Genomic DNA, 230,686 nt, shown 5'->3' with positions numbered 1-230,686 from the left:
AGGTCGACCTTAATATACGTGGCGATAAGCGTCGTCGCTTTAGCCGCGCTATTCACTTACTTGTTTTTGACGAAGGACAAGAATGAGAGCGATCCCGATCACTATCGGGTTCTCGTCTTGAGCAAGACGGATGGCTTTCGGCATGTCGCTATAGAAGAAGGGATTGCGGCTATTCGTGTTCTAGGCGAGCAGAACGGCTTCGAGGTGGATGCGACCGAGGATACGTCCGTGTTCACCGATGAGGGCCTTGATCCTTACGCGGCAGTCGTCTTCTTGAACACGACGGGAGAAATATTGGGCTTCCAGCAGATGGAGGCGTTCGAGCGATATATTCAAGCGGGCAAAGGTTATGTCGGCGTCCATTCCGCTTCGGATACGCTCCATTCCTGGCAATGGTATATGGATCTTGTGGGCGGCATGTTCGTCGATCATCCAGCCGTCGTATCGGCGGAGCTGCAAACCGCGGATCGCGCGCATCCTTCGACGGCCTCGTTAGCTGCCAAATGGACGCATACCGACGAATGGTACAATTTCATGGCTAATCCCCGCGGTGCTGTCCATGTGTTAATGACGGTCGACGAGAGCACGTACGAAGGCGGCAAAATGGGATATGACCACCCCGTTGCGTGGTGTCAAAACTATGACGGAGGCCGCTCCTGGTATACCGGGCTTGGGCATACGAAAGAAAGCTATATGAGCGAGCCGTTTCTGCAGCATCTATTGGGCGGAATTTCCTGGGCGGCCGGCGCGGCGGAAGGCGATTGCGCCGCAACCGTATACAGCTCGGCCAATTACCAGAAGCAGGAGCTGATGACCGGCTTGAGCGCTCCGATCGGGCTTGACTTCGCGCCTGACGGGCGCATCTTTTTCATTGAGATTGGCGGAAGCGTTAAGGTAAACGATCCAGAGACCGGCATTACGACGTTATCCGCCAAACTGCCGATCGTTGAAGGCAATGAGCAAGGGCTGCTCGGTATGGCGCTTGATCCGGAGTTCGGCAAGAATAACTGGATTTACTTGTTTTATTCGCCGACCGGCGCGGCTGAGGAGGATGTGCTGTCAAGGTTCGAGGTGAAGGGCGATGAAGTAGACTTAACGACGGAGAAGGTCATGCTGCGCGTGCCTACCCAGCGCAAAGAATGCTGCCATCATGGAGGCAACCTGGAATTCGGGCCTGACGGCAATCTGTATCTGTCGACGGGCGACAACGCCAATCCGTTCGAATCAGACGGTTATGCGCCGACAGATGAGCGGAATGGCAGATCAGCCTGGGATGCGAGAGGCACTTCCGGCAATACGAACGATCTAAGGGGCAAAATATTGCGTATCAAGCCCGAGAGCGACGGCACGTATTCGATTCCGGAAGGGAATCTGTTCACGGATGGATCAGGTAAGCCGGAGATCTATGTGATGGGCGTCCGCAACCCGTATCGTATGGGCTTCAGTCCATACGACAACGCACTCTATTGGGGCGACGTAGGTCCGGATGCAGGAGCGCCGAACGTGCTGCGCGGTCCGGTCGGCTACGATGAGATCAACCGGGCGACGGAAGCGGGCAACTACGGCTGGCCGTTCTGCTCTGGCGATAACGAGGCTTACCGCACGTACAATTTCTTGATGCGCGTAGCGGGCAAGGCGCAGGATTGCGCGGCGATCGTCAACGACTCGCCGAATAATACGGGGGCGAAGCAGTTGCCTCCGGCGGTTGGAGCAATGGTCTACTACCCTTACGGTCCAAGCGAGAAGTTCCCGGGCATTACGGACGGCACAGGCCGTACGGCAGCCGTTGCCGGCGTGTACAAATATGAACCGGATCATACGAATCCGTTCCGCATGCCGCGCTACTTGGACGGCTCGCTCATCGCATTTGACTTCTCCCGCGAATGGTTCAAGGAAATCAAGTTCGACGACCAGGGCAACCTGATGCAGGTCAATCCGTTCCTTCCGAACATTAACTTCGATCACCCGATCTACGCCAAGATCGGACCGGACGGCAGTCTGTATGTGTCGGAATTCGCAAGCGGCTCGATCGACGGCAAAATCTCCCGCATCGTCTACAGCGGGGCAGCAGGCGATCAGCCTCCGGCCGTTCAAGCGGTCGCCAGCGCGACGAACGGACTTGCTCCGCTTGCGGTATCGTTCAGCACCGAGGGCACGACCGATCTTGAAGGAGGCGAGATGCGCTACGAGTGGGACTTCAACGGCGACGGACAGAACGATTCCAAAGAACCGAATCCGAGCTATACGTACGAGAGCAACGGCAACTACTCGGCCAAAGTAACGGTTATCGACGCCCGTGACAATGCGGCGTCGCTCATTATTCCTATTACGGTCGGCAACCGGGCGCCAGCGATTGAGTTCGTCTCTCCGGCAGCGCAAGGACTGTTCGCTTGGGGAGATATGATTGATTATGAAGTGAGGGTGACGGATGCGGACGATGGCAGCATCGATTGCTCGAAGGTCATGGTGACGCCAGCGCTCGGTCATGACGAGCACGCCCATCCAAGTCCAACCCAAAGCGGCTGCAAAGGCTCGTTCGTATCGGTGAAGAGCGACACCAATATCGAGAATACGTTCCTGCTGCTTACTGCGACGTATACGGATAACGGTACTGCAGAAGCCGCTCCGCTGACTAGCGCCGTATCCATCAAGCTGTTGTCTACGGATCGCCAAGCGGAATATTACAACGAGAAGAGCGATGCGCCGAAGGCTGAATTGACGCAGGACGAGGGCGGAGGCAGCAATATCGGCTTCATCGAGAACGGATCGTGGCTGGCGTTCACCGATATGAATCTCATTAACATGACCGGCGTGAAGGCGCGCGTATCGTCGGCAGGTTCGGGCGGTACGATCGGGATGCGGGTCGGTTCGCCGGACGGCAAGCTGATCGCAGAGATGAAAGTTCCGGTAACGGGCGATTGGCAGAAGTGGGTGGACGTATCGGCCGACTTTACGGAAACGCCGGTTGGTCCGAACGATATCTACTTCGTGTTCACCGGAGGTGAGGGCTTCCTGTTCAACATTAACAAATTCGATTTCATCGGGCGCGGGATAGCTTCAGGCGAATAATAGCAGATAGTCTTGGCATAGTTATGGAAAATAGTTCAAATATTAGGTCAAAGGACTTGCTTACTTCGTTTGGAAACGCTGTAATCGCGAATATTGGCAACTATTGCAGCAAACATTATTCGCCAAATAGCATTGACAAAATCCGTTCTCACTTCTAAAATTGGAGACGGAAAACAACAGCATATTTTTCGTATAATCTCAAGAATCGGCTTGAGAGTCTCTACTCGGTCACCGTAAATGACCTGGCTACGAAAATGGGAAGAAGCGCGCCACGGTCCGGCGTGTATACTTTTTCCGTTTTTGCAGAGCCTAGGAAAATGTGGTAATCACATTGTCGCTAGGCTTCTTTGTTTGTTCCACCACAATTTTGGGAGGTTATTGATCAAAATGGAACGTTTCTTTCGCTTAAAGGAACACGGGACAAATGTCAGGACAGAGATTATGGCGGGGCTGACGACTTTCATGACGATGGCATACATATTGGCCGTCAATCCAATCATACTCACGCCGACAGGACTTGACTGGACTGCAGTATTTCTTGCTACGGCGCTTGCGGCCGGTATTTTCACGATTGCAATGGGTCTGTTCGTCAACTTCCCGGTAGCGCTTGCTCCAGGTATGGGCCTTAATGCGTATTTCGCATCCGTCGTTATCGCTTCGGCGGCAACGGATGAGCCTATTTCACCGGCAATGGGGCTAACGGCTGTCTTTATTTCCGGTATTATATTCATCATCCTGACGGTAACGCAAATTCGTCAGATGCTTATTACGGCAGTACCAGACAGCTTGAAGCATGCGATTACGGTCGGTATCGGCTTGTTTATTACGGTTGTCGGCCTGAAAAACAGCGGTCTGATGACAATCGCGGTATCGAGCTTCACGGATATTAAAGCAGGCGCATTCACGCCTGTCACTGGCAACGAAACGGTTATGGGGCTTGGCAGCTTTACGGACGGCACGGTTGTGTTGACGGTCGTGGCTCTGCTTCTAATCGGTATTTTGATGGTGCTTCGCTTACCAGGAGCTATCCTATGGGGTATCTTGGGCACGACGGTAATCGGTATTATCTCTGGTCAGGTGGACGTAAAAGAAGTGTTTACGGACAAAACATGGGTACCTGACTTCGGCACATTGAACTTCTGGCACTTCGACTTCGCAGGGGTGTTCGAGGTTGGTCTTGTAACGGTTATCCTGACGTTCACGTTCGTTGAATTGTTCGATACGTTCGGAACGCTTGTCGGTACGGCTAACCGTGCCGGCTTCATGAAAAATCCGGAAGAAGGCAAGAAAAAAGTCGGTAAAGCGATGTTCGTTGACGCCATCGGCGTAAGCGGCGGCGCGGTGCTCGGCACAAGCACAGTAACGGCGTTCATCGAGAGCTCCGCAGGCGTAGCGCAAGGCGGACGCACAGGTCTGACTGCGGTAACGACAGGTATCTGCTTCTTGCTTGCCATCTTCCTGTCGCCGATCGTAGCCCTTATTCCTGGCGCGGCAACGGCAGCGGCTCTTATTATCGTCGGCGTGCTGATGATGCAATCCGTGAAGGAGATCGACTTCTCGGATCTCGTATACGGCATTCCAGCGTTCTTCATCATCGCGTTCATGCCTTTCACTTACAGCATCGCTAACGGCATCTCGTTCGGTATCGTAACGTATGTCGTGCTTGCTACCGTTGGCAATCTTGCGAAAAAAGGCAAATACAACGTTCACTGGCTCATGTGGGTATTGGCGGTTCTCGTTATTTACCGTTACGTATTCATGGGCGGCGAATAGAACGAATCGTTCGCAAACAGGAAGGAGCAGCGCTGGACCGGCGCTGCTCCTTCTTTTTTGTTTCCGTTATGAGGCACCTCATAGAATAGTGAGGGTTTTCTCATTATTTTTTGACATATTCATCTGCTCGTCTGATTTAGTGAGGCAAATCTCACTGCTCATGAAGCTAAGTTCACGAGCAATGAGGTTTGCCTCACTATTTTTGCGAATAGCGCTAACAGGTGCTGAAATAAGTGAGTCCGGCCTCATAACTAGTGAATTTTAACTCACTATTTGCGCTTGCACCAGTCTGGAGCTTGATCATTCCGTTTAATGCCAGAAGCTACTTGAACATATTCCTTAGCACGAGCATCAGGTTGGCGGGTTTCTCGGCCAGACGGCGCGTATAGTACGGGTACCACATGACTCCATAGGGGACGTAGCAGCGAATCCGATAACCTTCATTGGCGAGCTGAGCTTGCTTGCCCGAGCGAAGGCCGTAAAGCATTTGGAATTCGAACCGGTCTTTGGCGATGCTGTGTTCGCTTGCGTATTGCTTCACCCAGTCGATGATATGGTCATCATGCGAAGCGATGGCCGTATAGACGCCTTGATCAAAGTGAAGCTGAGCGAGCTTCTTGAGCTGGCCGCGAACGTCGTTCAGCTGCTGATAGGCGACGGTTTCACTTTCCTTGTAGGCGCCCTTAACGAGGCGGAGATTGACGTTCTCGCGGATCATATCAGCCGCATCCTGCTCGGTTCGGAATAAGTAGGCTTGCAGCACGGTGCCGACATTCGTCAGTCCTTCCTTATGGAGTCTCCGTACGATATCGATCGTCGCCTGCGTATGGGGCGAATCCTCCATATCGATCCGTACAAAATTGCGATGATGCCTTGCGCGCTTCACGACATCGCGAATATTGGACAAGCAGGCGCCTTGATCAATTGCGAGTCCCATCTGGGTCGGCTTCAGCGAGACGTTGGCGTCGACTTTGCGCTCCGCTATGCCGTCGAGCAGCTTCACGTACTGCTCCTTATAGGCTGATGCTTCGCTAAGCTGTTTAATGCCTTCGCCGAGATGGTCGAGCGTAACCATAATGCCAATCTGGTTCAGCGTCTCCGCTTCCTCGAGCGCCTCCGCAAGCGTATCTCCGGCGATGAATTTGCCTGCCAGCTTGCGTCCATAACGTATGGACAGCTTCTCTACGGCAGGAATGCCGGCGACCGTGAGCAGCGACTTGCGATACCATTTACTGCCTATGCCCATCTATACAGCCTCCTTTCTTCAGGCAGGTTAGTGGTGTCAATCAATCGTTCCATGTCATATATGGATAGTATATTCACATATAGAAAAAGTTCAGCCCCGTGTGGCTGAACTTTTTTTCGCGATTATTTGAAGAACAGGAAGTGCGTCGGAAGCCGGCGAAGCTGTCCGTCCGACGGGTTGTTAATGACGCGGCCGTTAAATACGAGCGAGGAGGAGCCGCCTCCGTCGAGATTGTAGCCGTCAACGGCGCCGAACCGCTGAAGCAATAGCTGCAGCTCGCCGAGTGTCGCGCCGGAGCTGCCCGATTCGTTGTAGCCGTCCACGACGAGGAACAGAAGCTGGTCGTCCTTGTAGTTGGCCACGACAGTGCGGGGAGCGCGCTTCGGGCTTGTCTGCCACTTCGTCGGAATCGTCGTCGGCGAGCCGTTCCGCAGCAGAACGGGGACGAACGAAGCGCCGAATTTCGGCTTCTTCGCATCGAGCTGCCCTTGGTTCGTAAACTTACCGCCGATCAGCTCGTTCTGGTCATTCAGTCCGACGAAGAACAGATCCGCGTAGGTCGCTTCGAATCCGCCCGTATATTCGCCGTCTACGATGGTCGTGCTCAGCGGATAGCGTTTGCCGCCGCCGTCGGCGAATCCGCCCGCATTCACGCCGGCGACGGCCTTATGCCGATTGACGGCGGCAAGCGTCGTCTCGGATGAGCCGAGGCTGTCCTTGCCAAGCGCCATCGTCATCGCATCGTCCGACTTCAACTGCACCTTCAGCGCATAGTACTTGAAGTTCTCCGCTTTCATGTAGAAGAGCTGAGCGCGGAGCTTGTCCGATTCAATCGTGGAAGCAGGCTTGCCGAGCTTGCTCGTAATGTTGCGATCGTAAACGAGAAGCGGCTTCATCGCATTCGAAGCGGCAAGGGATGAGATTTTCGCCATCTCCGCATTCGTCTGGTTGTAGAGCTTTAGCTGCTTCTGAATCGATTGCCGTGTCTCGCCTGCAATGAGATGAGCGCTGTCCAGTCCGGCTGATGTTTCCAGCACCTTCGCAGAATCCAGCGGCTGCTGCTCGGTTATAGCTTCAGGGAAAGCAGCAGCAGACAACGATACAACCATGTCGGACAAGAGCAGCCACAGCATGATGCCGAGGAACGGCGCAACGGCGAGCAGGGCGGTTCGGTTAAATCTTTTTACGGTCAGGTTCGTAATAATCATTTGAGCACTTCCAAGCTTTTTTGCAGTTCGTTCAGCTGTTTCTTCACTTCATTCAGTTGCGTGTACAGCTTGTTGCTGTTATCCGTCTTCGAATCGGCGTTATCCTTCGTGAAGGTCAGAAGCTCGTTCAGAGCATCGACTTTTGCCCCTAAATCGGCAATATCGGCTGTATAGTTGGTCTCCAGCTCTTTCATGCGCGCCTCGTACGTTTGCTGCATCGCCGTAATCTGGCTGGCGGTTTGCTGCTCTAGGCTCTCGCTAATATTTTGCTGGATACGGTCAGTGTACCACTTGGCCCCGTAAATACCGGAGGAAATAAGGACGAGCCATAAGCAGGCAAATAGAATCAATGCCCTGCCATTTCTCTTCTTGCGGCGCGTCATATCGGTACTGACGCCCGTTCTCGAATCCAAAGCGATATCGTTCATATGTATGCGTTCACCTCTTTTGTGTGTGGTTAGCGAAGAAGAACGGATGAACGTAACTGCAATAATAAGGTTAACCTCTCAAATAGATTAGACCGTATTTTAACCCGAATGGTTGCGGATGTCACCTTATTGTAACAAACCTTTAACGATTGCGGGCGCTATCCGACGTGCCAATACGTGCCAAGAAGGAAAGAAAAAGCCATATGCGTAAGCGTCCAATGGCAAGATTGGCAGCTGAACATATGGCGACCTCGATTTCGTTTAGCGCTTCACGAACCAGCCAAGCAGATGACCGTTGAATACTTGAATCGATTGCACGTCGAAAAACGTCGTTTCCGCAAGGGCATACAGCTCGTCGATAGAGTAATATTTGATCTCCGCATCGATGAACGAATTACCGGGCTCGTAGTAGGGCAGCTGGAACAAATCGGGCGAGGGATGATTAGGCGCAAAATGCCGCTTCCACGGTGTCGAGAGCAGAAGGCTGCCGCCTTCACGCAGACGCGCGCGGAATTTCTCGAATACCGGAATCGGATTGTAGTTCATATGCTCCAGCACTTCCGTGAACAGAATCACGTCGAACGGCTGGGAGCCCGGAATTTCTTCCGCTTCGATGTTGCAGGAAGCCCACTTAATCCCGTAATCGTCACTGAGGCGGGGCGGCCAATAGCGATCGGTCATATCAACGCCGTAGCAGTCGGCGCCGGATAGGGAGCTGTAGAGCAGAAGCGTGCCATAAGCCGCTCCGACATCGAGCACTTTGGGCTTGTCGGCTGTAGGGCCATTGCCGGCTTGCCCTTGTTGAAGCAGCCGATCGAGCGTTGGAAGCAGCGGAAGCCAATAGGAAGCCTCCGCATCGCGGTAGGCAGACAAGTAATGCGGATTGCCGTTGTCGCTATGATAGTCGGTGAGCAGCTGTTGAACTTGAATGAGCCGCTTCATGGAATGAATAAGCGTAGGCGAGAGGCCGATGCCGGACAGCTCGTTCAAGGTAGCGGTAATCTCGTTGTCTGCTGACGAGATTTCGATATTCGGGCCGAAGCTGCCGTATTCATCCGCATCCTCAGCCGCTTCATTGAAGGAGGCGGCATTCGCCTCCAACTCTACAAGGTCTGCAGGCGCTGCCTGCTCCTGCTTGGACTCTACCGTACCGATCGTTACACGAAGATAACCAGGGAAATAAGGCTGCTCCGAAGGTTCGAGCGCTTCATACCATAGGCGGAGTGCTTCCTTCACGGCGCTTGTGCCAGGAATGAAATCGAGGAATGCTAAGCTGTCAACGAAGCCGGTATGCGTCTCTTCAATAGCCGTTATTCCGCTGAGCTCGAATGCCGCGAGCAGGCTGTCGACCGGATGCTCGGCCCCGTACATCCACGTTCCCATCGATTCTGCATGGGCCTTGCCTACTCTGTAGGGAAGGCAGTGGGCATTCGGAGTCATGACGAGCACGATACCGCCTGGTTTCGTAATTCTCGCCATCTCCTTCAAGATGTTAACTTGCTCATCAAGCTCGAAGTGCTCCAGCACGCCTGCATTCCATACGAGATCGTAGCTTGCGGATTGCAGTCCGCTGCTTCTGATGTCCGCGAGCAGGAAAGTTGCCGCCGCTTCTTGCTCATAGAACGCTTCGCGGCTATTCGCAAGCGCCAAGTCGGAGTAATCGATCAAGGTGACGAGCGCTCCTTCTTGCGCTAACCGAAGCGAAATTTTACCCGTTCCTGAGCCGGCCTCGACGATCTGTTTCCCTTCTATATCGCCGAATGAGCGGCGAAGCTGTTCATATATCGTTTGGCTTAGCGGGTCCCACTTGTAGGAAACGCCGCCCGACCAAATGCGATCCCACACTTTCTTCTGTTCCGTCCAGCCGATTCCGCCTGTCACTAGCTATCCCTCCCGTGTTCTTGGAATGTATTTGTGATACAGCGAATGAAAATACGACTTCTCGCCATGAATCGCAGCCAAATGCTTCAGTCCGTAAAATCCGTATTGACGTACCAGTCCTTCTTCATTGCGAACGAACTCCTGCTGAATGCCGCTAAGCGACATACGCTGGCCTAACGTGGCGTGGTAGACCCAGCTATTCAGTGCGCACTTCGGCCTCCAATTCGTTCGCAGGCCCATGTAGTAGGAATAACCGAGCAGGAGACTGTCATCCTCGAAGCCTTGCTTGCCGGTAAGAAACCGGGTATCGTAGCCGCCGAGCTCGCGAAGCAGGGAGGCACGGTGAACAACGGGGTGGACGAAACCCGGCTTCAGCCCGTCATTTTCACCGGGCAATTGCTGTAGCCGTTCAATAATGGCGGCCGGATTGCCTGGCAAGTCGATATATCGGCCTAATGGCTGTAACTCACCGCTCGCCGTAAGGATGCCGGGACAAATGACCGGCTCATCAGTCGTTTCGAGGCAATGGATCAACGGTGCATACCAATCGGGAGGGAATAACATATCGACGTGAATTTCCGAAATGTAAGGAACAGCAGGGTAATGCTGCTCGATGTAACGGAAGCAGGCCATGCGCGCAGCAGCAATGCCAATGTTCTCGCCATCGCCGATCAGAGCGGCAGATATGCCGCTGCGGAAAATAAGCGCATCCAGTTCATTCGCTGACAGCGAGCCTTGATTGTATAAAATAATGTGATGATCGTGAGAGGCGCGAAGGCTTCGCAAGCATTCATAGAGCATCCGGATATCGTTATCCCGGTGCTCGGGGCGAATGAGCAGCGGCATCGTATGTACAATTCGCATGGCAGATGATTCCTCTCCAAGTACTGACATGACAATTAATCTCCGTTCCATTCGAACCATTCGACGAGATTAGGGTCGGGGTCAAGGATAGAGTCATACTGTTCCGGCCAGCCGTAGGCAGCATCCGGATCAAGCTCCTTGTATCGCAGCCACTTCTCCAATCGATGGGATTCTTTGGCCCAGCCCATATGCTTCACGCGAACCGGCGAGAGGTGATGGGGCAGCTCGAATACGTTCTCGGGAAATCGGCCGCAATGCTGGGGCGTTTCCTTCCACTGATAGTCCAAGTCCGGTCGGTAACGAAGGAGGAAAGGGCGGTAGAGGTTGTGAGATTGCCAATATGCATCGTCCCTATAATGCGTCTCGTTCCAGAAGTCGTACAAGCGGAAGCAGAATAAATCGATGTCTTGCTGGTTCAGCATGCTGTCGAGCTCCTGGACGAAACGGTCTTCGAGCAGCTCATCCGCATCCATATTCAAGATCCATACCGGACCGACGCGCAATGTTTCTTCCCATTGCTGCTTGCGCAGCTCCACCTCATTGCGGAATCGCGACAGGCGATTGCGAACGAGTCTGACAGGGATGCCGCGAAGCGCCTCCATAACGACTTCTACCGATTCGTCTGTACTGCCGTCGTCGATAATGACGGCTTGCCCGATATAAGCGCTATGAGCCTGCAATACTTGCCGCAGGTATCTGCTTGCTTCGTTGCGGATGACCATCGAGAGCGTAAGCATAGGGCGAGGATTCCTCGGCGTTGCGTGAACCAGCGTAGGCTCGATATGCGCCCGGATAAAGTCGTCCGCGCCTGCAAGATCGCTGCTGCGGTAAATATGATAGGCGGGATAATGAGTATCGACATGCAAAGACAAGCCAAGCGCAGCTGCTCGAATGCAGAAGTGGCGATCCTCGCCCCAGAAGCTCAAGTTCGGAATCGCCTTGAAGCTGACACCACGTTGCAGAGCGTGCTTGCTGATGAACGTGCAGGCCCCAAGCCCGCCAACCTCGTACAGTCCCGGACGCTGCAGCTTGTTCATGAAGGCCTGATACCGCTGGGCAACTTGCCCATCCTCGAGCTTCTCCCCGCGGTGCTGCTCCCACTGTGTATATTCGTCCTTCAACCATACCTGAGGCTGCAGCGCAGCATTCGGCTGCCAACGCGTCCAAAAAATTTCGGATACGATATCGACACCGGCTTCCAAAAGCTTTTCGACCGTCGCAGGATGCAATAACAGATCGGAGTCGATCAGGAAGACGCCATCGCAGCCTTGCTCCACCGCGTGACGAAGTATCGTATCCTTATACGCGGCGACCTTCCATATGAGATGCTCGTTCCAATAATGGGTTAGATCATTGCGTATGTAATCCTCGCTGCCGGTAACTTTGTCTATGATTGAGCCTTCATATCGATCGGCGAACGATTGCAGCAGCTCGGAAGACGCGGGTTGATCGTTATCGTCAATGAAATAGAACGTGGGCTCGAATGACGAGTAATCGAGCCGTGACAGGGAAAGCAGGAACTTGGCTAATATATCGGGCGACTGGCGAATCGGGCTGCCTATCAAAATTTGCGGCTTGTCAATTGTCACCGGCATCGCCTCCTGATGCATCGGCAATCATCTTCGACAGCACGGTACGAAAGTAAGCGCGGTTGCTCAGCATTCGCGAATCCTCGGGACGGTATTGAAGGGCAAGCTCGTTGTGCTGACAGGCAATTTCGTACTTGCCGATTCGGTCGTAGCAAACGCTTAGCTGAAGGTGCGGAAGCCAAGTCGAGCAGGTGGGATTGACGAAGCCGAGATGATTGTCCGGCAGCTTCAGCTCGGTGGCCATTTTGTACCAAACGATTGCGCTGTTGTAATTATGGTTGTTCAGAAAGTGGAAACCGATCCGGCAGCAGAACTCCGCTCGCGGAGAGTCATATTGCAAGGAACGAAGCGAGGATTCCAGCTCCGCCTGGGAATCGCCGAGCGCGTGGTAGCAGTCGGCCAGCCTGCCGCAAGTGGATATATTATCCTCGATCCAACCCTGGCGCGTAGCCAGAAACGATTCGTAGTAGTGGATCGCCCTCGTATATTGGGCATGCTCCTTCAGCTCGTTGGCGAAGTAATAGAGATCGCGCGGGGAGAGCTGCTCGCCGGCGGCGACGCGCTTCTCGTATATTTTCAAATTGCGGTCCGAATCACGTTCGTTGTTCGTGCTTTTGTGCGTGACGGCGATATCGCTGTTGATAATGTTTCCGTTCACTTGAAGATATTCATGTACTTGCCCGATCCAGCGGAAATACCGCTCCCGCTTGACGAGCCTATTGCGGCGCAGGCTGAACGTCACGTTGCCGAATTCGTCCTCGCTCAGGTTGTACAGCATCGTGACCGAATCGACGGAGGGGTCAAGCGATTGCTTAAGTGCCCGCAGCTTGTCTCGATCCTCTTGCTTCAGCACATCGTCCGCATCCAGCCACAAAATATAGTCTTTGGTCGCCTGATCAAACGCATAATTGCGGGCAGCGCCAAAATCATCTATCCAGTCGAACGTATGCTTTTTGTCGGTATATTGCGCAATGATCGATTGCGTACGGTCTGTCGAGCCGGTATCGACGATGATAAGCTCGTCAACAAGGTCCGCAACCGTATCCAGGCAGCGGCCGATTATCTCTTCTTCATCCTTCACGATCATGCACAGGCTAATCGTAATCAATGCAAGACGCCTCCATTATTGAAGTTATAGTCTACGCTGATTGTTATTCATGGGGGCTAGTCAACATGAATGATTTTCTCCGAATCGCTTTAAGTTTTTGGTGCTCGATGGCATAAGTGTTGGAGAAATCAATACTCATAGTTAATAAGGGAAAAAAAGCTCTTACGACTAAATACGCAGCCGATGTCCCATAAGGAGGTTTCGAAGATGAGCATGCCGACTATTCCCGATGAGCCGTTCCGCCCCAGCAAAGAGCAGGTCGTTATCGACCTATTGAAATCTATCGCCCTTGAAGAGACGTCGATTGCCCATCTGCTAAACGCAGAGGCGGAGAAGGTACAGGCACTCGTCCGCAAATCGACCCACAGCAGCATGGACGCCTCGGAGGAGACGTTATGCAGAGTGAGCCAGCAGGTTATTAAGCTGATGGACGTCATCGTCATGAAGGAGTGGCTCTTGCTTCGCAAATTGGAAAATGCGATGGCATTCCATGAGGCGGACGATTGCTGGGAGCTTGAGGAGTAATGGACGCTCTGCCGGAAGAGAGCAGTGGAGAGGCGATTGACAACATAAGCTATCCTGCACTGGAAGAGCTTTTTGCCGCTCTCCTTGCCGTGGCAGAGGCTTACCGGTCGCTAATGGAGCTTCGAAGGCGAAGAGGCGTTCTAGGTGCGACATATCGGGAAGCCCAACGGGGTATACATACTTTTTCACAATTTTCTTTTCTGATTACGTGGCAATCTGACTTGCTGCAGGGTCATTTACATAAGCTTAACAGCCCCCAATATTCGAGTAATCGCAACCGTCTACATCGTTATTCCGCTAAGCTGTCCGAGCAAGTGAAGAGCATGCAATATCCAGCCCTCGATTTATTTCGATCTGCCCCTGTTCAAGCTCCTTTCGCTCCAAAAACCCAACCCATAAGTCCAGCGGTCCACGTGTATGAGGATGCTCAGTCGATTGTTAACGAGGCCCGGCGGCGCGAAGCAGCCGCAGCGGCGCCGCTGCTTACCCTGCCTAAGCTGCAGCCGAATAAGAACGATAAGCGTGGAAGGGGGAGACAAGGGTGAATGATAGATTGCTGTCCTTATGCATGATTGTTAGAGACGAAGAGAAGCGGCTCGGCCGCTGCCTCGATAGCGTGCAGCATGCGGTAGATGAGATCATTATCGTCGATACGGGCTCTAGCGATCGAACGATGGAGATCGCCCGTTCGTACGGAGCGAAGGTGCTTAGACGGGAGTGGACGGAAAGCTTCGCCGACGCCCGCAATGAAAGTATCCGCGACGCAAGCGGACAATGGATATTATGGATGGATGCCGATGAGGTGCTGCGCGAGGGTGATGCTGAGAAGCTGCGCATGCATGTTCAGCAATCGGAGGAGGATGTGCTTCTGCTGGAGCTGTTCAATTATTACGGAGACGGCGAGGCTGATGAATCCCGGGTTTATACGCTTGCGCACCACCGGCTATTCCGCAACCGGCGAGGCTTCTCATTCGTTCATGCGATCCATGAGCAGCTAACTTCTGAGGAGGTGGTTCTGAGTCAATCGGAGCTTAAGCTACTGCCGATTCGAGTGTATCATTTCGGATATTTGGAGGAGGTGGCCGCTGAGAAACGCAAATTCGAGCGCAATATGAAGCTGCTGCAGAAGGAGAAAGCATCGAACGGCGATAATCTGTGGATGGACTATCATATCGCAGGCGAGTACTATCGAGTCGGCCAATACAAGGATGCGTTTCGCCATACGAACGCGGCAATACTTCGATTTCTTGCTGGCGGGAAGCTGCCGCCTTCGGTGTTCTACCATATGAAATATGCTATTTTGACGGCAACGGGCAGTTATTCGGGCGCATGGCCGGGGATCGAGAAGGCTATTGCCTTGTATCCGGACTATGTGGATTTGCATTTTTATAAAGGCGTTATTTTATATATGGGAAAAAGATATGCCGAAGCGCTGGAGACGTTTCGGAATTGCTTGAAGCTAGGGGATTCGTGCAATCTTCATTTGAATAAAAGAGGAGCAGGCAGCTTTTATTCTCAATATTATATAGGGCGCTGCTATGAAGAGATGGGCGCGGAAGAGCTCGCTAGGGCTGCGTATCTGCTGGCTGTTGCGCAGTATCCTGCGTTCGGGGAAGCGAAAGAGCGATTGAATGAGCTGGAGAGGGGGGATGAGCGATGTCTCAAGCCAACATTCCCAATATAACGCCGACAATAACCGTATCGCTAGAGGAGTCGATTAATATGCTGTTGTCCTCGATTGCCCTGGAGGAAATGGCATTGGCTCATATTGTGAACGCCGAAGCGGAGAAAATTCAATATGTGCTTGGAACGCTTGAGAATGGTCAGGTGAAACCTCCTCCCGCTTCGTTCGAGCAATTGCTGACTATTAACAATTCGGTCCGCAAAATGATGCATGACGTTGTCGTGAAAGAAATGCTCCTTCTGATGAAGTTCGAAAATGTGATGGAGCTGGTGGAGAACAAGAAGCTCCCTTGATAAGGGAAGCGAGTAGTGACTGGACGCGGTAAGTTCAACGAGAATCGAGGTGGAATGCATAAATGTCACAGTCCAATATCCCTAATATTACCCCATTAATTACGATTACGAGAGACGATGCGATTAACTTATTGCTATCGTCGATTGCCCTAGAGGAGCTGGGGCTTAGCCATATCATTAATGCGGAAGGAGAGAAGCTTCAGTATATTCTCGGCACGCTGCCTGGTCTAACAGGTCCTCCCGCTACGATCAGCGATATTCTGACTGTGAATGAAAGTGTCAGAAGTACGATTCGCGAGCTGACGAAGAAGGAGTTCCTGCTTCAGACGAAGCTGGAGAGCATATTGTCCACCCCCATCTCCATAGGGCCGACCGGTGCGACAGGTCCGCCTGGTCCGACCGGCGGGCTTGTGCCGGGGGAGTTCTTATTTAATGTGTTTGGCGAGACGGGTTCGGCAACGGTCGGTGTAGGAGAGAACATTACATTCGAATCCGACACGCTCGATATTACCGTGACTCAGGGGTCGGCGATCGTTCGTATTGAGAATACGACCTATGCGACGGGAGCTACTGGTTGGACAGGAGCGACGGGGGCGACTGGAGGAACGGGAGCGACTGGTGGAACAGGAGCGACAGGTGCAACTGGGGGAACGGGAGCGACAGGTGCTACTGGAGGAACCGGAGCGACAGGTGCGACTGGAGGAACGGGAGCAACTGGAGGAACGGGAGCGACAGGTGCGACTGGAGGAACGGGAGCAACTGGAGCTACTGGAGGAACGGGAGCGACAGGTGCGACTGGAGGAACGGGAGCGACAGGTGCGACTGGAGGGACCGGACCGACGGGTGCTACTGGAGGAACGGGATCGACAGGTGCGACTGGTGGAACAGGCGTAACAGGCCCGACGGGTGTGACTGGGGGAACGGGAGCAACAGGATCGACAGGTGCGACTGGAGGAACGGGAGCAACAGGAGCTACTGGAGGAACGGGAGCAACAGGAGCTACTGGAGGAACGGGAGCAACAGGTGCGACTGGAGGAACCGGATCGACGGGAGCGACAGGGGCAACTGGAGGAACAGGAGCAACAGGTGCGACTGGAGGAACAGGATCGGCTGGAGGAACGGGAGCAACAGGAGCGACTGGTGGAACGGGAGCGACCGGTGCGACTGGGGGAACGGGAGCGACCGGTGCGACTGGTGAAACGGGAGCAACAGGAGCTACTGGAGGAACGGGAGCAACCGGTGTTACTGGAGGAACGGGAGCAACGGGTGCTACTGGAGGAACGGGATCGACAGGTGTAACCGGTGGAACGGGAGCGACAGGCGCGACTGGAGGAACGGGAGCGACAGGTGTAACCGGTGGAACGGGAGCGACAGGTGCGACTGGTGAGAGAGGAGCCACAGGAGCAACAGGCGTAACAGGCCCGACGGGTGTGACTGGGGCAACAGGACAGACGGGTGTGACTGGAGCAACAGGTCCGACAGGTGTGACTGGAGGAACGGGAGCAACGGGGGCGACTGGTGAGAGAGGAGCCACAGGAGCAACAGGCGGAACGGGAGCGACTGGTGGAACAGGCGTAACAGGCCCGACGGGTGTGACTGGAGCAACAGGTGCAACAGGTTCGACTGGAGGAACGGGAGCAACGGGTGCGACTGGTGAGAGAGGAGCCACAGGAGCAACAGGCGGAACGGGAGCGACTGGTGGAACAGGCGTAACAGGCCCGACGGGTGTGACTGGGGCAACAGGTCCGACGGGTGTGACTGGAGCAACAGGTGCAACAGGAGCGACCGGAGGGACAGGAGCGACAGGTGCGACTGGGGGAACAGGAGCAACCGGTGTTACTGGAGGAACGGGAGCAACAGGAGCGACAGGTGAAACCGGCCCTACAGGTGTGACCGGAGCAACAGGAGCAACAGGCACGGGAGCAACCGGCGCTACAGGAGCAACAGGCGTAACAGGTCCGACGGGTGTGACCGGAGCAACAGGAGCAACCGGCACGGGAGCAACCGGCGCTACAGGAGCAACAGGCGTAACTGGTCCGACGGGTGTGACTGGAGCAACAGGAGCAACCGGCACGGGAGCAACCGGCGCTACAGGAGCAACAGGCGTAACAGGTCCGACGGGTGTGACTGGAGCAACAGGAGCAACCGGTGTTACTGGAGGAACGGGAGCAACAGGAGCGACAGGTGAAACCGGCCCAACAGGCGTGACCGGAGCAACAGGAGGAACGGGTCCAACGGGTGTAACCGGTACGACAGGAGCGACAGGTGAAACCGGTCCAACGGGTGTGACCGGAGCAACAGGAGCAACCGGTACGGGAGCAACAGGTCCGACAGGAGCCACAGGTGTAACCGGCCCAACGGGCGTCACCGGTGCAACAGGAGCGACCGGAACAGGAGCAACCGGCGCTACAGGAGCAACAGGCGTAACAGGTCCGACGGGTGTGACTGGAGCAACAGGTGCAACAGGTACGGGAGCAACCGGCCCGACAGGAGCGACAGGAGTCACCGGTCCAACAGGTGTGACGGGAGCAACAGGACCAACGGGCACGGGAGCAACCGGTCCAACAGGAGCAACCGGAGCGACAGGCGAAACTGGTCCAACGGGCGTCACCGGTGCAACAGGAGCAACCGGCACTGGAGCAACAGGCCCAACAGGAGCTACGGGCGTAACAGGTCCGACGGGTGTCACCGGTGCAACAGGAGCAACCGGCACCGGAGCAACAGGTCCGACAGGAGCGACAGGTGCAACCGGCCCAACGGGTGTGACCGGAGCAACCGGAGCAACCGGCACGGGGGCAACAGGTCCGACAGGAGCGACAGGTGTCACCGGCCCAACAGGCGTGACCGGAGCAACAGGAGGAACGGGTCTAACGGGTGTCACCGGCCCAACAGGCGTGACCGGAGCAACAGGAGGAACGGGTCCAACGGGTGTAACCGGTCCGACAGGAGCGACAGGTGAAACCGGCCCAACGGGTGTGACCGGAGCAACAGGAGCAACCGGCACTGGAGCAACAGGTCCGACAGGAGCCACAGGTGTCACCGGCCCAACAGGTGTGACCGGAGCAACAGGTGCAACCGGCACGGGAGCAACAGGCCCAACAGGAGCGACAGGAGTAACGGGCCCAACAGGTGTGACTGGGGCAACAGGAGCAACCGGCACGGGAGCAACCGGCCCAACTGGTGCGACCGGAGCGACAGGTGCAACGGGAGCTACCGGGGTGACTGGAGCAACGGGAGCAACAGGTGTCGCTGTCGGTGTCGATGGCTTCTCTGGCTTTGTCACAGCTCTAGCCGTATCCAGTTCTACACAAATTGCAGGCTTTAGCGTAGCTAGCCCTTATTTCAATAATGGCACCTTTAATGCGGGTACAGGTAATTTCGTCGTTCCGACAACGGGTCGATATGCTATTGAAGCTACAATCAACTACTCAACAACGGCTGCCATTAGTTTGAGTTTAGGCGCGGGTATCAACCCTGCTTTTGTTGTTCGTAGAACTTCAGGAACTCCAATAGATCTTATCAGCGGCTTATTCCCTTTGCTTAACGTAAACGTTGCTTTAGTTCTAACGCTTAGGGCGATATTAGGCAATGGCGCTGTTACTTTGGCAGGCGATGTAGCATTGAATGCGGGCGATGTAATCGGTTTGTTCTATGTAGATGGAGGGTTGACCATTTCGTTAAACCTAGGTGGAGCGACGAACTCCGGTATCGTATGGTCCATGCACCGCATAACGTAATATAGCTTCAACGAAAGGAAGGACTGCTTGGCTGCACATGCAGCTAAAGCAGTCCTTCCTTTCTGCCTGTTCTGCTTGTTATTTTGCCGGGAAGCTCATTTGAATAACGCTACTTTAGCTACCTTTGTTGTATGGCCCTCTTGTCATGTATAATAGGAGAGAAAGGTTCTCAATTTACACGTCAATGGAGGGAGATCAACATGGATCAACCATTATCGCATAATAGCGGCCAGCGCCGCACGGAGCAAGCAGCATTCGCAGGAGGCTGCTTCTGGTGTATGGTTTCACCTTTTGAGGAAATGCCGGGTATTATCTCGGTCGTCTCCGGTTACACAGGCGGGCATAAGGAAAATCCAACGTATGAAGAGGTATGCTCCGATACGACTGGACATGCAGAAGCCGTTCTTATTACGTACGACCCCGACGTATTTCCCTATGAGAAGCTGCTAGACATCTTCTGGCATCAGATCGATCCTACGGATGCAGGCGGGCAGTTCCATGACCGCGGCGATTCCTATCGGACGGGCATCTTCTATTATACGGAGGAGCAGCGACAGCTGGCGGAAGCATCGAAGCAGGAGCTTGCAGCGAGCGGACGCTTCGATAAACCGATCGTGACCGAGATCGAACCGGCAGGTAAGTTTTATGCGGCTGAGGATTATCACCAGGGCTATCATAAGACGAATCCGTTCCGTTACAAAATGTACCGTAAAGGCTCAGGACGCGACGCTTTCATCGCGCAAAACTGGAGCATGCGCAAGGATCAGGCTGAGCTGAAGAAGAAGCTAACTCCTATTCAATACGAAGTGACGCAAAATAGCGGTACGGAGCGTCCATTCACGGGAGAATATTGGGATCATACCGAAGACGGCATTTATGTCGATATTGTATCGGGTGAGCCGTTATTCAGCTCGCGAGACAAATATGATGCCGGTTGCGGCTGGCCGAGCTTTACGAAGCCACTTCAGGCTGCTTCCATTTCGGAGCACACCGATACGAGTCATTATATGGTGCGCGTAGAAGTGAGAAGCAAGGAAGCCGATTCGCATCTGGGCCATGTGTTCGACGATGGACCGCAGCCGACGGGACTGCGCTATTGCATCAATTCGGCTTCGCTTCGTTTCGTTGCGAAACAGGATTTGGAGAAGGAAGGCTACGGGGAATACCTCGTGTTATTTAACCAGTAATTGAAATATAGTTCGAAGCTAACAGAAGTCGGGGGAGAGAGCGTTATGTTATTGGAAGAGGCGATTCAAGGACGGAGATCGATCGGGAGAGTGAAGAAGGATCCCGTTCCGCGTGAAGAAATCGAGAAGCTGCTAGATGCGGCGATAATGGCGCCAAGCCATCATAATACGCAGCCATGGAAGTTCATTGTGATGACAGGCGAGGGCAGATCGGCTTTGGGCAACGGATACGCCAAAGTTGCGGCAGCGCAGCTTCCCGATCTTAGCGGAGAGGAACTGGAGGAGCGTCTGGCGAAGGAGCGCACGAAAGCGTTCCGTTCCCCAGTCGTGATCGCGGCAGTATGTTCACCTTCGGATGATCCCCGGGCGGTATTGGCAGAGGAGATAGCTGCCGCACATTGTGCGGTGCAGAATCTGCTGCTAGCCGCTTATGCGAACGGACTTGGCGCCGTATGGCGTTCAGGTGATCCGATGTACCATCCGGCAATGAAGGAAGCCTTCAGCCTCTCCGAAGCTGAACAGCTGGTAGGGCTGGTGTTCATCGGTTATCCCGATATGACCGCGCCTGCTGCGAAGCGTACTCCGGCTGCAGAGAAGACCGTTTGGTTGGAACAATAAAGCATTAAGCATTAAAGGCTGTCCGAGTGTGTCTGGTCTATTCCAGATCCCTTATCGGACAGCCTTTTCATATGAATGGAGGCTATAATGGATATTTGCAGGATAGAGCGACCTTTTGTGGCAGACATATTAGCTATACTGGATTTTTGCAGCAACTTCTTTATGGAATGGCTGAAATGAGGCTTCCTGAAGAAAAGTTAGAGCAAATATCCAATATAGCTCTGGTTAGGGCTCGTTTCCTGCTAAAGTTAATGCAGATATTCAACATAGCTTAAAGGCAGGTTATGCGTCATCGGATCGGTATAGTTTTTTTTAGGCGTTAAACTCAAACTAGCTTCTTTATTGTGAAGTTCGCATTCAGCACATACCAATTCTGCGGGAACGAGACGCCGAGCACCCAATAACTGACGCCGCGCAAATGATAGCTTTTGACGATGTTGAACTTGGCTTGCACGCTGCGGGCATCCTCGAACCATACGGTGTGCTCCCGGCGCTGCTCGTCGAAGTAGTTATAATGCGGTGATTGGCTCAATGCATCGTATTTGATCTCTGCGCCGTATTTGGCCGCGCGACGCACCGCTTCCTGCGGGCTGACCGTAGGCGCCCATTTGCCTCCTTGCACGTAAGGGAGCGTCCAGTCATAGCCGTATAACGGCATGCCCATGACGATTTTGCCAGCCGGAATGACGGTGAGGGCGTAGTTCAGCACCTTCACGACTTCGTTCAACGGCGCAACGGCGCGCGGTGGTCCGCCTGACCAGCCCCATTCATACGTCATCAGAATGACGAAGTCGACGATTCGCCCGTGAGCGGCATAATCATGCGCTTCATACAGCGTACCGGTCTGATCGGCGCTTGTCTTCGGGGCAAGGCAGGTCGAGACCAGATAACCGCTTGGATGCAGACGGTCTACGAGCTTCTGCAGGAAGGTGTTGTAGAGGGCTCGGTCGGCAGGCGGTACATACTCGAAGTCGACGTTGAGCGCGAGATAACCTTTGTTTTTCATAATCGCCAAAATGTCCGTAATAAGCCGTTCTTGTACAGGTTGGCTGGACATAACGGCATGAGCGATCTCGGGGCTGAACGTGCCGTTCTCGAAGTTCGTAATAACCATCATCGGAGCGGCGCGGTGCGCGTAGCCTGCTTTGATAATAGCCGAGTCGTCGAGCGGGATCATCGACCCGTCCAACTGCACGCGATAGCTGAACGGACTTAAGTAGGTTAAGTATTGGCCGATATCATTCACAATCTCGACGCCTGCTGCTCCGAACTTCTCGGTATAGGCATTCACCTCTGTTACCGGCTTCGTCGCTTGCGGAATCGTAATCACCTGTCCGGGGTAAATCAGCGCCGGATTGCTAATTGGATTCACAGCCATCAACTGCTGAAGCGAGAGACCGTACCGCTCTGCGATCGCCCACAGGCTCTCTCCAGCTAACACTTTATGGCTCGTTACTTGCTGAGGGATAATGACCGATTGGCCGATGACGAGCGGTTCTTCTCCCCGTAGTCCGTTCGCGGCAAGTATGTCATCGAGAGGGACGTCGAATTTCTGCGATAACGCCCAAAGTGTATCCCCCCTTTGCACGACGTGAATATGCATGCCTGCCCAACCTCCTTATACGTTTTGTGGTTCATCCATGGAATGGAAATGCCGAAATAGACGCTACTAAACATCTATATTCAAGAAGAGCCGTCCCTAGTCTGCAAGTACGACCGGGAACGTCTCAAATGAGGGTTAGCTCTGTTTTTCGATTCATGCCAGCGGGCATAAGCCCTTTTTTTGGGCATACTGTTCTGATTTTCCGTACGATTTATTCAAAAAAACGAACCTTTATAAAACTTCCTCTCATAATGTTCGTATTTTATTGACAGTGTTAGGGGGATTGGATAAACTAGAGTAGGCTTGAGGCGAGCACACTGCCTTGAACGACAAGATTCGACAAACATCACAATATGCGTTATATATTAAGGTAGAAGAAATAACGCTAACACTTAGTTAAGATACACTCGTATATTTTCGGGAGAAGGCCCGAATGTTTCTACCCGGAAACCTTATTTTCTGGACTACGAGCGTGAAGTGAAGCGATGAACGAGAGCTGCGCACAGCCATTTGCCAAGCATAGGTTGCTCCTCTGACGGGGCAGCCTTCTGTTGTCTCTTAGCGCTGGAAGCTGCCTCATCATCGAATCCTTTACTGAGCGGCAGGCGGCATACATTCGTTGTCGCCGGCGCTCGCGCTCGTAGTCCGAGGCAGCCTATATATGGTTGCTTGCGGGCTTTTTCTGTTTTTCCATACTCTATTGATGAAAGTAGGTTTGATCGCATGTCTGCGAAGGTAGGCGTAATCATGGGCAGCAAGTCGGATTGGGACACAATGAAATTAGCCTGTGACGTTCTGGAGGAGCTTCAAATTCCGTATGAGAAAAAGGTAGTGTCGGCGCATCGTACACCGGATTTGATGTTCGAATATGCGGAATCGGCAGTAGAACGAGGGCTTAAGGTCATTATTGCCGGAGCCGGCGGAGCTGCACACTTGCCCGGCATGGTCGCTGCGAAGACGATTTTGCCGGTTATTGGCGTTCCTGTTAAGTCTTCGAATCTAAGCGGACTTGATTCGCTGCTCTCCATCGTACAAATGCCAGGCGGCATACCGGTTGCGACAGTCGCGATCGGCAATGCAGGCGGCACGAATGCAGGCTTGCTTGCCGCGCAAATGATCGGCGCGTTCGATCCTGAAGTGCAAGCGCGCGTGGAAGCGCGCCGCGAGCGCGTGAAGCAGGAAGTGCTGGAAAGCAGTGAGACGCTATGAGCAGCGGAGCGGGCAATAAGTCGTCCGCATCCGCAGAGAATGTGAAGACGCTGCTTCCTGGCAGCACGATCGGCATTCTCGGCGGCGGTCAGCTTGGCCGAATGATGGCGAATGCAGGCAGCGCGATGGGCTATCGGTTCATTGCTCTTGATCCAACGCCGGATGCGCCATGCGGACAAGTATCGGAGCAGATCGTAGCGGCTTATGACAATCGTGAGGCGGCTCGCGAGCTTGCGAAGCGGTCGGATGTCATCACCTACGAGTTCGAGAACGTCGATGCCGATGTCGCAGCCATGCTGATGGCGGAATCGTACGTGCCGCAAGGCAGTGAGCTGCTTTATACGACGCAGCATCGGCTTCGCGAGAAGCAAGCGATCGAAGCGGCGGGCGTGCGCGTAGCGCCATACAGCGAGATCCGCAGCGTGGACGAGCTTCGCGAGGCGGTAGAACGTTTCGGTACGCCTTGCGTGCTGAAGACGGCGATGGGCGGCTACGACGGCAAAGGCCAATGGGTCATCCGCAGCGAAGACGAGATCGCCGAGGCTTACGAGACGCTTTCGCGCGCGGGCGTGCAGCTCGTGCTCGAGCAGTTCATTCGCTTCGACAAAGAATTATCAGTAATTGCGGCGAGAAGCCCGCAGGGTGAAATAAAAGCGTTCCCTGTTGCGGAAAATATTCACGTCGATAATATATTGCACTTATCTATCGTGCCGGCCCGTATTAACGAGGACGTGCAGCGTGAAGCGGAACGACTGGCGATGCGCATTGCCGAAGGGCTTGGCGTCGTAGGTTTGATCGCGGTGGAGCTGTTCGTTACGGCGGACGGCGAGCTGTTCGTTAACGAGCTGGCGCCGCGGCCGCATAACAGCGGTCACTACACGATGGAAGCTTGCCGGACTTCGCAGTTCGAGCAGCATGTACGTGCGGTATGCAACTTGCCGCTTGGGGATACGACGCTCATGAGCCCGGTCGTTATGGTTAACGTACTTGGGCAGCATGTTGAGCCGCTGCTTGCGCTTATTGCGAAGCAAGACGAGTCGGCGGAGCGGCTTCACGTTGCGCCGAAGGTGCATTTGTACGGGAAGAAAGAAGCGGTATTCAAGCGCAAGATGGGCCATGTGAACGTCATTGCGCCAAGTACCGAAGCAGCGCTGGAATGGATTCAAGAAACGAATATTTGGAAGGTGTGAATGGTTTATGTTAGAGCGTTACAGCAGACCGGAAATGAGAGCGATTTGGACAGAAGAAAACAAGTTCAACGCTTGGCTCGAAGTTGAACTATGCGCATGCGAGGCTTGGTCCGAGCTTGGCGCGATTCCGAAGGAAGATGTCGTGGCGCTTCGCAAATCGGCGGCGTTCGATATTGACCGCATCTACGAAATCGAGCTTGACACTCGCCATGACGTTATCGCGTTCACACGCGCTGTGTCCGAGAAAGCAGGTCCTGAAGGCAAATGGGTTCATTACGGCCTTACTTCGACCGACGTAGTTGATACAGCTAACGGTTACCTGCTCCTTCAAGCGAATGCGATCCTGTTCAAAGATATCGAGCGTTTCATTGAAATTCTTCGCGACAAAGCGATCCAATATAAAGATACGCCTATGATGGGCCGTACGCATGGCGTTCATGCGCAGCCGACGACGTTCGGTCTGAAAGTAGCACTTTGGTACGAGGAAATGAAACGTAACCTGGAGCGTTTCCAGCATGCGGCTGACGGCGTGCAATTCGGCAAAATGTCCGGCGCTGTAGGCACATTCGCGGACATCGATCCGTTTGTTGAAGAATTCGTATGCAAGAAGCTCGGCATCTCCGCTGCTCCGATCTCGACGCAAACGCTGCAGCGTGACCGTCATGCCGAATATATGGCGACGCTTGCGCTTATCGCTTCTTCGCTCGATAAGTTCGCTACGGAAATTCGCGCTTTGCAGAAGAGCGAATTCCGTGAGGTTGAAGAGCCTTTCGCGAAAGGTCAAAAAGGATCTTCGGCAATGCCTCACAAACGCAACCCGATCGGTTGCGAGAACATCTCCGGTCTTGCGCGCGTTATTCGCGGACATATGCTGACGGCTTACGAAAACATTCCGCTCTGGCATGAGCGCGACATCAGCCACTCGTCGGTTGAGCGCATCATTTTGCCGGATGCAACGATGCTGCTGAACTACATGCTGAACCGTCTTGGCAACATCATCAACAACCTGACGGTGTTCCCGGAAAACATGAAGCGCAACATGCATGCGACTTACGGCGTGCCGTTCTCCGGCCGCGTATTGACGAAGCTGATCGACAAAGGCTTTAGCCGCGAAAAAGCATACGACACGGTTCAACCGCGCGCGATGCAAGCTTGGGAAACGCAACGCCAGTTCCGCGATATCATCAGCGAGACGGAAGAGGTTACAAGCGTATTGTCGGCTGAAGAAATCGACGACTGCTTCAACCCGGCATGGCACCTCAAGCATGTCGACACGATCTTCTCGCGTCTCGGACTAATCTAGGGAGGGCAAGCCATCAATGACTGTTCAATCGCAAGCTCTATCCACGGCTGTTGATTACATTAAGGCTCCTCTAATTTATAAAGGCAAGGTGCGGGAATTGTACGATCTCGGCGAGCATTTCCTGATCGTCGTGACGGACCGCATCTCGGCATTCGATTACGTGCTCGACCCGGCCGTGCCGGACAAAGGCAATGTGCTGAACCGCCTATCGGCTTATTGGTTCGAGCAAACGGCCGACATTCAAGTCAACCATGTCGTGCATACGGACGTTGAGAAGCTTGGCGACCTCGTTACCGAGCCTGAACTGCTTCGCAATCGCATCATGGTTACCCGCAAAGCGGAGCGCATCGATATCGAATGCGTCGTTCGCGGCTATATCACGGGCGGAGGTTGGAGACAATACCAGCAAACGTCCGCGATCAACGGCATCGAGCTTCCTGCGGGTCTTCGCAAGAACGAGCGCTTCCCGGCGCCGATCTTCACGCCTGCGGCGAAAAACGACGTCGGCCACGACGAGGACATCCCGTTCGAGAAGATGGCTGATATGGTTGGCGCCGAGCTCGCGGAAGAGCTTCGCGACCGCAGCATCAAGCTGTATGAGTTCGCGCATGAGTATTGCGCGAAGCATGGAATCATTCTTGCCGATTGCAAATTCGAATTCGGACTTATCGACGGCAAAGTTATATTGATCGACGAAATCTTCACGCCGGACTCGTCCCGCTTCTGGGCCGAAGGCAACTATGCCTTCGACATCGAGATCGACAGCATGGACAAAGAGCCTGTACGCACTTATCTGCTCGGCTCCGACTGGGATCGCGACAGCAAGCCTGCTCCGCTTCCAGAATCCGTAGTAGCAGCGACGACCGCCCGCTACCGCGACATCTACCGCCGCCTCGTCGGCGTTGAATTATAAAGGTTTCACCGCAGCCAACGAAGTGCGGCTGCTCTGGTAAGCATGGCAGCGGTGCACCCCGCGGCCGTCATACAATAACGGGAATTTCTCCCGTTAAATTGGCTCGAATGAACGCTCACGCGCGTATTAACTGGAAAACCTCCCGCTAATTTCACCAAATCGGCCTCGAAGCCTGGTTTAGCGGCGAAATAACGGGACAAACTCCAGCTAATTCATCGCGTCAGCTCATGTCCGCCGAAATAACAGGACAAATTCCAGTTAATCCGCCAACGCCGCAACATCTCACCGATAATGGGGGGATGGGGATGAGCACCTCACCCGATAAACGGGCAGAAGCTCGGCGATGGTAAGCTAACCAGTTCTCTTTCACAGCCAGCGGGCGCGCAAGCGCAAGCGCGGCTGTCCAAGCTTCACCGACCACCCCGCGGCGGTTTTTGAGTTTGTGGAAAATGGGCAAGTGAGGGGAGCAAGGGTTGTTGTCGTAGAGCGAAAGCGCTCGCGTCTAGCTATCGTAAATTTACACATAAAGGTGTAATTAAAAATTTACGATTGCTAATGCGACGGAGACAATTACCCTTGCGTACTCACGAACGATCCCTTTTCCCAGCTCATACCCGCAAAGGGAAAACTCACATTTCCAGGAGGCTATTATGAAGGCAACCGTCTATGTCACGATCAAAGAAAACGTTTTGGACCCGCAAGGAACAGCTGTACAAGGCGCGCTTCACTCGATGGGCTTCGCCGAAGTCGGCAAAGTGCGCATCGGTAAATACTTGGAGCTTGAGCTTGATACGAACGACCGCGCAGAAGCGGAAGCACGCATTAAAGTGATGTGCGAGAAGCTGCTTGCGAATACGGTTGTCGAAGATTACCGTTTTGAGCTGGAGGGATAAGACGATGAAGTTTGCAGTTATCGTATTTCCAGGCTCCAACTGCGACATCGACTGCTACAAGGCGGTTGAAGAAACGATCGGCCAGCCTGTCGACTACGTATGGCATACGGCTACCGACCTGTCCGCATATGACGGCATTCTAGTTCCTGGCGGTTTCTCCTACGGCGACTACCTGCGCTGCGGTGCTATCGCTCGCTTCGCTAACGTAATGGGCGAAGTGAAGAAAGCGGCTGACCAAGGCAAGTTTATCCTTGGCATTTGCAACGGATTCCAAATCTTGACCGAGGCAGGACTGCTTCCTGGCGCTTTGATCCGCAACAACGGACTGAAGTTCCGCTGTCACCAAACGCCGCTTGAAGTTGTTAACAACAACACGGCTTTCACCAACCAATACTCGCAAGGCGAGATTATTAATATTCCGATCGCTCACGGCGAAGGCAACTACTTCTGCGATGACGCGACGCTTGCCGAACTGAAAGCGAACAACCAAATCGTGTTCCGCTATGCAGGCGACACGAACCCGAACGGTTCGGTAGAGAACATCGCGGGCGTAAGCAACAAAGCAGGCAACGTAGTCGGCATGATGCCGCATCCAGAGCGCGCAGTTAACCAATTGCTCGGCTCGGAAGACGGCAAAAGGATGTTTACATCGATTTTGAATGCATGGAGGGAACAACATGGCGCAGCAGTTAACGGCTAAAGAACCGACGGCGGAGCAAATTGCCGATCAGAAAATTTACAGCCAATTTGGCGTATCCGATTATGAATATGAGCTTATTTGCGGATTCCTTGGCCGTAAGCCCAACTACACGGAGATCGGCGTATTCAGCGTCATGTGGTCCGAGCACTGCTCGTACAAAAACTCCAAACCAATCTTGAAAAAATTCCCGATCACGGGTCCTCGCGTCCTGATGGGACCGGGCGAAGGCGCGGGCATCGTCGACATCGGCGACAACCAAGCGGTCGTGTTCAAGATCGAATCGCATAACCATCCATCTGCGGTTGAGCCTTTCCAAGGCGCGGCTACAGGCGTAGGCGGCATTATCCGCGACATTTTCTCGATGGGCGCACGTCCGGTTGCTCTTCTGAACAGCCTTCGTTTCGGCAATCTCGAGAATGAGCGCGTTAAATATTTGTTCGAGCACGTCGTTAGCGGCATCGCTGGCTATGGCAACTGTATCGGTATTCCTACCGTTGCGGGCGAAGTCATGTTCGACGAGAGCTATGAGGGCAACCCGCTCGTTAACGCGATGTGCGTAGGTCTTATCGATCACGATAAAATCCAGCGTGGCGTAGCAAAAGGGGTAGGCAACCCGGTATTCTACGTAGGTCCGGCAACGGGCCGCGACGGTATCCACGGCGCGACATTCGCATCCGTCGAGCTGTCCGAAGAATCCGAAGAGAAGCGTACGGCGGTACAAGTAGGCGATCCGTTCATGGAGAAGCTCGTTATGGAAGCAACGCTTGAGCTGATCGATTCCGGTATCGTGCTCGGTATTCAAGATATGGGCGCGGCAGGCCTCACTTGCTCCAGCGCGGAGATGGCTTCGAAAGCAGGCAACGGCCTTGAGCTGTACTTGGACGAAGTTCCACAACGCGAGACTGGCATGACGCCTTACGAAATGATGCTTTCCGAATCGCAAGAGCGCATGTTGTTCGTCGTTGAACCGCAGCATGAAGCGCAAGCAAAAGAAATTTTCGACCGTTGGGGCATTATTTGCGCCAAAGTCGGCAAAGTAACCGATGACGGACGTCTTCGTTTGTTCCACCAAGGCGAAGAAGTAGCGGATATGCCGGTTAAAGCACTCGTTGATGAGTGTCCGGTTTATGAGAAGCCATCTGCAGAGCCAGCTTACTATCGTGAGAACGCGAAAGTGGATACAGCTGCTTTTGCCGAAATCACGGACTTGAACGGCGCTTTGGAAAAAGTGCTTGCATCCCCTACGGTTGCTAGCAAAGAGTGGGTTTACAATCAATACGATTACATGGTTCGTACGTCGACGGCTGTTCAGCCGGGCTCCGACGCGGCTGTCGTGACGATTCCCGGCACGCGCAAGGCGCTTGCGATGACGACGGACTGCAACGGTCGTTATGTATATCTGGATCCTGAAGTAGGCGGACGTATCTCCGTTGCTGAAGCAGCGCGCAATATCGTTTGCTCCGGCGCAGAGCCGCTTGCGATTACGGACAACCTGAACTTCGGCAACCCTGAGAAGCCTGAAGTGTTCTGGCAGCTTGAGAAATCGGCAGACGGCATGTCCGAAGCTTGTGTCGTGCTCGATACGCCAGTTATCGGCGGTAACGTCAGCTTGTACAACGAGAACGCGAAAGGCGCGATCTACCCAACGCCAGTAATCGGCATGGTTGGTCTCGTACACGACGTTGACCACATTACGACGCAAGGCTTCAAAGCTGATGGCGACGTAATCGTCTTGATCGGCGAGACGAAAGCCGAGTTCGGCGGCAGCGAGCTGCAATACGTGCTCGAAGGCGCGGCTAGCGGACGTCCACCAGAAATCGACCTCGCTACGGAGAAAAAAGTAATCGGTGCCGTTCTTGGCGCGATTCAAAAAGGTCTAGTCGCTTCGGCGCATGACTTGTCCGAAGGCGGCATCGCGGTAGCTGCTGCAGAATCTTGCATCAGCGGCGGACTTGGCGCAGAGATCGCTCTCTCCACTGAGCTTCGCGCGGATCAATTGCTGTTCAGCGAATCACAATCGCGTATTCTGCTCTCCGCTAAACCGGAAAATGCTGCGGCATTGACGGCTTACCTGAACGAGCAAGGCGTAATCAACGCTACTATCGGTACGGTTAAAGGCAGCAGCCTTTCCATCAACGTAAACGGCAAATCCGGCATCAACGCGCCGGTCAAACAACTGGAGAAGGTCTGGAAGGATGCGATTCCATGTCTGATGAAATAAGCAAGCATTTGCTTTGGACGGGAGATCATTATAACGAAGGTATCGGACGTGACGATATTTTCGACAAACTGCGTGAAGAGTGCGGCGTCTTCGGGGTATTCAATATCCCGGCGGCGTCGAGCCTCTCTTACTACGGCCTGCATGCGCTTCAGCATCGCGGCGAAGAAAGCGCGGGAATATGTACGGTGGATACGGCTAACGGCAATGCCTTCGCCTATCACCGCAACATGGGGCTTGTTAAGGAAGTGTTCGGCAAGGATGAGCTTGACCATCTGAAAGGCGACCGTGCGATTGGCCACGTTCGTTATTCGACGGCAGGAGAGAGCAAGCTGGCGAATGCACAGCCGCTTATCTTCCGCTATCGCGATGGTGATCTTGCTGTTGCGACGAACGGCAACATCGTCAATGCGCCGGAAATCCGCAAGGAGCTTGAGATGTCGGGATCGATCTTCCAGACGTCGAGCGACACGGAAGTAATTGCGCATCTAATCGCTCGTTCTCCGAAGGATTTCGAGACGGCGGCGAAAGAAGCGTTGCAGCGTATTGTCGGCGGATTCGCGTTCCTGATCATGACGAATGAAAAGCTGCTCGTCGCTTCCGATCCGAACGGACTTCGTCCGCTCGTCATGGGTCGTCTAGGCGATGGCTACGTATTCTCGTCGGAATCGTGCGCGTTCGAGACGATCGGCGCGGAATATGTACGCGATGTCCAGCCGGGCGAATTGCTGATTTTCGACGCTGACGGTATGCGTGAAGACCGTTATGCAGAAGTAGAGCGCCGTGCGACTTGCGCGATGGAATACATTTATTTTGCCCGCCCGGACAGCGATATTAACGGAATCAACATCCACTCGGCGCGCAAACGGATGGGACGCCAGCTCGCGCAGGAATCATTCGTGGACGCGGATATTGTAACGGGCGTGCCCGATTCCAGTATTTCCGCGGCGATCGGTTATGCCGAGCAAACGGGTATTCCTTATGAGCTTGGACTTATCAAAAACAAATATACAGGCAGGACGTTTATCCAACCTTCCCAAGAGCTGCGCGAAAAAGGCGTGAAGATGAAGCTTTCCGCCGTTCGCAAAGTCGTGGAAGGAAAACGCGTCGTCATGATCGACGATTCGATCGTGCGCGGCACGACCTCGCTTCGTATCGTGAACCTGCTTCGTGAAGCAGGCGCGACCGAAGTGCATGTGCGGATTACGTCACCGCCTTTCAAAAACCCGTGCTACTACGGCATCGATACCCCTGACCGCAAGGAGCTGATCGCTTCGTACCGGACGGTGGAAGAAATTCGCAAGCAGATCAACGCGGACTCGTTATCTTTCCTAAGCGACGAAGGTTTCGTTGATTCGGTCGGCGGCAATGACGGAGCATACAACCGCGGCATGTGCCTGGCTTGCTTCGACAATGACTATCCGACGCCAGTGAACGAAGAATCGGACAAAAGCTGCAGCTGCTAGAACGAGGCAGAGTGGGGCAGAAATAAAGCATGCATTACATTTTAAGGAGTTGACCGAAAGTGTCAGAAGCGTACAAAAAGGCCGGCGTCGATATTGCGGCAGGCAACGAAGCGGTTGAACGGATGAAAAAACACGTGAAGCGCACTTACCGTCCGGAGGTTATGGCGGAGCTTGGCGGATTCGGAGGTTTGTTCGGCCTGAACAAGGACAAGTACGAGGAGCCTGTTCTCGTATCCGGAACGGATGGCGTCGGCACGAAGCTGAAGCTTGCTTTTGCAATGGACAAGCATGACACGATCGGTATCGACGCAGTAGCGATGTGCGTGAACGATATTATCGTACAAGGCGCTGAGCCGCTGTTTTTCCTCGATTACTTGGCATGCGACAAAGTCGTGCCCGAGAAGATCGAAGCAATCGTTGCCGGTATTTCCGAGGGCTGCGTGCAAGCGGGCTGCTCGCTAATCGGCGGCGAAACGGCAGAGATGCCGGGTATGTACTCCGAAGGTGAATACGACATTGCCGGCTTCACGGTCGGTATTGTAGATAAGAAAAAAATGATCGACGGATCGACAATCGCTGCTGGCGACGCGGTTATCGGCTTCGCATCGAGCGGCATTCACAGCAACGGCTTCTCGCTCGTTCGCCGTTTGCTGCTTGAAGAAGCAGGTTACTCGCTGGAGCAAACATTGGACGAGCTCGGCGGTGCGCGTCTTGGCGACGTGCTGATCGAGCCAACGCGCATCTATGTGAAATCGGCGCTTAAGCTGATCGAGCAAGTGGACGTGAAGGGCATGGCGCACATTACGGGCGGCGGCTTCATCGAGAACATTCCGCGCGTATTGCCGGAAGGCGTTAACGTTGATATCGCATACGGCTCGTGGCCGATTCTGCCGATCTTCGGATTGATGCAGGAGAAGGGCAATATTACGAACCGCGATATGTTCACTACGTTCAACATGGGCGTAGGTTTGGTCGTTGTTGTACCGGCGGATCAAGCGGAGACTGCGCTGCGCGTTGCGGCGGAGCTTGGCGAGGAGGCTTACCGTATCGGAACGGTTACGGAAGGAAGCCGCATCGTAACGTTTACGGGAGCGGAAGTATAATGGCATCGCTTCGCATCGCCGTATTCGCTTCGGGACAAGGCTCGAATTTCCAAGCGATTGTGGATGCGGTGCAGGAGGGGAAGCTCGATGTAACCATCGAGCTTCTTGTTTGTGACAAGCCAGCCGCTCCCGTTGTGGAGCGCGCACGGAAGGCGGGCGTGGACACGTTCCTGTTCACGCCGAAGGAGTACCCGTCTCGCGAAGCTTACGAGACGGAAATTATCGCCGAGCTGCAGCGCCGCGGCGTCGAACTGATCGTGCTGGCCGGCTACATGCGGATCATCACATCGGTGCTGGTGGAGCCGTTCTACGGCCGGATGATCAATATTCATCCGGCGCTGCTGCCGGCTTTCCCAGGCGTGAACGGCATCGGCCAGGCGCTGGAATACGGCGTCAAGCTGACCGGCGTCACCGTCCACTATGTGGACGGCGGCATGGACAGCGGGCCGATCATCGCGCAGACCGCGGTGGAAGTGGCGGACGGCGACACGGAAGAGTCGCTCGCCCCGCGCATTCACGCAGCAGAGCAAGCGCTGCTGCCAAGCGTCATCCAGCTCATCGCGGAGAACCGCGTGACGCTGGATGGCAGGCATGTCTCGATCCGCCGCGGGTAAGTAGGCGGATCGAACGCTCAGTCGGCGCTAGCCGCTGACGAATAGAGCTGGAAAGCAGCTCTATTCCACAAACTAGGGTTAGTTTGAACGAAATAGCGATAGAAATTAGCGCTATTTCGTGGCGGTTGCGGCTGAACTGAGCTCAAACGGCGTCGGTGCTGACGAATAGAGCTAGAAAGCAGCTCTATTCCACAAACTAGGGTTAGTTTGAACGAAATAGCGATAGAAATTAGCGCTATTTCGTGTAACTTCGGCGGAACTGAGCTCAACCAGCGTCAGTGCTGACGAATAGAGCTAGAAATTAGCACTATTCCACAAACTAAGGTTAGTTTGATGGATATAGCGATAGAAATTAGCGCTATTTCGTGGCGGTTGCGGCGGAAATGAGCTCAACCGGCGTCGAGTGCTGGTGAATAGAGCTAGAAAGCAGCGCTATTCCACAAACTAAGGTTAGTTTGACGGAAATAGCGATAGAATTTAGCGCTATTTCGTGTAACTTCGGCGGAACTGAGCTCAACCAGCGTCAACGCTGACGAATAGAGCTATAAAGTAGCTCTATTCCACAAACTAACTTTAGTTTGAGCCAAATAGAGCTAAAAGTTAGCGCTATTTCATGACTGTGACCGAGTAAGAAGACAAGCAATTGTTGTTCCATATAGATGAGGAGGAATTTGGCGTGGCTATTCGCAGAGCGTTAATTAGTGTTTCGGATAAGACCGGCATCGTGGAGTTTTCCCGTGAGCTGGCGCAGCAAGGCGTACAAATTATTTCGACAGGGGGTACGTTCAGCCTGCTTCAGAAGGAAGGCGTACCGGTTATCGGCATTTCCGATGTAACGGGCTTCCCTGAAATTCTCGACGGACGCGTAAAGACGCTGCACCCGGCCGTACATAGCGGCCTTCTTGCCGTTCGCGATGACGAAGAGCATCAGAAAGCGATGAAAGAGCTTGGTCTCGACTACATCGATCTCGTTATCGTTAACCTGTACCCGTTCAAAGAAACAATCGCTAAGCCGGACGTTTCGTACGAGGACGCTATCGAGAACATCGATATCGGCGGCCCAACGATGCTTCGTTCCGCAGCTAAGAACCATGCATTCGTGACGGTAGTTGTCGACGCTGGCGACTACGGCACGATCCTGGAAGAAGTGAAAGCGCAAGGCGACACAACGCTCGAAACGCGTAAACGTCTAGCTGCAAAAGTGTTCCGTCACACAGCTGCATACGACTCCCTCATCTCCGACTACCTCTCGAAGCAAATGGGCGAGCCGCTTCCTGAATCGTACACCGTTACTTACGAGAAGGTACAAGACCTTCGTTACGGCGAAAACCCGCATCAGAAGGCTGCTTTCTACAGCAAGCCGCTTGCTGCTGCAGGCAATATCTCCACAGCTGAGCAATTGCACGGCAAAGAGCTGTCCTACAACAACATCAGCGACGCGAACGCGGCGCTTGGCATTCTTAAAGAGTTCGACGAGCCGGCAGTCGTTGCCGTTAAGCATATGAACCCTTGCGGCGTAGGTATCGGCGCAACGATTCACGAAGCGTACGAGAAAGCTTATGCGGCTGATCCAACGTCGATCTTCGGCGGTATCGTGGCGGCTAACCGTACAATCGGCGCTGACACAGCTGAGCTTCTGGGCAGCATTTTCCTAGAAATCATCATCGCGCCAGACTTCACGCCTGAAGCGCTTGATATTCTGACCAAGAAGAAAAACATCCGTCTTATGAAGCTTGGCGGACTTACAGCCGCAGCAGAGCGCAAGCCGGAATGGATCGTAACTTCGGTAGCTGGCGGCATGCTCGTTCAAGAAAGCGACGTGCACAGCTTGGCGGAAGCCGATCTGCAATTCGTTACAGACCGCAAGCCAACGGCTGAAGAACTGAAGCAATTGCTGTTCGGCTGGAAAGTCGTTAAGCATGTGAAGTCGAACGCGATTCTTCTTGCGAAGGACGATATGACCGTAGGCGTAGGCGCTGGTCAAATGAACCGCGTAGGCGCAGCTCGCATTGCGATTGAGCAAGCCGGCGAGAAAGCAAAAGGAGCGGCACTCGCTTCCGATGCGTTCTTCCCAATGGGAGATACGGTTGAGCTTGCTGCGAAAGCAGGCATCACGGCGATCATTCAACCAGGCGGATCGATCAAGGACGAGGAATCAATCGCAGCGGCTAACGCAGCCGGTATCGCGATGGTATTCACTGGCGTTCGCCACTTCAAACACTAAAACGAACGAATGAACATACAGAGCACGACAGCCTGCGTAAAAGATAGGTATGAGGGGCCTCACTTCCGAGTGAGGCAAATCTCACTGTTGTGCTCCTTTTTTTAATCGCAATAACATATAGGGGGATTAGCACATGCGTATATTGGTTGTTGGCAGCGGCGGACGGGAGCATACGATCGTCTGGGCGCTCAAGAAAAGCGAGAAAGTAAAGGAAGTGTTCTGCGCGCCGGGCAATGCGGGTATCGCACAGCTTGCGGAATGCGTGCCGATCGCGGTTAGCGAGTTCGCGGAGCTTACGCGCTTCGCAAAGGAAGCTTCGATCGATCTCGTCTTTATCGGACCTGACGATCCGCTTGCAGACGGCATCGTAGATGCTTTCGAGGCAGAGGGCATCCCGACTTACGGACCTCGCAAAAATGCGGCTGAAATCGAAGGCAGCAAAATCTTCATGAAAAACCTGCTCAAAAAATACAACATCCCAACTGCCAAATACGAGACGTTCACGAATTACGAATCGGCGCTGGCTTACTTGCGTGAGCAGTCGACTCCAATCGTGATTAAGGCTGACGGCCTTGCAGCTGGCAAAGGCGTAACGGTTGCGGCGACGCTTGAAGAGGCCGAGAAGGCGCTTCGCGAAGCGATGGTCGACAAAGTGTTCGGCGATGCGGGCAACCAAATCGTTATCGAGGAGTTCCTCGAAGGACAAGAAATGTCGATTCTGGCGTTCGTTGACGGCGAGACGGTTCGCGCTATGGTACCTGCACAGGATCATAAGCCGATTTTCGACGGCGACAAAGGACCGAACACGGGCGGCATGGGCACTTACACGCCGCTTCCGCATATCGACCAAGCGATTATCGACGAGTCGATCACGAACATCATTATCCCTACGGCTAAAGCAATGGTCAGCGAAGGCCGTCCGTTCCGCGGCGTCCTGTTCGCAGGCCTTATGATTACGAAGGACGGTCCGAAAACGATCGAGTTCAACGCTCGCATGGGCGATCCGGAAACGCAGGTCGTATTGCCGCGTCTGAAAACGGATCTTGTCGACATCGTACTTGCTTCGCTTAACGGCAGACTTGGCGATCTCGACATCGAGTGGGATGACGAGGCAGCTGTCTGCGTCGTTATCGCATCCGAAGGTTATCCGGCATCGTATCCGAAGGGCCGCGTCATTACGGGTCTTTCGGAAGCGGAAGCGCAAGGCGCGCTTGTGTTCCATGCCGGCACAGCATCGAAGGACGGCCAGTTCGTAACGAACGGCGGACGCGTGCTTGGCGTCGTAGGCCGCGGCAAAGATATCGCCGAAGCCCGCGCACGCGCTTATGAGGCGGTCAGCGTGATTGATTTTGAAGGCAAACAAAGCCGTACCGATATTGCAGCTAAAGCGCTTCGTTAAGAAGCCGCAAGCCATAGAAGTCCCTGTTGTCGAAAACGCTGATAAAGCGTCGATGACGGGGGCTTTTTCTTTTTATGCAAAATGTCATATAAGCGCGAAAGGTGTTACTATTTTGTAACTCTCTTAAACTACCATTCCGCTACGATAGAGTTATAAGCGGGGAGTAGAAGGTGAGCGAAATGACAAAGGAGTTCAAACGTTACAAGGGATGGTTGGTTATGCTGCTGCTGGCGGCAGTGATGGTATGGGGCAGCGGCTGCGCAATCAGCCAAACTCTTGATCTGACGGCTATCGCGGCAGATGGGGAAGAGCAGGAGACGGATGAAGTATCCTCCGATCTTGGTCTGGATTTCAGCGATCTCAGCGGCGGTAAGAATGGTGGAGAAACCGGCGTAAAGCCGGGGGAAGTTATTTTAGTGCAGGATGAAGGCAACGAAGACCTCGGAGAGAACGTTCCGATCGAGATTGTTCCAGAGGGAGAGGGCACGGCAACAGCCGAGCCTGACAAAGAAGAGCAGAAGGTTATCGCGTTAACCTTCGACGATGGTCCGGACAAGCGTTATACGCCGGCCATATTGGATATCCTGAAAGAAAAAGGAGTGAAAGCGACGTTTTTCGTCGTTGGTCTCCAAGTGAACAAAAGTCCGGAAGTGTTGGAGCGGATCGTAAAGGAAGGCCACGAGATAGGCAATCATACGTACAATCATAAAGACTTGTCCAAGCTGGGCAAGGATGCGATTTTGAAGGAGATTAACGATAGCGATAAATTGATTAAGGATGCCGTAGGCTTCACGCCAGTATTGTTCCGCGCTCCATATGGAGCAGTGTCGGATACGCTTAAGGATATCGTTAAAAATACGGGCCGCCACATGATCGGTTGGAATATCGATACGCGTGATTGGGCGGGGACTTCGGTAGCCGATATGCAAGAAATGATTCGAACGGAAGCGAAGCCCGGTGGTATAATATTAATGCATTCTTTTGGAGGCAAACACATCGCGAATACGGTGGAGGCGCTCCCTGGAATTATAGATGAATTAACGGAGATGGGTTATTCGTTCGCTACGATAGATGAACTGCCATAATCCGCTGCAACGCAACTGGAGGAGGCTATAGCAATTGAAAGTCGCTCGCTCACCGCAACGATCCGTCCTGTACGGAAATATGATACGAATAGGCGGCCTTCTCAGCGCCGCACTGTTCATCCTTATCCTATCCGCAGGTTGCCGCTACACGGCGGCCCCTGCGGATTTGCTGCAGAAGCCGAAGATTGCGGCGGACAAGCAGGTGCTGCTGCAAGCGATCGAGAAGGAGCTCCCTGACTATAGCAAGCTGACGCTGCCGCTACGTGAGAAGAACATGGAGGCGATCCGCATTCTGGATGTGGATGGCGACGGTGTGAAGGAAGCGGTCGTCACCTTTTACAATGAATACAGCACGCCGGAGCTGCTGGTGCTCAAGCAGACAGACGGTAAATGGAAGTCGTGGGTTGGCGTGGAACAGCCGATGGCTAGACAGATCGCTTGGCTTGATATTATCGATTTGGACAGTGATGGCAAAATGGAGCTGCTCGTCGGTTGGACGGGCGCTTTCGAGAGTCCGAACGTGCTGGAGATGTATTCTTTTCACGGGAAGACGGAACGCAATGAACGCGGCAATCTCGTATTGAAGCCGCTTGATTCGCTGCCTTACTCCTACGCGGAGACCGGCGATATGAACGGAGACGGACAGCCGGAGCTGGCCATCATCTCGGAGACGCATACGAACCGGGAGAAGGAGCTGCCCGCGTTTCAATTAACGATCTATAACTGGAACAATAACGCGCTGCATGCGATCGTCGAACAAAACCTGTTCAACGGAGTCAACACGTACGAGAGATTGCTAATTGGGCAAGTATCTCCAAGGCAGAACGGCGTTGTGCTGGAAGCTTCGACAGGCGCACACGGAACATTCACCGCCATGTATGTGTGGGAGAAAAGGGGGCTAAGGCTCGTATATCCTGCCCCTGATGATCCGGCTAATGGCATTAGCGGCAAGCCGACGATGAGCGGCGACGTGAATGGAGACGGCATTATTGAACTTGCTTGGGTGAGAGAAGCGCCGGATGAGCTTGGCGTACCTTACGTAGATGCCGTATGGATCAACGATTGGGTGCAATGGGATGGGCAGTCCGGATTCGCGCCCGTCATGGAGGAGTTTACGGATTCAAACTACGGGCTGACAATGCGGATACCCGAGCAATGGTCGGGCAAGTATACGCTGCGCAAGTCGCAGAGCAATCCTTATAGCATCGTGACGATCGATGTCATCGGCGGCTCGAGCAACGAGAAGGCAGAGCTTGCGACCTTGTATGCAGTACCGAAGAAGGATTGGGACGCACTGGAGACCATCTGGAAGGATGAGCAGAAATCGTATCAGCATTTGTTCGCGGACAGCGGCAACGTGTTCGCCGTTTCCTTCGTTAAGGAAGCGCCGCAAGAGTGGAATGACGCAGGCAAGAACGAGTTCAACGAAATGCTGAAGATAGAAGATCATATGGCTTCCTATCTGACGATTCGCAATGATTAATAGAACAGAAGCAGGCGGTGACCTATGCGAATATTGTTGCTGGAGGATGAGGAATCGATCCGCGGATTTGTGCGCATTAACTTGAAGCGCAATGAGATGGAGGTGACGGAGGCGGAGACGGGCGAAGCTGCGCTTGAGCTTGCGGGTACGGAAGGCCCTTTCGACATCGCCTTGCTGGACGTGATGCTTCCGACGATTAGCGGCTTCGAAGTATGCGAGCAGCTGCGCGCGAACTATCCCCGCATGGGTATCATTATGTTAACGGCAAAGTCGCAGGAAGAGGATAAAATACACGGCTTGGAGCTAGGTGCGGACGATTACGTTCAGAAGCCGTTCAGCCCCGGCGAGCTTATCGCACGGATTAAGTCGCTGTACCGGAGGATGAGTTCCGAACCGGTCGGCTCGATCGATTCAACTGTGCAGGGCGGCGGGGACAAGGCAGGCGAGTCGGACGATTTGCTCAAGGCCGTGCAAGTGTCCGATCAAAGCTTTAGCGGCAGCTATGACCTTGGGCAAGCTCCCGCAGCGGCAGCTGTTCCGGCGCTTGAAGTTCGTATTCCGCCTTTCGTTCTATCCATTCCTGAGCGGAAGTTATGGAAGGAAGATCGCGAGATCATTCTGACGCCTACCGAGTGGACGCTGGTTCGCTTGCTCATGGAGCGCGAGGGGGCGAGCGTGAGCCGCGATCACATTTTGAGCGAAGTGTGGGGCAGGTACTATGTGGGCGATCTGAAAGTCGTGGACGTCAACATTCGACGCATTCGGCAGAAAATCGAAAGCAATCCGTCCGAGCCGTCCTTCATTGAGACGGTATGGGGTTTCGGGTATCGCTGGAAACGGGGCGCTAGGCCATGAGAAGCGTCAAATCGCGGATGGTTTGGAGCTTTTTGCTGCTAATCGTACTCGTCGTTACGGTGCTCGGCACGACGTTCGCGGCGCTAATGTGGAACTACTATTACGGCAGCGCGCAGAGCTCGGTTAAGCAGCGGGCGGAGACGGCGCTTACGCTGCATGGCCGTTCCCTTTCCTCGCTAGGGGTACAGGACCAAGCCGATTATATGCTGCAATATATGATCGAGGGCGGGACAAGACTGCAGCTGCTAGACAGCACGGGCCGAATTCGTATCGATTCAGACGGCTTTTCCGAAGACATCCGTTATACGACGGGCGATGTGAAGGCGGCAATCTCAGGTACGACGGGAAGCTGGCGCGGCGTTGACCCTTATTACGGAGAGCGGGTTATGTCCGTCACGATTCCGCTATGGAACGATATGCGCGTCGTTTCGCTGCTGCGCTATTCGGCTTCGCTCGAACAGGTCGATGCGATGGTGAGCCTGCTGATTCGCATGGCCGCTGCTGTCGGCACGGCTGTTATTCTGCTTTTCCTAGGACTGAGTTTGTTTCTAGCACAACGTATCGTGAAGCCGATTCGCGAGCTGACGCGCGTTGCGAGATACATGGCGGAGGGAGATTGGACGCGCAGAGCAACGAAGAGAAGCGACGACGAGATCGGCCAACTTGCGGAGACGTTTAATTCCATGGTGGTAGAGCTTAATAAGCGGGAGAAGCTGAAGAACAACTTCATTTCTTCGATCTCACATGAGCTTCGCACGCCGCTGACTTCAATCAAGGGTTGGAGCGAGACGCTGAAGGAAGGCGATCCTGCGGACGATGAGGAGTTCAAAATGGGGATGTCGATCATTAGCCGGGAGACGGAGCGGTTATCCGGACTGGTTGAAGACCTGCTCGACTTCTCCAAGCTGTCGGCACGGACGATGGATCTTCATACGGAGGTGCTGGATATGAACGGGCCCGTCAAGGAGACCGTGCATCAGCTAGCCGTTCGCAAAGGACAGACAGGCGTCAGGCTGATGGCCGAATACGGTAAAAGCCCGCTTGTCGTTCACGGGGATGCCAACCGGCTCAAGCAGGTTATTATTAATCTCATCGACAACGCGTTCAAGTTCACGCCAGCCGGCGGTTCGATTCGCATATCGACGACCGCAACGGAGGAGTATGCGCAGGTCACGGTAGCCGACACGGGCTGCGGCATCGACGCGGAGGATCTGCCGCATGTGACGGAGAACTTCTATAAGGCCCAAACGGGCCAAGGCGGTTCAGGGCTCGGCCTTGCCATTTGCAAAGAAATCATCGAGTTGCACGATGGCAAGCTTACGATCGACAGTGAACGCGGAGCCGGTACGATCGTGACGATCCGTTTGCCGCTTATACGCGAGTAGAACTATTCTTTATAGAACAACAGCTTCCGGTTCGCGATCACGTAGACGATTGCAATAATAACGCCTATGGTCAGCAGAACCGGAAGCCAATGATTGTCCAACCATTCGAGCCATAGCGGCATGCACATGCACCTCCTCGCATTTCTGTTTCTTAGCCGGTAAAAGTACACTCCAACCCTCATACTCCCATGCATAGTATTTACTGAGTAATTGAAAATTAGTAATACATACTCGTGATTCCATGACTTGCATATTCGCATTTGACAGCAGCCGAATCGGATGCTAATATAAGTTTAACTTAATTCATAGTATACGGGTAGGAATTATTATATATGGATCATCAGGAGGTAGTCGGCATGGAAAAACAGATCACTTTGCGTCATGACGGGCTTGAGCTCACCGCAACGCTTCATTATCCGACTGACGGAAGTCATAAGGATTCGGAGAAGAAGCAAGCGATAATCATATGCCACGGCTTCATTGGCAGTCGGATCGGTGTCGATCGGCTGTTCGTTAAGGCGGCTCGCGCTCTGGCGGCGCAAGGCTCCTATGTGCTGCGCTTCGATTATGGAGGCTGCGGCGAGAGCGGGGGCGATTACGGAGCGCTCGGCTTCGAATCGATGATCGATCAGACGCGGACAGCGATCGATTACATCTCCAGCATGGATTGTGTAGATCCGCGGAGAATCGTGCTGCTTGGCCATAGCCTTGGCGGAGCGATTGCGATCATGACAGCCGTGCGGGATCGCCGTGTTAAGCGGCTCGTCCTATGGTCTCCGGTAGCTTATCCGTTCAACGATATCGTTCGTATCGTCGGCAGAAGCAGCTACGATGAAGCGGTCACGTCGGGAAGCTCCGACTATAACGGCTACACGCTGCAGAAAGTGTTCTACGAATCGCTGCTCCAGCACCAGCCGTTCCAAGCGGCGACAAAGTTCGGCGGTGAAGTGCTGCTCGTACACGGAACGAGCGACGAACTCATTCCGGTCGATTACAGCTTCCTATACCAGAAGGTGTTTTGGACGCGCAACGAAGGATTATGCGACAAAGAAATTATTTTTCAAGCGAATCATACGTACTCCAGCCGCAGCCATCAAGAGGAAGCGATCCGCGTAACATCCGATTGGCTGAGCGGTCTCGACCGCCAGCAGCAGGATTGGCATCACTGGAGTATTTAAAAAGATGGACCGAATTCCCTAGAGTAATGGGAGCTCGGTTTCTTTTATTGGACCGAATAGGATGGAAAGTCCATCCTATTCGCACAAACATCGATTACTTGAGGGCAATAAGATGCAAAACGCAGCTTATGGCCCATGAGAGCGACGCTAGTGGCGGAAATTCGCACAACGTTATTGCAGCCGTTTATACTTGCCGAAGTACGGGATGACGACGTTGACGTCCAGCTTCTCGATCGATTGCTTATCGATAGCCAGCTGTTGGCCGTTGTTCGTCAGCTTCTGCCACAGCTTCTGGTCTTTCTTATAGAGCTGCTGCCCGAGCTGGAATACATCCACATTGATGTCGACGCCGGCTGTGTAGGTGTCCATGATTTGCTTCTTAACGATCTCTGAGGCGACTGCGACAAGCTCCTGATTCGACAACGGCTCCAAGTACTCGTACAAGGCCGCCAGCAATCGGACGGAGATATGGAAGCGTACCTCTTCACCTTTAATGATCGTCTTAATATTGATTTTCGGCCTGCCCGCAGAGAGTTGTCCGTAGACTTCCCCATTCTTCTCCAGCGTTAACGGCGAGCGGTTCGTGCTCCTCAGCATCCAGCGATACCCAAGCAGACTTTGGCGCGATAGGTAGCCGTTAATGTTATCTCCGTATTCGAAGTACGCTCCGTTTATCGTAAGCATCGGCTGCGGAGTTTCATTTTCCTTCCACTGCGTACTGTTGATGTCAATGCAAGGCAGAGAGGTTGTCCGCGCCGGCTCGTTGAACGAAGCCAAATATTTGAAGAGGAGCACGGGTGGCATGACCGAGTATTGCTGATAGTTTTTTTGCGGATCGTGAAGAATGGTCGTAAGCGGCGAGAGCTTGAAGAAGGAGTTCGTCGACAAGATGTCCTCGATCGAGCTCTTCGTGCCGTATACCCAGGTGTTGTAGCGAACTTCGGGAAAACGATTCACCATCTCGACGAACTTGATCCCAACGTTCTTAAGCACGGTTTCCGAAATGACGATCGCCGATACATGCCCCCACGAAAGGGGCATTTGAGCGGTTCGATACAGATCGTTGGCCGCGGCATTCAGCGTCTTGCCTCTTCCCTTGCCTACCCATACCTGCGCATCCTGATTCGCCTTGCCGCCTGCATCGGCCTTAGCGATATTGGAGAAGTCCAGCATTTGTGCATAGAGGATGAACTGATTGTCCTTAAAATCAAGGCCTATAGCCTTTACGTAGCTGACGCTTTGAAGCTCAACTGCGCTCCAGCAGCCGGATATCGGCAAGCAAAGGCATAGGACAAGCAGCGGCGTCAGGAGGAGTCGCTGGCGGATAATAAAGTAATTCAACGTTTTTTTCCTGCTTTCGAAGGCTCCTGAGTATGCAGGTACTTGGGTCTGCGCCGGTTCATCATGAACGGCCATTTGAACAGCGACTTCAGCATTTCCTTGATATCCAGCGGCGCTGCTGGCGCGAGATAAGGAACGCCGAATGAAGTGACCGTGCTTAAATAAATGACGAACAATATGATCGACGTTATGAAGCCATACATCCCGAAGGACGCGGCCAGCGTGAAGGAGGCGAACCGAACCAGGATCATCGAGCTCGTGAGCGATTGATTGACGAGCGTTGCGCCGGAAACGACGGTGATGGCGGTCACGACGATCATTAGCGGCGATATCAGGCCTGCCCGTATCGCGGCATCGCCGATGATAAGACCGCCTACGACGGTAAGCGTCTGTCCGATCGAGCTAGGCAGACGCACGCCGGCTTCACGGAACAGCTCCATCATGACCATGATGAAGAACATTTCCAAACCTGACTCCATGGGAAGCCCATGACGGCCGGAGGAGATGGTCGCGAGCAGCGGGAAAGGGACTTGATCGATATGGAACGCCGTGAGCGAGATATAGAAGCCGGGCAGGAAGATCGTCGTAATGAACCCGAAAAATCGCAGGATGCGCCCCACATTGACGGATAGAAAGGGGAAATAGGCATCTTCGGGCGATTTCATCAGTAAAAACAAATTGCTTGGCGCGATAATGGCGGTCGGATTGCCGTCTACGAAAATGATAAATCGGCCGTTAAGCAGACATTCCACGGCAAAGTCGGGCCTGCCCGTATAATGCGTAGGCGGGAACAGGACGATCGGGGAGCCCGATAACAAATCCTCCAAGTGGCCGGTCGTAACAAGCTTCTCGACGTGGATGTTATTAAGCTTGTCCTTCACATCCTTGATCATCTCCGGGTTCGCGATATCGCTAACGTAGAGCAGCGCCGTCTTCGTTAACGTTCTTTCTCCCAACTGCGTGTACTCGCAGGTTAACGTATAAGTCCTAAGCCGCTTCCGGATCAGCGCGATATTGGTCGTCAACTGCTCGACGAAACCGTCCTTCGGTCCGCGGATCGACACTTCCGTTGCCGATTCGGATGGCATGCGGCTAGGGAAGTTCGCGATATCGATAGTCCATATCGTCTGGATATTCGGCAAGCAGAAGAGCAGATGGCCTTCGAATACATAGGAGCTGATCGTGCTGCGGGTCGTCTTCAGGTTCGGCGAATAGAGCACATCCCATTGCAGATCGGCATTATGATTCATCGTTTCGCGACGCTGAAAAGCGGTTTCCTTGAATACCTTATGAAGCTCGGGCAGAATGACGTCGTTGATGATTTTCGTTTCCGTCATCCCGCTGCAGTAGATGAATACCGCTTGCACCGACGATCCGGCCGCGCCGAATTGATTCGTCTGAACGATGACATCATCGCAGTTCACGAACCAATTGCGCAGCATATGTTCGTCGAAATATTCCGGCGGCTGATCTTCGTCATTTTGATGCTTTTGCTTTTGATGCTTCATCGGTAGAGGACTCCTTTCGACTGCGGCGATAGAGCACGGCTAGGGCGAGCAGTACGGTAACGGATACGACAAAGATGACCGTTATCGGAAAATGGATTTGCATCAAATAATCGAGCGTCTGATCGTCTCTCCACAGTTGCATGGCAATCACCGTCATGACCGTGGCAAGGATAAGTAACGTAATGAACCGCGATAGAGGCTTGCGGACGTCGAGCATATCGGTCATCAAGTAAAGCGCAATGGAGACACGGGCGAAGGATCCGCACAACCATTGATAGATCGATAGGAAATCGACATGCTGCAGCAGCTTGCCAATATTGACGATCTTCCACTGGTCGAAGGCGGTGTGACGCTGCTTGGCTGCTTCGATCGGTCCGAATTCGGTGATGGCGCCGATCGTCGGACCGATGGACATCGTAATCATGAACAGTCCTAGCAAGATCAGCTGCCATAAGCGCAGCTTGCTCCTCAGCTGGTGCTGGAAGAGCATTAGAATCCATAGCTCCAGCAGCCCCCCAAGCGCGAAGAAGGCTCCATGCCAGACGGGCTGCCAGCCTCTCTCCAGAATGGGAAACAGCAGGCTGAGATCTTTATACTTCGTATTCGCCGTCGCGACAAAATAGCCGAGCAGAATAACGACAGGAAGCAGGACGCTGCTGGTCATTGCGATGGTTCGGAGTCCGCCGTACGCGGCCAGCATGGATGTGACAATAGCGATCAGTATGATCGCTTGCACGGGCGTCTCCTGCAAATAAGTAACGACCGTCCACATCGAAGTGTCATGCAGCGTGTATGTACCTGATAGGAATAAGATGATAAAAGCGGACAAGCGAAAGATCCATGCCGGAATGCGGCCGAAGTGTCTGGCGATCCAATCCGGAATGCGCTCGCCCCGAAGCTGCTTCAAGACGGCAAACAGCAGGACGAGCCACAGCAGAAAGAATGGTGCCGCTACAAGCACGGCTACCCAAGCGTCCCTCTGGGCTGCTCCTAGCAGCAGCGGTATAGACATGACGTGACTGACCAGTCCCGCGCTGAGCAACAGGATGGAGAATGACAGCCATATGCTGATTAAGCCGCTCCCTTTGTACATGGAATCACCTCTTCCTCTTTAGGGAGATAGAGATAAGATGTGCAATTTATGGATTTTTAAACCGAGCGATAGCATATTTTGTCGGGACAAGCGGGTCGTTTTGTGATTAAATGGAAGAAAGGTGTAAACGAATTCATCCCTTTAATCGCTTCGCAAAGGATGGTACTCATGATCAACAAACGTCGATTGAAAAAAGGAACGGGAGCGGCAGCCAAGGCAGCTGTCCTTGCGCTTATTCTTCTTGCAACAGCATGCGGAGGCAGCAATAACGCGGTAGCGGATCCGGAAGCAACGGCAGGAACCGATGCGCCGATCGTAACGGATATGCCGACTGAAGAGCCGAATCCGCTTGGCTTTACGGCTTCGTTAACAGGCATCCCTATGGAGCAGGAAGTGAAGTCGCGGCCGATCGCCGTTATGATCAATAACTTTGCGGCTGCACGCCCGCAATCGGGGCTTACGAATGCCGACGTTGTCTACGAGGTGCTGGCAGAAGGCGGCATTACTCGCTTGATCGCTATTTTTCAAAGCACAGACGCGGCGACTGCTACCATCGGACCTGTACGCAGCATTCGGCCGTATTTGATACATATTGGCGAAAGCTTCGGCGGCGTGCTCGCGCATGCGGGAGCAAGCACGGACGGTTATGCCATTCTGCAGCGGCAGAAGAAACCGTATTTGGACGAAATATCGAATGCGGGTGGATACTTCTGGCGAAGCAAGGATCGCAAAGCTCCGCATAACCTGTATACGAGTCTGGAGAAGCTGCGGGAAGGCGCAGACAAGAAGGGATATAGCACGGATGTGACCGTACCGACCTATACGTTCGCGGAGAAAGGTTCGACGGAGACAGGCGTTCCGGCTTCAAGTATCGCGATTACTTTCATGATGCAGAATTACAAAGTTGGTTATGAATATGATGCGACGAGCGGGCTTTACCGAAGATCGATTAACGACAAGCCGCATATCGATATGAATAATGATCAGCAGCTGGCAGCTTCTAATTTGGTCGTTCTTGGAGCAGACCACAAGACGCTCGATAAAGAGGGGCGATTGGCGGTCGATCTGGATCGGGGCGGCTCGGCTATATTGTTCCAGCAGGGCAAGGCAATCGAAGCGGAATGGGTAAGCGCTCCAGACGGCATGCTTCGAATTGTGAAGAACGGTACGGAGCTTCCTTTTGTACCGGGGAAAACCTTTTTTCACATCGTGCCCAACAATCCTACATTCGCTGAGCATGTCACATGGGTACAAAATTAGTTCATGGGAAACACTGTAGTTACAAGTGTGGATCTATGAGCTGTGGTTATGGAACGGCGGGGTCCTCTTGTGGGATTCCGCTGTTTTTGTGTCGAAAATGAAAACTTTTAAAACTTTCACCAATGTTTACATTCTCTTAACAATTGTCGGCTAAACTATGTTAAGATATTGTGGGCTTGGCAGTGTATAAGTCTAAACAAACATCAAGTCGGGTAAAGGGGATTACGATGTTCAAGAAAAAAGACATTTTCTTTAAGACGTTCGAAGAAATGGCAGACGCGTTAGTCGAAGCAGTGGAGTTTTTCTCGAAAGGCGTTTCTGATCTGTCGGACGTTACGGCATTCGCCAAAACAATGAAGGAATACGAAAGCAAGTGCGACAAGTACGTGCATACGATATTGAAGGAACTGAACAAAACGTTCATTACCCCGATCGAACGCGACGACATTATGGCGCTTACGACTTCGCTTGACGACGTGCTTGACGGCATTGAAGCTTGCGCATCCCGTTTCGAAATGTACAATATTCGGGAGAAGGATGAGTACATAACGTTGTTCGGCGATATCCTCGTTCGCTCCGCGCACCAAATCAAGAAAGCAATCTACCTTCTTACCGAGAAGAAGCTGCTGGCAATCCGCGAACCGAATATCGCTCTGAACGAGCTTGAGAACCAAGCCGACGACTTGCTTCGTGTATGTATTAAGAGCCTGTTCACCAATGTCAAGGATCCGATTGAGCTCATGAAGCGCAAAGAGATTTACGAAATGTTGGAACAAACGACCGACTACTGCGAGGATGTTGCCAATACGCTGGAATCGATTATTATGCGTAACAGCTAATAGCTAATCCAAGAGAGTAGGAGTCATTCAATATGGATATGTACGTATTATGGATCGTTGTCTTTCTAGCGCTTTCGTTTGATTTTATAAATGGTTTCCACGATACGGCTAACGCTATCGCGACTTCCGTATCGACGCGCGCGCTTAAGCCTCGCGTAGCGATCGTTCTCGCGGCGGTCATGAACTTCGTCGGCGCGCTTACGTTCACGGGCGTAGCGGCGACGATCGGCAAAGGTGTAGCAGATCCATCCAAGCTTGAGCATGGGGTTGAGATCGTTATCGCAGCTTTGCTGTCAGCCATCGTATGGAACCTCATTACATGGTGGTTCGGTATTCCTTCTTCCTCGTCGCATGCGCTTATCGGCTCCCTCATGGGCGCGGTTATTGCCGGTGCCGGAGTATCGAACATTAATGCGAGCGGGTTGACGGATATCGTTACGGCATTGATCGCATCGCCGCTTATTGCTTTCACGGCGGGTTTCCTCATTATGTGGATATTGAAAATGATATTCGCGAAGTCGAGTCCGCATCAGGTTAATAAAGGCTTCCGCTTCGGACAGATCTTAACCGCTGCGTTCCAATCGTTCTCGCACGGTACGAATGATGCGCAGAAAGCGATGGGGATTATCGTATTCGCTTTGGTTGCGGCAGACGTGCAGGACGATATGTCCGTTCCATTGTGGGTTAAGCTGTCGGCTGCGACCGCAATGGCACTCGGTACTTCGATCGGCGGCTGGAAGATTATTAAGACGATGGGTACGAAGATTTTCAAAATCGAGCCAATCAACGGCTTCGCAGCTGATATTGGTTCGGCTATCGTAATTCTGACAGCTACGATGATTCATTTGCCAGTAAGTACGACACATGTTATTACGTCGTCCATCCTCGGTGTCGGCAGCGCGAAGCGCTTCTCCGCCGTGAAATGGGGCGTCGCAGGCAAAATCGTCGTATCGTGGATTATTACGATTCCGATCACGGTGCTGATGGCGATGTTCTTCTACTGGTTGATTCACTTCTTCTTCCTGAAATAGGAGGGAGAAGGCCACGGGCTTTGAGATATGAGATAGTGAGGCAATCCTCACTCGCCGTGAACTTGGGTTCACGGGGAATGAGCTTTGCCTCACTATTTTTTTTGCTGTCTCGTGGCGGGGAGGTCGAGGGATGCTCGCTGTGAGGGAGCTCATTAAATAGTGAGTGTAATCTCACTATTTGGGGGGAAACGGAGCGGGCTCGGCGATTTAGTGAGGTAAACCTCACTTGCCGTGAACGTAGGTTCACGATGGAATGAGGTTTGCCTCACTAATTGAGGGTCGAGTGGTTTTGTTGCGGCGAATGAGTGAGTCTGGGCTCACTGAGGATGAGGCTATGCTTATAGATTGGTGTGTGTGGGTGCGGGATGGTAAGGTTGGTGCGTAGCTCGCTCGGTGGTGGTGCGTGCCTTGCATGGTGCTAGAGTAACCTGCTATTGAACTTGGCTGCTTCATAGTGAGTCAGGCTTGTGGGAGGGAGCTCATTAAATAGTGAGGGTAAACTCACTATTTGCGGGGAAACGGAGCTGGCTCGGCGATTTAGTGAGGTAAACCTCACTTGCCGTGAACGTAGGATCACGAGGGATGAGGTTTGCCTCACTAATCGAGGGTCGAGTGGTTGTGTTGCGGCGAATGAGTGAGTCTGGCCTCACTGGGGATGAGGATAACCTCACCTATTCGGGGACTGGATATGCACAAACCGCTCACAGCTGTGCATGAACGGTAATGAAATCGTGTGTGGCGGTGGGCAGCAGCTTGTGGATAGAACAATAAGTCGTCTAAGGTGCACAAATGGGGGACAATTGGCTGTGGACGAAAAAGCTCAAACGTTATCCACAAGTGGACAACGTTTGAGCTTTTTGTTCTTATTCGGCTAATTATTCACATATTAACAGAATATTCACTATTCTATGGGGATAGAGAGCTTGTAGAAGGTGATTCGCTGACCGGACTTTAGACCGTGGAAGATCCCTTCTTGTTCATAACGCTTCAGCCAATCGATCGCCGTTCGATTACTGATGCGGAATTCGCGGGCAACCTCGCTCGGCTTCAGCTTGGCGTCTCGCCGTCTAGCTAGTTGTATAAGAAGCGTCTTGCGGGTCTCCCACAGCTTGGCGTCATAACCGGATTGGCCGTTATAGGCGACCGACCACCAGTGCCCGATCGCCTGCTTGATCTGGGCGATGCATCGCTGAGAGTCATGAGCGGCTTGCCAAGCAGAGAAGCGAAGAAGGAGCCAGCCCGAGAGGACGAGATCATTTTGCCTAGTGAGATGATCATTGAACTCACCGGGTGTAATCTGACTGGCGTGCGTCGTGAAGCCATCTAGCTCGATGGCGAGGCGGACGCCGTTCTTCACGAAGACGAAGTCCGCGAAGCGTTGGCCGCCTTTGTGATCGAGGAACGGAAACTCCGCACGCAGGCCATCATAGTTGTAATCGAACGCCGCTCCCCAGACTTGCTCGAGGAAGACAAGCGCGGTCTTATCCAGCTTGCTGCGGAACTTGCCTGTGAGCGAGGCTTCATGCTCGAACGATTCAATAAAGCGAAGTAAATTAGGATGCAAGTAGATACCTCCTTCGTCGATAGGAACGACAAAACACCCCAAGCCGCAGCGCATAACGCGCTGAAGCTGGGGTGTTCTTCACTCCGAATGATTGCTTATAGATGTATCATAACGAATGGCTGAGTATTCGGCAAGCTTAGCGGCGGCGCTTCTTCACTCCAGGGCGCTTCGGCGTACCTTTGCGGCCGGAGGCAGGTTTCTTGCGGCGTCTCTTGCGCTTAGGCTTCCAATCGGTCGCATCGCTGTCATCGTCATCCTTGGACTTTTTGAAAGAGGAGAACAGTACTTTCACAAGCGGCGCCATCTGGGAGACGCTGGACACCACCTTCTGCACCTTCCCCACCGTCGTCAGAATACCGTCAATACCACCCATTCGGTCGATGTAGCCTTTAATATCGCCTAAGCTTGCGAGCGAGAAGCCGCCAGTCTTCGTTATGGCCGGTGCAGCCTCCACAAGTTCGCCAAGCGTTGCATCTTTCGCTAACGTGGGAATGGAGGGCAGCATATCCGGCGTCGGAACGACAACCGGTGAAGATGGCGGAGAGACGGGAAGGATAGCCGACGTTTCCGCGTCCACGATTTTGACGCCGCTCGATTTCATGCCGCTTGACTTGTTCCTGTACGACTGGCTGTGCTGGCTCTGGCCATGGCGGTAAGTGCCGTGTGTCGGGAACTGTTGTTGATCGCCGGCACTCGGGTTATTGCGATAATCCACACGGATCACAACCCTTTTTTTTATTAGTTTATGCATAGGCGCTAGGTCGGATTGGACGAATGCCCCGGTTAATGAACTTTTTCCATGATATTCGCCCTGTGCTTGTATGGGAACGGCTACGCTTGGTCCACTGTCGACCCTTCCGTCCTGTAAAGCGTGAATACGGTAATGTTTGAAAAAACAGTCCAAAAAAGCTACAATAATAGCGATAGTTCGATAATCCGCGAGATACCTTATAAATAAATGGAGTGAATGCTCATGCAGCTTAAGAAGCTGAACGATAAAGCGATCGACCAATTGTTCGAAGCAGTTCTGACCTTGAAGTCGGTTGAGGAATGTTATGTGTTTTTTGACGACTTGTGCACGGTGAACGAGATTCAGTCGCTGTCCCAGCGTCTAGAGGTCGCGCGTATGCTCGGCAAAGGCAGTACATACAATCAGATCGAAGCGGAGACGGGCGCCAGCACGGCAACGATCTCGCGAGTGAAGCGCTGTTTGAATTACGGCAACGACGGGTATAAAATGGCATTAGAGCGTCTTGGAAGGTAGCCTGTTATGAAATCGGGCATTCTCGTTATAAGTCACGGCTCCAGGGAAGCAAGCTGGGTGGAGCGCGTTGATGCTGCCGTTAAGCAAGCGTCTGTTTCGCCTCAGCTTGCAGGCGTACCTATCGTGTCGTCCTTCCTGGAGATTGTGGAGGGACGGCTTATTCAGGATGGTATCGATGAGCTGGAGAAAGCCGGCGTGACGGATATGCTGGTACTGCCGCTGTTCGTCTCGTCAGGAAGCACGCATGTGGACGAGATCGGGCAGGCGTTCGGTCTGCCATGGGTGTCGGACCTCGAAGGCGACCTCGGCACGTTCCGCGTAGAAGCGAAGGTAACGTACGGCTCGCCGATCGACGATGATCCGGAAATTGCTGAGCTGCTGCTCGCCAACATTGCTGAGCTGTCCGAAGCACCGGAGCGTGAAGCGGTGCTGCTCATCGGGCACGGCAGCAAGGAGAAAGTGTTCCACGAGCGCTGGCAGCGAGGTCTTTCGTTGCTAGCTGCGCGGCTGAAGGCGCTTGGCGGCTTCGCTAAGTCGGAGCATGCGATGCTGCTCCCCGACCAAGCTGCGGCTAAGCTTGCAGCTATGCAGAGCGAGCATCCTGAGCTGGCGGTGATCGTAGTGCCGCTGTTCCTCAGCCCGGGTTATTTTACAAGCCATGTCGTGCCGACTCGTCTTGCTGGACTTGATTATCGGTACAACGGACGGGCGATGCTGCCAAATCCGGCGATTGAACACTGGCTGACGCGGCAGATGACGAGCTGGCTTGATGGATGGAATGGTTGATTGATGATGAAGGTTACATAATAGATAGTTGTATGGGAGAACTAGGGGTGTGAGTGTCAAATGAGTATTAAACGGGCAAGGCTTATCTATAACCCGACATCGGGAAGAGAAGAGATGAAGCGGCGTCTTCCGGATATTCTGCAGAAGCTGGAGCAGGGCGGGATCGAGACGAGCTGTCATGCGACGATCGGCGAAGGCGATGCGACGATGGCTGCGGCTGAAGCTGCGGATCGCGGCTACGATATGATTATCGCGGCTGGCGGCGACGGTACGCTGTATGAAGTGATCAACGGCCTCGCGAACAAGACGAACATTCCTCCGCTGGGCATATTGCCTGTGGGGACGACGAATGATTTTGCCAGAGCGACGGGCATTCCGAAGCATTGGGAGTACGCTTGCGACCTTATCATTCAGCAGTATACCCGTCCAATCGACGTCGGCAAGGCGAATGATCGCTATTTTATTAACATTGCCGGCGGCGGCTCGCTCACGGAGCTGACCTACGATGTGCCGAGCAAGCTCAAGACGATGGTTGGGCAGCTTGCTTATTATATGAAGGGTCTGGAGAAAATGACCCGCCTTCGTCCGACCGAATTGAAGTTCGAAGCGGCCGGCGTCGGGGAGTTCCACGACGAGTTCATGATGTTCCTCATCTGCAACAGCAACTCCGTTGGCGGCTTTGAACGACTTGCGCCGGATTCGTTGCTTGATGACGGCTTGCTCGACGTGCTGCTCATCCGAAAGTGTAACTTGCCGGAGTTCATCAAGCTCGTCACACTCGCGCTGCGCGGGGAGCATCTGAATGATCCGCATGTGGTCCACTTCCGGACGAATGAGCTTAAGGTGACGACACCGGATTATGTACAGATCAATCTCGACGGCGAATATGGCGGCGTATTGCCGTGCACGTTCTCCGTGCTGCCGTCGCATCTTCAGATTTTTGCCGATGAAACGGGTATTTCCACATATCGTTAGTCGCTGCGGCTAGCCTCATGACCATGCGAATGGTGCAAAGAGGCTGGCCGTATTGTATGATAGGAGTTAGATTTTTGATTAAGGACGGCTATGAAGGCAGAGCGGAGAGATTACATGCGTAAAGGTACGAACAAGGGCGGCAGCCATAACGGAAGATTGAATAGAGGGCGCAACACGGTGGCCGAGAAGGAACGGGCAGACGCGCCCTTCCAGAAGAATGAAGAGGTGACGCTCGATATTATCGGCCTCACCCATGACGGCGAAGGTGTAGGCCGTGCGAACGGCTTCACCCTATTCATCCAAGGGGCGCTGCCCGGCGAGCGCGTACGCGCGAAAGTGATGAAGGTGAAGAAGCAGTACGGCTACGCGCGTCTAGTGGAATTGCTGGAGAAGAGCGCAGATCGGCAAGAACCGCCTTGTGATATTTATAAGGAGTGCGGCGGCTGTCAACTGCAGCACTTCGACTATGCGGCACAGCTGACATGGAAGCGGCAGCATGTCGTCGATAACCTCGTGCGGATCGGGAAGCTGAATGTGGTTGGCGAAGGCAGTGGGGACGGGGCATCGTCGGACGGAATCGTTGTCCATCCTACGGTTGGTATGGACAAGCCTTGGCGCTACCGCAACAAGGCGAGCGTGCCGATCGGCACACATAACGCGAGCGGCGAGCTGATCGCCGGCTTCTACGCCCGCGGCAGCCATCGCATCATCGACATGGACGATTGCCTCATCGAGCACGAGCATAACGACGAGGTTGTCCGCGTCGTCAAGCGGATCGGCCGCGAGCTCGGCGTCACGCCTTACGACGAAGAGACAGGCCGCGGCGTGCTGCGCCATGTCATGGCTCGGACAGGCGTTGTGACTGGCGAGATCATGGTCGTGCTGATCACGAACGTGCGAAAGCTGCCTTCGGCAGACCGTTGGGTAGAACGCATCCGCGAGGAGCTGCCAGGCGTGAAGAGCATCGTGCAGAACGTGAACACGCGCGAGACGAATGTCATCTTCGGCGACGAAACTCGGACGCTGTGGGGAAGCGAAGTTATTTACGATGAGCTCGATGGCATTCGCTTTGCGATTTCGGCGCGATCGTTCTATCAGGTGAATCCGGTGCAGACGGTGGAGTTGTACAGGAAAGCCGTGGAGTACGCTGGACTGACGGGTAACGAAGATGTGATCGACGCGTATTGCGGCATCGGGACGATTTCGTTGTTCCTCGCTCGGAAGGCAGGCCGTGTCTACGGCGTTGAAATAGTGCCGGAAGCGATTGAGGATGCTGCGCGGAATGCGGAGTTGAACGGCATTAAGAATGCTAGCTTTGAAGCTGGTCCTGCGGAGGTTGTTATCCCGCGCTGGCGCGAGGAAGGCGTGACGGCCGACGTGATCGTCGTCGATCCGCCGCGCAAAGGCTGCGATCCCGCGCTGCTGGATACGATCTTGAAGATGCAGCCGAAGCGGGTCGTGTATGTGAGTTGCAATCCTTCGACGTTGGCGAGGGATTTGCGAGTGCTCGAGGATGGCGGGTATCGGACGGTGGAGGTTACGCCGGTGGATATGTTCCCGCATACGACGCATGTGGAGTGCTGTGTGAAGCTCATAAGGAATTAACGATTTACGAGCCGCATTTACAAAATTGGCTAGGGTTCAAGCGTGAATAATGCTTGAGCCCTTTAATTTGTTTAGGGCTAATAGTCTTATAAATAGGGAATTCGAGAGTAACCCTATGATAATTCTTACTCGGTGGAAAAAAGGATCACGGCGTTGGGGCATTACTTGACGCCGTGATCCTATTTTGTTTTTTCCCTCATCTTGTCGAAGATTCCCTATTCAATTGTCGCACTTTCACTATTCATCTTGTCGTTTTGTATGATTCGGAGGCAGAAAATGTGCGGTTTGGCAGAAGCATGTCGTAAGCGCGAACTTAAAGTTTTCTTTAAAATTCACAATAGAATCTTCTAGAGCAGTATGGTAGAAACAAAGATTCATAACAGCTGCGAGCGAGAAGGGATGATTAAGTGTGAAGAAGGCAACAAAATGGAAGGGCAAGTGGACCTCACAGTTTCTGGCGTGGATGCTGGTCATCAGCATGGTGGTGACCGGACTGCCGGTGCAGCAGGCGGCAGCGTCCGAACTGCCGGTGCAGCAGGCGACAGCGTCCGAACAAAGCGGGTTCCAAGATGTTAGTCCAACAGACTGGTTCTACGAGGCGGCCAACTATGTTCAGAAGAATGGTATATTCAGCGGAACGGGCGGCGGATACTTCTCGCCCAAGGGAACGTTGACGCGTGCCATGTATGTGACGGCGCTTGGACGAATGGCGGGCGTGGACGTAAGCGAGTATACAACCACGTCCTTTGCCGATGTGCAGACGGGTACTTGGTATGCGCCATATGTAGAGTGGGCAGCCAAGAAAGGGATTACCGCCGGCACAGGCAACCGGAAATTCGATCCGAATGCAAACGTATCCCGAGAGCAGATGGCGGCGATGACTTTGCGTTATTTTGAAATCTATCAGATTCCCTATCAAACAAGCAATCCCGTAACGACGAAGCCGGGCGATCTCGCCGATGTGTCTCCTTGGGCGGCTGACGCGGTCGTCAAGGTGTGGCAAGCAGGGTTGTTCACCGGGGATGGCAAGGGCAATTTCAACCCGCATGCCCAAGCCTCTCGTGCGGAAGCGGCTGTTCTATTCATGCGCAATAGTGCGGTTGTGCAGGCATGGGCAAATCAGAATCCAGCGACGGAGACGCCGAGTCCCGAGCCAGGCGGGAACAGCGGCAGCAATAGCGGCGGCAATTCCAATAACTCTGAGTATATCATTACGTTCGAGAGCAACGGAGGTACTGCGGTCGCTGCTCAGAGCGTAAAGAAAGGGGAACCGTTAAATAAGCTGCCTGCCCCCGTGAAAGAAGGATATATATTCCAAGGTTGGTTTAGGGATGGCGATTTTTCTCTCATTTTCGCGAATGGCAGTACCGTTAGTGCGGATACGAAGTTGTATGCCAAATATATGGATAACGTCAGTAATGCCGTTCAGAGCGTTCCCAGTTACTCGGTGCTGGATGTCGCGCCGGACTTCACCATCGCCGTATATGATGAGACCGGCAGTCTGACGGCATCCGAGGTACAAGCGGGTATGACGTTCCACGACATCGCGGATCCGGACTCCGCGGAGATTACCGTCACCGGTTCGAACGGCCGCTTCACGGTAGCGTCCGCAGCCGAAGACGGTCAGTTCGAAGAAGGCAACACTTATCAACTTACGTTGACAGATGAAAACCTGTCTTTTCAAGGTCAAGACGAGACGACGAGCATCTATGTTTTTAGCGTCGCTAAACAAGAAGCCATGAGTATCCCGTTGAATCCGAACATGATCTATCTGCGCTTCGCGGATGTCACGGATATGATGCTGGATGGCGCGGATGTGGGTTCGCCCGCGATTCCGGTGGTCTCGACGACGGTGGGCGACAGCGAAACCGGTCTCGCCGCGGCGAATGCAAGCGGCGGAACGTTCACCTACTCTGGAGACACGGCGATTCAAGTTGGCGATGCCGTAGCCATCTATGTAGGAATTCGTCCCGATCAGCGCACGGTAGAAACAACCGGCGTCGACGACGGAGATGTCGCCTATGTAAGGATCACGGCAATTAACGGCAACACCTACACCTATGGTAACGCGGATTCCAAGCAAGTGTTGTTCAAGCCGGATGTTCTGCCAGTGAGCGTAGAGGCGGACACGGATGGAGACCCGTACAACCACTCTATCAGGGTAGAGAGCATCGCAATGAACTACAGCGACAGTCTGTATGCGCAATTCGGTTTGAGCGAACTCACCACCGTCGATGTGGGCGATTTTATCGGTTTCTATGAGGGCAACTTTGCCGAAGAAGGCTCAAGAGTAAGCGGATATGGCCGCATCACATCGGTTACCCCTGCGGCGGAAATGCTTGTCATTACGTATACCGATGCCACCATGGCAGATATCGAGAATGTCTTCGACATCTATCAGCAGCAAACGCTTGACGGCAACCTGCTGTTATCGGATGAAGATATCGCTAAGCTCGAAGATCAAATTGAGCGGCAAGCGATAGACAGCGGTTTCGTCGATCAAGCCGCGAATTATTTGTCCGCCCTCGCTATGCAAACGAATGAATTCAAGGCGCAGCCGCAGGCGATGGACCTGGCACGCTCAAGCGACGAGGGCAAAGTCAAAGTGGAGAATCTGACCGTCGTCGCTTCGCTCGGCACGACACTGCGGCATATTGACGGCCGAACCTCAGGCGTAAGCGCCGCGCTGCAAGTGGGAGCCGACATTGTCATATCGATTCATGAAGAGAGCGATCTCGTCATCCATATGACCGGTACATTCCTTGAGGAGATGAGCCTGGGGCTAGGCGTAGACGGGGATCTGCAAGGACATTGGGAATATTTCTGGGGTATCCCTTATTGGTACACCATAGATGATTATGTGGTCACCGCGAATCTGGATGCCTATACCTATACCGGAATCAATGTAACGGCGAAGATCGCCACCGTCGAACACGATAAGCTGCAGGATGCGTTGGATGACTGGGATAAAGCAGCTACGGGCGGCAAGCTAGGCAAGGTGCGCGACATCACGACGGAAATTAAAGCGTTAATCGATGGCGTGCAAGATACCGGAGTAGACGACGCGTCGTTGATGGCACAGTATCAAGAGATGATGGAGAACGAGACGGATTGGGTTCCGTTAATCAAGAAAGAGCTCGTAGACAAAAGCATGCGCGTGGCGCTGGGTATTATTGAAGTCAACTTTACGGCAGAGTTCGTTGTCAATGCCAATGTGAACCTGACGATAGGGGCTGATTTCAACTATACGACTGCCAAGCGCTACTCGGCTACCCTGCGCGTGCTTAGTTTCACTGGCAAGAGCGACACCGTCAGCTTGCCGGGCGACGGCAACTATCAGTTCACCTTCTATGTCATGGGGACGCTCGGATTGCGGGCGGGCATACATATGGAGCTTAAAGCAGGGATCGGTAGCGTCAAATTAAATAGCATCGGGCTAGCCGTAGAACCCGGCGCTTATGTGAATCTATGGGGGTACTTCTACTATCAGTTGAAGAAGCAGAACGGGGTGCAGACCTCCCGGTCTTTAGGCGCTCTGTATGTAGAGATCGGCATCTATCTGGAGAGCTCGGTAGGCGCTCAATTAGGCGATGGATTGCTCTCGGCCAGCATGCCGGTGTACGACAATACATGGCCGCTGTACACGGTAGGGGAGCAGCAGCATGTTGTCGACTTTGCCTATTCGCAGGATAAGGCGCCCGCAGTGAACTTGGCGGGTTCCGCGTCATCCATCTCTGTGCCGCAGACGCTGCTCACGATGAGTACGTTTGATTTGAAGACAGGCCAGATGGGTACACAGGTGTATGACCGCTCGAGATTCGATATCCAGGTGGACAATCGAAACTTCAGGTATCAGGCGAATACCGGGAAGATCGAAGTGGTGAACAAGAACATTCAGGTGAGCGAGGGCAACCTGGTCATCACTTGGAAGGGGGCGCCGCTGTCGTACTCGTCGGATTCGCTCACGCGCAAGATTCCGTTGAATTGGTTGGCTAGAGTGGGCGACTATATTCTCCAGCTTAATCCGCAGAATGGCGGTATGACCAAGGTTGTCGCTGCCCCGTATAACGCGGCGATCAGCTTGGAAACCCCGGTCTATCAGGGGTACACCTTTGACGGCTGGTATTGGTCTGAATCCGGCGGCACGAAGGTGACCATTCCGAGCCGTATGCCTGCCTCGGACTGGATCCTGTACGCGCACTGGATCCCGAACACGGATACGCCGTATACCGTTCAGCATTATATGATAGATCCGAATACCAAAACATCGACAACGACATCGCCTGTGGTTACGGAAACGTTGACCGGAACAACCGGCACGGAGATCCGGATCAACTCCGACAGGTTCAGGGATCAAGGTTATGCGACAGGTACGGCAAGCGGAGTGATGATCAAGGGAGACGGCTCGACAGTCGTCAGGGTTGATTACTACCCGATGAATCGAACGATGACCTTCGATTGGGCTTATGCGGGGGCGCCCGGAAGTTCGGTAACGGAAGCGGTCGGCAAGAACATCGCGGCTCGTATACCGGTGCCGACAAGACCGGGATATACGTTCGCAGGTTGGTCGCCGGCTGTTCCAAGTGCGATAACGGCTTCGGACACCACCTATACCGCGCAGTGGACGGCAAAAGAAGACACGTCTTACCAGGTCGTATACTTGCTGCAAAATATCGGAAGCGACACCTATACGGTTGCGGATACGGAATCGTATCGCGGTACAACCGATACCGAGGCGAAGCTGACAAATCCGACCAAATCCTATGCGGGCTTTACGTTCGACGGCAGCGTTCCGGGAACGGTGACTGCAGCCCCGATTGCGGGCAAAGGCACAACAGTCCTGAAGCTGTACTATAAGCGCAATAACTACGCCATGACGATCAATTACAATGGCTCCGGCGAAGAGACTAAGATCGTTAACGTACCTTTCGGGGCAACGACGGGGTTATACCTAGGAGCTCCGACTTGGCAAGGGCATGCATTTACGGGATGGTCGCCTGCTTCTCCGACAACGATGCCCGCCAAGGCTGTCGAGTTCACCGCTCAGTGGACGGTGAACACCCACACGGTGAGCTTCAACAGCAACGGCGGGTCGGCGGTGGTTGACCAGACGGTTGGTTATGGCTTCCTGGTAAGCCAACCGGATGAACCGACGAAGGATAATCTGGTGTTCGCAGGCTGGTACAGCGATAGCGCTCTGACGAGCGCTTACGACTTCGCGACACAGGTGACGGCAGACCTCGCGTTGTACGCGAAGTGGGTGCGCAGCTACACGGTGAGCTTCGACAGTAACGAAGGGTCGGAGGTCGCCGACCAGAAGGTGAACGAAGGAGACAAAGCTTCTGCTCCTAGCACGCCGACGAAGGAAGGCTTTGTGTTCAGCGGTTGGTACAGCGACAGCGAATTGACGAGCGCTTACGACTTCGAGACGAAGACGGTGACGGCTAACCTTACTTTGTATGCGAAGTGGACGATTGCTCCAAAAAATAACTACACGGTGAGCTTCAACAGTAACGGCGGCACGGCAGTGGCTGATCTGACGGTGGTGGAAGGAGCAGTGGCCGAGGCGCCTAGCGCACCGACGCTAATCGGTCGTACGTTCGAAGGTTGGTATAGCGACAGCAACTTGACGAGCCGTTTCAGCTTCTCGACGACACCGATAACGGCAAGCCTTACGCTTTACGCGAAGTGGACGATTAACAGCTACACGGTGAGCTTCAACAGCAACGGCGGGTCGACGGTGAATAACCAGACGGTGGTATATGACGGCAATGCTACGTCGCCTACCGCACCGACGAGGAACGGTTACGCGTTCGGCGGTTGGTACAGCGACGCCGGTCTGACTGCAGCCTACAACTTCTCTACGCAGGTGAGGTCTAACTTCACCTTGTACGCGAAGTGGACGGCCGTCTACACGGTGAGCTTCAACAGCAATGGCGGATCGTCGGTGGCTGACCAGCGCGTGGAAAATGGCGGCAAAGCAGCGGCACCTAACGCACCGACGAAGGACGGTTATACGTTCGGCGGTTGGTACAGCGACGCCGCACTGAGTGAGGCTTATATCTTCACGGAGAGACAGGTGATCGCTAACCTCACGTTGTACGCGAAGTGGACATTTAACAGCTACACGGTGAGCTTCGACAGCAACAACGGGCCGGCCGTAGAGGACCAGGCGGTGATTCCCGGCGGCAAAGCCGTGGCACCTGCCGCACCGAAGTGGGTGGGTTATCGATTCGACGGTTGGTACAGCGATCCCGAGTTGACGAACGTCTATAACTTCTCGGCAGTGGTGATCGAAGATATTACCCTGTACGCGAAGTGGACGATGACATCGTGGCTGCATCTTGGCGATACGATGGAAGTGGGCGTGACTAAACAGTCCAATGTCGTGGTCGACAGCCAAGGTACTGCTTATGTTGCTTATGCGCTCTCGAGTAAAGAGGTATTCGTGAAGAAATACGTAGAAGCGGATGACGAGTGGCAGGTCGTTGGCAATCCAGCCGACCTCGGCAATTCGTGGGGCTCGGTTGAAATAACGCTCGCCATGGACAGCCAAGACAGGCTTTACGTTGCTTATGTGGATTCAACCAAGAAAACCATTGTGAAGAGATATATGGATGGGAATTGGGAAGATGTAGGCAATTTACAACAACAATTCGGGGACGGTATCTCGATTGCGTTCGACGAGAATGACACTCCATATATTGCTTATGTCGATGTTAGTCAGAGCAACGTTCAAACCGTATACGTAAAGAGGTTTAACGGTGATATTTGGGAGAATATAGACAGTATAGTGACGTTAGGCGCTAACAATGTAGCCCTCGCGATAGATCAGAGTAACACTCCTTACTTATTCTATACGTACTATACCATCGGTAATCCAATTCGAGCTGCTGTGGTGAAATACGTGGGCGAGAATCATGCTTCGAATTCTCTCAGTAATCCCCCGGAGCCAGGCGGTTATAATATGGCATCATTCGAGCTTGATCCGAATGGCGAACCTTATATGACCTATACGAGCGGTTCCAAGGTGTACGTGGTGAAATACGAGAACAACGCTTGGGTGCCTGTAGGTACCGCTGGATTCCCGGTAACAGCGTATGGTCCGTCGGATATCGCCTTCGACAGCCAGGGTACTCCTTATGTTGCTTATATCGATTCTGCGCTTGGCAACAGTGTGACTCTGATGAAATACGAGAACATGAGTTGGAGCGTCGTAGAGTATGCCGGCGTCTCCGTTCGTAACAAATACACGAATTTTGTCAAACTCAACATAGACAGCAACGACAACATTTATGTGAACTTTATTGTCAATACAAGCAACATCACATTAGATGGTAAAGAGACCGTGATGAAGTATGATCCGGACTTGCATTAACCTTTAACGGATCAAACTAGCAGAACAGCCTGCTCCCATCGGAGCAGGCTGTTCTCGCTGTGCGTCCGGCATGGGCCGTAGTTAACTCGAACACAAAGTTTTCTTTAAGTACCTTTTATAGAACGTTCTTTCATGATAAATTTAAAGAAATGGTAGAATTTGACGAAAAAAGTAGGGGGGGATGGCATGAATGTAAGATCCGTGCAGCCGGTCAGCAATTATTTCAAAGCGATGCAGCAATACAAGGACGCACGCGCGTCAACGGATCAGTCGCGTGTGGCATCTATTCGAAACGTACTCGTGACGGGCAAGAAGCTGCGCACCGACGAAATGGACTACTTACAGCGAAATGATCCGAATCTACATGATCAAGCAATGAGACTCTCCATGGAACGCCAAGCGTATGAGGACGCATTGCGGCATAGCCGCAGCAAAGCGGATGCGAACAATTACAACACGTACAATCTGTTGCAGATTGCCGGGCAACTGAAGCATGGCGGTTCCGAGGAAGTGCTGATGCGCGCAAACGCGATTCAGGAAGCCCATCGCGAGTTCGTTAGATCGAGCAAGTATGCCTCGCTGAGCAAAAATTAACATTACTGTGCGACAGTATGGAGGGTTAGACAGATGACATTATCGATTAACTCCTATAACTTGATGAATCCGATTAGCAGAACGACGTCTTTGAGTTTCCAGTCTTCCAATAGTTCGAGTTCGAACCCGTCTTTATTCTCAAAGTTCGTTTCGAAGAGCAATATTTATGAGCAATATATTAAGACAGCGGCAAACGGGGTTGCGAATTTTTTGAAATCCGCGCAGGATATGCAAGCATCGGCGCAAAAATTAATGCAGAATTCCTCTTTCCAAGCAAGGACGGCGGAATCATCGGACAGGATGAAGGTTACTGCAGCTGCATCGGCCGGTGCCGCGAGCCGAGCTTATGAAGTTAAAGTGAATGCGGTCGCGACTTCTCAAACGAATAGCGGATCATTTTTGTCTAAAGCAGATACGTCCGTTGTAAGCAAAGGCATCAATCAGTTCGACATTACGATAGGCGGCAAGACGACGAAGGTATCGGCTGTTATCTCCGATAAAGATACGAACGATCAAGCGCTGACCAAGCTGAAGGATGCGGTCAATGCGGCGAAGACGGGAATAACCGCCAGTATTGTAACGGATGATCAAACAGGCAATAAGAAGCTCGAGTTAAGCAGTGATAAGACGGGAGCGGATCAGGCTTTCGAGGTTAAAGACGTTACCGGCAACGCGATGTCGGCAACCGGCGTTAACCATGCAACGCAACTTGCGTCCAATGCGTTCTACAGCGTGAACGGCGGCGCTACGCAAACATCGCAGTCGAACACGATTGATTTGGAGAAGGGCAAAGCTACGGCGACACTCATAGCCCCGTCGACGGAAGCCGTGAAAATTCAAATCAAACCGGACGAAGACAAAATCATCGCTCAAGTTAAAGATCTGGTGACGGGTTACAATACGATGCATGATCGCTTGAAAGAAGCCGGCGGCGTTATGGATTCATCTGTCCGTAAAAGCATGGAATCGTTAGTCAGCTCATCTACTTATGAGCGAATCGGCATTCACCGTAACGGCGACGGTACGCTCAAGCTGGATGAAGAGCAGCTTAAGAAGAGCTTAAACGCGAATTTCGAACAAACAACGAAAGCGATTAGCGGCAATTATGGCCTAGCCGACCGTCTATCATCAGCGGCGGAAAGATACAATGATGTCAAGGCAAGCAGCTTGCTTAACGCGAAGGCTCGCCAGGTGCAACAATTCGCGATGTACCAGTCATCGATGCAAATGGCGATGCCGACGCTGGCAAGCGGGTGGATCGTGAATTCGCTTTATTAACTCTCCGCAAAATCATAAAACTTGGGTTTGTACGTTAATGAACCGTCCGAGAGTGGACGGTTTATCTTGCGTTCAAAAAAGGATCTCACTGATGCCGCGGCAAGAAAATATAGGAGTCGTCAATTGAAAAGAAAATACATAAGGATTACAAAAATAAGTGTTTTTATTATTGTTTTGCTTCTAGCAATCGGATTGGTGTTTCCAACATGGACACCTCGAATTGAAGGAGATAATAGCATAAGTTTTTTACAACAGATCGAGATTAATGGCACTGATCATGAAGTCATGATTAGAGGTGTGGACCGACGCAATCCGATAGTCATCTTTGTGCACGGCGGTCCTGGCTGTTCTGAAATTCCCTATGTGCGGAAATATCAAGATTTACTTGAAAAAAACTTTACAATCGTACACTATGATCAACGCGGAAGCGGGAAGTCTTATCATTTTTTTGAGGATTACTCTAAATTATCCGCAGACTTGCTCGTCGATGATTTGTTGGCATTAACGGATTATGTTAAAAAGGAATTCGGACAAGAAAAAGTACTGCTGATAGGCCATTCTTTTGGCACATATATTGGAATGAAAGCTATTGCAAAAGCGCCTGACAAATTTGCTGCTTATGTCGGGATCGGGCAGGTTGCCGATCATGGGCAAAGCGAATTGGATAGCTTGAATTATTCCATTAAACAAGCAAAATTAGCCGGTAATTTAAAGGATGCGGAACGATTAGAACGGCTTCGAGATCCAATAGAAAAAGGGGAGCAACTTACTCCAAGAGATATGATTCGAAAATATGGCGGAGCAGCTAGATTGATTGATGATAACAGGGATTATTACACAGGGTTTCTCTTTAATCCGGAGTATAATTTGCTCGATGTCGTTCGCTATTTAAAAGGAGTTTCATTATCGCAACAAATTTTGTTGGAGGAAGAGTCGAAAAATCATATTACAAGTATTGTTGATAAAGTAGATATACCCGTTTATTTTGTCATGGGACAATATGATTATATGACATCTGCAAACGCGGCAAAAGAATACTTTGAAGTTCTGGAAGCGCCGAAGAAGGAATTTGTTATTTTCGAAAAATCCGCTCACTATCCTCAATTTGAGGAGGAAGAGTTATTTGCTCAATGGTTGAGTAAAACATGGAGTAAGCTTAGCGGCATATCGGCAGAAAAAGACCACCTTCCCAAGTAAACCGGAGGTGGTCTTCGTGTATATCGTGTATGATCGGCAGTCGTGTACACGGCCAACCTTATCGCTATGTTCGTGCTTGCTGGCCAACCAGCATATATCCGGCCCCTCGAATCGTAATGATTCTCTCCGGATTAACAGGATCAGCCTCTATTTTTTTTCGCAAATTACTGATGTGTACGGCGACCGTTCTCGTATCCTCCAGACTGTCCATACCCCAGATGAGATGGAACAACGTATCGACAGCGACGACGCGGTTAACGTTTTGCGCCAAATAGGACAGCAGACTAAATTCTTTTTTCGATAAAAAGACGGTGTTACTGCCTATGGTGACGGACTGTGCGTAGAAATCCAGCGTCAAACCCGGTAACTCTAGCAGCTGTTCCCTTCTGCTTGTCGACACTCGGCGAAGGTGAGCCTTGATTTTGGCCATGAGTACTCCCGGACTGAACGGCTTGGTCACATAATCGTCGCCGCCATAGGATAATGCGCTGATTTTCACCTCGTCTTCCTCGCGACTGCTCAGAAATACGATCGGCGCATTCGTGTAGCTGCGTGCGTTCCTGCACCAGTCAATGCCGTTCTCATTAGCTAGCAGCACATCCAGTACGATCAAATCCGGATCGAACGACGCAAGCAGCTTCATGGCTTCCGTCCCGCTGTGGGTATACGAGGATATAAAGCCTTCCCGATCGCAATACGCCTGAACAATCTCGCATATATGGGGATCATCATCGACGATCATAATTTTGTACGTGTCCTTCACGCTGTCACCTTCCTGTCTCTCGAATACAAAGGCAGCGATACATAGAATATCGACCCCGTCTTGCCATCGCTCTCCGCTCGAACCGCCCCTCCATGGGCTTGTACGATTTCCCTGCATATCGCCAGTCCGAGTCCGCTACCCTCTACTCCATTCTCCATGCTCGATCGATCATACCTGTAATTGCGATCGAAGATTTGCTCGAGCTGCTCCGGGGGAATGCCCGTGCCGGAGTCTTGTACGCTAATGATCGCAAAGCGGCTATCTTTCGCTTCGTCCACTGCCAGTGCAAGACGTACCACCCCGCCGCTAGAGGTGAACTTCATCGCGTTCGACACGAGATTAAACAACGCCTGCTCTAATCTTTGCGCATCCATCTCGACAACCGGCAAGTCAGGGCGTTGATCTTCCGTATTTCCGATATCCAGTATGAAATCCAGCCCTGCGTCACGCACAACCAGCTCATATTGTTCAAAAAAACCGCGCAAAAAGTGAATCGCATGTACCGGCTCCATTCGATAAGCGACTTGTCCCGTCTCTAGATGCGACAAGAAGGACAACTCCTCGATCATGCGGTTAATCCTTATCGTGTTATCCCGGATATACTTCAGGTACTGTTCATTGCGTTCCGGCCTAACCATGTCCTTCACAGCCTCGACATAACCGAGCATGCTGGACAGCGGCATGCGCAGATCATGCGTAATGTAGGCAAGTAGCTTCTTCCTTCCTTGCTCGGAGTGGAGTAACCGTTCATACGACGCGCGGAGATCTTCGTGAGCTGCGGATAAATCATGCGTGCGCTCCATCACGATCCGCTCCAAATTGGCATTCATTTCGATCAGCTTGTCATTAGCTTCCTGCAGCTCGCGCGCGATCCGCTCTTCGTTCGTTGCCGCCCTCGTAAATCTTGAAGAAAGCAAAACGATTTGTGCGATCGTAAATACCAACAGACCAAGCGGAGACGTATTTCCGATTACCGACCATTCGTTGTAATATAAAAAATCATTGATAACCGTAACAAGAGTAACGACCGACACTAACAGGAAGGTCAGCGCTCCCTCCATGCGCCGCACAGCCGCGTGGGCAAGCCCGAACATCAGATACGCCATGTGCAGAACAACGATCACGCCGATCATCGGCAACATTTTGGAATAAAGGAGTGCCGGGGTCGCCACAACGACTAGACAGAGTGCGCCGGTTGCGATTCGACTGCCAAGGCGAAACCATCGCGACACATAATTCGGGAAAATGCATTCAAAATACATCGTGATGATATAACCGCTGCTGCAAAGAATCAGGTACTCGATCTTGAACTGCAATTCCCATGGAATAGCCGGCCACAATTGCGTGATCATGAGCTCGCCGACCAGCAAGGATCGGATACCGAACAACACGGTGAACAGACCGAAATACAAGGGGGCCTTGTCTTTGCGTCGCAGTATGAACAACAGCAGGTGATAAATGCCGATCACCAGCAGGCTTGCGGTGATAAGCATATCTGCGGCGATTCTCAGGTGTGTCTTGACCGTTAACGCATCACTGCCGCCCAGCTCGATATCCTTGGTGATGCCGCCTCGCTTATGATGAAAGTTCGCTACTTGCATAACCAGCTCTACCGTGTCGCTTTCGGGCTGGAAGAACACCAGCTTCGTTGCCAGATGCGGTGTCACGCCACTCTTGTCCGGAGCAACCGCACCGACTTCTGCCAGCAGTTCACCGTTGGCCCATAATTTATACGCATGAAAAATAGCAGGCAGCCGCAGGGCAAGTCTCTCATTCCGATCCTGCTTGCTAAGCTCGATGACCAGCCGAAAGGTTGCAAAGCCGTCTCCTTTCAACTCTTGACCATCCATCGGGTAGCCTAGCCAGGACCCGGGGATGTTGATATACCGATCAGCCTGTCCCCCTTTTTCCGTGCGGCTCCTTATATCCTCTGGCGAAAGCAGCTCTTGCCAGTAAAACGCCCATTCTCCCTGCAGCTTTCGCGGATTGTTACTAACATGATCCTCCGTTAAATCCAGAATGCCTTCTTCGCTTTTAATCCGAGGGGAGTCCGGTGCAGAGACGAGGGCATAGCTTGCGACCAAACCAACAACAACGACAACAGCTATGCGAAGCAAGATCGTACGAGAACCGAATCGAAGAATATCCCTCATCATGAAGTCGACCCCAATCTACTAGATGCGCTATAAATTAAGTTGATTATTTTAATGATAGCATTATTGGCAGGTTTTATCTCAAGCGCTAGTTTAAAGTTTTCTTTACCTTTGATTAATGGGTTAAACTACATGGGCTTGTTTGGAACAGAGGAAGAGCCGGATTGGAATGACGACAGCGTCGTAAATATCGCGAAGCAAATTATCCGATTCCAGTCTGCTAGCTTTGAAGCTGGCCCCGCCGAAGTTTTTATTCCGTGCTGGTGCGAGGAAGTTATCATCACAGATGTCATCGCCATCGATCCTCCTCGAAAGGGCTGCGATTTTGCGTTGCTCGATACGATCCTGAAGATGCAGTCGAAGCGGGTTGTGATGTGTGTTGTAATCCTTTGACTTTGGCTAGGATTTCGGGCGGTGGAGGTTACACCAGTGGATATGTTTCCGCATACCGTGCACGTAGAATCGGTGGCTTTGTTGGTGAGGAATGGTACAGATCGCTGAGAATGCGGTGGTGGAGCTGGTTTGGGGAGTAGTACAGATGAAGTGAAAGTGTGAAACAGAGGCTAGAAAATAGTAGAGTTGACCGATTGTTGACGAAAGAAATAGATTAATTGCGAGATGCCTGATTCTTGTTTTTTCAATTATTAGGACAGGAGTTCAAACTATCTGACCTTACCCCGAATAAATAGACACGTAGAAACCCTCTATAATACAAGTGAAGGGATTCACTATGGTAGTCAGAGAAATTCGATAAGGCATTCAAAGAGCAGGTTTTTTTGCGCGTGATCGTAAATGAAGTAACGAATACTGAAGCAGCTTAGAAGATCGGCGTTCATTTTGCTACCGTCTGAGAATGGGTTAGATATTATAAGCGTAATGGTCGCTGAGAGAAAATACCGTTGTATATCTTTTATATTGATTGCGTTGTTACAGAATTGGTTGCGTGTTACCTCATAGTAAAGAAAATCCCCTGTGAGTGCTTCTCAACAGGGGATTGCCGATGCTTTCGGACAAACAAAGAATACTATAAACTGGTATAAATTACAAGAAGTTTATGATCGATTCATTACGGTAAATCCGACGGTGTATTCTTGGACAAATGTCGCCGCTCTGAGCGTATATGCATGTAACAACTCATCGATTTTAGTTGTGTCTTCAAACGAACCATGTGCCGCTAATGCCTTTGCATAACCTAGGACTCGTGACTTAAGTAGCTCAAGTTTTTCGTTGTTCATAATTCGAATATTGCTGTTAGGTGATGCTGCGTATTCGAATGTAGTAAACGGGTGAATCATGATAGGTGTATAACGACAAGAGTTATCATACTTCCCCTCAAACCAAACTGACGAACCATTCAACTGGTTACAGTCATGTTTACTGATGGTTGGAGAAGTGGCTCCGTTTTTGCACTCGATAACGAAATAATCAAGGTTTCCAACTTCCCATAATACATCTGGCCCTTTCTTAAATTCAGCTTCAGGTCTCTGAGCTGAAAAACCAAGATAGAATGCCATCTCTTTACATGCTTGTTCAAATATCGCTGCTGAATCCGGCTTAAAGATCAACTGCTCAAGTAATTTATTTACACCCAGGATTAACTTATTCGGGGTGTCGAACTTTTGCCTTAAGAAACTCGATGCTTGGATAGCCTGACTGCCAATGAACTTTTGCAGTTTTGCATATTGAATTCCTTCCATTGGATGGAGAACAAGATGATTATCCTTAACTGCTGATTTTAAGGTCACATGCGATTCTTCTTGATCTATAAAATATAAGTATTCTGCAAGCTGTTGCTTCAAGTAGCCTTTAAACTTTAAATCGGAGGTTTCATTAACTGACTCATTGATTAACTGAACGGACTTCATGTTATCTCTTATCAAAGACGAATTAAATGCCGCACGTTGCTTCTTTATAACTGAGTTTACGTTAAAGCTCGCATCATACTTAAGGTGTACTAGAGCACCTTTACTCCTTGAAATCCAAGAGGTATTTCTATATAAACTATGGTTAATTACATCTTCTAGATCTTCAATGCTTGCTCCTCTAACCTGTTTTGCAAGTTGATCAGAAAGGCGAATTTGTGCTTTAGTAGCGGGGGTAAACTTATCGATCGCACCTTCTCCATAAAGATTATCAATAAGGGTTCGTCCCATGAGGAATACAACGCAGTAATCATCCTTTGAACGAATGCCTCTTCCCATGCCTTGTTCAATGCGCTGGATGGTTTTTGACAAAGTGTCATCCGTACCAAAGAGTATTCCTTGTTCGATTTTGTCTATCTTTCTACGAACATCGGGTAATCCGTCTATGACTAAGATCTCACAAGCCTTCTGAGCTAAATCAATTCCGTCATACTTATTTATCATTACAGCAAGCCCTACATGTCCGTTTTTAAGTTTTGTGATGCCCTCCTGAAGATTTGAAGATGTTAGGATCAGATCACAACTATCCTCCCAGAACTTCAAACGATAATACGAGGGAACTATTACAACAATGTTGTGCCTTTTAGATTTTTCTCTCAGAAAATCTTTAATATGCTCATCCTTGATTTCGGAGTTTAACTCTTGAGGAACAAGGATCATCCTGTCGCCAATATCATCTGATGATTCCGGGGTTATTGCAGCATTAACCTTATCCGCATCAATATTAAAATGAGAGACTAATATACTATCGTCTGCCAAAGTTGCACTCATGAATATTTTTCTCTTGCTCTCCACAAAACTCGGTATTGAGTTAATTGGGATACACCTAGGCGAGATTTCTATTTTATCACTCCCGAAAACGCAACTGCAGAGAGGTAAACAGTTTTTTAATAATTGCCACGAAAAGCGAAGGGAGTCGTAGCTTTTATCCGAATCTCCTTTTCTATAAGCTTCTTCTGCTGTTTGGAAAGCTTCGAATAAAATCCGAGTCGTTTCTTTGACATTATCCTGCCATGTCCAATATGGAACTAACATATTAACAGTAGGACTCCCAGCTTCCAGTTCTAAGATACCTGTATCGTATTGTTCAGCTAACGAGCCTTTAAAAAGTCCGTATAGCTTAGGATAGACTTCTGTTGAATAGGGAATTTCCATAGTGAACTGGGATTCAGTAATATCTAAGCAAGCATGAGCATCGTCAATAAGAATACTGCCGATAGGGATTTTTCTCTCGTTAACCCCGAAAGATGACTTGCCATTAAACAGCTTAAAGACATTGATTACTAGGATTGCCTGACTTCTTTTGAATTTAATACTATCCTGATCATCGGTAACCTCAATGCCCAGTCTTTTTGCTTCTGCAAAAACTTGCGAGACTAGATAGGGGTCAGGCACAACATAGACTGCCGGTCCCTTGCCCTCATTTAAGCAACTTTTCAAAATCAGCAAACCAACAACTGTCTTACCACTACCAGTGTTCATTTTGATAACATTGTACTCATTGTTCCTGACACTATCGTCAAACCACTGGTTCCACACTTCTGTCTGAACATCCCTTGGATAATTATAGAGAGGGTCTTTCTCGGGTAACACACTGAAGATTTCTCGTGGATTCAAGACTGTATCCGCAGAATTATCCTCACCTAAAAGATCGAAATTTATCTTCATAATAGTATCCTCCTTAAAAGAAGTTTTATTTTGAGCCTAACTGAGCTTTCCTGACTTCCAGTTCACGTTTACGTTCTGCCAAAATCTGCTCGACCTTTGCATCTTTCTGAACGAGATCCAATCCCTTTTGTTGTTTACGCTTTCTCGTCGCACTGATGTCGTACAATTTGAATTTCTGATGCTGTTCTGGATAGACAACAAATGCGGCATGCTCTCCGGTTGGAGCAAGACCCATTTTACTCAAGCGGCTCTGTGTGAACAGGTGGTCGGGGAGTTCTTCGGGTAAATAGTGCTGTACAGATTCAATGGTCATATTTTCACTCCTAGACATCTTCATTTAGTGAATACGATATAAACCTTCTCCAAAGAAAGCAGGAAATTGTTCTCATAGATTTCGACCTTATCCCTTAATTCAGCATGTATATTTTTGATAAGGTGCTGAGTGGCTTTTAAGGTATGTTCTCCAAAATCATAAATAACGAGGAATTTATAAGCTGCACTGGAGTCCACTGATTTAACCTTAGACTTCCCTTCAAGTAACCCCTGGATATCTTTAACGATACCGTTTCTCTGAGCAGAACCAAACTTATAGCCATTGTTTATAGGCTTATTGCACTTAATTTCAGCAATGATGTTTACCTCGCCAGTGACAACGAGATCATATCCGTTGTCACTTGGCTTCGTACCCAGTACCTGATTTAGATAGGTCTGATAATTATTCCTCACATAAGGAAAGCGTTCGCTCACCCAGTCGATGAAGCGGACAGTCGTCTTGTAAGTGATAATGTTATGTATGTCCTTAAGAGTTGTCTTGATCTCTTCGAAGTCTTCGATGGATAGCCGCGAATAGTAATCCTCGTTTACCCCAGTGACTTTAGTAGCGATGAACTGATTGAAGTTCTCTCTTAACTCAGCTTCTCTATCATATGAGATGATCATAAGTCCCCCTGCATAATATGGCAACATTATCCTATTATATTAACGTATTAGGTAGAATGGCTCAACAGTGACCGGGCAAGAAGTCATGGATTGTTCTCAGCAATAAAAAGGAGCGATTCTCCGAATGATTTAACCATCTTACTTCCTCTATTAATTTCGTCTACCAACTAACGTGTGATCTAAAGTTATTATAGATATTTTGGGCTGCAGCCCCGAACAGCATCTGAGAACCTGAAGAAGGTGATCTTGGAATTTTCATTTTTTGTCGCTCAATTTTTCCCTTAGTATTAAATACCAGCATACCTTTACCAATAGTATCTATAAGCCAGACACCTGAGGGTGTAAAATCCTTCTCCAAATATAACAAATATAACTCATCCCAAGTGTTGCCAATGGGAGTGATAATTCGGTGCTTTGAATAGGCTGAAACGCAGGTCGATGTTGTCCTCCGGTATCCAGAAGAAGGGCAAGACACTGTACTTATCGTCCTCATCCTGCGGCGGGAAAACGAGGACAAAGGCTGTAACGTCGGTGGAAGAGGAGAGATCCCACCGTAACAGACGCGCTCCCGCAAAGCTTCTGGATTAACTTTAAACGTACAGGCATCCCACTTATCCATTGGCACCAGCGGACTGCCTGCTTGACCCACTGATTTAGCCTAAGCTGCCGGAAGCTATTCTCTTCGGCAGGGTTCTACCTTGCAGATTCACAAGCTGCCTTAACTTTATCTACGCTGACGGTAATACCAAGTGATGGGTTTGACTTTTTCCACACCTTAGGGTCTGTCCAGTCATCCTCTGGTTCAGCGCCAAAAATGACGGGATTGAAGGTGGGGTCGTTTTTCCTGCCATCAATGATATCCAGCGCCTTTTGGTGTACTTCCCAGCAGATGCTGTTCTGGTTATCCCCAGCTGTGGTGAGTAGTTTTCGATGAACTGAATACCAACCCAACCGAAGACTCTTTGACGTGATGACCAAAGGCAGCGGCGATGCTCGAATGGAGCCGCTGTACTTATTAAGGGTGCTTTGCAATGAAACCATATTCGGTGACTGCTTCCTCGCATTGAATCCAGCGGGACACACTCATCGCGTAGCGCTCGAGAAGTTGAGGGGAGAGGAGGGCAGCACAACCGCGCTATTCCAGCCAATTCCATGTGGACTTGTAAATTTCGCTCGCGACTAGCGTCTTACCGTCCTTCTGTACAGCTTTCGAGCATTTTGTTCGGTTCAGGAATCACCTGACCTTTGAGGTCTGCGGTATTCGAAAATTCGATGACGGTGAGCTTTCTGCCGCCGGGATTGCCTGCAGCTATTTTATCGGCGAAAGGCTTCTTTTTTGCACCCGCGCCGACACGAGCGCCGCCGCGGTTAGTACCGTCTTTGGCCATCAAAATACTCCCTCATAAATTTTTGAAAAATTTTTTTGTGAAGCATTGCTTCAAACAAATTTCTTACATTAGCAGAAACCTGTCGTACTTTTCTGTTCAGGCAATCTTTCTGTGTACTTAATGGACATCTCGTAAGACTAATAACACAGGGATAAATCATTTTATTGAAGTTCAGCATCAAATAATTCAAATTTGAAAAAAATTGACATAATGATTCAATTCGGATAATCTACAATCAGAACACAGGGGGTGAGCGTCATGGAGCACAAACAGCAGCAGATAATAATGAAAAACATCGACAAGCTTCTCATGAAGAAGAACATCAAACGTAGTTCTCTTGAGGACGAGGTCAAGGTCAGCCGCGGTTATCTTTCCCGCTTGAAAAAAGCAAATCCGGATGACAACGGTCTTAACATGAGTTATGAACTGCTTAAAAAAATTGCAGATGGACTAATGGTATCCATGGACTACCTGATGCTTGATGGGATGGATAACACCACAGACGAAAATGCTCTCATCGACTTTATCGAATCCCTATATACCATGTCGGTGAATGGCACGCAGTTCTGGAACGTCTTTACCTACAAGCAGATTGACAGTATTAATAATCCGGATGATTTTGATAAACTCGGACCAATTTCAAAAAGGGCATTTGAGACTGGCGAGTATGACCCAGAGGGCCGTTCGTATGAATATGCGTGGATTGGATGGTTATCATTGGGTACCGGTCGAAAAATCAGAGAAGTCATTTATTCCAAGGAAGACATCACAGATGATTTTTTCTATGCCAATATAGAAAAAATCAATAGTACTTTATATCTGTACAGGGTAGATTACACCGATACAGACGGACAGCACAAACTAACCGACATAATTGAGGCGTACCTGGTCAATGCTGATGAAACGCATTTCCTTTGCAACTCTGTCGAATGGAATGAATACATATCCTCCAAGCTAGAAGATCTGTATCAGATTGCCAAGGACAATTCCTCCGTCACAAGGTTGGGTGAGGGTGCGAGAAAACTTCTGAACCTGTTTAATAACAATTAATAGTTAAAAGAAAGGATGTTGTAGCATGAACAACAACAAACATATTTATAAGAACAGCCATAGTACATTAAACCCTTTGGATACAATTGCAAAAATTAAAGCCTTTCAAATCAACTCTGAACATTCCACCATCAGTTTAAAAATGGTCAATGGAATGAGTTTCTCCTTTAACTGGGCAAGTAAGAGATTAGAGTTTTCACGTGATTCTTAATATTTTACTTTCAGAAGCCTCTTGCCTATATGGTGATAGGTTTTTCTGTGTTGGGGGCTATTCCCTTGTTTGAAATCGCGTTTTTTCACACGAGGCCCCCCGCCGCTGTCCGCATGAAAAAGATTTAGAGATTCGACCGCCCCCACCGGTCGCCGCTCTCGACGGTGATCCGGGAGTGACACGGTTTGCACAGTGCCATGAGGTTACTTGTTTCGTTGCCGCCACCTTTGGAAAGCGGGAAGATGTGATGAACCTCTTGGGCCGGTGTCATCCTCGCTTGCTTTTGGCACTCCTCGCACAGAGGATGCGCCTTGATGTAGCGGTCGCGAATTCGTTTCCAGGAACGACCGTAGTGTTTGTTGGAGGCAGGGTCGCGTTCGTGCTTATTATAGTGTTTGGTAACAACCCGCTGATGCTCGGCACAGTATTGCTCGCTTTCGGCAAGCCGACCGCAGCCGGAGTAAGCACAGGGGTGTTTCGGTTTGTAGGGCATCACTTCAACTCCTTCGGGCAAAACAAAAGCCTTCGCGGGGAATACTCCCGTAAAGGCTCTGGATTACAGTTCTCGATACTATTAGTATATCAGGCATTAGGGCAAATACTCCCTCACAATTCCCTCATCATTCGTAAGACGAAAACTTATTGCAATAAGCCTCGACTTTATCCGCAAAGGCACCGGGGATTCTCTCTCTCCAATAAGGAATGGACAACCTCAGTGATTGGACGGCATTCTGATACTTGCTTTCGCCTAATTCGGTCTTTATTTTGCCCATTAGAAATTCTAGATCTTTATATTTAATAAGGCGAGTATTGTGTTGACCGTTAACCAGGTTAACTAAGACCGTTAAGTAAATGAAAGCACTCCCGCGGCTCATTTTAGTCTTGTCAGCTACCTCATCACTGAGTTTATTAACTTCGCCTAATCCCTTAGTATGACGTAGGAACGCCAGCCAAATCCCTTCAACCATGGCAGGTGTGATCTTGGTGTTGCTGCGTGGAAGCTGCTTCGAATCAAGATCGTAGTCTTCATCGATCTCCTCAGGATGATTGATTTCAGAGTGGCTTGATGTCGAAGTGGCCATAGTCATCGGTAAACCTTTCTCTAAAGCAACTCTACTTAAAAAAATGTTCACGGCAATCTCCGTATTCATTCCAAGAGCATGTAGGATCTTCTCTGCTTCGAGTAGAGTACTATCATCAATATTGATTTCAATCTTTGCCATTAGGGTGCCTCCCACAATTTACTATTGGATATACTAAAAATACTATATCATTTACTATATTTACTGCACATAGTATTATGTAGTATTTTTTTATATACCTTTGCATTCGTGATCGATTGTATTCGATTGTGATGAGCATGGTTTTTTATTATGGAAGTGATTCTTTAGATGTTCCCTAGAACCGACATTGAAATATAAAAACATTTCATTTTATCGTTTGAATGTACGATTCTTATGTGATTCAATAAGTAATATAGAAATATTTCAAAAAAATGATATCTGGGTGTTTGGAGGTGATTTATTTGGAGGAAAGAAGATTAAAGGATTTCATAACCTTCGTTCCAGGTATAAATCCAACAAGGGCGCAAAAACAGTTTGAAATCCAAGCAATAAATTATTATGACCAGTCGTCTTTTGAAGCTGATTATAATCATAAGGACGTATTTGTTAAGGATGCGGAAAAATCCTTATCTCAAAATAACCCATCGTTAAATGAAGGTGATGTTGTTATCAGTAACTCATTACAACTTGCAACGATGGTCGGTAAAAAAAATGTTGGTAAAGTGTTGTCTCTCAACTTCATAAAAATAGAGTTTGATAAAGAACAACTTGATAAGAGATATTTTCTTTTCTTATTTAATGCTTATAAAGATGTCAGGCGACAAAAAGAAAGGGAGTTACAGGGGAGTGGCCCTGTTCTAAGAATACCACTTCGCTCTTTAGAGGAGATTATTATTCCTGTTGTTGCTCTTGAGGAGCAGCAGAAAATAGGTGCTATTTACGTAGAAACATTCAAGCTACAAAGTAAGCTAAACAAATACGCAGACTTGATCGGACAGTTTACGAGCTCAATCATAGAAGAAACCTTAGAGGGGAAATAATCTAATGAAAAGTCAATCGGAGTTGGCGTTCGAAAATGAAGTCATCGATTATTTGACTAAAATCGGTGGAGTAAAACAATGGGAATACAAAACAAACATTAAAACAACTGAACAACTCTGGGATAACTTTAAAATGATCCTAGAACAAAACAATCGTGCCCGTTTAGATGAACCATTGTCTGTCACTGAATTTAACCAGGTAAAGAAAATTATCACTGGTATTGAATCACCTTACCATGCTGGACAATTTTTGTATGGTGTTAACGGTGTTTCTGAAATTGAAGTTGACCTTGATAATGGTAAGCATGTGTTTTTAACAGTATTCGACCAAGCCCAAGTAGGTGGCGGGAACACTGTTTATCAAGTGGTAAATCAAATTAAACGGCCAAAAGTTATAGATGGAAAGCTTGACCGACGATTTGATGTAACGTTGCTCATTAATGGATTGCCAATTATTCAAATAGAATTAAAGAAGGCACTTCACAGCACTACAGAATCCTTGAACCAGATGGAACAGTATATTGCTGAAAAACAATACAGTGGTATCTTTTCAACCTTGCAGATTCTAATCGCAATGACGCAGTTTGATATTCGTTATATGGCAAATACGCCACTCAAAAGCTTTAACCGAGCTTTTGCTTTTAACTGGCAAAACGAAGATGATGCTCGCCCTGTTCGTTCGTGGAAGACGTTTGCGGATAAAGTATTGTCAATTCCAATGGCTCATGATTTGGCAACACGCTACATGGTACTTGACGGTACTAAAAACAAAGAAAGTATCAAAGTCATGCGTCCTTATCAAGTCTATGCCACAAAACGTGTGCTTGATAAAGTTAGAAAATTCGATTTCAAATATGATGATGGGAAATTAGGATACATATGGCACACTACGGGTTCAGGTAAGACAATCACAAGTTTCAAGACAGCATGGCTTGCAAGTCGTCTATCTAATGTAGACAAAGTTGTCTTCTTGGTTGACCGAATTGCGCTCACGAACCAAACATCTGATGCATATAAAGCCTATGATCCTGTTGCGGGATTTGAAGGGAAAACGGGTGTGGTGGGTGACACTGCAAATATTTCAGACCTTCATCGCAAATTAACGAAGAAGAGCGATAAGAACATCATCGTGACAAGTATTCAAAAGATGTCGCGTTATGTAGCGAGAGATAGCTTCGAGCCACTGAATGAAAGTATTCTTTTTATCGTTGATGAAGCCCACCGTTCAACTGGAGACGGTACTGAAAATGATGGTATGCTTGAAACGATTCGTAAAGCTATTCCTAATTCTGCCTGGGTTGGTTATACAGGTACACCAAAATTTCCTGAAACACGAGAGATCTTTGGTGATATTCTACATGCTTACACCATCAAAGAAGCAATTGCGGATAAAAACGTCTTAGGGTTTAACGTTGAATTCAAGGAAACGATCGAGGCTCCTAAAGATCCGACCGAAGATGATATCGACGATAATGTTCGTGGTAGTGTTTACGACTATAGCCCAGAACATGTGAAATTGGTAGTGAATGACATCTTCGAAAACTGGAAGAAACGTTCAAATGACCGCAAGTATAATGCCTTGTTTACAGTCCATGTTGGCGGTAACAAAGCAAGTACACCAAGAGCGATGGAATACTTCGATAAATTTGCTGAAGAAAATGCGAATCGTCCAGTAGATCAACAATTAAAAGTTGCAGTGAGCTTTTCGGCAGATACATCCAATAGTACTCATCAACTGAAAACAAACGAGAACTTGCATAGGGCTATCACAGCTTATAACACAATGTTTGGTACAGTTTTTGATATGACGACAGTTAAAGCCTACACTGAAGACTTAGCACGACGGTTGAACAAGACAGCTAATGATGGTAACTTTTTAGATTTGGTTATCGTTGTTGACCAACTTTTGACTGGTTTTGATGCTCCTGAGATGAATACACTCTATATTGATCGAACACTTAAAGGTGGGAACCTGATTCAGGCATACTCACGTACAAATCGAATGCATAACCTTGTCGATAAGCCTTGGGGGAATGTTGTTAACTATCGTTGGCCAGAGCAAAACGAGTATGAAATGAATAAGGCATTTGCTATCTATTCAAATCGTGCATCTGCTGATGAACAGCTTTCACTTGAAGATTTGAAAGAAGGCAACGAAGAGTCTGGTATCATTTCTAAACCATTTAGTAAAGTTCAAGCTGAGATGCAAGAAGTTATCAAGAAACTTTCAACGCTCACAGATAATTTTGTACAATTACCCCCAAGTGAAAAAGCACAAGATGAAGTCTTTGAAAATTTGAAAGAGTATAATCGTTTGCTTAGTCAGTTGAAACAATATACCGAAGATGATGACAAAAATCCTGTTTCTGCTTATGATCATCCTGAAGAGTTCTATGAACGTTTAGGAATTACTGAGGAGCAGGAAGTCATTTTAACAACTGTCATTGCCGGTGAGTTGAAAGAACGACGTGCTAAGCGAGAAAACATCGATATTTCGCAAGTCAATCTCTCTATGATTCATATTCACGACGTTACCATCAACTACGATTACTTGATTGATTTAATTGCTCGTATGGCTGACGAAGTTCATGCAAACTTTATGACTAAAGCAGAAAAGACACGTGATGAAATCCATATTGAAATTGCCAAGTCAGATAATGAAAGAGAAAAATCTAAGATGCGCAACTTTGTATCTAAAATTTTCTCAAAAGAGTTTGTATTTGATCATTATCCAGCTCCTCGAAGTGTTGAAAAAATGAACCAAGCGATGGACAAAGTACAAAAGGATACGAATATTTTACTTGTAACGAACTTCATCCGTACTTGGGGACTTGATAACAGCACTAAGCCTAAGGAACTTGAAAGCTTGATTAAGAGACACCGTTTAGGTCAAGAGGATATGGATAAACAAGGTGAGCTAACAGCAATCATGAATGACGCAAGAGCTGATTATAAAGAAATTGCAGATAAAAAGATTGCGGAATTATCCTGGGTACGATATCGCATTGAATTCCGTAAGGCATTTTACGAAATGGCTGATGTAATTAAGAAGGGTGAGTAGTCTAGTGATGAAATTATACAGATTACAAAAAGGAGATCAGGAATGAGCGATAACATAACAACATCACCCCAATTTAGATTCGCAGGATATACTGACGCTTGGGAACAACGTAAGTTGGGGGAGATTTACACGGAAAGAAACGAAAGAGGTAATAATTCTTTACAAATTCTTTCGGTTTCAATTCATCACGGTATATCAAACGGTGAATTAGACAGCAGTTCATTGGGTAAGGAAGTTCGCAGAAGTGAAGATAAATCCTTGTATAAAGGTGTGCATTCCGGCGATCTAGTATTCAACATGATGCGTGCTTGGCAAGGAGCGATCGGCGTAGCAAAAATAGAAGGAATGGTAAGCCCTGCCTATATTACGGCCATTCCGAATGAAAAATTATTTCCGCCATTTATGGATTATTACTTGCGGAGGCATGAGATAATTACCCAGATAGATAATTTTTCATATGGGGTCACGGATTTCAGAAAAAGGCTGTATTGGGATTCATTTTCTAAAGTTTCGTGTCTTATTCCTTCTGTTCCTGAACAAATTAAAATCAATACATTCTTCAATCAACTCGACAACCTCATCACCCTTCATCAACGTAAGTTAGTAATGTTGAAGGATACGAAAAAGGGCCTGCTTCAAAAAATGTTTCCGAAAGATGGAGCCGATGTTCCTGAAATTCGCTTTCCAGGATTTACGGATGCTTGGGAACAGCGAGAATTAAAGGAAATGTTTGTAAAAGGTGGTTCCGGTGGTACGCCACGCTCAACGAACAAGGATTATTACAAAGGAGAAATTCCGTTTTTAGGGATATCTGATATTTCAAATTCTAATGGATATATTGATTATACACAAAAACACATAAGCGAAGAGGGGCTAAATAATTCGTCTGCCTGGATTGTTCCAAAAGGGGCAATTACTCTGGCGATGTATGCATCTGTTGGTAAGATTGCCATTCTAAATGTTGATGTTGCAACGTCTCAAGCTTTTTATAATATGGTATTTAATGACATCATTATTAGAGACTTTATTTATCATAGATTAGTAAAAGCCAATATTAATGAAGAGTGGAGAGAATTAATATCCACTGGGACACAACCCAATCTAAACGCTGAAAAAGTGAAGAACTTCCAAATACTGTTACCAAAAGATAAAAGTGAACAGAGCAAAGTAGGTCAATTCTTCAATCAACTAGACAACCTCATCACCCTTCATCAGCATGAGTTAAATTCGCTTAAAAATTTGAAGAAATCACTACTTCAACAAATGTTTATATAAGAAAAGGAGATTACACAAATGAGTAATGCAACAGATATTACATCAAAGCTATGGGGAATGGCTAACAAACTGCGTGGAACGATGGATGCAAGTGAGTACAAGAACTATATCTTGCCATTTATGTTCTATCGTTACTTATCAGAAAATCAAGATGAATACTTGAAAGTCAATGATCTGGAAGAGTTCTACGAAGTGACAGATGACACTGAAAAAGAAGATTATCTTGAAGAAATAAGTAAAGGAATCGGATATGCGATTGATCCAGCCTATACTTGGAACAAGATCGTATCAAAAATTGAAAATCATAAAATCAAAGCTAGTGACTTTCAAGACATGTTTGACTCATTCAATACAAATGCCAAACGTAACGCAGTCGCAGAAGCTGACTTTGCAAACGTATTCTCAGATGTTAACCTTGGGGACACACGTCTAGGTTCAAGTACAAACGAACGTGCGAAGGCTTTGAATGATATCGTTTTGATGATTAACGAGTTTACTTTCAAAGACGATTCAGGCCGTGACATTTTGGGTGACGTTTACGAGTATTTGATCGGGCAATTTGCTGCCAATGCTGGTAAAAAAGGGGGGGAATTCTATACACCTCATGAAGTCAGTAAAATATTAGCGAGAATTGTTACGATTGATGCAGATGGTACTGGAGATCAATTCCGTGTATATGACCCTACAATGGGATCGGGTTCACTTCTTTTGACAGTTCAAAAAGAATTGCCAAATGGTAATGAAGAAGGAAGCGTTGAGTTTTATGGTCAAGAGTTGAATACGACGACTTATAACTTGGCTCGCATGAACTTAATGATGCATGGGGTAAATTATCGCAATATGGAGTTGAAACGCGCAGACACACTTGATGCTGACTGGCCATTTGCTGAAAAAGATGGCACACAAATTCCTTTGAAGTTCGATGCGGTCGTATCAAACCCCCCCTATTCTCAGAATTGGGATTCAAAAGAAGTTGATCGAGAAAAAGATACACGTTTCAAAGGTTATGGTGTAGCACCTGCATCTAAGGCAGATTATGCCTTTGTTCTTCATGGACTGTACCATTTAGATAAAGCTGGAACAATGGCTATCGTGTTACCACATGGGGTACTCTTTCGTGGTGCGTCCGAAGGTAAAATTCGTAAAAATATCATCGACAACAATCTGTTAGATGCTGTTATTGGATTACCAGCTAACTTGTTCTATGGAACAAGCATCCCAACATGTGTACTGGTGTTCAAAGGTCGTGAAGCTCGCAAAAATAAAGATATTTTGTTTATCGATGCTTCAAATGAGTTTGAAAAAGGAAAGAACCAGAACAAACTCTCTCCTGAAAACATCGACAAAATCATCGAAACTTACAATAACCGTGAATACGTTGAGAAATATGCTCATGTGGCATCTTTGGATGAAATCAAAGAAAATGATTACAATTTGAACATTCCACGTTATGTCGATACGTTTGAAGAAGAAGAAGGTATTTCACTTTCACAAGTGGCTCAAGAGTTGGTAGAAGTTAGAGAAGAAATTGCAAATTCATATGATAACTTGTATGGGTTATTGAATGAGTTGCAGGGGACAACTGATGAATCCAAAGAAGAACTGAGCAAATTTATCAGTCTATTAGGTAAATAATAGTATTAGAGAAGAGCTAAGGAGAATTTAAACCTTGGCTCTTTTCACAAGCGCGTGGTGTTGACGGCTTGTTGACGAACGTCGTCAACAAGCAATCAAACGCAAACAAAACGAACAATACTCTATGGTTAAAACCCTTATAGATCAAGGGTTTTAACCAACTAACACACAATCCATCCAACCCCCACATGTTCCCGCATACCGTTCATGTGGAGTGCTGTGATTGCTAACGGGAGATAGATTCACCAAGGCAGTAGGACCAGCAGAAGGTCAAACGGGACAAGATAAAAGAAAATTCCTATTAGCTTCAGGAAATATCCAAAAGGTAGTAGATGAAGGCAAAATAGTTTCATGCGCAAATATGTAAGGTGTTAATATTTGTTTCGTCGAAAGAACGATTTGGCAGCCAAGTAATTCATGTAGTTACTGGAACTTGTGCAAGAACAGCAAGGGAACAAACTATAGTTTGGAATAATTAAATATTTTAAATACGCATTATCATTGGGCGACCCATACGGGATATGTTCTTGGTATTGCCAATTTTGCTCTCGAATGAATTCCTTCCATGTAATTCCAATCTTCAACGTTCCCCAACATTACTACCTTTCCATTTTTTTCTTATGAGCAGGACTTCTGATTCAATTTGTCGAATTATACCAGATAAAAGCGGTGTTGAAGGAGATTCAGAATGTTAAAGAAATTGATGGCTCTATTCCAAACCAAGAAGGCAAACCCTGAGCCAAAAGCTGCTCCCCGCAAAAAGCCTTCTAAACCGAAGGTAGAATCAACTCGTATCGGAGAAATTGGTGAGTATAAAATCAATATCCAACTAGATCAGTTGCCAAAGGACTGCCAGCATTTGAACGATCTGCTTATCCCTAATTCTAAATCGCGCACAGGTTACTCTCAAATCGATCACCTGATCGTTTCCTCGTATGGCATATTTGTGATTGAAACCAAAAATTACAATGGCGAGATCAAAGGGACTCGCGAGGATCGAAATTGGAGCGTTGGAAATCGGTTTAAGATGTACAATCCGTTAATGCAAAACTATAGCCATATTAAAGCAGTGGAGCAGCAATTGACGGATTTGGCCAATGTTAAATACATCTCTATGGTTTCCTTCACAATGCGATGCAGGTTCAGTATCGATCCTGAGCTGAGAATGATCGGCTCGGATGAGCTTATTGTGTACGATGTGGAACTCACCGAGTTCGTTGAGCGGAAACTGACGAGACTTAAAGCGGAGAACCCATCTCCACGATTTACTGGTGATGAAGTTAGGGCGATCAAGGAGAGGATTGCCTCTCTTAATATAACGGACACTGCTATTAGAGCTCAGCATGTTGAGCGGGCGAAAGCTTCAAAAGCTAGCTCAAAATAGATTAAGGAGAGAGGTAGATCCCTATAATCCACATCATTACGCTTCCTGAGTTTGAAATGTTAATAGCTGGCACAGGATATATTACGATAACGGATAAGCCAACCAAAGTTGTAAAAGTACACGTTGCCAATTGTCCACATGTGAGTAAAGCCAATTTCACGAAGAAGGTCATTGAGAACAAAGAGGAAAACGGCCAATACTATTGGACGGAAACCATGCATGAAGCTATCTCAGAATTGCAAGCAGAACCATGCTTGGTATGTAGGTGAAGCATGAAACAAGGTCTCTACGAACAAATCATCAATAACGTCACCATGAGGCAGCTCGCTGAGCTGGACCCGATTCTGTATGACATCGGCAAGGAATCGCTGGATGCCGAGGAAGCGAGGAAGCTGCTTTCGAGCTATTTGGCGATGGTCACTCGCAGGGCGCTGAAGGCGGTACGGGAGCAGAACAGCAACGACGAGGATGCGATCTTCGCGCAAGTTCGGACCTGCAATGATATTATCGCAACCCTCAAGGATAGCTTAGGGCAAGCGGAATACGAGGAGCTGCAGTTGGCTGAGCAAGGCGAGGTGCTTACTTACGTCTATTCCAAGCTGAATCATATTCGAGGCGTCCGAGCGGAGAAGGTACTTCGTCCTACGACCCCGCTATCACAAAGCTCGTTGTTCACAGGGGCGCATTCGGAGCCGAATATGATGAGCGAATTGAAGCATGAGATCGTAACTTCGGATCAAATTGATTGGCTCGTTTCGTTCATTAAGTGGAGTGGGCTTCGTGTTCTGATGGAACAGCTTGAGCAGTTTACGGCGAACGGCGGCCGCCTGCGTATTATCACGACAACCTATATGGAAGCGACCGATGACAAGGCGATAATAGAGCTCAGCAAGCTTTCGAACACAGAGATCAAAATATCCTACGATACGGAGCGTACCCGTCTTCATGCTAAGGCTTATATGTTCAAAAGGGATACCGGGTTTACGACCGCCTACGTAGGATCGTCGAATCTATCCAACCCCGCACTTACGAGCGGTTTGGAATGGAACTTAAAAGTAACCGAGAAAGACTCCTACGATGTGCTGAAGAAGATCGAAGCGACCTTCGAGAGCTACTGGAACGATCGGGAATTCAAGGCTTACCATTCCTCCGATGAGGAACATGAACTGCTGCTTAAGGAAGCGCTTGGCAGGAAGAGGGAGCAGGGGCGGAACGACCTGACTTTCCATTTTGACATTACGCCTTATGACTACCAGAAGGATATTCTTGAGAAGCTGGAAGCGCAGAGGACATTGTACGGCAGGATGAAGAACCTGCTCATTGCGGCGACTGGTGTCGGCAAAACGGTTATTTCTGCCTTCGACTACAAGCGATTCACTCAGCGTAATCCGAGAGCGCGTCTGCTCTTCGTTGCGCATCGGGAAGAGATCTTGAAGCAAAGTATGGACACGTTCCGCTACATTATGAAGGATCTGAACTTCGGCGAGCTACATGTCGGCAGCAATCAAGCAGAGTCTATCGATCACCTGTTTATCAGTATACAAAGCTTTAACTCTATGAAGCTCGCAGAGCTTACTACGTCGGACTTCTACGACTATATGGTCGTGGATGAATTTCATCACGCGGCAGCTCCATCCTATCAGAAGCTGCTTGCTCACTATCAGCCGAAGATATTGCTGGGGCTAACGGCTACGCCGGAGCGGATGGACGGCAAAGACATATTACGATTCTTTGACGATACGATTGCTGCTGAAATTCGTTTGACGGATGCTATCGATCGCAAGCTGCTTGCTCCGTTCCAATATTTTGGCGTGACGGATAGTGTGGATTTATCGCAGGTGAAATGGTCCAGACGCGGCTATGATCTGCAAGAGCTGGAGAATCTGTATACGCATAATAAGATTCGTGCGACCCAAATCTTGAACAGCTTGAGAAAATACGTCACCGACATGGACGATGTCAAAGGACTCGGTTTCTGTGTCAGTGTCGATCATGCGTTGTATATGGCCAAGGTGTTCGAAGATGCGGGTATACCTGCGATAGCACTGTATGGCGGATCAAGCGACGAGGATCGTCAGCTCGTAAAGGGCAGGCTGGTGAGCGGCGAGCTCAAAATGATTTTTGTCGTTGATCTCTACAACGAAGGTGTGGATATTCCGGAGGTTAACACGGTTCTTTTCTTACGTCCGACGGATAGCTTGACAGTGTTTCTACAGCAACTTGGTCGGGGACTGCGGTTGGCTGACGGGAAAGAATGCTTGACCGTGCTTGATTTTATCGGACAGGCTCATAAGGACTATAACTTCCAAGATAAGTTCCGTGCATTGCTCGGCAAAACAAAGCATTCCGTTCAGCATTACGTAGAGCATGGCTTCTCCAGTCTGCCACGCGGAAGCTTCATTCAGCTGGAGAAACAATCTAAGGACTATATTCTGAGCAACCTGAAGCAAGCAACGACCAATCGGAAGCGATTGGTGAACAAGATGAAGTATTTTGAAGAAGATACGGGGCTCAAGCTGACTCTTGAAAACTTCGTTCAATATCACGGCATGTCCTTGTCCGAGTACTATGGCGGTCGCACTGGGAATCGGATGTTCCGCAGGCTGATGGTGGAGGCAGGACTTCTCGATGACTATGCTTTCGCCAAGGAAGATGAGCTGACGAAGCGGCTTCCAGCTTTGTTAAGCATGAATTCACGCAGACAGCTCAAATTCTTGATCGGGTACTTGGAAGACGGAGCGCAGGCGGAGTCGGAAGAAGAGCGTCTGATGCTGAATATGTTCTACTACACCTTCTATCGGACCGCGCCAGCGAATCTAGGTTTCGAAGGAATTGAGAGTGGTATACAGTCGGTTATGGACTGCGAGGCTTTCAAGGATGAAGTATTGGACATCCTGAAGTATAACAGCACGCACATTGATTTTGTCGATAAAAGAAACGAGCTGCCTTACTCTTGTCCGCTCGATCTGCACTGCAAGTATTCGACTGACCAGGTATTAGCTGCATTTGGCTACTGGAACGAGGACAAAGCACCGAGCTTCCGCGAGGGCGTGAAATATTTTGAAGACAAGAAGACGGATATTTTCTTTATTACGCTGAATAAGTCGGATAAGGATTTCTCGCCTTCAACATTGTATGAAGACTATGCGATGAATGAGCGCCTCTTTCATTGGCAGACGCAGAGTAAGATCTCCGAGCAAACGAATACAGCTCAGCGATACATCAACCATAAGAAGACGGGCAACCGAATCGCGCTGTTTGTGAGGGAATACAAAGAGGAGAACAACTACACCGCTTCTTTCTTATTCTTAGGTGAGGCTGAGTATGTTAGACACGAGGGAAGCAAGCCAATGAGTATCATCTGGCGTCTGAAGGAGGACATGCCTGCAGCGCTGGTGCCGGTGGCGATCAAAGTGATCGTATAGGATGTGAACGGAAATGATTAAAGTGGCGGCAGCAATTATTGAGGACGAAGTGGGGCGAATACTGATTGCACGGCGAGCCAAAGGGAAGTCGCAGGAGGGAATGTGGGAGTTCCCCGGCGGCAAGCTGGAGGCGGGCGAATCGCTCGAGGACTGCTTGCGGAGAGAGCTGCTGGAGGAAATGGGCATTACGATCGAGCCTTATGCGTATGTCGGCGCCAATGAGCATGATTACGGGACGGTGATGATCAAGCTACTCGCATATAAAGCGAGATTCGTGAGCGGGGAGATCGTACTGACGGATCATGATGACTATCGATGGGTTGGGACGGAGGAGTTCGGGGAGTATACGTTTGCTCCGGCGGATATTCCGTTTTTTGGAATGTTAAATGAATAGAAGGTTGCCGCTGAATCGATAGGCTCCCCATACGGTAGACAGGTGAAATACGAAACCTGTCTACCGTATGGGGAGTGTTTTTTTTGCAAATTCGCACTCAAAGTTCATGAAAGTAATAATGCCCCCGTAAAGGATAAGACTGCCTCATAGGAACTTTATTACAACACTCGTATGATAGGATATGTCCATATATTTACAGAGCGTGTTCGGGAAATGATGACAGGATGAAAAGAAGTAGTAAGGTTACGTTATTGCACGTACGCTTATCGCTCTTTGAATCCTGTTGTTTTTTTGAGTTTTTGAAAACGCTATCATTGTATCGACTGTGGACGGACGCGCTTTACCAAGATCGGTAAAAAATGATTCTCACACAGGGGGCTGATCAAGAGTAGATAGACAACGCATGAAAGGTTTAGTAGTTGCTAGCTTAAATGTTGGCTAAAGAGCTAAGGGATCTCTGCAAAACCTAAAAAATATGAAGTATGGAGGAAATTTCATAATGATGAAGAGACGGTTATTAGCATCGTTACTTGTGACAGCGATGCTACTTACTTTGTTTTCTCCGGTTATGACAGTCAGCGCGGCATGGGGGGATAATGTAAACCTGTTGACCGTAAATGCAGGTACAGATAGTAATACGGCGACATCAACTGCTGCGCCGGATGGACAGACAGCATGGAGTCTGAATACCGGAACCTCGAAGAACGGAGCGCCGTGGGACAATCTCTTCACGCCGAATGTGTCGCCTCTAAGAGATGTATCAGCTTATAAGGACGGCTACTTTGTATTCGAGATGTACGTTCCGAGTGAGAGCTTCAAAAGTATGCAAGGAAATAACTGGCTCGTCATCGTAAGCGACAGCAATCCCTCTAGTGACAAGTTCAACAATGATTCTCGTCTCCAGCTTAATCTAAGCGGTGTCACGAATGCGGCGGTGGGCACATGGGCGACGGTCTATACGAAGTTATCGTCTTCAAGTACCGTAGCTGGTAACTTCAATGACGCTTGGTTGGACAAAGTAACCAGACTGGCTATGCATCTGCAATGGGGTACGAGTGTCCCTAGCACCCCGGTCTTCATCAAGAATCCGCGTTTCCAGAAAAGCAATCTAGGCATTCCCCTCTCACCATCAGCGGTTCCCGCACTTAACGTAGCAACGAGAACAGCATCCACGAACGCACCCGCTACCGGGCAAGCGGTGGAATTCGCAATAAGCCAAGATGGGAATGCTCCTACATCCGGTTGGGCAGATGGAATTCTCAATAGTGGCGTGTATTCATATCAATTCGCCACATTACCCTCGGTAACTACCTACTATGTATTCGCGCGCACGAAAGCAAACAGCAGTTATCCCTTCATCGGCGCATCTACAAGAACTACGGTAACATCTACTAGCGATCAAACAGTGGTTAACAATGCAGCAGCGTCTCTGACATGGGATACGATTAAAGGCAGTAATACTTCGGATACCGATGTGAAATCAGCACTTAGTCTTCCGACGCTAATAGGAACAACGAACGTCGCATGGACCTCGAACAATGCGGCAATTAGCAGCATCGGAATCGTCAATCGGTTGTTGAATAGAGAAATAGACAAAACCGTCGTACTCACAGCGACCATAACGAAGGGCACTGCAAGTACTACAAAAGCCTTCACTGTGACGGTGAAAGCTGCGCCGGCGGCGGTCAACGCTCAGGCTGCGACATTCTTCCCTAATTCGAATGAAGGAGCAAATGCTGTTGCACCGGACGGCAACAATGCGTTCAAGCTGGGCGCTGGAAGAATCGGAGCAGGCATCGAACGGATCTGGGATGCTCGCTTTATTAACAGCAGCGGCAACCAGGATCTATTAGGTTACGCGAATCAATATTTTGTATTTGATATGTATGTTACGCATGCGGATCTATTGAATTTCAATGGGAACAACTGGATTGCCATATCTGCTGGCGGCAATAATATTGACACCAATTCGCGTCTTAATCTTAACGTTAGCGAAATGCGAAATGGACCTGCTAACGGATGGATTACGGTACGTGCGCAATTATCAGCAGCCAATTCTCCGAATGGCTTCAATCCCGTTAATCTGGATACGGTAGATTCAGGAAGATTGCAATTGCAATGGGCAGCTCTGCCCCAAGGCGACATCTATATCAAGAACCCGCGCTTCCAGAGCACTGCGGATTCACCTAGACCGATTCCCGCAGCTGTTGTGACGGCTAGCAACGTAACGTTATCGTCAGCAGCGCCGACGAACGGTCAGGCTGTGCAGTTCGCGATCAACACGACCGGCAGCACTCCTGCAGCAGGGGATTGGACGACGGGTACTCTGAGTGGAGGCGTGTATTCCGCGACATTAACGAAACCAGCAGGGAACATCTACTATACATTCGCTCGCACGGCTCAAAGTACGCAGTATCCTTTTGCAGGAACGCATACAAGAGTTCAAGTCGAGTATAATGCCGATAGTCAGGCCATAGCGGATGCAGCCGCTAATCTGACTTGGAACACGATCAGAAATGCGAATACCGTTCAATCCGAAGTGAAAACGGCGTTGACGCTTGCGACAACAGGTACGAATAGTACTTCTATCGCATGGTCGGCTACACCGACAGGTATCATTAATACAGCAACTGGCAGTGTAACTCGCGACGCTAGCCAAGACAAAGCCGTAGCCCTTACGGCGACAATAACCAAAGGCAGCGGAACGCCTGTTACAAAAACGTTTAATTTGACCGTACTCCGTACGGCTGCCGAGCCTGCTACAGTGTTCATTGACATCAACGATGCTAACACATTCGTTCAATCGAGCAATAAGCTTCAAGGTAGCGGCATTGGCATCAGCCTGAGCGGAGACATTACCCCGGTGGTAGTCGCGCCACAAAGTGGTGTAGGCTCTGCGCAGGTAGGCGATTTCATGTACGTCATTGTAGATGACCTTAAGCTTAAGCAAGTCAACAAGGTCCAATTAGAGGTCAAATACTGGAGACCGAGCGCAACCGGCGGTATTTCGTTACACTATAACACCGTATATCCTGGCAGTTTCTCCGGGTATGATGCGTACCGCTCAGCGAGCCTTCCGGCGACAGGAAGCGGCAACACTTGGGTAACTTCACAAGTTGTGCTTAACGGATCTAACTTCGCGATAGGCGCACAAAATCAAGGCGCGCACTTACGTTTCGCTACAGCAGGAGCAATCATTCAGAGCATTCGAATAACCGAAATTGCTCCAACGGATGCAGAAGCGATACAGCTTGCTTCAGACGCGCTGACTTGGGACGCGATCAAAGGCGCGAATACCAATCAAGATTTGGTTGAAACCAATCTGACTCTTGCCGCATCAGGCTCGGCGGGTACGAACATTGTGTGGACATCTAACAATAATACGGTTATTAACAGCACCACCGGCGCTGTTAATCGCCAAGCAAATCATGTATCCGTAACCCTTACGGCTACAATAAGCAAAGGTACGGCAACTTCGGTTGTTAAAACCTTTAATATTGTCGTTCGCGGAACAGGTATCGGAACCGACGAGGGTGCAGTAGCTAATATGATCAACAAACTGACATGGAATCTAATCAAAGGCGTAAATACATCTCAGAGTAATGTGACAACGAACTTAGTGCTTCCGTCGACGGGCGAGAATACGACGGATATTACATGGACGACATCCGCGGCTAATCTCATTACCGCAGCAGGCGTAATCCCGACCAGCCGTCCAGACAGCGGCGGTACGGTAACGCTTACGGCAACGGTAAAGAGAGGTCTGGCAGGCGCTCTTGTAACCCAGACTAAGTCATTCGTGCTGACAGTCCCGAATCGATACGATTACGCGAAACATATGAGAACGGCAATCGATCAGGTGAACGACGCGAAGGATTGGGCGATCTCTGACTTTAACGTACTCGCTTTCGGTGCAAAGACAGAAGCGATGGCAGCGACAGAAGGCTTAGTTAACTTCGATAACAGAGCGGCATTCCAAGCGGCGATTGACGCGGCTTACAATGATGGCGGCGGCGTAGTGTATATTCCAGCGGGGACCTATGCGTTCCGTTCGGAGACTACCGGCACAATCAGCGTGAAAAGCACGACAGGCAATACAACCTACTCATACAAACAAGTATTAAACTTGCGAGCAGGCGTACAGCTCCGCGGCGAATGGGATAACCCGGATGCGGCTGGTTACGATGGCAAAATCGACGGAACGATTCTCGCAGTCTATGCCGGACATAACTCCGCTAACTATGACACGTATGTTGACTCTGACGAGCGTGAGAACCAGACTGGCGGCAAAAAAGTAGCGAACGTGTCCGATCGATTCATCGACATGGAGCAAGGCACAGGTGTAACCAACCTGTCCGTATGGTACCCGAATCAGGATATTAATGCGACAACCCTTGTTGAGAAGAGAAACGCAGATGGTCAGAAGACAGGACAATTTGAGAACATCAAAGGCATTCCGTATCCGTGGACGTTCTATCAAAGAACCGGAAACAGCGTGACGCTGGATAACGTGACTTTGGTCAACGCTTGGGGAGGTTTCATCTCCCTGCCGAGCGAGATGCATTATGTGCTGAACAGCAATATGACGGCTCTCTACAAGGGCATCGTGGTTCACACCTGTACGGACATTGGGCGGATCGAGAACGTTAATGTGAATCCGAAATACTGGGCGAATTCGGGACTGGGCGGCGCACCTTCTCTAGCGAGCGCAAGAACGTACACAAGAGCGAATGCGACCGGATTCATGATGCACCGTTCCGACTGGGAGTACGTATCGGGATTGAACATTTCCGGATACAAAACGGGGATGTGGATCGGAAGAGAGCCTGGCGGCGACGAAGCTCCGAACGCGCAGTTCTACGGAGTGAAGGTTGAAGACAGTGTAACAGGTATGTACATTGACAACGTCAACGGCTTCGGTCTGCTGATCTCCAATTCCGAATTCGGCGGCGATACGGCAGTACAATTCGACGAACGCTTCAACACGTCGGTTCAATTCAACGGTGTTGCATTCAAAGGTCCAATTGTAAGCAACGCCAGAGGCGGAGTTATATCGTTCGAGGACAGTACGTTCGATCAATATAGCAATTACGCGCTGAATTTCCTTAACCGAGGCAACGCACTAATCAGTCAGAGCAACTTCAAGCAGGCTGGCAACCATGTCAATCTTGGAGCCAATTTCGGGGCGTTCAAATCGGTGAACTCTGGCTATAACTTAAACATCGAGAGCGCTAACCTTGCCGCGCATATCAGTAACCTGAACCTTGACGTAGACGGTGGCGGCAGCAGCACGACCAAACAGATCGTCAATGACGTCGAATATTTGTTCGAACCGATTCCTAAGAATGTCAAAACAGATATTGACGTACATCCAAAACCGACATCGGACGCAGTGCTCAGACTTGACTTCCCGCGCTCGTTAACAAGCAGCGCACCGACCGTGGATATCTCTGTGAGATTGCAGGAAGCGCTCAACTATATTAAAGCGAATCACGGCGGCGGCACGATCTATCTGCCAGGCGGAAGATATCGACTGGATAATCCGGTCATTGTTCCTGAGGGTGTTGAGCTCAGAGGAACATGGGATGTGCAGCACCATACACAAGGCGGCGGCACGGCGATATTCACCAATTATACCGGTGGCGCTCTGGGAGAGAATGGAGCTTCTCTCATTCAGTTGAAGGCGGGCGCAGGTCTCCGAGGACTTATCATTACGCAAGCCAATATCACTAGCGTCAATCTCACTAACCCTGAGCAAACGCTCAAAGCTCCGTTCTTGGTACAAGGACAGGGTGCAGGCGTATATGCGATCAACCTAACGATCCCGATTGGGGATAAAGGAATAGACCTCGCATCCTACAAAACCGACGGTCACTATGTCGATTATCTGGGCGGTACGCTCCTCAGAGCAGGCATCTGGGTAGGAGGAGGCGCAGAAGGCGGATTTATTCGCAATATGCAATTCAATCCGCATTACGCATTGCGACTTCCAGGAGGTCAAGGATACACGGCACCTTCAGGCGATTTGTACGGATTCGTACAAAGATACATGAGTGCGCTCAAATTCGCTGATGTGGAAGATCAGACGATCTTCAACAATTTCGTGTTCGGTTCGGTATACGGCATCCACTTCCTGAAGAGAAATCTCGGGAATGGCCAGTTCGCATATCCGGGCAAGATGACGATGATCGGTCACGGTTCGGACGGAACGACGTACGCTCTCTATGTGGAAGACGCGGACCAACATACCAAAATCATCGCGATCAACTCGGAATTGGTTAATACGAACATCGCGACAGAGCCGAACAGATCGTATGTCAGAATGGGCGATGTTGCGAATACGACCAAAATCCACCCTAACGCGGAACTTGTCCTATACAACAGCGCGTTCTGGGGAAGTCCGACCGTAGCGGGAGCGATCGTCAATAACGGTATCGTTCGATTCCAGCAAGCTAACTTCACTCAGTTGCCTGGCGACAATCCGGGTATAGAGGTCACTGCCGGCAAAGCACATGTGTACTCCTCTTACTTCCAGCCGTCTAAGAACGGTCAGAATAACAATGTGTATGCCATGCTGCGCCAAGGTGGGACATCGATCGAGCTAAGCAATAACTATTATGCATCTGGTCTCAGAAACAGCGCCCCAGCGAATAACCCGTACGGTATTTACGGTGCGGATTTGGCGGCGGAGCCGTTCGTATTCAACATCACTCAAAATGGAGCAGCAAAGCAATTAAACGTTAAGTTTAATGTCGGAGGAAGAACCTCTGCACCGGGGACATTAACGATTGCTTCCCCCTCTGCATATGCTGGAGGTTTCACTCCGGTTCCATTCGCCGGTCTTGCGGCAGGCCAATCCGTAACGGTAGATTTACCGCATTATGTTGCAGGCTTGGTCACCTTCAAGCTACAGCTCAACGATGGCAAATCCTATACGTATAAGGCCAAAGTTGACTCGGCTTATGCGGAGAAGGTAAGCTCTGTCGGCTCGGAGAACCCGGCGAAGATTGCTACAACACCGACATATGTAATGAACACCGAAGATTATGTAACGATGGGAACATGGAACGGTCCGCAAGACCTCAGTGTACAGTCGCGCTTCGCATGGGACAATAACAATCTATATGCGTACATTATCGTTACGGACGATGTGCACTATAGCAGCCAGACCGGAGGCGACATATGGAAACAGGATAGCTTGCAGTTAGGCATTGATCTACTCAATCCTGCGACCAACAGCACGACGCGGAATGAATTCGGATTCGCGCGAGGCAATGGCGGCGGTAACGTCGTATGGGCATGGACTCGTCCTACAGGCTCCAATGCACCGACTGCTCCGATCTCGAATATCGTGGCCAATATTACGAGAGATGAAGCTACGAAGACGACGATTTACGCTTTGACGATTCCGTTCAATACGCTTCATAATGCTCCTGCAACGCTGCTCGCGAACGAAAGAATCGGCGTATCGGTCATGCTGAATGAGTCTGACGGAGCGAACGAGTCTGACGGTACCAGAACCACATTCGAAGTTGAAGGCGGACACCTGAAGAATTCGAGTTTATTTACAGCGTTACATCTGTTAACGGCAGGCGAATACAATACAATGCTTGAGGCATCGGCAACCGCTGCCGTCAATAAAGCTGTCACGTCTGGATCAGCTGCAGATATCGCTATGGCACGTAACTTTATCGCGATTATGCCAAACGGCCAAGCTAAGACAGCGTTACTGGCGTTACTTCCGTAGCAAAGCTGTGAAATCTACAAGCACTAAAGAAATCCCCGGTGTCATTATGCGCCGGGGATTTTTTTGTGCGCCACGCATGGCGACTTTTTGCAAATTCGCACTCTAAGTTCATGAAGGTAATATTGCCCCCGTAAAGGATAAGACTGCCTCATTGGAACTCTATTGCAACACTCGTATGATAATATCAGTCCACATATTTACAGAGTGTGTTCGGGAAATGATTGCAGGATAAGAAGAAGTAGTGAGATTACGTTATTGCACGTACGCTTATCGCTCTTTGAATCCTGTTATTTTTTTGGGCTCGTGAAAACGCTAACATCGGATCGGTTGTGGACGGATGCGCTTTTTTAAATATTTTACATACGGAAGAGTAGAGGTGATGCGGTGGCGGCGGGCATACAAGCGGGAAAGTGTTGACAGGCCACACATGAGGGGTTCAATCATTATGAATTGTTGCGCTAATCGTATAGAGGTTAGAGTTATGGGATCTCTTCAAAACCTAATTACTTTATGCATGGAGGAAATTTAAGCATGATAAAAAGACGGTTATTAGCATCTTTACTTGTGACAGCGATGCTACTTACTTTGTTTTCTCCGCCTAGAACGGTCAGTGCGGCATGGGGAGATGACTTAACTCTCTTGACCGTAAATGCGGGCGCGGATGGAAATACGGCGACAGAAACCGTTGCGCCGGACGGACAGACAGCGTGGAGCTTAAACACCGGAACCTCGAAGGCCGGAGGACCTTGGGATAACCTCTTCACGCCGAATGTGGCGCCTCTAAGAGATGTATCCGCCTACAAAGACGGCTACCTTGCGTTCGAGATGTATATTCCGAGTGCGAGCTTCAAAAATATGCAAGGAAACAACTGGCTCGTCATCGTGAGCGACGGTAATAATGACTTTAACACCAATTCTCGTCTCCAGCTTGATATAAGTGGTGTCACGAACGGAGAGGTGGGCACTTGGGCGACGGTCTATACGAAGTTATCTTCGTCAAGCACCGTAGCCGGCAGCTTCAATGACGCCTGGCTAAACCAAGTAAACAGATTGGCCATGCATCTGCAATGGGAGACGAGTGTCCCTAGCACCCCTGTTTTCATCAAAAACCCGCGTTTCCAGAAAAGCGCGTTAGGCGTTCCGAGTTCGCCTTCAACGGTTCCCTCGCTTGACGTAGCAACGCGAACCGTAACGGCGGACGCACCTGCTAGCGGCCAAGCTGTGGAATTCGCAATTAGCGAAGATGGAATCGCTCCAGCATCCGGTTGGGTGGATGGCGTTAATATCGATGACGTGTATACGCATCAATTCGCCTCATTGCCTACAGCAGATACCTACTATGTATTCGCTCGCGCGAAAGCTGACAGCAATAATAACTTCATCGGTCCATCTTCCAGAATTACGGTAACGTCTATTGACGAACAAACATTGGTAGATGACGCGGCGGCGTCTCTGACATGGGATACGATTAAAGGCAGCAATACTTCGAATACCGATGTCAAATCACAGCTTATCCTTCCGACAGCTATCGGAACAACGAACGTAGCATGGTCTTCGGACAATGCGGCTATTAGCAACACAGGAAGCGTAAATCGTCTATTGAATAGAGAAGCAGACAAAACCGTAGTACTCACGGCGACAATAACCAAGGGTACTGCAAGTGCTACGAAAACGATAACTGTGACGGTGAAAGCCGTGCCGGCGGCGGTAAACGCTCAGGCTGCGACGTATTTCCCTAATATCGAAGAGGGAACGAACAACGCGGTTGCGCCGGACGGTAATAACGCGGTTAAGCTAGGCGCTGGGAAAATCGGCGCTGGCGCTGAGCGGCTCTGGGATGCCCGCTTTATTAATAGCGGCGGCAACCAGGATTTATTAGGTTACGCGAATCAATATTTGGTATTTGATATGTTCGTTACGCATGCGGACCTGCTGAATTTCAGCGGCAATAACTGGGTCGCTATCGCATCCGGCGGTAACAATCTGGATACCAATTCGCGTCTTAACCTGAATGTCAGCGAAATGAGAAACGGACATGTCAATGAATGGATGACGGTCTATGCGCAATTATCGACGGCCAATTCTCCGAATGGCTTCAATCCCGTTACTTTGAACACGGTGGAGTCAGGGCGGTTGCAAATGCAATGGGCTGCCGTGCCTCAAGGCGACATCTATGTGAAGAACCCGCGTTTCCAGAATAACGTGGATTCGCCGAGACCTATCCCTGCATCTGTTGAGGTATCGAATAACGTTACGGTATCGTCAGCAGCGCCGGCGAACGGTCAGGCTGTGCAGTTCGCGATCAACACCACCGGCAGCGCTCCTGCAGTCGGCGATTGGACGACGGGGACGCTAAGTGCAGGCGTGTATTCCGCGGCATTCACCAAACCCGCAGGCAACACTTACTACACTTTCGCGCGTACGGCTCAAAATACGCAATATCCTTTTGCAGGAACCCATACGAGAGTGAAAGTGGAGCATCTGGACGACGATCAAGCGATAGCGGATGCGAAAACGAAGCTGACTTGGGACACGATCAGAAATTCGAATGCGATTCAATCCGAAGTAAGAACGGCGTTGACGCTGCCGACAACAGGTGCGAACGGAACGGCTATCGCATGGTCGGCTGCACCGACAGGCATCATTGATACGACAACCGGCAGTGTAACGCGTGACGCTGACGAGGATCAAGCCGTAACGCTTACGGCGACCATTACCAAAGGTGCTGCAGCACCGGTTACTAAAGCTTTCGTTCTGACAGTAGCCAGTACGAGCAACGAGCTTGCCGAAGTGTTCATTGACTTCAATAATGCTGCAACCTTTGCTGAAGTTGATGAAATTGGAAGCGGATTCGGCGACGGCGGAGATCCGGCGGGTCCGTATCCTGGCCTTCAAGGCGACGGCATAGGCATTAGCCTCACCGGTGACGGCAGCGCGGTTGAACGAGTAACGCAAGACGGTGTTAATGCTGTGAAGGTTGGCAGCTTTATATACGTCATTGCAGACGACCCTCAGCTTAAGCTGGCCAACATGGTCGAATTAGAGGTCAAATACTGGAGACCGAGCGCAGCCAGCGGTATTTCGTTGCAGTATAACACCATCTATGCCGGCAACTTCTCCGGGTTTGATGCGTATCGATCAGCAAGTATCCCGGCGACAGGAAGCGGCAACGCTTGGGTAACGTCCAAAGTTGCGCTTAACGGAGCTAACTTTGCGATCGGAGCGCAGAATCAAGGCGCGCACCTCCGTATCGGTACGGCCGGAGCCATCATTCAGAGCATACGCATAACCGAAATTCCTCCAACGGATGAACAAGCGGTCCAGCTTGCTTCGGAAGCGCTGACTTGGGACGCGATCAAGGGCGCCAATACGAGACAAGATCTGGTTGAAACGGATTTGACGCTTGCCGAGGCGGGTTCGGCGAGAACGCACATTGCGTGGACATCTACTAATGAGACGGTCATTAACAGCGAAACCGGCGCAGTAGCTCGTCAACAAGCCAATGAAGCTGTAACCCTCACGGCGACTATCAGCAAAGGTACGGCCGCACCGGTTGTAAAAACGTTTACGATCGTCGTTCGCGGAACAGGTACCGGAACCGACGTGGATGCGGTGAATGCGATGGTGAACAAGCTGACATGGGATTTAATCAAAGGCGTGAATGCTTCCGAGGATAATGTAACAACGAACTTGGTTCTTCCGTCCATGGGCGACAATATGACGGATATTACATGGGCGACATCCGCTGCTAACCTCATCACCGCTGCAGGCGTCATACCGACGAACCGTCCGGACGGCGGCGGTACGGTAACGCTTACGGCGACGATTAAGAGAGGTCCGGTAGCTGCTCCTGTAACCCAGACGAAATCTTTTGCGTTGACCGTTCCGAATCGCTATGATTACGCCAAACACATGAGAGAGGCAATCGCTCAGGAAAACGACGCGAAGGATTGGGCAATATCCGACTTTAATGTCATTGCTTTCGGTGCGAAATCCGTAGAGATGGCAGAAACGGAAGGCTTAGTTGATTTCGATAACAGAGAGGCCTTCCAAGCGGCGATTGACGCGGCTTATAATGACGGCGGCGGCGTCGTCTATATTCCGGCGGGAACCTATGCGTTCTATACGGAAACGACCGGCACGATAAGCGTTAAAAGCACGACCGGCAATACAACTTACGAATATAAGCAAGTATTGAATTTGCGGGCAGGCGTACAGCTCCGTGGCGAATGGGATAACCCGGATGCGGAGGATTACGACGGTCAAATCGACGGGACCATTCTCGCCGTCTATGCCGGACATAATTCCGCCAATTATGACACGTATGTTGACTCTGACGAGCGTGAAAATCAGACAGGCGGCAAAAAAGTAGCTAACGTGTCCGATAGATTCATAGACATGGAACAAGGCACGGGCGTAACGAACCTTTCCGTATGGTATCCGAATCAGGATATTACTGCTACGACGACTGTTGAGAAGAGGAACGCAGACGGTCAGAAGACAGGGGAATTTGAGGACATCAAAGGAATTCCGTATCCGTGGACGTTCTATCAGAGAACCGGGAACAGCGTGACGCTGGATAACGTGACTCTGGTCAACGCATGGGGAGGCTTCATCTCTCTGCCGAGCGAGATGCATTATGTTCTGAACAGCAAGATGACGGCTCTCTACAAGGGCGTCGTGATTCACACTTGTACGGACATCGGACGGATCGAGAACGTTAACATGAACCCGAAATACTGGGCGAATTCGGGACTTGACGGCGCACCGTCCCTAGCGGACGCGAGAGCGTACACAAGAGCGAATGCTACCGGATTCATGATGCACCGTTCGGACTGGGAGTACGTATCGGGATTGAACATTTCCGGATACAAAACGGGGATGTGGATCGGAAGAGAACCGGGCGGCGACGAAGCTCCGAACGCGCAGTTCTACGGATTGAAAATCGAAGACAGTGAAACAGGCATGTATATCGACAACGTCAACGGTTTCGGTCTGCTGATCTCGAATTCGGAATTCGGCGGCGATACTGCCGTACAGTTCGACGAGCGTTTCAACACATCTGTTCAATTCAACGGTGTTGACTTCAAAGGCCCGATTGTAAGCAACGCCAGAGGCGGAGTTATATCGTTCGAGGATAGCACGTTCGACGAATATGACAATTACGCGTTGAACCTCCTTAATCGAGGCAACGCACTAGTCAGTCAGAGCAACTTCAAACAGGCAGACAAACATGTCAATCTCGGAGCCAACTTCGGGACGTTCAAATCGGTCAATTCCGGTTATAACCTTAACATCGAGAGTGCTGACCTTGCCGAGCACATCGATAATCTTAATCTTGACGTTAAGGCTGACGGTAGCAACACGACCGTACAGATCGTGAATAACGTTGATTATCTGTTTGAACCGATTCCGAAAGACGTAAAAACGGATATTGACGTACACCCGAGACCGACATCGGACGCAGTGCTTAGACTTGACTTCCCGCGCTCGTTAACAGGCAACGCTCCGACCGTGGATATATCGGCAAGACTGCAAGAAGCTCTAGATTATATTAAAGATAATTACGGCGGCGGCACGATCTATCTGCCAGGCGGAAGATACAGGCTGAATAATCCTGTTATCGTTCCCGAGGGTGTTGAGCTCAGAGGAACATGGGACGTACAGCATCATACGCAAGGCGGCGGCACGGCAATATTTACAGCTTACACCGGTGGCGCTCAGGGAGAAAACGGACCTTCTCTTATTCAGCTGAAGGCAAACGCAGGTCTCAGAGGACTTAACATCACGCAAGCGAATATAACCAGCGTCAACCTAGCTGACCCTAACCAGACGTTAAAAGCTCCGTTCTTGGTACAGGGACAAGGCGCAGGCGTATATGCCATCAACTTAACGATCCCTATTGGGGATAAAGGCATAGACCTTGCTTCCTATCGCACCGACGGTCACTATGTCGATTATTTAGGCGGCACGCTCCTCAGAGCAGGCATCTGGGTCGGAGGAGGCGCGGAAGGCGGATTTATTAGAAATATGCAATTCAATCCGCATTACGCGTTGAGACTTCCAGGAGGTCAAGGCTATACGGCACCTTCCGGCGATTTGTACGGATTCGTACAAAGATATATGAGTGCTCTCAAATTCTCTGATGTGGAAGACCAGACGATTTTCAACAATTTCGTATTCGGTTCGGTGTACGGCGTACACTTCCTGAAACGAGATTTGGGGAACGGCGAATTCGCTTACCCAGGCAAGATGACGATGATCGGTCACGGTTCGGACGGAACCACTTACGCTCTCTATGTGGAAGACGCGGACGAACACACCAAGATCATCGCGATCAACTCGGAATTGGTTAATACGAACATCGCGACGGAGCCGAACAGAGCCTATGTCAGAATGGGCGATGTTGCGAATACCGCCAAAATCCACCCTAACGCTGAACTTGTCCTATACAACAGCGCGTTCTGGGGAAGCCCGACGGTAGCGGGAGCGATCGTAAATAACGGTATCGTTCGTTTCCAGCAAGCAAACTTCACTCAGCTGCCTGGCAACAATCCGGGTATAGATGTCACCGCCGGAACGGCGCATGTATACTCCTCTTACTTCCAGCCGTCCAAGGATGGCCAGAATAATAATGTGTATGCCATGTTGCGCGAAGGCGGGACAGCGATAGAGCTTAGCAACAACTATTACGCATCCGGGCTCAGAAACAGCACCCCGGCGGGTAATCCGTACGGCATTTACGGCGCGGATTTGATGGCGGAACCGTTTGTATTCAACCTAACCGACAACGGCGACCAACAACAAATCAGCTTCAAGTATAATGTCGGAGGAAGATCCTCTGCGCCTGGAACATTGTCCATTGTTTCACCGGCGGCTTATGGGGAAGATTTCACGCCAGTCGCATTTGAGTCGCTTGCGGCAGGCGAATCCGTAACCGTAGATTTACCGTATTATGTTGCAGGTCTAATGACATTCAAGCTTCAACTCGAAGACGGAAAATCATACACCTATACGGCCAAATATGATGCGGCTTACGCTGAAAAGGTAAGCTCTGTCGGCTCGGAAAATCCGGCGAAGAGTGCCGCAACTCCGGCATTCGTAATGGATACCGAAGATTATCTAACGATGGGGACGTGGGATGGTCCGCAAGACCTCAGCGCAGAATCGCATTTCACATGGGACGACAGCAATCTATATGCGTATATTGTCGTTACAGACGATGTGCACTACAATAACCAGTCCGGCGTGAATATTTGGAGAGAGGACAGCTTGCAGTTAGGCATTGATTTACGCAACCCTGTAAACAACAGTACGCTGCGGAATGAATTGGGCTTCACGCTCACCAATGACAACCAAGTGGTCGTATTCCCTTGGACTCGTCCTACAGGCGGCAATGCGCCGACTGCTCCGGTAACGGATATCGTGGCAAAGGTTACGAGAGATGAAGCTGCGAAAACGACGATTTACGATCTGAAAATTCCGTTTAATACGGTGCATATCAATGCTGCATCGGAGCTCGCGAACGGAAGAATCGGAATATCGACGATGTTCAATGAATCGGACGGCTCGAATGAATCGGATGGTTCCAGATCGACATATGAAGTTGTAAGCGGACACTTAAAGAATTCAAGTTTGTTTACGGATTTATACTTGTTAAACGCAGGCGAATACAATGAAAAGCTTGAAGCATCGGCAACGGCTGCCGTTGATAAGGCTGTCGCTTCTGAATTGGCTGCCGATATCGCTATGGCTCGCAACTTTGTCGCTATTATGGCGGACGGCGCAGTGAAGACCAATCTTCAGAACCAGCTCGATGCGATCGCCGTGTCCTATACCGTCACGTTCAAGGATTGGAATGGAACGGTCCTGAAGACGGAAACGGTGAATCATGGACAGGATGCAACCGCACCGGCGCAGCCGTCGCGCACAGGTTACAATTTCACGGGATGGAGCGTCGCATTCACGAATGTGAGGTCGGATTTGAACGTTGTAGCGCAGTATACCGCTATTCCGAAAAATCCGAGCAATTCAGGCAATGGATCGATACCGTCATCTACAATTAGCGTAGATAGTAACGGAAACGTAACGGTTAGCACGGCGCCAACGATGAATGATTCGTCCCAAATTGCACAATCCAACTTGTCCCAAACCGAGATTGAAAATGCATTCGGACGGGCAACTGGAGATTCAAAACAGATTAAAGTAAAATTATCCGGAATCGAGAATGCGAAGGGTTACGCATTAGGGATTCCGACCTCCTGGTTCAAGGGAGACACGGTTAGCTCGGTCGTTATCGAAACACCGTTTGGCTCGGTTGTCGTGTCGAGCGCGATGTTGAGCGCAGCTCAATTGCAAGGCGCCGGCCAAACCGTAACCATCGTTGTTCGCCAAGCGGATACGAGCGGATGGAATCAACAGCTTATCGATGAGATCGGCGATCATCCGGCATTGGATCTGTTGGTCATGTTCGACAACAAAGTAGTCGCTTGGAGCAATACCGAAGCGCCGGTTACAATCATGGTACCGTATACACCGACGGCATCGGAGCAACAAAATGCCGATCAGCTTGTCGTCTGGTACGTAGACGGCGAAGGCAATGCAACTCCTGTTCCTAACGGCAGATATGACAACGAAACGGGCCAAATCGTGTTCCGAACTTCGCACTTTAGCCAGTATGCAGTCGTATATGCAGCGCCTAAGTTCAGCGACTTGTCGCGTGTAGCTTGGGCAGCCAAGGCAATCGAAGCGTTGGCGGCTAGAGGCATAGCCCAGGGGACGTCAGAAACGACCTTTGAGCCAAAGACTGCAATCAGCAGAGGGGAATTCCTCGCGCAATTGATCAGACTCCTTGAGCTGGACGCTGCATTCACGGACAACTTTGCTGATGTGGATGCAAGCTCGCCATATTACAAAGAGCTTGGAATCGGCCGCGCACTTGGCATTGTCGCAGGCGTTGGCGGGAACAAATTCTTGCCTGATACGGAAATCAGCAGAGAAGATGTTGCCGCAATCATTAAGCGTGCACTTGATCTATGGCAGAACAAGCTGCCGCAAGTATCGTCCAAGTCAATCAACGATTTCAAGGACGGTGCGCAGTCAGCGTCCTATGCAAGAGAAGGCTTGGCTTATCTGCTTAACGTCGGTTTACTCCAAGGAAACAGCAACAACACCTTGAATCCGAAGGGCAACCTGACTCGCGCAGAAGCAGCGGTTATCTTGTATGGAATCTATACGCATTCACACTAAGGAATAGAGAGAAGAAGCCAGGGAGAGCTCCCTGGCTTCTTCTTCGTTTCTCTTACTATTCTTTTATTATTCTTTCATTGGAGGTCTTTATAATAAATCTATCTAGTAGAACAGATGAGGAGCGATAGGGAAATGATGTTTATGAAGAGATTATTCGGTTCTCCGCAAGTGTTGATAAAAGGATTTACGGTTCGAATCCTATTAGGATTGATGGTATTTTCTTTAATATCGTCTTCATTGGCATTGCCTGCGTCGGCAGACGCCGGCAGCGATTGGACGCACTGCGCGGATGAAGGAGGAACATGTTCCCCTTCCGGGACGAAAGAGCTGCGATTCGGAGCGGATACCCGATATGTGACGAAAATCATTACCGGCGACGTGACTTGTTCGGGGACGGGGTTATCCGTAACGGATCCCGCGGTTGGCACCGTGAAAACTTGCGAGATTCGCGACTTGCAGCTGGATAGCGGAGTGACCGCAAACGGCAGCGGAGATCATCGGACCGTTACGGTTACGTTTAGCGTTTATGCGGCACAAGCGGGCACGATAGAAGATTTGAGAAGCAAAATTACGGTGCAGAAGACAGGGGAAGAAACCTTTTCGCCGCTGGGTACGAACGATATCGTCTCGAATGTAACGTCTGCAGCTTCGACGAGCTCGTTCTCCATTCGCTTCGAGCATGCGTTAGCCGGATCGGAGAACATCATCCGAATCGATGCCGAGGCATTCGCGGACAGCTTCGCGGTTCCTTATGATCAGACCCTGGTGATCGAAAGTATTCGATTCGGAGAGGGGACGGAAAGCAGTCCTTATGAGATTGCAACCGCAGAACAGCTCTTTAATATCAGGGAAGACATGGGGATTGGCGTTTATTATAAGCTGCAAGAAGATATTGATTTGAGCGGCTACTCCTCGGGCGAGGGCTGGATGCCGATTGGCGATCCGAATACGCAGATTTTCGAAGGTTCTTTGGACGGGAACGGCTATACGATCAGCAATTTAACGATTAACATGCCCAGCCGTAATGTCGTCGGTTTATTCGGCAGTACCAGCATGTATGCCGTTCTTACAAATATGAATCTGGAAGACGTCTCGATTAACGCGAATACGAATGTAGGCGGATTGGTTGGATCTAACGAAGGCGTTATTAGCAACAGCAGCGTCACGGGAACCGTTAACGGCGTAAGCAGCGTAGGCGGATTGGTCGGTTTTAATTTCAATTACGCTCCGATCAGCAACAGCTATGCCGCAGCCAATGTTGAAGCCACTTTACGCGGTGCCGGCGGACTCGTGGGTTCAAATGATGGAAGTATCAGCAGGAGCCACGCTCAGGGGAGAATGTCGGGAGGCAGCTACATCGGGGGCTTGGTTGGCTGGAACTATGGGAATGGGATGATCAAAGACAGCTATGCATCGGGAAGCGGGAGAGGAAACGACACGATAGGCGGTTTGGTTGGCATGAATCAGGGCTACATTATTACCAGCTACGCAACGGGGAGCGTAGCCGATGGCTGGGGGATGGGCGGCTTAGTAGGTGCTGAGGTTAGATCGACAATCAACAGCAGCTATTACGACATTCCTGTCGACAATGGTCTTGGTACGTACGTTTCAACCGAAGCCATGAAGCAGCATTATTCGTATGTCGGATTTGATTTTTCAGACGGTACAGGGGCGTGGGGGATGGATCCTTCCTATAATAACGGCTTTCCTTACCTGAAGGCTGCGGTACCGTCAGCCGTAATCCGCGTAAGCGTAAGTCCGGCTACTTCGGTCGTGGCCACTGGAGATACGAATCAGTTGGCTGCCGTAGTGGTAACGGCGGGCGGAGCAGCTCAAGACATAACCTGGACAAGCAGCGATAATTCGAATGTATTCGTTGATGCGGACGGCTTGGTGACGGTTGCCTCGGATGCAGCGACAGGCGACTACGTCATTACGGCAACGTCAACCGCGGATGCTAGCCAAAAAGGAACGGCAACGGTTAAGGTGATTCTTAACTTATCCGGCGTGGGCATTGACGTATTAGGCGGAAAAATCACCGGTACGTCGGCGGCTATGGAATATAGCCTGGATTCAACGGACGGAACGGATGGAACATGGTTGAACGCAAGTCATGCGGATACAGCTATCATGTTTGCGGCCGGGAATTTATACGTTCGCGAAACGAATCAACCGACGAATTATCGCCTCGTGGCGTATATCGCTAGTGCGGCAGGTGCGCCGGGAGGCATAGGAGTAGACGTGTCGGCTAATCAAATAACGGGAACTACCGCGCTGCAGGAATATAGCACGAACAACGGCGCAACCTGGGCGAATGCAACGGCGTCTCACACGTCACACGCTTTTGTTGGCGGAGAAGCGGTAATAGTACGCGTAAAAGCGACCGCGGGCGAATTGGCTAGCGCTGCCACAACGGCGATTCACGTAGCGACTGCAGCGGGAGCGCCGAGCGGCGTATCCGCGAATTTGTCCGGTGGGCAGGCTGCCGTGAAGCTTGTAGGTGCTAACCTAACGATGGAATACAGCAGGGATGGCGGCACAACCTGGCAAGCCGTGACACCCATGATTGAAGCGGGAACGGCAACGATTGACGTATCGGTATTTCCGAATGACAATCTGCAAGTTCGAACAGCGGCAACGACTAGTGCTCTGGCTTCTCTGGCAACGACGAAGTTGAATGTAGGATCCGTGACAAGCGTAACGGTAAGTCCGGCAACAGCTACAGTCGTTCAGGGAGCGAATCAGCAACTGACAGCTGCCGTATCAGTAGTGGGAGGAGCACCGCGAACCGTAACTTGGACAAGCAGCGATACCACGAATGTAACCGTTGACGCGAATGGTATCGTAACGGTTGCCGCAAACGCGGTGCCAGGCAACTATGTCGTTACGGCAACATCAACCTTCGATACAAGCAAATCTGGATCAGCAAGGATCGCCGTAAAAGCAGCACCTGCCGGGCCATCGGGTGGCGGAAGCAATCCCACCATCCAAGCGCCTATCATCTCCACTGACGGTACATTGACGCTTCCAATCGGAACCAAAGGCGAGGTTAGTTTGGATGGTGCTGTGAAGGTCTCCATTCCGGTAGGCGCATCAAACCAAGAATTGCGAGTAACGATCACCAAAGTGCTGGACACGAAGGAGCTTCTAACACTTGATGAAGTACTGGCAAGCCCGATCTTTGAGATTCTGAAAAACGTATCGGGCAATTTCAGCAAGCCGGTAACTTTGACCTTTGTATTCGATCCCGCACTATTAAAAAATGATCAAAAGCCGGCGGTGTTCTACTATGACGAAACGAAGAAAGTATGGGTGAAAGTCGGGGGTGTCGTCGACGGCAATCATATTTCCGTAGAGGTTGATCACTTTACGAAGTTCGCTGTCATGGCCACGGGTGAGCCTGTCAAAGAGATCGTTAACTTCAATGATATTAAGGGACACTGGGCTGAGTCGAACATCAAGCAAGCGGTTAGCAGCGGAATCGTTACGGGTTATCCAGATGGTACTTTTAAGCCGGATTCCACGGTGACTCGTGCGGAGTTCGCGGTCATGCTGATGAATTCGTTGAAGCGGGCCGGAGATGGAGCGGCATTGACGTTCACCGATGCGGCTAATATCGGAGACTGGTCAAAGAAGGCGATCTCGGAAGCCGTCCAACTAGACATTATTAACGGTTATGACGATGGTACCTTCCGTCCGGATGCAACGATTACTCGCAGTGAAATGGCAGTCATGGTTGCAAGAACGCTGAAACTATCTATCGATGAGAATGCCGTAACCGGCTTCGCAGACGACAAGACCATCCCGTCATGGGCGAAGGGCGCAGTAGCGGCCATTGAGAAGATTGGCATTATGGTAGGTTCAGGAGCAAATAAATTCAACTCCGATGCAAAAACGAACAGAGCGGAAGCCGTAACCGTACTAATGAGAATGTTGGAGCAACTGAATAAATAGATGAACAAATGAAGGGTTACCCTGGGGCCGTTGGAACAAACGGCTTTAGGGTAACCCTTTTTACTTTCGTTTTACTTTGTTTTCTTGCGCGAATGTGAGGTTGCTCGCGATCCTTTTGCGGATTTTTTATTTTTCGTTTTAACCTTTTCATTAGGTAGACTGGATAGGAACGCTTTTGGTCCAAAAAAAGAGCCGGCCATTTTGATCATTGGCTGCATCTGCTGAAAGATGCTGAAAAATTTTTGGGCATTTCCCATCAAGGACATGATTCCATCGAATCCACCTAATCGATTTGGCATGGCAAACTCATTGTCTGAGGAAGGCGTAGCGGGAGAAGATTCTGGTATAGTGGAACCATTCAAAGCTTCAGTTTCAGTAGGAAGAATCGCGGTAGTACGTGCCTTTTTCATTCGCTTCACTTCGGATCACTTTCCTTTTCTATTCATATTATTTTTGGTATTTTATGCGCAATAGACTTTCGATGATTGGATATTTGTTACCGAGACTTACAATCTACTGGATTGGCCTTGATAAGGTAGAGATTAATACCCTTTCCATAAGATAATTTTCCCCCTACCCCCTCCGAGGGCATCAGTTATGATGAAAGTGATATTGACATCGATCCTGCGGAGGAATAGCCCATGTACAAAGTAATGATCGTGGACGACGAATTGGTAGTCAGGGACGGACTTAAGCAAACGATCGAGTGGGAAGAGCACGGCTTCGCGCTGATCGGGGATTACGAGAATGGTAGAGACGCATGGGAAGCGATCGAAGCCTTCAAGCCGGATCTGATTATCTCGGACATCAGCATGCCGCTTATGGACGGGCTGGAGCTGGCGGGGCTGGTCACGGCCAATTATCCATATATCAAAATGATCATTCTGACCGGATACGATCAGTTCGAGTATGCGCAGCAAGCGATTCGGCTCAAGGTGTCGGACTTCATTCTGAAGCCGATCACCGCGAAAGATATGAGAGCGCTGCTGGGCAAAGTCCGGCAGGAGATGGACGAGGAGACGAAGCGGCGCGAGGATCTCGGCCGGCTGCGCAGCCAGCTCCATCTGAGCTTGCCGCTGCTTCGGGAACGCTTCTTGGAGAGGCTTGTCGTGCTTGGTCTTGGAAGGCAGGAGATCGAGGGGCAATTCGCGTTTTTTGGGTTGCCTGCGCTGAAGCCTCCGTTCATCGTTATGCTGGCGGACATTGACGACTTCGGCGAACGCGACGCATGGATGGACGATGGTCACGACGCGGAGTTTTTTCGGTTTGCCGTTTATAACATTTTCGAAGAGGTCATCTCGACCCGCAGCAACGCGCTTCTGTTCCGTACGAGGGAGGAGCGGCTTGTTGTCATCCTGAACGGAGCCGATGGAGAGGATGAACTATACGTTGGGGCCTACGGGATGGCGGAGGAAGCAAGGCACCACATCGAGAGATACCTGAAGTTCACCGTGACGATCGGCATTGGGCGAGCCTGTTCGTCGCCGGAGCAGCTTCCGGTATCCTACAAGAGCGCCCAATCCGCTCTGGATTATCGATTCCAGCTGGGGAAGAACCGAATTCTCAGCATCAATGATCTGGAAGGAAGCGAAGGCCGGGCGATGCCGGCTGCCCTGCCCGCCGATTGGGAACGCAAGCTGTCCGCATCGGTCAAGACGGGCTCGGGAGAAGCGGCGTGCCGCCAAATCGAGTGCTTGATCGAGGCATTCAGACGCTCGCGGCTGCCGATCGAGGCGGTATTTCTGCAGACGCAGAGAATCGTTCTGACGCTCATGAACGTCATGCAAGAGCTTGGGGCGCATGAGGCCGAGGATCTGAGGAAACGCCAGCTATGGCTGACGGACATTTATCGGTTCAAAACGCTGGACGAGATCGAGGTCTGGCTGAAGGTGATCGCGAGCGAGTTGGCGGAGTCCGCGCTGGACAACCGCAATCTGGTCGCCAGCAATCAGATTGCCAAGGCGACCGAATATATTGAAGATCATTATGCCGAGGAGAAGCTGTCGCTTCAGCACCTGTGCCGGCACACGCTGATGAGCACGAGCTATTTCAGCCTTCTCTTCAAGCAATATACCGGAGAGACCTTCGTCGAATACTTGACCCGGGTACGGCTCGAGAGAGCGAAGGAGCTTCTCCTTGCCACCTCGCTCAAATTTTACGAGATCGCGTCCCAGGTAGGCTACGCGGATCCGAATTACTTCAGCATCCTGTTCAAGAAGCATACGGGCTCGTCTCCGCGGGATTTCCGGGAGAAGCAGGCAAAGGAGAGTCTAAGCTGACATGTTCCGAGAACGCCGGCCGTTATTCCCGCTTTTTCCGCTAAAAAGCATTCAATCGAGCATTGCCTTTGCGTTCTCCGTTCTGATCCTGCTGACGATCGCGGCGACGAGCCTGTTCGCTTATCGGCTCTCCGTCAACGCCGTCGAGAGAAACTCGAAGGGCTATATTCAGGAAGTCATCAACCAGGTGAACACGAACATTCAGTCCTATGTCGATAACATGGAGAACATTTCCCTGCTCGCGATGACGAATAAGGACGTGAAATATTACATCTCCAGCAATAGCTTCATCGGGAACGAAGGACGCCGCCCTTATGAGAAGCGGATCTCGGACCTTTTCCAATCCATTCTCTACACCCGCAAGGATATTGCTTCCATAATGGTATTCGGCTACAACGGCCGGTTCGTCTCCGATCGCCGAATCACGACGCTGAACCCGAACGCGAAGGTGGAGGAGCAAGCCTGGTACATGAACGCGCAGAGGGAGGGCGGCAAGTCGGTTATCTCCGAGCCCCATGTGCAGAACATCATTCAGAACGAATATCGCTGGGTCGTTTCGCTGAGCCGGGAGCTTAAGAACTCGGACGGTATGACGGCTGACGGCATTTTTCTCGTCGATTTGAATTTAAGCGTCATTAATGATCTGCTCAGTCAAATCAACCTTGGCAAAAAAGGCTACGTATTCATTGTCGACGGCAGCGGCAATATCGTCTACCACCCGGAGCAGCAGCTCATCTACAGCAACCTTCGCTCCGAGCAGATCGCCGAGGTCGTGCAAGCGGGAAGCGGGACTACGTTCAAGGTGGAGGACGAAGAGGGCAAACGTTTCTATTCGGTCAAGGACACAAGCTTCGGGTGGAAAATCGTCGGGGTCGCCTATGCGGAAGACCTGATTGGCTATAAGAGCACGCTGATCAACTTTCTGTTCATCACGCTCGGCGGCGTAGCGGTCTCCCTCGTCATCTCCGTTATGCTATCGCGCCGGCTGTCGCGGCCGATTCGCAATCTGCAGCGGAACATGCGGAAGGTGGAGAAAGGCAACTTCGACGTACAGGCCGAAGTGACGCAGATGAACGAGATCGGCCAGCTTGCGCGAACGTTCAACATGATGGTCGGGCAAATCAAGAACCTGATGCAGGAAATATTCGACACGCACGAGAACAAGCGCAAGAGCGAGCTTCAGCTGCTGCAGGCGCAGATCAATCCCCATTTTCTATACAACACGCTCGATTCGATCGTGTGGATGGCGGAGACGAAGAAGCACGAGGAGGTCGTTGAAATGACTTCCGCTCTCGCCAAGCTGTTTCGGGCGGGCATCACGAAGGAGCAGGAGCTTGTCCCGATTCGGATCGAGCTTGAGCATATTACCAACTACCTGCTCATCCAGAAGATGAGATATTCAAGCAAGTTCGAGTACCGGTTGGACATTTCCGACTCGATTCTGGGCTACAAGACGCTTAAGATTTTGCTTCAGCCCTTTGTGGAGAACGCGATCTATCACGGCATTCGCAATAAGCCCGACAGCGGAACGATCGTCATCCGAGGCATGGAGGCGCCGGACGGCATCGTGTTCGAGATCGAGGATGACGGGCTTGGCATGACGGAGGAGCAGCTGGACAAAATCTGGGAAGCACCGGACGGAGAGTGGAAAAACGGGGGGATCGGCATTCGCAACGTGAACGAAAGAATTCGATTATACTTCGGACACGCCTACGAAATCTCTATCCGAAGCGAGCTGGCAGAGGGGACCTGCGTGACCATTCGCATCCCTAAGATTGAGGGATCGGGAGGTGCGGGCTGATGCGGCTTCAGAGGTTTACGGTAGGAATGGGATTGCTGGTTCTGGCGACCGCGCTATTCACCGTTTTTTACTTCCAGCTCTATAAGGGCGGCACGGCGAGCGAGCCGAGAATCGCGGTTATGCTGAAATCCACCAACGTGCGCTCAGACTTCTGGCAGACGGTTCGCGAAGGTGCGGTGGCGGGAGTCAAGGGGAGCGGTGCCCGGCTCGAGGTCATGGGCTCGCTGCAGGATACCGATGCGGCGGCTCAGGTTCGGCTGCTTGAGGATGTCCTCATGCGGAAGCCGGAAGCGCTCGTTGTCGCGCCGATCGAGGACGCCGGGGTGAGGAGCGTACTTGCGCGCATCCGGGAAGCTGGCATCAAGTTGGTCGTGATGGATATGCCGATGGGCTCGGATTTTGACGGGGTGACGTTATCCAGCAATTACGCGGAAGCCGGCAGGCAGGCTGGAGAGGTCGCCGCTGCGGAAACGGCGGGAGCTCCGCGTGTGGCGGTTCTGAGCGATTACGAGTCGTCCAGCGTATCGGCAGAGAGAGTCAAGGGAATTCGCGAGGCGATCGATGCTACCGAGAACAGCTTCGTCGGAACCTTTTACAGCGACAATAATGAGGATCGCGCCTATGTACTCGCGACCAGTCTACTTAGCTCCGAACCGGACATGAACGCGATCATCGCGCTGAGCGAGCCGGCGGCTCTGGGGGCGGCCAAAGCGGTGGAGGAAGCGGGCAAGCAGAATACGGTGAAGCTTATCGCCTTCGACAGCTCGCTCTACGAGATCAAGCTATTGGAGGAAGGCAGCCTGAGCGCCATGATCGTTCAGCGGCCTTTTAACATGGGGTATCTCGGGGTGCGTACGGCTCTGAAGTTAATCGACCGCAAGACGGTACCGAGGATGACGTATATCGATTCCATCGTCGTGACGAGAGACAATATGTACTCTCCGGAAAACCAGAAGCTGCTGTTTCCATTCAGGTAGAGGGCCCGGATATACGGGATGAAGAGGGAGGGATAAGGAATGAAGCGGAGGAGTGCTCGCGCGTTATTGCTGGTATGTATAATGTCGGCAGCAACACTGCTCGGGGCGTGCTCGGACAAGGAGTCGCAGCCGATCGTCACGGAGGAGGAGAAGCAGTCGGTTATCCGTTTCGTCGCCGCGGAATACAGCACGGAGAGCAAGCCGTTCCTGGAAAAGCTTGTCCGGGAGTTCGAGATTCAGAACCCGGAAATTATCGTTGATCTTCAGGTCGCGAACTGGAACGTGCTGGATGGCATCTACACGTCGATGCTGAGCAAGAACAGCCCTCCCGATCTGCTTATCACGAACGTATACGCCCATTTCGCCAATGCGGGCAAGCTGAACGATCTGAACGAAATTATTTCTCCGGAGCTGAGGACCAAGCTGTATCCGAATCTGATGCAGATGGATCGGATCGGGGACAAGCAGTACGCGCTTCCGTATGTGGCGTCGATTCGCAACTTGTACTATAACGAAGAGCTGTTCGAAGGGGCGGGAATCTCGGCGCCGCCGAAGACGTGGAACGAGCTGATGGAGGACGCTCGCAAAATCAAAGAGACGAGCGCCGCTCACGGCTTCGGCGTGGATTTGACGGACGACGAGATTCAGGCTTACTTGTCTTACTTCTTCTTCGGTTCCGGCGGCGGTTGGATCAAGAATGGCAAGTGGGTCATCAACTCTCCCGAGAATGTGCAGGGACTGACCTATCTCAAGGAGCTGTACGGTCAAGGCCTGACCGATTCGGAGCCGACGGTTACGACCCGTGACGAGAAGCAGCGGATCATGGGCGACGGCAAGCTTGGCATGATGATCTCCGGCAACTACTTCGCGTCCGTCGTGACGCGCGAGTCGCCCGGCTTGCGCTGGGGAAGCGGTCCGCTCCCGGTCAGAGACGGGATGCCGCCGATTTCATTCGGGGTTCAGGATGTGCTGGTCTCCTTCCAGACCGACCATACGGACAAGGCGGCACTCATGAAGTTTCTCGACTTTCTCTATGATGACAACAACTACGAGGACATGATCGTTCGGGAAGGCTTTATCCCGGTTACGTCTAGCGTCGGAAGCAGGCTGTCTCGATCCGATTCGGCGATGAAACAGTACTTGGTGGAGCTGGGCAAAGCCAAGTTCTATCCAATCCAGGAGCCCGCCTGGCAAGCGGTTATGGATATTAGCCGCAAAATGGGAGATGCCGTCCTCTACGACAACCTGTCGCCGCAGGACGCGCTCGACCAGCTTCAGAAGTTCGCGGAGACCCGTAGCACGCAATAGCGGACAGAGCGGCGTTCAACCGCACAATAAGAAAATACTAGAGATTATTTGGAAGATATTCGATAGAGACGCGAAGCCCTCCCCGATATGATGGTTACAGGCGCCGAACATGGCGCAAACCAGCATATACGGGGAGGGTTTTTGCAATATGGTGACAAACAAAAAATGGGCAGCGCTTGGCCTTGCCGCTGTCATGATGACCGGACTGCTGGCGGGCTGCGGCTCGAACGGCAACAGCAATAACACGGGCGCAACCGAAGCGCCGAGCACGAATGCAACCGAAGCGCCAAGCAACAATGCGACGGAAGCGCCAAGCACCGACTCGTCCGAAACGAAGCTGACCGGCGATTTCGAAATTCAATACTTCGTCGGCGGTTATGGCGACAAGTGGTGGAAGAAGGTCATCGCCGATTTCGCGGCGGCGAATCCGGATCTCAACATCAAGGAGAGCGCCGGTCCGAAAATCAACGAGCAGAACAAACCGCGCTGGATCGGGGGCAACCCGCCGGATTTCGTCTACATTGACGGTCCAAACCTGAACGACCGTCAGATGGTCGAAGACGGCCAGCTCGAGGACCTGACCGACTGGCTGAAGGATGCCAAGAACATCGACGGCGACAAGATCCTCGACGCGCTGGCTCAACAGCCGCAGCAATATGACGGCAAGATCTACAATATCCCGCTTGTTCTGAACTCGTGGGGCATTTTCTGGGATAAGGCTCTCTTCAAGGAGAAGGGCTACGCCGAACCGACCGACTTCCAATCGTTCCTCGAAGTCAGTGAGAAAATTAAGGCAGACGGCATTACGCCGTACATCCATACCGGCAAATATCCTTACTACATCAACGGCTCGATCCTGTATCCGGCGATCGTCTCGAACAATAACGACGATTTCACGATCCTGCAAGACATGGCGGCGAACAAGATCGAAGCTTACCAAAGCCCGGCCGTGCTCGCGGCTCTGAACCAAATCGCGGAAATGCGCGACAAGGGTCTGATCGACAAAGCGGCCATCCAAATCAACCATACCGACTCGCAAATGATGTTCCTGCAGCACAAGGACGCGTTCATCTCCAACGGCCTTTGGCTGCCGAACGAAATGGCGAAGGACGTACCGGCAGGCTTCGACTTCGGCTTCATTCCGTCGCTCACTCAGAAGCCGGGCGGCAAAGTCGTCGCGAACACGTCCACCGCTACTGTCGCAATCGCTAAGAATGCGAAGAACAAAGATGCGGCGAAGGCGTTCCTGCAGTTCGTGTTCTCCAAAGCTCAAGCATCTCAGTGGGCTGAGCTAAGCGGCGCTCCTTCCAACATCAAGGGTGACATCAGCAGCTCGAATGCGCCTAGCTTCGTTAAGGATGCAGCGAAATATCTGACGGATCCGAATACGGTCGTCATCCCGACGATTACGTTCAACGCGGACGTCGACACGGAAATGCAAAACGCGACCGATGCGTTGACCATCGGCAAGATTACGCCGGAAGAGTGGGTTAAGCGCGTGACCGATGTCGTTGCTAAGGTTAAGTAATTATCTCTAGCTTATCTATTTGAAAAACCGTGGAAGCGGAGGCAAACCCAAGGCGCGAGCCTGAAGGATGCCTCCGCGAATTTACTTGAAAGGAAGGCGGGCCCGCATGAAGTCGGTATCGGAAAAGCTTCAGCGCAACTTGTTCATCGCCACGTTCATCGTTCCGACTCTCGTATTTTTCTTCATTTTCACCATCTATCCGGTCATTCAGGCGCTGTACTATTCGATGTTCGATTGGTCGGGGATGTCGGATACGAAGGATTTCATCGGCTTCGACAACTTCGCGAATATGTTCAAAGACCCGATCGTTCTAAGAGCGATCGGCAACGACTACCTTCTCGTCGCGGGCAAGATCGTCGGAATCATGGTTCTGGCAACCTTCTTCGCCGTCGCGCTGACACGCTTTAATTTCAAGCTGGCAGGCTTTTTCCGGTCTATCTTTTTTATCCCGAACGTCATCTCCGTCGTCGTCATCGGCGTGCTGTGGAACTTTATCTATAACCCGCAGATCGGCTTCCTGAACGGGTTCCTCTCCCTGTTCACGGAAGAGAAGGTGACGATCGCCTGGCTCGGCTTCACCTCGCATACGATTTATATGCTGCTGCCTCCAGCCATCTGGGCAGGTATCGGCTTCTATATGATACTAATGATCGCGGCTATTCAGAATATCCCGGAGTCCTACTACGAGGCGGCCCAACTGGAAAGCGCGAGTCAGTGGATGCAGTTCAAGAGCATCACCGTCCCTCTCATCTGGGAGCAGATGAAGGTATCCATCATCAACATCATGATGACGACGCTTAACGGTTCCTTCGTCATCGTGTGGATCATGACTGAAGGCGGACCGGACAATTCGACTCATGTTATGGGCTCGTACCTGTACCAGATGGCTTTCCGGCAATATCATTTCGGCTACGCGGCGGCTATAGGGGTGCTTATTCTCGTTCTATCCCTGATCACCACGGTCATCTTGCAGAGGCTGCTCCGTCATGAATCGGTCGAACTGAGCTAGAGGTCAAAGGGGGACAACAGAATGAATATGGGGATCAAAAATCCGGTCGTTAAACTTATTTTCTTCGCTATTCTTGTCATATGGAGCATCTCCGTGCTGTATCCGCTGTTGTGGACGCTGCTGGACGCTTTGAAAAACAACGAGCAGTTTTTCCTTAACGCGCCGTGGGCGCTGCCCGATTTTCCATTGCTGTGGTCGAATTTCGCCTATGTCTGGAACAAGTATCATTTCGACCAGTACTTTATCAACTCGATCGTGGTAACTGGAGGCTCGACGCTGCTCGGCTTGCTGCTGTCTGCTACGACCGCTTATGCGCTCGCCCGGTACAAATTCAAAGGAAGCAACGGGTTGTATTTACTCTACATTTCGTCGATGATGGTTCCGTTTATTTTGGCGCTTATCCCGTTGTTTTTCCTCATGGATTCCATGAATCTGATCAATACCAAAATCGGTCTTATCTTCGTCTATACGTCCAGCGTCATCGCATTCGGCGTGTTCGTGCTGGTAGGCTTCTTCAAGTCGTTGCCGAAGGAGCTCGAGGAAGCCGCGGTTATCGACGGAGCCTCCCATTACGGAACGTTCTTCCGCGTCATGCTGCCGTTGTCGCAACCGGGGCTTATCACGGTCGGTATCGTGAACGTCCTGAACATCTGGAACGAATATATCGTGGGCACCATCCTAATTAACGATCCTACGCAGTATACGCTGCCCATCGAAATTGGGATTATGCAGGCCGAGATGCAATACCGCACGGAATGGGGGCCGCTGTTCGCTGCGCTTCTCATGACGATCGTTCCGGTGTTAATCGTCTATATTATTTTCCAGAAGAAAATCGCCAGCGGAATTACGGCGGGAGCAGTTAAATAAATACGTCCAAAATTGCAAAAACTCCTGTCCCGAAACGAGCTTTCGGGGCGGGAGTTTTCTATATGGATTTATTTTCGACGCTTTCTCTTACAATCAACTTGTTCGGCAACAACACTTTGGCTGGCAGCTTATGACGCTTATTCATCCGATCGATTAGGAGCTGCACTGCCCAGTTCCCCATCTCGACAATGGGCATTCCGACAGTCGTCAGCATCGGAGATACGTAACCGGACAGCTCGATATTGTCCATGCTAATAATCGACAGCTGCTCGGGCACCTTGATCTTTGCCTCCGTAAATCGTCGCAACGCGGCAATTGCCGTAATGTCGGTTGCACAGAATACGGCAGTCGGAAGCGGAGAGGCTTTCGCCAAAAGCTCCTCGGCTCCCTGATAGCCGCCAGGGCCGTTCTGCGGGCAGTTGCTCACCAAAGTTTCCGAGCATTCAAGTCCGTATTTGTGAAGGGTATCGCGGTAGGCTTCATACCTTACCTCGTTTAACGTCTCCCCAATATAACCAATTCGTTTGTGTCCGTTAGCAATCAGATGCATAATCGCAATTTGCGTAGCTTCATATCCGTCGCATATAACCTGATCACAGTTGGCAGCAATGACGTTTCGCCCTACATAGACCAGATTTTTGTAGTGCTTCTCGAGAAAATTCATGCTGTCGCTGCTGAATCGGCCCAATATGATCGCGCCGTCCGTATGGGATGACTCGATCTGATCAAGCAGTGCATCGGTCTCGATATCGAAGAGAGAATAGGAAAGATGAATGGCATAACCCAAATCAAGCGCTTGCTGTTCGATGGCGCGAGACATCTGCGCAAAGAATGGATCATCTTCCAATTGTCTCGTACGACCCAATATGCACGAGATGGAAGGAGGGGACGACTTGCGGGAAGAACGTTTGCCAAGCTTGAGTTCTCTGGCATTCTGGTCCGGTATATAGCCGATTTCTTTCGCAACCATCCATACTCTGTCGCGCACTTCTTTAGTGGCAAAGCTATTGTCAGGGGAATTCAAAATGCGCGATACGGTTGAGATGGACACGCCTGCCATAGCAGCTATTTGCTTTAAAGTCATCAGACATCCCCCTTTTATTATTATTTGACCACATCAGAATGTTTAAGTGCTTTACAGCGATAAAGCGTAAAGTAGATCATTCAGATTGGCGATAAAAACTTCCGCTTAAACGCGGTCGCTCATCCTCGAGATACTCCGATAGGAGTTTTTCTCATTATGATAGCTCGTTTTTGCGCAAAATAAAAGTCGATTTGCGTAAAACGAACGCAAATCTTAACGGATTACTCAAGTGAAACGTTTGCGTAATGAGTGCTGGTTTTCCAAATCGAAAAAACATATAATAATATGAAAATTGTGCTGATTTTTTTTTTGCGTGGATAGGTTGAGGAGACGATCCCGACCACATCGATTTATCGTGGTCAGCAGCGATTCAAATTGGCATTATAGGAGTGATACACATGTCGCTGACACACTTGGATAAGCTTGAGGCTGAGGCGATCTACATTTTTCGGGAGGTTGCCGCTGAATGTGAACGCCCGGTTATGCTTTATTCGGTAGGTAAAGATTCATCGGTCATGCTTCATTTGGCGATGAAAGCCTTTTACCCTGAAAAGCCGCCATTTCCGCTGCTTCAAATCGATACGAGCTGGAAATTTCGCGAAATGATCGAGTTCCGTGATCGCAGAGCGCAGGAGCTCGGTGTCGAACTGATTGTTCATCGCAACGAAGCTGCTATTGCAGAGGGCATCAATCCGTTTGATCACGGATCTGCATATACGGATATTATGAAAACACAGGCGCTCAAAGAGGCGTTGACCAAGTATCAGTTTACCGCCGCTTTCGGCGGAGGACGACGCGATGAGGAGAAGTCTCGCGCTAAGGAGCGTATCTTCTCGTTCCGCAACGAGCAGCATACATGGGATCCGAAGAACCAACGTCCGGAAATGTGGAAGCTGTATAATACCCGCATCAATAAGGGAGAAAGCATGCGCGTATTCCCAATCTCCAACTGGACGGAGAAGGACATATGGCAGTATATCCAACGCGAGAATATAGAGATTGTTCCGCTATATTTGGCAGCTGAACGCCCGGTTGTCTATCGTGACGGCAATATCATCATGGTGGACGATGATCGCATGCGGATGCTGCCGGGAGAAACTCCCGAGATGAAGATGGTGCGTTTCCGTACATTAGGCTGTTACCCTCTTACGGGCGGGGTTGAGTCGGAGGCTGATACGTTGGACGAGGTTATCGCAGAGACGTTATCGGCAACGACTTCCGAACGAACAAGCCGCGTCATTGACAAGGAAGCTGCAGGCAGCATGGAGCGGCGCAAACGGGAGGGGTACTTCTAATGAGTCATACGGAAAGCAGTCTTCTGAAATTTATTACTTGCGGCAGCGTGGACGACGGCAAGTCAACGCTTATCGGCCATATTCTATACGACTCCAAGATGCTATATGCCGATCAGGAGCAGGCTCTTATGCTGGACAGTCAGGTTGGCAGCCGAAACGGAGCTATCGACTATTCCCTATTGCTTGACGGTCTGATGGCTGAGCGCGAACAAGGCATTACGATTGACGTTGCTTACCGTTACTTTAATACCGAAAGACGCAGCTTTATCGTTGCCGATACGCCGGGGCATGAGGAATACACCCGCAATATGGCCGTTGGTGCGGCATTTGCCGATCTAGCCGTTATTTTGCTGGACGCCAAGCAGGGCGTTCTGGTGCAAACTCGTCGCCACGCTCGTATCTGTGCGCTGATGGGGATTAAGCATTTTATATTCGCGGTTAACAAAATCGATCTTGTAGGCTACGATAAGCAACGTTTCCTGGACATTACCGAGGATATTCAGCAGCTTCGCAAGGAGCTTCGATTGGATAATGCCGTTATCATTCCTGTCTCGGCAACAGAAGGCGACAATGTAACGCAGCGTTCTGCCAATATGGAATGGTATGACGGTCCGACATTGCTGGAGCATTTGGAAACGGTGGATATTTCTACGGATATCACGGAGCGCGGCTTCTACATGCCTGTTCAGCGAGTAAGCCGTCCGGATCATAGCTTCCGCGGCTTCCAAGGACAGATCGAAGCAGGTAAGGTTGCCGTTGGCGACACGCTGACTATTCTGCCAAGCGGCGAGACGGCTGTCGTCAAGTCTCTTCACATCGGAGAGAAGAAGGTAGACGGCGCGATCTCCGGTCAGCCTGTGACGATTCAGCTTGATCGTGAGGTCGACGTATCACGCGGCTGCGTGCTGTCCAAAGATGCAGGCTTGAAGACATCGACCGTCCTTTCGACGACGCTGCTGTGGATGGATGAACAACAGCTGGTTCCGGGCAAGGAATATTGGATCAAGCTGGGCACGAAGCTGTTGCCTGCCTTGGTGACGGAGCTGCACCATAAGGTGGACGTCAATAACGGCAACTTGCTTGCGGCTACTACAGCGGTCAAAAACGAGCTAGTGAGCTGCGATATTGTCGTCTCTGAACCACTCGTTGTCGATGAGTTTCTGCTGCACAAAACGATGGGCGGACTTATTCTGATTGATCGTGTTACGCACGCTACGGCGGCATGCGGGGTTGTCGTATCCGTAGGCAGCGAGAATCAAGATGGCGTGTTCTTGCAGGACGGGGATACGAAGCAGCAAGTCAATCTGTTTGACAGCTTCTGGTACGAGCCCGACGTAAACATGGTACTGCGTCAGAAACATCCAGCTGCTACGTATAACAAAGGGGATGCGCTTCCTCTGCAGAGCGTTCAATGCCGATATCCAGCCGATTTCGATCTGCAGTCGGATGCAGGCTTTGCTCATATCCGCGGCGGCCTATTCACAGGCTTCGGCCCTCGCGAGCCGCAAGTGCCTTTGCTTGATGTGAACGGTCTGGAAGCAGGTACCGGTGCAACCGGAGGTTTTGGCAAATATCGCAATATTCTCGTACGAGATAAAGGATAAAGCAAGTCATAAGCTCGACAGGCTTGCATGTCCTTTATGAAAAAGTAATAAAAACCTTCATGTCCGCCAGCGGATATGAAGGTTTTTATTATTTCTGAGGCGGTTATTGTTATTCCGCTGACGGTTCTTCTAACATGGCTACAATATCCTTGATCTGGCCCATTACGGAGATAGGGTCCGAGAAATAGAATCGATAGCCGTCGATTTCGTACAGATGATTTTCCCGAACAGCCTTCAGCGTGCTCCAGATAGGGTCGCTCGCGTAGTCGAAGGTTTCGCTTTTCGCATTGACTGCCATAAAAATGTAATCTCCGGCAAAGTCAGGTATGAGTTCGCTAGAAACGCTTAGCCATCCAATGGCAGGATCGACCGATTGAGCCACCTTTTCGTTCATCGGCAGACCCAAATGTCCATGGAAAGTCCGCCCGGTGAAAGCATCGCCGTACAGCGTATTCCCTTTCGCGATGCCTCCGTCGAATACCGATACGGTTTCACCTTCTTTAATCACCTTACCTACTCGATCCTTGGATGCCGCAAGCTGCTCCTCAAAATTTTGCAGCAACGCTCCCGCCTCGGCTTCCTTGCCCAAAATAACGCCAAGCTGCTTTGTTTGCTCCCGCACATCCGCGATATTCTCGATAAATACAGTTGGAGCGATTTTGGAAAAGGCGTCGTATTGGTCGGAGTTTCCTGTGATGATCAAGTCAGGCTCGAGTCCCACGATCGCCTCCAAATTATCGCCTACATCTACAATGCCTTCAACTTGGTCGGCCAAATACGGATTTTCCATAAACATTTTATTACTGCCGAGAGGCTTCACATCCAGCGCAAGCAAATATCCCAAATAGAAGTCGGTTACCACGCGCTGAGGATTGGCGGGAACCTCTACATCTCCTTTGACAGTCGATACGATTCGATTCGCCTCTTGTTCTCCCGGTTCGTTGCTCGGGGACGACGATACGACATTCTGATTCTGTGTTCCATTGCTGGCTTGATTGTTGGATGCATTCGTACCTGCGTTGCCGCATGCGCCTAGCAACAGACCAAACGCAATCAACAGGCTCGCAGGCACCATCTTGTAATTCTTAAACATTTCTTTAGACCCTCCATCAGTTAAATGATAATAATAATTATTATCAGTATATCCGCGTGATTGGGCCTCAACAATGTGATATCTTCCTCCGCTTAATGTAATATTCTCCTTCTTGTCGCTTGTGGCTCGTTGGCGGCGGTATGCGCTTGGCGAGCAGCCGACATGTTTTTTGAACGCATTGCTAAAGTAATACACATCCTGATAACCAACTGAAGCCGAGATCGTACGCAACTGCAGCGTGGTATCCACGAGCAGTCTGCACGCCTTTTCCATGCGAAGATGAATGAGACAGTCAATCGGACCGCGATTCAACACTTGCTTGAATCGGTTCGACAGATGTCCTGAACTAACCTGCATGGCGGAAGCCAATGTTTCAAGCGTTAATGGGCTCGCATAATGCTCCAACATATATTCCAGTGCCATTGTAACCAACTGCGCTGGGCTAGTCGTTTTGTGCATCCCTTGCGAGGCATGATACTGCTCTATGACATGCGAAATCCACTGATAGGCAAGCCCTTTCAGCCTCAAAGAGACTGATGTCGGTTGTTCCTGCCATAATTCATGAATTTGATCAAGCAGCGTGTAAAGCGAACCAGGCTGGCCAGGTGCAAAATGATAGGCAGTCTTGAACGGATTGCACGTATGTATGGCTGCCTTAATTTCCTCAGGCGTTTCGCAGGCAAGCTCCGCTTCATACATGACTGCGAAGTAATCCAGCCCGTCGGCTCCTGCGTTAAGTTCCATCCGGCTATTGGGCCGCACATGAAATATATGCCCGCAACTAGGTGAATATATTCGCTGATTGAGCAGCACGCGTGCACTGCCCCCGCTTACGCAGAAAAACCCGCTTGTGGGGAAGACGATGCTGACTCCATGCTCTCCAGGCAGAAGCGACTGCTTCCTCAGATTCACAATTCGAATATGCGCATGCGACCAATACTCCAGATGCTCATGTTGCTGCAAAGTCAGATCCATGCGTTCACCTCTCGAATAGACGGCATCGGATGCCGTAGTCATCATCCATTATACAAACATACGAATAGCCTTTCAATTCACTAGCCAGTCATATTCACTCGAACAAAGAGAGAAAGAGTCCCTCGTATTGGAGCAAACAGGTTGTTTGTTTTTGCGGTTAGATTAAAGATGAGGGAAGTGAACTTTAAAATGATGTTTAAGGTTGGCTAAAGCTGTCTGCATTAGTGTTTAAATAAGACGAGAGGCGACCACGTCATTCTAATAAAGAAACCGTGCCTGCTACTTTATAATTCAAGGAGTGTTCATTCATGAAAACAAAAAAAACGAAGAAAATAAGTGCCATTACGTTGGCTCTATTGCTTAGCGTATCAGCCGTGGGATGCTCTAACGCACAAGATGTCAGTGTGGATGCAGCAGTTACTCAAACAGCAAATACTCAAGAAACAAGTACACCGACAACAAGCGCGTCAACGTCATCAAGCGAAACGACAACATCGGAAGCTTCCGTACAAGACACATCGGAATTGTTCAGCGAACGGGATTTGGAACAGTCGGCGGACCTTGCAGGCGCAACGCAGATTAATTTGGTGAGCGATCAAGACGTGACGCTGGATACAGAAGGTGTATATGTCTTAAGTGGTGAGGCAACTAATGTGACGGTTGTGGTTGAAGCAGCCGAGGATGCGAAAGTTCAAATCGTCCTTGACGGCGTCCGGATTACCAATGAAGATTCTCCTGCCATTTATGTGAAAGAAGCGGATAAAGTTTTCGTTACATCCACGGACAGCGAGAGCTATATGGAGGTTGCCGGCAGCTATGTAGCGGACGGAGATACCAATTTGGATGCCGTTATTTTCTCCAGAGCAGACCTGACCCTGAATGGAACCGGAAGCTTGGATATTGTATCGAACGACGGGAACGGGATCTCTTCTAAGGATGATCTGAAAGTTACCGGAGGCGTGTACAACATTCAGTCCTCTGCGGACGCCTTAGAGGCCAATGATGCGATCCTTATCAATGATGGAACGCTAACGATCAATTCGGGCAAGGATGCCCTGCACAGCGAGAACGATGAGGATGTTGCTCTTGGATATATCATTATTAAAGGCGGCGACTTCAGGATCTCCGCTGGCGACGATGCCATCCAAGGCAACAGCTTTGTTCAAATCGATGGCGGCACGATTAACATAGAGACCAGCGAAGAAGGCATCGAGTCGACGAGCATCAAGATTAATGATGGACAGATCACGTTGTATGCGAAGGATGACGGAATTAACGCCTCGCAAAAAGTCGATGGTCAAGTCGTTATTGAAGTCAATGGAGGCACTATTGATGTAAGTATGGGCAGCGGGGATACGGACGCCTTTGATTCGAACGGCGATCTCTATATTAATGGAGGTACCATAACGGTCGAAGCTTCGTCAGCCTTTGATGCGGATGGTACAGCTCAATTAAACGGCGGAGATGTTACGGTCAATGGAGAAAAAGTCACTCAAATTACTCTATCGCAAGGAGGCGGTGGCCGAGGAGGTGCAGGGGGCGGCAGAGGAATGGGCCGTCAATAGTTCGGAACGAGGTTCAAGCCCATGCGGCTTGAGCCTTTTTAGGTTATTATAGAGTATGACTGTCTCGATAGGCAGTTTATAATAGAGAACATAGGTGAATGACATGTCCTGGAGCAAATTGAAGCAGCAGCTGGAGAGCTTTCTCAGTCCGGCGTTAAACGGAAGGGTCGAATACCGAGCAACGGGCTACCGATATTTGCCCGATAAAGCTGGTCTTTGTTATATTGCGGCGGACAAGAAGAACGTGCTCAATATGATCGATAAAACGACCTTGATCCGTTGGTATGAGACGGAGCTGGACATTAAGAATGACGCTGGCATCTACATCCCGATCACTGACGAAGAAATCGAAGCCGTACGCAAAGGCGCGTCGGGAGTCATTCCGGAGGATCGGCTGCAAGTGATGGCAAGAAGCAGAAAAAAAGCAGAGCTAGCGAAGCAGCTCATGACGGCGCAAGCCTCATTAAGCAAATCGAACTTCTTGGTGACAGCGAATGCGTTTCTATCCACTTCGATCGAGGCGAGCATGGAGAGCAACGATATTTTATTGAATATTTTAGCCTTGGTCGACAGACGAGTCGGGAAGAAGCGGTTGTTGAACATTGCCGACCAAATGAAGCTAAAGCATCCCGCTGTCCAGTATTTTTATGAGCTGCGGCTTAGTACGTAATGAACATTAATAACGCATTCATTTAAACGGGCAAGGCCATCTTACTAAAATATAAGAAGTATAATATTCATGTTTATACTAGGCTTATATTTCATCCGCGAAACGTTTGCTTGCGCCGCCCAAAGACGGCGACAGCCGTTTACGCTTGCATAGGAGCTGTCTGACGGAACATGATCAAGAAAGAGCTTGCGCATATTCGCAAACAATTTAAGCTGGATAATGATTTGCTGAACCTTTTCGAGATTCTTAACGTGTACATCATGAAAGAAAGCAACGAAATTTATCATTACGAGCGTCAGCCGTTCGACATGCTGGACAGAGAGAAGCAAGAGCTGTATATGAGCAATTTCAAAAAGCTGCTGACCGGCGAATTGGATCAGAAGCAATTCGAATTAAAGTTCATGGAAGAAGCCGAGGACCCGTCGCAGGTGCTTCTCCATCAAGCGTTGGTGACCGGCGATTCGGATGAATGGCATGATCTGATGATCCTGATGGTGAATAAAATGTTGGCCGATACGAAGTATGAACGGGATACGGTCGTTACTTTCGTGCGCGGACAATATTTTCGTCCGACCAAGGAAAGGAACGAAGAAGCGGAGGAGAGCGGAAAGGACGAGCATTTCGTCAATCCGTTCATTCTGTGCAGCGTGAATGCTACGGAGCAACAACGGAACACCCTTATGTTCGATTATGTCGAGAGGGAGTTCAAGTATAATGTCTTCGTAGATCCGATCATCAAGCTGAACGCGCCGGAGCAAGGGTTTTTCTACCCTAGCGTGACGGACAACTATTCCGACGTGAATCGCATTATGTATTGCGCGGGGAAATCCAATGAACCGAATCCGCATTTTATCGAGCAGGTCTTGAACGCAGAGAAGTCCGTGACGGCGCAGGAAGAGAGAGCTATTTTCGAGGAAATCGTGAAGGAAGTGGCAGGGGAGCAGCTCGATGCGGCAACGCTCGCGCATGTGTACGAGGAAATTCACCAGATCATCGAGACGAGCGAGGGAGAAGAGCCTCCGAAGCTTGATTATAAGGATGTAGCGCATATGCTCACTGCAAGCGGCGTGGACAATGTAACGACGGAAAAGGTGGAATTGGCGTTCGAAACGGTTGTCGACGACAAAAATTATGAGCTAAAAGCGACCAGCGTCATTCCGAAGTTTACTTCGAAATCGATTAAGATCGATACGAAGGTCGCTACGATTTCGGTCAGCCCGCAAGATTTAAAATACGTAAAACAGGTCAATTATAGAGGGAAACGCTGCATCCTAATCGAGGTCGACGAAGACGCGGTTATTGAAGGATTTACGCTTGCTACGGAGACGTTGTAAGGGAACCACACAAATAATGAGGAGGAACGAACATGACAAACCGGGAGCTGTCACCCGAAGGAATTGAAGGGCTGCTCAAAACATTGAAAGGCCGGTTCGAGAAGAATACGAACCGCCATGAGGACCTGTTATGGACCGATGTGCAGGCAAAGCTCGAAGCTAATCTTGAAAAATTGTGGTCGCTGGGCGAAATGGAAAAAACCGGCGGCGAGCCGGACGTCGTTGGCCATGATAAGAAAACGGGCGAATACATTTTCATCGATTGTTCGGCGGAGAGCCCAAAAGGCCGCAGAAGCATTTGTTATGACCGCGCGGCGCTGGATGCAAGAAAAGAGCATAAACCTGCCAATAGCGCAATGGATATGGCTGCTGACATGGGCGTTGAGCTGTTGACGGAAGAACAATACCGGAAGCTGCAGGAATTCGGCAATTTCGATTTGAAAACTTCGAGCTGGGTGATGACCCCTGCTCCTATTAGAAAACTCGGAGGCGCCCTCTTCTGCGATCGCCGCTACGACACGGTCTTCGTGTACCACAATGGAGCAGATTCCTACTATGGGGCCAGAGGCTTTCGCGGGTTGCTAAGGGTTTGAAGATAATTCCAATCTATATTTGCTCAGAAGAACGACGCCCCTTCCAGTCAATGGAAGGGGTTTTTGATTGGATATCCTACAATCAAAAAACGAGGAATGAGAAGATATCAGAGTTTGATTGGATTTTGTACAGTCAAATGGACGGAGAAAGTTTACTGAGGGCCGGGATGCCAGTTTGGTTGTATAAATTCCACTCAAAAGTAAATTTACAGGCGATTGGGAGCGATTAGACTGTATGAAATACAGGCAAACTTAACGTCGGTAAATGGACGGAGAAAGTACTTGTTCACAATAGAAGGCTAGCGCTTATTCAGCGTTAGCCATTTTTGTAATGTACGTTTTTCGTTATCACGTTAAAATTCGAATATATACGCAGTCCCGCTTAGTCCATATAATTTGAAGCGTACCACTAAATGCGAAGGGAAAAGGGGAAAACGATGAGTCGATATGCGAAGGTCGTAAAGCTATTAGCACTTTCGATTGCAATTGGACTATTACCGACATTAGCGGCATGCACGAGCGGTAACGGTAACAACAATAATACCGGGAACACGACAGCCGCAACAAAGAGTCCAACAACGGACAATAGCAATACAGAAGAGGCGACGGAAGCTTGGAAGCAGAAGTTCGATCCTCCGGTTACGATTACGACGGCCATCGTAGACGACGGCACCTCGCGGGGCAACGCGTTCAAGCCCGGCGAATCGATGGAGGACAACGCCAATACGCGTTGGATGAAGGAAAACATGGGGATCGACGTGAAATTTGATTTCATCGTTACGAAGCCGGAAGATTACGATACGAAGCTTCGCCTGCTGTTGTCCAGCGGAGGCAAGCTGCCCGACTCATTCGCGGCAGGTAATGACCCGCTGCAGAACCTGCTGGCGGCGGATAAGCTGCTGCCGCTGGACGAAGCGATCGAGAAATACGCGCATCCCGAATATAAGAAGATGCTGGAGAAGTATGGCTATGCACTCGGCGAAGTGAAGAAGGACGGCAAGATCTACGGTTTGCCTGCGTTCTTCATGGGCGACGAAGGCACGGTCATGTGGATTCGCAAAGACTGGCTCGACAATCTGGGACTTCAAGCGCCTACGACGCTGGACGAATTCGAGAACGTGCTGAAGCAGTTCACCGAAGGCGATCCGGACAAGAACGGCCAGAAGGATACGATCGGCTTGGCCGTGCCGCTCAAGGAAGGCCCTTGGACGTGGATGGGCCAGACGGACGCGATCGTCTCCGCTCTTACGGATCAAATGATCAATACGTACGACGTGCGCTTGTTCTGGAACAAGGGCGATGACGGCAAGCTGAGCTACGGAGCGATTCATCCGGACGCCAAGCTGTATCTGCAGAAGATGAGCGATTGGATGAGCAAAGGCTACATGGACAAGGAAGCCGGCATCAAGGATCCGGCCAAAGCTTCCGAGCTCGCGGCAAGCGGCAAAGCCGGCATTATGTTCGGACCGTTCTGGATGGGCGATTGGCCGCTCGGCGACGCAACGAAGAACAACCCGGAGGCCGACTTCCAGCCGTATCCGCTCCCCGCTGGGCCGACGGGCTTGACGGGCCGCGCGGAGAAGCCGCTGACGCAGGGCTTCACGGTGTTCAACAAAGACTTCAAGCATATCGATGCGTGGTTCGCCTACTTTAACAAAATTATTGCGAAGAAGCTGGAACTGGCCGACGACCCGTACTTCGATCCGCGCTGGAAGGACGGCTACCATGAAGGCTACGATTACGTGAAACTGGACGGCAAAGTCATCAAGGGCAACTACGAAGCGGCAGGCGTACCGGCGGACCAATGGCCGCTCAAGGACGGCGCCACGATCGACATCCGCTTCATGATGACGAATATTCTCGGCAACTTCACGAGCATTCCGAACTCGAACAGCGAAGCGGTCAAGAAGTTCCTGGCCGACCCAAACGCCGAAGCGGTAACGTCCATGGAATTCGACGTCAAGCAAATGAAGCCTAGACAGCTAGCGGCTGCGGGCGTTCGGATTAACCAAACCGTATCCGAAGGCAAAAACTATTTTACCGGTCCGATGACGGCAACGATGAAGTCGAAGGGCGAATTGCTTAAGAAGCTCGCTACGGAAAGCTATCTGAAGATCATTTACGGTGACAAGCCGATCGAATATTTCGATGATTTCGTCAAGCAATGGCTGGATAACGGCGGCCAGAAAATTACGGACGAAGTCAACGAATGGTACGCAAAAAACCAGTAAACCATCACGGATGACAGTTGAAGAATCAATAAATGGAAGGGGGAGGAGAGGGCAGCCTTGGCTCGCTCGCTCCTCCTCCATTTTTTTAGGGGAAAGGGAGGGTTCGTAATGGCGGCGTATTGGCGAAAAACTTGGCCATTTCATCTTCTATTGTTGCCGGCTTTGGCATTGGTCATCGTGTTTCAATATATACCTTTGTTCGGGGCCGTTATTGCCTTCCAGGATTACGAGCCATGGCTAGGGATCAAAAATTCGCCATGGGTAGGTTTAGACCATTTCCGGTATCTGTTCACGTATCCGGACGGCAAGCAAATCATATGGAATACGTTAATTATTTCGGCGTTCAAGCTGGTCGTGAATTTGGTTATTCCGATTATCTTCGCTCTGCTGCTTAATGAAGTCAGCAAAATGGTTTTCAAGAGAGCGGTGCAGACCTTCGTTTATTTGCCGCATTTTCTGTCGTGGGTTATTCTAGGCGGCATTATGATCGATATTTTGTCAACGGAGGGCGGTATCGTCAATCGTCTCCTCAATTCATTCGGTATCGAGAGCATCTTCTTTTTGGGCAACGGCAATTGGTTCCGGTTCACGGTCGTGTTAAGCGACGTATGGAAGGAATTCGGATTTTCCGCGATTATTTTTCTCGCTACGCTTGTGGGAATCAATCCGGCTCTGTACGAAGCGGCCGAAATCGACGGGGCTACGCGCTGGCAGCAAGTGAGGCTGATCTCCGTTCCGCTGATGATGCCGATCGTGATCGTCGTCGCGACGTTGTCGCTCGGCAGAATACTGGATGCGGGCTTCGATCAAATTCTTAATATTTACAATCCTCTCGTCTATTCGCATGGCGATATCATCGATACGTTCGTCTATCGAGAAGGCTTGAACAACGGACAGTTCAGCTTCGGAACGGCAGTCGGCCTATTCAAATCGGCGATCGGCTTCGTCCTGATCGTCATCAGCTACAGACTGGCTTTCAAATTAGCCAACTATCGGATATTTTAATATAAGCTTGAGGAGGCAGAGACGATGCGCTATCGCTCTAGAGGGTACACCGCTTTTACGATCTCGAACACGATCTTTCTTAGTCTGCTGTCGCTGATTTGCATTCTACCTCTTCTTCACGTGCTTGCGATGTCCTTCAGCTCGCGGGCAGCCGCAACGGCGAATATCGTCAATTTCTGGCCCGTCGGATTTACGATGGACGCTTACTTGAAGACGCTCAGTAACGCCATGTTCATCAAATCGCTGGGCTTCGGTCTCGAGCGGACGGTGTTAGGCACGGTGCTGTCAATGGCGGTCATCACGATGGCATCGTACAGCTTGTCGAAATCCATTCATAAGTTCCCCGGCCGTCAAATTTACATCTGGGTGTTCGTCTTCACGATGCTATTCTCGGGAGGGCTGATCCCTTCTTACGTGTTGGTAAGCAAGCTGCATTTGATCGACACGATCTGGTCGTTGGTTCTGCCTACGGCCGTCAGCGTATGGAATATGATTCTGATGCTCAATTTCTTCCGGACGATTCCGCAGGAGCTTGAGGAGGCGGCGCATATCGACGGTGCCGGCCATTTGAGAGTGCTATGGAGTGTCTATTTGCCCGTATCGATGCCTTCCATTGCGACGTTGTCCTTATTCACGATGGTGTTCCATTGGAATTCATGGTTCGACGGCATGATCTACATGTCCAATCCAGACGGGTATCCGCTCGCGACTTATTTGCACTCCATGATTGTTAGTGACAACCTGTCGAGGGTCGGTGTAACATTGGATAGTGTAGCGAACTTTTCTAACCGAACGGTCAAATCGGCGCAAATCTTTATCGGGGCTCTGCCGATTCTGCTCGTCTATCCGTTTCTCCAAAAGTATTTCGTCAAAGGCATCGTGCTTGGCTCGGTGAAATCCTAGGGCGAATGCAAGAAACAATGAAAGCGCTATATTTCCAAGCGTAATCGACCCTCAAAAATAGAGATCAAATCAGGTGAGCCTCATGTACAGAATCAGACGCGGTCCGATTGGAAAATTGAATATTTTCACGAAAGTGATCATCGTTATCGTCCTGATGCTTATCCCGATCATACTCATGTACAATTCTTCGAATAAAACGAGTACGGGCGTTGTCGAGCAGGAGCTGCTTCAGATCAACCTGAATCGGATTAAGTTTTTTGTCGAGCAGATGGATGTCGAGGCGGACCGGCTATGGAGATCTGCTTTTGTCGTCGCGACCGACCCGGACACGCTGCAGCTGCAGCTGCACACCTCCGCCGAGCCCGCGTATTCCGTGTTGGCTTCGAAGAGGCTTCTGCTGCAGAAGCTGGATATGCAGTCGACCTCCTTCGAATGGGTCAATGATTTCACGGTGTATTCGCCTCTGTCGGATATCGTCGTTTCTACGAACTTGAAGCAAAATTACGATGCGGAATACTTTAAGGACGCGGTCCAGGAGCGCTGGGATTATCGCGTCATCGTGGCGGACCGGGGACCGGAGAAGGCGTTCGTGCGCGATTTGATTACCCCGTTCGATATCCTTTCCAAGAAGGGCAATCCGAATTTGTACGTCGAAGTGATGTTCACGTCGGATAATCTGGTCAAGATGCTCGAACGATTCATGCAAGGCGGCATCGGTCAGCCGTTTCTCTACCATCCGGACTATGATCCGCTCGTGCCGCGGGACCTTGATCCCGAGCTGATGGCCGCCATGGCGGACAAATTCGAGACCATTCGAGCGCAGAATCCGACCGAAGGATCGGTCAAGATTACGTTTCGGGATGAACCGTACCTCGTCAATTACGTCACCTCGGAATCGCTGGGATGGTATATGGTGGATTTCCAGCCGATGAAGAAGGTGCTTGCGCCGATTGACCACAGCAAGCGAATGTTCTACGCTTCGGGATTGCTGCTGCTGCTGATGGGCATCGCCTCCGCGGCGTTGCTGTACCGCAACGTACAGCTGCCGATCAACGATCTGATCCGAGCGGTCAAGTCGCTTCGGAAGGGCGTGTACAATCATCGGATCAAGCGCGAGAATCGCAACGAATTTCATTATTTAATCGAGCAGTTCAACCTGATGTCCGAGGACATTCAGACGCTCATCGACAAGGTGTACGCGGAGCAGCTTCACGCCAAGGAATCGTCGCTCAAGCATTTGCAAGCGCAGATCAATCCGCATTTCCTGTACAATAACTTCGCCTTTATTCAAAGCATGGCGCAGCTGGAACGAACGAAAGTAATCGTCGCCTTCACGCAGCATTTGAGCCAATACTACCGATATACGACCCGAACGGAGCAGCAATTGACGGTATTGGCCGAAGAAATGGAATTGATTCGCAATTACTTGGAAATCCACCGGATGCAGTCCGAGCGCCTGCATTTTCATGAACATATGGAAGACGGCATGCCCGCTATTCTTATGCCGAGGCTGCTCATCCAGCCGCTCGTCGAGAACGCGATCGTGCACGGCATGGAAGGCAAGATCGGGAGCTTCGAGATCGTCATCACCGGCAGCATGACCGGGGATGGCTGGAAGCTATCCGTGGAAGACAATGGAGTCGGCATGCAACAAGCCGACTTGGAGGCGTTAAGGCATTCCTTAAACCTGCAGTCGAGCGCGGATCTTAGTCTGGGTCTGCGCAACGTTCATCAGCGCGTAAGAAACTACTTTGGGCTAACATCGGGACTTCTGGTTGAGCATTCGCAGCTAGGCGGACTTCGAGTGACGTTGATGATTAAGAACGGAGGCGATTCCAATGTTGGAAGTGCTGATCGTGGATGATATCCCCTCTCAGGTGGACAGCTTCGCCGCTACGATTCCGAAGGAAGAGCTTGGCATCGGCCGTATTCACAAAGCCTATTCCGGGAGAGAAGCGCTGGCGCTTTATCGGGAACAAAACATTCATATCGTCATTACGGATATAAGGATGCCGGAGATGAGCGGAATCGAGCTGATTCATGAAATTCGCGAAATGGGACGCAAAGTTAAAATCGTTGTCATATCGGGGTATGCCGATTTCGAATATGCGAAAAGCGTCGTCCCGTATAACACGTCCGGGTACTTAATGAAGCCGGTCAATCCGGATCAGATGAGGGAGACGCTGGGCAAGTTAGCGGAGGAAATCGCGGGCGAACAGAAGCTGCAACAGGAGCAGCATCGGGACGCCTATGCGTTTCGCGAGAACTTGCCCGCGCTCAAGGGCGAGCTGCTGAATCGTCTGCTGTACGGTTACGGCATTCCGATCGCGGAGCTGGAACGGAAGCTGTTCCTGTTGAACATCCCTTTTACCTTGCAGCAGAGAGTGGGCTTGTTCGTCGTCAGACTGGAAGGGAAGCTTCAAGACTATGAAAGCATGGATAAAGAGCTTATCGAATATGCGGTTACGAATATGGCGGAAGAGCTGTTTCGGGACGCGTTCCATCTGTGGTTCTGCCGGGATTGCAACGAATATCTCGTTATGATCGTATCGGCGAAAGAAAGCGCGGACGCCAGCGAGCAGGATCTCCGGAACGAAATGGACCTTAGGGCGGCAGGGCTGAAGAAAAAGGTGGGCTCGCTGCTCAGCGGCAGCATATCCATCGTGCTGGCGGAGGATTGGGCGTATTTTCCCGAGGGCATCCCGGGACTGTATCGATCGGTCATCGATGGAATGAGGGCGATCGAAGAGAATCGGCAGAGCGTATTTATGAGGATCGCGGGCAATTCCGATCGGGTGCAGATTGGAACGCTTACCTCGCTGTATCGGCCTCCCCTTCTCATTCATTTGCTCGATACGGGCAACTGGGTGCATGCGGAGGAGAAGTTGATCGAAATATTCGCCGAGCTGAGAAGCAAGAACTACCCTCCCGAGCATGCCAATGAAGCTTATTTTGCCATTGCTAACGCCTACCAGTACATGGCGCACAAGAAAGGAAAGCTGCTTAGCGAGATTGGAGCCTCCTCCTTCGGGCTCATGCCTGCCGCGCCTTCGCTTAACCAGTTGGAGAAGTGGGCCTTCTTCATGCTCCGAAGTCTTAGAGAGCAGTCGGAGGATGGGGGCGAGAAGCAGGCGAGCATGGTTGACAAGGTTCATAAATTCATCGAGGAGAACATGGACGGCAATCTGTCGATGCAGACGATCGCGGCGCATATCAGCCTTCATCCCGCCTACTTGTCGAGAGCCTACCGGGCGGAGACGGGAAACAATCTGAGCGATCACATCCAACGCTACCGGATGGAATTAGCCTCTTACATGCTGCGCAGCAGCGACAAGAAGATATACGAGATTGCCCAAACGATCGGATATCAGGCCGTCCCGCATTTTATAAAGCTGTTCAAAGCCTATTCGAACATGACCCCGCAGGAATTCCGTGATCGGGCGGGGATGTCGTGATCTACAAGCAAGCAAGCCCCTTCCTTAATGCGGAAGGGGCTTGTTTTTATTTTATGACAGCGACGATTTTGTTAATGACTACAAAGATGTTTCTTCTCGTTTGGTTTTTTAATTGGACGACTCCGCCTTTCACTCTAATGACTACGCCAATTATTTCTTCTCCTGACACCGTTTTAAGCACAACGGCTTTCCCGCGGGAATGATTCAATATTTTATGAACAAGCATGGATATTCCTCCCATCCAATCTAATAATCTATTAATATGAGATTGCTATGGAAGGGTTCGGGCTTCGGGTGTTTTTGTAATGGACACTGCGGACGCTTAACGATCGTTTAATGCTCTGCGTAGTTTCTAATGGACATTACGGATCGTTACAGGCGCTTAAGTTACTAAACTAGTATTCGTATGCCATCTAAGCGTCGCTTTTGTCCATTAGCACCTCGGTAACTGTAGATTGTTAGTTTAAGCGCCTATTTTGTCCGTTATGAGTTATCCATCAGCGAGCTTATAGATGCGGTATCGTTGTTTATCTCCAATGTTCAGCAACAAGTTCTTATCCATTAACTCTTGCAACGTACGTCTAGCCTGCCTATCGGACCGTTGGAGATGAGCTGCGAGCTCTCCGGAGGTAAAGGGGCGAAGCAGCCGGCGAGCAAAGCGCAGCGTTTCAGCTTCATCCCAGCAAAGTCCAGCCGTCACGGGCATGGCGACAAACTTGCCTACAAAGGAAAGCGCTAGTTGCTTGCAAAGTTCGGGTTCTTCCTTAATCGATAAGTAGGCAATGGGTAGGAACAACCAGTCGTCAAGTCCAAGCAGCGCTTGCTTCATGCACAGATCCTTAAATCTCCAAGCCTCGATGTCTCTAGCATGTGAGCGGTATCCGTGAATTTCGATGCAGCCTTTGGCTCCCAAGGTCATGTACGCCAGATCGAGATAGCGATACTTATTGTTAAGGTCGCGGAGCTCCCATTCGGGATGCAAGTGATCCAGGTTGCCTATTGTCGGATACCAGATCGATCTTAGAAATTCAATCGTTGCATGACCTAACCCGTTCTTAAGCCGTTCACGTCTTCTCGGATTGGATTCTGCGGAAATTTGCTCCTTTAACCATTCCTCGATTCTCCTATCAATAACAGTCACCAACATCTCCCCCGTCACCTGAAAATAGAAAAGCCGCTCTGACCACGATCCCTTAATAGGGTTCAAGATCAAAGCGGCATGTGCTTCACGCCAAATGCATTGGATAGTTGGAGTATACCGGATAATAGTAACTGCTGCAATATCGCGAGCTTCTAAGTGCCATTGGATGAAAAGGGATCAGAATCTAGCAATCTCCATTGATCCGATAATACCAGCATATGGTACAATAGGACGAAATCAAAGAGGAGCTATATGAACAACAAGGAGATAAGCCCCGATGATGCGAGTAATGATAGTTGACGATGAAGAAGATGCGCTGGATCTGTTGGAAATATTGCTCGGTCAGATCGGGGGCGTCGAGGTCGCCGGAAGATATGTCAATCCGATTCAAGCGATCGATGCGTTGACCCAGTCTCCTGTCGATGCCGTGTTTCTGGACAACCAGATGCCCGGAATGAAGGGGACAGAAGCTGCTAGAATGATCAGAAGCATGATCCCTCAAATACCAATCGTATTCACGACGGCCTACGCCGAATACGCGGTCGAAGCGTTCGAAATTCAGTCGACCGACTACCTATTGAAACCTTTTACGAAAGATAGATTGCAGAACACGGTTGCGCGCATTAAACAAACCTTATCCGAATCCGTCGGTCAGACGCGCCAAAGCGTAAGCGCCGCCTCGACCGTTAACTGTCTGGGAGGCTTCCATATCGGGGTGCCGGGCGATGCGAACAAGGCTCTGGCATGGAAAACGAAAAAGGAAAAGGAGCTTTGCGCGTTTTTGATCCACCATGAAGGGAAATCCGTGAATACCGCATCGATTATCGAAGCGTTATGGCCGGGCTACGATCTGAACAAGGCGAAAACGTATTTGTACACCTGCCTGTCCTATCTAAGAAGAAGCTTGGCGGAGCATCATATCCCGATCCATATCCGCAAAGCGGACCAAGGGTTCGTCGCCGAATTGGACGGGCTCGCGGTCGATGCAACTGAATTCGAACAGCTGCTGAGGGGCGTAATGTCCGAAGAGGCCATGGATGAACGGACCTACGACACAATGAACAGGATGTATAAAGGCGAATACATGGAAGCTTGCGATTTCGGCTGGGCCACCGCCAGACAGCTGGAGATCAAAGCCTCTTACGTCCGCGCGCTTCGCAAAGGGTACGCGTATTTTCGAAGACAGGGCAATCGCGCGCTCGCGGCGGACAGCATGCAAACCCTGTTGTCGCTTGTCCCCGATTCCGAGGTCGACGGACGCGAGCTGATTAGGCTGCACCTGGAGACGGGCAACCGGAATGAAGCGTATCGAGTCTGCCTGCAGCTGGAGCATGCGGTGCGCAATCAATTAGGCGCAGAGCTGGAGGAGGAGACGCTGCGGCTCATCCGGCAGACGAGAGACAAGACGGAGCGGCAAGCCCGATGAGAAAAAAAGCCGCTGCGGCGATTATTACGTTATCTCTATTGTTGGCAACCTACGGGCTGCTGTTGACCTATTTCTCCATGAATAAGAAACCTATGCCTATAGCGGCGAACGGTGCCATGGACTTAAGCGCATGGAATTTCGAAGAAGACGGAGTCGTCAGGCTGGACGGGAAGTGGGCGTTTTATCCGGATCGACTGCTTTCTGGTTCTATCTCTTCCGCCGATGCAGGGGGATCATCGCCTGCGTTGATTCAGGTCCCCGGGTCATGGTCCAAGCAGATGAATACGATTGGCATGGCGACCTATCGCCTGCAGCTTCGAATCGACGATGCAAGCGCGGTGTATGGATTGAAAACAGCGTCTATCCACATTTCCAATAGGCTCATCATCAATGGCCAGGTCGTCGGATCAAGCGGGAATCCGGGCGAGAAGGGGCATTATCAAGCGCTTAACAAGCCATACGTCAGCTACTTCACGCTGCAGCAGGGCTGGAATGAAATCTTGATTCAGGTGGCAAACCATGAATTCCACGTAAGCAGCGGAATCAACGAATCGCTTCAGCTTGGCAAGGCCGAGCAAATAGCGGGGCTGCGCGATCGGGCGACGGCGCATGATTGGATCGCGTTAACCGCCTTTCTGATCATGGGCTTGTATTTTATCGGACTGTTTTCCCAGCGGCGAAACGATCAATCGCTTGTCGTATTTGGCATCGTTTGCGTATGTATAGCCGCTTTCACGAGCGTCAGCGGCGAGCGGGTCCTGTTCGACGTAGTCGGCCCGATCCCGTTCTGGCTGTATTTCCGCATTCAGATGACCCTGACGGTTGGCGTAGGAGCCGGATTTTTTCTGTATGTGTATACGGCCTTTCGGCCTTACAGCCACCAATGGCTCGCGCGGGGAGGGCTGATTGCGGGGGCGATCTTGACCTTGCTGCATATCGGCTTCGCCACCCAGATCACGACGGGGCCGTTTCGTCTGGTGACGTCGTTATACGTGACTTTTGCCTTGCTCTATGCAACCTACGTATTCGTATGCGCGGTCCTGCACAAAGTGGCGGGCAGCTGGTATTTGGCCATGGCGGCTATGGCCTTGAACGTATTGGTGCTCAACCAGAATATGTACGTTTATTTCGGCGTGCCGGTCTATTCGCTGCCTCCGATCGAACCTTTTCTTGTCCTGCTGATGCTTGCGCTCTTGATGTCGCTCCGGTTCTCGAACGCGTTCCAGAAAATCGAGGAGCTGTCCGGGCAATTGCTGCAAGCGGACAAGCTGAAGGATGATTTCCTGGCTCGAACCTCGCATGAATTCAAGACGCCGCTTCATGGCGTGATGAATATTTCCCGTTCGATGCTGGACGATGCGGTACATCCGCCTACCGCCGAGCAGCGGGAAAAGCTCCAGCTGGTTACCGACATTACGAGGAAGCTTTCGCAACTTGTGTACGATATCTTGGACCTGTCCAAGCTGAAGCAAGGCGAGCTGAGAATCGTTCCGGTTCCGATCGATGTCCGCTCGGTCGCGGAGGCGCAAGTACGTTTCTATTCCTATCTGTGCACGGAAAACGATATTCAGCTGGTGAACCGGATCCCAGTCGAGCTGTCTCCCGCTTTGGCGGATGAAGTCCGATTGAGTCAAGTTATCGGAAACTTGCTGGACAATGCGATTAAACATACGAAGCACGGAAGGATCGTCATTACCGGGAGGGAGCATGGAGGCGGGCTCGAAATTGCGGTGCATGATACGGGAACGGGAATCGAACCGGAGGACCTTCCGTTCATTTTCGAACCGTTCAAATCGTTGGAGGGAACACGGCAACGCGGCTTCGGATTAGGGCTTTCGATCGCGAAGCAGCTGGTCGAGCTGCAGAAGGGGACGCTTTCGGTTGCGTCCGCGCCCGGAGTCGGTTCTACCTTTACGTTCACGCTTCCCGTCGCCGGCGACGGAAGCGCAGCGGCATTGACCTTGTCCTATTCAAGTCCCCAGGTCATGCCCAAGGAGACCGAATATTCCTTCGAGACGCCTCATCATGCGAATGCCGACGGCAAGCATACGGTACTGATCGTCGACGATCAGTACGTGAACTTGAAGGTTTTATTGGACGCGCTTCAAGCGCTCGACTATCGCGTGATCGCGGTCAAGAACGGGTACGAGGCGCTGGAGCAAATCGACCGGTCGGGTAGAATCGACCTCGTTATTCTCGATCTAATGATGCCGGGCATGTCGGGATATGAAGTGTGCCAGGAAATTCGCAAGCGATACTCGCTGCTGGAACTGCCCGTCCTGATGGTGACGGCGGCCTTTCAACCCCAAGACAAAGTGGCGGCATTCCAGGCCGGGGCAAACGATTATTTGCCTAAGCCGTTCGATCTGGAGGAGCTGAAGGCCAGAATCGGCAGCTTGTTATCGATGAAGGAGTCGCTAGGCCGTGCGGTCCATATGGAAGTGGCATTCCTGCAATCGCAGATCAAGCCGCACTTCTTGTACAACGTGCTGAACAGCATCGTGGCATCAAGCTATAAGGATGTGGATCGCGCGCGGAAGATGATTGCCGATCTCGCGGATTACTTGCGGGGAAGCTTCCGGTTCAGCAACGCGGACGAACGCATCGGATTTGCCGAAGAATTTAGCCTCATTCGAACGTACGTGGATATCGAGCAGGCCCGTTTCAAGGATCGCATTCGCTTCGAATATGATATTGCGGAGGCTACCTACGGTTTGCGCATGCCGCCGCTGCTGTTGCAGCCGCTTGTCGAGAACGCGATCCGCCACGGCATCGGCGATCGCATCGAAGGCGGCACGGTTACGTTGACGGCGGTAGAGTCGGACGGAGAGTGGCGTTTCGTCGTGGCCGACGACGGCGTCGGCATCTCCCCGGAACGCTTGAAGACGCTGCTTGAACGAAGCGGCCCGGACGATTCCCAAGGGGTCGGTTTACGAAATATTAACAAACGGTTGAAATACGAATACGGCATTTCGCTGGAGCTGGAAAGCGAACCGGGAAGAGGTACGATGGTGACCGTACGCATCCCGGCTACCCCGGATTAACGGACTGTAACGATTCAATCAACAGGCTCTCGCCGATTTTCGACGGGGCCTGTTTTTTCATGGAGAAATATGTCGGTTTTTAAGGTTTTTTTAAGGTGTCTTCCGTTATGCTGGGCTAGTACTTGAGGACTAAGCAACGAAATGATAATCCGGAGAGGAAGATGCAAATTGGTCCCGGCAACGAGAAGAAGCAAAAACTACGATAGAATACGAAAAACGGCATATATTTTGCTTGCCGTTATCCTTTTCATACCGCTGATAGCGAGCGGCGGAGGTACGGCATCGGCGGCGGCCGGATGGTCTATGATCGACGGCGGCGGTCCGAACGGGATTAACGCATATTCAGCTAACGCGGCGGAGTATCCTGTAACCGCCGTATGGAACGACGAGGTCTATGTGGCGTGGCAAGAAAGAGTCGTCGATCCCTACTCGCCTAATAACCAAATTAGAGTCAAGAAACGCAGCGGCACGAACTGGGTCAGCATCGATGGCAACGGATTGAACGTAGATGCCTCCAAACCGGGAATCAGGCCCGCCATGGCCGAATTCGACGGTCAACTTTATATCGCGTGGACAGAAAAGAATGCGGCGTATTTCGATCAAGTTCGGATTAAGAAGTACAACGGCACAAGCTGGACAAGCGCCGAAGGCGAAAGCGCGGCCGGAATTAACGTGGATGTTTCTAAGAATGCCAGCATTGTTAATCTGTCCGTATACAACAATGCTTTGTATGCGGCTTGGTCTGAAGGCGGGGAGCTGCGAGTCAAGAAGTATGACGGCACCGCGTGGACGAGAGTCGATAGCGGCGTGACCTATGCAGCTTCTCCCGTGATGGCCGTATTAGGCAATGACTTAATTGCCGTATGGTTTGAACTGGTCGGATCTAATTATCAAATCCGGGCGAAAAAATACGACGGAACGAACTGGACGGCGATTGACGGCGGTTCGCCCGGTTTGAATATCGTTGGTTCGAAAAGCGCGACCAATCCGTCGGTAGCCGTCGTGGGAGATGCCTTGTACGTAGCATGGGACGAACCGATTGGCGGTACGGATAACCAAGTTCGGGTCAAGAAATTTAACGGTACCTCCTGGTCGAGTATTGACGGCAACGGGACGTACGGAATCAATGTAAATCCGGCTTACCGCGGCAACTATGTTGAATTGGCGTCGGTCAATAACGAATTGTATGCGGTGTGGCAAGAGCACACGGGATCGGGTTCCATTTTCAAAATTCGCGTGAAGAAGTATGACGGTACGGCATGGACGAGCGCCGAGGCCGGCCGAAACGGCTTGATTGTGGATGAAACAAAAGTCGCCCAATATCCTGCGGTGACCGTGCTAAACGACACCCTATACGTGGCGTGGCAGGAGAGAAGCAGCTCCCAGGATCAAATTCGGGTGGCTTCGTATACGCCTCCACCTCCGCCGGCGGTCAAAAGCGTAGTCGTTAGTCCGAGCAGCGCGAACGTCGCAAGAGGACAGAGCAGGCAGTTGACAGCTACGGTAGATGCGGTAGGGGGAGCTGCGGCAACGGTTACTTGGACGAGCAGCGATGCAGCCGGCAAGGTAGCGGTAAGCGGTAGCGGTAACGTCACTGTCGCGGCGGACGCTGCGCTGGGCGATTACACGATAACGGCAACGTCGACTTTCAATACTAGCAAAACGGGAACGGCGACGATTACGGTCACGGAAGTGCCGGTGGTCAACAGCGTCAGCGTGAGCCCGAGCACCGATAGCGTCATGCAAGGAGATAGCAGTCAGCTTACGGCTACGGTTAACGCGGCAGGAGGAGCTGCGACGACGGTCACTTGGACGAGCAGCAATGCCGCCAAGGTAGCTGTGAGCAGTACGGGGAATGTAACCGTGGCGGTGGACGCTTTACCGGGCGATTATACGATAACGGCAACGTCGACTTTTGATGCTACCAAAAAAGGGACGGCGACGATTACGGTTACGGAAGCCCCAGCCATCAGAAGCGTCATCGTGAGCCCAAGCACCGACAGCGTCGTGCAAGGAGATAGTCTTCAGCTTACAGTTACGGTGGACGCAGCGGGAGGAGCTGCGACGACGGTGACATGGACAAGCAGCGATACCGACGATAAGGTAACGGTGGACAGCACGGGCAACGTCACCGTAGCGGAGGACGCCGAGCTAGGCAATTATACAATAACGGCGACGTCGACCTTCAATACCGGCAAGAAAGGGACGGCAACGTTAACGGTAACGGCATCGACGGCCGTCAACGGCGTAAGCGTAAGCCCAAGCAGCGCAAGCGTCGTGCAGGGAGAAAGCAGGCAGCTTACTGCTATGGTAGACGCGGTAGGAGAGGCAGAGACGACGGTCTCGTGGACTAGCAATGATGCCGGCGACAAAGTAACGGTGGACAGCACGGGCAACGTGACCGTAGCGGAGGACGCCGAGCCGGGCGATTATATCATCACGGCGACCTCGACCTTCGATAGCAGCAAGACGGGAACGGCGACGATAACGGTCACGGCAGTGCCGACGTATACGATTGATCCAATCACGAATCAGACGTTAACGGCACTGACTCAGGGCTACGAATCCGGTACCCAAGAGACGATAAACATTCCGGTCGTGAATACCGGAAGCGGCGATTTGGAGGATCTGTCGATATCGCTTAGCGGTTCGCACGCTGACGATTTTACAATTACTCAGCCGGATCCTACGACTTTAGCAGGGGGCGAATCAACTAGCTTCGACATAGTTGCCAATGATGATTTGTCGGCTGGCACCTATACGGCAACGGTTACGGTATCCGCGAATCGCATGACGCCCGTAACGTTTACCGTTACGCAATCGGTGAACTTGCCGGATGCTCCCGCAAATCCGCAAAATCTCGAGGCTGTCGGCGGAGACCGTGAAGTTATGCTGAGCTGGAGTACCGTGCCGGATGCGACGCAATACCGCATTTATATGGCGACGGATGACGATGAGAGTAACTACGTTGAGATCGCGACTGTAACTTCTTCCACTTACAGCGTGCAGGATCTAGTCAACGGAACCACCTATTACTTTGTGGTAAAAGCGGAAAACGCGGGAGTCTTTAGCGAGGCATCGAATCAAGCGAGCGCGACTCCGTCGACCGTGCCTGGAGCGCCGACGCATGTGAAGGCAACGGCAGGTAACGGGCGTGCCGTCGTTACGTTCAGGGCACCGGCCGATAACGGCGGAAGTCCGATCACGGGTTACGAGGTGACCATTTCACCGGGAGGTACGGTCGTGACCGGAGGGACAAGTCCGATTACCATAACGGGATTAACGAATGGAACAAGCTATACCTTTACGGTAAAAGCGATCAATGACGCGGGCAGCAGCGAGGCTTCCGAAGAATCGAATGCCGTTACTCCGAGAGCATCCCATACGCCGACGCCGTCTGAGCCTTCTACGCCGGACACGACGAACACGGGCGTGGATATCCTTGTTAACGGGAAAGTCGAGAATGCGGGCACGGCTACGGTAGCAAAGCGAAATGATCAAACCGAAATAACGGTAGCCGTGGATCAGAAAAAACTGGACGAGAGGCTCGCGGCCGAAGGGGCAAATGCCGTCGTCACGATACCGATCAACCAGACATTCGATATCTTCGTTGCGGAACTGAACGGTCAAATGGTGAGAAATATGGAGGACAAGCAAGCCGTTCTCGAGTTCAAAACCGAGCATGCGACCTACACGCTTCCTGCGCAACAAATCAATATCAGCGCAATATCCGAGCAACTCGGACAGTTAATAGCTTTGCAGGATATTAAAGTGCGGATCGAAATTGCCGTTCCGACAGCGGATACGTTAAAGCTGGCGGAGAACGCGGCGGCCAACGGTTCATTCGAGCTTGCCGCTCCGCCTCTCAACTTTACGGTGACAGCCGTGTACGGAGACCGGATCGTCGAAGTAACGAAGTTCGACGCCTACGTGGAAAGAACGATCGCAATTCCGGACGGCGTTGATCCGAACAAGATTACGACGGGCGTTGTCGTCGAGCAGGATGGATCGGTACGCCATGTACCGACTAAGGTCCGGTATCTCAACGGGAAGTATGAAGCCCAAATCAACAGCTTGACGAACAGCACGTATGCGGTCGTCTGGCATCCGATCGAATTTAGCGACGTAGCGAAGCATTGGGCGAAAAACGCCGTAAACGACATGGGCTCCCGGATGGTCGTCGACGGAACGGGCAACGGCATGTTCAGTCCTAGCCGGGACATCACCCGCGCCGAATTTACAGCCATCATCGTCCGCGGATTAGGCCTCAAGCTGGAGAATGGAGCAACGCCATTCTCGGATGTGTTGCCGGAAGATTGGTACGGCAGCGCGGTCAATACGGCTTATTCCTATGGGATTGTCAAGGGCATGGAAGACGGCAATTTCCGGCCGAACGACAAGATTACGAGAGAACAGGCCATGGTGATTCTGTCTAAGGCGATGGCGATAACCGGTCTGAAAGACCAGCTGCTTGAACAATCATCTGAAGCTGCGCTTCTTCCGTTCGGAGATGCAGCCGGAGTGTCCTCATGGGCGCAAAGCAGCGTTGCGGACAATGTGCAGGCTGGCATTGTAATGGGAAGAAACGGGGCTTTGCTAGCGCCGAAGGCTTACATGACGAGAGCCGAGGTTGCAACTACGATACAAAGATTATTGCAAAAATCGGGTCTGATATAAGCAGTTAAAGTCACTATCACAACAAAAAGGCCGGTTAAGTAAAGGCGCCTAGGGTCATTTCCTAGGCGTCCTTTTGTTAATTCGTACTAAGTAGATGGGAATAGTATAAAAAAGTATTGCTCCATCAAAAATCGATATGTTATGATCTTCGTATACGAAATGGCACGGACCGACCGTTCAAATGGAGGTCTCATTCTCTCTCTAGGGAATGAGGCTTTTTTGTTTGCCCAAGCCATCCAATTTGAACGGGGGATGCTCATTTGAGTGCGAAATTTACGATGGATATTCGTCAAAAAACGATGTGGCCCATCATTATTTTGGGGTCTTTCTTTGAAGGGTTCGACGATGCGGTGTTGAATATCGCGCTGCCGTACATCGTGAAGGATTATGGCGTGACGACCCAAATGTCGGGATATGCCCTTTCCATCGTGGCTCTAGGAACGATGGTCGCGTTCTTCGTATCGCGGATGGCGGATACGGTTGGGCGCCGCCAGGTGTATCTGACGAGCGTGTATATGTATTCCATATGCAGCCTGCTTACGGCGTTCGCGCCTAACTTTGAAGTGTTTATCGGCTTTCAATTTGTCGCGCGCATTTTTCTGATTAGCTGTTGGTCGGTCGGCTATATCATCTTGTGCGAGGAGTTCTCGCCCGAGCATCGGGGAAGCGCCGTTGGACGCTTTCAGCTCACGGCAGTCTTCGGCGCGCTGCTGATTGGCATTCTGCTTCCGGTTATAACGAAGCTTGGACTTAACTGGCGGGTTCTGTACGTCGTCGGAGCCCTTCCGATAATACCCGTATTCCTTCTTCGCAAGCGATTGCCGGAAACGCTCGCTTTCCTTCAAATGCGGGAGGAAAAGAAGCTCGGCAAGCAACTGCCGAAGGGAGACTTCTTTGGGCCTTGGAAACGTCCGTTTCTTCTATATACGTCGGTCATGGCGATCGTGTGGGCTTTCCTTTATTTTGGCATCAAAGGCTCGTTAAATTTCTTCACGCTGCGAGTGGTCAATGAATTAGATTGGACGCCAACCATGGTGAGCATAGGCTTGCTGTCTCAGACCGTTACGGGCATGATTGTCATCGCCTTGAACGGCAAGCTGATGGACCGGATCGGACGCAAGCGTGCCGCGACGATCATTATTATCGTCGGATGCGTAAGCAGCGTTCTTATGTTCACGCTTGAGAGCTTTTACGCCGTACTCATCAGCAGCATTATCGCTGCCGGATTCGTCAACTCTTTCCTCATTGTCGGGTCGACGCTGACGAACGAGCTTTTTCCAACCGATATTCGCGCGAACGCTATGGCTTGGGCCAACAATATCGTCGGCCGTTTGGGACAAATCATCGTTCCGGTTGTAGTCACGACCTTGGCTTTGACGCTTGGCCTCGGCAATGCCGCTGCTCTTGCGGTAAGTTTGCCGCTCTTATCCCTCGTCCTTATTTTGATCTTCCTGCCGGAGACAGGACCGAGAAGGGTAGCTGAGTCACGCGATCATCAGGACATTACGACGAAAAATTTGTAATTCATAATGAGTACTAACATACGAGGAGCAAACCATATGAGTCGAAAAATGAGTTTAGGACTATTCATTCAATTACCCGGGCAGCATCTGGCAAGCTGGAGACATCCATCGTCGCAGTCGCACCGCAATTACGACATCGATTATTTGATCGAAATCGCGCAAGCCGCCGAACGCGGCAAATTCGATATGCTCTTTATCGCCGATTCGGTTGCGCGACCTATTCAGGAAAATTCATATTCCGAATTAAAGCTGGATCCGCTCATGATCCTATCGGCTATCGCAAGCTCGACGAAAAAAATCGGGCTTACCGTTACCACTTCAACGACTTATAACGAGCCGTTCCACGTTGCTAGGAAATTCGGCGCCTTGGATCATCTTTCCAAAGGAAGAGCGGGTTGGAACGTCGTGACGTCCGCCAACGATCTTGAAGCGACGGTATATGGCAAAGAAGAACATTTGCCGCATGCGGATCGTTACGAACGCGCGGAAGAATTTATCGACGTCGTGAAAAAGTTTTGGTTTTCGATCGAAGGCGATGCGATTGTCGCGGACAAAGAGTCGGGATTGTTTCTCGACGTATCAAAGGTTCATCCGATTCAATATAAAGGGAAATGGTTCCAAGCAAGCGGACTATTAGACTCTCCGGCGCCTCCGCAAGGCCATCCGGTTATTGTGCAAGCCGGATCGTCAGAGGCGGGCAAGGAGCTTGCCGCAAGGACAGCCGAGGTAGTGTTCACGGCAACTCAAACCTTGCAGCACGCGCAAGCATTCTATGAAGATGTGAAAGGGCGTCTAGCCAAATATAACCGAAGCCGCGAGGACGTTAAGATCATGCCTGGAGCGTATATTACGGTTGCGAAGACGGAGGAAGAAGCTCGCAGGAAGCGTCAAGAGCTGAACAAGCTCATTATGCCGGGCGCCGGACTTCTCTTTTTATCCGAGTTTACGCAAATCGATTTTCGAGGCTTCCATCCTGACGATCCATTCCCGGATTATGACAATTATGCGGATCCGTCGAACCCTCGTATCCGTTACAAAATTATTTGCGATATAGCCAATCGAGAAGGGCTAAGGACGCTCCGCGACATCTACGAACGCATCTCTTCGGCGCGCGGGCACTTGGAGGTAATCGGCACTCCTGAGCAAGTAGCGGATCAATTAGAGGAGTGGTTCGTCAAGGGAGGAGCGGACGGCTTCAATGTCATCCCGCCAACCTTCCCGGAAGACCTTAACCTGATCGTTGATCTCGTTATACCAGAACTGCAAAGAAGAGGTTTGTTCAGAGAGGAATATGAAGGGAATACGCTGCGGAGTCATTTGGGACTCAAGGTGCCGGTGAATCCTAACGCGAGATAAGCTACTCGAAAGCGCGATCAAACAAAATCAAACAGGAAGCAGGACGATCCTTCGATCCGCTTCCTCTTTATTTTGTTAAGACAACATGATTTGATACAATAGCGTAGAGAGAGAAGAGAGAAAAGGGAGCTAACCAAAATGCCTGCTATTCATACCAAGCCATTCGATCAAGAGATGCAGACCTTATTAGGCGAATTGAAATCCGGTTATCATGCCGGGGAACTCAGCAAGAAGGATAGCTCGGAAATTCCGAAAGAAATACATTTGATTGAAGCTGGCTCTAATTTGGTCGGCTACGGCGTGGTTTGGGAATACGCTAATGGGAAACAGTTAATCCACAAGGCGGAAAAAGATTATTTTAGCGATGACGAGAAGTATCTGGAGAAGGACTTCTATATTGATATTAAAAACAAAACTGATTTTATATTCATTGAAGCGCTGGATGTTCTAAAGGAATATGAGGGTAGCGGATATGCGGCTTTCTTTATTAACTGGCTTAAAGTGAAATACGCTAATAAAAAAGTGTATGTATATACATTAGATAAATCACGTAATTTTTGGTTTAAGATGGGCTTTGAGGTTCTGGGGAGTACGTCATGGATGACCTATAATTAAAACGGCTTTGGCATGTCGTTTCTTCTAATGGACACTTCGAACCCTCAGCGATCATTTTATGAACTTTTCCATTTCTAATGGACATTAAGGTACGTTACAAGCACTTGATGAATCAAAACAGTATTCATATGCCTTCTTAGCGTCGCTTCTGTCCATTAGCCCACCGAAAACAATCGATTGTTAGTCTAAGGGGCTATTTTGTCCGTTACCCGACAGAGCTGCCAGCAAGGGGCTGTGAATTAACTGTTGTTGCCAAAAACTTACTTGTGAGCTATAGTAGTGTTAATTTAATAGAGTATGGGTGCTGGATGAAGTCCGGCTGAGATAGGGAACGTATTTCCCTGACCGTTAATCTGATCCAGGTAATGCTGGCGTAGAGAACTTATCGAATCGTAACCATTCGTTTATTCTCGAATGGTTTTTTTCTGTTGTTCGCGCCTTCTGCCAAGCGAAGGAGACTAGAAATGATTGATTCTATCATTACCAAGGTACAGCAGCAAGCGGAGGAGAGACAGGATGAACTGTTTGCTCTATTGGCTGATTTGATCGCTTTTCCTACCGTTAGCCCGCCTGCGCGAAATACGCTAAAGGCACAGCAATATCTGGAGGAACAGCTTAAGAAAAGCGGCTTCGAAACGGAATTGTGGGAGGTGTATCCCGGCGATCCGAATGTTACCGCGGTTAAACCGGGCACTCAGCGGGATCACTATCAAAGCTTGCTGCTCAATGGCCACATGGACGTAGCCGAAGTAGGGGATACGCGGGAGTGGCAAGGCGATCCATTCAAACTAACGATGAATGACGGCAGAGCTTACGGCAGAGGAACGGCGGATATGAAAGGGGGGCTCGCTGCCCTTCTGTTCGCAGTGAAGCTGCTTGAGGAAGCGGGTGTAGAGCTTAAGGGAGATTTGCTGTTCCATTCGGTCATTGGCGAAGAGGCAGGTGAGGCAGGAACTCGGGCTTGCATGGAGCGAGGATATAAGGCGGATCTTGCCGTAGTCGCGGATACGAGCGGGCTGGCCATCCAAGGTCAAGGCGGAGTCATTACCGGCTGGGTTACGGTACAAAGTCCGGTCACCTACCATGACGGGATGAGATCACGAATGATTCACGCGGGCGGCGGCGTTCAAGGCGCCAGCGCGATCGAGAAGATGGTCAAGTTAATTGCCGGACTTCAAGAGCTGGAGCGTCACTGGGCAATAACCAAATCCTATCCGGGCTTCCCTGCTGGCTCGAATACGATCAATCCGGCCGTTATTGAAGGTGGCCGTCATGCGGCATTCGTGGCGGATCGGTGCTCCTTGTGGATCACGATGCACTTTTATCCGGATGAAGATTATGAAACGGTTGCCGCCGAAATCGAGGAGCATCTGCTTAGAGTAGCAGAGGGAGATCCATGGCTGAGGAATCATCCTCCTACCTTCCGCTGGGGAGGCCGTTCGATGATCGAGGAACGGGGAGAGATATTCCCGTCATTAGTGCTGGATATGGAAGGCAAAGGGCTGAAAGCATTGTCCGCCATCCATCAAGAGGTGCTCGGCGCTGCGCCTGCCGTCGGTATGAGCCCGTCTGTGACGGATGCGGGCTGGCTGGGACGGGCAGGGATCGAGGCGCTTATCTACGGTCCGGGAGAGCTTGCAGAGGCTCATTCCGTAGACGAGAGTACAGACTGGCAAGAGCTGATCGATTACGTGAAAGTAATGATTGCTTTTATTGCGGACTGGTGCAACCGGGTAAAGCCGGAGATGACGGAGAGCGAGCAAGCATCATTGATTCATGATGAAAGGGGCGTGGATAACCATGAGTCGATTCAGCGATAGGCTGTACCGTTCAGCGGAGGCGATATGGGCGAAGAGTCACGCACATCCGTTCCTGACTGAACTTAGAGATGGAAATTTAGACCCTGGGCGCTTTATGTATTATCTCAAACAGGATTACGTGTATCTAATCGATTATGCCAAGATGTTCGCGATAGGCAGCATGAAGGCGCGGGATCTCGACACGATGGTCAAGTTTGCGGAGCTGCTTCATTCTACGCTGAACGTGGAGATGGAGCTTCATCGGCAATATGCGGAGCGCTTCGGCGTAACGCGCGAGGAACTTGCGCAGACGCGTCCTTCTCCGACCACGGTTGCGTATACGAAGTATTTGCTGGACACCGCTTCGCAAGGGCCGCTTTCAGAAGTAGTGGCAGCTCTGCTTCCATGCATGTGGAGCTACAGGGAGATCGGTGTCGCTTACTCGAAGGTTCCCGGCGCTTTGGACCACCCGCTGTATCGGGAATGGATCTTAATGTACAGCTCCGAGGAATTCGGGGCGCTTACCGACTGGTGTATCGGTCTGATGGATCGGCTCGCGGAGGGCCTTCCCGAGCAGGAACTGGCTACGCTGGAGGAACGCTTCGTCGTCGCATCCAAGCTTGAGTATATGTTCTGGGATATGGCCTACCGGCAAGAGGAGTGGCCGGTTTGAGCATACGTAACATAGAAGAACGACCGCTGGCGCTGTCGGTTAGCGGCCTTCGATTTTCCTTTCCCGGAGAGCCTCCCTTGTTCGACGCGCTGGATTTCGATATTAGGCCAGGCGAGTTCGTCAGTATTCTAGCGGCAAGCGGCAAAGGCAAGACGACCTTGTTCCGATTGCTGAGCGGACTGCTGGTTCCACAGACTGGAACGATTGCTATAGGAGCGGCGGGTGACTCCGCTGCAGTTGCGTCGAAGCGGGGGAACATCGGTTATATGCCGCAAAAGGATTGCCTGATGCCATGGAGGACCGTGCTGGATAATGCAGCATTAGGTCTGGAACTAGGAGGGACAACGAAGCGTGAAGCACGCCGTCAGGTCATGGAGCTGCTTCCGGGCTTAGGACTGGAAGGGACGGAGCACAAGTATCCGCATGAGCTGTCCGGCGGCATGCGCCAAAGAGTATCGTTCTTGCGTTCCTTATTAGGGGGAGGAGAGCTTTTTCTGCTAGACGAGCCCTTCAGCGCTTTGGACGCGCTGACTAGGGTCGGCATGCAAGAATGGCTGCTGCAGGTATGGGAGCAGCACCGCAAAACGATTCTGTTCATCACCCATGACGTAGACGAAGCGCTGCTGTTATCCGATCGGGTGCTTGTGGCGGCGCAATCACCGATTGCAACGCTTAGCGAGCTTGCTGTAAGTCTGCCCCGCCCTCGCAACTATGATATTGCGCTGGATGAGGCATTCATAGACTTGAAGCGGCAGCTGCTAGGGTTGATTGGACGCGGTGCTCGCGCTTCTGAAGGAGGAAGGACATGAGACGCAGCCTTTCGGCTTATGGGCCTGTGCTTGTTTTCGGATTGCTGCTGGTTATCGGGTGGGAAGTCGGAACGACTATTTTCGATATTCCGCATTACATCATTCCTAAACTGTCGGATGTATCTGTATCCATGTGGGACAACGGGCGGGTGCTGGGCAAACATTTTGCCGTTACCCTGGGAGAGGCATTGCTAGGGCTCGGAATTTCCGCCGTATTTGGCGTGCTGGCTGCCGTATGGATCGAAAGCTCGGGCTTGGCTAAGAAGACGATCTATCCGCTTCTTGTCATGTCCCAAACGATTCCCATTATCGCCTTATCTCCGATTATGGTGATGTGGTTTGGCTATGAAATATGGAGCAAGGTTGCCGTGGTGATCTTGTTTACGTTCTTTCCCATTGCCGTGAATACGGCAGACGGGTTCCGTTCCGCGGATCCCGATATCGGGGAGCTGATGCAGACGATGGGGGCTGGCAACTGCGATCGCTTTCTGAAGTGGAAGATTCCATCCGCGCTGCCGGGTTTTTTTACCGGACTGAAGATGGCCGCCGCTATTAGCGTCGGGGGAGCTACGCTGGGAGAATGGCTCGGAGGGGAAAGCGGCCTCGGCATGTATACGAAGCGGGCTTCCAACATGCTGCGGGGGGATGCGGTTTTCTCGGGCGTACTGCTGCTGTCGGCTATGGGCATTTTGCTATTCCTTGCGGTGCTGGCAGTGGAAAAGGCGTTTCTTGCTCATCGCAGACGTGCGTAACGATAGGTTTAATGATCATTTGAAAATATAGGATAATATAAGTTTCACTCTTATACTTCTGCCTATATTTCAACACGAAACGAAAGCTTGTGCCGATAAGGGCAACAGCCGTTTACGCTTGGGGGGGTTCATTGATGTTTAAGTTTCGTTCATGGAAGAAAGGTACATGGTTATCTATTGCTCTAGTATTGGCGCTAATAGGGGCTTCGGGTTGCAGCTCCAATAATAAAGCCGCGTCTGGAGAGACGGAGCTTACAGTACTGCTGGATTGGTATCCGAATGCCGTGCATACCTTCCTGTATGCGGCCGAGGAGCAGGGCTATTTTGAAGAAGCCGGATTGAAGGTCAAGCTCCAAACGCCTGCGGACACGAATGATGCGCTTAAGCTAGTCGCGACGGGTAAAGCCGACTTAGCTCTCAGCTACCAAATGCAGGTAGCGATATCTCGCGCCGAGGACATTCCGATCGTATCCGTCGGAGCAATCGTTCGTCATCCGCTTAATCAGCTCATGGTAATCGATTCTGGAGAAATTCATAGTCCCAAGGATCTCGTCGGCAAAAAAATCGGCTATCCCTCCATCCCTCTCGACGAAGCGATCGTGAATACGATGGTGAAATCGGACGGCGGCGATCCGGCGAAGCTCGATTACGTGGACGTCGGCTGGGATCTGATTCCGGCAATGACCACGAAGAAGGTGGACGCTATTATCGGGGGCTACGTGAACCATGAGAAGCTGTTGTTGGAGAAGGAAGGCGAGAAGCTGATTGTTTTCGATCCTTCCGAGTACGGTGTGCCGGATTATTATGAGCTGGTTCTGACAGCGAGCGAGGACGGTCTGAAGAGCAATAGCGATGCGATCAAAAAGTTTATGGAAGCAGCCGCCAAGGGGCAAGCGTACACGGCGAGCCATCCGGATGAAGCGCTGCAAGTATTGCTGGATAAGCAAAGCGAAGAGTTTCCGCTGGACGCTGAGATCGAGAGAAAAAGCTTGGATATCCTGCTCCCTCTGATGGATGCGGGGAAGGAGCCTTTCGGTAGCCAGTCCGAGGAATCATGGAGCTCCATCATCGATTGGCTGAAGGAGCAAGGGCAAATCAAGCAGGACGTTGATGCCGAGCAGGCATTCCGTCATTTATAAAAATATAGGAGAGTATAAGTTTCACTCTTATACTCACGCCTATATTTCACCGCGAAACGAATGCTACACGCCGCCATAGGACGGTGTTAGCCGTTTACGCTTGAACAAAGGAGTTAAGGCAGGTGGACGAACGATATTCGAGACAGATGCTGTTTGCGCCAATCGGCGAGGAAGGGCAGCGGAAGCTGGCGAGCAGCGCGGTATGTATTGTGGGAATGGGCGCATTAGGCACGGTGCTCGCCAATCATATGGTCAGAGCCGGAGTAGGCTTGGTGCGTTTTGTGGATCGGGATTACGTGGAACGAAGTAATTTACAGCGGCAAATGCTATATGACGAAGATGATGTATTGAACGGTTATCCGAAGGCCGTTGCGGCGGAGAAGAAACTCCGCAAGATCAATTCGGATGTCCGTCTCGAGGCGATAGTGGCCGATGTCACTGCCCATAATATCGACTCTTTGCTTATGGACATGGACTTGGTGCTGGACGGCACGGATAATTTCCAAACGAGATTTCTATTGAACGATGCATGCTTCCGTATGGGCATTCCGTTCACGTACGGCGGCGCCGTCAGCTCGCGGGGAATGAGCGCCATTCTAGTCCCGGGCCGTACCCCGTGTCTGCGCTGCTTCCTTCAATCGGCGGATGCCGGCGGGCAAACCTGCGATATGATCGGCGTCATATCTCCCGTAGTCGATATCGTCGCTTCCTATCAGGCGGTCGAGGCGCTGAAGTATTTGGTCGATGCGAATGACAATAGACGCAGCAGCCTAGTCACGTTCGATATATGGAATAACCACTATTATGAATTGAAGCTTGGAGAGCCTGCGATTAACTGTCCTTGCTGTCAGTTAAAGGAGTATCCTGCCCTGGACAAGTTCGACCAGGACTCGGCGATTTCCTTATGCGGGCGAGGCACGGTGCAGATTGCCGGGAGCGGACCGATGGATTTGGAGCTTTGGCGACATAGGCTGGAGCCTGTATGCGTAAAGATTATGGTGAATCCTTATTTGCTAAAGGCAGAGCTGCAAGGCGGCGAACAGCTTGTGCTGTTCCCCGATGGCCGCGTATTCGTTCAGGGGACGGATGACTTGGTTCGGGCGAAAACCTTGTATGCCCGTTATATCGGATCTTAAAGAGGTTGTTCAAAAAGTCCAATTTTGATCACGATGTATTTCAAGAAGCTTATTCGACATCGAATCTTGAATTCAGCCGGAAATTCCGGTGCTCACGTAGCTACTGGCTACGCTCCGCTCCTCATTTCCTAGCTTCATTCAACCTTCTCGGTGCTGAAAGCCGGACTTTTTGAACACGCACTTAAATAGGAGGGATATCGAAGATGAGAGATTTCCGTTTGTATGCAATAACCGGAGAGCAATTCCATCCGAACCGGGATTTGATCGAGGTCATGGAGGAAGCGATTCTAGGCGGAGCAGATATTATACAGCTGCGGGACAAAACAAGCGGCAAACCGGAGCTCCTCCGCAAAGCCAAGGCACTTAGGGAACTAACCCGCAAGCATGACGTAACCTTTATCGTCAACGATCACATTGATGTTGCGATGGAGGTCGACGCGGACGGCATTCATTTAGGCCAAGGTGATGTATCGTTGCTGGATGCAAGAAAAATCGTAGGCGACAAAATTATCGGTATCTCCACGCATGCGCTTCAAGAAGCATGGCTGGCACAGCAACAAGGCGCGGATTATATTGGCGTCGGTCCCGTATACCGAACGGCGACTAAAGCGGATGTCGTCGATCCGGTGGGCGTCTCGTATGTGCGTGAGGTAACGCAGCATATCCGAATTCCTTTCGTTGCGATTGGCGGAATTAAACTAAACAATGTGGATGAAGTCATTGCAGCGGGAGCGACGCGGATTTGCGCAGTTAGCGAGATTGTCGGAAGCAGCGATGTCAAAGGGACTTGCGAAGCGTTCCTGAGCAAGCTGAACAAATAGGGGGACACAGCACGTGGAACTTATTATCAATGGATTAAAGCAAGAACTGGACGTACGGACGATTCAAGAGGTCATTGATCATTATGGATTGGCAGGAAAGCCGGTTGTCGTAGAAGCGGACGGCGTTGTTCTGAAGACGGAACAATGGGCGGATACGGAAGTTCATCCCCAGATGCCCATTGAGCTCGTACACTTTGTAGGAGGAGGCTAACGAATGACACGCGATGTTTTACGGATAGGCAACCATGAATTAACATCTCGCTTCTTCATCGGTACCGGACTGTTCCCCAATCCATACGTTCAGATGGAAGCGATCAAAGCTTCTGGCGCTCAGGTGCTGACCTTTGCCATTCGGCGAATAAACCTCGAGTCCACGGAGGATGATTCAATCCTACAGCATTTGCAGAATGAGCCATACACCTACCTGCCGAACACATCCGGTGCTCGAACGGCTGATGAAGCGGTACGCATCGCTCGGTTGGCACGCGCTTCCGGCTTGAGCGATTGGATCAAGGTGGAGATTAGCGCGAATGAACGCACGCTGCTGCCGGACCCGATCGAAACCTTAAAAGCAACGGAAATACTCGTCAAAGAAGGATTTACCGTTCTTCCTTATACATCGGACGACCCTATTATATGCAAGCGTCTGGAAGAGGCCGGAGCTGCCGCAGTCATGCCGGGAGCAGCGCCGATCGGTACGGGACTTGGGATTCTTAATCCCTATAACCTTGGTCTAATCGTCGAGGAAGCGAAAGTGCCGATCATCGTGGATGCCGGCCTTGGTTCGGTGAGCGATGTAGCCCAGGCTATGGAGCTCGGAGTTTCCGGCGTATTGATGAATACGCCCGTAGCGAAAGCGACCGACCCAGTCGGGATGGCGCAAGCGATGAGAATGGGGATTGAGGCCGGAAGGCTGGCCTATTTATCCGGACGGATTGATAAGAAGCGCTATGCGTCCGCAAGCAGCGGATTCGATGAATATAAATTGAAGTAATCTGACTTCTTAGGAAAGCTGGTTGCGAAATGAAACAGAGTATTTTGATCATGGGCGGGGGAGTCATCGGGTTATCCTGTGCGTTGGAATTGCAGAGACGTGGGCATCAGGTCACGGTGCTGGAAATCAATCGCTGCGGCGGACAGGCTTCCGGTGCGGCCGCGGGCATGCTGGCGCCTTACTCCGAGAATCTAGAAGGTCCCGATTCCTTTTTCCGATTTTGTCTGCAAAGCTTGCAGTTATATCCCGCATGGCAGCAAATGGTGAAGCAGGTCTCGGGCCGCAATTTCGAATATACAAACTCTGGCAGTCTCTATATTGCCTACCATGAGGCGGATTTGTTAGCTCTGGAAGGCAGGTTGCTATGGCAGCAGCAGTTCGGATCCTCCGGCAGCATACTGGAGGGAGATGCTTTGTTCGCACTCGAGCCTAATCTGTCGAGGAACGTACGGGCAGCTCTTCATACGCCGGAAGAGAGCCATCTCTACGCGCCGCATTATGTAATCGCTCTTGAACAAGCTTGCCGCTTAACGGGGGTCAGCATCCACGAGAATTTAAGCAAGCTGTCCGTCAGCGAATGGCGGGATGGAATTGTCGTTCAATCGGCGGATGAACGAAATTTCAGCGCGGATAGGCTGTTAGTATGCTCCGGGGCATGGGTACAGGAGCTTGCCGATACGTTCGGCATCCGCATTCCCGTATACCCGATCCGAGGCCAAATTTGTGCTTATGAGGCAGACGAGAAGCCTGTTCGGCACATGGTTTTTAGCAATCAAGGTTATCTAGTAGGCAAAGAAAACGGTACGTTGGTATGCGGAGCTTCGGAGGATGTTGCCGGCTTCGATACTTCGGTGACGGATAAGGGGATCGACCGGCTGAGGAAATGGAATAAACAAGCGTTTCCGTTCCTTGAGGATCAGACCCCATTTCACCGATGGGCAGGCCTGCGTCCTTCCACGCAAGACGGTTTTCCTTTGATCGGTTCATTGAAGGAAGCTAGCCATGTCGCATTCGCGGTCGGTCATTATCGCAACGGCATCCTGCTTAGTCCGGCTACCGCCATGCTTGCTGCCGATTGCCTGGAAGGCAAGGATACAGCCGAATATAATCAAGCTTTCTCACCGGAACGGTTTGGAAGAAGGGGTTGAGCGTATAGATGGATACCTATTCAAGGCAACAGGTTGCAAGGGCTTTAACAATCGCAGGTTCCGATAGCGGCGGAGGCGCGGGCATTCAGGCCGATCTGAAAACGTTCCAAGAACTTGGCGTCTTCGGCATGTCCGCAATCACGGCGGTGACTGCCCAGAATACGCTTGGCGTACATGGCGTATACCCAATGAGTCCGGATGCGATTATTGGGCAAATCCATGCGGTCGGCAACGATATCGGGGTTGATGCCGTTAAGACGGGAATGCTGTTCAGCAGCGAAATCATAGTAGCAGTTGCCGAAGCGATCCGGACGTTCGGATGGACGAAGGTTGTCGTAGATCCGGTTATGGTAGCCAAAGGCGGCGCGGTACTTCTGCAAGAAGAGGCAATTCGCGCCTTAACGGGCAAGCTATTGCCGCTTACGGCGGTCGTGACGCCAAACATACCGGAAGCGGAGCAGCTTACGGGCAACTCTATTCGGAGTAAGACGGATAAAGAAGAAGCGGCAAGGAGACTCGCCGGTTTCGGTGCCCGACATGTCATTATCAAAGGCGGTCATGACGAGGGAGCGGAAGCCGTGGATTTGCTGTTCGACGGCCGTTATTTTACCGAGCTGGCAGGCAAGCGAATCGCTACGGGACATACGCATGGCACGGGATGCACATTCTCAGCTGCTCTTGCAGCCGGACTCGCTCGGGGGCTTGACGTTGAGGGTGCGATGCGCCAGGCCAAAGCTTTCATCCAAGCAGCGATCGAGGACGGGATACATATCGGCGGCGGCCGCGGACCAACGAATCACTGGGCGTTCGGGCGGAGCCGATTGCCTATCTCTGGAAATCCATATTAAGCATGCTAGATGACGAAAACGAAAGCAAATAATGGCATTCCGATCGATAATAAGTGCCACTATCCATTTTAGCCGACGCCATCCGCATTTTAGGTCAAAAATCAGCTTAAACCTTCTCCATTTCGGTTTTACTTTGCATAAGGTTGAGCGTATGATTTGTTCAACAACTAAATTAGTCAAACGCTAAATTCCCGAACCGGGAAACGGGGGAACCGACCGAAACCATTACAATGGTTTCATGGGGTGAATCCTTTCGCTTGCCTTAGCAAGCATGAGGTAGGGCACTCTCAAGCCCGAATCCGACAGCTAACCTCGTAAGCGTATTGAGAGAACCGCGATCGTGCCTTGCATAGGCTCGTCTTTTTCGTTATGCAAGAAGTCCGAGAGTAGAGTATCTCTGCTCTCTGGGCTTTTTTTTGTTGTGTAAAAACAGGGTGAATACGGGGAGGCTGCGCAATGAATGCGATCGAAATTAACAAACTGACCAAAACGTACGGCAAATCAAGAGGAATAACGGACATTAGTTTTTCCATTGAAGAGGGGGAAATTTTTGGTTTTATCGGACCGAACGGGGCAGGAAAATCAACGACGATCCGAACGTTACTATCTCTTATCTATCCGACAAGCGGCAGCGCTACCATTTTCGGTAAAGACTGCATCAAGTTTGCTCCGGAAATCAAAAAAGAAATCGGTTATTTGCCGTCTGAAGTTTTTTATTACGACAATATGAAGGTTGCGGATCTGTTAAATTATTCGGCCAGCTTTTTCAAAAAAGATTGCAAGAAAAGAATAAAAGAATTAGCCGAAATCATGGATCTGGATATAACGAAAAAAATTGATGACCTGTCTTTGGGGAACAAAAAGAAAGTGGGCATTGTTCAAGGGCTGCTCCATAGTCCTAAGCTCATTATTCTAGATGAGCCTACCAGCGGACTTGATCCGCTCATGCAGCAAAAGTTTTTCGAATTGCTTGAAGAAGAGAATAAAAGAGGGGCCACGATATTATTCTCCTCCCATATATTAAGCGAAGTTCAGCGGTTATGTAATCGAGTTGCGATTATTAAAGAGGGAAAAATCGTTACGGTCGAAAAAATCAGTACATTAAAAGAGAACAATTATAAAAAGTTTACAGTAGATACATCCGTACAATTAGAACAAAACTTCTTCAATATGGCCGGCGTGAACAATATTTCGGTGAACGGGAGAACAACGAGCTTTTTATTTAGAGGCAACATTAACCATGTGATGAGAAAAATAGCTGAAATTGATATTGAAAACCTGTGGATCGAAGAGCCGAACCTTGAGGAAATCTTTATGCATTATTATGAAAAAGGGGTCTGATCGGCGATGAATATGTTTGTGCATGAGTTGAAGGCGTACAGAAAATCGATGCTGATATGGACGCTCTCTTTAATAGGCATCATGATCTTATTCCTCTCGCTCTTCCCTGGCCTGTCCAAGGACATTGACGAATTTACCAAGGTGCTGGAAGGCTATCCCGAAGGCGTCAGAAAGGCGCTCGGAATTGAGCTCGAAAGCATCGGGACCATTCTAGGCTTTTATTCTTATATTTTCATGTACATTACGCTCTGCGGCGCTATTCAAGCGATGATTCTGGGAACGTCGATTGTCTCCAAGGAGATTCGTGAGAAAACGGCAGATTTTTTATTAACGAAACCCGTAACGCGGACGCAAATAATGACCTCCAAGCTGATGGCAGCCGTTGTTTCGTTAGCGGTTACGAATGTTCTATATCTCATTGCGGCAAACCTCATGGCTGTACAGGTGAAGACGGATGATTATAGCGGGAAACTATTTTTTATGATTTCGCTAACTTTGTTGTTTATTCAGCTCATTTTTCTTGCTATAGGAATGATCGTTTCCGTTGTTTTTCCTAAGATTAAGGCTGTTTTATCTGTTTCGCTTAGCACCGTATTTGCCTTTTTTGTGATTGGCATGCTCGTTTCGGCAGGTGATGACGGAGCTAAACGTTACTTGTCTCCATTTAAATATTTTGACCCTAAGCTTATTATCGAAAGCTCCAATTATGAAGCATCTTATTTCGCAGCAGCGATCAGCATCATTGTTGTTTCGATTGCCGCCAGCTATGTTATTTATAGAAAAAAAGATGTTCATGCTGTATAGGAGAAAACGAAGAGGAGGGGTGCAAAATGAATATCTTTGTTAGGGAATTGAAATGTTACCGGAAATCGATTATTTTTTGGAGCATTGGAATCATTCTGTTGCTTGCAAGCGGCATGAACAAATATGAAGCAACGGCATCCAGCGGGCAACTTAACAGCATGATGGATGATATGCCCAAAGCTCTCAAAGCGTTTATGGGCTCGGGGGATCTGGATCTATCCAAGGCTAGCGGTTATTTTGGAATCTTGGCCCTATACTTTTTGTTGATGGCAACGATCCATGCGGTTATGCTGGGGGCTAATATTATCGCAAAGGAAGAACGGGATAAAACGGCAGAGTTTTTATTCACGAAACCGGCATCGCGCAATCAAATCGTTACGGCGAAAATACTGGGGGCGTTAGCCAATGTCCTTATATTAAATATCGTTGCCTGGGTTTCGAGCGTAGTTATCGTAGGTAAGTACAGTAGTGGCGAAACAGTAAATGATGATATTGCCATCGTCATGGCCGGAATGTTCATTTTGCAGCTTCTCTTCCTAGTTATAGGAACGGCGATCGCTGCCGCATACAAAAACCCGAAAAAGGCAGCCTCGCTTGCAACAGGCATCCTGCTTATCACGTTCATTCTATCGATTGCCATCGACTTGAACGAGAAACTCAAAACCTTGAAAGTCCTCACGCCGTTTAAATATTTTGAAGCAAAAGATATTATGTATGGCGGTGGGTTGGATGTTGCATTTGTCCTCCTATCTATCGTATTTATTGCAGTTTTGACGATAATGACGTATATATTATTTAGGAAACGCGATTTGCATGTTTAAGAGACTTCTAAACGGTAAAACCTCTATAAAAAAGGAAGTGTTGAACGATGAATCTAGAAGAGGTTATGCAAGAGCTCGAAGCGCTTGGCAAGGAACGAATGAAGAAAATGTACATGTCTAATGGCGCGCACGAGCCGGTATTCGGCGTGGCAACGGGCGCTATGAAGCCTATTTTCAAGAAAACGAAAATCAATCAACCTTTGGCCGAGCAGCTCTATGCAACAGGCAATTACGATGCGATGTACTTTGCCGGCATTATTGCCGATCCCAATGCGATGACGGCAGCCGATTATGATCGCTGGATGGATTCGGCTTATTTCTACATGCTGTCCGATTTTGTGGTTTCGGTTACGTTGGCAGAAGCAGATATTGCGCAAGAGGTTGCCGACAAATGGATCGCAAGCGGTGACGAGCTGCGAATGTCGGCGGGGTGGAGCTGTTACTGCTGGCTGCTGGGCAATCGGAAGGACAGTGAATTTGACGAAAGCAAATTAGCCAATATGCTCGAGCTGGTGAAAAATACGATCCATGATGCTCCCGAACGCACGAAATATTCGATGAATAACTTTTTGTATACCGTGGCGATTTCCTATGTGCCGCTCCATGAAAAGGCGACCGAGATTGCTGAGGCAGTAGGCCCGGTAGAAGTCGGTAAGGACAAGAAACCAACCAAGCTTATACACGCTCTTGCTAACATTCAGAAGGAAGCGGCTAAAGGAAGGCTTGGTTTCAAACGCAGACATGTTAGGTGTTAAGCGCCGGCTGCGATCGAGCTCCGTTTTCGGGTAATGCGATTTAGAGGATGGCTGGCTGCGGATTTGTATGTTTTTTCGCACAATACGCTGCCCCCATGCGCCGTCCTGTCCACTTTGTACGATTATTCATACAACCTTTCATTGTAACGCAATAGTATATGTTGGAACAAAAAAGCCGAGAGTCCTTGTGAATAAGGATTCTCGGCTTTTTTTTACCGGCTCAGGAGGCTTACGCCTCCATCTTCTGAGCGGAGTGCAGCTTATAGTAGCGACCTCGCTGAGCCATCAGCTCGTCGTGCGAGCCGGATTCGGCAATGCCTTTATCGGACACATACATGATCCGATCGCAGTTCTTAACGGTGGAGAGGCGATGCGCGATAATGAACGATGTGCGTCCTTTGAGCAATTCATTCAAGCCTCGCTGAAGCAGGCGCTCGGTCTGAGCATCGATGGATGAAGTAGCTTCGTCCAATATAAGGATGCGCGGATTGGCAAGCAACGTGCGAGCGAACGAGATGAGCTGCCGCTGTCCTTGTGAAAGCTTCGAGCCCCGTTCATTAACCTCCGTCATATAACCTTTCTCGAACTCGCGGATGAATTCGTCGGCGCACACGGTTTTGGCAGCGGCGATAATCTCCTCCTCGGTGGCGTCGAGCTTGCCGTAGCGGATATTATCAAGAATCGTGCCGGAGAAGATGAAGCTGTCCTGCAGCATGATGCCCATTTGGCTGCGCAACGACTTCAGCTTCACCTCCGCGATATCATGGCCGTCGATAAGAATCTTACCGTTCGTTACATTGTAGAAGCGCGAGATCAGATTGACGACCGTTGTTTTGCCGGCGCCTGTAGGACCAACGAGAGCGATGCTCTCGCCCGCTTGAATATCGAAGCTCAGATTCTGCAGCACGTTGTGACCAGGATCGTAAGCGAAGGTCACATCGTCGAACGTCACTCGGCCGCGGATAGGAGGCAGCTCCCGTGCTTTCGGAATGTCGCTTACGGTTACTGGCTCATCTAGCGTCTCAAAGATTCGTTCCAAATAGGCAACGGCGTTGATAAAGCTGTTATATAAGTTCGAAATGCTGAGAATCGGCTGCCAGAAGCGCGCTGCATAGCTGCTCATGGCGAGAATGACGCCGAATGTGACTTCTTCCGGTCCAAGCGCCAGCAAGCCGACGAAATAGATGGCAGTCGTTACGATGGCCGCCAGGTTGTCCACCGAGAACGGGATCAAGAAGTTGAAATACATCGCTCTCATCCACGTTTTGCGGTAGTTGCCGGACAGGCGGGTCATGGTGCCTTCGTTATGCTGCTCGCGGGTGAAAATTTGGGTGACGCGAATGCCGCTGATGCTCTCCTGCATGTATGCGTTCATATTGGAGCTCTTGTTGGATACCGCTTGCCACGCCCTGCGCTGCTTGGTCTTGATGAGCAGCATGATGCCGAGGAAGACGGGCAGACCTCCGAGAATGACAAGCGATAGCTTAGCATTGACGGCGAACATAAAGGCGCCGATGAAGATCAGGTTCAAGATTTCCAAGATGAAGTTGATGATGCCGTTGGACAGCACATCCGATACCGAGTTAACGTAATTGACGACCCGGATAAGAATTTTGCCTTGAGGACGGTCGTCATAATATTGGAACGGAAGCTCTTGCAGATGCTTGAACAGATCCGTACGAATATCGAAGATGATATCCTGCCCGACACGGGTCATAATGCGCGAGCGTATCGTAGCTAGAATAACGCTGGCGACGATCGTAACAAGCGTTAACGCCGACCATCCGATCAGCGCCGTCTTGTCTTTCGCGGGAATCGTTACATCGACTACGTGCTGAATGATAAGAGGCGCGGAAAGCGCGATGCCCGCCGATAGGGCGCTCAGCACGAAAGCGATGATCATCGCCTTTTGGTGACGTCTAATATAGACGAGCGCCCGACGAAAGTGTCGGATATCAAAGGGTGACTCCAAATTCTCGTCGATGTCGAATTTATTTCTAGCCATGAGTGGTCACTTCCCTTTCAATGCCCTCGTTCTGCAGAATGAACACGTCGTAGTAATAGCCGCGCTTCTCCAAAAGCTCGGCGTGCGTGCCTTCTTCGATGACACGGCCGTTCTCCAAAATGAGGATACGGTCAGCCTGCGCCGTTGTAGATACGCGCTGGGCGATTATGATTTTGGTACAGGCGAAATCCAGCTCCCGTAGGCTCTGCTGAATATGCTCCTCCGTCTCGAGATCGACAGCGGATGTCGTGTCATCGAGGATCAGGATAGGAGGCTGCACGGCCATGGCACGGGCCAAAGCGATACGCTGCTTCTGTCCGCCGGACAAGCCGACGCCGCGTTCGCCGACGATCGTATTATAGCCGTCCGGCATCTTGCCGATGAAGTCGTGGGCGGCGGCGAGCTTCGCGAACTTCGTTACTTCCTCTTCCGGCATATCCGGATTGCCGTACGCGATATTGCCGTCTATCGTGTCGGAGAACAACAGGACGTCTTGCGTAGCTATGCCGATATTGCCGCGAAGCTCATCGAGCTCCAGCTTGCGTACGTCGGTGCCGTCCACTAGGACGCTGCCTTTCGCCACATCATAGAAGCGCGGAATCAGGTTGATTAGCGTCGTCTTGCCTGAACCGGTTGCACCCATGATCGCGATCGTCTCTCCGGGTTCGACCGTAAAGCTTATATCTTCAAGCACCGTTACGTTGTCGTATTTGAAGCTTACGCGGTCGAACTGGATGCGGCCCTGAAAACGTCGCTTTTCAACCGTGTTGTGCTTGTTGACGATTTCAGGATGCGCATAATAAACATCGATGATTTTGTTAAGGCTTGCAAAAAATCGCTGAATGTCATTAATGATAATGCCGATGTTGCGCATAGGGTTGGACAGCCCCCATATGAGCGCGGAGAAGGCAGAGAATTCCCCGAAGGTGATGCGCCCGTCCATGATGTATAGACCTCCTACAAGCATAAGGATCACGCTGAATGCCTGGGAGAATGTCTCTAAGTATGGGAAGTAGTCAAGCCATACCATAGCCGCGGTCTTGTTCGCTTTAGAATAGTTAACATTTTTCTCCGTGAACTTCTGGACCTCGAATTCTTCTCTCGCGAACGCCTTGACGACGCGATTGCCGGCGATATTTTCCTGGGTCGTCGTATTGAGCTGCGAGAGACGTTCCCGAAGATCGACATACATCGGGCGTACGCGCCTCGCGAAAATAAAGGCCACAATAAATATCGGCGGCGATAGGATAAGCAGCCACAAGGTCAGTTCGACGTCGATGAAGAAGAAATAGACGACTGCCGCTACGAACACGGTCAGCGATTCAATGATCGTCTTGATAATCCACGCCAAAGAGTGTCTTACCATATCGAGATCGCCCGTCATCTTGGTCATCAGATCCCCTGTGCGGTTGCGATCGTAGTACTTCATGTCTTGGCCTTGAATTTTGTTGTACAAATAAATACGGACGCGGTACAGCATGTTCTGCGATGCTCGTTCATACATGATGGTTGTAAAATAAGCCAGTCCCGTGCGCAGCAAGGAAAAGCCGATCATGCCGAGGCAAAGTCCGATCAGCAGCGCCTTCTCGCGCGATAGATTTTGCATGGCATTGTCGCCTGCGATAAACGTATCGACAATGCGTTGACCGATGTACGGGTTAATAATGGTCAGCGAGGAGCCTACTACAGATAGGCACAACGCGAGAATATATCGTACACGATCCCCTTTCAAATTGAGCCATAACCACTTGAATTGAAACATCTGATCACCGGTTTCTGTAAGTTTCTAAATTCTGAATTTCGGAGTGAAAAGCCCCCCCTGTTCATGGATGGGTTGCATCCAATCGAACTGAGACGGCTCCTCTTGCATATTACTATGGAAATTATAACATGTGAATTGGAAATATTGCGGAACAATTTTTTTATATTTAATTGGTACAAATTTATATGAAAATGATATATATCTTAGGGTGAAAATATGCAAAAACGCTAATTTTCAACCGAAATACATTAATTTTTTATTGCGGGGATTGTTGGGCGTTAGCCCGGTTGCCTTCTTGCCTTGGATTATGGTAACGTAGAACTATTAATGTGAAGGGGGTGAGGTAGGTGAATCACGAAATGGCCAACAACCGTATTAGCCAGCTGCCGATTGCAACGGCTGGCATTGTTCATGCATTTTCCGCGAACGGGATCCGTCTGTCCAATTACAATCATACGTTTGAACCATTCGCGAGAAGACGCCTACCTTAACCACAACGGATTTTTTTATTGTCCAGAGGGTCGCGGGCTTGTTGCCGCGGCTCTTTTTTTGACGTATAGGAAAGTATATGATTTTGCAAATACTTTCTCTATACGTTTCGACGAAACGTTGGCGTCTATAGATAGAACGCCGTCAGGTGTTTCTTCTTATGTACGCAAGGAGGGTCTTCATCCAACTGGAGGCTCTTTAAATGATAATAGTAAACATCCAACAAATAAAGAAATACCATGCGGCGAACCTTGTGCTGGACGGGGTGACGCTACAGCTTCAAGAGAGTGAAAAGGTTGGCCTGATCGGCTGCAACGGCAGCGGTAAATCGACGCTGCTTCGGCTTATATCGGGTCATGACGGGATCGACGAAGGTATGCTGACCGTCAAGAAGGATTTGCGTATCGGCTACTTGCCGCAGATTCCCGCGGAATTCGAGCAACTTACCGTTTATGAGGTGCTCTCTTACGGGTATCGGGAGCTTATGGTCACGAAGCGGGAAATGTCAGAGCTAGAAGAGCGAATGTCCGGCTCTGAAGCTGCATCGAATCCGGTAGCGATGGAGAGATTGCTGGAGGCTTATGCCCTTGTGCAAGAGCGCTTCGAACGAGGCGGCGGCTACGAGATGGATACGGCTATCGATCAAGTGGCGAGCGGATTGCAAATCGATCGGCGCAATGACGGGCGGAAGTTCGGCAGCTTGTCCGGGGGAGAGAAAACGCGTATTGTTCTGGCGTCCCAACTAATCGTACGTCCGGCCTTGCTTCTGCTGGACGAACCGACGAATCATCTGGATCTCAAAGGCATCGAGTGGCTCGAGCAGTTTCTGCAGCGTTACGAAGGCGCATGCGTGATCGTGTCGCATGATCGTTATTTCCTCGATGCCGTGGGAACGAAGATGATCGAGCTGGAGGATGGCGAAGCTCATACGTACCTCACCAACTACAGCGGGTACCTCAAGGAGAAGGAAGAGCGTCTTATGCAGCAGTTCGCTCAATATCAAGAGCAGCAGAAGGCGATCAAAAAAATGAAAGAAACGATTCGGCAGCTGGAGGAATGGGGGCGCATCGGAGGAAACGAGAAGTTTTTCAAGCGGGCAGCCTCGATCCGTAAAGCTTTGGAGAGGATGGAGACCGTGAAACGTCCCGTCTTGGAGCGGAAAACGGCGGATTTCGAGCTGTCTCCTCTTGAGCGATCCGGTCGAAAGGTTCTCGCATTCGAAGGCGTGACGAAGCAATTCGGCGGAAAAGCGATACTGAATGGAGCAGAGGGAAGTCTGATGTACGGCGAGAAGGTCATGCTTCTCGGAGACAACGGATCAGGCAAAACGACGCTGTTCAAGCTGCTTCAGAACGTCATGGAACCGGATGGTGGCAAGGTGAAGCTGGGCGCGCGCGTGGAAATCGGTTATTTGGCGCAGCAGGAGCCGGTTATCGATCAGAAGCTGACGGTACTCGATTATTTCCGCATCGAGGGAGGCTTGGAAGAAGGAGAGGCAAGAAGCGTGCTGGCCCAATATTTATTCTATGGCGCGGACGTATTCAAGCCGCTCCACATGATCTCAGGAGGCGAATGGTCGCGCCTGCGCTTAGCCTTGCTGGTGAGGCGGAAGCCGAACTTGCTTCTGCTGGATGAGCCGACGAACCATCTCGATGTCGCTTCGCGGGAAGCGCTTGAGGAAGCTCTGGAGCAATTCCCAGGCACGATATTGGCGATATCCCATGACCGTTATTTCATTAATCGACTTGCGAAGCGCGTATGGGAGCTGGAGCAAGGCAAGATTACCGCTTATCTCGGCAATTACGATGACTATAAGGTGAAACGCGGAGAAAGACAGGTATCGGCACCCGTACAGCTGCCGAAGAAAACGAAAGAGGCGCAAGGCGGCGGAACGGAGCGCCAAAACGATCGCAGGCGCGAGCAGCTAGAGCTCGAGATTGCCGTAATGGAAGAGGAATTGGCTCTTGCGGATATCGAATTGCACCGGCTTGACCATAGCGGCGATGCCGAACGCCTTGAAGCCAAATGGCGCGACAGGGAAGAGGCACAATCCAAGCTCGATGCGCTTATGGCCTTATGGCTGGAGCTGTCGGACTCCACTCCATGAACCAAATATTTTCGTAGAAAAAGGACCTCGGCCTTCACTTTATAGTGGAGTTCGAGGTCCTCTCGCGTATAGGTATATTCTCATGACGTTTTGCCTGTATTTCATATAGTCTAATCGGTCTCAATCGCCTGTTAAGCGACTTTTGAGTGGAAAACATACAGTCAAAACCGGCATTTCAGCCCTCGGCAGGGTTTCACCGTCCATTTGACTGTACGAAATCCAATCATACTCCGATATCGTATCGTTTCCAGCCATTTGACTGCACAAAATCCACTCCAATGCTAGGGCATCTCAAAATTAAAGCTTAGAGCTGTTTCAAGAACGCTACGATCGTAAGCAAGCCTTTGTCGAAATTCTCGAGATTGAAATGCTCGTTCGGCGCGTGCAGATTTTCGTCCGGGAGGCCGAAGCCCATCATGACGACAGGAGCTTGCAGGATGCGGGAGAACGTCTCGACGATCGGAATAGAACCGCCGTCCTTCGTGAACAGCGCGCGAGTGCCGTATACTTGCTCATAAGCGTCCGCTGCCTTCTGCAGCATTGGATGCGAAGGATCCATGTTGAATGCACGGGCTTGTTCGCCGCGTCGAATGACCAGCTTCGCTCCGGGCATGACGTGGGACTCCAGATGCGCCGTAATCCGATCAAGGGTGAGCGCGGGATCCTGATCGCCGACGAGACGGCAGGTGATCTTGGCATGAGCTTCCTTCGGGATGACGGTTTTTGTGCCTTCGCCTTGGAAGCCGCCATAAACGCCGTTCAGCTCAAGCGTCGGTCTTGCGCCTGTCCGCTCAACGAAGGAATAGCCTTCTTCCCCGTAGAGGGCTTCGAGACCAAGATTGCTTCGTAACTGCTCGTCATTGTGATTTTGTTTGAGAAATTCCGCGCGCATGTCCGAGGAGAGCTCCGGCACGCCTTCGTAGAAGCCGTCAACCGCCACTCGTCCTTGGTCGTCATGCAGGGAAGCAAGCAGAGATACGAGCGCATGCAGAGCGTTCGGAACGCCGCCGCCGAATGTGCCGGAATGTAGATCGGTATTGGCGGTCGTGATCGCGACTTCAAGCGAGCAAAGTCCGCGCAAGCCCGTCGAAATAGCCGGTTTTCCCGGGGCTAGAAGCGAGGTGTCTGATATGAGCACGACATCCGCAGCCAGCTTGTCGGCATGATCTTTCATAAAAGCGGGCAGATTCGGGCTTGAAATCTCTTCTTCGCCTTCGATGCAAATCTTCACGTTTACCGGAAGTTCATTTTCTTGTTCCAAAAGCGCTTCAATTGCTTTCATATGTAGGAACAACTGTCCTTTATCATCCGTTGCGCCGCGCGCATACAGCTTGCCGTCGCGGATGGCTGGCTCGAATGGAGGGGTATCCCAGAGATGCAGCGGATCAACGGGCTGCACGTCATAGTGACCATAGATTAGTACGGTCGGTTTACCAGGCGCGCCCAAATGCTCGGCATATACGATCGGATGACCTTTCGTGGCAATAATCTCCACCTTCTGCAGGCTGGCTTTCTCCAATTGGGCAGCCACCCATTTCGCGGCATCAATCATATCGTTCTTATGCTCGGACAATGCCGAGATGCTCGGTATCGTTAGAAATTGCTTCAACTCATCCAGATGTTGTTCCTTTTTGTTCCGAAAATAGCTCTCGTAACTCACAGGCAGCACCTCCTCATTTATTGTAGTTTTAGTATACCTGTTAAGACGGTGAAGTAAAACTTGTCTAAATGGGAGGGAATGCCCTGATTATCTTTCTAGGCTTCTGAACCTGCTTTTAATAGCCAACTAGTCGCCCATTATCATTCCATTGCCCATACATTTTGTTAGTACGGGTATGCTCGATAAATTTGGTAAATCGATTTTGAAACAAGGAAGCGTCTTGGCGCACGGACTGGATATTGTCGATCCGAATACGGACATAGAGCTCGGGCAAGCCTTGAAAGTTCTCATAGAGCACTTCGTCCTCGCGTAATTGAGCTAATATGTCTTCATGAATAACGAAAGATCCATCACTCATATCAGGCAGAACTTTACGTCCTGCCTCCGTCATTAAACCTAGTTTCTCCATACGGCGGACGCGCTCTTTATTGAGCTCGGTCCATTTGCTCCTTTTTCTCCGAGGGGAGAAACGTTGTGCTGTCTGTGTGTCGTTCATTTTTTTGGTTGTGCTGTCAATCCAGCCATAACATAACGCTTCTTCAACGAAATCCACGTAGTGTAAGGAGTAATTATCTGTAACTAGCCAGCAATAATCTTCCGTACCATGACTGTCACTTAGCCATTGCCGCCATTCTTGCCGACTTTCTACATGTACGATGTTATCAATGATCATGGCTTCGATCGCCCTTCACGAAGTTCAACATGTCCAAGTAATGCTGGTTGTACATGATGCCTAACACGTTACCGAATGGATCGATAACCGATGCCGTGATGAAGCCTTCCCCGCGGTGCTGAATTGGTTCGTACTCCTCGGCTCCCATCGCTTTCAGTCGGCTTACAGTCGCTTCAATATCATCCACATGCCAGTACATAATGGAACCGCCTAAGCCGGCTGTTGCTTGGGGAGGAGCATATTTGCGATTAATCAATCCCAGCTCATGCTGATAGTCGCCAACGCGGAACTCGGCATAGACGAGCTTGCCATCGGGTCCCGACCGTTCAAAGTAAGGTGCAATGCCAAGCAGCTCCGCGTACCATTTCGACGCAGCCTCCATATCCTCTGCCCAGTAGCTGATTGTTGCAAATCCTCTTAGTGTTTGGTTTGTATTCATCGTTCATTCCTCCAATGTTTTTGTTGTTGACTTCATTGTAAGCAACAATGTCTGACAACAGCGTGTCAGTGTTTCAGAACTATTTTTTTACAGCAAACATAGCAACTCTATTCTAGTTATTCATCCGGTTCATTCCTGTCCATGCATTCATACCATAATTGAAAACAGGGGAGGAATAGCTTTATGCCCATAAATGAATCGTTATGTGATCAGTTCTCAAGGATTATCGGAGGGGAATCCGGCTTTGCCGGAGGCAAATGTGTCTCTACTATTAATCGCAATGAAATAAAAGGCAAGATTCTAAGGAAAAGGTTTCGAGTTACGTCCTCTTTCTCGTTCGAGTCATTGAATGTAAGAACAGGCAAGGCTCTTTGTTTGGGTAGAGCAGCTTTCTTGGAAAAGGAAGTGAATCGATTTATTAAGGCTATTCGCAATCAAGGCATTAAGGTGTCTTCTGTCCACAATGAATGGCTATTCGAACAGCCACGCTTCATTTATATCAATATTGAAGCCGTGGACAAACCGCTTGTATTCGCTAGAAAAGTCAGACGCGCGTTGCGAGCGGCAAGGAATAAGCAGCATTCCTCGAGATGAGGGATGCTGTTTTTTTGTGATTGGAGCTTACGCTGCATTATTTTATTCTAACTATTATTTCCCACTCCCATCCGCTCCTAATCGTTTATAATCGTAACAAAGCAAAGTCGGTAAACGAAGCGATTAGAAAGTAAGGTGAACAAAATGCTGGATCAAGCAAAGGAAAAAACACTGAGCAAATTAATGACCAAGCTGCTGCGGCATGCGCCGGAGGCATTCGGCGTTGTTCTGAATTCCGAGGACGGATCATGCACGGTAAATGACTTAATAGAAGCGATGCAGGGCTTGCCCGAGTGGTCGGGGATTAAGTTGGAAGATATCGAGCAGGTGGTTCGCAACTCGGATAAGCAGCGCTTCGAAATAGAGAATGGACGCATAAGGGCAAGATACGGTCATAGTCACGATAAAGTAAGGTATGAGCCGGGGGAACCGCCTGCTATCCTGTATCACGGCACGAATGAGAAAGCTCTCCCTTCGATCAGGGAGGAAGGGATCAATCCGATGAGCCGTCAATACGTGCATCTATCGGAAGGCACTCATTTCGCTACACTGGCGGGAAGGCGCAGAGGCGAACTCGTTATTCTTAAAATAGATACAGCAAGCGCTAAGCAGCTTGGCGTTACGTTCTATTATGCGGGCAGTGAAGTATGGCTCGCAGATCATGTTCCTTCGGCATGCTGTTCAGTATGGAGCTTGGAGGAAAAGGAGAGTGCAAACCATAAATAACCGAATTATCGATATAGGTGTCAACCTGATGCATCGTTCGTTTCATCAGGATCGCGAGCTGGTTGTGGAGCGGGCGGAGGCTAATCAGGTCGGTCCTTTGATCCTTACTGGAACGAGCTTGAGGAGCAGCTCGGAAGCAGTCCGTTATGCGAGCCGTTATCCAGGGAAGCTATATGCTACTGCGGGTGTCCATCCCCATGACGCCAAGAGCTGTGACGGGCAGACGATAGCTAAGCTGCGACAATTGGCGGCGAACCCTGAGGTTGTCGCCATTGGAGAATGCGGTCTAGACTATAACCGAGATTTCTCGCCGCGCGATGTGCAGAGAAAGTGGTTTGGCGAGCAGATTCGCTTGGCGCTTGAGCTGGACATGCCGTTATTTCTGCATGACCGGGATGCTTTTACGGATTTTGTCGGAATGCTTAAGGAATATGAGGTGAAGAATGCGGTTGTCCACTGTTTTACAGGTACGCCAGCAGAGCTTAAAGCCTATCTCGAAATGGGTCTCCATATCGGGATTACGGGCTGGATATGCGATGAGCGAAGAGGCAAACATCTGAGAGAACTCGTCCGAATGATTCCGCTGGACCGGCTAATGATCGAGACGGATGCGCCGTTCCTGACCCCGCGTGATTTGAAGGAAAAGCCGGCTGGCGGGCGCAATGAACCTGCATTCCTGCAGCACATTCTGCGCACTGTGGCGCACTGCATCGGGCAGCCTGAAGAGGCGGTCGCCCAGGCAACTACGAAGACGGCGACAGCGTTCTTCCGAATTTGATCATCAAAGTGAGTATAAAAAAACCGCGAAGCCTTGAAGCTTCGCGGTTTTGCGTTATTATTCGATCCATTCTTTCATTATTCTTTTATTTGTCCTCGTTACACTTAGGTTGATAGGCACAAGCGAGAATGGCACGACGAATAGGGAATGGGAGGAATTAAGACGATGATCGCAAGTTTAAGAAGAACGACAGCTATGCTATTGGCATTCAGCTTGTTCGCAAGCTTACTGCTGGCAGCGGGATTGCCAAGCACTGCGCACGCGGCAGAGGATACGACGAATTTCTCAGGGGGAGACGGTACACCTGAAAATCCTTATAAAGTGTCCAGTGCGGCCGAGTTGGGTCGTGTCACGCTGCCTGGTCCGGGAGCGTACTTCCAGCAGATCGCCCCTATTGATCTGACTGGCGACAATTGGACTCCGCTAGGATTGTTTAGCGGGCATTACGACGGCAATGGCTTTACGATCTCGAATATGACGATTGTATCTTCTGCTCAGAGTATAGGCTTGTTCTCGGAATTGAATATCGGGGCTTCGCTTAACGATGTGACTCTAGAGCAATTCACGATTCAAGCTTCAGGGTCGAATTCGTACGTAGGCGGTTTGGCCGGTCATACGTATTCGGGAGCGGATATTGTTGACAGCAGCAGCAGCGGCTCCATTTTCTTCACAGAAGGGAATTCGATCGGCGGCATAGTCGGACTTAGTGAAGGGAAGGTCAGTCAAAGCTCAAGTGCAATTGCGATCACAACCAGCGGCGGCACCGTATATGGCGTGGGCGGTCTAATCGGAACAAATTACGGCGATATAGAAGAAAGCAGCACAAGCGGTACTATAGTTCTGAATAATAATAACGTTTATACCGGTGGCTTGTCCGGAGTGAACGAAGCAACGGTAAGGGAAAGCTCAAGCTCCGTTGCGGTAACGATCGAGGCAAGTGGATCGCCAGGCGGGTTGGTTGGAAATAATCGCCCGGGACGTTTCATTATCAACAGCTACGCAACTGGGCAGGTGCGAGGAAACGCCAGCGCAACTGCAGGTGGCTTAGTCGGCAGAAGTTCCGGCGATATCAGCGGCAGCTATAGTACGGGTAATGCCCACACTGGCTCGGGAGGCATGGCCGGCGGGTTGGTCGGCTATAAAGCTGGCGGTACGATAAACAACAGCTACAGTACGGGCAATGCAAGCGGCAGCTCCGCTGTATTCGTTGGCGGCTTCATCGGAATGAACAATGAGGGTGACGTCAATGACAGCTACAGCACAGGCAGCGCCAGCGGCGGAACGGATGCCAACGGCGGTCTGATCGGTTTTAAGCAGGGGGCAGGCAGTATTAACGATAGCTATTTCTTGGCCGGAAGCGTGGCTTCGTCATTTGGCGGATCGCCTAAGACTGCCGAGCAGTTGAAGCAGCAGCTAACCTTCGGCTCATGGGATTTCGATCATGCATGGAGAATTGTGGACGGATTCACGTATCCGGCACTCGATTGGCAGCCATATTCAACTGACGAATCTACTGCTATCGATTATTTAAGCTTGACTTGGGATGTCATCAAGGGTACTAATGATGATGCATCCAATGTTATGGACGATCTGAATCTCCCTTCAGTCGGCGATGCTGGCTCTTCTATTACATGGAGCGTATCGCAATCCGGTTACATCAATACGTCTACAGGCGCTGTAACCAGGGCAACCGATGACGACCATGAAGTGACGCTTACTGCGACGATCTCGATTGCAGGAGGTACGATACGGACCAAGGATTTTGTCGTGACTATTATCGAGGCGCCAAACAACAAGCCGAACCGCAAAGGAGACGCAGCGGAGACGGTAGAAGCCAAAGTGACGCTAAATACGCCATATACGCTTAACCTCGGGGCGATCTTCGAGGATGCGGACGGCGATCCGCTTAGTTATAAAGTATCTGTAGGAGGCGAGGAAGCTGTAGCGGCTTCCGAGACCTATTCTTACACGCCGGTTACGGCCGATGCAGTGACGCTGGTCTTCACGGCCAGCGATGAGGAAGAGGCTTCGGAAGATACGTATACGGTGGAGCTGACGGTGAACCGAAAACCTGACCGACAAGCGGACAAGAGCGCTACGGCAGAAGCAACGGTGATGGTCAATACAGCGTATACGCTCGATCTCGCTGCCATTTTTGAAGACGAAGACAATGATGATTTGACCTATAAGGTGTCCGTGAACGGAGCAACGGCGGCAGCTGCCGACAGCAATTATTCGTACACGCCGACGGCGGCAGGCACAACGACGCTAGTGTTCACGGCCAATGACGAAATGGCGGATTCGACAGATACGTATACGGTTGAGCTGACGGCCAATACCGTTCCCGTTCGCCGGGCGGGAATTAGCGCTGCGGCTGAGGCGACCGTGACGGTAAATACGCCCTATACCTTGAATCTAGCGACGATCTTCGAGGATACGGATGGGGATGCTCTTTCTTACCTAGTTTCCGTTAACGGGGAGACGGCAGTAGCGGCAGCAAGCACCTATTCTTACACGCCAACGACGACAGCAACGGTGACGCTCGTATTCACGGCCAACGATGGCACCATCGATTCAGCAGACACGTATACGTTGGAGCTGTCCGTTAATTCTCTGCCTTCGCGCAAAGCTGATGCAAACGCGACGGCGGCTGCAGCCATATCGGTGAATGCTCCGTATACGATCGATCTGGCCGCGATCTTCGAAGATGCCAATGACGATGATTTGACTTATAAAGTGTCGATTAAGGGCGCTGCCGCAATAACGGTAATCAGCCCTTATACGTATAAACCTACTTCTGCGGGTACAATGACGCTTGTGTTCAGAGCAAATGACGGTTTGGCGGACTCCGCGGATACCTTTACGGTGACGCTGACCGTAACCCGTCCAGCCGGAAGCAGCGGCGGGGGAAGCATCCCGCCTGTCCTGCCTGAATATGAAGTGACGCTCTCCGGCGCTGCCGGTGAAGCGAAATTGCCAGTGAAAGTGGATACTGCAGCAGGCCGCGCTACTTTAGTGCTTACCAGAGAGCAGGCTGAATCTATTATCGCCGCAGTAAATCCGACGTTAGTCCGAATGCCGGTCATTCCAGGCGTAGACCGCTACACGGTTGAAGTGCCGGCTAATACGCTCTCCGGTACGAAGGGTGAAGGCGAGCTCGTATTCGAGACCGATGCGGGGAGTATCACGATTCCAGCCGATATGCTGAAGGATACGGCGAATACGGAAGGGAAGACCGCCGCCATTACGATTGGCGAAGGCAATAAGTCGGGCTTGTCACCTGAGACGGCTGCCGCAATTGGTGATCGCCCGTTGGTGGAGTTGACGTTAGAGCTGAATGGAGTGAAGGTGCCATGGAGCAATCCGAATGCTCCTGTTCGCATTACCATTCCATATGCGCCGACAGCGAAGGAACTGGAGAACCCTGAACATATCGTCATCTGGTATATCGACGGCAGCGGCAGCGTGATCTCGATTCCGAGCGGGCGTTACGATGCGAAGAGCGGAACCGTAACCTTTGTTACGACACACTTCAGCGCATACGGGGTAGCCTACTACAAACGTACTTTCGACGATTTGAACCGAGCGGAGTGGGCAAGGCAAGCAATAGAGGTCATGGCCTCCAAGGGCATCATTAACGGGATCACGACAGACGCCTTTGCTCCTAAAGCACAGATTAATAGAGCCGATTATGTCGTGCTGCTGGTCAGAACATTGGGACTGAGTGCGGCATTCGAAGGCAACTTCGCCGACGTCTCGCGGGACGCTTATTATTACGAAGCGCTGGGCGTTGCGAAGCAGCTGGGGATTATTACGGGAAGCGGCGGCAATGCATTCCGTCCGCAGGACAAGATCACAAGGCAAGACATGGCGGCGATGACGGCTCGCGCGCTGGAGAAGGTGAAAGGACTAGCGGCAGCGGCTGACACCGCAGTCCTTGACGGCTACAACGACAATGCTGATATTGCCGGATATGCGCAAGCAAGCATGGCAGCTCTAGTCCAAGAGGGATTTATCTCTGGATCGGGAGGCAAGCTGAACCCGCAAGCGCTAACGACTCGCGCGGAAGCGGCGATGTTTCTGTACCGAATATACAACCGATACGCATGATCATAAGGGGCGGGCCTGGAATAGGTTGCGCCCCTTAATTTTCTTGTATGCCGCCGCTTAATTAACCTCCTAAATAAAAGATGTGATTTCCCTTATTTGGATTGAAGAGCAAGGTCTTCTCCCTTATAATTAGAGGTGATTCAAGAATTTGTCAACAAACTGGAGGAGTAGTCCATGTTAGTAGGAAAAGGCGCAGTACGTGAAATGGCGAATGATATCGATAAAGTAGTTAGAGAAATTGATCAGATTACACAATCCAAGATTGACCGTGTCGCTGACAAAATCGACTCCGAGCTCAACTCTTGCGGCCGTGAATTAACGAACGCCGCGACGACATTGTCTCAAGTAAAACCGCTGATCGACAGGCTGGTCGGTCAAGTGGGACAGAACGCTCCTGACCATGTTCAGGTTCTTGTTACTTCCATTGCACAAGAGGTCATGTCCAAAGTGATCGCTGCAACAGGAAATATCGACGAAGTTCAACGCAACATCAAGGATGTTGACAAGCTGACGAACGAAATCGATAGCTTGACGGACGAAATCGACAAGCTGACGAATAAGATTGACGAGATCACTGATAAATATCAGAAATAAGGAGGTTCGTCATAATGAGCGATTACACACCGCCGGTTGGCCAGAACAACTACATGGGTGGATGGGGAAACCAGCAAGCGAAGGAAACCGCGCTAAGAATCGACCATCTTGCTGACAAAGCCAAGTTCGGCATCGAAATGCTCGGAACAGGTTTGATTGGTATCGATGCCTTGGAGAAAGAGCTGATCGAGCTATCGAATGCTCCGCAAGCTCCGACTCAAGTGCAAATCAGATCGCTTGCTCACCGTCTCGATTCCCATCAGAAGCAGCTTGAGCAAGGGCTGAATCGCATTAAAGATATGATGAACGATATTGACCGCGCTACGGATTCCATTCAAGGGCCGCGCACAAACTGGTAACGACATTCAGCGTACAGCCATTATAGGTTTTTTATATGAGAACTAAGACCGCGAAGCATGCTGCTGAGCGGTTTTTTCGTTTTTTGACCTTATAGTGTCTGCACTGTGCTATACTTGTATGTTATGACGTAATGAAACGGTTAGTGGAGACCGCTACAACGGATATTTATTGTTGCTTGCGTGACTAATATAGGCAAGTATAACTAAGGAGACAATATGACATTTAACGATTTAAACCTTTCACCCTTGATCCTCAAGGCTTTAAGCAAAGAGAATTATACAGCGCCAACACCGATTCAGGAACAGTCGATTCCGGCTGTACTGGAAGGCCGAGATTTACTTGGTTGTGCTCAGACGGGCACAGGAAAGACAGCGGCGTTTTCTTTGCCGATTATTCAGCTGTTAAGCCAGCAGAAGCCTAGCTCGAATACGGGACGCCGCATTCGATCCTTGATTTTGACGCCGACGAGAGAGCTGGCAATTCAGATTGCCGACAACATAAAGGCGTATAGCCAGTATACCGATATACGCTGTTGTGCCATCGTTGGCGGCGTATCGCAGAAACAGCAGGAGCGGGCGCTTAATCAAGGGGCGGATATTATTATCGCAACGCCGGGCCGACTCATCGATCTTATTAATCAAAAACGTATTGATCTGCAGCATGTTCAAATCTTGGTGCTTGATGAAGCTGACCGGATGCTCGATATGGGCTTTATCCATGATGTGAAACGAATTATTGCCAAAATGCCTAGTAAGAAGCAAACCCTTTTCTTCTCGGCAACGATGCCGCCAGAAATATCGAAAATGATTAAATCGATACTCATTAATCCGGTGAAAGTCGAAATCACGCCGGTTTCCTCTACGGTTGATCGAATAGAGCAATCGATTTATTTGTTGGAAAACGGGAAAAAACAAGCGTTATTGAACGACTTGCTGCAAGATAAAACGATTGCTTCGGCGCTCGTATTTACTCGGACGAAACGCGGCGCCGACCGCGTTACGCGAGATCTATCTCACGCAGGAATTACGGCACAAGCCATTCATGGCAATAAGTCGCAAAACGATCGCCAGAATGCGTTAAGAAACTTCAAAAATGGCGCAACGCGAGTACTCGTGGCAACGGATATCGCTGCACGGGGCATAGATGTGGACGAGCTTTCTCATGTATTCAACTTCAACCTTCCCGAAATTCCAGAAACCTACGTGCATCGTATCGGCCGTACAGGCAGAGCTGGAAACAGCGGGATCGCGATCTCCTTCTGCGAAGTGGAGGAGCTTTCGAATCTGAAGGACATTGAGAAATTGATCGGCAAAAGCATTCCTGAAGTTAAAGAGCATCCGTATCCGATGCGGAATAGACCTGTTACCAAAGCAGCGATGGCAGCAGCGGCAGCTGCTAAACCAAAAGCTTCGAAACCAGCTGGCGCCAGACCGCCGGCATCCAAATCGAACTATGCAAAGCCGGCAGCATCCAAGTCTGACGGATCTAAGGCGAGGCCAGCGCGTAAGCCGAAGTCAGAGTGGTTTGCCAAGCGAAGCGCAACGAGTAAATAAGAAAAACGATTGACGTAACGATATTCCTGTGTTAAATTTGTGGAAATTAAAGGCAATGTAACCATTTGGGTTCAACCTCGTGTATACGCGGTTGGGCCCTTTTTTGCGTTGTCTTAATCTACCCAATTCAAAGGAGAGTGCACAAGAGTATGAATGAAGAGGCGATTTACCACCGTTCCAAATTTAATTGGACCTATGCTTATGATGATCGCACCCTGCATATCCGAATTCGAACGAAGAAAGCGGATATGAAACAAATTACTCTTTATTATGGCGACAAATATAGCTGGGAGCATGTTAATGATTGTATACCCATGGCTCATTGGGTATCTGACGGTAAGTTTGATTATTGGGAGGCTGCCATACAGCCGAGGCTTCGCAGGGCGGCTTATTATTTTGCCTTGAATGATGGTGAAAGAACAGTCTACTTATCGGAGAAAGGCCTTTTTGACGAACCGCCGGTCATTTTTTATGAAGGCTTGTACGATTTCCCGTTCCTAAATCCTGCTGATGTTCATAAGCCGCCGGCATGGGTGAAGAAAGCCGTGTTTTATCAAATATTTCCGGAGCGGTTCGCGAACGGAGATCCGTCCAACGATCCTGAGGATACGCAGCTATGGGGCGGCAAGCCAACTCCTCATAATTTTTTTGGCGGCGATCTGCAAGGCATTATCGATCATCTTGATTATGTGAGCGCGCTTGGCATTAACGCGATTTATATGAATCCGGTGTTCGAAGGAACGACCAACCATAAATACGATACGAAGGATTATTTGAAAGTCGATCCGCATTTCGGCACGAATGATACGTTGAAGCAGCTCGTGAAAGCGTGCCATGAACGAGGAATACGGATCTTGCTTGACGCCGTATTCAATCACTCGGGTCACACGTTTGAACCTTTTGTCGATGTCATGCAAAAGGGAGCCGCTTCCCCTTACGCCGATTGGTTCCACATACGCGAATGGCCACTCACCGTGAAGGATGGCCTTCCGTCGTACGATACCTTCGCCTTTGAACCGATCATGCCGAAGTTGAATACAGAGAACGCAGAAGTGAAAGCGTATCTTCTGAAAGTCGCAAAGTATTGGATCGAAGAAGTGGGAATCGACGGTTGGAGACTCGATGTAGCGAATGAGGTGGATCATGCTTTCTGGAGAGAGTTCCGCCAAACGGTAAAGGCTGTTAATCCGGATGCCTATATTTTGGGGGAAATTATGAATGATTCATTGCCATGGCTGCTTGGCGATCAATTCGATGCGGTCATGAATTATCCGTTCACGAAGGCGTGCCTCGACTTCTTTGCCCATGATCGAATTGGCTCAGTGGAGCTCGTTTATAGGCTCAGCGGGCAATTGACCAGCTATTCGAGACAAGTAAATGAAGTTGCCTTTAATTTGCTCGGCAGTCATGATACCGTTCGTTTGCTCACGTTATGCGGCGGCAGCCTAGAGCGGCTGAAGCTTGCAACGTTGTTCCAGCTTACGTTCCCGGGCGCGCCTTGTGTCTATTACGGCGATGAGATCGGTATGGATGGAGGATATGATCCCGATAATCGCAAATGTATGGAATGGGATCCGGAGAAGCAGAACGGCGATTTGCTTCAGTTTTTCAAGCGGCTCATCGCCTTGCGTCACCAATATGCTGCGCTGCAAGATGGAACACTAACCTTTGTATCTGACCAGGACAATGATCAGCATTTAATATACGAGCGTCGAGACGACCAGGATCTGTTCGTGATCCTTATTAATCGTTCGCAGACCGCTTCAACCATACGGACCACTGTATCCAGGGACGCATGGACTGATGCCATGTCAGGGAAAGAAGTCGTCACTGCGCATGGTCAATTGAGCTATGAGCTCCCTGCGTACGGTTACGCGATATTGCATAAACAGAAGTAGGTTATTTGTAATTTAGGAATTGATTTTTCTTGTGGCATCATGTGTTCTGCTTTTGTTGAAGGCAAGTCCGGAGGGAAGGGTCGTTAACCAATCGAGTATACTAGGCTCCGTCACAACGATCCAGATAGACGGTCCAACGGGAGGTTTCTTTCATAGAGGAGAGGAGCTGCCGTGGTTGACATCGCCACGCGTCCCTAAATCGAATACCCAGAACCGTGCGGATTGCAGATTACTTGCTGCTGCACGGTTTTGTTTCGTTTTGGCGGGCGTTCGTCACGAAATGGGTTATAGATGCATAAGCTTCATTTGGAGGGGATCGTATGCTCTTTGCCCTGTTTCAGCTTATCGGAGGCGTCATTCTTTCGTTCGGATGGATTCCGCAAATTGTGCAAATCATTCGTACAAAATCGGTGAAGGACTTGAATCAGAAAACGTTCTGGCTGCTATTCGCCGGCATCGGACTTATGGAGGTCTATGCGGTTAGCTTAGCGCTTGATGGCGTTGGTTATGCATTTTTGATCACCAATACGATGTCCTTGGTTCTTATTGTCTTTATCCTTGCTTTAATCTTGATGTACGGAGGTAAAGAGAAGTAAGTTTACCTCTGGCCATTTGAATATGAAACTATTAACCTCTCTAGGTCGTTTATAATAGAGTCGTACCTAAGAGAGGAGATTATCATGATTAGGAAAGCAAGTCTGCTTGTCTTTATATTTGTACTGCTGTTCGCAAATCAAGCGTTCGCCTATGACGTACAGCTTCAGCCCTTCAAGGACGAAAAAAATGATTATTCGAAGGAGTCCATCTATACGTTATCGGCGCTGGGCATTATTAGCGGTTATGAGGATCGAACCTATCGACCGGAAGCCGACTTATCGAGGGAAGCGTTCATTAAGCTGCTCATCATGGCGGCTCAATTGGATACGAGCGCTGCTGCCGCGTCCCGACTACCTGGCGATGTGGCGAAAAATCGTTGGTCTGCGCCGTTCATTTCGGTTGCCTATGAGCGTGGATGGCTCGATCGTTTATTAGATAGCAAGGGTTTGTTCCAACCAACGAAGACGATTACGAGACAAGAGGTTGCGTTGCTGGTAGGGCAGTCGCTGCTGGAGTCGGAGAAGGAAGAGACAAGGAAGCAATGGTTGTCCACGGAGTGGAAGAAGGAACGGGATGCAAGAGCCTTCAAAGATCATTCCGCTATTACGGCTTCCATACAGCCTTATGTATACTATGCGGCGCACCGCGGCATTATGGAAGGCGATTCAACCAGCTTTAAGCCCGCTGAGCCGCTTATTCGCAAGCAGGCGGCAGCCGTTATTTACCGGTTAATAGACAAGCGGATATCCGAGCAGAAGGTTGATTTTACCGGCTATTATGCGGTTCAATCTTATCCTGCGATCAATCAGATGGACAAGCTCGCAAATGTAATCTTCGGTTGGTCGCACTTAGAGTATAGCACTGCGGGAACGGCTAAGCTGAATACGAGCGCGACGGTCAATCGCATCCCGAACGGCTACGAGGAAGTCATTGCTGCGGCCGATGCAGCTGGGCTCTCGAAGGAGCTGATGGTATTCGCAGACGGCAACAGCAAGCTGGCAGACTTCTTAAAGGATCTGCCTGCACAAGCTGCCTTTATCGAATCGTTGGTAGCGACCTTGAACGATCCGGCTTACTCGTTCACCGGCGTGAGCATCGATTTCGAAGGATTGAAGGATGCGGCAAGCGCGGCAGATTACGTACGATTCCTGCAAGCCTTGAAGGCTCAGTTAGGCTCGCATACTGTATCCGTAGCTGTGCCCCCGATCTATTATTACAAAGGGTATGATCTGAAGGCGATCGGCAAGTTGGCTGATGCTGTTATTCTGATGGCTTACGACTTCACCCATGACGCGGACAAGCTTCCTTCGGCTCCGCTGCCGCTCGTTAACGATACGGTAGCCACGGCGCTGAAGGTTATACCGAAGGAGAAGCTCGTGCTAGGTATCTCCAAGCAGGCGAATCAGTGGGTAACGACGAATGGCGTTACCGGATCTGCGCTCAGCCCAGCCATTGCGGATGTAGAGAAGCGGCTGGCGATGTCGGGAGTGAAGATCTCATGGCCGATGCCTTATTTCGTGACCAAAGCGACTTTCGCGGATACGAGCAGCAGTCATGAACTCTTTTATGAAGATACGCAAAGTATAGCGAAGAAGCTATGGCTCGCGAAGTATTACGGTCTGAAGGGCGTGTCCTTGTGGCATATGGGCAATTACACCCAATCGGACTGGAAGCTGGTTGGCGAGCAGGCTGCATCCTAACACCGATTAACCATATGGGCTGTCCCTATAGCGATTAGGCTTGCGGGGCGGCTCTTTCTCTTTCCTGCGAAATTATGCTATGTTGGGAGTGCAGCAGCGATTGCTTGCGGGATGTGAATGGGAGGCATGAACAGGCAATGAATAAGCGAATACTTATCGTCGAGGATGATAGCTCGATTTCGAATATTATTAAGATGAATTTGACGATCGTCGGATATGAGACTGTACAGGCGTATGATGGCATTGAAGCGCTCGAGACGATCCGCAGCGGCAAATTCGACCTGATCCTGCTCGATGTGATGATTCCGCGTATGGACGGCTTCGAGCTGATGGAGAAGATAAGGCCGCTGGAAATTCCGGTTATTTTCTTAACGGCTAGAGAATCGGTGTTCGACAAGGTAAGCGGCTTGAAGCTGGGAGCAGACGACTATATGGTTAAGCCCTTCGAGGCGATCGAGCTGCTGGCGCGCATCGAAACGGTATTGAGGCGTTACGGCAAGGAGGATTCGATCATTGCCTTTCACCATATCCGAGTATACCTGGACAAGCGTGAAGTGACGGCCCACGATATGGTTGCCGAGCTTACGCCGAAGGAGTATGAATTGTTGATCGTTCTGATCCGGAATAAGAACATCGCCTTGTCGCGGGAGCAGTTTATCGAGAAGGTGTGGGGCGGCGATTTCTACGGCGAGACGAGAACCGTCGATATGCATATTAAGTCGTTAAGAAAGAAGCTCGGCCTGCAGGAGCATATTAAGACGATCTACAAGATCGGCTACAGGCTGGAGGATTAGCCGATGAAATTTTGGCAGAAAATATGTCTGTTCTCTATTATTACGTTCATCGTCATATTCAATGCGGCTTCCATCATGGTCATCGAACGAAACCATAGCAAAATGCTGCTGCAGGAGATCAACAACACGCTGAGCGCGAACATGAGCATTAACTCAAGCGTGAACGCGATCGTTCCGATCCTGCGCATTTACGATTCCATTGATTACGAGAAAACCGTGCTTACGAATATCGCTCAGGAGTTCGTGGAGAAGAACAGCGGCCAAGGCAACTACCTTGAAATTGCGGGCGATCAGAACAAAACGATCTATAGTAACCTGGACTTTGACATGCCGGCAAACCGCGAAGAACAGAAGGGGCTGCAGCAGGACGAGATCAAATATATTTTGAGAGACATCGACAGCCGTACTATGCTCTTCACAACGAACGTAACGGACATTAATCAGAAAAGCTATGTATTCACCTACGTCAAAGATGTTTCGCCGCTTTATGCGGAACGGGTGGAGCAATACCGTTTATTCGTCCAAATCGATATTGCCGCATGCTTGCTCTACATGATCGTGATGTTCTTCATCAGCAAAGGGCTGACCAAGCCGATCGAGAATATGGTTCGGACCGCCAAGGAGATCGCGCAAGGCCAGTTCTCGGAGCGGGTACAGCTGAAATCCCGTGATGAAATCGGCATACTGGCGACTAATTTCAATGAGATGGCCTCGGTCGTTGAGGATAAAATCATAGAGCTGGAGCGCAACAATAGCGCGCAGCAGCGTTTCATCAACAATATTACGCATGAACTGAAGACGCCGTTAACGTCGATCATTGGATATGCCAATTATATGCGGACGACCAAATACGACGAGGCCGCTTTTCTTGAAGGGGTTAACGTGATTTACAATGAGGGCAAGAGGCTCGAGGCGTTGTCGACGAAGCTGATGGATTTGATCCTGCTGACCGACAGACAGCCGCTAATGAAGCCGGACAACTTGAAGGATATCGTAGCGGAGATGGAATCTTCGCTTAGGTTAATTGCCAGCGCGAAGGCGATCGAGCTTGAGCTGCTGTGCGAAGATAGCCCTTTGCTGGCTGAGAAGGATTTGATTAAGGTCATCATATTCAATCTAGTGGACAATGCGGTCAAAGCGTCAAACGAGAAGGGACGAGTCACGATCCGTACGGCAATGCAAGGAGAGACATGCGTGCTTGAAGTCGCGGATGAGGGTAAGGGAATTGCTGAGGAGCATATCGCTAACATATTCGAGCCGTTCTATATGGCGGACAAAGCTCGAACGAGGAACAACAATGGAGCGGGGTTAGGGCTGTCGATCTGCCGGAGTATTGCGGAGCTTCATCATGGCGTGATCGAAGTGGCCAGCGAGCTTGGGCGAGGCACAACGATACGGGTTGTTTTCGGGCAACCAAACCGTGCAATCGAGGTGAGCGGAACATGAGAATGATCGCAACTCTGCTCGTTGTTTCGATATTCGGTACGCTGCTCGCCGGATGCGGCAGCTTCTACTCGAGTATCCCGAAAAATACCGTCATGGTCAAAAAAATCAATCAAGATAAACCGGCCGAAGAGGTGGAATATAACGGCGTGCTTTCGGAAGAGTCCGTCAAGACGCTTAGCGTCAATGCGGTGAACAAATATTTTGGCCATAATCTGTCGGTGGACGATATATTGATCGAGACGACCTCTATGGATCAACAGCAGATCAAAGCGGTATTGGCGGATGCGACGAACGATATGAAAATGAAGCTGGGATTTCTAGTTGAGTATAAAGAGCAATTAGGCGAGGTCGCTAACGGCATCTACATGTCCACGATCGTTAACAAATACGATTCCGAGGATGTGTACGGCGTCGTCATGAACGCAAAGGATGGCGAAGTTGTCGGCCTCTCGAGAGTGAACGCAGAGAAACGTCCAACGTCATCCGTCGAGAAGAAGAAATATGATATTACGGAAATGGTAGGTATAGCAGACCAATTCATCGAGACGATGGGCGATTATACGCAAAGCGCACTGGAATGGGATGACAGCTACTATTTAAGCGGATATGTGACGGAATTGTACTATAAGAAAAAGGACAGTGACGTCGTTGAGTTAAGTGTGCTGATTAACGCACTCTCAGGCGAAGTTGTCGGCTTTTACAAAGATATTATGACCATCCTGCAGCTATGGATCGGCAAGCGAATGTACGAAATATCCAAGTAAGGAAGAAGAGACTGATTTCAGTCTCTTTTTTTTGCGTTTTTTTGATATTTTACAACTTCATTACAAGTCTATCTCACTTCTAATATGCCGCTTCGTTACACTAGCAGCATGTCACCGATGAAGATAAGGAGAGTAGGCAATGACAAGAAAGAGATGGACGAAGCTTGCAGCCGTAACGGCCTTAGTTGCCATTACGCTATGGATGTCGACCGCATGTGACGGACGAGACGCCGACGCACAGGCGCAGTTGCAAGGGGATAACGAGACAAAAGCCGAAAGCTTGCCACCAAAGAAGACGCCATTGAAAGAAACAATGGCTGATGTAATAGAAGCGGACAAAGTCGTATACGATTGGACGATCAAGGCATTGGTCAATCGGGAGCATCCACTCGCAGAATCCGATGCGCCGGAAGACTTGGTGAAGGTGGAGGTGCCAACGGTACTCGAGAATCCCGAAGTGAATCAACTGAGAGCGGAGCCGGCTGCGGCACTTAAGCAATTGTTCGCCGGGGCGGAGAAGGAAGGACATAAGCTGTATGCCCGTTCGGGCTATCGCTCCTTCAAGACGCAAGAGGCACTGTTCGCCGGTTATGCCAAGCAGGCGGGAGAGGAAGCAGCGAATCGTTATAGCGCGAAGGCAGGCCAAAGCGAGCACCAAACAGGACTTGCGATGGACGTAACGAGCGAAAGCGTATCGCTCAAGCTGACGGAAGATTTCGGCGAGAAGGAAGAAGGGAAATGGTTAGCGGCCCATGCACACGAATATGGATTCATCATTAGATATCCGAAGGGCAAGGAAGACATTACCGGCTATATCTATGAACCATGGCATATTCGGTACTTAGGTATCGAGCTGGCGACAAAGGTGTTCGAGAGCGGACTGACCTATGAGCAATATGTGGATGAGGAGCAACAATCATGAGACGGAGAAGAGGGGAGTGGAGGAAGAGGCTGGGAGCGGGAGTAATCACATTGGCAATCATCGGAGCGGCAGTTGGCGCTGTTGTTTGGATACAGGGATATGAGGGCATCGTCGGCGCCGACAAGGGCGATGGCGAACGCAAGAAGCCGCAGGCGTTGACGGTGGTGGAGCAGGGTCAGGAATCGGAGCAAGAAAAATCCGGCGACATTACGATTCAGCTTGCAGCCGTCGGCGATATTATGTTTCATAATACGCAGCTAGAGAGCGCATTAGTTGATGCAGGCAGCTATGATTTTAAGCCGGTATTCGAAGTGGTGCAACCGATCATAGAAGATGCGGATGTCGCGATCGCGAACTTCGAGACGACTACAGCCGGCAAGGAGAAGTATCCTTACTCCGGATATCCGCGCTTCAACTCGCCCGATGAAGCGGTAGATGCGCTGCAGGAAGCGGGTTTCGACATAATGACTACCGCCAACAATCATAGTCTCGATACAGGTAAGGACGGCGTCATTCGAACATTGGACACGATTCGCAATCACGCTATGGACACCGTCGGTACGTTTGCGAGCCGGCCGGAATCGAGGGTGCTGATGAAGGAAGTTAAAGGTATCAAGCTTGCTTTTTTATCCTATACGGAGCATGTCAATGGGCTCGAGAGTATGCTTACGGCGGACGAGCTGGATGCCATGATCAATGTCGTGGACGAGCAGAAGATGAAGGAAGACATCGCATATGCGAAGGCTCAAGGAGCTGATCTTATCGTTGCATCGATCCACTGGGGCAATGAATATGAGCGCGAGCCGTCCGGCAGGCAGGAAGAGCTGGCTCAGATGCTGGCCGACTCCGGCGTTGCAATAATTCTTGGCAGCCACCCGCATGTCATTCAAAGATCGGAATGGCTGGATCAAACGTTTGTCATTTATTCAATGGGCAATTTCATATCCAATCAGCGGGCCGAGACACTCGATAATGTGTACACGGAGGACGGCGTCATTGTTCGTTTCGAGATCAGCAAAAACCTCGTGACGGGCAAAACGGTCATTAGCAAGGTCGATTATGTTCCGACATGGGTGTATCGGGATAAGGAGCAAGGCGGCTCCGTATACTCGTACAGAGTTTTGCCTGCGGAAGGCTACAAGGATAATAAGTCGGTTTCAGATGCTTTCAAAACAAGAATGGAACGCTCTTATAAAGATACGATGTCGCAAATGGATGTGAACGCGAATGCAAGTTAAATCGAGAAAGATAGGAAATATGAATAGAGGCTTGATAGGTAGGAAGCGAGGTCGTTCGCGGCTTCGCGCTCTCATACTGTTGCTTGGTATTATCGCTTTGGCTATTATTCTTTGGCCTTCTTATGACCAGGAGCCGCCTGTGCATACGAATGGCGATTCCGCTCTATCTGGAGTCTCGAATGAGTTGGAGAATGCCGGCGGATCTTCTTCGCCTTCGGAAGCGGAGCTACCTGGGTTTACAATCGTAATTGATGCCGGTCACGGCGGGAAGGACCCTGGAGCAAACGGGGCAAGCGGTAAAGAGGAGAAGGATTTCACGTTGTCACTGGCTCAGAAGGTGTATGCGCTGCTTGAGGAAGACCCGCTGTACAATCCGTACATGACGCGCACGGACGATACGTTCATCGAGCTGGAGAATCGCACTTTATATTCGAATGAGTTGAATACCGATGCTTTCCTATCCATCCACGGCAATACGTATGAGGATTCGAGCGTCACCGGGATGGAGACCTATTACGATGCGGCTAGCAGCTTTCCGCTGGCGAACATCATTCATAGGAAGCTTACCGAAGTAACCGGCTTTCCCGACCGGGGAGTCAAGCAGGAAGGCTGGAAGGTGCTTGATGGAAATGAGAGTCCTTCTATTCTCATGGAGCTCGGGTTCCTGACCAATCCCCAGGAAGAAGCGCAAATGCTGGACGAAGCTTGGCAAGACCAAGTGGCTCAGGCGATTGTGGATGGGTTGAAGGAGTACTTCAATCAACAAGGAAGCGGAAATGGCGGGAGCGGCGAGAGTGCGGAATGAATAAGTGAATGATACTTACATTGTTGAAAGAGACGTTAAGGGCTTGTATCCCTTACGTCTTTTTTTTGCGATTAGGGTAATAAGAGGTCATGTATAATTCGATATTACGTGAAATCCCAATGACGTAGAGGGATTTGTAAAAGTTTGTCGAATTACTTTACTCATTGTCTTATTTCTATGAGATAGTACGTCGTTCGAATGATTCATATAACGATTATACGGCAGTGGAGGAATGGCTATGAGTAGACAAAACAGCGTAATATTTGGACATGGCATATCAAAAAACAATTCAATGAAATGGGTGGCATTACTGGCCGTAGTTGCGACATTAGTTGCAATTATGGCTTATTATTTTATTCTCCCTGCTTCTGCCGCTGCCCCCGTTAGTCAGAACTTTAATGGTATCTCTAACGGTACAACTAGTACGACTGGCGGCTCGCTTACATTAGACGGAGTCATCTATTCAACGGATGCAGCCGATGATGTCTTAATGGTTGCCCCCGTGGAGGACATAACTGCTTTTCAGTCGCCAACTCTTGGTGACGGCAATGGTTTATCGTCTGCTTATAATGGTTCTAACCCAGAGGCTACCTACTTCCAATTCGAATCGGAGAGTTCCGCTAACAACTTTAAGCTGACGTCATTTAATGCAGAGGTTTGGGGACATGGCGCGATGTGCAGCGAGATTTACAAGATCGATGGCTATGATAATGGCGTCCCGGTTGCGTCGGCTACTGTCAATTTTGCTGTTAGCGGTAGCTATGGTACGGGATCTTCGGCGATCGTGTATGATCGGCTATCAACTGCGGAAGAAACGAGTAACGGCGGTAACGGAGGTCTTCTGACATTTGCGGGAAGCTCATGGGGCAATATCGACCAGCTTCGCATGACAGTAGCGGATTCAAGTTCGAATACGTTTATGACGGTGATGATCGATAACGTTAACTTCGCCGCTCCTGTGGTGCCGGCCACTGCGCCTAGTGCAACGGTAGGCGGAGTTACGAATGTATCTTATACGAGTGCGACATTAAACGGTACGGTTAATGATAATAGAGCGGATACGACGGTGAGCTTCAATTACGGCACGACGTCAGCATATGGAATGACAGCTCCGGCAACAACTGGAGAAATAATAAGCGCCGGTTCGGGCAATACCGCTGCAGCGGTTACCTTGACGGGCTTATCTCCTAATACGACTTATCATTACCGGATCAAGGCGGTGAATAGTGTAGGCACGACGAATAGCGTCGATCAAACATTCACAACGCTTGCTCCCGCTCAGACGGCCACTGCATCTGCAGCGACAACGAGTCCAGGCGTGGGCAGTGCCAATTTGGTCACTTTATCGGTTCTTAATTCAGTAGGCAATGTCGATACGACCTTTACCGGTGAACGCAATGTATCGGTCTCCGGCTACGCGTCGGCGCCGAATGGATCCTATGGCAGCTTCAATGGAACGTCGTTATCGGCATCCCCGCAAACGGTGAACGTTACATTCGCGAACGGAGTAGCAACAGCTAGTCTACAGTTGAATAAGGCAATTCATCAAAGTGTAGGATTTAGCATTGCAGGCGTAGCTGTTCCGGCAACGAATACGCTGGCCATTACTCCAGTGCCAGGAAACGCGGTATCTATGGCTGTAACGGCGGATATTGCGGCCCCTGCCAGCAATGGAGGACTCTTCGCTCAGCAAGCAGTCGTTACGCTTCATGATGCATATGGAAATACAGCAACTACCGATCATGCAAGCGTCGTTACTGCTTCGAAGAAGGACGCAGGCTCGTGGACACTTAACGGTACGAAGTCAGTAGTGGTGAGCGGAGGAGTTGGAGCCTTTACGGATCTGCGCGCTGCTAATGCAGTTAGCGTTAGCGGGGCTCAGATTGCCTTCGATGCAGCTGGCTTAACGCAAGTGACGAGCGGAACCGTAACGCTTCCTGCGCCTGCGCCTGCACAGGCGGCAATGGCTTCCGTGTCAACGGCCAATCCGAAGGCTGGCGCTGCCGCATCGGTAACGCTAACCGTTCAGAATTCGCTAGGCAACATCGACACTACATTCAGCGGCGCACATGAAGTATCGGTCTCCGGTTACACGCAAGCACCGGATGGAACATATGGCAGCTTTAACGGAATGGAGCTTACAGCTTCGCCGAATACGGTGACTGTTACCTTCGCTAATGGAGTAGCAACGGCGAATATGCAGTTGCATCATGCTTCGCAGCAGGCCATCGGATTCAGCATTGCGGGGGTGGCGGCTTCATCCACGAACACATTGGTTATTACGCCGTCAGCAAGCGATGCGACTTACATGACCGTCACAACGGATATTACGGCTCCTGCCAGCAATGGAGGGAGTTTCGCCCAACAGGCAGTTATTACGCTAATTGATGCGTATGGGAACATAGCTGCCGGCGACAGCTCGAGCATCATCACAGCTTCGAAGAAGGACAGCGGTTCGTGGACGCTTATTGGAACGAAATCAGCAACAGCGAGTGCCGGCCTTGTCACTTTCACTAACCTGGGAGCAACCAACGCTGCAAGTGTTAGCGGAGCTCAGATTGCCTTCGATGCAGCGGGCTTGACGCAAGTGACCAGCGGAACTGTAACACTACCTGCGCCTGCGCCTGCACAGGCGGCAATCGCTTCCGTGTCAACGGCCAATCCGAAGGCTGGCGCTGCCGCATCGGTAACGCTAACCGTTCAGAATTCGTTAGGCAACATCGACACTACATTCAGCGGCGCACATGAAGTATCGGTTTCCGGTTACACGCAAGCACCGGATGGAACATATGGCAGCTTTAACGGAATGGAGCTTACAGCTTCGCCGAATACGGAATCTGTTACCTTCGCAAATGGAGTAGCAACGGCGAATATGCAGTTGAATCATGCTTCGCAGCAGGCCATCGGATTCAGCATTGCGGGGGTGGCGGCTTCATCCACGAACACATTGGTTATTACGCCGTCAGCAAGCGATGCGACTTACATGACCGTCACAACGGATATTACGGCTCCTGCCAGCAATGGAGGGAGTTTCGCCCAACAGGCAGTTATTACGCTAATTGATGCGTATGGGAACATAGCTGCCGGCGACAGCTCGAGCATCATCACAGCTTCGAAGAAGGACAGCGGTTCGTGGACGCTTATTGGAACGAAATCAGCAACAGCGAGTGCCGGCCTTGTCACTTTCACTAACCTGGGAGCAACCAACGCTGCAAGTGTTAGCGGAGCTCAGATTGCCTTCGATGCAGCGGGCTTGACGCAAGTGACCAGCGGAACTGTAACACTACCTGCGCCTGCGCCTGCACAGGCGGCAATCGCTTCCGTGTCAACGGCCAATCCGAAGGCTGGCGCTGCCGCATCGGTAACGCTAACCGTTCAGAATTCGTTAGGCAACATCGACACTGCATTCAGCGGTGCACATGATGTATCCGTCTCCGGTTACACGCAAGCACCGGATGGAACATATGGCAGCTTTAACGGAACGGAGCTTACAGCTTCGCCGAATACGGTGACTGTTACCTTCGCTAATGGAGTAGCAACGGTGAATATGCAGTTGAATCATGCTTCGCAGCAGACCATCGGATTCAGCATTGCGGGGGTGGCGGCTTCATCCACGAATACGCTGTCCATTACGCCGTCAGCAAGCGCTGCGACTTCCATGACCGTCACAACGGATATTACGGCTCCTGCCAGCAATGGAGGTATATTCGCTCAGCAAGCAGTCGTCACGCTTAGCGATAAATACGGGAATATCGCTTCTAACGACAATAGTAGCATGATTACGGCTTCGAAAAAGGATAACGGTGCGTGGACGCTCACTGGAACGAATACAGCAACGGTAAGCGGAGGGGTTGCAACCTTCTCCAATCTTGGCGCAGCTAACGAAGCGATTGTTAGCGGGGCGCAGCTCGCATTCGATGCCGTAGGGTTACTGCAAGTGACAAGCGGCACGGTAACATTGCCTTGGCCTTTGCTTCATGCGCCGTCTATTGAATCCGTAACCGTTGGTAACGGTCTTGCGACTATCCAATGGAATGAAGTATATGGAGCAACTGATTATACGGTTTATCAAAGTACGACGTCAGGCATTGTGGGCTCAGCTATCGGGACAAGCGGCTCCGAACTCAGCTTTGATGCAACTGGGCTAATTAACGGCACAACGTATTATTTTGTAGTCAAAGCTTCAAATCCAGGCGGAGATAGCCATAACTCAAGTGAAGCCAGCGGTACGCCAAGAACTGTACCGGCAGCCCCAACTGACGTAACGGCAACGGCAGGGAACAAGAAAGCGACCATTCATTTCGTCGCGCCAACGGATAATGGCGGAAGCCCAATTACGAGGTATCAGGTAAGCGATTCGCTAGGCAATATCGTCGGAACTGGAACTTCAAGTCCAATTACGGTTACAGGGTTAAAGAATGGTATGGCGTATTCTTTTACCGTTAAGGCAATCAATATTGCAGGCGGCAGCGTATCCTCCGATTTATCCAATGCTGTGACGCCATTCACGACGTCAAGCGGCAGTTCGCCTGACCCGGACGAATCGACTACCGATGTGGAAGTTCTTGTTAACGGTCAAGTGGAGAATATAGGAACGGCGAGTACAGCGGAGGTAAATAATCAGACGATCACAACTATCCAATTAAACGGGAAAATACTGGAAGACCAGATGGAGTCCGAAGGTCAAGGTGTCGTTATAACGATACCTTTCATGGAGGAATCTGATGTTATTACTGGCGAGTTAAGCGGCCAGATTATCCAAGCGCTAGAGGATAAGCAGGCGACCATCGTCATCCAAACGGCGAATGCCAGCTACGAGCTTCCTTCTGAGCAGATCAATATTCAAGCCGTAGCCGAGTATTTCGGCAGTGACGTGGAGCTTCAAGACATTAGAGTTCAGATTGAAATTGGAGCATCGACACTGGATCAGCTTAAGATCGTCGAGGATTCGGCAGCCAACGGGGGCTTCACGGTTGTTATTCCGCCGCTCAACTTCAAAGTTACAGCTATTCATGGTGATCGCACTTATGAATTAATGACATTCAATGCTTATATCAAACGTTTCATTAGCATTCCAGATGGCATCGATCCTAATGAAATCACAACAGGAGTAGTTGTGGAGCCGGATGGAACAGTCCGTCATGTTCCGACTAAGATTGTATCGCTTGACGGTAAGTTTTATGTTCAGGTACAAAGCATGACGAACAGCTTGTATGCAGTTGTGGTACATCCGATTGCATTCAAGGATGTTGAACGGCACTGGGCTGAGGCCGAAGTCAATGATATGGGTTCTAGAATGATCATAAGCGGCAATGGCAATGGTTTATTCAATCCTGATCAAGACATAACTCGTGCGGAATTTACGGCCATAGTCGTTCGTGCATTAGGCTTGAAGCTGGAGAGCGGACCAACGACCTTCACGGATATTCGAAGCTCGGATTGGTACAGCAGCGCGATTCAAGCGGCCTTCTCCTATGGCCTGATTACTGGCTATGAGGATGGCTCGTTCGGTCCATCGGATAAGATTACTCGCGAGCAAGCGATGTCGATCATCGCTAAGGCAATGAGCCTCACCGGCTTGAAGGATAATTTACCGGCATTTGAAGCTGGTGAGCTATTGCAATCCTTCGCGGACTCCTCAGATGTTGCCCTCTGGGCAAGGGGCAGCGTGGCCGCAAGCATTCAAGCAGGAATTGTCTCAGGAAGAAGTGCAGCGGTTCTGGCTCCTAAGGAAAATATAACGAGGGCAGAGGTAGCCATTATTATTCAAAGACTGCTTCTGAAGTCAGCATTGATATAAAGGTACAGTGGGTTCGAGGATCGCTATGCGATTCTTCGAACCTTTTTATTTTATTGGGTCCGACCATTCGAGGTATACTTATCGCCATTGTTACATATTAGTTGTCGTAGATTTTATCGATAGCATTACCCATTCCTGCATGGAATTGAGGAGGTCAGCTAATGAAATGGTTTCAAAAGATCGCGGTGGCGCTGTTCGTGATCATCCTATTCGCGTCCACGTTAGGTCCGATTCCAAGTGCGTCTGCGATAGCTCGCATACTCACGTACAGCGTTTATGAAGGTGGAGATACTTGGGTAGGGCAAAAACCGTTGAGCGTTCCTTATCTGATTGCCGGGCGGACGTATCGTTTCTCTTATACGGATGACAGTCATTTCACGACGACGGAGATACCAAGAGTGGACTTTGCTTTGGACAATAATCCGTCCTGGTTCAGAGCGCCTGGCTCTGGAGCGATTTTTCAAATTCCGATTGATCCCGCTTACTTGTCGGTAAGGCTTCGTTTGGGAGTTCTATTCAAACCTTTTATAGGCGACAACAGCTATGACGAACGGATTCTTGGTCCCTACAAGGTGCTGCAGCCAAGCTCTCCTTCGGATTTGGTCGCAACGCCGAACAATGACGGCACGGTAAAAATTACGTGGACGGATAATACCAATATGGAATCGTATTACGAAATCAAGCGCGACGGTCCAGACGGCACGAAGACGTTCGTGGTTAGCAATACGGAAGACTATATCGGGCCGCTTGTTTACGAGGATAAGGCAACGGCGAAGAAAAACGATATTATTTATGCTTATACGGTTACACCGGTTGTAGACAAATACACGTTAACGGATGCGGAATCGCTTGGTTGGATATCGACGCTTGTCCGGACGAAGGTTCGATTGAATATAGACCCTGATATCTTCGGGCCGATCGATATTATTATTGATTTACCAGATGTCACTTCACCTATCATTAAGCCGGATACACCGATCATTAAGTTGGATCCTAAATTTACGGAAATATGGAGCAAGGAACTCGTAAACATCGACAAGATTGTTCTGAACCGTCTTAGCCTGAACAAGAACGTAATAACGCTGCAGAAGGGACAAAGCGAAACGCTGACGGCGACCATTCTGCCTGCTAACGCAGTGAACAAGAAAGTCGTCTGGAGCAGCGCGAATCCGGATATCGCAACGGTGGACAGCTCCGGCAAAGTAACGGCGGTTAACCCTGGTATTGCCAAGATTATCGCCAAGTCGGAAGTTGGCGGATACAAGGATATTTGCACCGTTACGGTTGAAGATCCTACGGCGGGCTCCGGCAAGTTCCATGATACAGTGGGCCATTGGGCCGAAGATGAAATTGCTACCGCAGTGAAGCTTGGCTTCGCTAGCGGATACACAGACGGCAGCTTCAAGCCGAATGGCGGCATTACGCGTGCTGAATTCGCTACGCTGTTAATTAAGGCGTTGAATCCCGCCGTTGCGGGAGCGCCATTAACCTTCAAAGACAAAAACAAGATCGCTGCTTGGGCGCTTCCTTATGTAGAGAAAGCCGTAGCGTTAGGCATTATTAGCGGCTATACCGACGGCTCGTTCCGTCCGGGTGCGGGCATCACCCATACGGAGATGGTGTCCATGGTCGTCCGCGCTTCGAAGCTGGCGCTGTCCACGGGCGCATCTACTGGCTACTCGGACGAAGCGGCTATTCCGAAGTGGGCGAAGGATAGTGTTGCCACGGCTGTGAAGCATAACATGATTCAAGCGGAAGCCACGCCTGGCAACAAGTTCGCTCCGGCAGCGCCATCGACTCGCGCGGAATCCGTATCGGTCATACTGGGGATGCTTCTCGCTATGAACCCGGTATAAGACAGTAAGGTATGAACAAAATAACTGGAAAATGTAACGTTATTACGGCTCTACTTGCCTATTTTTCATGTTTAGATGGAATTCCTCCTGTTAATATCACTGTATTACGGTCGAATAGGTGACTGTGGCGAAATTAACATGAGGAATTCCTGTTATTCCGAATTGATAGGTCATTCAACAAAAAAATAGCAGGGGAAGTTCCCGTTATTTCAACAACAGTGTTTGTTGACTTCATTGAGCATCGCACGAAAAAAGCTTAGCTCCGAAGGAGCTAAGCTTTTTTATAATTATTTATTAATGCTCGTCATCCTCAACCAGAACGCCGAGCTCGCGGTTCTTCTCCTTGAACTTCGCATTATGCGAGGAGACGTAAGCGACTTTATCGGCTTGCGGGTCGATGTATAATTTGGCGCTGTTCAGCGCGTTGACGGCGTCGGTAAATGTGCCGGCGATCAGGTGAACCTTGCTGTCATGATCGACGAAGTCGCCCGCTGCGTAGATACCTGGAATATTCGTTTCCATGCGGCTCGATACGTTCACGTTCCAGTCGCCCATATCGAGGCCCCACTCTTTGATCGGGCCAAAATTGTACCGCAATCCGTGGTTGACGATAACCGCATCGACGTCCAGGTGCTGCTTCTCACCCGTCTCTACATGGCTGATAATGACTTGGTCAATGTCTTTGCCGTTGGAGCTTTGCAGGGAATCGACGGCATAAGGAGTAAGAACGCTGGCAGAGGAAGACTTCATCTGCCTTACGTTGCGCTCATGACCGCCGAACTTATCTCTGCGATGCACGACAGTCAAGCTGGCGGCAATCGGCTCGATCGCATTCGCCCAGTCTACCGCGGAGTCGCCTCCTCCGGAGATGAGTACACGCTTGCCTCGGAAAATCTCCAATTCCTGCACCGTATAATGCAGGTTGCTTACTTCGTAGCGGTCAGCGCCTTCGATCTCTAACTTAGCCATCTGGAGGATGCCGTATCCGATAGCCAGCACGACGGTCTTCGTCCAGTGGCGTTCTCCCGTGGCTGAAGTCAGAATGAGCGTACCATCCTCTTGGCGTTCATAGGCGGTAATATGCTGTCCGAGCACGATAGTCGGGTCGAATGTTTTGGCTTGCTGAACGAGCTGCTCGATGAGCTTCTCGCCTAGCGTCGGCGTTACGCCGCCGACATCCCAGATCATTTTCTCCGGGTAAATTAGAATTCTGCCTCCGAGCTCTTCACGCGCCTCGATCAATTTCGTTTTCAAATCGCGCATACCGCTGTAGAAAGCGGTATACAAGCCGGCAGGCCCGCCGCCAATAATCGTAACATCGAATAACTCCAACTGTTGCTCGCTCATGTGTAAATTCCTCTTCCCATGTATAATAATCGGACATCCCGATTGAAAGGCGATAAGTATCTTCTTCCATTATATTGATAACGATTATCATCGTCAACAATTAGCTGTTCTTCATCGCTAATTTGGCACATGTTGAAGCTGGAAGGAGGTCGTATTATAATGAATTATGATTCATCGGAGGAGGTCGGTAGAGATGGCAAAACACTTTGCCGGTAAATGTAGCGACTCATGCAAAGCCTGATAGAAGGGGCGATACTTTGTATGGGGTGACTCGATATTGATAATAGATCGCCCGTGAAAGCTTATATCGTTATCGTTTCTAATTAGTGGGCTTTGCACCTTATATGCCATTCACGAATAATAAGGGGCTGAAAAGCAATGACAACACCATTCATTAGAAACCATCAATATAACTTGATTAAGAAGCTGGTAGGCCAGCTTCAGCATGCCTGCAATACGGTTGCCGACCGGAAGGTAATCGAAGCGGTCCGACAAAGCACGCTAATGAAAATAAGCGAGGCGTTTCCGCAAGCAACAGAGCAACAAAAGCAAATGCTTGGTAGCGTATCGGCTATGCAGAGAACGGAGCAATTTCAGGCCTATTTGCAGGAGCTTGAGCCTTATGTAGAGAGCTTCGTGCAAGCAACGGATCAGCAGGTGAAGAAGCTGTTCCCGAAGGTGAAGAAGCTGAAAACTCCCGATCTGGCAGCAATTGATCTACGCAAGTTCACGTATCTTGGCTGGACGGACATTGCTTCTAGCCGGATGTATTTGGTGTATGAGCTAGGCGATAAGCTTGTTGGAGTCGAGGGCAGATTTACGCCCACGAATAAGAAGAGTGTATGCTTCGTGTGCAACCGGCATGAGGAAGTCGCATTATTCACGGCCTTAACGAAGTCAAAGCCGGCTAACGCTTCAGCAGACTATTATAAGGCAATCGGCAACTATTTATGCGTGAACAGCGAGGCATGTAACCGCAATATTACCGATAAGTCAGCGCTGGAGAGATTCGTTCGGGACATCGTAGGTGAACATAAATCATAATTTGAACACGAAAAAAGCTGAAGGAGGAAAACCCCCTTCAGCTTTTTTCTTTTACTATGCTATTGGCAACAATCGTTAGCATTTATTTTACCTATGGGCATTTGCTTCTATCTTGTGTTAACATGTGCACTAACTAATCCAATAGCGATCATTAGAAGGTGATAACATGTCGATTCGAATTAAAATGCTGCTGTCCTTCACGGGCATGCTGGTCATAAGCCTGCTGTTCATCCTGCTCACCGCGAGCCTCTACACGATTGCAGCGACGGGGGATCTTCAGAGCTTCCGCGATATTTATAAGGTGCATTATCAGATCAATCCGTTGACGGAGCAGGGAGAGTCGATCTTCCAAGAGCTGAAGTATTTGGCCAAAAATGATCCCGACGAGCTCCAAAACAAGGAACTGCTGCGTGAATACGACATGAAGCTGAGAGCCGAGAAGTCGGGGCTCTATGTGAGGCGCGAGAGCAGCCAAATCTTCGAATCGCTGACGTTCAATCAGCCGGAGCTCAAGCAGGCGCTGCCGCCCTATGATCTGAGCAACAATCAAATACGAAGCACCTTTAACATCAGTGAACGATTTTACGCGTATGCGAAATTCGATTTTCAATATTCGGACGGAGACCGGGGAAGCGTATTCGTCATTCGGGAGCGAAGTCCGTTCGCCGAGCTGACTCGCAAGCTGCTTCCTGTCATGTCGCTCTTGCTAATCGGGGTGCTTATTATAGCAAACCTGCTGCTGTACCGCTGGATAACCCGCAGCTTCATCAAGCCGCTTAATCAGCTAAGGAATTCCGCCGAACAAATCAAGGCAGGCAATCTCTCGTTCAAGCTCGAGCTCAGTTCCAATGACGAGGTCGGTCAATTAAACGATGCGTTCGAGAGCATGCGGAAGCAGCTGCACCAGTCCAACGAGCTGCGCAGGCAAGATGAGGAGAATCGTAAGGAGCTTATCTCCAACATCTCGCATGACCTTCGCACGCCGATTACGAATATTAAAGGATATATCGAGGGCATTCGAGACGGCGTAGCCAATACGCCCGAGAAAATGGAGACGTACGTCAACATCATTCACTCGAAAGCCGTCAGTATGGATAAGCTGGTCGATGAGCTGTTCCTATATTCTAAGTTAGACCTGAATCAAGAGCCGTTTTTGTTCAAAGCGGTGGATATGGTCGATTTCCTAGAGGACAGCATAGAGGAGCTGCAATATGATCTGGAGGACAAAGGGGTTTCCTTCGAGTGGGACAACCAAACTTCCGGCCCGCTTATCGCTTCTGTGGATTTGGATAAATTAAAGCGCACGGTTGTTAACATTGTGGATAATGCGCTCAAATATATGTCTAACGAGCCGAGACGGTTCAGCATTACGCTGCTGGCCGATTCCGAATGGATCACGATGGCTTTCAAGGATAACGGCAGGGGCATATCGGAGGAGGCGCTGCCGCATATATTCGAACGGTTCTATCGCGCGGAGCAATCCCGCAATTCCTCGACCGGCGGCAGCGGGCTAGGGCTGGCGATCGCCCGCCAAATTATCGATGAACATGGCGGGTTCATCCATGCGACAAGCGAGCTCGGAGCGGGAACGACGATTTATATCAAGTTGAAACGGCTGACCAACGAGGAGGCGAACATAAGCAATGACGAAAATTCTAATCATTGAAGACGAGGCGACGATTGCTCAGCTGGAGCGGGACTATTTTGAACTCAACGGCTTCACTGTCGATTTGTGCCACACCGGCGATGAGGGGCTGAAGCTTGCGCTTGGTGAGGACTACAGCCTTATCATCGTCGATTTGATGCTGCCGGGACTAGACGGGTTCGAGCTATGCCGGCGCATCCGCGAGGTGAAGGAAGTGCCGATTCTCGTCGTGTCCGCGAAGAAGGAGGAGATCGACAAGATCCGCACGTTCAATTTAGGCGTCGACGACTTTATTACGAAGCCGTTCAGCCCAAGCGAATTGGTCGCAAGAGCGAAGGCCCATCTGACGCGTTACGAGCGGCTGCTTGGCAAGCATAAGCCTGCGGAGCAGGACGAAATCCACATTCGCGGGCTGCAAATCGATAAAGCGTCGCGCCGTGTGTTCGCCAGAGGGGATGAGGTCGCGATTACGACGAAGGAATTCGACCTGCTCGTATTTCTGGCGAGCCATCCGAACCGCGTGTTCAGCAAAACAGAGCTGTTCGAGCGGATTTGGGGCATGGATTCCAGCGGCGATATCGCGACGGTTACGGTGCATATCCGCAAGCTTCGCGGGAAGCTTGAGGCCGACCCGTCGAATCCGGAATATATCGAGACGGTGTGGGGAGCGGGTTATCGCTTCACCGTGTGAGTTTCGATAAAAATTAGATGCAGTTTATATTTTGTTAATCAATTTGCCCTCGGGAGTTTCTTTCTATCCTCTATGCTAGAGCTACAGGTAACAACAACCCATAGAGGAGTGAAATAAATGATGAACATGAATCCTATCGCCAAAAAAATCGCTACCATTTTAACCGTTACTGCCCTAGGTACAGCAGCATTGCCAGTCGTTGCGCAACAAGCACATGCAGCCACGAACGTCGCAAATATTGCAGCTTCGATTGCGCAGCTTACCAATCAGCAGATTGAAGCAGCGGTCAAGGAATTGAATAAACTCGGCATTATGAACGGGTATGTAGACCGTTCGTTGGGTGAATATAGACAAATTAGCCGTGCCGAATTGGCTACGCTGGTGTACAAAGTGTTCGACTTGGAGAACAAGGCGGCAACCGTGACAACAGAGCTTACGGATGTGAATCCGAACGCATGGTATGCGCCTTACGCAACGAAGCTTGTCGGACTAGGCATTATGCAAGCCCAAGACGGAGCATTCAACCCGCAAGGAAAAGTATCGGATGCCGAGCTGTCGCAAGTCGTATCCAAAGCGCTGCAACGGGATACCAAATCCGTCCAGCACTGGATGAGCGCCTTCTACGCGGAGAGCAGCATCGCAACGCGTGGCGAAACAGCATATTTGCTGCAAACCGCTCGCAAAGCGATTCCTTCCGAGCAGGCCAAGCTTACGAGCGTGAGATCGCTGAATGCCATCACCTTGATTGTTACATTCGATAAGCCGCTTACAGCTGCGGATGAAGTGTTCGCCAAAGCGCAGACGGATTTTGTTTTCAGCGGCGGTCTGACTTTGACGAATATGCCACGATTGAAAACAGGCTCGATCGCAACCTATATCGTGCCGACCTCCGTCCAGAAGGCGGGGGCAACGTACAGCCTTGCTTATAAAGGCACAGCGGCAGGCTCCTTCGCGGGCAGCGGCACGAAATTGAATATGACGACAGCGAGCCAAGTGACAAACGATACATTCGAGCTGGAATCGCTGAAAGCTAGCGGCGTTATCGACTACGGCTACGTCATTTCCGCATACAGCGGCGGCCGCGGGGCGAATGCTTTCGTTCTGAACGATCGCGAGCAAGCGAACGGCCAAACGTATCAAATTATTTCGTCCATGCAAGCTAGACAAGTCGTTATTACGCCTGAGGGCGGCGAGCCGATCGTCGCTAAGTACGTTCCGTTCACGCAATCGACGGACGGGAAGCAAGAGCCGAAGTTCCGCTTGCCAGATGGTCTAACCCTGACTCCAGGCGTAAAATATACAGTGTCCTCCGACTGGGCGAATATCGCTAGCGCTTCATTCGTTGCGAAATCGTTCGACTCGCTGGAAGTGGCTGGCGCGCAAGCGATTAGCGAAACGTCGATTGAAGTGACCCTGACGCAAGACCCGGGAGACGAGCTCTTCTCCGGACGCAGCGTAACGTTGACAGCACCGAATGGCGACGTGTTAACGGCAAGTTACAAATATTCGAGCCGCAAGGGAGCAACGGGCGTCTTCGATGTAACGAATAACGGCAAGTTGATTGCCGGAACGACTTATGCGGTAACGCCTGTCGGCGACTGGGCAACTGCCGCAGCCTCCTCCGTAACCGTGACGCTCAAGTAAGGGAGGGCTTTATGACAAAATGGCTGATCATTGCCATAACCTTAAGCGGAATGCTCGTCATTCAAAGCTGCGCCGTACAAGAAGAGAAGACGCCGGGAGAAAAGGAGAGTGTATCGATGTCGGTAGAAGACAGGCTGATCCAAGCAGCGGAACGCAGAGATTCGCTAACGATCGAGAAACTGATTCTGGAGGGCGCTAATCTAGACGTTCAAGATGCAAGCGGAAGAACAGCAGCGATGATCGCAACCTATAATAATGATCTAGCTTCGGCCAAAGCTCTTATTGAAGCGGGAGCGGACGTGAACCTGCTGGATCATATGCGGAATAGTCCATTTCTGTATGCGGGAGCAGAAGGGTATTTGGATCTATTGAAGCTGACGATTGCGGCGGGAGCCGATCCCTCCATCACGAATCGATTCGGAGGAACGGCGCTTATCCCCGCCTCCGAGCACGGATTTGTGGATGTGGTCAAGGAGCTTCTGACGCAAACGAAGGTAGAAGTGAACCACGTCAATAACCTTGGTTGGACGGCACTATTGGAAGCGATCATCTTGAACGACGGCAATGCAAGACAGCAGCAGACGATTCAATTGCTCATCGAGCACGGGGCAGACGTGAATATTCCAGACGGCAGCGGCGTTTCCCCGTTGAAACATGCTAAGAAGATGGGTTTCACGGAGATCGAAGCTATATTGCTGAAGGCTGGCGCGAAGTAGAAGCGTCCGGCAGAGAAGCAGCATAATAAGGCGGTACGAGGTCATAACCTTGTACCGCCTTTTCTTTTCATAACGGGGTACAAACCCTGTTTCCCAATTTAACTTTTACCTCATTATGGCTATAATGAATCGTATCTGATTGCTTAATTGTAATCCCTAAAGGAGTTGACGGCCTTTGCATATCGGAATCGATCTGGACAACACTGTTCTAGATGCTACCTCTTCTCATTTGCACTACTATAATCAAGCATCTGGTTTATCGTTAACGGCTGAAGATGTGAATGATTTCTACTTGTACCGAATGTACGGATGGGATGAGGCACAGCGTGATACCGTTTATAATCAATACGGGCATGACATCCATTGGAACTCGTCTCCGTTGCCAATGGCGTCGGAAATATTGCGCGAGCTGTTCCAGTCGCATCGTATCTCTGTTATTACGGCTCGTCCTTTGCACTTCATGGATGTCACGACCCGATGGTTAGAGCATTATGACATTCCTTACCATAACCTTACTCTGACGGAGGACAAGCTGCAGCACTGCATAGAAGCGCATGTCGATGTACTGATTGATGATGGTCCTCATTATGCGACACAGTTCGTTGAAGCAGGCAGACCTGTTATTTTGTATAATCAGCCTTATAATTTATCCGTAGTCCATGATTCCGTCTATCGCGCGGCCGATTGGGCCGAAGTGAAACGACTTATTGCTATTGTGAAAACAAATATAGAATCAAGAGAGGAGCAGCTAGGTTATGGACGCTAATAAAGCGGTATACGAAACGATCGACGAATACATTGCCATGTTCACGCCCGAGGTGCAGGACGTTCTTCAGCAATTAAGAAGCGTCATAAAGGAAGCCGCGCCGGAGGCTGCCGAAACGATCGGCTATCAGATGCCGGCGTTCAAGCATTACGGGAGTTTGGTCTTTTTTGCAGCGTACAAAAAACATATCGGCTTCTACCCGACATCAAGCGGAATACCGCCGTTTCTAGAGGAATTGTCGGCTTACAAAGTGTCGAAAGGGGCGGTTCAATTCCCGCTAGGCAAGCCGCTGCCCTACGATTTAATTCGTAGAATGGTTGCTTATCGAGTCGCCGAAAACGAACAAAAAGCAGCTGAAAAGGGCAAGAAAAAGTAGCCAAATGCCCCAATTCTGTGAAAACCCTAATCCTACGGGCCATGTAAGCGTGTTATAATCTTGCGAGTAGACGTAAGTCGGAACACGACCTAAATCTTATTATGCAGGAGGTACTCATGGTCAGAGAAGGAAAGCCGACAAACAGGCTGATGCTCGTCATGATGTTGACGATGCTGTTGCTCTGTATCGGTCCGCTGTCCGTTGTATCCGCGCAAGACGGCGCGGTTGCGGAAGGCGTAACGATTAAGCTGGATGGCGAGATTATGAAGATGACCGATCCGGTTCGAACACAGGATGGAAGACTTTATGTTCCTGTATCCCGTATAGCTGACTTGCTCGGAGCAAGCGTAAGCTGGGACAAAGACAACGAGGAAGCAACGATACATACAGTATTGAAGGACAAAATCGTATTCGGAATAGGCGTTCCCGTCGTTTATTTCAACGGCGGCCGCTATATGATGGATGCTGCTCCGTTCATGACGGAAGGCAGAATCTATGTTCCGCTCCGCCATGCTGCCGAGCTGATGCACGCTAAGGTAAACTGGAATGCAGAGGATGCCATTCTAGACTTGGTAACGGTTCAGCCGGCTGTTACGTCGGAAGAATACGGAATTGATGAGATTAGCAAGGAAATCGGCAGCACGAATGCGGAGCTGTTGAAGCGCAATGGGATTGATGCCAAAGCCGAACTTAAGGTGGGAACGAAGCTGAAGGTGGTCGTGCCTTCGATTCTAGATACACCTGCTAAGCCGTATACAGAAGCAGACTTGATGCTGCTTGCTAAGATTACGATGGTCGAGGCGGGGTATGAGCCTTATGGGGGACAGCTTGGTATCGCCAACATTATTTTGAACCGTGTCAAGGACAGCCGTTTCCCGGACACGATCAAGGGCGTTATCTATTCCGGCAAGCAATTCCCGCCGGCACATAATGGCCTGCTTGATAAGAGCAAGCCGAATGCAAGCTCCTTGCGTGCCGCGAAGGATGCTTTGAACGGGAAGAACAACATCGAGGATGCGGTCTACTTCTTTAATCCGAAGGTATCCAAAGGCGAGTTCTGGTCCAGCCTCGACGTTATCGTAACGATCGGGCACCATAGCTTCGCTAAATAAAGCATCGGACGAAGGTCCGTTATGACGATAAGTCATGACGGGCTTTTTTTTCGGAATAAAGAGTCGCTAGCGCCGTTGAGTCAGTCCTCATTCTACAGTAAAATGAATCTAATCATTCATGATGCGGGAGGGGGCGCTTGTATGGACAGCAAATACGAAGATCTGGCTGCTTATTTCGTGCAGACGCCAATTGATTTGTTCGGCGTGTATCGGACGGTACTAGGGGAAGGTCATCATGCGGGCCATAAGTACGAGCCTACCAAGAAATGCGCTCTGCTAGTCGCGCTTCGCGGCGACGCCGAGTTCATCTATGACGGAATCAGCTATATGCTGCAACCAGGCAGGGCCTTCCTCGGCGGGTACAATCGGCATATGGAGATTATTGTGCATTCGCAGGAATTCGAATATTTTCTTATTCATTACATGCCGGCTGTTCCTGGACAGGCTGTCCTTTCAGTGATGTCCGAGGTGAACGTGCTGCATATCGAGATGGATGCCGCGCTGCTGCAGATGATGGAACAACTGCGGAAGCTATCTACAGGTCTTGGCAATATCGAGCTGTTGGAGAAGAAGACGCTCTTCTATCGCTTGGTCAACAAAGCGCTTCTATTCGAACGGTATCAGCAAAACAGCGACAGCCAGCCGATGATGGAGGGAACGATCGATTATATCCGTCAGCATTATATGGAGCCGATTACGCTAGAGAGTTTAGCGGGCCAGCAAGGGCTCAAGGCTAAGTACTTTTCGTATCTATTTCGCAAATACACGGGCATTGGCCCGATTGATTATTTAATCAAATACCGGATGAGCGTTGCTCATGAGCTCTTGATGAACGAGCCGTTCTCCGTGCGCGACATTGCGAGAAGCGTGGGTTATGCCGATGCTTATTACTTCAGCCGATTGTTCAAGAAACATTACGAGCTGTCACCAACGGACGTGAAGCGGCAACAGAGCAGAAATAATCCATCCTAGGTTCGGGAAATAATCTATTTGAAAAGCGATCCTGGAATGTTATCATTAACGATGATAATGAGAATCGCTATCAACGTAAGAGGCGATGTCGAAAGGGAGATTGTAATGAAGAAACGTAATATGCCGCTGCTTACAGCGTGCATCATTTTATTAGTGGCGCTAGTTGTCGGCGCGTGCTCGAACAATGCGGGCAACACCGGCAATAAGGGCGGCAATGCAACGAATGCGCCAAGCGAAGCGACCAACGGCCCATCGAATGAAGGAACGGGCAATGCCGAGCAGGCTTCTTATCCAAGAGAAGTGGATAGCGCGGGCGGCGAGAAAGTGACGATCGAAGCGCAGCCGAAGAGAGTCGCGCTCGTTCATTGGGGCTTGACTCAGGAGCTGATGAACTTCGATCTCGATTCGATCGCGATTACGCTGCCTTTCACCGAGAAGCAGTCGTTCCTCGGAACGGAAGTGTACAAACCGTACGTCGCGCAATACGATGACGTTACGGTCGTGGGCGAGAATACGCAGGTGAATCTGGAAGCGTTGCTGCAGTTTGCTCCCGATGTCATTCTAGCTGGCAACGCGACGAATAAAGATATTGCCGATCAACTGAAACAGATCGCTCCGACCGTCTTTATCGATGAAGAGCAGACCAATGTATGGACGGATTGGCAGGGCGTTATGACGCAATTCGGCGCTGTGCTCGGACTTGAAGACAACGCAAAAGCAAAGATTGATGAAGCTTCCGCTCAAGTTGAGCAAGCGAAGCAGCAACTGGACGGCGTGGAAGGTACGGTTGCGTATCTGCAAGTGCGTGATAAGAACATCTGGCTGCAGGGTACGGCATATGCCGGCGATTACTATGCGCCGCTTGGCTTGACGCCGCCGAAGGAAGCGGAAGGCGACGGCGTAGAGCTGACGCTGGAAGGACTAGCCGCGATCAACCCGGACCATATTTTCCTCGGCTACTTCAATTACAACGATAAGTCGATGGCCGCACTCTCCGACGAGTGGGAGCAGAGCGAAGTATGGAAAAAGCTAAAAGCTGTTCAGTCGAACCAAGTGTACGCGATCGACGGCGAGATGGCATTCGGTTATGGCCCAATCAGCCGCACCAACGGAACAGCCGCGATTGCCGAAGCTTTGAAGAAGTAAGCAGGATGTTACAAGTAGAGCGCCAACAGGGGATTCAAACTCTCCTGTTGGCGCTTTTTCACTTTACATCCTAACAAACAAAGAGGCCTACCCATGAAGGAGCACTGACTCCACACATGGGTAGGCCTCTTTGCTGTTACTGCCCGCTAGCCTTCACTAGCTCCAGCAGCGTACGGAAGCTGGCTGCCAACCTAGCCGGCGAGATGTTGTCGGCCAGCGCGCCTTCCCGAATTTGCTCGATCGCCCGCACGGCTCGCGGTCCGGTTACAGTAAGCACCTTCACATCGGAGCCGATGAACGTCTTGATTTGGCTAGCAGCCATCGACAAATTGTCGTGCGAGCCTTGGTCGGTCCCGTTCATGCCGCCAAGTCCAGTGCCCGGCGAGTAGCCTTTGCTCGATAAGCCCTCGGTTTGGTCAAGAAGCTTGCGCTGCACGGCATCGTATTTCGATGCGGAAGCTTCGCGTTTCTCGGCTGCAAGAATGACTGTATCGTCGAATACGAAGACGCGGACATCGGGAATGCCGGCGCCGCTTAATCTTGACTCGAGATGAGCGGAGAAGCCGCTCGCGTTCAGCCCGGAGCTGCCGATCATGCTGTAGACATTAGTACCCATACCGCTGCTCGTATGGCCTTGCTTATTCGTCGTAAATTGTTTCGGCCCGTTCTCGCTCGGGATAACGTTGGGGTTGCTAAGCATCTTTGCATGCTGGGCGTGATCGGACTGGACATGTGTTTTCGGTTCGTCCGCTATATTGCTGGCGCATCCGGCAACGGTCAATACGATAGCAGACACGGTAAGCAGCTTGGTCATCATAACGATCATTCAATCATCAGCCTCCATAGGTGAGTGGTCTGCTTTTATAATGACCCTTTCCATCTAATGAATATTCATGGATTGTTGGAAAATAATAAAAGGGATCAAGGTGAAACAGCTGACGCCGTCCATTGGCGGCGCAGTGCGTTTCATTCCGGAGAAATATAGGCGACTGTATAGGAGTGAAGCGTTATACTGTCCTATATTTCAAGAAATCAATTACCAGGAGGTGCAAGTATTGGTACAGAACGATCAACGGAAGGCAGCAGGCAATAAGACGGTGGACGGCAGCTCTCGACGCCGGTTTCTCGTTAACTCGGGTTATGCGTTAGGCGGTCTTGTCGTCGGTGGAGCATTAGGCACGCTTATTAAGCCGAAGACGACGGAGGAGACTACTCCGGGTAAGCCAAGCGGCGAACAGACGGCTACTCCGAAAAACTACAACCAGGCGCTCATGTTTTTCACTCAAGAGCAGTTCCAAATTGCCGATAGCGCGATGGAGCGTATATTTCCCGAGGATGATACCGGTCCTGGAGCTAAGTCGCTTGGCATCGCCTTTTTCCTCGATCACCAGCTTGCGGGGGAGTGGGGCTTCAACAGCCGGGACTATATGTCCCCGCCATTCTTCGCTGGCGAGAAGGAACAAGGCTATCAGGGCCGCTTGAAGCGCCGCGAGATATTCGAGATCGGGCTTCGGGAGCTGGAGAACTACAGCCAGCAGCAATACCAATTGCGCTTCGTGAAGCTGACACCCGAGCAGCAGGATGAGGTGCTGAAAGCGTTCGAGGCCGATACGGTGAAGCTGACAACGATCTCTGCAAGCAGCTTCTTCAAAATGCTGCGAAGCAGTACGCTCGAAGGCGCTTACAGCGATCCGCTTTACGGAGGCAATGCCAATATGGGCGGCTGGAAGATGCGAAATTACCCGGGCAATCAGATGGGCTATGTCGATGTTATCGAAAAAGAATTTACGAAAATCGAGCCGAGCAGTCTGCAAGATCATTTGGTGAGCCATTAACATCCGCGAGTGCATATAGAGGAGGATTACATGATATGGCCAAGACATTACCGAAGACCGATGTTGTCATCGTTGGGGTTGGCTGGGGCGGCGGCATTATCGCCTCCGAGCTGACGAAGCAAGGCTTGAATGTCGTCGGTCTAGAACGGGGCAAAGAACGGAAGACCGAAGATTATTACATGGTTCATGACGAGCTGCGTTACGCCCTTCGTTACGAGATGATGCAGGATTTATCCAAGGAGACGATTACGTTCCGCAGTAACGAGAAAATCCGCGCATTGCCCATGCGGCAATACGGCTCGTTCCTGCTCGGAGACGGGCTTGGCGGCTCCGGCGTACACTGGAACGGGCAGACATACCGTTTCTTGCCGTATGATTTTCAAATTCGCAGCAAGACGATCGAGCGGTACGGGAAAAACAAAATCCCGGCCGAAATGACGATTCAGGATTGGGGAATTACCTACGACGAGCTGGAACCGTACTTCGACAAATTCGAGAAGACGGCCGGCATCTCGGGCGAGGAAAACCCGCTTGGCGGGAAACGAAGCAATCCGTATCCGACGCCGCCGATGAAGAAATCGCCCGCGATGACGATGTTCCATGAAGCGACTACCCGACTTAAGCTGAAGCCGTACATGATGCCTTCTGCCAATCTATCGCAGGACTACACCAACCCGGACGGCATCTCGCGGGCGGCCTGCCAATATTGCGGTTACTGCGAGCGGTTCGGGTGCGAATATGGAGCGAAGGCCGATCCGGTCGTAACGGTTATCCCGGTAGCGAACAAAACAGGCAAGTTCGAGATTCGGACGCATTCCAACGTACGTCGTATTCTACATAAGGGCGGCAAAGCAACCGGCGTCATGTATACGGACGTAACGACAGGCGAGGATATTATTCAGCCAGCGGACATCGTTGTCATGACGAGCTATGTGTTCAACAATGTAAGACTGCTGCTCATGTCGAACCTCGGCAAGCCGTACGATCCTTCTACGGGAACGGGGGCAATCGGCCGCAATTACGCGTATCAGGTCATTAAGGGCAGCGCCGCCGGCTTCTTCGAGAAGCAGCAGTTCAATACATTCGCAGGCGCTGGCGCGCTTGGCGTATCAATCGACGATTACAATGGCGACAACTTCGACCATTCCGATCTTAAGTTCATCCATGGCGGTGTCATCTCGCTTAGCCAAACGGGGGCGCGGCCGATTCAGAACAATACGACGCCATCGGGTACGCCGTCATGGGGGGCGGATTTCAAAGCCAAGTCCGTCTACTATGCGAATCGCACGCTAGGTGTCGGGACGCAAGGCTCGTCGATGGCGTACAAGCATCATTTTCTCGATCTCGATCCGACCTACAAGGATGCGTTCGGCGATCCGCTTATTCGCATCACCTTCGACTTTGAAGATCAAGATCGCGAGATGGCGAAGTTTCTAGCGGAGAAATGCTCGGGTATTTTGAAAGAAATGGGCGCGGATAAGATCGACTATTTGAAGGAGCTTGGGCCATACGAGATTATGAGCTACCAATCGACGCATAATACAGGCGGCGTCATCATGGGCGCTTCGCCTGCCGATTCGGCGACTAATAATTATTGTCAGATGTGGGATGCCGAAAATGTTTTCGTGATGGGGGCAAGCTCCTTCCCTCAAAATGCCGGCTATAACCCGACAGCTACGGTTGGAGCGCTCGCTTATCGCACGGCGGAAGGCATTATGAAGTACAGGGAGAAGGGCGGCATGCTCGTCTAGGTCCGCAAGCGAACATAAAGAAGAAGGCCGCTCTCGCAGCTACGCGGGAGCGGCCTTCTTATTAGCACAACGAAAGCTATAGCAGCTTCTGCACGTCATCCTTGATGCGATCCGAAGCTGAAGCGGTTTGGTCGTCATCTACAATGCCGCGTGTCGAGCTGCGGAATTCGCGCAGCGTATCGCCGAAGGCGCGCCCAAGCAGAGGAAGCTTGGCCGGGCCGAAGACAATCAGCGCGATGACGAGAATGATAACGAGCCCTGAAACGCCGATATTGTTGAACATGGGAATACTCTCCTTCAGTGCATGCCTAAGCATGTCATGGAAATGGGTATTAATGGTTTATACTTACGTTCCGGATGGGGCAGGGGCAATCCTTCTGGAGAATCGCCAGGAAACAAGTACGCTGATCTCGAATAGCAGCAGCAGCGGTACGGTGACGGACAAGTGGGAGACGAAGTCGGGCGGCGAGATGGACGCTCCGACAATAGCCAGTCCAACATAAGCATACTTGCGTACGTTTCGCAGCCGCTGCGGTGTCAGCAGCCCAAGTCTTGTCAGAAACAAGATGATGAGCGGCATCTCGAAGGCGATTCCGAGCGGGAATACGACGCTGAACAGAAAGGTGAAGTAACGATCGATACCGTACGTCTCCACCGCTCCGACGTTCTGGTTCATCCCGATCATGAACTTCAGCATCATCGGAAATACAAGGAAGTAACTGAATGAGATGCCCATAAGGAAAAGCATGAACGATACAGGCACATAAGCCAGCGTTCCCCTCGCTTCGGACTCCTTCAGTCCGGGCTTTACGAACGCCCATGCCTGGTAGAGAAGGACCGGCAGCGTGAACAATAAAGCGAAGATGAAGGCGCAGCGCAAATAGATGAACAAGCCGTCCGTGAACGAGAATACATTCCATTCGACCGCGCTGGCCGTAGGGCCTGACTTAATGTAACGGAGTATGCCCGGCGATACATACAAACCTCCGCTCATCGCGACGACGAAGCAGCCGAGCACGATGAGCAGCCTTTTGCGCAGCTCCGTTAAGTGATTGACCAGATCATCCTGTATATCGATAAGCTCACCCCGCTTTACATACGTTCTATCGGTAAATTCGCTATGGCATTTTTTAGGATAACCATTTCATAAGCCGTTATGCGCGTACGCGCTTTGTAATCCAATCTCGACAAGAAACGATAGAAGTTGCGCTGGAGCAACAAAGTTAGAGCCTTCAAAGTCTATTGTACAGCCTTAAAACTTCTTATTCGCTGCAAAACTGTTTCTCTAGACCCACATGAATAGTTGTTTGTATAATGGATCAGGTATTGAAAGAGGATAGACAAGGAATGCGGACAGAAGGGGATAGCGATGGAGAAGCAGGCCAGGCAAGCGGGGACAGCAGCGATCTTAATCAGCCTGATTAGCAATCTGTTTCTAACAGCAATTAAACTAATTGTAGGCGTACTGGCAGGCAGCCAGGTACTAATAGCGGACGGCATACATAACGCAGGCGATGTCGTTGCCGCAGCGGCGGCATTAAGCGCAACCGTTATCGCCAAGAAGCCGCAAGATTTCGATCATCCGTACGGACACGGAAAGGCAGAGGTAATCGGATCGGCCATCGTTGCCGTGATCATGCTCATTGCAGCTCTGTACATTGGGTATCATTCCGTGGAGTCGATGTTCCATCCAGCCGCGGAAGCGAGCTTCATTGCGCTGATTGCGGCAACGGTGTCGTTCATTTGGAAGCAGTGGCTGTACATGTACTGCATTCGTCTTGGTCGTCGTACGAATAACAAGAGTCTGCTCGCCACGGCATACGACCACCTGGCCGACGTGTATGCCTCGATAGCGGCGGTTGTCGGCATTGGAGCGGGATTGATCGGCGATCATTATGGAATTCCATTGCTTATGTACGGCGATCCCGTCGCCGGACTGATCGTAGCTGCATTAATCTTGAAGCTTGCGGTAGACATGGGACGCGAGGCAATCGATGTGCTTATGGATAAGATGGTCTCTTCGGAAAAGCTGGATCAGTATGAGGAGCTCGTCTTTTCCGTGACTGAGGTGAAGCGGATCGATCGGCTGCGCGCCAGGGAGCATGGACGGTACATTATGATTGATGTTCGCGTAGGAGTGCCCGCCGAGCTTAGCATTCAAGAAGGACATGACGTTTCTAGAAAAATTAAATCGCTCATTATGGAGCAGCATGACGATGTGGAAGAGGTATTAATTCACCTAAATCCTTGGTACGAGGATGAGGGCGAGATGAAGCAGTCACCCCGCTTAAGCGAATAGCGGGCAGTGACTGCTTTTTTTATTTTAGCTAGATAACCGAAAAAAATAGCGATAGTCAATCGACATGCGCTCGGCTTTAGTTGATATTGAATAGCAGGAGTGGTGTCATTGGAACCGGCATGCGATTTTCCTGAAAATCATCGGTTAAGCTCACGCGTTTTGCTTGATTTCTTGAATGAGGTTGAACGAAGAGAACTTGAAGCGATAATCGCGGCTGGAGTGACCGAGTCGATTCCTCGCAAGGATATGGCTATCAGTTTCATTTGTGCCGCAGAGGCTGCTATCGGGGAGACGGCTCTTTCGGTCAAATTGTCTTCGCGGAAGAGTCAATCTTGATACAGCATAAGATGAACGTATCATTGACGATGGAAGATTATGAGGTTGCTGGTGTGCTCGAACGATATACTGGCTGCATACGATAGCAGCCTAATTAAGGCGCGAAGCTCATGCTTCGCGCCTTTGCCATGCTCCCTGCAGGCTTCGTATGGAAAAGGCGGATAATAATCCCTTCATCGTGGGAAAATATTTCAACGGTTACGGGGTTGATGCTGTTGTTTCTTATGCTTGAAATAGCTGCGTAAAATCTCTTTCCCGCGCATCGCGTACCACACAATTAACGGCAGCAATATATTGATGCCGAGTACGACATAAACGATGACCCACATGAACCATTCCGTGTTAATGAGGTGACGGTAGAGCCACGAGTGGTAGAAGTCGAGGTTCAAGCGTGCTGCTCCTTTCTGTAGCTTATTCGGTTTTCCATAATTCGACCTCGTTATTGTAATCCAATGATTTACAAGGTATACGATCAAACTAGGAGGTGGCGATATTGTCAGTTGCATCAGATAAGCTGAAAGGGCCTTTCATGACATCTTTGTCGGCTAATGCAGCTTTGCTCGACGAGATTCTAGGGCATAGCGAGGATATTCAAAGACGAGAGATCAACTTATGCGGCAATCGTGACCATCCGGCAATTTGCTGGTTTCTAGATGGGATGGTCGATACGTCGGTCATCGATATGATATTAAGGACACTGGTCGTGACCGGCAATGAGCTCCACTTGGACCCCAGCGATTATAAGACTGCCGATTCGGTCATCTCGAACTTCCTGTACAACGCATCAGCTAAGCAGTGTCCAAGCCTTGAGAGCGGGATATCGGGTATATTGTCGGGTGATACGCTTATCGTCATTGATGGCTTGGATGAAGCTATTATCGTATGCACGAAGGGTTGGCAAGAGCGGAGTGTCGAGGAGCCGTCATCGGAGAACAACGTGCGCGGTCCAAGGGATGGCTTCACGGAGAGTATCCGCATCAATACAACACAAGTTCGCAGACGCATTAAGGATCCGAATTTGCGGATTAAAGGCATGGTTATCGGCACGCGTTCCCGAACGGAAATAAATATCGCTTATATCGATGATTTGGTGAAGGAGGGCCTTGTCGATGAAGTGATGAAGAGGCTCGAACATATTCGTATCGACGCGATTCTGGAGAGCGGCAATATCGAGGAGCTGATCGAGGACTCGCCGCTGTCTCCTTTCAATACCATACAGAGTACCGAGCGTCCCGATAAGGTAGCTTCCGCATTGCTTGAAGGAAGAGTCGCCATATTCGTCGACAATACGCCTGTCGTCTTAGTTGTTCCGACCTTCTTCTGGCAATACTTTCAGGCGCCGGATGATTATTACAACCGGTACTGGGTAGGCACCTTCTTCCGACTTGTACGTTACATGGCTTTCTTCATCAGCCTCACGCTTCCGTCCTTCTATGTCATGCTCGTCTCGTTCCATCATGAGATGATTCCGACTTCGCTGGCGCTGACGATAGCATCCGGCCGCGAGGTCGTCCCCTTCCCTGTGCTGCTGGAGGCAATCATTATGGAGCTTGCTTTCGAATTGATGAGGGAAGCGGGACTGCGCATGCCGAAGCCGATCGGACAAGCGGTCAGTATCGTCGGCTCGCTCATAATCGGACAAGCTGCCGTACAGGCTGGACTCGTATCGCCGTTCATGGTTATTATCGTGGCGATTACAGGCATATCATCTTTCGCAATTCCGAGCTATTCTTCGTCTCTCGCTATACGAATCGTGCGTTTCCCATTATTGCTCGCTTCAGGCTTGTTCGGCTTGCTTGGTTTCGCGACGATGTTCTTCGCGCTGCTGCTGCATGCGCTATCCATTCGCTCCTTCGGCGAGTCATTCATGGCGCCTGCCAGTCCGTTCCGCCCGCAGGATCAACGCGATATGCTGCTTAGGATGCCGATATGGATGATGGATCAGCGGCCTGGCTTTGCGCAGGACAGCAAACGGATGGCTAATAATATGATGCCGCAGCCACCAAAGGAATGATAATAATGCAAAGATTAATGAAGCGATTCCTAGTGCTGATCGTCCTGCTGCTGCTTACTTCATGCATGGGGCAACGGCAAATCAATGAGCTGGCGCTTGTGACGGCTGTCGGTTTAGATGTAGGAGAAGCACCGGGTTCAGTGAAGCTGTCGGTGCAGATTATACGTCCTGCGGATGCGAGAGGGCAGACGGGCGCGCCGGCAGGCGGAACGGGAGAGCCGATCTATTCGGTCAGCAGCGAAGGGCGAACGATATTCGAAGCCATTCGCAACTTGGGGAGATTCACCTCCCGAAGAGTGTACTGGGCACATAATTTTCTCATTGTCATGAATGAGAAATATGCGAAACGAGGCATTTCGGATATGGTCGATTTCTTCACCCGCAATCACGAGCTGCGCATGAATACGTGGGTGGCGGTCACGCCTGACGAACCGGGTGAACTGATTTCCACGATTACAGGACTTGCAGTAGTGCCTGGCGAAGCGGTCGATCGGCTGTTTCGCGATAATGATGTTGTCGGACAGGCGCCAGGCACGAATATGATGATTTTGGAGGAGTCGTTTCTTAGCAGTTCCACTAACCCCGTCATTGCTAAGCTTACGCTTGTCCCGCGAGGCATCTCTAATAAGAAGCCGGAGCAGCACGGATCGCTGATGCAAGTCGAACTGGCGGGAGCGGCAGCGTTCAAGGGAGACAGCATGGTGGGTTGGCTGAACGTGAAGGAGACAAGGGGACTGCTCTTTTTGCTAGAGCGGTTGAAGAGCGGAATCGAAGTCGTTCCTTGTCCGGATAACAAGGGATACATGTCGGTAGAATTTGACGAGGCAGATTTGCAAGTGAAGCCGACGCTTAAGGACGATCGGCCATTTTTCCATATTCGACTGAAGTCGAAAGCGGATATCGTCGAGAACGGTTGTACCCAGTCGGTTACCGTGTTGCGGAAAGAGATGGAGGCGCACCTGAAAAAGCAACTGAAGGCTAAGATCGAGGATGTCATTGGGAAAGCCCAGAAGCAATACCACTCCGACTTCTTGAAGTTCGGCGACGTATTCCGTAATCACTACCCCATGGAGTGGAAGCAATTCAGCTATAATTGGGACGAGATGTTCTCCGAAGCTGGGACGAGCATAGAGGTCCATACGACGATTAAGACGGCAGTGGTTAAGGCGGCCAGAAAGGGGATCAAATGACCAAAATTCAAATCTCGAACGGCATGTTCATCGCCATGATCGTCAATCTGATCTTCGTCAAAGCAATTGGCGTCACGGAAGGCGTGCTTGCGCGAAGCATTGGTCAAGATATGTGGATCGCTACGCTGATTGGAACATTGCAAGGCATCGTCATGATGTACCTCACGTATCTCGCTATTAAGAAGACGCCGCATTTGGATTTTATCGGACTCGGACGGGCTTTGCTCGGCAAATGGTTCGCCAAGCTCGTAGCGCTGCTCATCTTCCTCTTCTACTTGGCGGCGATCGGTCCTGTCATGATAACGTTCGTCTATCATCTTCAGGAATATTTTTTGCCGGAAGCGCCTATCTCGCTGTTCGTCATTGCTTCGCTGCTTGTCGGTGCAATCGGCTGCTACTACGGGCTTGAAGTAATGGCAAGACTAGCGCTCGTTGGACTGCTGTTTATATTCCTGCTGAACGTAATGATCATCATCGGTTCATTAAAAGAATTCGATATTCTAAACCTATTGCCGGTGCTGGAGCACGGGTTTCCGCGTACGGCTTTGGCCAGTTTGCAATTCGATCCGGACTGGGCGATGTCTACGATGCTGGCGGCGCTGCTGTTTCCTTTCGTCAAAGATGTGAAAAAGCGCGGCGGCATGCTGGGGATGGCGGGCATCGTCGTGAGCGGCGTAATGATTTCGATCTGGGCGATTCTAGAGGCGACTGTGCTGTCTGCGGAAGTAACGAGCCAATATACGCTCGCATGCATGAAGCTTGCCCGCAATGCCCATATCGGCAACTTTTTGCAACGGTATGAAATGATTATGATCGCCTGCTATTCGTTGTCGATGCTGTTCATGGTCATGTTCTGCGTTTATGGTACATATGTCAGCGCAGCTCGAATATTTGGCCTTAAAAAAAGCAAAACGATGATTTTGCCTGCCAGCCTTATTCTCGGCATTTTCGGTTACTGGATCGTAGAGGATCACTTCCGTGCCATGGAATATTTGGAACAGTATTGGCCGATAATCTCCCTGCCCATTGCCTTCGGACTTCCATTGCTGATGCTGGCGTTGCGGATGATGTTCGGCAAGAAACTGAAGAAGGAACAAGCTAACGCCTAGCTCGGAATTACCCCGTTCGTATTGACATCGAAAAAGCAGTTATGGTATATAAAAGGAAGAATTAGCACTCTTATTGATTGAGTGCTAAGCGTAAAAGAAAGATTGGAAGGGAGCATTTCATTAATGACGAAGAAGCAATTTCAAGCCGAATCGAAACGACTGCTGGAGATGATGATTAACTCCATCTATACGCAGAGAGAAATTTTCCTCCGGGAACTGATTTCGAATGCCAGCGATGCGATTGATAAAATGTATTATAAAGCACTAGCCGACGACGGTCTCGTGTTCAACAAAGAAGATTACTTCATTAAAGTAACGGCAGACAAAGAGAGCCGTACCTTGACGATCTCGGACACGGGGATCGGCATGACGAAGGAAGACTTGGAGAACAATCTCGGCGTTATCGCGAAGAGCGGATCGCTTGCTTTCAAGAAAGAGAATGAAGCGAAGGACGGCCATAACATTATCGGTCAGTTCGGGGTAGGCTTCTATTCCGCTTTCATGGTAGCCGATGAAGTTACGGTTATTTCCCGTACCTTCGGCAGCGACGAGGCTTTTGTATGGCAGTCCACGGGAGCGGACGGTTATACGATTGAGGCAGGCGAGAAAGCAACGGTTGGTACGGATATTATTTTGACAATCAAGCCAAACACCGAAGACGACAACTACGATGAATTCCTCGAAGAGTATCGCCTTCGCTCCGTTATTAAGAAATATTCGGACTTCATTCGTTATCCGATTAAGATGGACATCAAGGGCTCGCGTCCGAAGGAAGGCAGCGAGAACGAGTTCGAGGAGTACCAAGAGGAGCAGACCGTCAACAGCATGGTGCCGATCTGGCGCCGCAACAAAAACGAGCTGACGGCCGAGGACTACGAGAACTTCTACTTCGAGAAGCGTTACGGCTTCGACAAGCCGCTTAAGCATATCCATGTGAGCGCGGATGGCGCGGTCGTGTATAATGCGATTCTATTCATTCCAGAGAACACGCCATTCGATTATTATACGAAGGAATACGAGAAAGGGCTTGAGCTCTATTCCAACGGCGTACTTATTATGGACAAGTGCGCGGACCTGCTGCCTGACTATTTCAGCTTCGTGAAAGGCATGGTCGATTCCGAGGACCTGTCGCTGAATATTTCCCGCGAGCTGCTGCAGCATGACCGCCAGTTGAAGCTGATTGCCAAGAATATTAAGAACAAGATCAAGTCGCAGCTCCAAAGCTTGCTGAAGGAAGAACGCGAGAAATATGAAAGCTTCTACAAGTCTTTCGGCAGACAGCTTAAGTTCGGCGTATACAATGATTATGGCATGAACAAGGACGACCTGCAGGACTTGCTGATGTTCTACTCTTCCAAAGAGAAGAAGCAAGTCACACTGGATGAGTACATCTCCAGAATGCCGGAAGATCAGAAGTATATTTACTACGCGACTGGCCCATCGATCGAACGCATCGAGAAGCTTCCGCAGACGGAGCTTGTTTCCGACAAAGGTTATGAAATCCTGTACTTCACCGACGATATCGATGAGTTCGCAATCAAAATTATTGCGAAATACAAGGACAAAGAGTTCAAGTCCGTATCGAGCGGCGACTTGGGCATCGAGGCCGATGTCAAGGACGAGAAGAACGAAGCGGAAGAGAACGACAGCAAGGAGCTGTTCGCTTACATGCAGAGCCTGCTGACGGACAAGGTGAAGCAGGTCAAAGCTTCGAAACGTCTGAAATCCCATCCGGTGTGCTTGTCCGCTGAGGGCGAGGTTACGATTGAGATGGAGAAGGTGCTCCAAGCAATGCCTAGCGGCCAAGATGTGAAAGCAGACAAGGTGCTGGAGATTAACGTGAATCACGAAATCTACGCGAAGCTGAAGTCAGCGTTCGAAACCGACAAAGAGAAGCTGGGCCTATACACAAGCCTGCTCTATAATCAAGCGCTTCTCATCGAAGGCTTGCCGATCCAGGATCCGGTCGAATTCACCAACGATATGTGCAAAATCATGGTTTAACATAGCTTAGTCCAAATACCTCAATCTTAGCTGCTGCAGCGAGATTGGGGTATTTGGTTTTTCTGTTGCTCTAACAGTCTGCTAGATGTTGTTCTCATTTAAAAATTAGCATTTTTTCCCACGGCATTCATAGACTGTATGCTAGAATAGGTTATGAATCTGATAGAACGAGGAGATCAGTATGGTAGATAAAATCATTCGAGTGTTCAATATGATCAACGCGATTCAGACGAACCCCGGTATTACAGCCGCTGATCTAGCGCTGAAATGCAATGTTACGATTCGAACCGTATATCGCGATTTGGAGCTAATCGATCACATCGCACCGTTGACTAATGACGGCAGAGGAACGGGGTACCGATTTCTAGGCAAGTTTTTTATGTACCCGTTGGACTTCTCGGAGCAGGAGTCGCTTGTTTTCTCGCTGCTCCCTTCAGTGCTGGATAAGGATAAGCTTCCGCCCGGCTTCGATACGGCTTACGATAAGGTGATGGCGACGCATAAGAAGGAGAAGTCGCAGCAGAACAGCATGATGGAGAGCATAGCCGACATCATTCAGATGGGTACGCCGGCTTATCGCAAGGAGAGCAAAAACCTGCTGCAGCCGATTCTTCAAGCAGCACTCGAGCAGCGGTCTATCGACACCGTCTATCATACGCAATATCGCAACGAAACGACGGAGAGGCGGATTGACCCGTATTATCTTGTGCCGCGCGATCAACGTTTCTATATGATTGGTTATTGCCATTTGAAAAAGGACATTCGTACGTTCCGAATTAGTCGTTTCATGAATGTCGCGTTAACCGACCAAAGATTCGATAAGAGCCGATTCAACATTCGGAAATATTTGAAAAACACGTGGTCGATCGATCGCGGCGACAAAAATACAGTGTTCAAGGTGCGCTTCTCGGCTGAGATAGCGAGGTACATCAAGGAGGAGGAGCTATTCGTGCAGCCGCGCATGAAGGATCTGCCGGATGGCTCACTCCTATTCGAAGTGACAGTGAACAATGAAAAGGAATTTATGAAGTGGGTATTGCAATACGGACCGGCGGCCGAGGTTATCGAGCCGCAATCAGCGAGAGACGCTTTGAAGCAGCAATTGCACGCGTGGACGGAAATGTACTAACTGCTGCTAAGTCAGTCTTTTATGAACGAAAGTGCGAGTACGGTTTGCCGATACTTGAAAACGGAAATAATAGGGGCAATCACCTGTGTACATACAACGTAGCTCGGTGAGAACATGCAACAAGAAGGAGGCGATGCGCTCTGATCGGCATACATCCCGTACATCGCCGTCTCGCGGAGCTTACGCATAAAGCAAGGCGGCTTGGTGGGTATCATATTCTCACGCAGGCAGAGAAGCTGGAGCTTGACCATTGCTTAGCCGTCAATTTTGATTTGGTGTTCAAGCTGGATTGTTTGAAGTCGCTTGCCTTTGTTGCTCACGATAGCGGGGACATGGAATGGCAGCAGGACATTTGCGTCAAGATTGAACAAGTGGAGTCTAAGCTGCTTTAATAGTTAGACGAAGACAGGAGAGCCGGAAGGCTCTTTTTGTTTTAGAGTAGCCTAATTAGCAAAAGCAAAGGCTCTGGCATAATGGCCAGGGCCTTGTTCGTTCATCGAGCTTATTTGAAAAAGTCGTTGAAAATGGTCGCAATCGCTTTTTGGTCATGCGATATGGAGAACAGAACGTAATTGCCGTTGCGAATGATCTGATAGTTTTTTGCATCCTCGTATTGATCTTGCAGGTACGTTTCGAATGTTTTGATAATGCTGGCTGCGCGGTTGTCGAACGCTTCTTTCACAGTAGCGTAGTCCTTATCAGACTTAAGCTTCACGACAACAAGCTCAGTTGCTTTAACATTCATCATGGCTTGCATGAATATGCCATCGGTTAGAAGCTTTTCGGGATCGATGCCGTAGATGTCCTTAACGAGCTCGCCTTCTGCTGTTGCAAGAGGAGAAAACTCTACATCTGAAGTGATCTTAGCAATGATATCAGAAACGCTAACGGATACTTCGGGCTTCTCCGTTGGCTTTGGCTTCGGTGTAGCGACTGGCTTCTGAGTTGGCTTAGCCGTTGCGCTTGGTTTATTTGTCGGCTTAGCCGTAGGTTTAGCAGTTGGTTTGACTGTCGGTTTGGCAGTTGGCTTCGCTGTCGGCTTGGCCGTTGGTTTAGCCGTTGGGCTAGTTGCATTCTCTTCCACTGCCGGTGTTTCCGTCGGTTTATCAGTAGCAGTTCCCAGCTCCGGTGCGTCAGAAGCAGGCGTATCGCTTTCGGAGCTAGATGCATCCGAATCGGGCGCGTCCGAGGCAGTATCGTTTGCCGCTCCATTGCTGTTGGCATTCGATTCGGTCACAGCATTGTCGCTGCCGTTGTTGCTGGTGTTGGCGTTCGCCGAATCATTGGAATTCGTACCGCAGCCTGCCATAACAATGGAACATGCGATAATGATCGCTGTAAGCTTGGTCCATTTCTTGCTGTCGTAAGTCATTATGTAGTCCCCTCGCAGTTATTTTTCAACAACTAGACGGCGAGCGTGGACAAAAGGTTGCATTCATTTTATTACTCGCTTTCACGCTCGTTTGAAAGTTCATGTTCTAGGCGGAAATCATCTGTCTTGCCGTTTTCATCCCAGATCTCTACGAATAGGGCATCGCAATTGTCGAAGTCTTCAGGTTTGAAGGAAAGAGCTTTCTCTTCATCCGTACCTACATATACATTCTCCATACCGTCTTCTTCATTAAAGGAAAGAATAACAAAAATCTTCATCGTTTATGCCTCCAAAGCTTTATATTTGCTTTGCAGTATATCACACGTCGGTGGTTTGTTCCTATATCATAAAAGCTCCTACGGGATAACTAAATTGCAGAAAAGCAATCATTTGTTTCGTGGGAGTTGAAATTCAGTAAAGAAAGTATTAAAATGAGAAAGGCGAAATGAACGATTTAATTGATTTTGCTTCAGGTTAAAAAAGTTTTAAAAAAAGCTTGACCAAACAGGACAAGCCATGGTATATTCTATTTCTGGCCGAGAGAAACACACGCCGGACACGAAAGAAAAGATTGTTCTTTGAAAACTGAACAACGAGCGAAACTGCCAGTTAAGAAGCTTCGGCTTCTAACTAAAGCAATACAAAGTAATGAGCAAGTCGAACTACCTTTATGGAGAGTTTGATCCTGGCTCAGGACGAACGCTGGCGGCGTGCCTAATACATGCAAGTCGAGCGGAGTTATTCCTTCGGGGATGACTTAGCGGCGGACGGGTGAGTAACACGTAGGTAACCTGCCTATAAGACTGGGATAACATTCGGAAACGAATGCTAATACCGGATACGCAGCTTGGTCGCATGACCGAGCTGGGAAAGACGGAGCAATCTGTCACTTATAGATGGACCTGCGGCGCATTAGCTAGTTGGTGAGGTAATGGCTCACCAAGGCGACGATGCGTAGCCGACCTGAGAGGGTGATCGGCCACACTGGGACTGAGACACGGCCCAGACTCCTACGGGAGGCAGCAGTAGGGAATCTTCCGCAATGGACGAAAGTCTGACGGAGCAACGCCGCGTGAGTGATGAAGGTTTTCGGATCGTAAAGCTCTGTTGCCAGGGAAGAACGCTTGGGAGAGTAACTGCTCCCAAGGTGACGGTACCTGAGAAGAAAGCCCCGGCTAACTACGTGCCAGCAGCCGCGGTAATACGTAGGGGGCAAGCGTTGTCCGGAATTATTGGGCGTAAAGCGCGCGCAGG

168 protein-coding genes, 1 rRNA gene and 4 riboswitches (1 of these 173 cut by a window edge) are annotated in these 230,686 nt (G+C 50.5%); of the genes, 130 read left to right on the top strand and 39 right to left on the bottom strand.

From position 1 onward, the window contains the following. Together AC0YN0_RS28325 and AC0YN0_RS28320 are read left to right on the top strand one after the other, a co-directional pair. On the top strand, nt 1-3,069 hold the 3' portion of the coding sequence (locus tag AC0YN0_RS28325) for a ThuA domain-containing protein (protein WP_475824297.1). Its footprint begins 24 nt before the window's first position; the window shows 3,069 of its 3,093 coding nt (coding positions 25-3,093); its start codon lies beyond the left edge, outside the window; the stop codon is at nt 3,067-3,069. A 168-nt stretch (nt 3,070-3,237) separates the two neighbouring features. Next, a riboswitch (purine riboswitch) is annotated at nt 3,238-3,338 on the top strand. Nucleotides 3,339-3,456: 118 nt separating this feature from the next. Continuing rightward, nucleotides 3,457-4,842: an NCS2 family permease gene (locus AC0YN0_RS28320; RefSeq protein ID WP_475824296.1), complete on the top strand. Its 1,386-nt coding sequence runs from the start codon at nt 3,457-3,459 to the stop codon at nt 4,840-4,842. 322 nt (nt 4,843-5,164) lie between these two features. Here AC0YN0_RS28320 and AC0YN0_RS28315 read toward each other — a convergent pair whose 3' ends face one another. From AC0YN0_RS28315 to AC0YN0_RS28285, 7 genes are all read right to left on the bottom strand, one after another. After that, nucleotides 5,165-6,088 (bottom strand): proline dehydrogenase family protein, encoded by a 924-nt coding sequence (locus AC0YN0_RS28315; RefSeq protein ID WP_475824295.1) that lies wholly within the window; start codon nt 6,086-6,088, stop codon nt 5,165-5,167. Nucleotides 6,089-6,210: 122 nt separating this feature from the next. Then, nucleotides 6,211-7,296: a phosphodiester glycosidase family protein gene (locus AC0YN0_RS28310; protein ID WP_475824294.1), complete on the bottom strand. Its 1,086-nt coding sequence runs from the start codon at nt 7,294-7,296 to the stop codon at nt 6,211-6,213. After that, nucleotides 7,293-7,724 carry a hypothetical protein gene (locus AC0YN0_RS28305; protein WP_337103671.1) on the bottom strand — a complete coding sequence of 144 codons (432 nt, stop codon included), beginning with the start codon at nt 7,722-7,724 and terminating at the stop codon, nt 7,293-7,295. The genes AC0YN0_RS28310 and AC0YN0_RS28305 overlap by 4 nt, the downstream gene beginning before the upstream one ends. A gap of 261 nt (nt 7,725-7,985) precedes the next feature. Next, nucleotides 7,986-9,605, bottom strand: coding sequence for a class I SAM-dependent methyltransferase (locus AC0YN0_RS28300; protein ID WP_475824293.1), 1,620 nt, complete (start codon nt 9,603-9,605; stop codon nt 7,986-7,988). A 3-nt stretch (nt 9,606-9,608) separates the two neighbouring features. Further along, nucleotides 9,609-10,499 (bottom strand): glycosyltransferase family 2 protein, encoded by an 891-nt coding sequence (locus tag AC0YN0_RS28295; protein WP_475824292.1) that lies wholly within the window; start codon nt 10,497-10,499, stop codon nt 9,609-9,611. A gap of 5 nt (nt 10,500-10,504) precedes the next feature. Continuing rightward, entirely contained in the window at nt 10,505-12,064 is a 1,560-nt protein-coding gene (locus AC0YN0_RS28290; protein ID WP_475824291.1) for a glycosyltransferase, read from the bottom strand. Then, nucleotides 12,048-13,166, bottom strand: coding sequence for a tetratricopeptide repeat-containing glycosyltransferase family 2 protein (locus tag AC0YN0_RS28285; protein ID WP_475824290.1), 1,119 nt, complete (start codon nt 13,164-13,166; stop codon nt 12,048-12,050). Before AC0YN0_RS28285 ends, AC0YN0_RS28290 begins: the two co-directional genes overlap by 17 nt. Nucleotides 13,167-13,373: 207 nt before the next feature. Here AC0YN0_RS28285 and AC0YN0_RS28280 point away from each other — a divergent pair, with 207 nt between their 5' ends. From AC0YN0_RS28280 to AC0YN0_RS28250, 7 genes are all read left to right on the top strand, one after another. Then, on the top strand, nt 13,374-13,691 hold the full coding sequence (locus AC0YN0_RS28280; protein ID WP_475824289.1) for an alpha-helical endospore appendage domain-containing protein: 318 nt from the start codon (nt 13,374-13,376) through the stop codon (nt 13,689-13,691). Next, entirely contained in the window at nt 13,691-14,236 is a 546-nt protein-coding gene (locus AC0YN0_RS28275) for a hypothetical protein (RefSeq protein ID WP_475824288.1), read from the top strand. Before AC0YN0_RS28280 ends, AC0YN0_RS28275 begins: the two co-directional genes overlap by 1 nt. Next, nucleotides 14,233-15,375, top strand: a complete 1,143-nt coding sequence (locus AC0YN0_RS28270) for a glycosyltransferase family 2 protein (RefSeq protein WP_475824287.1) — start codon at nt 14,233-14,235, stop codon at nt 15,373-15,375. Before AC0YN0_RS28275 ends, AC0YN0_RS28270 begins: the two co-directional genes overlap by 4 nt. Further along, nucleotides 15,348-15,668 (top strand): alpha-helical endospore appendage domain-containing protein, encoded by a 321-nt coding sequence (locus AC0YN0_RS28265; protein ID WP_475824286.1) that lies wholly within the window; start codon nt 15,348-15,350, stop codon nt 15,666-15,668. Before AC0YN0_RS28270 ends, AC0YN0_RS28265 begins: the two co-directional genes overlap by 28 nt. 62 nt (nt 15,669-15,730) lie before the next feature. After that, complete coding sequence (locus AC0YN0_RS28260; protein ID WP_475824285.1) at nt 15,731-19,405, top strand: alpha-helical endospore appendage domain-containing protein; 3,675 nt, start codon at nt 15,731-15,733, stop codon at nt 19,403-19,405. 200 nt (nt 19,406-19,605) lie between these two features. After that, nucleotides 19,606-20,592 carry a peptide-methionine (R)-S-oxide reductase MsrB gene (gene msrB, locus AC0YN0_RS28255; RefSeq protein WP_475824284.1) on the top strand — a complete coding sequence of 329 codons (987 nt, stop codon included), beginning with the start codon at nt 19,606-19,608 and terminating at the stop codon, nt 20,590-20,592. A 45-nt stretch (nt 20,593-20,637) separates the two neighbouring features. Beyond that, complete coding sequence (locus AC0YN0_RS28250; RefSeq protein ID WP_475824283.1) at nt 20,638-21,210, top strand: nitroreductase family protein; 573 nt, start codon at nt 20,638-20,640, stop codon at nt 21,208-21,210. A 325-nt stretch (nt 21,211-21,535) separates the two neighbouring features. On the opposite strand, the gene AC0YN0_RS28245 is transcribed toward AC0YN0_RS28250, so the two are convergent. Further along, nucleotides 21,536-22,813, bottom strand: coding sequence for a LysM peptidoglycan-binding domain-containing protein (locus tag AC0YN0_RS28245; RefSeq protein ID WP_475824282.1), 1,278 nt, complete (start codon nt 22,811-22,813; stop codon nt 21,536-21,538). 387 nt (nt 22,814-23,200) lie between these two features. Next, a riboswitch (purine riboswitch) is annotated at nt 23,201-23,300 on the top strand. A gap of 236 nt (nt 23,301-23,536) precedes the next feature. Here AC0YN0_RS28245 and purE point away from each other — a divergent pair. From purE to AC0YN0_RS28160, 17 genes are all read left to right on the top strand, one after another. Beyond that, a complete protein-coding gene (gene purE / locus AC0YN0_RS28240; protein ID WP_475824281.1) occupies nt 23,537-24,022 on the top strand; it encodes a 5-(carboxyamino)imidazole ribonucleotide mutase in 486 nt (161 codons plus the stop codon). Further along, nucleotides 24,019-25,212: a 5-(carboxyamino)imidazole ribonucleotide synthase gene (gene purK, locus AC0YN0_RS28235; RefSeq protein WP_475824280.1), complete on the top strand. Its 1,194-nt coding sequence runs from the start codon at nt 24,019-24,021 to the stop codon at nt 25,210-25,212. The genes purE and purK overlap by 4 nt, the downstream gene beginning before the upstream one ends. Nucleotides 25,213-25,219: 7 nt before the next feature. Further along, the gene (gene purB / locus AC0YN0_RS28230) at nt 25,220-26,515 is read left to right on the top strand and encodes an adenylosuccinate lyase (RefSeq protein ID WP_475824279.1); all 1,296 of its coding nucleotides are present in this window, start codon (nt 25,220-25,222) and stop codon (nt 26,513-26,515) included. 16 nt (nt 26,516-26,531) lie between these two features. Next, the gene (locus AC0YN0_RS28225) at nt 26,532-27,428 is read left to right on the top strand and encodes a phosphoribosylaminoimidazolesuccinocarboxamide synthase (RefSeq protein ID WP_475824278.1); all 897 of its coding nucleotides are present in this window, start codon (nt 26,532-26,534) and stop codon (nt 27,426-27,428) included. A gap of 647 nt (nt 27,429-28,075) precedes the next feature. After that, nucleotides 28,076-28,321 carry a phosphoribosylformylglycinamidine synthase subunit PurS gene (purS, locus tag AC0YN0_RS28220; protein ID WP_307476050.1) on the top strand — a complete coding sequence of 82 codons (246 nt, stop codon included), beginning with the start codon at nt 28,076-28,078 and terminating at the stop codon, nt 28,319-28,321. A 4-nt stretch (nt 28,322-28,325) separates the two neighbouring features. After that, nucleotides 28,326-29,021 carry a phosphoribosylformylglycinamidine synthase subunit PurQ gene (purQ, locus tag AC0YN0_RS28215; protein WP_475824277.1) on the top strand — a complete coding sequence of 232 codons (696 nt, stop codon included), beginning with the start codon at nt 28,326-28,328 and terminating at the stop codon, nt 29,019-29,021. Continuing rightward, nucleotides 28,999-31,242 carry a phosphoribosylformylglycinamidine synthase subunit PurL gene (gene purL / locus AC0YN0_RS28210; RefSeq protein ID WP_475824276.1) on the top strand — a complete coding sequence of 748 codons (2,244 nt, stop codon included), beginning with the start codon at nt 28,999-29,001 and terminating at the stop codon, nt 31,240-31,242. Before purQ ends, purL begins: the two co-directional genes overlap by 23 nt. Next, a complete protein-coding gene (gene purF, locus AC0YN0_RS28205; RefSeq protein ID WP_475824275.1) occupies nt 31,227-32,705 on the top strand; it encodes an amidophosphoribosyltransferase in 1,479 nt (492 codons plus the stop codon). Before purL ends, purF begins: the two co-directional genes overlap by 16 nt. Nucleotides 32,706-32,764: 59 nt before the next feature. Further along, nucleotides 32,765-33,808, top strand: coding sequence for a phosphoribosylformylglycinamidine cyclo-ligase (gene purM / locus AC0YN0_RS28200; protein WP_475824274.1), 1,044 nt, complete (start codon nt 32,765-32,767; stop codon nt 33,806-33,808). Beyond that, complete coding sequence (purN, locus tag AC0YN0_RS28195; protein ID WP_475824273.1) at nt 33,808-34,422, top strand: phosphoribosylglycinamide formyltransferase; 615 nt, start codon at nt 33,808-33,810, stop codon at nt 34,420-34,422. The genes purM and purN overlap by 1 nt, the downstream gene beginning before the upstream one ends. Before the next feature lie 676 nt (nt 34,423-35,098). Then, nucleotides 35,099-36,646 (top strand): bifunctional phosphoribosylaminoimidazolecarboxamide formyltransferase/IMP cyclohydrolase, encoded by a 1,548-nt coding sequence (gene purH / locus AC0YN0_RS28190; RefSeq protein ID WP_475824272.1) that lies wholly within the window; start codon nt 35,099-35,101, stop codon nt 36,644-36,646. Nucleotides 36,647-36,779: 133 nt separating this feature from the next. Beyond that, complete coding sequence (purD, locus tag AC0YN0_RS28185; RefSeq protein WP_475824271.1) at nt 36,780-38,045, top strand: phosphoribosylamine--glycine ligase; 1,266 nt, start codon at nt 36,780-36,782, stop codon at nt 38,043-38,045. 179 nt (nt 38,046-38,224) lie between these two features. Next, nucleotides 38,225-39,130 carry a polysaccharide deacetylase family protein gene (locus tag AC0YN0_RS28180; protein ID WP_475824270.1) on the top strand — a complete coding sequence of 302 codons (906 nt, stop codon included), beginning with the start codon at nt 38,225-38,227 and terminating at the stop codon, nt 39,128-39,130. 34 nt (nt 39,131-39,164) lie between these two features. Next, entirely contained in the window at nt 39,165-40,613 is a 1,449-nt protein-coding gene (locus tag AC0YN0_RS28175) for an FG-GAP repeat domain-containing protein (RefSeq protein WP_475824269.1), read from the top strand. Nucleotides 40,614-40,637: 24 nt separating this feature from the next. Further along, on the top strand, nt 40,638-41,468 hold the full coding sequence (locus AC0YN0_RS28170; RefSeq protein ID WP_475824268.1) for a response regulator transcription factor: 831 nt from the start codon (nt 40,638-40,640) through the stop codon (nt 41,466-41,468). After that, nucleotides 41,465-42,853 (top strand): sensor histidine kinase, encoded by a 1,389-nt coding sequence (locus AC0YN0_RS28165; protein ID WP_475824267.1) that lies wholly within the window; start codon nt 41,465-41,467, stop codon nt 42,851-42,853. Before AC0YN0_RS28170 ends, AC0YN0_RS28165 begins: the two co-directional genes overlap by 4 nt. Before the next feature lie 356 nt (nt 42,854-43,209). Beyond that, complete coding sequence (locus AC0YN0_RS28160) at nt 43,210-44,031, top strand: alpha/beta hydrolase (RefSeq protein WP_475824266.1); 822 nt, start codon at nt 43,210-43,212, stop codon at nt 44,029-44,031. A 171-nt stretch (nt 44,032-44,202) separates the two neighbouring features. Here AC0YN0_RS28160 and AC0YN0_RS28155 read toward each other — a convergent pair whose 3' ends face one another. The 3 genes from AC0YN0_RS28155 to AC0YN0_RS28145 are packed head-to-tail and all read right to left on the bottom strand — an operon-like array spanning nt 44,203 to nt 47,973. Next, complete coding sequence (locus AC0YN0_RS28155; protein WP_475824265.1) at nt 44,203-45,372, bottom strand: Ger(x)C family spore germination protein; 1,170 nt, start codon at nt 45,370-45,372, stop codon at nt 44,203-44,205. Further along, nucleotides 45,369-46,880 (bottom strand): spore germination protein, encoded by a 1,512-nt coding sequence (locus AC0YN0_RS28150; protein ID WP_475824264.1) that lies wholly within the window; start codon nt 46,878-46,880, stop codon nt 45,369-45,371. The genes AC0YN0_RS28155 and AC0YN0_RS28150 overlap by 4 nt, the downstream gene beginning before the upstream one ends. After that, nucleotides 46,849-47,973 carry an endospore germination permease gene (locus tag AC0YN0_RS28145; RefSeq protein ID WP_475824263.1) on the bottom strand — a complete coding sequence of 375 codons (1,125 nt, stop codon included), beginning with the start codon at nt 47,971-47,973 and terminating at the stop codon, nt 46,849-46,851. Before AC0YN0_RS28145 ends, AC0YN0_RS28150 begins: the two co-directional genes overlap by 32 nt. A gap of 168 nt (nt 47,974-48,141) precedes the next feature. On the opposite strand from AC0YN0_RS28145, the gene AC0YN0_RS28140 reads away from it, so the two are divergent. The 3 genes from AC0YN0_RS28140 (at nt 48,142) to AC0YN0_RS28130 (ending at nt 51,103) form a co-directional block, all read left to right on the top strand. Next, on the top strand, nt 48,142-49,233 hold the full coding sequence (locus tag AC0YN0_RS28140) for a DUF3048 domain-containing protein (RefSeq protein ID WP_442052432.1): 1,092 nt from the start codon (nt 48,142-48,144) through the stop codon (nt 49,231-49,233). A gap of 227 nt (nt 49,234-49,460) precedes the next feature. Further along, nucleotides 49,461-50,072 carry a DUF47 domain-containing protein gene (locus AC0YN0_RS28135; protein WP_337101979.1) on the top strand — a complete coding sequence of 204 codons (612 nt, stop codon included), beginning with the start codon at nt 49,461-49,463 and terminating at the stop codon, nt 50,070-50,072. A 32-nt stretch (nt 50,073-50,104) separates the two neighbouring features. Next, entirely contained in the window at nt 50,105-51,103 is a 999-nt protein-coding gene (locus AC0YN0_RS28130; RefSeq protein WP_475824262.1) for an inorganic phosphate transporter, read from the top strand. A 901-nt stretch (nt 51,104-52,004) separates the two neighbouring features. Here AC0YN0_RS28130 and AC0YN0_RS28125 read toward each other — a convergent pair. Together AC0YN0_RS28125 and AC0YN0_RS28120 are read right to left on the bottom strand one after the other, a co-directional pair. Continuing rightward, nucleotides 52,005-52,667 carry a helix-turn-helix domain-containing protein gene (locus AC0YN0_RS28125; protein ID WP_475824261.1) on the bottom strand — a complete coding sequence of 221 codons (663 nt, stop codon included), beginning with the start codon at nt 52,665-52,667 and terminating at the stop codon, nt 52,005-52,007. Between the two features lie 136 nt (nt 52,668-52,803). Beyond that, nucleotides 52,804-53,382, bottom strand: a complete 579-nt coding sequence (locus AC0YN0_RS28120) for a hypothetical protein (protein ID WP_475824260.1) — start codon at nt 53,380-53,382, stop codon at nt 52,804-52,806. Nucleotides 53,383-53,640: 258 nt separating this feature from the next. Between AC0YN0_RS28120 and AC0YN0_RS28115 the strand changes: the two genes are divergently transcribed. From AC0YN0_RS28115 to AC0YN0_RS28080, 8 genes are all read left to right on the top strand, one after another. After that, a complete protein-coding gene (locus AC0YN0_RS28115; protein ID WP_020619046.1) occupies nt 53,641-53,931 on the top strand; it encodes a YerC/YecD family TrpR-related protein in 291 nt (96 codons plus the stop codon). A 6-nt stretch (nt 53,932-53,937) separates the two neighbouring features. Further along, the gene (locus tag AC0YN0_RS28110; protein WP_475824259.1) at nt 53,938-54,717 is read left to right on the top strand and encodes a sirohydrochlorin chelatase; all 780 of its coding nucleotides are present in this window, start codon (nt 53,938-53,940) and stop codon (nt 54,715-54,717) included. A 66-nt stretch (nt 54,718-54,783) separates the two neighbouring features. Next, nucleotides 54,784-55,692, top strand: coding sequence for a diacylglycerol kinase (locus AC0YN0_RS28105; protein ID WP_475824329.1), 909 nt, complete (start codon nt 54,784-54,786; stop codon nt 55,690-55,692). 114 nt (nt 55,693-55,806) lie between these two features. Next, complete coding sequence (gene rlmD / locus AC0YN0_RS28100) at nt 55,807-57,297, top strand: 23S rRNA (uracil(1939)-C(5))-methyltransferase RlmD (RefSeq protein WP_475824258.1); 1,491 nt, start codon at nt 55,807-55,809, stop codon at nt 57,295-57,297. Between the two features lie 409 nt (nt 57,298-57,706). Beyond that, nucleotides 57,707-64,675, top strand: coding sequence for an InlB B-repeat-containing protein (locus AC0YN0_RS28095; protein WP_475824257.1), 6,969 nt, complete (start codon nt 57,707-57,709; stop codon nt 64,673-64,675). Between the two features lie 186 nt (nt 64,676-64,861). Beyond that, nucleotides 64,862-65,269 (top strand): hypothetical protein, encoded by a 408-nt coding sequence (locus AC0YN0_RS28090; protein WP_475824256.1) that lies wholly within the window; start codon nt 64,862-64,864, stop codon nt 65,267-65,269. Between the two features lie 33 nt (nt 65,270-65,302). After that, nucleotides 65,303-66,547 carry a flagellar filament capping protein FliD gene (gene fliD, locus AC0YN0_RS28085; protein WP_475824255.1) on the top strand — a complete coding sequence of 415 codons (1,245 nt, stop codon included), beginning with the start codon at nt 65,303-65,305 and terminating at the stop codon, nt 66,545-66,547. A 123-nt stretch (nt 66,548-66,670) separates the two neighbouring features. After that, nucleotides 66,671-67,744, top strand: coding sequence for an alpha/beta fold hydrolase (locus AC0YN0_RS28080; protein ID WP_475824254.1), 1,074 nt, complete (start codon nt 66,671-66,673; stop codon nt 67,742-67,744). 64 nt (nt 67,745-67,808) lie between these two features. On the opposite strand, the gene AC0YN0_RS28075 is transcribed toward AC0YN0_RS28080, so the two are convergent. Both AC0YN0_RS28075 and AC0YN0_RS28070 read right to left on the bottom strand, forming a co-directional pair. Next, the gene (locus AC0YN0_RS28075; protein ID WP_475824253.1) at nt 67,809-68,507 is read right to left on the bottom strand and encodes a response regulator transcription factor; all 699 of its coding nucleotides are present in this window, start codon (nt 68,505-68,507) and stop codon (nt 67,809-67,811) included. Further along, nucleotides 68,504-70,663, bottom strand: coding sequence for a sensor histidine kinase (locus tag AC0YN0_RS28070; RefSeq protein ID WP_475824252.1), 2,160 nt, complete (start codon nt 70,661-70,663; stop codon nt 68,504-68,506). Before AC0YN0_RS28070 ends, AC0YN0_RS28075 begins: the two co-directional genes overlap by 4 nt. A 51-nt stretch (nt 70,664-70,714) precedes the next feature. On the opposite strand from AC0YN0_RS28070, the gene AC0YN0_RS28065 reads away from it, so the two are divergent. After that, nucleotides 70,715-71,053: a hypothetical protein gene (locus AC0YN0_RS28065; protein WP_475824251.1), complete on the top strand. Its 339-nt coding sequence runs from the start codon at nt 70,715-70,717 to the stop codon at nt 71,051-71,053. A gap of 659 nt (nt 71,054-71,712) precedes the next feature. Here AC0YN0_RS28065 and AC0YN0_RS28060 read toward each other — a convergent pair. The 5 genes from AC0YN0_RS28060 to AC0YN0_RS28040 form a co-directional block, all read right to left on the bottom strand. Further along, a complete protein-coding gene (locus AC0YN0_RS28060; RefSeq protein WP_475824250.1) occupies nt 71,713-74,250 on the bottom strand; it encodes a DEAD/DEAH box helicase family protein in 2,538 nt (845 codons plus the stop codon). A gap of 25 nt (nt 74,251-74,275) precedes the next feature. Beyond that, a complete protein-coding gene (locus AC0YN0_RS28055) occupies nt 74,276-74,563 on the bottom strand; it encodes a hypothetical protein (RefSeq protein ID WP_475824249.1) in 288 nt (95 codons plus the stop codon). Between the two features lie 20 nt (nt 74,564-74,583). Then, nucleotides 74,584-75,189, bottom strand: coding sequence for a hypothetical protein (locus AC0YN0_RS28050; protein ID WP_475824248.1), 606 nt, complete (start codon nt 75,187-75,189; stop codon nt 74,584-74,586). 693 nt (nt 75,190-75,882) lie between these two features. Continuing rightward, on the bottom strand, nt 75,883-76,230 hold the full coding sequence (locus AC0YN0_RS28045; protein ID WP_475824247.1) for a hypothetical protein: 348 nt from the start codon (nt 76,228-76,230) through the stop codon (nt 75,883-75,885). Nucleotides 76,231-76,376: 146 nt separating this feature from the next. Then, nucleotides 76,377-76,577, bottom strand: a complete 201-nt coding sequence (locus AC0YN0_RS28040) for a hypothetical protein (RefSeq protein ID WP_475824246.1) — start codon at nt 76,575-76,577, stop codon at nt 76,377-76,379. A gap of 258 nt (nt 76,578-76,835) precedes the next feature. On the opposite strand from AC0YN0_RS28040, the gene AC0YN0_RS28035 reads away from it, so the two are divergent. Further along, complete coding sequence (locus tag AC0YN0_RS28035; protein WP_475824245.1) at nt 76,836-77,627, top strand: helix-turn-helix domain-containing protein; 792 nt, start codon at nt 76,836-76,838, stop codon at nt 77,625-77,627. A 25-nt stretch (nt 77,628-77,652) separates the two neighbouring features. Further along, nucleotides 77,653-77,838 carry a hypothetical protein gene (locus tag AC0YN0_RS28030; RefSeq protein ID WP_475824244.1) on the top strand — a complete coding sequence of 62 codons (186 nt, stop codon included), beginning with the start codon at nt 77,653-77,655 and terminating at the stop codon, nt 77,836-77,838. 124 nt (nt 77,839-77,962) lie between these two features. Here AC0YN0_RS28030 and AC0YN0_RS28025 read toward each other — a convergent pair whose 3' ends face one another. Both AC0YN0_RS28025 and AC0YN0_RS28020 read right to left on the bottom strand, forming a co-directional pair. Beyond that, entirely contained in the window at nt 77,963-78,331 is a 369-nt protein-coding gene (locus AC0YN0_RS28025; protein ID WP_475824243.1) for an HNH endonuclease, read from the bottom strand. Nucleotides 78,332-78,458: 127 nt separating this feature from the next. Beyond that, complete coding sequence (locus AC0YN0_RS28020; RefSeq protein WP_475824242.1) at nt 78,459-79,061, bottom strand: type II toxin-antitoxin system RelB/DinJ family antitoxin; 603 nt, start codon at nt 79,059-79,061, stop codon at nt 78,459-78,461. Between the two features lie 302 nt (nt 79,062-79,363). Here AC0YN0_RS28020 and AC0YN0_RS28015 point away from each other — a divergent pair, with 302 nt between their 5' ends. The 10 genes from AC0YN0_RS28015 to AC0YN0_RS27970 all read left to right on the top strand — a co-directional run bounded on the left by AC0YN0_RS28015 (nt 79,364) and on the right by AC0YN0_RS27970 (nt 112,066). Beyond that, complete coding sequence (locus AC0YN0_RS28015) at nt 79,364-79,942, top strand: restriction endonuclease subunit S (protein WP_475824241.1); 579 nt, start codon at nt 79,364-79,366, stop codon at nt 79,940-79,942. Nucleotides 79,943-79,946: 4 nt separating this feature from the next. Then, on the top strand, nt 79,947-83,003 hold the full coding sequence (locus AC0YN0_RS28010) for a type I restriction endonuclease subunit R (protein ID WP_475824240.1): 3,057 nt from the start codon (nt 79,947-79,949) through the stop codon (nt 83,001-83,003). 42 nt (nt 83,004-83,045) lie between these two features. Next, a complete protein-coding gene (locus tag AC0YN0_RS28005; RefSeq protein ID WP_475824239.1) occupies nt 83,046-84,278 on the top strand; it encodes a restriction endonuclease subunit S in 1,233 nt (410 codons plus the stop codon). 18 nt (nt 84,279-84,296) lie between these two features. Next, nucleotides 84,297-85,913, top strand: a complete 1,617-nt coding sequence (locus AC0YN0_RS28000; protein WP_475824238.1) for a type I restriction-modification system subunit M — start codon at nt 84,297-84,299, stop codon at nt 85,911-85,913. Nucleotides 85,914-86,601: 688 nt separating this feature from the next. After that, nucleotides 86,602-87,297, top strand: a complete 696-nt coding sequence (locus AC0YN0_RS27995; protein ID WP_475824237.1) for a nuclease-related domain-containing protein — start codon at nt 86,602-86,604, stop codon at nt 87,295-87,297. A 272-nt stretch (nt 87,298-87,569) separates the two neighbouring features. Then, nucleotides 87,570-90,722 carry a DEAD/DEAH box helicase gene (locus tag AC0YN0_RS27990; protein ID WP_475824236.1) on the top strand — a complete coding sequence of 1,051 codons (3,153 nt, stop codon included), beginning with the start codon at nt 87,570-87,572 and terminating at the stop codon, nt 90,720-90,722. A 13-nt stretch (nt 90,723-90,735) separates the two neighbouring features. Then, a complete protein-coding gene (locus tag AC0YN0_RS27985) occupies nt 90,736-91,116 on the top strand; it encodes a (deoxy)nucleoside triphosphate pyrophosphohydrolase (RefSeq protein WP_475824235.1) in 381 nt (126 codons plus the stop codon). A gap of 499 nt (nt 91,117-91,615) precedes the next feature. Continuing rightward, a complete protein-coding gene (locus tag AC0YN0_RS27980) occupies nt 91,616-98,863 on the top strand; it encodes an immunoglobulin-like domain-containing protein (protein ID WP_475824234.1) in 7,248 nt (2,415 codons plus the stop codon). Between the two features lie 531 nt (nt 98,864-99,394). Continuing rightward, nucleotides 99,395-108,112, top strand: a complete 8,718-nt coding sequence (locus tag AC0YN0_RS27975) for an immunoglobulin-like domain-containing protein (protein ID WP_475824233.1) — start codon at nt 99,395-99,397, stop codon at nt 108,110-108,112. A gap of 132 nt (nt 108,113-108,244) precedes the next feature. Continuing rightward, on the top strand, nt 108,245-112,066 hold the full coding sequence (locus AC0YN0_RS27970; protein WP_475824232.1) for an S-layer homology domain-containing protein: 3,822 nt from the start codon (nt 108,245-108,247) through the stop codon (nt 112,064-112,066). Between the two features lie 71 nt (nt 112,067-112,137). Here the strand turns inward: AC0YN0_RS27970 and AC0YN0_RS27965 are convergent, their stop codons facing one another. After that, nucleotides 112,138-112,476, bottom strand: coding sequence for a hypothetical protein (locus AC0YN0_RS27965; protein WP_475824231.1), 339 nt, complete (start codon nt 112,474-112,476; stop codon nt 112,138-112,140). A gap of 231 nt (nt 112,477-112,707) precedes the next feature. Here AC0YN0_RS27965 and AC0YN0_RS27960 point away from each other — a divergent pair, with 231 nt between their 5' ends. The 7 genes from AC0YN0_RS27960 to AC0YN0_RS27930 all read left to right on the top strand — a co-directional run bounded on the left by AC0YN0_RS27960 (nt 112,708) and on the right by AC0YN0_RS27930 (nt 121,835). Further along, a complete protein-coding gene (locus AC0YN0_RS27960; protein ID WP_475824230.1) occupies nt 112,708-114,345 on the top strand; it encodes a response regulator in 1,638 nt (545 codons plus the stop codon). Between the two features lies 1 nt (nt 114,346). Beyond that, a complete protein-coding gene (locus tag AC0YN0_RS27955) occupies nt 114,347-116,146 on the top strand; it encodes a cache domain-containing sensor histidine kinase (RefSeq protein ID WP_475824229.1) in 1,800 nt (599 codons plus the stop codon). Continuing rightward, nucleotides 116,146-117,123: a substrate-binding domain-containing protein gene (locus AC0YN0_RS27950; protein WP_475824228.1), complete on the top strand. Its 978-nt coding sequence runs from the start codon at nt 116,146-116,148 to the stop codon at nt 117,121-117,123. Before AC0YN0_RS27955 ends, AC0YN0_RS27950 begins: the two co-directional genes overlap by 1 nt. A gap of 39 nt (nt 117,124-117,162) precedes the next feature. Continuing rightward, nucleotides 117,163-118,431, top strand: a complete 1,269-nt coding sequence (locus tag AC0YN0_RS27945) for an ABC transporter substrate-binding protein (RefSeq protein ID WP_475824227.1) — start codon at nt 117,163-117,165, stop codon at nt 118,429-118,431. Nucleotides 118,432-118,579: 148 nt separating this feature from the next. Then, nucleotides 118,580-119,959: an ABC transporter substrate-binding protein gene (locus AC0YN0_RS27940; RefSeq protein WP_475824226.1), complete on the top strand. Its 1,380-nt coding sequence runs from the start codon at nt 118,580-118,582 to the stop codon at nt 119,957-119,959. Nucleotides 119,960-120,065: 106 nt separating this feature from the next. Continuing rightward, nucleotides 120,066-120,968: a carbohydrate ABC transporter permease gene (locus AC0YN0_RS27935; RefSeq protein WP_475824225.1), complete on the top strand. Its 903-nt coding sequence runs from the start codon at nt 120,066-120,068 to the stop codon at nt 120,966-120,968. Between the two features lie 21 nt (nt 120,969-120,989). Next, nucleotides 120,990-121,835: a carbohydrate ABC transporter permease gene (locus AC0YN0_RS27930; RefSeq protein ID WP_475824224.1), complete on the top strand. Its 846-nt coding sequence runs from the start codon at nt 120,990-120,992 to the stop codon at nt 121,833-121,835. A gap of 58 nt (nt 121,836-121,893) precedes the next feature. On the opposite strand, the gene AC0YN0_RS27925 is transcribed toward AC0YN0_RS27930, so the two are convergent. Next, the gene (locus AC0YN0_RS27925; RefSeq protein ID WP_475824223.1) at nt 121,894-122,919 is read right to left on the bottom strand and encodes a LacI family DNA-binding transcriptional regulator; all 1,026 of its coding nucleotides are present in this window, start codon (nt 122,917-122,919) and stop codon (nt 121,894-121,896) included. Nucleotides 122,920-123,317: 398 nt separating this feature from the next. On the opposite strand from AC0YN0_RS27925, the gene cysD reads away from it, so the two are divergent. Both cysD and AC0YN0_RS27915 read left to right on the top strand, forming a co-directional pair. Beyond that, nucleotides 123,318-124,214 (top strand): sulfate adenylyltransferase subunit CysD, encoded by an 897-nt coding sequence (cysD, locus tag AC0YN0_RS27920; RefSeq protein WP_337102044.1) that lies wholly within the window; start codon nt 123,318-123,320, stop codon nt 124,212-124,214. Further along, nucleotides 124,214-125,818, top strand: coding sequence for a sulfate adenylyltransferase subunit 1 (locus tag AC0YN0_RS27915; RefSeq protein ID WP_475824222.1), 1,605 nt, complete (start codon nt 124,214-124,216; stop codon nt 125,816-125,818). Before cysD ends, AC0YN0_RS27915 begins: the two co-directional genes overlap by 1 nt. A 109-nt stretch (nt 125,819-125,927) precedes the next feature. On the opposite strand, the gene AC0YN0_RS27910 is transcribed toward AC0YN0_RS27915, so the two are convergent. After that, the gene (locus AC0YN0_RS27910) at nt 125,928-127,886 is read right to left on the bottom strand and encodes a helix-turn-helix domain-containing protein (RefSeq protein ID WP_475824221.1); all 1,959 of its coding nucleotides are present in this window, start codon (nt 127,884-127,886) and stop codon (nt 125,928-125,930) included. A gap of 308 nt (nt 127,887-128,194) precedes the next feature. On the opposite strand from AC0YN0_RS27910, the gene AC0YN0_RS27905 reads away from it, so the two are divergent. The 9 genes from AC0YN0_RS27905 (at nt 128,195) to AC0YN0_RS27865 (ending at nt 139,642) form a co-directional block, all read left to right on the top strand. After that, nucleotides 128,195-129,451: a carbohydrate-binding domain-containing protein gene (locus AC0YN0_RS27905; RefSeq protein WP_475824220.1), complete on the top strand. Its 1,257-nt coding sequence runs from the start codon at nt 128,195-128,197 to the stop codon at nt 129,449-129,451. Nucleotides 129,452-129,554: 103 nt separating this feature from the next. Beyond that, nucleotides 129,555-130,121, top strand: a complete 567-nt coding sequence (locus tag AC0YN0_RS27900) for an SF0329 family protein (protein WP_475824219.1) — start codon at nt 129,555-129,557, stop codon at nt 130,119-130,121. Nucleotides 130,122-130,291: 170 nt separating this feature from the next. Continuing rightward, nucleotides 130,292-131,455 (top strand): DUF4317 domain-containing protein, encoded by a 1,164-nt coding sequence (locus AC0YN0_RS27895; protein WP_475824218.1) that lies wholly within the window; start codon nt 130,292-130,294, stop codon nt 131,453-131,455. Between the two features lie 32 nt (nt 131,456-131,487). After that, nucleotides 131,488-132,048 carry a DUF4256 domain-containing protein gene (locus AC0YN0_RS27890; RefSeq protein WP_475824217.1) on the top strand — a complete coding sequence of 187 codons (561 nt, stop codon included), beginning with the start codon at nt 131,488-131,490 and terminating at the stop codon, nt 132,046-132,048. Nucleotides 132,049-132,485: 437 nt separating this feature from the next. Then, complete coding sequence (locus tag AC0YN0_RS27885) at nt 132,486-134,279, top strand: extracellular solute-binding protein (RefSeq protein ID WP_475824216.1); 1,794 nt, start codon at nt 132,486-132,488, stop codon at nt 134,277-134,279. A gap of 108 nt (nt 134,280-134,387) precedes the next feature. Further along, nucleotides 134,388-135,284: an ABC transporter permease gene (locus AC0YN0_RS27880; protein ID WP_475824215.1), complete on the top strand. Its 897-nt coding sequence runs from the start codon at nt 134,388-134,390 to the stop codon at nt 135,282-135,284. A 24-nt stretch (nt 135,285-135,308) separates the two neighbouring features. Next, on the top strand, nt 135,309-136,187 hold the full coding sequence (locus AC0YN0_RS27875; protein ID WP_475824214.1) for a carbohydrate ABC transporter permease: 879 nt from the start codon (nt 135,309-135,311) through the stop codon (nt 136,185-136,187). Nucleotides 136,188-136,269: 82 nt separating this feature from the next. Continuing rightward, nucleotides 136,270-138,051 (top strand): sensor histidine kinase, encoded by a 1,782-nt coding sequence (locus tag AC0YN0_RS27870; protein WP_475824213.1) that lies wholly within the window; start codon nt 136,270-136,272, stop codon nt 138,049-138,051. Beyond that, nucleotides 138,026-139,642 (top strand): response regulator transcription factor, encoded by a 1,617-nt coding sequence (locus tag AC0YN0_RS27865; RefSeq protein ID WP_475824212.1) that lies wholly within the window; start codon nt 138,026-138,028, stop codon nt 139,640-139,642. The genes AC0YN0_RS27870 and AC0YN0_RS27865 overlap by 26 nt, the downstream gene beginning before the upstream one ends. A gap of 46 nt (nt 139,643-139,688) precedes the next feature. Here the strand turns inward: AC0YN0_RS27865 and AC0YN0_RS27860 are convergent, their stop codons facing one another. Beyond that, the gene (locus tag AC0YN0_RS27860) at nt 139,689-139,868 is read right to left on the bottom strand and encodes a hypothetical protein (RefSeq protein ID WP_475824211.1); all 180 of its coding nucleotides are present in this window, start codon (nt 139,866-139,868) and stop codon (nt 139,689-139,691) included. Nucleotides 139,869-140,132: 264 nt separating this feature from the next. Further along, a complete protein-coding gene (locus AC0YN0_RS27855) occupies nt 140,133-140,783 on the bottom strand; it encodes a transcriptional regulator (protein WP_475824210.1) in 651 nt (216 codons plus the stop codon). A 277-nt stretch (nt 140,784-141,060) separates the two neighbouring features. Here AC0YN0_RS27855 and AC0YN0_RS27850 point away from each other — a divergent pair, with 277 nt between their 5' ends. From AC0YN0_RS27850 to AC0YN0_RS27750, 21 genes are all read left to right on the top strand, one after another. Next, nucleotides 141,061-142,209: a response regulator gene (locus AC0YN0_RS27850; RefSeq protein WP_475824209.1), complete on the top strand. Its 1,149-nt coding sequence runs from the start codon at nt 141,061-141,063 to the stop codon at nt 142,207-142,209. Then, a complete protein-coding gene (locus tag AC0YN0_RS27845) occupies nt 142,206-145,253 on the top strand; it encodes an ATP-binding protein (protein ID WP_475824208.1) in 3,048 nt (1,015 codons plus the stop codon). Before AC0YN0_RS27850 ends, AC0YN0_RS27845 begins: the two co-directional genes overlap by 4 nt. A 168-nt stretch (nt 145,254-145,421) precedes the next feature. Next, a complete protein-coding gene (locus AC0YN0_RS27840) occupies nt 145,422-149,930 on the top strand; it encodes an S-layer homology domain-containing protein (protein WP_475824207.1) in 4,509 nt (1,502 codons plus the stop codon). Nucleotides 149,931-150,190: 260 nt separating this feature from the next. Beyond that, on the top strand, nt 150,191-151,453 hold the full coding sequence (locus AC0YN0_RS27835; RefSeq protein ID WP_475824206.1) for an MFS transporter: 1,263 nt from the start codon (nt 150,191-150,193) through the stop codon (nt 151,451-151,453). A gap of 36 nt (nt 151,454-151,489) precedes the next feature. Beyond that, nucleotides 151,490-152,809 (top strand): LLM class flavin-dependent oxidoreductase, encoded by a 1,320-nt coding sequence (locus tag AC0YN0_RS27830; RefSeq protein WP_475824205.1) that lies wholly within the window; start codon nt 151,490-151,492, stop codon nt 152,807-152,809. A 138-nt stretch (nt 152,810-152,947) separates the two neighbouring features. Next, on the top strand, nt 152,948-153,424 hold the full coding sequence (locus tag AC0YN0_RS27825; protein ID WP_475824204.1) for a GNAT family protein: 477 nt from the start codon (nt 152,948-152,950) through the stop codon (nt 153,422-153,424). A gap of 287 nt (nt 153,425-153,711) precedes the next feature. Beyond that, nucleotides 153,712-153,821: riboswitch (TPP riboswitch) on the top strand. A 67-nt stretch (nt 153,822-153,888) separates the two neighbouring features. Next, nucleotides 153,889-155,244 (top strand): acetylornithine deacetylase, encoded by a 1,356-nt coding sequence (locus AC0YN0_RS27820; RefSeq protein ID WP_475824203.1) that lies wholly within the window; start codon nt 153,889-153,891, stop codon nt 155,242-155,244. Beyond that, nucleotides 155,225-155,896 carry a thiaminase II gene (gene tenA, locus AC0YN0_RS27815; RefSeq protein WP_475824202.1) on the top strand — a complete coding sequence of 224 codons (672 nt, stop codon included), beginning with the start codon at nt 155,225-155,227 and terminating at the stop codon, nt 155,894-155,896. The genes AC0YN0_RS27820 and tenA overlap by 20 nt, the downstream gene beginning before the upstream one ends. After that, nucleotides 155,884-156,705 carry an ABC transporter ATP-binding protein gene (locus AC0YN0_RS27810; RefSeq protein WP_475824201.1) on the top strand — a complete coding sequence of 274 codons (822 nt, stop codon included), beginning with the start codon at nt 155,884-155,886 and terminating at the stop codon, nt 156,703-156,705. Before tenA ends, AC0YN0_RS27810 begins: the two co-directional genes overlap by 13 nt. Further along, nucleotides 156,702-157,457, top strand: a complete 756-nt coding sequence (locus AC0YN0_RS27805) for an ABC transporter permease (RefSeq protein WP_475824200.1) — start codon at nt 156,702-156,704, stop codon at nt 157,455-157,457. The genes AC0YN0_RS27810 and AC0YN0_RS27805 overlap by 4 nt, the downstream gene beginning before the upstream one ends. 134 nt (nt 157,458-157,591) lie before the next feature. Then, complete coding sequence (locus tag AC0YN0_RS27800; RefSeq protein WP_475824199.1) at nt 157,592-158,596, top strand: ABC transporter substrate-binding protein; 1,005 nt, start codon at nt 157,592-157,594, stop codon at nt 158,594-158,596. 122 nt (nt 158,597-158,718) lie between these two features. After that, nucleotides 158,719-159,732 carry a ThiF family adenylyltransferase gene (locus AC0YN0_RS27795; RefSeq protein ID WP_475824198.1) on the top strand — a complete coding sequence of 338 codons (1,014 nt, stop codon included), beginning with the start codon at nt 158,719-158,721 and terminating at the stop codon, nt 159,730-159,732. A 203-nt stretch (nt 159,733-159,935) separates the two neighbouring features. Continuing rightward, nucleotides 159,936-160,553, top strand: a complete 618-nt coding sequence (gene thiE, locus AC0YN0_RS27790; protein WP_475824197.1) for a thiamine phosphate synthase — start codon at nt 159,936-159,938, stop codon at nt 160,551-160,553. A 13-nt stretch (nt 160,554-160,566) separates the two neighbouring features. Further along, nucleotides 160,567-160,764, top strand: coding sequence for a sulfur carrier protein ThiS (thiS, locus tag AC0YN0_RS27785; protein ID WP_475824196.1), 198 nt, complete (start codon nt 160,567-160,569; stop codon nt 160,762-160,764). Between the two features lie 3 nt (nt 160,765-160,767). Then, nucleotides 160,768-161,547 (top strand): thiazole synthase, encoded by a 780-nt coding sequence (locus AC0YN0_RS27780; RefSeq protein ID WP_475824195.1) that lies wholly within the window; start codon nt 160,768-160,770, stop codon nt 161,545-161,547. A gap of 29 nt (nt 161,548-161,576) precedes the next feature. Next, nucleotides 161,577-162,695, top strand: coding sequence for a glycine oxidase ThiO (thiO, locus tag AC0YN0_RS27775; protein ID WP_475824194.1), 1,119 nt, complete (start codon nt 161,577-161,579; stop codon nt 162,693-162,695). A gap of 8 nt (nt 162,696-162,703) precedes the next feature. Further along, nucleotides 162,704-163,543, top strand: a complete 840-nt coding sequence (gene thiD / locus AC0YN0_RS27770; protein WP_475824193.1) for a bifunctional hydroxymethylpyrimidine kinase/phosphomethylpyrimidine kinase — start codon at nt 162,704-162,706, stop codon at nt 163,541-163,543. 171 nt (nt 163,544-163,714) lie between these two features. Continuing rightward, nucleotides 163,715-163,878, top strand: a riboswitch (cyclic di-AMP (ydaO/yuaA leader). A gap of 121 nt (nt 163,879-163,999) precedes the next feature. Next, nucleotides 164,000-164,884, top strand: a complete 885-nt coding sequence (locus AC0YN0_RS27765) for an ABC transporter ATP-binding protein (RefSeq protein ID WP_475824192.1) — start codon at nt 164,000-164,002, stop codon at nt 164,882-164,884. 6 nt (nt 164,885-164,890) lie between these two features. Next, a complete protein-coding gene (locus AC0YN0_RS27760; RefSeq protein WP_475824191.1) occupies nt 164,891-165,688 on the top strand; it encodes an ABC transporter permease subunit in 798 nt (265 codons plus the stop codon). 26 nt (nt 165,689-165,714) lie between these two features. Continuing rightward, on the top strand, nt 165,715-166,509 hold the full coding sequence (locus AC0YN0_RS27755; protein WP_475824190.1) for an ABC transporter permease subunit: 795 nt from the start codon (nt 165,715-165,717) through the stop codon (nt 166,507-166,509). A 47-nt stretch (nt 166,510-166,556) separates the two neighbouring features. Next, the gene (locus AC0YN0_RS27750; RefSeq protein WP_475824189.1) at nt 166,557-167,264 is read left to right on the top strand and encodes a DNA alkylation repair protein; all 708 of its coding nucleotides are present in this window, start codon (nt 166,557-166,559) and stop codon (nt 167,262-167,264) included. A gap of 229 nt (nt 167,265-167,493) precedes the next feature. Here AC0YN0_RS27750 and AC0YN0_RS27745 read toward each other — a convergent pair whose 3' ends face one another. Together AC0YN0_RS27745 and AC0YN0_RS27740 are read right to left on the bottom strand one after the other, a co-directional pair. Beyond that, nucleotides 167,494-169,269 carry an ABC transporter ATP-binding protein gene (locus AC0YN0_RS27745; RefSeq protein WP_475824188.1) on the bottom strand — a complete coding sequence of 592 codons (1,776 nt, stop codon included), beginning with the start codon at nt 169,267-169,269 and terminating at the stop codon, nt 167,494-167,496. After that, nucleotides 169,262-171,031, bottom strand: coding sequence for an ABC transporter ATP-binding protein (locus AC0YN0_RS27740; protein WP_475824187.1), 1,770 nt, complete (start codon nt 171,029-171,031; stop codon nt 169,262-169,264). Before AC0YN0_RS27740 ends, AC0YN0_RS27745 begins: the two co-directional genes overlap by 8 nt. Nucleotides 171,032-171,378: 347 nt before the next feature. Between AC0YN0_RS27740 and AC0YN0_RS27735 the strand changes: the two genes are divergently transcribed. After that, entirely contained in the window at nt 171,379-171,522 is a 144-nt protein-coding gene (locus AC0YN0_RS27735) for an RAxF-45 family protein (RefSeq protein ID WP_475824186.1), read from the top strand. A gap of 200 nt (nt 171,523-171,722) precedes the next feature. Then, entirely contained in the window at nt 171,723-173,627 is a 1,905-nt protein-coding gene (gene abc-f, locus AC0YN0_RS27730) for a ribosomal protection-like ABC-F family protein (RefSeq protein WP_475824185.1), read from the top strand. 304 nt (nt 173,628-173,931) lie between these two features. Here the strand turns inward: abc-f and AC0YN0_RS27725 are convergent, their stop codons facing one another. From AC0YN0_RS27725 to AC0YN0_RS27715, 3 genes are all read right to left on the bottom strand, one after another. Next, the gene (locus AC0YN0_RS27725; RefSeq protein WP_475824184.1) at nt 173,932-175,287 is read right to left on the bottom strand and encodes a dipeptidase; all 1,356 of its coding nucleotides are present in this window, start codon (nt 175,285-175,287) and stop codon (nt 173,932-173,934) included. Between the two features lie 115 nt (nt 175,288-175,402). Then, entirely contained in the window at nt 175,403-175,960 is a 558-nt protein-coding gene (locus AC0YN0_RS27720; RefSeq protein ID WP_475824183.1) for a YdeI/OmpD-associated family protein, read from the bottom strand. Then, nucleotides 175,950-176,399, bottom strand: a complete 450-nt coding sequence (locus AC0YN0_RS27715; protein WP_475824182.1) for a VOC family protein — start codon at nt 176,397-176,399, stop codon at nt 175,950-175,952. The genes AC0YN0_RS27720 and AC0YN0_RS27715 overlap by 11 nt, the downstream gene beginning before the upstream one ends. 183 nt (nt 176,400-176,582) lie before the next feature. Between AC0YN0_RS27715 and AC0YN0_RS27710 the strand changes: the two genes are divergently transcribed. The 18 genes from AC0YN0_RS27710 to AC0YN0_RS27625 all read left to right on the top strand — a co-directional run bounded on the left by AC0YN0_RS27710 (nt 176,583) and on the right by AC0YN0_RS27625 (nt 202,934). Next, entirely contained in the window at nt 176,583-176,993 is a 411-nt protein-coding gene (locus AC0YN0_RS27710) for a DUF1259 domain-containing protein (protein WP_475824181.1), read from the top strand. Between the two features lie 144 nt (nt 176,994-177,137). Then, nucleotides 177,138-177,719: an RNA 2'-phosphotransferase gene (locus tag AC0YN0_RS27705; protein WP_475824180.1), complete on the top strand. Its 582-nt coding sequence runs from the start codon at nt 177,138-177,140 to the stop codon at nt 177,717-177,719. After that, complete coding sequence (locus AC0YN0_RS27700; protein WP_475824328.1) at nt 177,712-178,497, top strand: TatD family hydrolase; 786 nt, start codon at nt 177,712-177,714, stop codon at nt 178,495-178,497. The genes AC0YN0_RS27705 and AC0YN0_RS27700 overlap by 8 nt, the downstream gene beginning before the upstream one ends. Before the next feature lie 165 nt (nt 178,498-178,662). Then, complete coding sequence (locus AC0YN0_RS27695) at nt 178,663-182,607, top strand: S-layer homology domain-containing protein (protein ID WP_475824179.1); 3,945 nt, start codon at nt 178,663-178,665, stop codon at nt 182,605-182,607. Nucleotides 182,608-182,781: 174 nt separating this feature from the next. After that, the gene (locus tag AC0YN0_RS27690) at nt 182,782-183,201 is read left to right on the top strand and encodes a hypothetical protein (protein WP_442051441.1); all 420 of its coding nucleotides are present in this window, start codon (nt 182,782-182,784) and stop codon (nt 183,199-183,201) included. Nucleotides 183,202-183,215: 14 nt separating this feature from the next. After that, nucleotides 183,216-183,560 (top strand): hypothetical protein, encoded by a 345-nt coding sequence (locus tag AC0YN0_RS27685; protein WP_442051440.1) that lies wholly within the window; start codon nt 183,216-183,218, stop codon nt 183,558-183,560. A gap of 216 nt (nt 183,561-183,776) precedes the next feature. Continuing rightward, nucleotides 183,777-185,114 (top strand): DEAD/DEAH box helicase, encoded by a 1,338-nt coding sequence (locus AC0YN0_RS27680; protein ID WP_475824178.1) that lies wholly within the window; start codon nt 183,777-183,779, stop codon nt 185,112-185,114. A 149-nt stretch (nt 185,115-185,263) separates the two neighbouring features. Next, on the top strand, nt 185,264-187,012 hold the full coding sequence (locus AC0YN0_RS27675) for an alpha-glycosidase (RefSeq protein WP_475824177.1): 1,749 nt from the start codon (nt 185,264-185,266) through the stop codon (nt 187,010-187,012). Nucleotides 187,013-187,332: 320 nt separating this feature from the next. Beyond that, nucleotides 187,333-187,608, top strand: coding sequence for a PQ-loop domain-containing transporter (locus AC0YN0_RS27670; protein WP_475824176.1), 276 nt, complete (start codon nt 187,333-187,335; stop codon nt 187,606-187,608). Between the two features lie 84 nt (nt 187,609-187,692). Continuing rightward, entirely contained in the window at nt 187,693-189,309 is a 1,617-nt protein-coding gene (locus AC0YN0_RS27665) for a glycosyl hydrolase family 18 protein (protein ID WP_475824175.1), read from the top strand. A gap of 137 nt (nt 189,310-189,446) precedes the next feature. Then, nucleotides 189,447-190,103, top strand: a complete 657-nt coding sequence (locus tag AC0YN0_RS27660; RefSeq protein WP_475824174.1) for a response regulator transcription factor — start codon at nt 189,447-189,449, stop codon at nt 190,101-190,103. Between the two features lie 3 nt (nt 190,104-190,106). Then, entirely contained in the window at nt 190,107-191,549 is a 1,443-nt protein-coding gene (locus AC0YN0_RS27655; protein ID WP_475824173.1) for a sensor histidine kinase, read from the top strand. Further along, on the top strand, nt 191,546-192,313 hold the full coding sequence (locus AC0YN0_RS27650; RefSeq protein ID WP_475824172.1) for a hypothetical protein: 768 nt from the start codon (nt 191,546-191,548) through the stop codon (nt 192,311-192,313). Before AC0YN0_RS27655 ends, AC0YN0_RS27650 begins: the two co-directional genes overlap by 4 nt. A gap of 139 nt (nt 192,314-192,452) precedes the next feature. Then, nucleotides 192,453-193,235, top strand: coding sequence for a M15 family metallopeptidase (locus tag AC0YN0_RS27645; protein ID WP_475824171.1), 783 nt, complete (start codon nt 192,453-192,455; stop codon nt 193,233-193,235). Continuing rightward, the gene (locus tag AC0YN0_RS27640; RefSeq protein WP_475824170.1) at nt 193,232-194,473 is read left to right on the top strand and encodes a CapA family protein; all 1,242 of its coding nucleotides are present in this window, start codon (nt 193,232-193,234) and stop codon (nt 194,471-194,473) included. The genes AC0YN0_RS27645 and AC0YN0_RS27640 overlap by 4 nt, the downstream gene beginning before the upstream one ends. 19 nt (nt 194,474-194,492) lie before the next feature. Continuing rightward, nucleotides 194,493-195,278, top strand: a complete 786-nt coding sequence (locus AC0YN0_RS27635; RefSeq protein ID WP_475824169.1) for an N-acetylmuramoyl-L-alanine amidase family protein — start codon at nt 194,493-194,495, stop codon at nt 195,276-195,278. 238 nt (nt 195,279-195,516) lie between these two features. After that, on the top strand, nt 195,517-201,078 hold the full coding sequence (locus AC0YN0_RS27630; protein WP_475824168.1) for an S-layer homology domain-containing protein: 5,562 nt from the start codon (nt 195,517-195,519) through the stop codon (nt 201,076-201,078). Nucleotides 201,079-201,239: 161 nt separating this feature from the next. Continuing rightward, nucleotides 201,240-202,934: an S-layer homology domain-containing protein gene (locus AC0YN0_RS27625; RefSeq protein WP_475824167.1), complete on the top strand. Its 1,695-nt coding sequence runs from the start codon at nt 201,240-201,242 to the stop codon at nt 202,932-202,934. A gap of 294 nt (nt 202,935-203,228) precedes the next feature. On the opposite strand, the gene AC0YN0_RS27620 is transcribed toward AC0YN0_RS27625, so the two are convergent. After that, nucleotides 203,229-204,281, bottom strand: a complete 1,053-nt coding sequence (locus AC0YN0_RS27620; protein WP_475824166.1) for an NAD(P)/FAD-dependent oxidoreductase — start codon at nt 204,279-204,281, stop codon at nt 203,229-203,231. A 378-nt stretch (nt 204,282-204,659) separates the two neighbouring features. On the opposite strand from AC0YN0_RS27620, the gene AC0YN0_RS27615 reads away from it, so the two are divergent. From AC0YN0_RS27615 to AC0YN0_RS27570, 10 genes are all read left to right on the top strand, one after another. Further along, on the top strand, nt 204,660-205,325 hold the full coding sequence (locus AC0YN0_RS27615; RefSeq protein WP_475824165.1) for a FusB/FusC family EF-G-binding protein: 666 nt from the start codon (nt 204,660-204,662) through the stop codon (nt 205,323-205,325). Between the two features lie 166 nt (nt 205,326-205,491). Further along, nucleotides 205,492-206,991, top strand: a complete 1,500-nt coding sequence (locus AC0YN0_RS27610) for a sensor histidine kinase (RefSeq protein ID WP_475824164.1) — start codon at nt 205,492-205,494, stop codon at nt 206,989-206,991. After that, nucleotides 206,969-207,661 (top strand): response regulator transcription factor, encoded by a 693-nt coding sequence (locus tag AC0YN0_RS27605; RefSeq protein WP_475824163.1) that lies wholly within the window; start codon nt 206,969-206,971, stop codon nt 207,659-207,661. Before AC0YN0_RS27610 ends, AC0YN0_RS27605 begins: the two co-directional genes overlap by 23 nt. Before the next feature lie 126 nt (nt 207,662-207,787). Further along, nucleotides 207,788-209,305, top strand: coding sequence for an S-layer homology domain-containing protein (locus tag AC0YN0_RS27600; RefSeq protein WP_475824327.1), 1,518 nt, complete (start codon nt 207,788-207,790; stop codon nt 209,303-209,305). Between the two features lie 11 nt (nt 209,306-209,316). Beyond that, nucleotides 209,317-210,021, top strand: a complete 705-nt coding sequence (locus AC0YN0_RS27595) for an ankyrin repeat domain-containing protein (RefSeq protein ID WP_475824162.1) — start codon at nt 209,317-209,319, stop codon at nt 210,019-210,021. 175 nt (nt 210,022-210,196) lie between these two features. Further along, nucleotides 210,197-210,787, top strand: coding sequence for a 5' nucleotidase, NT5C type (locus AC0YN0_RS27590; RefSeq protein WP_475824161.1), 591 nt, complete (start codon nt 210,197-210,199; stop codon nt 210,785-210,787). After that, nucleotides 210,777-211,163 (top strand): iron chaperone, encoded by a 387-nt coding sequence (locus AC0YN0_RS27585; RefSeq protein WP_475824160.1) that lies wholly within the window; start codon nt 210,777-210,779, stop codon nt 211,161-211,163. The genes AC0YN0_RS27590 and AC0YN0_RS27585 overlap by 11 nt, the downstream gene beginning before the upstream one ends. Before the next feature lie 116 nt (nt 211,164-211,279). After that, a complete protein-coding gene (locus AC0YN0_RS27580; protein WP_475824159.1) occupies nt 211,280-212,275 on the top strand; it encodes a cell wall hydrolase in 996 nt (331 codons plus the stop codon). A gap of 141 nt (nt 212,276-212,416) precedes the next feature. Further along, on the top strand, nt 212,417-213,247 hold the full coding sequence (locus AC0YN0_RS27575; RefSeq protein WP_475824158.1) for a helix-turn-helix transcriptional regulator: 831 nt from the start codon (nt 212,417-212,419) through the stop codon (nt 213,245-213,247). Nucleotides 213,248-213,352: 105 nt separating this feature from the next. Next, nucleotides 213,353-214,393 (top strand): ABC transporter substrate-binding protein, encoded by a 1,041-nt coding sequence (locus tag AC0YN0_RS27570; RefSeq protein WP_475824157.1) that lies wholly within the window; start codon nt 213,353-213,355, stop codon nt 214,391-214,393. Nucleotides 214,394-214,529: 136 nt separating this feature from the next. Here AC0YN0_RS27570 and AC0YN0_RS27565 read toward each other — a convergent pair whose 3' ends face one another. Then, the gene (locus AC0YN0_RS27565; protein ID WP_475824156.1) at nt 214,530-215,219 is read right to left on the bottom strand and encodes a hypothetical protein; all 690 of its coding nucleotides are present in this window, start codon (nt 215,217-215,219) and stop codon (nt 214,530-214,532) included. Nucleotides 215,220-215,448: 229 nt separating this feature from the next. On the opposite strand from AC0YN0_RS27565, the gene AC0YN0_RS27560 reads away from it, so the two are divergent. Beyond that, the gene (locus AC0YN0_RS27560; RefSeq protein ID WP_475824155.1) at nt 215,449-216,228 is read left to right on the top strand and encodes a gluconate 2-dehydrogenase subunit 3 family protein; all 780 of its coding nucleotides are present in this window, start codon (nt 215,449-215,451) and stop codon (nt 216,226-216,228) included. A 35-nt stretch (nt 216,229-216,263) separates the two neighbouring features. Further along, nucleotides 216,264-217,979, top strand: coding sequence for a GMC family oxidoreductase (locus AC0YN0_RS27555; protein ID WP_442051409.1), 1,716 nt, complete (start codon nt 216,264-216,266; stop codon nt 217,977-217,979). A gap of 76 nt (nt 217,980-218,055) precedes the next feature. Here AC0YN0_RS27555 and AC0YN0_RS27550 read toward each other — a convergent pair whose 3' ends face one another. Further along, complete coding sequence (locus AC0YN0_RS27550; protein ID WP_475824154.1) at nt 218,056-218,262, bottom strand: twin-arginine translocase TatA/TatE family subunit; 207 nt, start codon at nt 218,260-218,262, stop codon at nt 218,056-218,058. Between the two features lie 63 nt (nt 218,263-218,325). Continuing rightward, on the bottom strand, nt 218,326-219,057 hold the full coding sequence (tatC, locus tag AC0YN0_RS27545) for a twin-arginine translocase subunit TatC (protein WP_475824326.1): 732 nt from the start codon (nt 219,055-219,057) through the stop codon (nt 218,326-218,328). A 291-nt stretch (nt 219,058-219,348) separates the two neighbouring features. Here tatC and AC0YN0_RS27540 point away from each other — a divergent pair, with 291 nt between their 5' ends. Both AC0YN0_RS27540 and AC0YN0_RS27535 read left to right on the top strand, forming a co-directional pair. Further along, complete coding sequence (locus AC0YN0_RS27540) at nt 219,349-220,278, top strand: cation diffusion facilitator family transporter (protein WP_475824153.1); 930 nt, start codon at nt 219,349-219,351, stop codon at nt 220,276-220,278. A 108-nt stretch (nt 220,279-220,386) separates the two neighbouring features. After that, nucleotides 220,387-220,614, top strand: a complete 228-nt coding sequence (locus AC0YN0_RS27535) for a hypothetical protein (protein WP_475824152.1) — start codon at nt 220,387-220,389, stop codon at nt 220,612-220,614. A gap of 191 nt (nt 220,615-220,805) precedes the next feature. On the opposite strand, the gene AC0YN0_RS27530 is transcribed toward AC0YN0_RS27535, so the two are convergent. Further along, nucleotides 220,806-221,003, bottom strand: a complete 198-nt coding sequence (locus tag AC0YN0_RS27530; protein WP_475824151.1) for a hypothetical protein — start codon at nt 221,001-221,003, stop codon at nt 220,806-220,808. 95 nt (nt 221,004-221,098) lie between these two features. Between AC0YN0_RS27530 and AC0YN0_RS27525 the strand changes: the two genes are divergently transcribed. The 6 genes from AC0YN0_RS27525 (at nt 221,099) to AC0YN0_RS27500 (ending at nt 228,452) form a co-directional block, all read left to right on the top strand. Next, entirely contained in the window at nt 221,099-222,628 is a 1,530-nt protein-coding gene (locus AC0YN0_RS27525; RefSeq protein WP_475824150.1) for a spore germination protein, read from the top strand. A 5-nt stretch (nt 222,629-222,633) separates the two neighbouring features. Further along, entirely contained in the window at nt 222,634-223,818 is a 1,185-nt protein-coding gene (locus AC0YN0_RS27520; protein WP_475824149.1) for a Ger(x)C family spore germination protein, read from the top strand. Continuing rightward, nucleotides 223,815-224,927: a GerAB/ArcD/ProY family transporter gene (locus AC0YN0_RS27515; protein WP_475824148.1), complete on the top strand. Its 1,113-nt coding sequence runs from the start codon at nt 223,815-223,817 to the stop codon at nt 224,925-224,927. Before AC0YN0_RS27520 ends, AC0YN0_RS27515 begins: the two co-directional genes overlap by 4 nt. Nucleotides 224,928-225,050: 123 nt before the next feature. After that, nucleotides 225,051-226,931: a molecular chaperone HtpG gene (gene htpG, locus AC0YN0_RS27510; protein WP_475824147.1), complete on the top strand. Its 1,881-nt coding sequence runs from the start codon at nt 225,051-225,053 to the stop codon at nt 226,929-226,931. A gap of 181 nt (nt 226,932-227,112) precedes the next feature. Then, nucleotides 227,113-228,060 carry a helix-turn-helix transcriptional regulator gene (locus AC0YN0_RS27505; RefSeq protein WP_475824146.1) on the top strand — a complete coding sequence of 316 codons (948 nt, stop codon included), beginning with the start codon at nt 227,113-227,115 and terminating at the stop codon, nt 228,058-228,060. A gap of 140 nt (nt 228,061-228,200) precedes the next feature. Further along, nucleotides 228,201-228,452 carry a DUF7667 family protein gene (locus AC0YN0_RS27500; protein ID WP_475824325.1) on the top strand — a complete coding sequence of 84 codons (252 nt, stop codon included), beginning with the start codon at nt 228,201-228,203 and terminating at the stop codon, nt 228,450-228,452. 110 nt (nt 228,453-228,562) lie between these two features. On the opposite strand, the gene AC0YN0_RS27495 is transcribed toward AC0YN0_RS27500, so the two are convergent. Both AC0YN0_RS27495 and AC0YN0_RS27490 read right to left on the bottom strand, forming a co-directional pair. Beyond that, nucleotides 228,563-229,432, bottom strand: coding sequence for a DUF4358 domain-containing protein (locus AC0YN0_RS27495; protein ID WP_475824145.1), 870 nt, complete (start codon nt 229,430-229,432; stop codon nt 228,563-228,565). A 71-nt stretch (nt 229,433-229,503) separates the two neighbouring features. After that, nucleotides 229,504-229,710: a hypothetical protein gene (locus tag AC0YN0_RS27490; RefSeq protein WP_475824144.1), complete on the bottom strand. Its 207-nt coding sequence runs from the start codon at nt 229,708-229,710 to the stop codon at nt 229,504-229,506. Between the two features lie 389 nt (nt 229,711-230,099). Here AC0YN0_RS27490 and AC0YN0_RS27485 point away from each other — a divergent pair. Next, nucleotides 230,100-230,686: ribosomal RNA gene (locus AC0YN0_RS27485) — 16S ribosomal RNA — on the top strand; the annotation flags it as partial.

This window comes from Paenibacillus sp. J22P218 (genome assembly GCF_056269195.1).
This window is presented reverse-complemented; position numbering and strand designations above follow the sequence as displayed.

Excerpts from the sequence above, each read along its gene's own strand:
- AC0YN0_RS27765 (WP_475824192.1), top strand. The coding sequence starts at position 164,000 with ATGAATGCGATCGAAATTAACAAACTGACCAAAACGTACGGCAAATCA.
- AC0YN0_RS27495 (WP_475824145.1), bottom strand. The coding sequence starts at position 229,432 with ATGACTTACGACAGCAAGAAATGGACCAAGCTTACAGCGATCATTATC.
- AC0YN0_RS28180 (WP_475824270.1), top strand. The coding sequence starts at position 38,225 with ATGACAAAGGAGTTCAAACGTTACAAGGGATGGTTGGTTATGCTGCTG.
- AC0YN0_RS27585 (WP_475824160.1), top strand. The coding sequence starts at position 210,777 with ATGGACGCTAATAAAGCGGTATACGAAACGATCGACGAATACATTGCC.
- AC0YN0_RS27755 (WP_475824190.1), top strand. The coding sequence starts at position 165,715 with ATGAATATCTTTGTTAGGGAATTGAAATGTTACCGGAAATCGATTATT.
- AC0YN0_RS27885 (WP_475824216.1), top strand. The coding sequence starts at position 132,486 with ATGAGTCGATATGCGAAGGTCGTAAAGCTATTAGCACTTTCGATTGCA.
- AC0YN0_RS27595 (WP_475824162.1), top strand. The coding sequence starts at position 209,317 with ATGACAAAATGGCTGATCATTGCCATAACCTTAAGCGGAATGCTCGTC.
- AC0YN0_RS27820 (WP_475824203.1), top strand. The coding sequence starts at position 153,889 with ATGATTGATTCTATCATTACCAAGGTACAGCAGCAAGCGGAGGAGAGA.
- AC0YN0_RS27960 (WP_475824230.1), top strand. The coding sequence starts at position 112,708 with ATGTACAAAGTAATGATCGTGGACGACGAATTGGTAGTCAGGGACGGA.
- AC0YN0_RS27645 (WP_475824171.1), top strand. The coding sequence starts at position 192,453 with ATGACAAGAAAGAGATGGACGAAGCTTGCAGCCGTAACGGCCTTAGTT.
- AC0YN0_RS27715 (WP_475824182.1), bottom strand. The coding sequence starts at position 176,399 with ATGAATACAAACCAAACACTAAGAGGATTTGCAACAATCAGCTACTGG.
- AC0YN0_RS27490 (WP_475824144.1), bottom strand. The coding sequence starts at position 229,710 with ATGAAGATTTTTGTTATTCTTTCCTTTAATGAAGAAGACGGTATGGAG.
- purL (WP_475824276.1), top strand. The coding sequence starts at position 28,999 with ATGGCGCAGCAGTTAACGGCTAAAGAACCGACGGCGGAGCAAATTGCC.
- AC0YN0_RS27550 (WP_475824154.1), bottom strand. The coding sequence starts at position 218,262 with ATGTTCAACAATATCGGCGTTTCAGGGCTCGTTATCATTCTCGTCATC.
- AC0YN0_RS27880 (WP_475824215.1), top strand. The coding sequence starts at position 134,388 with ATGGCGGCGTATTGGCGAAAAACTTGGCCATTTCATCTTCTATTGTTG.
- AC0YN0_RS27980 (WP_475824234.1), top strand. The coding sequence starts at position 91,616 with ATGATGAAGAGACGGTTATTAGCATCGTTACTTGTGACAGCGATGCTA.
- AC0YN0_RS28150 (WP_475824264.1), bottom strand. The coding sequence starts at position 46,880 with ATGAAGCATCAAAAGCAAAAGCATCAAAATGACGAAGATCAGCCGCCG.
- AC0YN0_RS27930 (WP_475824224.1), top strand. The coding sequence starts at position 120,990 with ATGAATATGGGGATCAAAAATCCGGTCGTTAAACTTATTTTCTTCGCT.
- AC0YN0_RS27570 (WP_475824157.1), top strand. The coding sequence starts at position 213,353 with ATGAAGAAACGTAATATGCCGCTGCTTACAGCGTGCATCATTTTATTA.
- thiO (WP_475824194.1), top strand. The coding sequence starts at position 161,577 with ATGAAACAGAGTATTTTGATCATGGGCGGGGGAGTCATCGGGTTATCC.
- AC0YN0_RS28160 (WP_475824266.1), top strand. The coding sequence starts at position 43,210 with ATGGAAAAACAGATCACTTTGCGTCATGACGGGCTTGAGCTCACCGCA.
- AC0YN0_RS28070 (WP_475824252.1), bottom strand. The coding sequence starts at position 70,663 with ATGATGAGGGATATTCTTCGATTCGGTTCTCGTACGATCTTGCTTCGC.
- fliD (WP_475824255.1), top strand. The coding sequence starts at position 65,303 with ATGACATTATCGATTAACTCCTATAACTTGATGAATCCGATTAGCAGA.
- AC0YN0_RS27685 (WP_442051440.1), top strand. The coding sequence starts at position 183,216 with ATGAGCGATTACACACCGCCGGTTGGCCAGAACAACTACATGGGTGGA.
- AC0YN0_RS28320 (WP_475824296.1), top strand. The coding sequence starts at position 3,457 with ATGGAACGTTTCTTTCGCTTAAAGGAACACGGGACAAATGTCAGGACA.
- AC0YN0_RS27650 (WP_475824172.1), top strand. The coding sequence starts at position 191,546 with ATGAGAATGATCGCAACTCTGCTCGTTGTTTCGATATTCGGTACGCTG.
- AC0YN0_RS28250 (WP_475824283.1), top strand. The coding sequence starts at position 20,638 with ATGTTATTGGAAGAGGCGATTCAAGGACGGAGATCGATCGGGAGAGTG.
- AC0YN0_RS28045 (WP_475824247.1), bottom strand. The coding sequence starts at position 76,230 with ATGGTTTCATTGCAAAGCACCCTTAATAAGTACAGCGGCTCCATTCGA.
- AC0YN0_RS27520 (WP_475824149.1), top strand. The coding sequence starts at position 222,634 with ATGCAAAGATTAATGAAGCGATTCCTAGTGCTGATCGTCCTGCTGCTG.
- thiE (WP_475824197.1), top strand. The coding sequence starts at position 159,936 with ATGAGAGATTTCCGTTTGTATGCAATAACCGGAGAGCAATTCCATCCG.
- AC0YN0_RS27850 (WP_475824209.1), top strand. The coding sequence starts at position 141,061 with ATGATGCGAGTAATGATAGTTGACGATGAAGAAGATGCGCTGGATCTG.
- cysD (WP_337102044.1), top strand. The coding sequence starts at position 123,318 with ATGTCGCTGACACACTTGGATAAGCTTGAGGCTGAGGCGATCTACATT.
- AC0YN0_RS28005 (WP_475824239.1), top strand. The coding sequence starts at position 83,046 with ATGAGCGATAACATAACAACATCACCCCAATTTAGATTCGCAGGATAT.
- AC0YN0_RS27625 (WP_475824167.1), top strand. The coding sequence starts at position 201,240 with ATGAAATGGTTTCAAAAGATCGCGGTGGCGCTGTTCGTGATCATCCTA.
- AC0YN0_RS27845 (WP_475824208.1), top strand. The coding sequence starts at position 142,206 with ATGAGAAAAAAAGCCGCTGCGGCGATTATTACGTTATCTCTATTGTTG.
- AC0YN0_RS27890 (WP_475824217.1), top strand. The coding sequence starts at position 131,488 with ATGACAAACCGGGAGCTGTCACCCGAAGGAATTGAAGGGCTGCTCAAA.
- AC0YN0_RS27505 (WP_475824146.1), top strand. The coding sequence starts at position 227,113 with ATGGTAGATAAAATCATTCGAGTGTTCAATATGATCAACGCGATTCAG.
- AC0YN0_RS27720 (WP_475824183.1), bottom strand. The coding sequence starts at position 175,960 with ATGATCATTGATAACATCGTACATGTAGAAAGTCGGCAAGAATGGCGG.
- AC0YN0_RS28170 (WP_475824268.1), top strand. The coding sequence starts at position 40,638 with ATGCGAATATTGTTGCTGGAGGATGAGGAATCGATCCGCGGATTTGTG.
- purE (WP_475824281.1), top strand. The coding sequence starts at position 23,537 with ATGTCTGCGAAGGTAGGCGTAATCATGGGCAGCAAGTCGGATTGGGAC.
- AC0YN0_RS27695 (WP_475824179.1), top strand. The coding sequence starts at position 178,663 with ATGATCGCAAGTTTAAGAAGAACGACAGCTATGCTATTGGCATTCAGC.
- AC0YN0_RS27760 (WP_475824191.1), top strand. The coding sequence starts at position 164,891 with ATGAATATGTTTGTGCATGAGTTGAAGGCGTACAGAAAATCGATGCTG.
- AC0YN0_RS27540 (WP_475824153.1), top strand. The coding sequence starts at position 219,349 with ATGGAGAAGCAGGCCAGGCAAGCGGGGACAGCAGCGATCTTAATCAGC.
- AC0YN0_RS28305 (WP_337103671.1), bottom strand. The coding sequence starts at position 7,724 with ATGAACGATATCGCTTTGGATTCGAGAACGGGCGTCAGTACCGATATG.
- AC0YN0_RS27640 (WP_475824170.1), top strand. The coding sequence starts at position 193,232 with ATGAGACGGAGAAGAGGGGAGTGGAGGAAGAGGCTGGGAGCGGGAGTA.
- AC0YN0_RS28020 (WP_475824242.1), bottom strand. The coding sequence starts at position 79,061 with ATGGCAAAGATTGAAATCAATATTGATGATAGTACTCTACTCGAAGCA.
- AC0YN0_RS27690 (WP_442051441.1), top strand. The coding sequence starts at position 182,782 with ATGTTAGTAGGAAAAGGCGCAGTACGTGAAATGGCGAATGATATCGAT.
- AC0YN0_RS28165 (WP_475824267.1), top strand. The coding sequence starts at position 41,465 with ATGAGAAGCGTCAAATCGCGGATGGTTTGGAGCTTTTTGCTGCTAATC.
- AC0YN0_RS27665 (WP_475824175.1), top strand. The coding sequence starts at position 187,693 with ATGATTAGGAAAGCAAGTCTGCTTGTCTTTATATTTGTACTGCTGTTC.
- AC0YN0_RS27925 (WP_475824223.1), bottom strand. The coding sequence starts at position 122,919 with ATGACTTTAAAGCAAATAGCTGCTATGGCAGGCGTGTCCATCTCAACC.
- AC0YN0_RS27945 (WP_475824227.1), top strand. The coding sequence starts at position 117,163 with ATGAAGCGGAGGAGTGCTCGCGCGTTATTGCTGGTATGTATAATGTCG.
- AC0YN0_RS27740 (WP_475824187.1), bottom strand. The coding sequence starts at position 171,031 with ATGTTTCAATTCAAGTGGTTATGGCTCAATTTGAAAGGGGATCGTGTA.
- AC0YN0_RS27620 (WP_475824166.1), bottom strand. The coding sequence starts at position 204,281 with ATGAGCGAGCAACAGTTGGAGTTATTCGATGTTACGATTATTGGCGGC.
- AC0YN0_RS28010 (WP_475824240.1), top strand. The coding sequence starts at position 79,947 with ATGAAAAGTCAATCGGAGTTGGCGTTCGAAAATGAAGTCATCGATTAT.
- AC0YN0_RS28050 (WP_475824248.1), bottom strand. The coding sequence starts at position 75,189 with ATGATCATCTCATATGATAGAGAAGCTGAGTTAAGAGAGAACTTCAAT.
- AC0YN0_RS27990 (WP_475824236.1), top strand. The coding sequence starts at position 87,570 with ATGAAACAAGGTCTCTACGAACAAATCATCAATAACGTCACCATGAGG.
- AC0YN0_RS27610 (WP_475824164.1), top strand. The coding sequence starts at position 205,492 with ATGTCGATTCGAATTAAAATGCTGCTGTCCTTCACGGGCATGCTGGTC.
- AC0YN0_RS27515 (WP_475824148.1), top strand. The coding sequence starts at position 223,815 with ATGACCAAAATTCAAATCTCGAACGGCATGTTCATCGCCATGATCGTC.
- msrB (WP_475824284.1), top strand. The coding sequence starts at position 19,606 with ATGGATCAACCATTATCGCATAATAGCGGCCAGCGCCGCACGGAGCAA.
- AC0YN0_RS27605 (WP_475824163.1), top strand. The coding sequence starts at position 206,969 with ATGACGAAAATTCTAATCATTGAAGACGAGGCGACGATTGCTCAGCTG.
- AC0YN0_RS28275 (WP_475824288.1), top strand. The coding sequence starts at position 13,691 with ATGGACGCTCTGCCGGAAGAGAGCAGTGGAGAGGCGATTGACAACATA.
- AC0YN0_RS28030 (WP_475824244.1), top strand. The coding sequence starts at position 77,653 with ATGAACAACAACAAACATATTTATAAGAACAGCCATAGTACATTAAAC.
- AC0YN0_RS27615 (WP_475824165.1), top strand. The coding sequence starts at position 204,660 with ATGACAACACCATTCATTAGAAACCATCAATATAACTTGATTAAGAAG.
- AC0YN0_RS27900 (WP_475824219.1), top strand. The coding sequence starts at position 129,555 with ATGTCCTGGAGCAAATTGAAGCAGCAGCTGGAGAGCTTTCTCAGTCCG.
- AC0YN0_RS27825 (WP_475824204.1), top strand. The coding sequence starts at position 152,948 with ATGCCTGCTATTCATACCAAGCCATTCGATCAAGAGATGCAGACCTTA.
- AC0YN0_RS27985 (WP_475824235.1), top strand. The coding sequence starts at position 90,736 with ATGATTAAAGTGGCGGCAGCAATTATTGAGGACGAAGTGGGGCGAATA.
- AC0YN0_RS28310 (WP_475824294.1), bottom strand. The coding sequence starts at position 7,296 with ATGATTATTACGAACCTGACCGTAAAAAGATTTAACCGAACCGCCCTG.
- AC0YN0_RS27580 (WP_475824159.1), top strand. The coding sequence starts at position 211,280 with ATGGTCAGAGAAGGAAAGCCGACAAACAGGCTGATGCTCGTCATGATG.
- AC0YN0_RS27905 (WP_475824220.1), top strand. The coding sequence starts at position 128,195 with ATGAAAACAAAAAAAACGAAGAAAATAAGTGCCATTACGTTGGCTCTA.
- purF (WP_475824275.1), top strand. The coding sequence starts at position 31,227 with ATGTCTGATGAAATAAGCAAGCATTTGCTTTGGACGGGAGATCATTAT.
- AC0YN0_RS27975 (WP_475824233.1), top strand. The coding sequence starts at position 99,395 with ATGATAAAAAGACGGTTATTAGCATCTTTACTTGTGACAGCGATGCTA.
- AC0YN0_RS28060 (WP_475824250.1), bottom strand. The coding sequence starts at position 74,250 with ATGAAGATAAATTTCGATCTTTTAGGTGAGGATAATTCTGCGGATACA.
- AC0YN0_RS27895 (WP_475824218.1), top strand. The coding sequence starts at position 130,292 with ATGATCAAGAAAGAGCTTGCGCATATTCGCAAACAATTTAAGCTGGAT.
- AC0YN0_RS28135 (WP_337101979.1), top strand. The coding sequence starts at position 49,461 with ATGTTCAAGAAAAAAGACATTTTCTTTAAGACGTTCGAAGAAATGGCA.
- AC0YN0_RS28065 (WP_475824251.1), top strand. The coding sequence starts at position 70,715 with ATGATAGCATTATTGGCAGGTTTTATCTCAAGCGCTAGTTTAAAGTTT.
- AC0YN0_RS28000 (WP_475824238.1), top strand. The coding sequence starts at position 84,297 with ATGAGTAATGCAACAGATATTACATCAAAGCTATGGGGAATGGCTAAC.
- abc-f (WP_475824185.1), top strand. The coding sequence starts at position 171,723 with ATGATAATAGTAAACATCCAACAAATAAAGAAATACCATGCGGCGAAC.
- purB (WP_475824279.1), top strand. The coding sequence starts at position 25,220 with ATGTTAGAGCGTTACAGCAGACCGGAAATGAGAGCGATTTGGACAGAA.
- AC0YN0_RS27705 (WP_475824180.1), top strand. The coding sequence starts at position 177,138 with ATGCTGGATCAAGCAAAGGAAAAAACACTGAGCAAATTAATGACCAAG.
- AC0YN0_RS27630 (WP_475824168.1), top strand. The coding sequence starts at position 195,517 with ATGAGTAGACAAAACAGCGTAATATTTGGACATGGCATATCAAAAAAC.
- purQ (WP_475824277.1), top strand. The coding sequence starts at position 28,326 with ATGAAGTTTGCAGTTATCGTATTTCCAGGCTCCAACTGCGACATCGAC.
- AC0YN0_RS28055 (WP_475824249.1), bottom strand. The coding sequence starts at position 74,563 with ATGACCATTGAATCTGTACAGCACTATTTACCCGAAGAACTCCCCGAC.
- AC0YN0_RS27935 (WP_475824225.1), top strand. The coding sequence starts at position 120,066 with ATGAAGTCGGTATCGGAAAAGCTTCAGCGCAACTTGTTCATCGCCACG.
- purK (WP_475824280.1), top strand. The coding sequence starts at position 24,019 with ATGAGCAGCGGAGCGGGCAATAAGTCGTCCGCATCCGCAGAGAATGTG.
- AC0YN0_RS28280 (WP_475824289.1), top strand. The coding sequence starts at position 13,374 with ATGAGCATGCCGACTATTCCCGATGAGCCGTTCCGCCCCAGCAAAGAG.
- AC0YN0_RS28145 (WP_475824263.1), bottom strand. The coding sequence starts at position 47,973 with ATGTACAAAGGGAGCGGCTTAATCAGCATATGGCTGTCATTCTCCATC.
- AC0YN0_RS28265 (WP_475824286.1), top strand. The coding sequence starts at position 15,348 with ATGTCTCAAGCCAACATTCCCAATATAACGCCGACAATAACCGTATCG.
- AC0YN0_RS27915 (WP_475824222.1), top strand. The coding sequence starts at position 124,214 with ATGAGTCATACGGAAAGCAGTCTTCTGAAATTTATTACTTGCGGCAGC.
- AC0YN0_RS27745 (WP_475824188.1), bottom strand. The coding sequence starts at position 169,269 with ATGGCTAGAAATAAATTCGACATCGACGAGAATTTGGAGTCACCCTTT.
- AC0YN0_RS27670 (WP_475824176.1), top strand. The coding sequence starts at position 187,333 with ATGCTCTTTGCCCTGTTTCAGCTTATCGGAGGCGTCATTCTTTCGTTC.
- AC0YN0_RS27865 (WP_475824212.1), top strand. The coding sequence starts at position 138,026 with ATGTTGGAAGTGCTGATCGTGGATGATATCCCCTCTCAGGTGGACAGC.
- AC0YN0_RS27565 (WP_475824156.1), bottom strand. The coding sequence starts at position 215,219 with ATGATCGTTATGATGACCAAGCTGCTTACCGTGTCTGCTATCGTATTG.
- AC0YN0_RS27830 (WP_475824205.1), top strand. The coding sequence starts at position 151,490 with ATGAGTCGAAAAATGAGTTTAGGACTATTCATTCAATTACCCGGGCAG.
- htpG (WP_475824147.1), top strand. The coding sequence starts at position 225,051 with ATGACGAAGAAGCAATTTCAAGCCGAATCGAAACGACTGCTGGAGATG.
- AC0YN0_RS27710 (WP_475824181.1), top strand. The coding sequence starts at position 176,583 with ATGCCCATAAATGAATCGTTATGTGATCAGTTCTCAAGGATTATCGGA.
- AC0YN0_RS28025 (WP_475824243.1), bottom strand. The coding sequence starts at position 78,331 with ATGCCCTACAAACCGAAACACCCCTGTGCTTACTCCGGCTGCGGTCGG.
- AC0YN0_RS27860 (WP_475824211.1), bottom strand. The coding sequence starts at position 139,868 with ATGCTTGTTCATAAAATATTGAATCATTCCCGCGGGAAAGCCGTTGTG.
- AC0YN0_RS27970 (WP_475824232.1), top strand. The coding sequence starts at position 108,245 with ATGATGTTTATGAAGAGATTATTCGGTTCTCCGCAAGTGTTGATAAAA.
- AC0YN0_RS28110 (WP_475824259.1), top strand. The coding sequence starts at position 53,938 with ATGAAATCGGGCATTCTCGTTATAAGTCACGGCTCCAGGGAAGCAAGC.
- AC0YN0_RS28140 (WP_442052432.1), top strand. The coding sequence starts at position 48,142 with ATGATCAACAAACGTCGATTGAAAAAAGGAACGGGAGCGGCAGCCAAG.
- AC0YN0_RS27780 (WP_475824195.1), top strand. The coding sequence starts at position 160,768 with ATGACACGCGATGTTTTACGGATAGGCAACCATGAATTAACATCTCGC.
- AC0YN0_RS27800 (WP_475824199.1), top strand. The coding sequence starts at position 157,592 with ATGTTTAAGTTTCGTTCATGGAAGAAAGGTACATGGTTATCTATTGCT.
- AC0YN0_RS27965 (WP_475824231.1), bottom strand. The coding sequence starts at position 112,476 with ATGAAAAAGGCACGTACTACCGCGATTCTTCCTACTGAAACTGAAGCT.
- AC0YN0_RS28225 (WP_475824278.1), top strand. The coding sequence starts at position 26,532 with ATGACTGTTCAATCGCAAGCTCTATCCACGGCTGTTGATTACATTAAG.
- AC0YN0_RS27660 (WP_475824174.1), top strand. The coding sequence starts at position 189,447 with ATGAATAAGCGAATACTTATCGTCGAGGATGATAGCTCGATTTCGAAT.
- AC0YN0_RS27750 (WP_475824189.1), top strand. The coding sequence starts at position 166,557 with ATGAATCTAGAAGAGGTTATGCAAGAGCTCGAAGCGCTTGGCAAGGAA.
- AC0YN0_RS28040 (WP_475824246.1), bottom strand. The coding sequence starts at position 76,577 with ATGGCCAAAGACGGTACTAACCGCGGCGGCGCTCGTGTCGGCGCGGGT.
- tenA (WP_475824202.1), top strand. The coding sequence starts at position 155,225 with ATGAGTCGATTCAGCGATAGGCTGTACCGTTCAGCGGAGGCGATATGG.
- rlmD (WP_475824258.1), top strand. The coding sequence starts at position 55,807 with ATGCGTAAAGGTACGAACAAGGGCGGCAGCCATAACGGAAGATTGAAT.
- AC0YN0_RS28290 (WP_475824291.1), bottom strand. The coding sequence starts at position 12,064 with ATGCCGGTGACAATTGACAAGCCGCAAATTTTGATAGGCAGCCCGATT.
- AC0YN0_RS28245 (WP_475824282.1), bottom strand. The coding sequence starts at position 22,813 with ATGCATATTCACGTCGTGCAAAGGGGGGATACACTTTGGGCGTTATCG.
- AC0YN0_RS27575 (WP_475824158.1), top strand. The coding sequence starts at position 212,417 with ATGGACAGCAAATACGAAGATCTGGCTGCTTATTTCGTGCAGACGCCA.
- AC0YN0_RS28130 (WP_475824262.1), top strand. The coding sequence starts at position 50,105 with ATGGATATGTACGTATTATGGATCGTTGTCTTTCTAGCGCTTTCGTTT.
- AC0YN0_RS27675 (WP_475824177.1), top strand. The coding sequence starts at position 185,264 with ATGAATGAAGAGGCGATTTACCACCGTTCCAAATTTAATTGGACCTAT.
- AC0YN0_RS28090 (WP_475824256.1), top strand. The coding sequence starts at position 64,862 with ATGAATGTAAGATCCGTGCAGCCGGTCAGCAATTATTTCAAAGCGATG.
- AC0YN0_RS27555 (WP_442051409.1), top strand. The coding sequence starts at position 216,264 with ATGGCCAAGACATTACCGAAGACCGATGTTGTCATCGTTGGGGTTGGC.
- AC0YN0_RS27655 (WP_475824173.1), top strand. The coding sequence starts at position 190,107 with ATGAAATTTTGGCAGAAAATATGTCTGTTCTCTATTATTACGTTCATC.
- thiD (WP_475824193.1), top strand. The coding sequence starts at position 162,704 with ATGGATACCTATTCAAGGCAACAGGTTGCAAGGGCTTTAACAATCGCA.
- AC0YN0_RS27940 (WP_475824226.1), top strand. The coding sequence starts at position 118,580 with ATGGTGACAAACAAAAAATGGGCAGCGCTTGGCCTTGCCGCTGTCATG.
- AC0YN0_RS28295 (WP_475824292.1), bottom strand. The coding sequence starts at position 10,499 with ATGTCAGTACTTGGAGAGGAATCATCTGCCATGCGAATTGTACATACG.
- AC0YN0_RS27910 (WP_475824221.1), bottom strand. The coding sequence starts at position 127,886 with ATGGATCTGACTTTGCAGCAACATGAGCATCTGGAGTATTGGTCGCAT.
- AC0YN0_RS27875 (WP_475824214.1), top strand. The coding sequence starts at position 135,309 with ATGCGCTATCGCTCTAGAGGGTACACCGCTTTTACGATCTCGAACACG.
- AC0YN0_RS27995 (WP_475824237.1), top strand. The coding sequence starts at position 86,602 with ATGTTAAAGAAATTGATGGCTCTATTCCAAACCAAGAAGGCAAACCCT.
- AC0YN0_RS27870 (WP_475824213.1), top strand. The coding sequence starts at position 136,270 with ATGTACAGAATCAGACGCGGTCCGATTGGAAAATTGAATATTTTCACG.
- AC0YN0_RS28115 (WP_020619046.1), top strand. The coding sequence starts at position 53,641 with ATGCAGCTTAAGAAGCTGAACGATAAAGCGATCGACCAATTGTTCGAA.
- AC0YN0_RS27635 (WP_475824169.1), top strand. The coding sequence starts at position 194,493 with ATGAATAGAGGCTTGATAGGTAGGAAGCGAGGTCGTTCGCGGCTTCGC.
- AC0YN0_RS27955 (WP_475824229.1), top strand. The coding sequence starts at position 114,347 with ATGTTCCGAGAACGCCGGCCGTTATTCCCGCTTTTTCCGCTAAAAAGC.
- AC0YN0_RS27680 (WP_475824178.1), top strand. The coding sequence starts at position 183,777 with ATGACATTTAACGATTTAAACCTTTCACCCTTGATCCTCAAGGCTTTA.
- AC0YN0_RS28315 (WP_475824295.1), bottom strand. The coding sequence starts at position 6,088 with ATGGGCATAGGCAGTAAATGGTATCGCAAGTCGCTGCTCACGGTCGCC.
- AC0YN0_RS27600 (WP_475824327.1), top strand. The coding sequence starts at position 207,788 with ATGAATCCTATCGCCAAAAAAATCGCTACCATTTTAACCGTTACTGCC.
- AC0YN0_RS27950 (WP_475824228.1), top strand. The coding sequence starts at position 116,146 with ATGCGGCTTCAGAGGTTTACGGTAGGAATGGGATTGCTGGTTCTGGCG.
- AC0YN0_RS27805 (WP_475824200.1), top strand. The coding sequence starts at position 156,702 with ATGAGACGCAGCCTTTCGGCTTATGGGCCTGTGCTTGTTTTCGGATTG.
- purN (WP_475824273.1), top strand. The coding sequence starts at position 33,808 with ATGGCATCGCTTCGCATCGCCGTATTCGCTTCGGGACAAGGCTCGAAT.
- AC0YN0_RS28260 (WP_475824285.1), top strand. The coding sequence starts at position 15,731 with ATGTCACAGTCCAATATCCCTAATATTACCCCATTAATTACGATTACG.
- AC0YN0_RS28035 (WP_475824245.1), top strand. The coding sequence starts at position 76,836 with ATGGAGCACAAACAGCAGCAGATAATAATGAAAAACATCGACAAGCTT.
- purD (WP_475824271.1), top strand. The coding sequence starts at position 36,780 with ATGCGTATATTGGTTGTTGGCAGCGGCGGACGGGAGCATACGATCGTC.